This window comes from Bacillus methanolicus, assembly GCF_028888695.1.
Taxonomy (GTDB): Bacteria; Bacillota; Bacilli; order Bacillales; family Cytobacillaceae; genus Bacillus_Z; species Bacillus_Z methanolicus_B.
Genome location: NZ_PNFF01000001.1, coordinates 661,200 through 891,885 on the forward strand (window position 1 = coordinate 661,200; position 230,686 = coordinate 891,885).

Annotated in this window: 225 protein-coding genes, 1 tRNA gene, 4 pseudogenes and 1 other annotated feature (2 of these 231 only partly in view); of the genes and pseudogenes, 216 read left to right on the forward strand and 14 right to left on the reverse strand. The window is 39.4% G+C overall.

The genetic code is table 11. The features are described 5' to 3' along the window. From murD to pyrE, 34 genes and pseudogenes are all read left to right on the forward strand, one after another. A protein-coding gene (gene murD, locus C0966_RS03400) for a UDP-N-acetylmuramoyl-L-alanine--D-glutamate ligase (RefSeq protein WP_274853797.1) crosses the window boundary here: on the forward strand, positions 1-803 show its 3' portion. The gene continues 550 nt to the left of window position 1, outside the view; only the last 803 of its 1,353 coding nucleotides appear in the window; its start codon lies beyond the left edge, outside the window; its stop codon occupies positions 801-803. 99 nt (positions 804-902) lie between these two features. Continuing rightward, the gene (spoVE, locus tag C0966_RS03405) at positions 903-2,003 is read left to right on the forward strand and encodes a stage V sporulation protein E (protein ID WP_274853798.1); all 1,101 of its coding nucleotides are present in this window, start codon (positions 903-905) and stop codon (positions 2,001-2,003) included. Positions 2,004-2,251: 248 nt separating this feature from the next. After that, on the forward strand, positions 2,252-3,355 hold the full coding sequence (gene murG, locus C0966_RS03410) for an undecaprenyldiphospho-muramoylpentapeptide beta-N-acetylglucosaminyltransferase (protein ID WP_274853799.1): 1,104 nt from the start codon (positions 2,252-2,254) through the stop codon (positions 3,353-3,355). A gap of 61 nt (positions 3,356-3,416) precedes the next feature. Next, the gene (gene murB, locus C0966_RS03415) at positions 3,417-4,325 is read left to right on the forward strand and encodes a UDP-N-acetylmuramate dehydrogenase (protein WP_274853800.1); all 909 of its coding nucleotides are present in this window, start codon (positions 3,417-3,419) and stop codon (positions 4,323-4,325) included. A 176-nt stretch (positions 4,326-4,501) separates the two neighbouring features. Then, complete coding sequence (locus C0966_RS03420) at positions 4,502-5,278, forward strand: cell division protein FtsQ/DivIB (protein ID WP_274853801.1); 777 nt, start codon at positions 4,502-4,504, stop codon at positions 5,276-5,278. Continuing rightward, positions 5,262-5,978: a DUF881 domain-containing protein gene (locus C0966_RS03425; RefSeq protein WP_274853802.1), complete on the forward strand. Its 717-nt coding sequence runs from the start codon at positions 5,262-5,264 to the stop codon at positions 5,976-5,978. Before C0966_RS03420 ends, C0966_RS03425 begins: the two co-directional genes overlap by 17 nt. Before the next feature lie 41 nt (positions 5,979-6,019). Next, positions 6,020-6,751 (forward strand): DUF881 domain-containing protein, encoded by a 732-nt coding sequence (locus C0966_RS03430; protein ID WP_274853803.1) that lies wholly within the window; start codon positions 6,020-6,022, stop codon positions 6,749-6,751. After that, positions 6,751-7,101: a small basic family protein gene (locus C0966_RS03435; protein WP_274853805.1), complete on the forward strand. Its 351-nt coding sequence runs from the start codon at positions 6,751-6,753 to the stop codon at positions 7,099-7,101. The genes C0966_RS03430 and C0966_RS03435 overlap by 1 nt, the downstream gene beginning before the upstream one ends. A 136-nt stretch (positions 7,102-7,237) precedes the next feature. Next, positions 7,238-8,515, forward strand: a complete 1,278-nt coding sequence (gene ftsA / locus C0966_RS03440) for a cell division protein FtsA (RefSeq protein WP_274853806.1) — start codon at positions 7,238-7,240, stop codon at positions 8,513-8,515. 41 nt (positions 8,516-8,556) lie between these two features. Continuing rightward, complete coding sequence (gene ftsZ / locus C0966_RS03445) at positions 8,557-9,696, forward strand: cell division protein FtsZ (protein ID WP_274853807.1); 1,140 nt, start codon at positions 8,557-8,559, stop codon at positions 9,694-9,696. A gap of 243 nt (positions 9,697-9,939) precedes the next feature. After that, positions 9,940-10,884, forward strand: coding sequence for a sigma-E processing peptidase SpoIIGA (spoIIGA, locus tag C0966_RS03450; RefSeq protein ID WP_274853808.1), 945 nt, complete (start codon positions 9,940-9,942; stop codon positions 10,882-10,884). A gap of 38 nt (positions 10,885-10,922) precedes the next feature. Continuing rightward, positions 10,923-11,642, forward strand: coding sequence for an RNA polymerase sporulation sigma factor SigE (sigE, locus tag C0966_RS03455; protein ID WP_274853809.1), 720 nt, complete (start codon positions 10,923-10,925; stop codon positions 11,640-11,642). Positions 11,643-11,792: 150 nt separating this feature from the next. After that, positions 11,793-12,572: an RNA polymerase sporulation sigma factor SigG gene (sigG, locus tag C0966_RS03460; RefSeq protein WP_274853810.1), complete on the forward strand. Its 780-nt coding sequence runs from the start codon at positions 11,793-11,795 to the stop codon at positions 12,570-12,572. Positions 12,573-12,674: 102 nt separating this feature from the next. Further along, entirely contained in the window at positions 12,675-12,944 is a 270-nt protein-coding gene (locus tag C0966_RS03465; RefSeq protein ID WP_274853811.1) for a YlmC/YmxH family sporulation protein, read from the forward strand. Between the two features lie 74 nt (positions 12,945-13,018). After that, on the forward strand, positions 13,019-13,831 hold the full coding sequence (gene pgeF, locus C0966_RS03470; protein WP_274853812.1) for a peptidoglycan editing factor PgeF: 813 nt from the start codon (positions 13,019-13,021) through the stop codon (positions 13,829-13,831). Positions 13,832-13,837: 6 nt separating this feature from the next. After that, on the forward strand, positions 13,838-14,515 hold the full coding sequence (locus C0966_RS03475) for a YggS family pyridoxal phosphate-dependent enzyme (protein ID WP_274853813.1): 678 nt from the start codon (positions 13,838-13,840) through the stop codon (positions 14,513-14,515). 13 nt (positions 14,516-14,528) lie between these two features. Further along, positions 14,529-14,966 carry a cell division protein SepF gene (locus C0966_RS03480; protein ID WP_274853814.1) on the forward strand — a complete coding sequence of 146 codons (438 nt, stop codon included), beginning with the start codon at positions 14,529-14,531 and terminating at the stop codon, positions 14,964-14,966. Between the two features lie 7 nt (positions 14,967-14,973). Next, positions 14,974-15,237 (forward strand): YggT family protein, encoded by a 264-nt coding sequence (locus C0966_RS03485; RefSeq protein WP_274853815.1) that lies wholly within the window; start codon positions 14,974-14,976, stop codon positions 15,235-15,237. Positions 15,238-15,307: 70 nt separating this feature from the next. Beyond that, positions 15,308-16,081 (forward strand): RNA-binding protein, encoded by a 774-nt coding sequence (locus tag C0966_RS03490; protein WP_274853816.1) that lies wholly within the window; start codon positions 15,308-15,310, stop codon positions 16,079-16,081. 97 nt (positions 16,082-16,178) lie between these two features. Beyond that, entirely contained in the window at positions 16,179-16,697 is a 519-nt protein-coding gene (locus tag C0966_RS03495; protein ID WP_274853817.1) for a DivIVA domain-containing protein, read from the forward strand. A gap of 49 nt (positions 16,698-16,746) precedes the next feature. Then, positions 16,747-16,974 (forward strand) — a binding site (T-box leader). 90 nt (positions 16,975-17,064) lie between these two features. Beyond that, positions 17,065-19,839: an isoleucine--tRNA ligase gene (ileS, locus tag C0966_RS03500; RefSeq protein ID WP_274853818.1), complete on the forward strand. Its 2,775-nt coding sequence runs from the start codon at positions 17,065-17,067 to the stop codon at positions 19,837-19,839. Positions 19,840-20,001: 162 nt separating this feature from the next. Next, complete coding sequence (locus tag C0966_RS03505; RefSeq protein ID WP_274853819.1) at positions 20,002-20,304, forward strand: hypothetical protein; 303 nt, start codon at positions 20,002-20,004, stop codon at positions 20,302-20,304. Between the two features lie 68 nt (positions 20,305-20,372). Then, positions 20,373-20,864: a signal peptidase II gene (gene lspA / locus C0966_RS03510; protein ID WP_274853820.1), complete on the forward strand. Its 492-nt coding sequence runs from the start codon at positions 20,373-20,375 to the stop codon at positions 20,862-20,864. Further along, positions 20,836-21,747 (forward strand): RluA family pseudouridine synthase, encoded by a 912-nt coding sequence (locus C0966_RS03515; protein WP_274853822.1) that lies wholly within the window; start codon positions 20,836-20,838, stop codon positions 21,745-21,747. The genes lspA and C0966_RS03515 overlap by 29 nt, the downstream gene beginning before the upstream one ends. A gap of 215 nt (positions 21,748-21,962) precedes the next feature. Next, entirely contained in the window at positions 21,963-22,505 is a 543-nt protein-coding gene (gene pyrR / locus C0966_RS03520; RefSeq protein WP_274853823.1) for a bifunctional pyr operon transcriptional regulator/uracil phosphoribosyltransferase PyrR, read from the forward strand. A 140-nt stretch (positions 22,506-22,645) separates the two neighbouring features. Next, positions 22,646-23,951, forward strand: a pseudogene (locus C0966_RS03525) (solute carrier family 23 protein). Positions 23,952-24,281: 330 nt separating this feature from the next. After that, complete coding sequence (locus C0966_RS03530; RefSeq protein ID WP_274853824.1) at positions 24,282-25,220, forward strand: aspartate carbamoyltransferase catalytic subunit; 939 nt, start codon at positions 24,282-24,284, stop codon at positions 25,218-25,220. Continuing rightward, positions 25,183-26,469 carry a dihydroorotase gene (locus C0966_RS03535; RefSeq protein WP_274853825.1) on the forward strand — a complete coding sequence of 429 codons (1,287 nt, stop codon included), beginning with the start codon at positions 25,183-25,185 and terminating at the stop codon, positions 26,467-26,469. Before C0966_RS03530 ends, C0966_RS03535 begins: the two co-directional genes overlap by 38 nt. Next, on the forward strand, positions 26,466-27,572 hold the full coding sequence (locus C0966_RS03540; protein ID WP_274853826.1) for a carbamoyl phosphate synthase small subunit: 1,107 nt from the start codon (positions 26,466-26,468) through the stop codon (positions 27,570-27,572). Before C0966_RS03535 ends, C0966_RS03540 begins: the two co-directional genes overlap by 4 nt. Beyond that, entirely contained in the window at positions 27,551-30,763 is a 3,213-nt protein-coding gene (gene carB / locus C0966_RS03545) for a carbamoyl-phosphate synthase large subunit (RefSeq protein ID WP_274853828.1), read from the forward strand. Before C0966_RS03540 ends, carB begins: the two co-directional genes overlap by 22 nt. After that, on the forward strand, positions 30,760-31,539 hold the full coding sequence (locus tag C0966_RS03550) for a dihydroorotate dehydrogenase electron transfer subunit (RefSeq protein WP_274853829.1): 780 nt from the start codon (positions 30,760-30,762) through the stop codon (positions 31,537-31,539). Before carB ends, C0966_RS03550 begins: the two co-directional genes overlap by 4 nt. Beyond that, complete coding sequence (locus C0966_RS03555) at positions 31,536-32,477, forward strand: dihydroorotate dehydrogenase (RefSeq protein WP_274853830.1); 942 nt, start codon at positions 31,536-31,538, stop codon at positions 32,475-32,477. Before C0966_RS03550 ends, C0966_RS03555 begins: the two co-directional genes overlap by 4 nt. Then, positions 32,449-33,165: an orotidine-5'-phosphate decarboxylase gene (pyrF, locus tag C0966_RS03560; RefSeq protein WP_274853831.1), complete on the forward strand. Its 717-nt coding sequence runs from the start codon at positions 32,449-32,451 to the stop codon at positions 33,163-33,165. The genes C0966_RS03555 and pyrF overlap by 29 nt, the downstream gene beginning before the upstream one ends. Continuing rightward, a complete protein-coding gene (gene pyrE, locus C0966_RS03565; RefSeq protein WP_274853833.1) occupies positions 33,162-33,803 on the forward strand; it encodes an orotate phosphoribosyltransferase in 642 nt (213 codons plus the stop codon). Before pyrF ends, pyrE begins: the two co-directional genes overlap by 4 nt. A 28-nt stretch (positions 33,804-33,831) precedes the next feature. On the opposite strand, the gene C0966_RS03570 is transcribed toward pyrE, so the two are convergent. Continuing rightward, on the reverse strand, positions 33,832-35,565 hold the full coding sequence (locus C0966_RS03570) for an Rqc2 family fibronectin-binding protein (RefSeq protein ID WP_274853834.1): 1,734 nt from the start codon (positions 35,563-35,565) through the stop codon (positions 33,832-33,834). Positions 35,566-35,708: 143 nt separating this feature from the next. Here C0966_RS03570 and C0966_RS03575 point away from each other — a divergent pair, with 143 nt between their 5' ends. The 16 genes from C0966_RS03575 (at position 35,709) to spoVM (ending at position 53,071) form a co-directional block, all read left to right on the forward strand. Beyond that, on the forward strand, positions 35,709-38,387 hold the full coding sequence (locus C0966_RS03575) for a cation-translocating P-type ATPase (protein WP_274853835.1): 2,679 nt from the start codon (positions 35,709-35,711) through the stop codon (positions 38,385-38,387). Between the two features lie 211 nt (positions 38,388-38,598). Continuing rightward, positions 38,599-39,474: a YicC/YloC family endoribonuclease gene (locus C0966_RS03580; protein ID WP_274853836.1), complete on the forward strand. Its 876-nt coding sequence runs from the start codon at positions 38,599-38,601 to the stop codon at positions 39,472-39,474. 60 nt (positions 39,475-39,534) lie between these two features. Continuing rightward, positions 39,535-39,798, forward strand: coding sequence for an extracellular matrix/biofilm regulator RemA (gene remA / locus C0966_RS03585; RefSeq protein ID WP_003350261.1), 264 nt, complete (start codon positions 39,535-39,537; stop codon positions 39,796-39,798). A gap of 8 nt (positions 39,799-39,806) precedes the next feature. Further along, on the forward strand, positions 39,807-40,421 hold the full coding sequence (gene gmk / locus C0966_RS03590) for a guanylate kinase (RefSeq protein WP_274853837.1): 615 nt from the start codon (positions 39,807-39,809) through the stop codon (positions 40,419-40,421). A gap of 2 nt (positions 40,422-40,423) precedes the next feature. Further along, positions 40,424-40,645 (forward strand): DNA-directed RNA polymerase subunit omega, encoded by a 222-nt coding sequence (gene rpoZ, locus C0966_RS03595; RefSeq protein ID WP_274853838.1) that lies wholly within the window; start codon positions 40,424-40,426, stop codon positions 40,643-40,645. Positions 40,646-40,815: 170 nt separating this feature from the next. Next, entirely contained in the window at positions 40,816-42,024 is a 1,209-nt protein-coding gene (gene coaBC / locus C0966_RS03600; RefSeq protein WP_274853839.1) for a bifunctional phosphopantothenoylcysteine decarboxylase/phosphopantothenate--cysteine ligase CoaBC, read from the forward strand. Then, positions 42,021-44,435: a primosomal protein N' gene (gene priA / locus C0966_RS03605; RefSeq protein ID WP_274853840.1), complete on the forward strand. Its 2,415-nt coding sequence runs from the start codon at positions 42,021-42,023 to the stop codon at positions 44,433-44,435. The genes coaBC and priA overlap by 4 nt, the downstream gene beginning before the upstream one ends. A gap of 63 nt (positions 44,436-44,498) precedes the next feature. Then, on the forward strand, positions 44,499-44,984 hold the full coding sequence (gene def / locus C0966_RS03610) for a peptide deformylase (protein WP_274853841.1): 486 nt from the start codon (positions 44,499-44,501) through the stop codon (positions 44,982-44,984). Further along, positions 44,981-45,937, forward strand: coding sequence for a methionyl-tRNA formyltransferase (gene fmt / locus C0966_RS03615; RefSeq protein WP_274853842.1), 957 nt, complete (start codon positions 44,981-44,983; stop codon positions 45,935-45,937). The genes def and fmt overlap by 4 nt, the downstream gene beginning before the upstream one ends. After that, positions 45,927-47,267 carry a 16S rRNA (cytosine(967)-C(5))-methyltransferase RsmB gene (rsmB, locus tag C0966_RS03620; RefSeq protein ID WP_274853843.1) on the forward strand — a complete coding sequence of 447 codons (1,341 nt, stop codon included), beginning with the start codon at positions 45,927-45,929 and terminating at the stop codon, positions 47,265-47,267. Before fmt ends, rsmB begins: the two co-directional genes overlap by 11 nt. A gap of 46 nt (positions 47,268-47,313) precedes the next feature. Beyond that, positions 47,314-48,363: a 23S rRNA (adenine(2503)-C(2))-methyltransferase RlmN gene (rlmN, locus tag C0966_RS03625; RefSeq protein WP_274855703.1), complete on the forward strand. Its 1,050-nt coding sequence runs from the start codon at positions 47,314-47,316 to the stop codon at positions 48,361-48,363. Between the two features lie 4 nt (positions 48,364-48,367). Beyond that, positions 48,368-49,123, forward strand: a complete 756-nt coding sequence (locus C0966_RS03630; protein ID WP_274853844.1) for a Stp1/IreP family PP2C-type Ser/Thr phosphatase — start codon at positions 48,368-48,370, stop codon at positions 49,121-49,123. After that, positions 49,120-51,084 carry a Stk1 family PASTA domain-containing Ser/Thr kinase gene (pknB, locus tag C0966_RS03635; RefSeq protein ID WP_274853845.1) on the forward strand — a complete coding sequence of 655 codons (1,965 nt, stop codon included), beginning with the start codon at positions 49,120-49,122 and terminating at the stop codon, positions 51,082-51,084. The genes C0966_RS03630 and pknB overlap by 4 nt, the downstream gene beginning before the upstream one ends. Before the next feature lie 17 nt (positions 51,085-51,101). Continuing rightward, the gene (rsgA, locus tag C0966_RS03640) at positions 51,102-51,983 is read left to right on the forward strand and encodes a ribosome small subunit-dependent GTPase A (protein WP_274853846.1); all 882 of its coding nucleotides are present in this window, start codon (positions 51,102-51,104) and stop codon (positions 51,981-51,983) included. A gap of 266 nt (positions 51,984-52,249) precedes the next feature. Further along, on the forward strand, positions 52,250-52,897 hold the full coding sequence (locus tag C0966_RS03645; RefSeq protein WP_425535913.1) for a thiamine diphosphokinase: 648 nt from the start codon (positions 52,250-52,252) through the stop codon (positions 52,895-52,897). A 93-nt stretch (positions 52,898-52,990) separates the two neighbouring features. Beyond that, positions 52,991-53,071 (forward strand): stage V sporulation protein SpoVM, encoded by an 81-nt coding sequence (gene spoVM / locus C0966_RS03650; RefSeq protein ID WP_003348972.1) that lies wholly within the window; start codon positions 52,991-52,993, stop codon positions 53,069-53,071. A 160-nt stretch (positions 53,072-53,231) separates the two neighbouring features. On the opposite strand, the gene rpmB is transcribed toward spoVM, so the two are convergent. Further along, positions 53,232-53,420, reverse strand: coding sequence for a 50S ribosomal protein L28 (gene rpmB / locus C0966_RS03655; protein ID WP_003350245.1), 189 nt, complete (start codon positions 53,418-53,420; stop codon positions 53,232-53,234). Between the two features lie 317 nt (positions 53,421-53,737). Here rpmB and C0966_RS03660 point away from each other — a divergent pair, with 317 nt between their 5' ends. The 126 genes and pseudogenes from C0966_RS03660 (at position 53,738) to mutL (ending at position 185,312) form a co-directional block, all read left to right on the forward strand. Then, positions 53,738-54,100 (forward strand): Asp23/Gls24 family envelope stress response protein, encoded by a 363-nt coding sequence (locus C0966_RS03660; RefSeq protein ID WP_274853848.1) that lies wholly within the window; start codon positions 53,738-53,740, stop codon positions 54,098-54,100. Positions 54,101-54,116: 16 nt separating this feature from the next. After that, a complete protein-coding gene (locus tag C0966_RS03665; RefSeq protein ID WP_274853849.1) occupies positions 54,117-55,796 on the forward strand; it encodes a DAK2 domain-containing protein in 1,680 nt (559 codons plus the stop codon). Positions 55,797-55,941: 145 nt separating this feature from the next. Further along, the gene (sdaAB, locus tag C0966_RS03670; protein ID WP_274853850.1) at positions 55,942-56,604 is read left to right on the forward strand and encodes an L-serine ammonia-lyase, iron-sulfur-dependent subunit beta; all 663 of its coding nucleotides are present in this window, start codon (positions 55,942-55,944) and stop codon (positions 56,602-56,604) included. Between the two features lie 67 nt (positions 56,605-56,671). After that, positions 56,672-57,559 (forward strand): L-serine ammonia-lyase, iron-sulfur-dependent, subunit alpha, encoded by an 888-nt coding sequence (sdaAA, locus tag C0966_RS03675; protein WP_274853851.1) that lies wholly within the window; start codon positions 56,672-56,674, stop codon positions 57,557-57,559. Continuing rightward, positions 57,441-59,600: an ATP-dependent DNA helicase RecG gene (gene recG / locus C0966_RS03680; RefSeq protein ID WP_274855704.1), complete on the forward strand. Its 2,160-nt coding sequence runs from the start codon at positions 57,441-57,443 to the stop codon at positions 59,598-59,600. The genes sdaAA and recG overlap by 119 nt, the downstream gene beginning before the upstream one ends. Positions 59,601-59,712: 112 nt before the next feature. Continuing rightward, on the forward strand, positions 59,713-60,285 hold the full coding sequence (gene fapR, locus C0966_RS03685) for a transcription factor FapR (protein WP_274853852.1): 573 nt from the start codon (positions 59,713-59,715) through the stop codon (positions 60,283-60,285). Positions 60,286-60,292: 7 nt separating this feature from the next. Continuing rightward, positions 60,293-61,300 (forward strand): phosphate acyltransferase PlsX, encoded by a 1,008-nt coding sequence (gene plsX, locus C0966_RS03690; RefSeq protein ID WP_274853854.1) that lies wholly within the window; start codon positions 60,293-60,295, stop codon positions 61,298-61,300. A 13-nt stretch (positions 61,301-61,313) separates the two neighbouring features. Continuing rightward, positions 61,314-62,261 (forward strand): ACP S-malonyltransferase, encoded by a 948-nt coding sequence (fabD, locus tag C0966_RS03695; RefSeq protein WP_274853856.1) that lies wholly within the window; start codon positions 61,314-61,316, stop codon positions 62,259-62,261. Next, positions 62,258-63,001, forward strand: a complete 744-nt coding sequence (gene fabG / locus C0966_RS03700; RefSeq protein WP_274853859.1) for a 3-oxoacyl-[acyl-carrier-protein] reductase — start codon at positions 62,258-62,260, stop codon at positions 62,999-63,001. Before fabD ends, fabG begins: the two co-directional genes overlap by 4 nt. Before the next feature lie 84 nt (positions 63,002-63,085). Beyond that, positions 63,086-63,319, forward strand: coding sequence for an acyl carrier protein (locus C0966_RS03705; RefSeq protein ID WP_003350234.1), 234 nt, complete (start codon positions 63,086-63,088; stop codon positions 63,317-63,319). Between the two features lie 89 nt (positions 63,320-63,408). Further along, a complete protein-coding gene (gene rnc / locus C0966_RS03710) occupies positions 63,409-64,173 on the forward strand; it encodes a ribonuclease III (RefSeq protein WP_274853860.1) in 765 nt (254 codons plus the stop codon). A gap of 23 nt (positions 64,174-64,196) precedes the next feature. After that, on the forward strand, positions 64,197-67,766 hold the full coding sequence (gene smc, locus C0966_RS03715) for a chromosome segregation protein SMC (protein WP_274853862.1): 3,570 nt from the start codon (positions 64,197-64,199) through the stop codon (positions 67,764-67,766). 57 nt (positions 67,767-67,823) lie between these two features. Beyond that, the gene (gene ftsY / locus C0966_RS03720) at positions 67,824-68,816 is read left to right on the forward strand and encodes a signal recognition particle-docking protein FtsY (RefSeq protein ID WP_274853863.1); all 993 of its coding nucleotides are present in this window, start codon (positions 67,824-67,826) and stop codon (positions 68,814-68,816) included. 117 nt (positions 68,817-68,933) lie between these two features. Further along, the gene (locus C0966_RS03725) at positions 68,934-69,266 is read left to right on the forward strand and encodes a putative DNA-binding protein (RefSeq protein ID WP_274853865.1); all 333 of its coding nucleotides are present in this window, start codon (positions 68,934-68,936) and stop codon (positions 69,264-69,266) included. Between the two features lie 12 nt (positions 69,267-69,278). Beyond that, positions 69,279-70,631: a signal recognition particle protein gene (ffh, locus tag C0966_RS03730; RefSeq protein ID WP_274853866.1), complete on the forward strand. Its 1,353-nt coding sequence runs from the start codon at positions 69,279-69,281 to the stop codon at positions 70,629-70,631. 110 nt (positions 70,632-70,741) lie between these two features. Beyond that, positions 70,742-71,014 (forward strand): 30S ribosomal protein S16, encoded by a 273-nt coding sequence (gene rpsP / locus C0966_RS03735; protein ID WP_003349002.1) that lies wholly within the window; start codon positions 70,742-70,744, stop codon positions 71,012-71,014. A gap of 11 nt (positions 71,015-71,025) precedes the next feature. Then, on the forward strand, positions 71,026-71,256 hold the full coding sequence (locus C0966_RS03740; protein ID WP_274853867.1) for a KH domain-containing protein: 231 nt from the start codon (positions 71,026-71,028) through the stop codon (positions 71,254-71,256). Between the two features lie 311 nt (positions 71,257-71,567). Then, entirely contained in the window at positions 71,568-71,960 is a 393-nt protein-coding gene (locus tag C0966_RS03745) for a YlqD family protein (protein ID WP_274853868.1), read from the forward strand. A 7-nt stretch (positions 71,961-71,967) separates the two neighbouring features. Beyond that, a complete protein-coding gene (gene rimM / locus C0966_RS03750) occupies positions 71,968-72,486 on the forward strand; it encodes a ribosome maturation factor RimM (protein WP_274853869.1) in 519 nt (172 codons plus the stop codon). Beyond that, positions 72,486-73,226, forward strand: coding sequence for a tRNA (guanosine(37)-N1)-methyltransferase TrmD (trmD, locus tag C0966_RS03755; RefSeq protein WP_274855705.1), 741 nt, complete (start codon positions 72,486-72,488; stop codon positions 73,224-73,226). The genes rimM and trmD overlap by 1 nt, the downstream gene beginning before the upstream one ends. 143 nt (positions 73,227-73,369) lie before the next feature. Next, complete coding sequence (gene rplS / locus C0966_RS03760) at positions 73,370-73,714, forward strand: 50S ribosomal protein L19 (protein WP_274853870.1); 345 nt, start codon at positions 73,370-73,372, stop codon at positions 73,712-73,714. A 295-nt stretch (positions 73,715-74,009) separates the two neighbouring features. Continuing rightward, complete coding sequence (gene lepB / locus C0966_RS03765) at positions 74,010-74,561, forward strand: signal peptidase I (RefSeq protein WP_274853871.1); 552 nt, start codon at positions 74,010-74,012, stop codon at positions 74,559-74,561. A 19-nt stretch (positions 74,562-74,580) separates the two neighbouring features. Further along, positions 74,581-75,456, forward strand: a complete 876-nt coding sequence (ylqF, locus tag C0966_RS03770; RefSeq protein ID WP_274853872.1) for a ribosome biogenesis GTPase YlqF — start codon at positions 74,581-74,583, stop codon at positions 75,454-75,456. A gap of 83 nt (positions 75,457-75,539) precedes the next feature. Further along, positions 75,540-76,319, forward strand: a complete 780-nt coding sequence (locus tag C0966_RS03775) for a ribonuclease HII (protein ID WP_274853873.1) — start codon at positions 75,540-75,542, stop codon at positions 76,317-76,319. Between the two features lie 4 nt (positions 76,320-76,323). Continuing rightward, the gene (locus C0966_RS03780; protein WP_274853874.1) at positions 76,324-77,622 is read left to right on the forward strand and encodes a hypothetical protein; all 1,299 of its coding nucleotides are present in this window, start codon (positions 76,324-76,326) and stop codon (positions 77,620-77,622) included. Beyond that, positions 77,619-77,909: an EscU/YscU/HrcU family type III secretion system export apparatus switch protein gene (locus tag C0966_RS03785; protein WP_274853875.1), complete on the forward strand. Its 291-nt coding sequence runs from the start codon at positions 77,619-77,621 to the stop codon at positions 77,907-77,909. The genes C0966_RS03780 and C0966_RS03785 overlap by 4 nt, the downstream gene beginning before the upstream one ends. A gap of 205 nt (positions 77,910-78,114) precedes the next feature. After that, the gene (gene sucC / locus C0966_RS03790; protein ID WP_274853876.1) at positions 78,115-79,272 is read left to right on the forward strand and encodes an ADP-forming succinate--CoA ligase subunit beta; all 1,158 of its coding nucleotides are present in this window, start codon (positions 78,115-78,117) and stop codon (positions 79,270-79,272) included. A 21-nt stretch (positions 79,273-79,293) separates the two neighbouring features. Continuing rightward, positions 79,294-80,196, forward strand: a complete 903-nt coding sequence (gene sucD / locus C0966_RS03795; protein ID WP_274853877.1) for a succinate--CoA ligase subunit alpha — start codon at positions 79,294-79,296, stop codon at positions 80,194-80,196. An 83-nt stretch (positions 80,197-80,279) separates the two neighbouring features. Next, positions 80,280-81,140, forward strand: coding sequence for a DNA-processing protein DprA (gene dprA, locus C0966_RS03800; RefSeq protein ID WP_274853878.1), 861 nt, complete (start codon positions 80,280-80,282; stop codon positions 81,138-81,140). A 289-nt stretch (positions 81,141-81,429) separates the two neighbouring features. Further along, complete coding sequence (topA, locus tag C0966_RS03805; RefSeq protein WP_274853879.1) at positions 81,430-83,502, forward strand: type I DNA topoisomerase; 2,073 nt, start codon at positions 81,430-81,432, stop codon at positions 83,500-83,502. Positions 83,503-83,649: 147 nt separating this feature from the next. After that, positions 83,650-84,957 carry an FADH(2)-oxidizing methylenetetrahydrofolate--tRNA-(uracil(54)-C(5))-methyltransferase TrmFO gene (trmFO, locus tag C0966_RS03810; RefSeq protein WP_274853880.1) on the forward strand — a complete coding sequence of 436 codons (1,308 nt, stop codon included), beginning with the start codon at positions 83,650-83,652 and terminating at the stop codon, positions 84,955-84,957. Positions 84,958-85,020: 63 nt separating this feature from the next. Beyond that, positions 85,021-85,923 (forward strand): tyrosine recombinase XerC, encoded by a 903-nt coding sequence (gene xerC, locus C0966_RS03815; protein ID WP_274853881.1) that lies wholly within the window; start codon positions 85,021-85,023, stop codon positions 85,921-85,923. A gap of 21 nt (positions 85,924-85,944) precedes the next feature. Next, positions 85,945-86,487: an ATP-dependent protease subunit HslV gene (gene hslV, locus C0966_RS03820; protein ID WP_274853882.1), complete on the forward strand. Its 543-nt coding sequence runs from the start codon at positions 85,945-85,947 to the stop codon at positions 86,485-86,487. 17 nt (positions 86,488-86,504) lie between these two features. Next, the gene (gene hslU, locus C0966_RS03825) at positions 86,505-87,911 is read left to right on the forward strand and encodes an HslU--HslV peptidase ATPase subunit (protein WP_425535932.1); all 1,407 of its coding nucleotides are present in this window, start codon (positions 86,505-86,507) and stop codon (positions 87,909-87,911) included. Positions 87,912-88,030: 119 nt separating this feature from the next. Next, positions 88,031-88,810: a GTP-sensing pleiotropic transcriptional regulator CodY gene (gene codY, locus C0966_RS03830; RefSeq protein ID WP_274853883.1), complete on the forward strand. Its 780-nt coding sequence runs from the start codon at positions 88,031-88,033 to the stop codon at positions 88,808-88,810. Positions 88,811-89,259: 449 nt separating this feature from the next. Then, the gene (gene flgB, locus C0966_RS03835; RefSeq protein ID WP_274853884.1) at positions 89,260-89,655 is read left to right on the forward strand and encodes a flagellar basal body rod protein FlgB; all 396 of its coding nucleotides are present in this window, start codon (positions 89,260-89,262) and stop codon (positions 89,653-89,655) included. A 2-nt stretch (positions 89,656-89,657) separates the two neighbouring features. Next, positions 89,658-90,116, forward strand: coding sequence for a flagellar basal body rod protein FlgC (gene flgC / locus C0966_RS03840; protein WP_274853885.1), 459 nt, complete (start codon positions 89,658-89,660; stop codon positions 90,114-90,116). 11 nt (positions 90,117-90,127) lie between these two features. Then, a complete protein-coding gene (gene fliE / locus C0966_RS03845; RefSeq protein WP_274853886.1) occupies positions 90,128-90,439 on the forward strand; it encodes a flagellar hook-basal body complex protein FliE in 312 nt (103 codons plus the stop codon). Positions 90,440-90,509: 70 nt separating this feature from the next. After that, complete coding sequence (gene fliF / locus C0966_RS03850; protein ID WP_274853887.1) at positions 90,510-92,099, forward strand: flagellar basal-body MS-ring/collar protein FliF; 1,590 nt, start codon at positions 90,510-90,512, stop codon at positions 92,097-92,099. 11 nt (positions 92,100-92,110) lie between these two features. Beyond that, positions 92,111-93,127: a flagellar motor switch protein FliG gene (gene fliG / locus C0966_RS03855; RefSeq protein ID WP_274853888.1), complete on the forward strand. Its 1,017-nt coding sequence runs from the start codon at positions 92,111-92,113 to the stop codon at positions 93,125-93,127. Next, positions 93,111-93,884: a flagellar assembly protein FliH gene (gene fliH, locus C0966_RS03860; RefSeq protein WP_342456713.1), complete on the forward strand. Its 774-nt coding sequence runs from the start codon at positions 93,111-93,113 to the stop codon at positions 93,882-93,884. The genes fliG and fliH overlap by 17 nt, the downstream gene beginning before the upstream one ends. Further along, positions 93,884-95,200: a flagellar protein export ATPase FliI gene (fliI, locus tag C0966_RS03865; RefSeq protein ID WP_274853890.1), complete on the forward strand. Its 1,317-nt coding sequence runs from the start codon at positions 93,884-93,886 to the stop codon at positions 95,198-95,200. Before fliH ends, fliI begins: the two co-directional genes overlap by 1 nt. Positions 95,201-95,204: 4 nt before the next feature. Continuing rightward, positions 95,205-95,648 (forward strand): flagellar export protein FliJ, encoded by a 444-nt coding sequence (gene fliJ, locus C0966_RS03870; protein WP_274853891.1) that lies wholly within the window; start codon positions 95,205-95,207, stop codon positions 95,646-95,648. Positions 95,649-95,656: 8 nt separating this feature from the next. After that, positions 95,657-96,271 (forward strand): MotE family protein, encoded by a 615-nt coding sequence (locus C0966_RS03875; RefSeq protein ID WP_274853892.1) that lies wholly within the window; start codon positions 95,657-95,659, stop codon positions 96,269-96,271. A 30-nt stretch (positions 96,272-96,301) separates the two neighbouring features. Further along, entirely contained in the window at positions 96,302-97,567 is a 1,266-nt protein-coding gene (locus tag C0966_RS03880; protein ID WP_274853893.1) for a flagellar hook-length control protein FliK, read from the forward strand. 9 nt (positions 97,568-97,576) lie between these two features. Further along, positions 97,577-98,002 (forward strand): flagellar hook assembly protein FlgD, encoded by a 426-nt coding sequence (gene flgD / locus C0966_RS03885; RefSeq protein ID WP_274853894.1) that lies wholly within the window; start codon positions 97,577-97,579, stop codon positions 98,000-98,002. Positions 98,003-98,180: 178 nt separating this feature from the next. Beyond that, entirely contained in the window at positions 98,181-99,032 is an 852-nt protein-coding gene (flgG, locus tag C0966_RS03890) for a flagellar basal body rod protein FlgG (protein ID WP_274853895.1), read from the forward strand. A 53-nt stretch (positions 99,033-99,085) separates the two neighbouring features. Beyond that, entirely contained in the window at positions 99,086-99,304 is a 219-nt protein-coding gene (locus tag C0966_RS03895) for a flagellar FlbD family protein (protein ID WP_274855707.1), read from the forward strand. Next, positions 99,294-99,722, forward strand: coding sequence for a flagellar basal body-associated protein FliL (gene fliL, locus C0966_RS03900; protein ID WP_274853896.1), 429 nt, complete (start codon positions 99,294-99,296; stop codon positions 99,720-99,722). Before C0966_RS03895 ends, fliL begins: the two co-directional genes overlap by 11 nt. 48 nt (positions 99,723-99,770) lie before the next feature. Continuing rightward, entirely contained in the window at positions 99,771-100,772 is a 1,002-nt protein-coding gene (fliM, locus tag C0966_RS03905; protein WP_274853897.1) for a flagellar motor switch protein FliM, read from the forward strand. Next, on the forward strand, positions 100,759-102,072 hold the full coding sequence (fliY, locus tag C0966_RS03910) for a flagellar motor switch phosphatase FliY (protein ID WP_274853898.1): 1,314 nt from the start codon (positions 100,759-100,761) through the stop codon (positions 102,070-102,072). The genes fliM and fliY overlap by 14 nt, the downstream gene beginning before the upstream one ends. Before the next feature lie 21 nt (positions 102,073-102,093). Beyond that, positions 102,094-102,456 carry a response regulator gene (locus tag C0966_RS03915; protein WP_274853899.1) on the forward strand — a complete coding sequence of 121 codons (363 nt, stop codon included), beginning with the start codon at positions 102,094-102,096 and terminating at the stop codon, positions 102,454-102,456. Positions 102,457-102,480: 24 nt separating this feature from the next. Further along, the gene (locus C0966_RS03920; RefSeq protein ID WP_274853900.1) at positions 102,481-103,143 is read left to right on the forward strand and encodes a flagellar biosynthetic protein FliO; all 663 of its coding nucleotides are present in this window, start codon (positions 102,481-102,483) and stop codon (positions 103,141-103,143) included. Continuing rightward, positions 103,140-103,805 carry a flagellar type III secretion system pore protein FliP gene (gene fliP / locus C0966_RS03925; protein ID WP_274853901.1) on the forward strand — a complete coding sequence of 222 codons (666 nt, stop codon included), beginning with the start codon at positions 103,140-103,142 and terminating at the stop codon, positions 103,803-103,805. The genes C0966_RS03920 and fliP overlap by 4 nt, the downstream gene beginning before the upstream one ends. Before the next feature lie 14 nt (positions 103,806-103,819). Then, positions 103,820-104,089: a flagellar biosynthesis protein FliQ gene (fliQ, locus tag C0966_RS03930; protein ID WP_274853902.1), complete on the forward strand. Its 270-nt coding sequence runs from the start codon at positions 103,820-103,822 to the stop codon at positions 104,087-104,089. 4 nt (positions 104,090-104,093) lie between these two features. Further along, complete coding sequence (fliR, locus tag C0966_RS03935; protein WP_274853903.1) at positions 104,094-104,870, forward strand: flagellar biosynthetic protein FliR; 777 nt, start codon at positions 104,094-104,096, stop codon at positions 104,868-104,870. Continuing rightward, entirely contained in the window at positions 104,871-105,953 is a 1,083-nt protein-coding gene (gene flhB, locus C0966_RS03940; RefSeq protein WP_274853904.1) for a flagellar biosynthesis protein FlhB, read from the forward strand. A 64-nt stretch (positions 105,954-106,017) separates the two neighbouring features. Next, positions 106,018-108,054: a flagellar biosynthesis protein FlhA gene (gene flhA, locus C0966_RS03945; protein ID WP_274853905.1), complete on the forward strand. Its 2,037-nt coding sequence runs from the start codon at positions 106,018-106,020 to the stop codon at positions 108,052-108,054. Beyond that, the gene (gene flhF, locus C0966_RS03950; RefSeq protein ID WP_274853906.1) at positions 108,051-109,244 is read left to right on the forward strand and encodes a flagellar biosynthesis protein FlhF; all 1,194 of its coding nucleotides are present in this window, start codon (positions 108,051-108,053) and stop codon (positions 109,242-109,244) included. The genes flhA and flhF overlap by 4 nt, the downstream gene beginning before the upstream one ends. Continuing rightward, positions 109,228-110,094, forward strand: coding sequence for a MinD/ParA family protein (locus C0966_RS03955; RefSeq protein WP_274853907.1), 867 nt, complete (start codon positions 109,228-109,230; stop codon positions 110,092-110,094). The genes flhF and C0966_RS03955 overlap by 17 nt, the downstream gene beginning before the upstream one ends. A gap of 9 nt (positions 110,095-110,103) precedes the next feature. Next, entirely contained in the window at positions 110,104-111,204 is a 1,101-nt protein-coding gene (locus tag C0966_RS03960; protein WP_274853908.1) for a protein-glutamate methylesterase/protein-glutamine glutaminase, read from the forward strand. Positions 111,205-111,223: 19 nt separating this feature from the next. After that, complete coding sequence (locus C0966_RS03965) at positions 111,224-113,293, forward strand: chemotaxis protein CheA (protein WP_274853909.1); 2,070 nt, start codon at positions 111,224-111,226, stop codon at positions 113,291-113,293. A gap of 68 nt (positions 113,294-113,361) precedes the next feature. After that, positions 113,362-113,832 carry a chemotaxis protein CheW gene (locus C0966_RS03970; RefSeq protein ID WP_274853910.1) on the forward strand — a complete coding sequence of 157 codons (471 nt, stop codon included), beginning with the start codon at positions 113,362-113,364 and terminating at the stop codon, positions 113,830-113,832. A gap of 3 nt (positions 113,833-113,835) precedes the next feature. Next, positions 113,836-114,477, forward strand: coding sequence for a chemotaxis protein CheC (locus C0966_RS03975; protein WP_274853911.1), 642 nt, complete (start codon positions 113,836-113,838; stop codon positions 114,475-114,477). Continuing rightward, a complete protein-coding gene (locus tag C0966_RS03980) occupies positions 114,470-114,967 on the forward strand; it encodes a chemotaxis protein CheD (RefSeq protein ID WP_274853912.1) in 498 nt (165 codons plus the stop codon). Before C0966_RS03975 ends, C0966_RS03980 begins: the two co-directional genes overlap by 8 nt. A 69-nt stretch (positions 114,968-115,036) precedes the next feature. Further along, positions 115,037-115,813, forward strand: coding sequence for a FliA/WhiG family RNA polymerase sigma factor (locus C0966_RS03985; RefSeq protein ID WP_274853913.1), 777 nt, complete (start codon positions 115,037-115,039; stop codon positions 115,811-115,813). A gap of 1 nt (position 115,814) precedes the next feature. Further along, complete coding sequence (locus C0966_RS03990) at positions 115,815-116,456, forward strand: DUF6115 domain-containing protein (RefSeq protein ID WP_274853914.1); 642 nt, start codon at positions 115,815-115,817, stop codon at positions 116,454-116,456. Positions 116,457-116,604: 148 nt separating this feature from the next. Beyond that, positions 116,605-117,318, forward strand: coding sequence for a 30S ribosomal protein S2 (rpsB, locus tag C0966_RS03995; RefSeq protein ID WP_274853915.1), 714 nt, complete (start codon positions 116,605-116,607; stop codon positions 117,316-117,318). Positions 117,319-117,430: 112 nt separating this feature from the next. Continuing rightward, the gene (tsf, locus tag C0966_RS04000; protein WP_274853916.1) at positions 117,431-118,312 is read left to right on the forward strand and encodes a translation elongation factor Ts; all 882 of its coding nucleotides are present in this window, start codon (positions 117,431-117,433) and stop codon (positions 118,310-118,312) included. A 105-nt stretch (positions 118,313-118,417) separates the two neighbouring features. Beyond that, positions 118,418-119,140 (forward strand): UMP kinase, encoded by a 723-nt coding sequence (pyrH, locus tag C0966_RS04005; RefSeq protein WP_274853917.1) that lies wholly within the window; start codon positions 118,418-118,420, stop codon positions 119,138-119,140. A 2-nt stretch (positions 119,141-119,142) separates the two neighbouring features. Further along, positions 119,143-119,700: a ribosome recycling factor gene (frr, locus tag C0966_RS04010; protein ID WP_274853918.1), complete on the forward strand. Its 558-nt coding sequence runs from the start codon at positions 119,143-119,145 to the stop codon at positions 119,698-119,700. A gap of 222 nt (positions 119,701-119,922) precedes the next feature. Continuing rightward, entirely contained in the window at positions 119,923-120,699 is a 777-nt protein-coding gene (locus tag C0966_RS04015) for an isoprenyl transferase (RefSeq protein ID WP_274853919.1), read from the forward strand. 74 nt (positions 120,700-120,773) lie between these two features. Continuing rightward, positions 120,774-121,562 carry a phosphatidate cytidylyltransferase gene (locus C0966_RS04020; protein WP_274853920.1) on the forward strand — a complete coding sequence of 263 codons (789 nt, stop codon included), beginning with the start codon at positions 120,774-120,776 and terminating at the stop codon, positions 121,560-121,562. Positions 121,563-121,673: 111 nt separating this feature from the next. After that, a complete protein-coding gene (gene dxr / locus C0966_RS04025; RefSeq protein ID WP_274853921.1) occupies positions 121,674-122,816 on the forward strand; it encodes a 1-deoxy-D-xylulose-5-phosphate reductoisomerase in 1,143 nt (380 codons plus the stop codon). 150 nt (positions 122,817-122,966) lie between these two features. Next, entirely contained in the window at positions 122,967-124,226 is a 1,260-nt protein-coding gene (gene rseP, locus C0966_RS04030) for an RIP metalloprotease RseP (RefSeq protein WP_274853922.1), read from the forward strand. 74 nt (positions 124,227-124,300) lie between these two features. Further along, the gene (locus C0966_RS04035; protein ID WP_274853923.1) at positions 124,301-126,004 is read left to right on the forward strand and encodes a proline--tRNA ligase; all 1,704 of its coding nucleotides are present in this window, start codon (positions 124,301-124,303) and stop codon (positions 126,002-126,004) included. Between the two features lie 152 nt (positions 126,005-126,156). Further along, positions 126,157-130,476: a PolC-type DNA polymerase III gene (locus C0966_RS04040; protein ID WP_274853924.1), complete on the forward strand. Its 4,320-nt coding sequence runs from the start codon at positions 126,157-126,159 to the stop codon at positions 130,474-130,476. Between the two features lie 213 nt (positions 130,477-130,689). Beyond that, positions 130,690-131,163, forward strand: coding sequence for a ribosome maturation factor RimP (rimP, locus tag C0966_RS04045; RefSeq protein ID WP_274855708.1), 474 nt, complete (start codon positions 130,690-130,692; stop codon positions 131,161-131,163). A 57-nt stretch (positions 131,164-131,220) separates the two neighbouring features. Continuing rightward, positions 131,221-132,336 carry a transcription termination factor NusA gene (nusA, locus tag C0966_RS04050; RefSeq protein WP_274853925.1) on the forward strand — a complete coding sequence of 372 codons (1,116 nt, stop codon included), beginning with the start codon at positions 131,221-131,223 and terminating at the stop codon, positions 132,334-132,336. Between the two features lie 18 nt (positions 132,337-132,354). Next, positions 132,355-132,636: an RNase P modulator RnpM gene (rnpM, locus tag C0966_RS04055; protein ID WP_003349106.1), complete on the forward strand. Its 282-nt coding sequence runs from the start codon at positions 132,355-132,357 to the stop codon at positions 132,634-132,636. Continuing rightward, entirely contained in the window at positions 132,636-132,938 is a 303-nt protein-coding gene (locus C0966_RS04060; protein ID WP_274853926.1) for a YlxQ family RNA-binding protein, read from the forward strand. The genes rnpM and C0966_RS04060 overlap by 1 nt, the downstream gene beginning before the upstream one ends. Positions 132,939-132,957: 19 nt before the next feature. Further along, the gene (gene infB / locus C0966_RS04065) at positions 132,958-135,180 is read left to right on the forward strand and encodes a translation initiation factor IF-2 (protein WP_274853927.1); all 2,223 of its coding nucleotides are present in this window, start codon (positions 132,958-132,960) and stop codon (positions 135,178-135,180) included. After that, a complete protein-coding gene (locus tag C0966_RS04070) occupies positions 135,180-135,461 on the forward strand; it encodes a DUF503 domain-containing protein (RefSeq protein ID WP_274853928.1) in 282 nt (93 codons plus the stop codon). Before infB ends, C0966_RS04070 begins: the two co-directional genes overlap by 1 nt. Before the next feature lie 97 nt (positions 135,462-135,558). Beyond that, the gene (gene rbfA, locus C0966_RS04075; protein ID WP_274853929.1) at positions 135,559-135,930 is read left to right on the forward strand and encodes a 30S ribosome-binding factor RbfA; all 372 of its coding nucleotides are present in this window, start codon (positions 135,559-135,561) and stop codon (positions 135,928-135,930) included. Positions 135,931-135,993: 63 nt separating this feature from the next. Further along, positions 135,994-136,908, forward strand: a complete 915-nt coding sequence (gene truB / locus C0966_RS04080) for a tRNA pseudouridine(55) synthase TruB (protein ID WP_274853930.1) — start codon at positions 135,994-135,996, stop codon at positions 136,906-136,908. Between the two features lie 27 nt (positions 136,909-136,935). Next, positions 136,936-137,886, forward strand: a complete 951-nt coding sequence (gene ribF / locus C0966_RS04085; protein WP_274853931.1) for a bifunctional riboflavin kinase/FAD synthetase — start codon at positions 136,936-136,938, stop codon at positions 137,884-137,886. A 120-nt stretch (positions 137,887-138,006) separates the two neighbouring features. Next, positions 138,007-138,276, forward strand: coding sequence for a 30S ribosomal protein S15 (gene rpsO, locus C0966_RS04090; protein WP_003350144.1), 270 nt, complete (start codon positions 138,007-138,009; stop codon positions 138,274-138,276). Between the two features lie 289 nt (positions 138,277-138,565). Beyond that, entirely contained in the window at positions 138,566-140,677 is a 2,112-nt protein-coding gene (pnp, locus tag C0966_RS04095) for a polyribonucleotide nucleotidyltransferase (protein WP_274853932.1), read from the forward strand. A 152-nt stretch (positions 140,678-140,829) separates the two neighbouring features. Next, positions 140,830-141,783, forward strand: a complete 954-nt coding sequence (locus C0966_RS04100) for a polysaccharide deacetylase family protein (protein ID WP_274853933.1) — start codon at positions 140,830-140,832, stop codon at positions 141,781-141,783. Positions 141,784-141,886: 103 nt separating this feature from the next. Continuing rightward, complete coding sequence (locus tag C0966_RS04105; protein WP_274853934.1) at positions 141,887-143,122, forward strand: M16 family metallopeptidase; 1,236 nt, start codon at positions 141,887-141,889, stop codon at positions 143,120-143,122. A gap of 139 nt (positions 143,123-143,261) precedes the next feature. Further along, entirely contained in the window at positions 143,262-143,504 is a 243-nt protein-coding gene (locus tag C0966_RS04110; protein WP_274853935.1) for a YlmC/YmxH family sporulation protein, read from the forward strand. 165 nt (positions 143,505-143,669) lie between these two features. Continuing rightward, on the forward strand, positions 143,670-144,572 hold the full coding sequence (gene dpaA, locus C0966_RS04115) for a dipicolinic acid synthetase subunit A (RefSeq protein WP_274853936.1): 903 nt from the start codon (positions 143,670-143,672) through the stop codon (positions 144,570-144,572). Further along, positions 144,569-145,168, forward strand: a complete 600-nt coding sequence (gene dpaB, locus C0966_RS04120) for a dipicolinate synthase subunit B (protein ID WP_274853937.1) — start codon at positions 144,569-144,571, stop codon at positions 145,166-145,168. The genes dpaA and dpaB overlap by 4 nt, the downstream gene beginning before the upstream one ends. Before the next feature lie 175 nt (positions 145,169-145,343). Beyond that, positions 145,344-146,399: an aspartate-semialdehyde dehydrogenase gene (asd, locus tag C0966_RS04125; RefSeq protein WP_274853938.1), complete on the forward strand. Its 1,056-nt coding sequence runs from the start codon at positions 145,344-145,346 to the stop codon at positions 146,397-146,399. A 31-nt stretch (positions 146,400-146,430) separates the two neighbouring features. Then, positions 146,431-147,672: an aspartate kinase gene (dapG, locus tag C0966_RS04130; RefSeq protein ID WP_274853939.1), complete on the forward strand. Its 1,242-nt coding sequence runs from the start codon at positions 146,431-146,433 to the stop codon at positions 147,670-147,672. Positions 147,673-147,686: 14 nt separating this feature from the next. After that, positions 147,687-148,559: a 4-hydroxy-tetrahydrodipicolinate synthase gene (dapA, locus tag C0966_RS04135; protein ID WP_274853940.1), complete on the forward strand. Its 873-nt coding sequence runs from the start codon at positions 147,687-147,689 to the stop codon at positions 148,557-148,559. A 361-nt stretch (positions 148,560-148,920) separates the two neighbouring features. Next, entirely contained in the window at positions 148,921-150,588 is a 1,668-nt protein-coding gene (locus C0966_RS04140; RefSeq protein ID WP_274853941.1) for a ribonuclease J, read from the forward strand. Between the two features lie 212 nt (positions 150,589-150,800). Continuing rightward, positions 150,801-151,547, forward strand: coding sequence for a ClpP family protease (locus C0966_RS04145; RefSeq protein ID WP_274853942.1), 747 nt, complete (start codon positions 150,801-150,803; stop codon positions 151,545-151,547). Next, positions 151,544-151,756, forward strand: coding sequence for a YlzJ-like family protein (locus C0966_RS04150; protein ID WP_274853943.1), 213 nt, complete (start codon positions 151,544-151,546; stop codon positions 151,754-151,756). The genes C0966_RS04145 and C0966_RS04150 overlap by 4 nt, the downstream gene beginning before the upstream one ends. A gap of 188 nt (positions 151,757-151,944) precedes the next feature. After that, positions 151,945-154,287: a DNA translocase FtsK gene (locus C0966_RS04155; RefSeq protein WP_274853944.1), complete on the forward strand. Its 2,343-nt coding sequence runs from the start codon at positions 151,945-151,947 to the stop codon at positions 154,285-154,287. 378 nt (positions 154,288-154,665) lie between these two features. Further along, positions 154,666-155,391: a GntR family transcriptional regulator gene (locus C0966_RS04160; protein ID WP_274853945.1), complete on the forward strand. Its 726-nt coding sequence runs from the start codon at positions 154,666-154,668 to the stop codon at positions 155,389-155,391. Between the two features lie 83 nt (positions 155,392-155,474). After that, positions 155,475-156,575, forward strand: coding sequence for a BMP family lipoprotein (locus C0966_RS04165; protein ID WP_274853946.1), 1,101 nt, complete (start codon positions 155,475-155,477; stop codon positions 156,573-156,575). A gap of 229 nt (positions 156,576-156,804) precedes the next feature. Then, the gene (locus tag C0966_RS04170) at positions 156,805-158,340 is read left to right on the forward strand and encodes an ABC transporter ATP-binding protein (protein WP_274853947.1); all 1,536 of its coding nucleotides are present in this window, start codon (positions 156,805-156,807) and stop codon (positions 158,338-158,340) included. Beyond that, a complete protein-coding gene (locus C0966_RS04175; protein WP_274853948.1) occupies positions 158,333-159,379 on the forward strand; it encodes an ABC transporter permease in 1,047 nt (348 codons plus the stop codon). The genes C0966_RS04170 and C0966_RS04175 overlap by 8 nt, the downstream gene beginning before the upstream one ends. Next, positions 159,380-160,339, forward strand: a complete 960-nt coding sequence (locus C0966_RS04180) for an ABC transporter permease (protein WP_274853949.1) — start codon at positions 159,380-159,382, stop codon at positions 160,337-160,339. 533 nt (positions 160,340-160,872) lie between these two features. Beyond that, positions 160,873-162,156, forward strand: coding sequence for an EF-P 5-aminopentanol modification-associated protein YfmF (gene yfmF / locus C0966_RS04185; protein ID WP_274853950.1), 1,284 nt, complete (start codon positions 160,873-160,875; stop codon positions 162,154-162,156). Then, entirely contained in the window at positions 162,153-163,439 is a 1,287-nt protein-coding gene (gene yfmH, locus C0966_RS04190; protein WP_274853951.1) for an EF-P 5-aminopentanol modification-associated protein YfmH, read from the forward strand. Before yfmF ends, yfmH begins: the two co-directional genes overlap by 4 nt. Positions 163,440-163,535: 96 nt before the next feature. Continuing rightward, positions 163,536-164,258: an elongation factor P 5-aminopentanone reductase gene (gene ymfI, locus C0966_RS04195; RefSeq protein WP_274853952.1), complete on the forward strand. Its 723-nt coding sequence runs from the start codon at positions 163,536-163,538 to the stop codon at positions 164,256-164,258. A gap of 83 nt (positions 164,259-164,341) precedes the next feature. Beyond that, on the forward strand, positions 164,342-164,599 hold the full coding sequence (locus C0966_RS04200; protein WP_274853953.1) for a DUF3243 domain-containing protein: 258 nt from the start codon (positions 164,342-164,344) through the stop codon (positions 164,597-164,599). A 185-nt stretch (positions 164,600-164,784) separates the two neighbouring features. Next, positions 164,785-165,576, forward strand: a complete 792-nt coding sequence (locus C0966_RS04205) for a DUF3388 domain-containing protein (protein WP_274853954.1) — start codon at positions 164,785-164,787, stop codon at positions 165,574-165,576. A gap of 21 nt (positions 165,577-165,597) precedes the next feature. Further along, a complete protein-coding gene (locus C0966_RS04210; protein WP_274853955.1) occupies positions 165,598-166,500 on the forward strand; it encodes a helix-turn-helix domain-containing protein in 903 nt (300 codons plus the stop codon). A gap of 62 nt (positions 166,501-166,562) precedes the next feature. Continuing rightward, positions 166,563-167,141, forward strand: coding sequence for a CDP-diacylglycerol--glycerol-3-phosphate 3-phosphatidyltransferase (gene pgsA / locus C0966_RS04215; protein WP_274853956.1), 579 nt, complete (start codon positions 166,563-166,565; stop codon positions 167,139-167,141). Between the two features lie 22 nt (positions 167,142-167,163). Next, the gene (locus C0966_RS04220) at positions 167,164-168,414 is read left to right on the forward strand and encodes a competence/damage-inducible protein A (RefSeq protein ID WP_274853957.1); all 1,251 of its coding nucleotides are present in this window, start codon (positions 167,164-167,166) and stop codon (positions 168,412-168,414) included. A 273-nt stretch (positions 168,415-168,687) separates the two neighbouring features. Further along, the gene (gene recA, locus C0966_RS04225) at positions 168,688-169,728 is read left to right on the forward strand and encodes a recombinase RecA (RefSeq protein WP_274853958.1); all 1,041 of its coding nucleotides are present in this window, start codon (positions 168,688-168,690) and stop codon (positions 169,726-169,728) included. Between the two features lie 252 nt (positions 169,729-169,980). Beyond that, positions 169,981-171,540, forward strand: a complete 1,560-nt coding sequence (rny, locus tag C0966_RS04230) for a ribonuclease Y (RefSeq protein WP_274853959.1) — start codon at positions 169,981-169,983, stop codon at positions 171,538-171,540. Between the two features lie 85 nt (positions 171,541-171,625). Beyond that, on the forward strand, positions 171,626-172,423 hold the full coding sequence (locus C0966_RS04235) for a TIGR00282 family metallophosphoesterase (RefSeq protein WP_274853960.1): 798 nt from the start codon (positions 171,626-171,628) through the stop codon (positions 172,421-172,423). A 301-nt stretch (positions 172,424-172,724) separates the two neighbouring features. Next, positions 172,725-172,985, forward strand: a complete 261-nt coding sequence (spoVS, locus tag C0966_RS04240; RefSeq protein WP_003181955.1) for a stage V sporulation protein SpoVS — start codon at positions 172,725-172,727, stop codon at positions 172,983-172,985. Positions 172,986-173,511: 526 nt separating this feature from the next. Continuing rightward, complete coding sequence (locus tag C0966_RS04245) at positions 173,512-175,245, forward strand: 2-oxoacid:acceptor oxidoreductase subunit alpha (protein WP_274853961.1); 1,734 nt, start codon at positions 173,512-173,514, stop codon at positions 175,243-175,245. After that, positions 175,246-176,112: a 2-oxoacid:ferredoxin oxidoreductase subunit beta gene (locus C0966_RS04250; RefSeq protein WP_274853962.1), complete on the forward strand. Its 867-nt coding sequence runs from the start codon at positions 175,246-175,248 to the stop codon at positions 176,110-176,112. A gap of 374 nt (positions 176,113-176,486) precedes the next feature. Next, complete coding sequence (gene miaB, locus C0966_RS04255) at positions 176,487-178,031, forward strand: tRNA (N6-isopentenyl adenosine(37)-C2)-methylthiotransferase MiaB (RefSeq protein ID WP_274853963.1); 1,545 nt, start codon at positions 176,487-176,489, stop codon at positions 178,029-178,031. Between the two features lies 1 nt (position 178,032). Then, a complete protein-coding gene (locus tag C0966_RS04260) occupies positions 178,033-178,461 on the forward strand; it encodes a RicAFT regulatory complex protein RicA family protein (RefSeq protein WP_274853964.1) in 429 nt (142 codons plus the stop codon). 216 nt (positions 178,462-178,677) lie between these two features. Continuing rightward, entirely contained in the window at positions 178,678-179,226 is a 549-nt protein-coding gene (locus tag C0966_RS04265) for an outer spore coat protein CotE (RefSeq protein ID WP_274853965.1), read from the forward strand. Between the two features lie 131 nt (positions 179,227-179,357). After that, a pseudogene (locus tag C0966_RS18530) lies at positions 179,358-179,672 on the forward strand (VOC family protein); the annotation flags it as partial. Positions 179,673-179,993: 321 nt separating this feature from the next. Beyond that, entirely contained in the window at positions 179,994-180,410 is a 417-nt protein-coding gene (locus tag C0966_RS04270) for a VOC family protein (RefSeq protein WP_274855709.1), read from the forward strand. A gap of 297 nt (positions 180,411-180,707) precedes the next feature. Then, positions 180,708-183,320: a DNA mismatch repair protein MutS gene (gene mutS / locus C0966_RS04275; protein ID WP_274853966.1), complete on the forward strand. Its 2,613-nt coding sequence runs from the start codon at positions 180,708-180,710 to the stop codon at positions 183,318-183,320. A gap of 87 nt (positions 183,321-183,407) precedes the next feature. After that, positions 183,408-185,312, forward strand: a complete 1,905-nt coding sequence (gene mutL / locus C0966_RS04280; protein ID WP_274853967.1) for a DNA mismatch repair endonuclease MutL — start codon at positions 183,408-183,410, stop codon at positions 185,310-185,312. Positions 185,313-185,389: 77 nt separating this feature from the next. Here the strand turns inward: mutL and mreBH are convergent, their stop codons facing one another. Next, positions 185,390-186,400, reverse strand: coding sequence for a rod-share determining protein MreBH (mreBH, locus tag C0966_RS04285; protein WP_274853968.1), 1,011 nt, complete (start codon positions 186,398-186,400; stop codon positions 185,390-185,392). 275 nt (positions 186,401-186,675) lie between these two features. Between mreBH and miaA the strand changes: the two genes are divergently transcribed. The 8 genes from miaA (at position 186,676) to C0966_RS04325 (ending at position 194,818) form a co-directional block, all read left to right on the forward strand. Further along, positions 186,676-187,638, forward strand: a complete 963-nt coding sequence (gene miaA / locus C0966_RS04290) for a tRNA (adenosine(37)-N6)-dimethylallyltransferase MiaA (protein WP_274853969.1) — start codon at positions 186,676-186,678, stop codon at positions 187,636-187,638. A 29-nt stretch (positions 187,639-187,667) separates the two neighbouring features. Next, entirely contained in the window at positions 187,668-187,910 is a 243-nt protein-coding gene (gene hfq / locus C0966_RS04295; RefSeq protein WP_274853970.1) for an RNA chaperone Hfq, read from the forward strand. Positions 187,911-188,195: 285 nt separating this feature from the next. After that, positions 188,196-189,149, forward strand: a complete 954-nt coding sequence (gene spoVK, locus C0966_RS04300; protein ID WP_274853971.1) for a stage V sporulation protein K — start codon at positions 188,196-188,198, stop codon at positions 189,147-189,149. A gap of 168 nt (positions 189,150-189,317) precedes the next feature. Continuing rightward, on the forward strand, positions 189,318-190,577 hold the full coding sequence (hflX, locus tag C0966_RS04305; RefSeq protein ID WP_274853972.1) for a GTPase HflX: 1,260 nt from the start codon (positions 189,318-189,320) through the stop codon (positions 190,575-190,577). A gap of 17 nt (positions 190,578-190,594) precedes the next feature. Further along, positions 190,595-191,860 (forward strand): aminotransferase class I/II-fold pyridoxal phosphate-dependent enzyme, encoded by a 1,266-nt coding sequence (locus tag C0966_RS04310; protein ID WP_274853973.1) that lies wholly within the window; start codon positions 190,595-190,597, stop codon positions 191,858-191,860. A 155-nt stretch (positions 191,861-192,015) separates the two neighbouring features. Further along, complete coding sequence (locus C0966_RS04315) at positions 192,016-192,423, forward strand: MerR family transcriptional regulator (RefSeq protein WP_274853974.1); 408 nt, start codon at positions 192,016-192,018, stop codon at positions 192,421-192,423. A 41-nt stretch (positions 192,424-192,464) separates the two neighbouring features. Further along, positions 192,465-193,799, forward strand: coding sequence for a type I glutamate--ammonia ligase (gene glnA / locus C0966_RS04320; RefSeq protein ID WP_274853975.1), 1,335 nt, complete (start codon positions 192,465-192,467; stop codon positions 193,797-193,799). Between the two features lie 464 nt (positions 193,800-194,263). Beyond that, entirely contained in the window at positions 194,264-194,818 is a 555-nt protein-coding gene (locus C0966_RS04325; RefSeq protein ID WP_274853976.1) for a hypothetical protein, read from the forward strand. Between the two features lie 502 nt (positions 194,819-195,320). On the opposite strand, the gene lexA is transcribed toward C0966_RS04325, so the two are convergent. Further along, the gene (gene lexA, locus C0966_RS04330; RefSeq protein ID WP_274853977.1) at positions 195,321-195,944 is read right to left on the reverse strand and encodes a transcriptional repressor LexA; all 624 of its coding nucleotides are present in this window, start codon (positions 195,942-195,944) and stop codon (positions 195,321-195,323) included. A gap of 158 nt (positions 195,945-196,102) precedes the next feature. Here lexA and yneA point away from each other — a divergent pair, with 158 nt between their 5' ends. The 4 genes from yneA to tkt all read left to right on the forward strand — a co-directional run bounded on the left by yneA (position 196,103) and on the right by tkt (position 199,663). Next, positions 196,103-196,426: a cell division suppressor protein YneA gene (yneA, locus tag C0966_RS04335; RefSeq protein WP_274853978.1), complete on the forward strand. Its 324-nt coding sequence runs from the start codon at positions 196,103-196,105 to the stop codon at positions 196,424-196,426. 3 nt (positions 196,427-196,429) lie between these two features. After that, the gene (locus tag C0966_RS04340; protein WP_274853979.1) at positions 196,430-197,098 is read left to right on the forward strand and encodes a YneB family resolvase-like protein; all 669 of its coding nucleotides are present in this window, start codon (positions 196,430-196,432) and stop codon (positions 197,096-197,098) included. Between the two features lie 75 nt (positions 197,099-197,173). Next, complete coding sequence (locus C0966_RS04345; protein WP_274853980.1) at positions 197,174-197,407, forward strand: DUF896 domain-containing protein; 234 nt, start codon at positions 197,174-197,176, stop codon at positions 197,405-197,407. Positions 197,408-197,668: 261 nt separating this feature from the next. Beyond that, on the forward strand, positions 197,669-199,663 hold the full coding sequence (tkt, locus tag C0966_RS04350) for a transketolase (protein WP_425535933.1): 1,995 nt from the start codon (positions 197,669-197,671) through the stop codon (positions 199,661-199,663). Between the two features lie 548 nt (positions 199,664-200,211). On the opposite strand, the pseudogene C0966_RS04355 reads toward tkt, so the two are convergent. From C0966_RS04355 to istA, 4 genes and pseudogenes are all read right to left on the reverse strand, one after another. Next, a pseudogene (locus tag C0966_RS04355) lies at positions 200,212-200,475 on the reverse strand (ATP-binding protein); the annotation flags it as partial. Between the two features lie 2 nt (positions 200,476-200,477). Continuing rightward, positions 200,478-201,839: an IS4 family transposase gene (locus tag C0966_RS04360; RefSeq protein ID WP_096550514.1), complete on the reverse strand. Its 1,362-nt coding sequence runs from the start codon at positions 201,837-201,839 to the stop codon at positions 200,478-200,480. A 168-nt stretch (positions 201,840-202,007) separates the two neighbouring features. Further along, positions 202,008-202,511, reverse strand: a pseudogene (locus tag C0966_RS04365) (ATP-binding protein); the annotation flags it as partial. Continuing rightward, positions 202,511-203,794 (reverse strand): IS21 family transposase, encoded by a 1,284-nt coding sequence (gene istA / locus C0966_RS04370; RefSeq protein WP_274853982.1) that lies wholly within the window; start codon positions 203,792-203,794, stop codon positions 202,511-202,513. The gene istA and the pseudogene C0966_RS04365, both read right to left, overlap by 1 nt. A 176-nt stretch (positions 203,795-203,970) precedes the next feature. Here istA and ltrA point away from each other — a divergent pair, with 176 nt between their 5' ends. From ltrA to C0966_RS04385, 3 genes are all read left to right on the forward strand, one after another. Further along, a complete protein-coding gene (ltrA, locus tag C0966_RS04375) occupies positions 203,971-205,233 on the forward strand; it encodes a group II intron reverse transcriptase/maturase (RefSeq protein WP_274853983.1) in 1,263 nt (420 codons plus the stop codon). Positions 205,234-205,479: 246 nt separating this feature from the next. Further along, positions 205,480-205,920 carry a sporulation inhibitor of replication protein SirA gene (sirA, locus tag C0966_RS04380; RefSeq protein ID WP_274853984.1) on the forward strand — a complete coding sequence of 147 codons (441 nt, stop codon included), beginning with the start codon at positions 205,480-205,482 and terminating at the stop codon, positions 205,918-205,920. 86 nt (positions 205,921-206,006) lie between these two features. Continuing rightward, complete coding sequence (locus C0966_RS04385) at positions 206,007-206,219, forward strand: YneF family protein (protein ID WP_003350076.1); 213 nt, start codon at positions 206,007-206,009, stop codon at positions 206,217-206,219. Positions 206,220-206,455: 236 nt separating this feature from the next. Here the strand turns inward: C0966_RS04385 and C0966_RS04390 are convergent, their stop codons facing one another. Beyond that, positions 206,456-206,632, reverse strand: a complete 177-nt coding sequence (locus C0966_RS04390; RefSeq protein ID WP_274853985.1) for a DUF3006 domain-containing protein — start codon at positions 206,630-206,632, stop codon at positions 206,456-206,458. A 340-nt stretch (positions 206,633-206,972) separates the two neighbouring features. On the opposite strand from C0966_RS04390, the gene C0966_RS04395 reads away from it, so the two are divergent. Together C0966_RS04395 and C0966_RS04400 are read left to right on the forward strand one after the other, a co-directional pair. Next, positions 206,973-208,721, forward strand: a complete 1,749-nt coding sequence (locus C0966_RS04395) for an ABC transporter transmembrane domain-containing protein (protein WP_274853986.1) — start codon at positions 206,973-206,975, stop codon at positions 208,719-208,721. Positions 208,722-208,724: 3 nt separating this feature from the next. Then, complete coding sequence (locus C0966_RS04400; protein ID WP_274853987.1) at positions 208,725-210,518, forward strand: ABC transporter ATP-binding protein; 1,794 nt, start codon at positions 208,725-208,727, stop codon at positions 210,516-210,518. A gap of 51 nt (positions 210,519-210,569) precedes the next feature. Here C0966_RS04400 and C0966_RS04405 read toward each other — a convergent pair whose 3' ends face one another. Further along, complete coding sequence (locus C0966_RS04405; protein ID WP_274853988.1) at positions 210,570-210,743, reverse strand: aspartyl-phosphate phosphatase Spo0E family protein; 174 nt, start codon at positions 210,741-210,743, stop codon at positions 210,570-210,572. A 316-nt stretch (positions 210,744-211,059) separates the two neighbouring features. On the opposite strand from C0966_RS04405, the gene C0966_RS04410 reads away from it, so the two are divergent. The 3 genes from C0966_RS04410 (at position 211,060) to C0966_RS04420 (ending at position 213,065) form a co-directional block, all read left to right on the forward strand. Next, positions 211,060-211,767 (forward strand): cytochrome c biogenesis CcdA family protein, encoded by a 708-nt coding sequence (locus C0966_RS04410; protein WP_274853989.1) that lies wholly within the window; start codon positions 211,060-211,062, stop codon positions 211,765-211,767. 260 nt (positions 211,768-212,027) lie between these two features. Then, entirely contained in the window at positions 212,028-212,387 is a 360-nt protein-coding gene (locus C0966_RS04415) for a response regulator (RefSeq protein WP_274853990.1), read from the forward strand. A 189-nt stretch (positions 212,388-212,576) separates the two neighbouring features. Further along, positions 212,577-213,065, forward strand: coding sequence for a CcdC family protein (locus C0966_RS04420; RefSeq protein WP_274853991.1), 489 nt, complete (start codon positions 212,577-212,579; stop codon positions 213,063-213,065). Positions 213,066-213,201: 136 nt separating this feature from the next. Here the strand turns inward: C0966_RS04420 and C0966_RS04425 are convergent, their stop codons facing one another. From C0966_RS04425 to C0966_RS04435, 3 genes are all read right to left on the reverse strand, one after another. Further along, complete coding sequence (locus C0966_RS04425) at positions 213,202-213,627, reverse strand: DUF2621 domain-containing protein (protein ID WP_274853992.1); 426 nt, start codon at positions 213,625-213,627, stop codon at positions 213,202-213,204. Between the two features lie 286 nt (positions 213,628-213,913). Further along, entirely contained in the window at positions 213,914-214,951 is a 1,038-nt protein-coding gene (locus C0966_RS04430) for a YheC/YheD family protein (RefSeq protein ID WP_274853993.1), read from the reverse strand. Positions 214,952-215,052: 101 nt separating this feature from the next. Further along, complete coding sequence (locus C0966_RS04435) at positions 215,053-216,273, reverse strand: ATP-grasp domain-containing protein (RefSeq protein WP_274853994.1); 1,221 nt, start codon at positions 216,271-216,273, stop codon at positions 215,053-215,055. Positions 216,274-216,573: 300 nt separating this feature from the next. Between C0966_RS04435 and C0966_RS04440 the strand changes: the two genes are divergently transcribed. Both C0966_RS04440 and C0966_RS04445 read left to right on the forward strand, forming a co-directional pair. Next, positions 216,574-216,670: transfer RNA gene (locus tag C0966_RS04440), tRNA-Sec, on the forward strand. Between the two features lie 180 nt (positions 216,671-216,850). After that, on the forward strand, positions 216,851-217,813 hold the full coding sequence (locus C0966_RS04445) for a tyrosine-type recombinase/integrase (RefSeq protein ID WP_274853995.1): 963 nt from the start codon (positions 216,851-216,853) through the stop codon (positions 217,811-217,813). 118 nt (positions 217,814-217,931) lie between these two features. On the opposite strand, the gene C0966_RS04450 is transcribed toward C0966_RS04445, so the two are convergent. Further along, on the reverse strand, positions 217,932-218,159 hold the full coding sequence (locus C0966_RS04450; protein ID WP_274853996.1) for a helix-turn-helix domain-containing protein: 228 nt from the start codon (positions 218,157-218,159) through the stop codon (positions 217,932-217,934). A gap of 180 nt (positions 218,160-218,339) precedes the next feature. Between C0966_RS04450 and C0966_RS04455 the strand changes: the two genes are divergently transcribed. From C0966_RS04455 to C0966_RS04540, 18 genes are all read left to right on the forward strand, one after another. Beyond that, a complete protein-coding gene (locus C0966_RS04455) occupies positions 218,340-218,609 on the forward strand; it encodes a hypothetical protein (protein ID WP_274853997.1) in 270 nt (89 codons plus the stop codon). A 200-nt stretch (positions 218,610-218,809) separates the two neighbouring features. Continuing rightward, the gene (locus C0966_RS04460) at positions 218,810-219,337 is read left to right on the forward strand and encodes a helix-turn-helix domain-containing protein (RefSeq protein ID WP_274853998.1); all 528 of its coding nucleotides are present in this window, start codon (positions 218,810-218,812) and stop codon (positions 219,335-219,337) included. A 161-nt stretch (positions 219,338-219,498) separates the two neighbouring features. Then, entirely contained in the window at positions 219,499-220,038 is a 540-nt protein-coding gene (locus C0966_RS04465; RefSeq protein ID WP_274853999.1) for a hypothetical protein, read from the forward strand. 18 nt (positions 220,039-220,056) lie between these two features. Further along, complete coding sequence (locus C0966_RS04470) at positions 220,057-220,188, forward strand: hypothetical protein (protein ID WP_274854000.1); 132 nt, start codon at positions 220,057-220,059, stop codon at positions 220,186-220,188. 13 nt (positions 220,189-220,201) lie between these two features. Beyond that, positions 220,202-220,462, forward strand: coding sequence for a hypothetical protein (locus C0966_RS04475; protein WP_274854001.1), 261 nt, complete (start codon positions 220,202-220,204; stop codon positions 220,460-220,462). Positions 220,463-220,860: 398 nt separating this feature from the next. After that, positions 220,861-221,100 carry a hypothetical protein gene (locus tag C0966_RS04480; protein WP_274854002.1) on the forward strand — a complete coding sequence of 80 codons (240 nt, stop codon included), beginning with the start codon at positions 220,861-220,863 and terminating at the stop codon, positions 221,098-221,100. Next, the gene (locus C0966_RS04485; RefSeq protein ID WP_274854003.1) at positions 221,093-221,299 is read left to right on the forward strand and encodes a hypothetical protein; all 207 of its coding nucleotides are present in this window, start codon (positions 221,093-221,095) and stop codon (positions 221,297-221,299) included. Before C0966_RS04480 ends, C0966_RS04485 begins: the two co-directional genes overlap by 8 nt. Beyond that, positions 221,292-221,471 (forward strand): hypothetical protein, encoded by a 180-nt coding sequence (locus C0966_RS04490; RefSeq protein ID WP_274854004.1) that lies wholly within the window; start codon positions 221,292-221,294, stop codon positions 221,469-221,471. Before C0966_RS04485 ends, C0966_RS04490 begins: the two co-directional genes overlap by 8 nt. A gap of 60 nt (positions 221,472-221,531) precedes the next feature. Beyond that, positions 221,532-222,665 (forward strand): hypothetical protein, encoded by a 1,134-nt coding sequence (locus tag C0966_RS04495; protein WP_274854005.1) that lies wholly within the window; start codon positions 221,532-221,534, stop codon positions 222,663-222,665. 250 nt (positions 222,666-222,915) lie between these two features. Next, complete coding sequence (locus tag C0966_RS04500; protein WP_274854006.1) at positions 222,916-225,525, forward strand: hypothetical protein; 2,610 nt, start codon at positions 222,916-222,918, stop codon at positions 225,523-225,525. Positions 225,526-226,167: 642 nt separating this feature from the next. After that, positions 226,168-226,740: an HNH endonuclease gene (locus C0966_RS04505; RefSeq protein WP_274854007.1), complete on the forward strand. Its 573-nt coding sequence runs from the start codon at positions 226,168-226,170 to the stop codon at positions 226,738-226,740. A 49-nt stretch (positions 226,741-226,789) separates the two neighbouring features. Beyond that, the gene (locus C0966_RS04510; RefSeq protein WP_274854008.1) at positions 226,790-227,416 is read left to right on the forward strand and encodes a hypothetical protein; all 627 of its coding nucleotides are present in this window, start codon (positions 226,790-226,792) and stop codon (positions 227,414-227,416) included. A gap of 88 nt (positions 227,417-227,504) precedes the next feature. Continuing rightward, complete coding sequence (locus C0966_RS04515; RefSeq protein ID WP_274854009.1) at positions 227,505-228,785, forward strand: IS110 family transposase; 1,281 nt, start codon at positions 227,505-227,507, stop codon at positions 228,783-228,785. Positions 228,786-229,369: 584 nt separating this feature from the next. Further along, positions 229,370-229,510 (forward strand): hypothetical protein, encoded by a 141-nt coding sequence (locus C0966_RS04520; protein WP_274854010.1) that lies wholly within the window; start codon positions 229,370-229,372, stop codon positions 229,508-229,510. Further along, positions 229,491-229,658, forward strand: coding sequence for a hypothetical protein (locus C0966_RS04525; RefSeq protein WP_274854011.1), 168 nt, complete (start codon positions 229,491-229,493; stop codon positions 229,656-229,658). The genes C0966_RS04520 and C0966_RS04525 overlap by 20 nt, the downstream gene beginning before the upstream one ends. A gap of 139 nt (positions 229,659-229,797) precedes the next feature. Next, the gene (locus C0966_RS04530; RefSeq protein ID WP_274854012.1) at positions 229,798-229,965 is read left to right on the forward strand and encodes a hypothetical protein; all 168 of its coding nucleotides are present in this window, start codon (positions 229,798-229,800) and stop codon (positions 229,963-229,965) included. A 3-nt stretch (positions 229,966-229,968) separates the two neighbouring features. Continuing rightward, positions 229,969-230,367 carry a type II toxin-antitoxin system PemK/MazF family toxin gene (locus tag C0966_RS04535; protein WP_274854013.1) on the forward strand — a complete coding sequence of 133 codons (399 nt, stop codon included), beginning with the start codon at positions 229,969-229,971 and terminating at the stop codon, positions 230,365-230,367. A gap of 94 nt (positions 230,368-230,461) precedes the next feature. Then, a protein-coding gene (locus C0966_RS04540; RefSeq protein WP_274854014.1) for a hypothetical protein crosses the window boundary here: on the forward strand, positions 230,462-230,686 show its beginning. 267 nt of this gene lie beyond the right edge of the window; 225 of the gene's 492 nt are visible here — the first part of the coding sequence; the start codon lies at positions 230,462-230,464; the stop codon falls past the right edge of the window.

The following is a 230,686-nucleotide window of genomic DNA, read 5'->3' on the forward strand; positions in this document are numbered from 1 at the left end:
CGATTCTAACAAATATTTATGATGCCCATCTTGATTATCATGGAACAAAGGAAGAGTATATTCATGCGAAAGCGATGATAACCAAGAATCAAATGGAAGACGACTATTTGATTTATAATGCCGAACAGGAAATCGTCTCTCGGATTGCAAAGAATTCACGTGCGAAAACCATTCCGTTTTCTGCTGCACAAGTATTAAACGAAGGCATTTATGTTAAAGATGGAGCAGTTTTCTTTAATGGGGAAAAGATCATTAATACGAATGATATTGCGCTTCCCGGCCAGCACAATTTAGAAAATATTCTTTCAGCCGTTGCCGCTGCCAAATTATCAGGCGTTGATAACGAAGCGATTTTTCGTGTGTTAAGCACTTTTACAGGTGTGAAGCACCGCCTGCAATTTGTATGCGAATTAAATGGAAGAAAGTTTTACAACGATTCGAAGGCAACAAATATTCTGGCGACAACAAAAGCACTTGCTGCTTTTAAAGAACCGGTCATCCTTTTAGCAGGAGGATTGGACCGGGGTAATGAATTTGATGAGCTTGTTCCTTCATTAAAAAATGTCAAAGCACTTATAACATTTGGACAGACGGCAGAAAAATTGGAGCGGGCAGGACGCTTGGCAGGAATAAAAACCATTCTTCGTGTCGATAATGTGGAAAGCGCCGTGCCACAAGCTTTCCAGCAATCGGAACAGGGGGATGTGATTCTGCTTTCTCCGGCCTGTGCCAGCTGGGATCAATATAAAACTTTTGAAGTAAGGGGAGACATTTTTATCGAAGCGGTGCATAAGCTTAAGTAAGGGCTTGTCTTTGAAAGAAATTGGGCCAAAACCTCATGTTTTAGCTCGTTTCGGAACAGATTGTTATAGCTCTAAAACTTGCAGTCGAGGTGTTTTGCATTGCCGACAAAAAAAACTACTCCCGATATGATATTAATGATCGTAACTTTTACACTCCTGGCAGTCGGGCTTATTATGGTTTACAGTGCGAGCGCCGTATGGGCAGAATATAAATTTGATGATTCATTCTTTTTTGCAAAAAGGCAAATGCTCTTTGCGGGTGTCGGAATTATTGCGATGTTTTTTATAATGAATGTCGATTATTGGTCATGGAAAACTTGGGCTAAAGTCCTTCTTTTGATTTGCTTTGTTCTGTTGCTGCTCGTACTAATTCCGGGGATTGGAAATGAACGGAACGGTTCGCGGAGCTGGATCGGAGTTGGAGCTTTTTCGATCCAGCCTTCAGAATTTATGAAACTGGCGATGATTGCTTTTTTGGCAAAATTTCTATCAGAGCGGCAAAAGATGATAACTTCTTTTAAGAATGGACTTGTTCCCTCGTTGTCGCTTGTATTCTCAGCATTTGCGCTTATTATGCTCCAGCCTGACCTCGGTACGGGAACAGTTATGGTCGGAACGTGCTTGGTTATGATTTTCATTTCCGGAGCAAGAATCAGCCATTTCGTCGGATTGGGATTTATCGGGGTGGCAGGTTTTGTCGGCTTAGTCCTATCGGCGCCGTACAGGATCAAACGGATCACATCGTTTCTTGATCCATGGCAGGATCAGCTCGGCACAGGATTTCAGATCATTCAATCACTTTATGCAATCGGTCCCGGAGGGTTGTTTGGACTCGGGCTTGGGCAGAGCAGGCAAAAGTTTTTTTATTTGCCGGAACCGCAAACAGATTTTATTTTTGCCATCCTTGCTGAAGAGCTTGGTTTTATTGGCGGGTCCTTTGTTCTGCTTCTGTTTAGCCTTTTGCTCTGGAGAGGAATAAGAATTGCGCTAGGTGCCCCTGATTTATATGGCAGCTTTCTTGCGGTCGGAATCATTGCGATGATAGCAATACAGGTAATGATCAATATTGGTGTGGTAACCGGATTGATGCCTGTAACAGGGATCACCCTTCCATTTTTAAGCTACGGAGGTTCTTCATTGACATTAATGCTTATGGCAATTGGAGTTCTTTTAAATATAAGCAGATATGCTAGATATTAATTTTATTATGGACCCTGCATTGCAGGGTTTCTTTTTGTTGTAGCTTTGGTGATAAACATAAAAATTAAAACCTGTTTTCATCAATGTTAAAATTAGATGACAATCTTTTTTTATTCTTCTTTTAAAAGTTTACAATATAGTAGAATAGGGTAGAGCACCTGAATGCTTCCTTCAACATCTAAGATTTTTCTTAACGAATGAGAAAAGGGGTTTTACACACCTTTACTCTATTCCTGTGAGGTGGAAAAATGAGAATAGTTGTCAGCGGAGGGGGAACGGGCGGACATATATATCCTGCGCTCGCTCTTATACGCGAAATTGCAAAAGAAAATAAGAATGCACAGTTTCTATATATCGGCACTGAAAAAGGTTTGGAAAGCAAAATTGTCACCCGTGAACAAATTCCTTTTAAATCGATACATATTACCGGTTTTAAACGAAAACTGTCCTTTGAAAATATCAAGACAGTTTTCCGGTTTGTTAAAGGTGTGAGAGACAGTAAAAAAATCTTAAAGGAGTTTAATCCCGATGTCGTCATCGGAACAGGGGGGTATGTTTGCGGACCGGTCGTTTATGCAGCTTCAAGAATAGGGATACCTACGATCATTCATGAACAAAACAGCGTGCCCGGATTAACAAATAAATTCTTGAGCCGTTATGTAGACAAGATTGCCGTTTGCTTTGAAGAGGCAAAAGCATTTTTTCCGAGTGAAAAAGTAGTATTAACCGGAAATCCCCGCGCTTCAGAGGTAGTCGGACAAGACGGTATTCATGGAAGGCTTTCGTCGGGCCTTAAAGTGAAAGATCCGGCCGTGTTGATTTTTGGCGGTAGCCGCGGAGCCAGACCCATCAATGAAGCCGTTTTAAAAACGTTGTCCCAGTTTGAGGAAAAACCGTACCAGGTTCTGTATGTAACCGGGGATGTGCATTATGAGGAAGTTAAAAAAGAAGTTGAATTAATTGGGAATCCTGATAATGTTGTCATAAAGCCGTTTATCCATAATATGCCCGAGGTTCTGGCGGGCATTGATTTAGTGGTATCGAGAGCTGGTGCAACTACTTTAGCGGAATTAACTTCTTTAGGAATTCCGAGTATACTTATTCCAAGCCCCTATGTAACCAATAATCATCAAGAGAAAAATTCAAGAGCATTAAGCGACCATGGCGCAGCCATTTTATTGCTTGAAAAAGATTTGACTGGTTCAAAACTGGTTGAACATATTGACCAGATTCTTATGGATAAAGATAAATTAACTGAAATGAAGAATGCTGCTAAAAGGCTTGGGATGCCGGATGCAGCCAGAAAATTTTACATGGTCATTCAAGAGCTTGCAGCAAAAAAACAAAAGTAGCCCAGACTTCCTTTTGCGCATAGACTAATTACACAATAAGGACAATGGAAGGAAGGTTTATATGAACGAATTGATAAAAAAACTTAAGGAATTGAATGTTGGTAAAGTGAAGGAAAATGAACCTTTAGCAAACCATACTACGATAAAAATTGGCGGGCCGGCCGATTTGTTTATCGAGCCTTCATCTATTGATAATTTAAAAAAGACAATAGATCTAATCAGGGAATATAACGTGAAATGGACAGCAATCGGGAGAGGTTCCAATTTACTTGTTTCCGATAAAGGGATTGAAGGGGCAGTTATCAAACTGGGCCCAGGGTTAGACGGCTTAGAAGTGAAAGATACTGTTGTAAAAGTCGGAGGAGGGCACTCTCTTGTCAGTCTCGCAACGATGATAAGCAGAAAGGGATTGTCCGGGTTGGAATTTGCTGCAGGAATTCCGGGGTCTGTCGGCGGTGCCGTTTATATGAATGCGGGCGCACATGGGTCAGATATTTCTAACATATTGGTTAAAGCTCATATTCTTTTTGAAGACGGAACAATGGAATGGCTGACTAATGATGAAATGGAGTTTTCATACAGAACTTCGGTTTTGCAAAAAAAACGTCCAGGGATAGTTGCAGAAGCTGTTTTTCAGCTTGAAGAAGGGGAAAAAGAAGCGATTTTGTCAAAATTACAAAAAAATAAAGATTACCGAAAAGAAACCCAACCATGGAATTTCCCGTGTGCAGGAAGCATTTTCAGAAATCCGCTGCCACATTATGCCGGGAAATTAATTGAATCGGCTGGATTAAAAGGCCATTCAATCGGAGGCGCCATGATCTCTGAAATGCATGGTAATTTTATTGTCAATACGGGAAATGCAAAAGCTCAGGATGTTCTTTCTTTGATTGAGCATATTAAAGAAACGATTTACAATTTATATCAAATCAAAATGGAAACAGAAGTTGAAATAATCGGCCGAATGTAACAAGAATATCCTTACGGCTTACAAATTTTGTGATATAATTGCCTAGCAAAGCAAATACCGATTGGAATTTTTGTGAAAACGGCATGAATATAGTGCCGTTGTTTTCACTTTACACAAACGCTTTTTCTTTGACAGCAATGATAGTCAGCTTCACTTTTTTGTTGGTGGTGAATTGGATGGATAAAGGGAAAATTGTCTCAATAGAAGACAGAATTCCTAAACTTAAACAACAGAGACGAAAGAAAGCGAATAGAAGAGTCATATTGCTTCTACTATTGTTTTTTTCATTGATCGCCTGTGTTGTTTATTTTCAATCACCATTAAGCCACGTAAAAAAGGTTAAAGTTAATGGGAATGAAGTTTACCCGAAGGAAGAATTACTATCATTAATCGGTATGACAAAATCGACAAATATTTGGAAGGTAGATGAGGAAGCAATCGAGGATAAGTTAAGAAAGTTGCCCGAAATTAAGTCTGCTAATGTAAAGATTAAGCTTCCTCATATCGTTATTATAAATGTGAAGGAATACAAGCGTATAGCTTACATCGTAAAAGAGTCAAGCTATTTGCCGGTTCTTGAAAACGGAGAAATTTTAAAAAGTGAGCAAACTGCCGACTTGCCCGTAAGCGCCCCGTTGTTAATTGGATTCTCAGAAGGCGACGTCTTGGAAGAAATGATTTTTAGTCTTCAAATTTTACCTGAAGAAGTGATAAATTCCATTTCTGAAATCCATTACAAACCAAAGAAAACAGATGCTTACAGGATCGTCTTATATATGAATGATGGTTTTGAGGTAAGTGCGACGCTGCGAAGTTTTGCTGAAAAAATGGCTCATTACCCTTCGATTGTCAGCCAGCTCGATCCTGATAAAAAAGGAGTTATCGATTTGGAAGTAGGCTCTTATTTCAAGGCTTTTGATGAGGAAGGAACTAAAAATGCTGAAAAAGAATAAGACGATGAAGGTGAAGGGTAATCACGTCATTCTTTCATTAGTTTGTCTCGTTCTTGGGTTTATGCTCGCTTTTTCATATCACTTAACGAAAAAAGAAAAGGAAGCTTCAAAAATTACAGACATGGAATGGGAGAAGACGCTGGACCTTCGCAATCAGTTGATCAAGCAGGAACAAGCAAACCGGGAGTTGCAAAAGGAATTGAATCAAGAACAGGAAAAGGTTCTTGAAATTGAAAAGCAGCTGGCAAAAGAAGCACAAGTTTATTTTAATCTTGCCGAAGATGCTGAAAAACTTAGGATGTATTTAGGAAAAGTAGCCGTAAAAGGGAAAGGCGTCCAAATTATACTTGATGATGGAAAATATGATCCGAATGAAAAGAACATGAACAATTATCTCGTACATGAACATCATATTTTTAAAGTTATTAACGAATTATATATTTCAGGGGCTCAAGCCGTTGCTATTAACGGCCAGAGGTTGACTCACAATTCATACATAGTTTGTGACGGTCCCGTGATCACAGTGGACGGCTATCAGCATCCGGCTCCTTTCGTCATATCAGCAATCGGTGATCCTGAAGTGTTGGAGTCGGCGATTAATTTAACCGGCGGGGTAAAAGACCAGCTAGTAAATGACAATATTTTGTTCAGCATTGAGAAAAAGGACGAGATCATTCTTGATCCCATTCTTGGAAGTTAATAAGTGTCCACATTGTTTGGGTGATAAAGAAGGTGGAAATAGTGGACAAGAGAAAGATAATGAGCTTTACGTTGATTTTAATGGTGATTGGGTTTATGCTAGCCATCCAATTTCAGACTGTAAAAGAGCCGGTAACCCGCGATACGAGAGGTACCTGGCAGCTGCGTGAGGATTTGCTGAAAGAAAAAGAACTTGCTTCAAGACTGATTCAGGAAATCCGCTCGAATGAAGAAAAACTTCATAAGTATGAAACCGAACGAAATCAGAACAAAGAACAAGTATTAAGAGAAACACTTGAGGAGCTAAAAAGAGAAGCAGGCCTGACGGAAATGACTGGTCCCGGCATTAAATTAACGATAGAACCGGTATATGAAGAGCTGATGCTTGGCGAAACTGTTTCATCCGTTTCACCGGAATTATTAAAAAGACTAGTCAACGAATTGAATATGTATGATGCACTCCATATATCAATTGATGGAAAACGGATTATAAATACAACGGTTATTCGTGATATTAACAGGGAAACAAAGATCGATGGACATTCCCTTAACAAATTGCCGATTGAAGTTTTAGTGTTAACTGAAAATATGCAGACGGCAGAAAAACTTTATAACCGGATGAAAGTCTCAAAATCTGTTGAAGAATTTTTCATTGACAACTTAAGGATCGAAGTTTCCCAACCTGAAAAAGAAATTACGGTTCCGGCATATGATGATACAATTCGCGTCAGGTATATGGAAGCTGTAAAACCTGACAAAGGAGGCAAATCATAATGTGGCTTCCGTTATTGGGCCTGATACTGGGAATAATGCTCGGCTTGCTGACTGATATAAGAATTCCGGAAGAGTACTCCAATTATTTATCAATCGCTGTGCTTGCTTCTTTAGATACTCTTTTTGGAGGAATTCGTGCACATTTGCAAAATATTTACGACGAAAAAGTATTTGTATCTGGTTTCTTTTTCAATATAATTTTGGCTGCAAGTTTAGCTTTTCTAGGTGTACATCTTGGTGTAGACTTATATTTAGCAGCTGTTTTTGCATTTGGTGTAAGGCTTTTCCAAAATATTGCAGTTATCCGGCGGCTGTTGCTGACGAAATGGACTTCGAACCATGAAAATTAGAAAAAAAATTGAGTTTTTTAAAGGGAAAAGAATAGTTTTGACGAATATTTTTATGAAGAAAAAACGTGTTAATAATAAACTTTTTCACGAAAAATTGTTGTTCAATTTTTGAATTGCAAAAAGGAGGTGCCAAAGAATGAACAGCAATGAAATATATGTAAGTCTTGACATCGGTACATCCAATGTAAAAGTTATCATAGGTGAAATGGTCAACGACTCCTTAAATATAATCGGTGTAGGCAATGTGAAATCTGAAGGCCTTAAAAAAGGATCCATTGTTGACATAGATGAAACCGTTCATTCTATAAAAAGGGCAATTGAGCAGGCTGAGAGAATGATAGGAATGGATATTACAAAGGTTATCGTAGGCATTACCGGTAATCATGTGATGCTTCAGCCTTGCCACGGCGTAGTAGCGGTATCAAGTGAAAACCGTGAAATTACCGATCAAGATGTTGCAAGAGTTATAGATGCAGCCCAAGTCATTTCCATTCCGCCTGAGAGAGAAATTATCGATGTTATTCCAAAACAATTTATTGTTGACGGATTGGATGAGATTACCGACCCAAGGGGAATGATCGGTGTACGTCTTGAAATGGAAGGCATTATTATTACTGGTTCAAAAACCATCCTACATAATACACTTCGCTGTGTTGAACGTGCAGGTTTAGAAATTATGGACATAACATTACAGCCTTTGGCAGCCGGGTCATTCGCCCTTTCCAAAGATGAAAAAAACCTCGGAGTTGCTTTGGTTGACATTGGCGGCGGGTCAACAACAATCGCTGTATTTGAAAACGGCAATCTAAAAGCAACATCCGTATTGCCAGTCGGGGGAGACCATATCACGAAAGATTTATCAATAGGGTTAAGGACATCTACGGAAGATGCAGAAAAAATAAAAATAAAACATGGACATGCCTTTTATGATTATGCATCAGAGGATGAAGTATTCAGTGTTCCGATCATTGGAAGCGACCAACATCAACAATTTAATCAGCTTGAAATTTCTGATATTATTGAAGCAAGAATGGAAGAGATTTTTGAATTAATCCAAAATGAAATTAGAAGATTAGGAGTTCATGACTTACCGGGCGGTTATGTTTTAACTGGCGGTGTAGCCAACATGCAAGGTGTATTGGAACTTGCACAAATTGTTTTTCAAAATCGAGTCCGAATCGCTATTCCTGACTATATAGGCGTTCGGGAACCACAATATACAACGGCTGTCGGTCTAATCAAATTTGCTTATAAAAATGCTAAATTGCAAGGACGAAAACCGGCACAAGCTGTTTCGGAAACAAGCGAAAAACGCGTTCAAAAACAGCCGCAACCAAAAATAAAACCGGAAAAACAACCGGAAGAAAAAGTGACATCAAGAGTGAAAAAGTTCCTGGGCTATTTTTTTGAATAGACCGATCAAAAAGGAATAACGACGAATTAGGAGGATTTGTGATGTTGGAGTTTGATACAAATTTAGATCAACTAGCTACAATAAAAGTAATTGGCGTTGGTGGCGGCGGAAACAACGCGGTTAACCGTATGATAGAGCACGGAGTACAAGGTGTTGAGTTTATTTCTGTCAATACTGATGCCCAAGCTTTAAACTTGTCAAAAGCAGAAGTGAAAATGCAAATTGGCGCTAAGTTAACTAGGGGACTTGGTGCAGGAGCGAATCCGGAAGTAGGTAAAAAAGCTGCTGAAGAGAGCAAAGAGCAGATTGAAGAAGCATTGAAAGGCGCCGACATGGTGTTCGTTACCGCCGGTATGGGCGGCGGAACCGGAACAGGGGCTGCTCCAGTTATTGCGCAAATTGCCCGCGAATTAGGTGCGTTAACGGTTGGGGTTGTTACCCGTCCATTTACGTTCGAGGGAAAAAAGCGTGCAAACCAGGCAGCAGGCGGGATCGCTGCGATGAAAGAAGCTGTTGATACGCTGATTGTCATTCCGAATGACCGCTTGTTGGAAATTGTCGATAAAAGCACCCCAATGCTTGAAGCGTTCCGGGAAGCAGATAACGTGCTACGCCAGGGCGTTCAAGGTATTTCTGACCTAATTGCCGTTCCGGGATTAATTAACCTTGATTTCGCAGATGTAAAAACGATTATGTCAAATAAGGGTTCTGCTTTAATGGGAATTGGTGTAGCGTCCGGAGAAAACCGGGCTGCCGAGGCAGCGAAGAAAGCAATTTCTTCACCACTCTTAGAAACCTCCATTGATGGAGCTCAAGGGGTATTGATGAACATTACCGGCGGCACAAATTTAAGTCTATATGAGGTTCAAGAGGCTGCTGATATCGTAGCTTCAGCTTCTGACCAAGAAGTGAATATGATTTTTGGTTCCGTTATTAATGAAAACTTGAAAGATGAAATTGTAGTCACTGTTATAGCTACCGGTTTTAATGAAGAGGCTATTCAGCCAAAATCATCAAGATCTTCATTGGGTGGAGTTCAGTCAAAACCAAATATACCAAGTATTAAGCGTGAACCAAAACGGGATGAAATTCCGCAAGAAAGCTTGAGAAATCCAACCATTCAAAGTGAAGATCCTCTTGATATTCCGACTTTCTTAAGAAATAGAAATCGTCGACGTTAAAAAGAAAATCCTGATTCCGTATAAAAGGAATCAGGATTTTCTTTTTGGGAAAAAGACAAAATCCGAAATGAATAGAGTAAATTTCTTTCATTTCGATTACAGAATATGACACACTTCTTGAAGGGATGTGCGCTATACTTCTTCGTAAAGGAAGGTTAAATTGAGAGTTTCCATTCATTCAGGGCGAGATTTCTCTTAAGCGAATGAAGCTGCTTGAGAGACTTCCAAAAGGAGGAGGTAATCATGACGATCTATTTGGATGTAATTTGGGCCCTGAATTTTTTGTTTGATAGTTTTCTCCTTTATTTAACTGCGACAATCCTGAAAAGAAATTGCAAAATATGGAGAGTCTTTTTGGGCGGATTCATTGGCTCAAGTATCATTCTATTGTCTGTAACACCGCTAAATTCTTATTCGAGCCATCCGCTGGCTAAATTTATTTATTCGGTCACAATGATCATTGCTGTATTTGGATATAAAAGATGGCGCTACTTTTTTAATGGATTGATGACTTTTTATATGACTACCTTTTTAGCAGGCGGGGCACTGATAGGAGCCCATTATTTCATTCAATTTGATTTTGAACTGTCATCATCTGTGATGATGGCGAGTGTGAGAGGATTTGGCGATCCGATAAGCTGGTTATTTGTATTTATCGGTTTTCCGATTGCCTGGCATTTTTCAAAGCGCAGTTTTGATTCAATTGAGGTTGTAAAACTTCATTATGAACAGCTTGTTAACGTAAAAATTACAATATGGGGAAGGGAAATATTAATTAGAGGATTAATTGACAGCGGAAATCAGCTTTATGATCCTATCTCAAAATTACCTGTTATGTTTGTATCTTTAAAGAAAGCGGATGAAAGAGTACCGGATATCATATTGGACATTGCCGAAAGCCCGGAAGAAGTAATTTTTGGGAATAAGGAAATACCTCCAAAACTGGAAAAAGTTATGAGGATTATTCCATATCGTGTTGTCGGACAAGAACACCAGCTAATTATTGCCTTAAAAGCGGAAAATATCGTAATTGAAAAAAATGGAGAATGCTGGCAAACAAAAAGCGGACTCGTTTCTTTCACGATGCAACAACTTTCCGCTGATGACTTGTTTCAATGCATTGTTCATCCAAAGATGATTACTGGCGCAATGAAAGATGCTCCATATAAAAATGTCAGCCAATATTAATATACTCAGAAAAACTTAGGATAGAAGGAGGACAATTCGTGAAAAATATAAGACTTCGCCTTTCGTACTATTGGTATAAATTGTTGATAAAACTTGGATTAAAAACGGATGAAATATATTATATTGGCGGAAGTGAAGCATTGCCTCCTCCTTTAAGTAAGGAAGAGGAAGAACTGCTGTTAAAAAAGCTTCCAACTGGCGATAAAGCCGCCCGCTCTATTTTGATTGAAAGAAACTTGCGTCTAGTTGTTTACATCGCTCGCAAATTTGAAAACACGGGCATTAATATCGAGGATTTAATAAGCATTGGCACCATTGGCTTAATTAAAGGTGTCAATACATTCAATCCTGAGAAAAAAATCAAATTAGCGACATATGCTTCCCGCTGTATTGAAAATGAAATCTTAATGTTTTTGCGCAGAAACAATAAGATCCGCTCTGAAGTATCTTTTGATGAACCACTGAATATTGATTGGGACGGGAATGAACTTTTGCTGTCAGATGTATTGGGTACAGAAAATGATATTATTACGAAAGATCTTGAAGCGACTGTAGACCGAAAATTGTTAATAAAAGCACTCCACCAATTATCCGATCGGGAAAAACAAATTATGGAACTGCGGTTTGGTCTTGGAAGCGGTGAAGAAAAAACACAGAAGGATGTAGCAGATATGTTAGGAATTTCCCAATCGTACATATCACGGCTGGAAAAAAGAATTATCAAAAGATTAAGAAAAGAATTTAATAAAATGGTTTAAAAAAATTTTTTTGAAAAATCACTTGATTTTCTTTTAAATTTCATGTTGATTGCCTGTTTATGGCATATTGCCATAAAACGGTGAGTGCATATTTTTCCTGCTCACGGAGATACTGAACTTGTACAGCAACTCCTGTGAGGAGGGAAAGAATTGACTCGAAATAAAGTTGAAATTTGCGGTGTAGATACTTCAAAGCTACCTGTATTGAAAAACGAAGTGATGAGAGAACTGTTCAAACAAATGCAAAACGGCGATTTAACCGCACGTGAAAAATTAGTAAACGGCAACTTGCGCCTCGTTTTGAGTGTCATTCAGCGATTTAATAACAGAGGAGAATTTGTTGATGACCTGTTCCAGGTTGGCTGTATCGGTCTTATGAAATCCATTGATAATTTTGATTTAAGTCAAAATGTTAAGTTCTCCACATATGCTGTTCCAATGATTATCGGGGAAATTCGGCGCTATTTAAGAGATAATAATCCTATTCGGGTTTCTCGGTCTTTGAGGGACATTGCTTATAAAGCCCTGCAAGTGAGAGAAAGGCTGATGAGTGAAACATCCCGGGAACCTACAGCAGAGGAAATCGCAAAAGTTCTTGAAGTTCCCCACGAAGAAATTGTATTTGCATTAGATGCAATTCAAGATCCGGTATCGTTATTTGAACCTATATATAATGATGGCGGAGATCCGATCTATGTAATGGACCAATTAAGTGATGAGCGAAATAAAGATTCACATTGGGTAGAAGAAATTGCGTTAAAGGAAGGAATGCAGCGTTTAAATGACCGTGAAAAACTAATATTGCGAAAAAGGTTTTTTCAAGGGAAGACCCAAATGGAGGTTGCCGAAGAAATCGGAATCTCTCAAGCACAGGTTTCCCGCCTGGAAAAAGCGGCAATTAAACAAATGAATAAAAACATACAAAGCTAAAGCTGCCGGTAAGGCAGCTTTTCCTATTTTTAATAAACTACAATTTTTTCTGATTTCATACATATACATAGATAAAGGAATGATTCAGGGAGTGGAAAAATAATGGTAAAAATTTCTGAGTTTCAAGTGAAAGATGTTGTGAACATTTCTGATGGAAAAAAGCTTGGGAACATCGGAGACATTGAAATTAATGTGACTACAGGCAAGATTGAAACAGTCATTATCGGAGGAGCGGGTAAGGTCCTCGGGTTTTTTGGACGTGATGAAGAAATCATTATTCCATGGAAAAATATTTTGAAGATCGGCGAAGATGTAATTCTTGTCCGCTATAAAGATCAAGGGGAAATTAGACAAGTAGAAGAAGATGCATAAAAACAGGGCTCTTTACTGTGCCAGTAATTTCATATATGGTAAACTATATGAAAAACAAATGAGGGAAAAATGGAATGGAACCGTTTGTTCTGAAAACTAAAGAATTTTTTATTATTAAAGATTGGGCAGAGCGCAATCATGGTTTGACAGCCGGGTTTACAACAAGGAATCAAAGCACTTCTGAGGCGCCTTTTAATCTAGGTTTTCATGTTGCTGAAAATCCGAAAGACGTATGTTTAAATAAGGAAAAATTGTCTGAACTCCTTGATTTTCCTTTATCCAGCTGGGTCGGTGCGGAACAAACCCATGAGGTTTTTATAAGAAAAGTTACGAAAGAGGATAAAGGAAAAGGTTCAGTGAAATATGACGACTCTTTGAAGCGAACGGACGGTTTTTATACTTTTGAAAAAGATATTTTATTAACTTTATGTTTTGCTGATTGTGTACCGATTTATTTTTTCGAACCAAAAAGCAAATGTTTAGGTATCGCACATGCGGGCTGGAAAGGTTCTGTAAACGGAATTGCCGAAGAAATGGTCGAAAATTTGGCAAACGAAGGAATAAAACCCGATGAATTAATGGTCGTCATCGGCCCTTCCATTTGCAAAAAATGTTATATTGTAGATGACCGTGTCATTAAATTAGTGCAAAATAGACTAGAAGGTGTCGAAAAAAAGCCATATAATTTAATAAAAGAAAATCAATACTCTTTAAATTTACAAGAACTAAATAAACAAATTCTTATGCAAAAGGGAGTTTTGGAAGAACATATCGCGATTACTCAACTTTGTACAAGCTGTCATAGAGACCAATTTTTTTCCCATCGCCGCGATAAAGGGAAAACCGGCAGAATGATGGGATTTATAGGCTGGAAGGAGGTTTTCTAACAGTAAATGGACGTTTCATCAAAGCTGATCAAAATAAAAGAAGATATTGAAAAAGCATGTGAAAGAGTGAATCGACTGCCTGAAGAGGTAAAAATCATTGCTGTTACGAAATATGTCTCAGTTGAAAGAGCTAAGGAAGCGCTTGAAGCTGGAATTCTTCATCTAGGCGAAAACAGGGATGACGGCTTACTAGCTAAATGGGAAGTTTTAAAAGATCATGCGGTGTTTCACTATATTGGCACATTACAATCACGGAAAGTAAAAAACATCATTGATAAAGTAGAATATATTCATTCGCTGGACAGGCTTTCACTCGCAAAAGAAATTAATAAAAGGGCCAGCCGCAAAATGAATTGCTTTGTTCAAGTAAATGTATCCGGAGAAGAATCAAAACACGGGATTTCCCCAGAGGAAGTGACCGATTTTGTAAAAAAGCTGAAAGAATATCCGAACATCATTGTTTGCGGCCTAATGACTATGGCTCCATTTACGAAAGATGAAGATTTCATACGAAGCTGTTTTCGAAAATTAAGGGAGTTGCAGAAAAAGGTTCAAGATTTAAATCTTGATCATGCACCATGCAATGAGCTTTCAATGGGAATGTCAAACGACTACATAATTGCTGTCGAAGAAGGAGCAACGATGATTCGAATCGGTTCCGCTCTCGTAGGCGAGGAATCATAGGAGGTGTATAAATATGGGCATTAAATCAAAAATCAAAAATTTTTTTTTCTTAGAAGATGAATATGACGATCAGGAAGAAGAAATGGAGCAAGATGAGTATGAACCGTTAAAACCTCAAAAGCAGACGCCCCAGAAACAAAATGTTGTCAGTTTGCAAAGCGTTCAGAAATCTTCCAAAGTTGTGTTAGTCGAACCGCGGGTTTATGCAGAGGCACAGGATATTGCCGACCATTTAAAAAATCGCAGAGCAGTCGTTGTTAATTTACAAAGAATTGAACACGACCAGGCAAAAAGAATTGTCGATTTTTTAAGCGGAACTGTATACGCAATTGGCGGCGATATCCAAAAAATTGGAACGGGCATTTTTCTTTGTACGCCTGACAATGTCGAGGTAACTGGAAATATTTCGGAATTCATGCAAGAGAATGACTTTCATAATAAGAGGTGGTAAAAGCTTAATGGAAATTGTGCTGGATTTACTATTAAGATTAATTGAAATTTACTCCTGGGCATTAATCATTTATATATTAATGTCCTGGTTCCCGAATGCAAGAGAATCGGCGATTGGCCAATTTTTGGCAAGAATATGTGAACCGTATTTAGAACCTTTTAGAAGGTTTATACCTCCGATTGGCATGATCGATGTTTCGCCAATCGTTGCCTTTTTAGTGTTGAAATTTGCAAGATACGGCGTTGTCCAAGTATTTACATGGCTTGCATAAGTAAGTTACACTCAAAATACTTGACAGCTTTCAACCTAATGATTTCCGTTTATTGTAAGGAGCCGTGTCCATGTCTATTTATCAGCATTTTCGTCCTGAAGAAAGAGATTTTATTGAAAGGGCAATTCATTGGAGAGAATATGTTGAAACTGCTTTTGCCCCAAGGCTCACCGATTTTTTGGATCCCCGGGAACAGCAAATTTTAAAAGCCGTTGTTGGACAAAGTAGTGAAATACACTGCCATTTGTTTGGCGGAACGGATGGAGCTGAAAGAAAAAGGGCTGTCATTTGCCCTGATTACTATCAGGCTGATCGTGAAGATTTTGAAATTAGCTTGTTTGAAATAAACTACCCAAAAAAATTTATAACGATCGAACATCGCCAAGTCCTCGGAAGCCTTATGTCTCTTGGCTTAAAACGGGGAAAATTTGGCGATATCCTGATCGAAGGCGATAACGTTCAATTTTTTGCTGCGAAAGAAATCGCAGATTATGTGAGTTTACATTTAGATTCAATCGGCAAAGCTTCCGTCACTATATCAGAGATTCCTTTGGAAAAAGCGATCCAAATAAAGGAATCGTGGATAGAAGAAACATCAACAGTGTCATCATTGCGTCTTGATGCGGTTATTTCTGCATTATATAATGTTTCTCGACAAAAATCCCAAGATTTGATCAAGCAAGGGCTCGTAAAAGTAAACTGGGCTCTCGTTGAAAATAAATCGTTTGAGTGCGGGGAAGGTGACGTGATCTCCATTCGCGGATATGGAAGATCAAAAATTCTCTCCGTTGAAGGGAAAACAAAAAAGGATAAATGGCGAATGGTTGCAGGCAGACAAAAATAAAAAGTTTTTAGCAGGATTTTTGCCGATTTTGTCGAATGATTACATATTCAATCAGCAACTTAAATGTAGCAACTGACTCGAATTAGGAGGTGGCATCATGCCGTTAACCCCACTGGATATACATAACAAGGAGTTTAGCAGAAGTTTTCGGGGATATGACGAAGATGAAGTGAATGAATTCCTCGATCAAATCATTAAAGATTTTGAATTGTTAATTCGCGAGAATAAAGAATTGGAAGACAAGCTGAATGAACAGGCGGAAAAGCTTGGTCATTTTACAAATATAGAAGAAACATTAAATAAGTCAATATTAGTAGCGCAGGAAGCAGCAGAAGAAGTGAAGAGAAATGCTCAAAAAGAAGCTAAACTAATCATTAAGGAAGCAGAAAAGAATGCCGACCGTATCGTGAATGAAGCGCTCTCCAAGGCAAGAAAAATTGCCCTTGAAATTGAAGAGTTGAAAAAACAATCGAAAGTATTCCGCACAAGGTTTAAAATGCTGGTTGAGGCTCAGCTCGATATGCTGAATAATGATGATTGGGATCATTTGCTTCAATATGAGCTTGATGCAACAGAATTAAAATCAACATCAGCAGAAGAAGACTCGCTGGCTTGACGAACTGCAAGATTATGGCATATAATTACATAATAAATACTTAATCATGATTTTGACGATGACAGGGACAGTACAGTTTCCATGGCTTTTTTCAGCGAACCGGGGAAGGTGGGAGCCCGGTATAAGCGGAAATTGGAAGATCACCCTTGAGTTCCGAATCGAACGCGCTGCCAGTAGATTCAGGCGTATCATTCACGTTACGAATGCTAGAGCGGACAGAAGTATTTTTGTTCTGTCTATAAGGGTGGTACCGCGGGAAAACCTTCTCGTCCCTTTTGGGATGAAAAGGTTTTTTTATTTTTGTATAAAGCCTAATGATCAAATCAAAAATTTGATTGATATAAAAGTGTTACAGGAGGAAAGAAGAATGGATTATAAAGATACGCTGTTAATGCCGAAGACGGAATTTCCAATGCGCGGAAATCTTCCGAAAAGAGAACCTGAGATTCAGGCAAAATGGGAAGAAATGAATATTTATCAAAAAGTGCAGGAAAGAACGAAAGGACGCCCGATGTTTATCCTGCACGACGGGCCGCCGTATGCGAATGGCGATATCCATATGGGCCACGCTTTAAACAAAATTTTAAAAGACATCATCGTTCGCTATAAATCAATGAGCGGTTACCATGCTCCGTATGTGCCTGGATGGGATACACACGGTTTACCGATTGAGCAGGCATTAACGAACAAAGGTGTAAACCGCAAAGAAATGACAGTTTCGGAATTCAGAAAGCTGTGTGAAGAGTATGCCTATGAGCAAATCGACAATCAACGCACACAATTTAAGCGCCTTGGTGTACGAGGAGACTGGGAAAATCCTTATATTACACTAAAGCCGGAATACGAAGCACAGCAAATTAAAGTTTTCGGTGAAATGGCCAAAAAAGGGTATATCTATAAAGGGCTTAAGCCGGTTTATTGGTCTCCTTCGAGCGAATCTGCACTTGCTGAAGCAGAGATTGAATATAAGGACAAAAGATCTCCATCGATCTATGTCGGATTCAAAGTGAAGGATGGTAAAGGAGTATTAGATACAGATACGCAAATCATTATTTGGACGACTACTCCATGGACAATTCCTGCAAACCTTGGAATCACAGTGCATCCTGATCTTACTTATATTGTTGTCGATGAAAAGGGCAAGAAATTCTTAATCGCGGAAGAATTGCTTGAATCTGTATCAAAAGAACTTGACTGGGAAAATCCTTCGGTCGTGAAAAAAGTAAAGGGAACCGAACTTGAATACGTTATCGCTTCTCATCCATTATATGATCGCGATTCACTCGTAATGCTTGGGGAGCATGTCACAACAGATGCAGGTACCGGCTGTGTTCATACTGCTCCGGGACACGGGGAGGACGACTTTAATGTCGGTCAAAAATACGGTCTTGATGTGTTGGCTCCGGTAGATGAGAAAGGCTACATGACTCATGAAGCACCCGGATTTGAAGGATTATTTTATGATGAAGCGAACAAAGCGATCACTCAAAAACTTGAAGAAGCAGGCGCTTTATTCAAATTATCGTTTATTACTCACTCTTATCCGCATGACTGGAGAACAAAAAAACCGGTTATTTTCCGTGCAACTTCTCAATGGTTTGCATCCATTAAAGATTTCCGCAGCGAGTTGTTAGAGGCCATTAAAGAAACAAAATGGGTGCCTGCATGGGGAGAAACACGTCTTCATAACATGGTTCGCGACCGCGGAGACTGGTGTATTTCCCGCCAGCGCGTTTGGGGTGTGCCGATTCCGGTCTTTTATGCTGAAAATGGAGAACCGATCATTACAGATGAGACGATTAATCATGTTTCCGAATTATTCCGTAAACACGGATCAAACATTTGGTTTGAAAGAGAAGCGAAAGATTTGCTTCCAGAAGGCTTTACACATCCCGGAAGTCCAAACGGACGCTTTACGAAAGAAACCGATATTATGGATGTTTGGTTTGATTCAGGCTCTTCGCATCAGGCAGTTCTTGAAGAGCGTGAAGATTTACAGCGTCCTGCTGACTTGTATTTAGAAGGATCAGACCAATATCGCGGCTGGTTTAACTCATCATTGTCAACAGCTGTTGCTGTTACCGGAAAAGCTCCATATAAGGGAGTATTGAGCCACGGATTTGCTTTAGACGGAGAAGGCAGAAAAATGAGCAAATCCCTTGGAAATGTAGTAGTTCCTGCGAAAGTGATGGATCAGCTCGGTGCAGACATTTTGCGCTTATGGGTTGCTTCTGTTGACTATCAATCAGATGTGCGCGTATCTGATGCCATCCTGAAACAAGTTGCTGAAGTTTACCGGAAAATCAGAAATACATTCCGCTTCCTGCTCGGAAACCTTGCTGATTTTAATCCGGAAAAAGATGCGGTTTCATATGAGGAATTGCGTGAAGTTGATCAATTTATGCTTGTTAAATTAAATAATTTGATCAAATTTGTTCATGAATCATATGAAAACTATGAGTTTTCCGGCATATACCATGCGGTAAACAATTTCTGTACAATTGATTTAAGTGCATTCTATCTCGATTTTGCAAAAGATGTATTATACATTGAAGCTCGCGACAATAAAGAGCGCAGATCCATCCAAACGGTTCTGTACGAAAGCTTATTGGCTTTAACAAAACTTGTAGCGCCTATTCTTTCTCATACGGCTGATGAAGTTTGGGCGCATATTCCATTCGTTAAGGAACAAAGTGTTCAGTTGACAGATCTTCCTGAATATAATGAACTGCCAAATGCAAAAGCGCTTGAAGAGAAATGGACTAAGTTTATGAAGCTTCGTGATGATGTCTTAAAAGCACTGGAAGAAGCGCGCAATGCGAAAATAATCGGTAAATCATTAACAGCAAAGGTTACATTATATGTAAACGATCATACGAAAGCTCTTCTAGACTCTATAAAGGAAAATGTTAAGCAATTGTTCATCGTTTCAGGGTTTGAGGTAGCCGGTTCATATGACGAAGCGCCGGATCATGCATTGAAATTGGATACAGCGGCCATCATTGTTTCCAAAGCGGAAGGAGAAACATGTGAACGCTGTTGGGTTGTTACACCGGAAGTCGGCCAAGATCAAGAACATCCGACTCTTTGCCCGCGATGTGCAACTATTGTGAAAGAACATTACAGCCATTTAACAAACTGATTTGAACTGGGGCTGACTCTGCTATTGAGTCAGCCCCATTATTCATTGTAAATACAATAAAAACTTTTCCAGACCGGCTAAACGATGTTTTAATTGTTAAAAGTTAATATGCGTCCGTTCATTTTTAATGGAAATAATAAAAAAAAGAACGGAGGCAGAGATATGGACAATCAACTTCACGAAATCTATTCAGAACTCCGTAAAACGAAGAAAGAGCTTGAGGAAAAATACCGCAGAAAAGATGTCAATCCTTTCATTAAAGGATTTATTCAAGATGAAATTGATGATATTGAACACGCATTAAACAAAATGGAATCAGGCGAATTTGGAAAATGTGAATTTTCAGGTGAATTGATTCCTTTTCATTATTTAGCTACGATCCCTACATTAAGATCTGTACAAGATGTAAAAAGGATTGAACGTTTTTGCAAGAAGCCAATTTATTCATCATCAAGGAGAGAATAACTATCGTTTTCGTCTAGATTATGCTAAAATGCAAAGGAAAACTGTTGAAGAGTTGGAGGTTGCCCTTTGTGTTTTATTACATAATCGCATTGTTCGTGATTCTTCTTGACCAATTAACGAAATGGCTGATTGTAAAAAAGATGGAACTTGGAGAAAGCATTGAAATCATTGAAAATTTCTTATATATTACTTCACATCGCAACCGCGGAGCAGCATGGGGGATCCTTCAAGGAAAAATGTGGTTTTTCTATGTGATTACAGTGATTGTCATCATCGGAATCGTTTACTATATACAAAAAGCTGCAAAAGGAAAGCTTTTATTCGGTGTCTCCCTCGGATTAATGCTTGGGGGTGCGATCGGAAATTTTATTGACAGGGTATTTCGAAAAGAAGTTGTGGACTTTATACACACTTATATTTTTACTTATAATTTCCCGATTTTTAATATAGCCGATTCTGCATTAGTAATCGGGGTTATTTTGCTCATGCTGCAAATGCTTCGAGAAGAGAGAGAAACAAAGGAGAAATCGTATGGAGAAAATGGAACACACCATTCTTGAAGAAGAGGCAGGCGAACGTATTGACAAGCTCATTTCAACTTTAAATGAAGAGTGGTCGAGATCCCAAGTTCAGCAATGGATTAAAGATGGACAAGTTCTTGTGAACGGACAAATAGTGAAAACAAATTATAAATGCAGCCTGAATGATCAGATTGAAATTAATATACCTGAACCGGAGGAGCTTAACGTTCTTCCGGAAGACATGGATCTCGACATTTATTATGAGGATCAAGATGTCATCGTAGTGAACAAACCGAAAGGAATAGTCGTTCATCCTGCACCCGGACATAGTACAGGTACACTCGTAAATGGACTTTTGGCTCATTGCAAAGATTTATCCGGAATTAACGGCGTGTTAAGGCCGGGAATTGTTCACCGGATTGATAAAGATACGTCAGGCTTATTAATGGTAGCGAAAAATGATTTTGCGCATGAAAGGCTCGTCAATCAATTGGTCGAAAAGACTGTAACGAGAAAATATAAGGCAATCGTTCATGGCATAATTCCCCATGATTATGGAACGATTGATGCCCCTTTAGGGCGCGACCCAAAAGATCGCCAGAGCATGGCAGTCGTTGACAATGGCAAACATGCAGTCACCCACTTTCATGTACTGGAACGATTTAGAGATTTTACATTTATAGAATGTCAGCTTGAAACAGGAAGAACGCATCAAATCCGTGTGCATATGAAATATATCGGATATCCGCTTGCCGGCGATCCGAAATACGGCCCGAAAAAAACGCTGGACATTGATGGCCAGGCCTTGCATGCGGGCGTATTAGGCTTTCACCACCCGAGAACAAATGAATATCTGGAGTTTGAGGCCCCTCTTCCTCCGGAGTTTGAAGCGATTTTAGAAAGGCTTAGAAATAATCGTTGACAAAGATAAATATGTAGTTTAACATAGCATTAGTTGAATAAGTCCTTTAATACAGTCCCGTGAGGCTGAGAAGGAAACGGATTCAAGCATATAGAAGGGAACCAGTCTGCCCTGATATATGTGATTTCAGAGAACACGTGCCCTCTCGCTCCAACGGCGAGAGGGTTTTTTAATGAAAATAACCCGTTTCCAAGATTTATAGAGAGGTGAGTCAGATGAGCCAAAAAGCAGTGGTCCTTGACAGCCAGGCGATCCGCAGGGCACTTACCCGAATTGCACATGAAATTATTGAAAAAAATAAGGGTGTTGACAATTGTGTCCTAGTCGGAATTCGCACAAGAGGCATTTACATCGCAAGAAGGTTGAGAGAGCGCATCACCCAAATTGAAGGGATGGACATTCCGGTTGGAGAGCTTGATATCACTTTATACCGGGATGATTTAACAACAAAAACAGCCGATCAAGAACCGCTTGTGAAAGGTTCCGATATACCGGTAAATATTACCGACAAAAAAGTGATTCTTGTTGACGATGTTTTGTATACAGGAAGAACAGTAAGAGCTGCGATGGATGCTCTTGTTGATATCGGCAGACCTGCAGCCATTCAGCTTGCAGTCTTGGTTGACAGAGGACATCGCGAGCTTCCAATCAGGGCTGATTTTGTAGGAAAAAACATTCCAACCTCAAGTTCGGAAATGATTGTTGTTGAACTCGTAGAATCAGATAAAATCGATCAAGTCAGTATTCATGAAAAATAGATAGCCCTTTTAAAAACAGTCCAGAGAGGCTGGCAAGGGGGATTACGGCAAAAGGAACGCGTCTTTTGTCAAATGGTATATCCTCTTTGCGCACGCTTGCAAAGAGGATTTTTTTATCACAAATGAAACGGGGAATGAAAATGAGCAAACCAGTATTGGATATTAAAGATATTCCGTCACCACTTCAGTGGATTACGCTAAGTTTACAGCATTTATTTGCCATGTTTGGCGCCACAATCTTAGTACCATATTTAGTAGGACTGAGCCCGGCAATGGCTTTAATATCAAGCGGACTCGGCACACTTGCCTTTCTGTTAAATACAAAATGGCAAGTTCCCGCATACCTTGGATCTTCCTTTGCCTATATTGCTCCGATTATCGCAGCAAAAACAGCAGGAGGACCGGGGGCTGCTATGGCCGGAACCTTTCTTGCAGGCTTGGTATATGGGGTTATTGCACTTGTTATTAAAAAAGCCGGCTACCGCTGGATTATGAATTTGCTTCCACCGATTGTTGTAGGGCCTGTCATTATCGTAATTGGTCTTGCTTTGGCGGGAACAGCCGTTAATATGGCCATGAATAACCCTAAGGGAGAATATAGTTTACTGCACTTTTCCGCAGCATTAGTGACGCTTGCGGCAACAATCATCTTTTCCATCTATGCAAAAAAGATGTTAAGTCTAATACCAATTCTCGGCGGAATTATCGTTGGGTATCTATACTCATTGGCGGTTGGTTTGGTGGACTTATCACCAGTAAGAAAAGCTGCCATTTTTGAAATTCCGGATTTTCTCATACCGTTTGTCGATTATAAAGTAAATGTAACATTGGATCTTATTCTTCTTATGGTTCCGGTCGCGATTGTGACATTATCAGAGCATATTGGTCATCAGCTTGTGTTGAGCAAGGTTGTCGGACGCGATCTTATTAAAAAGCCGGGGCTTCATCGTTCCATTTTGGGAGATGGTAGCTACCATGATTTCTGCTCTGATTGGCGGACCTCCAAAAACAACATATGGTGAAAATATCGGTGTACTTGCGATTACACGTGTATACAGTGTATATGTTTTAGCCGGAGCAGCTGTTTTTGCCATCATTTTCGGATTCATCGGAAAAGTAACGGCACTGATCAGCTCCATTCCGACACCTGTCATGGGCGGTGTATCCATCCTGTTATTTGGAATCATTGCATCATCAGGCTTACGGATGCTTGTTGACAGTAAAATCGACTTTGGCGATAAGCGAAATCTCGTCATTTCATCTGTCATTCTTGTCATCGGAATTGGCGGAGCGTTTATTAAAGTATCTGATCAGTTCCAAATTCAAGGAATGGCACTGGCAGCCATTTTAGGCGTTATGCTTAATCTGATTCTGCCTGGCAGAGAAGAAGTGAAAGATAATATGTTTCAGTTAGAAAGTGAAGAGGATAAAGACTATGTGGCATAAACTCACCTTTTAATGAAGTCCAGAGAGGCTTGAAAGGGTGTTGAACAAGCCGGTTTTTGCAAAAAGCTATAAAGCTCTTTTTGCCTGAACTAGCATGTTTTCGATTTTCAACACCCTGACGAAATGTCTGGGTGTTTTTTTAAGTATAAGAAAGTATATTTTTCTGGACTTTGAAAACTGTCCAGCTCCAGCGCCTAGGCCCTCGAGGTCGCCTCACGCCTGCCAATGAAGTCAAAAAACGACTTCACCGGCAGGCCCTCCAGCGCTTGTCGGGCCTGAGCGAGGCGCTTGCGCTTTTCTAATGAGAGACCAACCGGGAGGCTGTTAAGGATGAGACAATTGCTTACCACAACAGAATTGACAATTGAAGACATTCACGAAATTTTATCGGATGCAGAGGAGTTTGCGGAAGGAAAGATATGGAGGCCGAATAAACAAACCTTTGTTTCAAATCTGTTTTTTGAGCCGAGTACGAGGACAAAATGCAGTTTTGAAATAGCAGAAAGAAAACTCGGGCTTGAAGTTATACCTTTTGAAGTGAGCACATCCAGTGTGTTAAAAGGAGAAACCCTCTATGACACTGTAAGGACTCTTGAATCAATAGGCGTCAGTGCGGTTGTCATCAGGCATAACAAAGACAGATACTTTGATGAGCTTGTAAATCGGGTGCAGATCCCGCTCATCAATGCAGGAGACGGGTGCGGTCATCATCCAACACAGTCGCTTCTTGATCTATTAACAATAAAACAAGAATTCGGCGGTTTTAATGGAATTAAAGTCGCCATTATCGGGGATATACGCCACAGCCGTGTTGCAAGGTCAAATGCCGATGCATTGCTACGTCTAGGTGCAGAGGTTGTGTTTTCCGGACCGGAAGAATGGTTTGATAAAAGTCTTTTAGAATATGGTCATTATGAAGAGATCGATTTCGCCATCCGGACAGCAGACGTTGTTATGCTTTTAAGGATTCAACACGAGCGCCATGAAGCGAAAGGATTCAAATCAGCCAGTGAGTATCACGAAGCGTTCGGTTTAACAGAGGCAAGAGAAAAAACAATGAAATACGGAAGCATAATTATGCATCCGGCACCAGTGAACCGGAATGTTGAAATTGCCGACAGTTTAGTTGAATGTGAACGATCAAGAATTTTTAAACAAATGCAAAACGGAGTTTACGTTAGAATGGCAGTATTAAAACGTGCATTGGAGAAACAAGAGGGAGGTAAGGTAAATGTCATTAATCATCAAAAATGGCCGGTTGCTTACTAAAGAGGGATATTTTCAAACAGCTGACATTTACATTGAAAACGGAAAAATACAAGAAATTAATGAAAGCTTATATAAAGAAGCAGATGAAGTTATTGATGCAGAAGGACTCTTCATTTCTCCGGGGTTTATTGACCTCCATGTCCATTTAAGAGAACCGGGCGGCGAGAAAAAAGAGACGATTGAAACGGGAACAATGGCTGCGGCGAAAGGAGGATTCACAACCATTGCCGCAATGCCGAATACTCGTCCGGTTCCTGATTCAAAAGAGCAAATGGAATGGCTAATGAAGCGGATAAATGAAACTGCACATGTAAAAGTGCTGCCTTATGCCTCAATTACCGTAAGGGAACTTGGCGAAGAAATAACAGACTTTGAAGCGTTAAAAGAGTCCGGGGCATTTGCCTTTACCGATGACGGCGTTGGTGTCCAATCAGCAAAAGTCATGTTCGAGGCGATGAAAAAAGCAGCCAAAATCGATATGCCGATTGTTGCCCACTGTGAGGAAAACACTTTAATTAATAAAGGTTCGGTCCATGAAGGAGTTTTTTCAGAAAAATACGGATTGAACGGAATTCCATCGGTATGTGAATCTGTACATATTGCGAGAGATGTTTTGCTCGCAGAAGCTGCCGGATGCCACTACCATGTTTGCCATATCAGTACGAAAGAATCTGTAAGAGTTGTTCGGGATGCAAAGCGTGCCGGAATACATGTCACAGCTGAAGTGACACCCCATCATTTGCTTTTATGCGATGAGGATATTCCGGGGCTTGATGCCAATTACAAAATGAATCCTCCACTGAGAGGAAGCGAAGACCGAAAAGCATTAATCGAAGGTCTTTTGGATGGAACGATTGATTTTATCGCTACAGATCATGCCCCGCATACAGCCGAAGAAAAGGCTGAAGGAATGAAACTGGCACCATTCGGAATTGTTGGCTTGGAAACAGCATTTCCACTTTTATACACTCACTTTGTAAAAAAAGAAATCTTCTCATTAAGTAACTTGATTAATTTTTTAACGGTAAAACCGGCAGAAACATTTGGATTAAAGACAGGAAAGATTGAGGTTGGCGCTCCGGCTGACATTGTCTTAATCGACTTGGATCATAAAGAAACGATTGACCCCAATAAATTCCTCTCAAAAGGAAAGAATACACCATTTGCAGGCTGGGAGTGTCAAGGCTGGCCTGTAATGACAATCGTTGATGGAAAAATTGTTTGGACAAAAAGGGGTGTTACTGCATGAAAAAACAGCTGATACTTGAAGATGGAACGATTTTTATCGGAGAGGGATTTGGAAGTGATGTCAATAAAATTGGAGAAGTAGTCTTTAATACCGGAATGACCGGCTATCAAGAGGTCCTTTCAGATCCATCTTATTGCGGACAAATCGTCACATTCACCTATCCTTTAATCGGAAATTACGGGATTAACAGGGATGACTTTGAGTCAATAAGTCCTGCGATTAGTGGTTTGATTGTGAAAGAAACAGCTGAATTTCCTTCAAACTGGAGAAGTGAAAAACCGCTCGATCAATTTTTAAAATTAAAAAATATCCCTGGAATTGCAGGGGTCGATACAAGGAAGCTTACGAGGATTATCCGGAAATACGGAACATTAAAAGGGGCAATTTGCAATATCGATGAAGATGCAAATGAGGTTCTTGAGAAGCTTCGCGCTGTTCGGTTAAGAACTGATCAAGTAAAACAAGTTTCAACAAAACAACCATATCCAAGCCCCGGAAGAGGAAAACGCATAGTCTTAGTGGATTTCGGGATGAAACATGGCATTTTAAGAGAATTAAACAAAAGGGATTGTGACGTTGTTGTTGTTCCTTATGATACGACAGCCGAAGAAATCTTGAATTTAAGCCCGGATGGTGTGATGCTGTCAAACGGACCCGGAGATCCAAAAGATGTGCCGGAAGCGATCGAGATGATCAGCGGGATTTTAGGAAAGGTTCCTTTGTTTGGAATCTGTCTCGGCCATCAATTATTTGCGCTTGCTTGCGGTGCCAATACAGTGAAAATGAAGTTCGGACACAGAGGTTCCAATCATCCTGTAAAAGATTTGGAAACCGGGAAAGTGGCTCTGACATCGCAAAATCATGGCTATACAGTTGAAAAAGAATCTATTAAAGAAACAAGGCTGGAAGTGACACACATCGCTTTAAATGACGGAACAATTGAAGGCTTGAAACATTTGGACGTTCCTGCGTTCACTGTTCAATACCATCCGGAAGCATCACCGGGACCTGAAGATGCCAACAACCTATTCGATAAGTTTTTGCAAATGATTGAATTGGAAAAAGGGGAAGGTGCTCACATATGCCAAAGCGTACAGATATAAAAAGCATTCTTGTCATTGGGTCAGGACCTATTGTCATCGGCCAGGCGGCAGAATTTGATTATGCAGGAACACAGGCTTGCATTGCTTTGAAAGAAGAAGGGTACAAAGTAATACTTGTTAATTCGAATCCGGCAACAATTATGACTGATACGGAAATTGCCGACGTCGTTTATATTGAACCGTTGACCCTTGAATTTGTGAGCAGAATTATCCGGAAAGAACGTCCTGATGCGATCTTACCTACCCTAGGCGGGCAAACGGGTTTAAATCTTGCAGTGGAGCTAGCAAAATCAGGTGTGCTCGATGAGTGCGGGGTTGAAATTTTAGGAACAAAGCTTTCGGCGATCGAAAAAGCAGAAGACCGTGAATTATTCAGAAGCTTAATGAATGAACTCGGCGAGCCTGTACCGGAAAGTGAAATCATTCATACGCTTGAAGAAGCTTTTCAATTTGTGAATGAAGTTGGTTATCCGGTCATTGTACGCCCGGCGTTTACACTCGGGGGAACGGGCGGCGGAATTTGCAATAATGAAGAAGAGCTTGTGGAAATTGTGACGAGCGGTCTGAAAAACAGTCCTGTAAATCAATGTCTTCTCGAAAAGAGTATAGCGGGCTATAAAGAAATCGAATATGAAGTGATGCGGGATTCAAATGATAATGCCATCGTTGTTTGTAACATGGAAAACATCGATCCGGTCGGAATACATACCGGAGATTCGATTGTTGTGGCGCCGAGCCAGACGTTAAGTGACCGTGAATACCAGCTTCTTCGAAATGCATCCTTAAAAATCATTCGCGCCCTGGGAATTGAAGGGGGATGCAACGTTCAGCTTGCCCTTGATCCGAACAGCTTTCACTATTACATCATTGAAGTGAATCCAAGGGTCAGCCGTTCATCAGCACTAGCTTCAAAAGCGACAGGCTACCCGATTGCCAAACTGGCAGCAAAAATTGCCGTTGGCTTGACGCTTGATGAAATGATGAACCCTGTAACCGGAAAGACGTATGCATGTTTTGAGCCGGCACTCGATTATGTTGTTACAAAAATTCCACGCTGGCCGTTTGATAAGTTTGAATCAGCAAACCGTTCTCTCGGAACCCAAATGAAAGCAACCGGGGAAGTGATGGCAATAGGGCGGACATTTGAAGAATCTCTTTTAAAAGCAATCCGTTCTCTTGAAGCGAATGTTTACCACTTTAAGCTAAACGATGCCGATCAAGTGGATGACGCTCTTTTAGAAAAGAGGATCAGAAAAGCCGGTGATGAACGTTTATTTTACATCGCAGAAGCACTTAATCGTGGAATCTCAATTGAAACAATCCACGAATGGAGCCAAATTGACCTGTTCTTCCTAAAGAAACTGGAAGGAATTATCCTTTTAGAAAAAGAACTGGCTGATTATCCATTCAACATCGAACTTGGAAAAAAAGCAAAACAAAAGGGATTTGCAGACAAGGTGCTGGCTGATCTCTGGGGTGCAACGGAAAAGGAAGTGTACAACTGGAGAAAGGAAAATGGAATCATCCCTGTTTATAAAATGGTGGATACATGTGCAGCCGAATTCGAATCGGATACACCGTACTACTATGGCACGTATGAAGAGGAAAATGAATCGGAAGTGACTGATAAACAGAGCGTCATTGTATTAGGATCCGGTCCAATCCGCATCGGGCAAGGGATTGAATTTGATTATGCAACCGTACATTCCGTCTGGGCGATTAAAGAAGCCGGCTATGAAGCCATCATCATCAACAATAACCCTGAAACTGTTTCAACAGATTTCAGCATTTCCGATAAGCTTTATTTTGAACCGCTCACACTTGAAGATGTCATGCATATTATTGATCTCGAAAAGCCCGCAGGCGTTGTTGTGCAGTTTGGCGGCCAAACGGCAATCAATTTAGCTGCCGGACTTGCAGAAAGAGGAGTGAAAATTCTTGGCACATCGCTTGAAAGCCTGGATCGGGCAGAGAACCGGGATAAGTTTGAACAAGCTTTATCGGAGTTAAACATCCCGCAGCCAAAGGGAAAAACAGCGATGTCTGTTGAGGAAGCGGTCCGAATTGCGGCTGAGATCGGCTACCCGGTCTTAGTAAGGCCTTCGTATGTGCTTGGCGGCAGGGCAATGGAAATTGTCTACAAAGAAGATGAACTGCTTCAGTATATGCAAAATGCCGTTAAAGTAAATCCGGAACATCCGGTATTAATTGACCGTTATTTAACAGGCAAGGAAATTGAAGTGGATGCGATATGTGACGGAGAACATGTACTTATTCCGGGAATTATGGAGCATATTGAAAGAGCAGGAGTACATTCCGGGGACTCGATTGCCGTCTATCCGCCTCAAAGTTTGTCTCTTAAAGTAAAAGAAAAACTGGTTGAATATACGGAAAAGCTTGCAAAAGGTTTAGGAATTATCGGTCTGTTAAACATTCAATACGTCGTTTCCAATGGGGAAGTTTATGTACTTGAAGTAAATCCTCGATCAAGCAGGACGGTTCCGTTCTTGAGTAAAATCACCAATGTTCCGATGGCGAAAATTGCGACAAAAGTGATTCTTGGAAAATCTCTAAAGGATCAGGGGTACACGGGCGGGCTCGTTCCTGAAAAGGACGGTGTATTCGTAAAAGTGCCGGTGTTCTCTTTTGCGAAATTAAGAAGAGTGGATATTACATTAGGACCTGAAATGAAGTCGACCGGTGAAGTAATGGGGAAAGACACAACCCTCGAAAAGGCGCTCTACAAAGGACTTGTAGCCTCTGGAATAAAGATTCAAAGATATGGAACAGTGTTATTGACGATTGCTGACAAGGATAAGGAAGAAGCACTTCAGCTTGCGAAGCGTTTCGCGGCGATTGGCTACCAGCTAATGGCTACAAGCGGAACTGCCCGATTCCTTGAACAAGAAGGTATCCATGTAACGGTAGTAGACAAGATCGGTTCTCAAGGTCCGGACCTCTTAGATGTCATCCGAAACGGTGAAGCCCAATTGGTGATTAACACATTAACAAAAGGAAAACAGCCTGCACGTGACGGTTTTCGAATCCGCCGTGAATCAGTCGAAAACGGTATTCCATGTCTGACTTCGCTAGATACAGCAGAAGCCATTTTACGAGTGATCGAATCAATGACTTTCTCTGCAGAAGCAATGGACCAGCCAATGAAAAAAAGGGAGGAGGTCCTGGCATGATCAAAACTGAATTGTGTTCGGTCGTTTCTCAACATGAGATTGCGGACTCCATTTATGAGCTCACCCTAAGCGGTGAGCTTGTCAATGACATGGATTCACCAGGCCAATTTGTTCATATAAAAGTGGGCGGCGGAAGCGATCCATTGTTAAGAAGGCCGATCAGCATTTCAAACATTAATAAGAAAGACCGCCGGTTTACAATGATTTATCGAAAACAAGGCAAGGGAACTTCCGCCTTAGCTGAAAAAAAGTACGGTGACAAAGTTGATGTACTAGGTCCTTTAGGCAATGGTTTCCCGCTTCACGAGGCACAAAAAGGGGAAACAGCTCTTCTTGTCGGCGGAGGCATCGGTGTACCCCCGTTATACGAATTATCGAAACGGTTGTTAAGTCAGGGAGTTAAGACGGTCCATGTACTTGGATTCCAGACAAAAGCGGCTGTTTTTTATGAAAAAGCTTTTTCGGAACTAGGACCGACTTTTATCGCGACAGCAGATGGATCACATGGAACGAAAGGTTTCGTTACCGATTGTATAAAACAAAAGGAAATCCAATTTGATGTGCTGTATGCTTGCGGACCAACACCGATGTTAAAAGCGCTTGAAACTGCGTATTTTGATAAAAAAGTTTATATATCGCTCGAGGAAAGAATGGGCTGCGGCATTGGAGCATGCTTTGCATGTGTTTGCCATACAAGTGATGATCCAAACGGCCATTCTTATAAAAAAATTTGCAGCGACGGTCCTGTCTTTAAAGCAGGGGAGGTAATTTTATGAATCGATTGAACGTGGAAATTCCGGGTTTAAGCTTGAAAAATCCGGTTATGCCGGCATCCGGATGTTTCGGTTTCGGTAAGGAATACAGCCAGTTTTATGATTTGAGCATCCTTGGAGCAATCATGATTAAAGCAACAACCCTTGAACCGAGATTCGGCAACCCTACTCCCCGTGTTGCTGAAACATCATCCGGTATGCTGAATGCAATTGGTTTGCAAAATCCGGGATTAGAGAAAGTGTTGACAGAAGAACTTCCACGACTCGAACAATATGATGTTCCGATTATCGCCAATGTAGCAGGCTCCCGTGAAGAAGAGTATGTGGCCGTTGCAAAAGAAATTTCCAAAGCTCCGAATGTTCATGCACTTGAATTAAACATTTCATGTCCGAACGTAAAAACAGGCGGAATTGCGTTTGGAACGATTCCTGAGGTTGCGAAAAATTTAACGAAACAAGTAAAAGAAGTTTCAGAAGTTCCTGTGTATGTAAAGCTTTCACCGAATGTCACAAATATTGTTGAAATCGCGAAAGCAGTGGAAGACGGGGGAGCAGATGGTTTAACGATGATTAACACGCTTGTTGGCATGAGAATTGATGTAAAATCGGGCAAGCCGATTTTGGCAAACGGGACGGGAGGCCTTTCCGGTCCGGCAATTAAGCCTGTTGCGATCCGGATGATTTATGAAGTCAGCCAGCATGTGTCGCTTCCGATTATCGGCATGGGCGGCATTCAATCAGCAGAAGATGTCATCGAATATTTTTATGCCGGGGCGAGCGCAGTTGCCGTCGGAACAGCCAATTTTATCGATCCATATATTTGCCCGAAAATAATTGAAGAGTTGCCTCAATTATTGACTGAACTTGGGATTGACCATATTTCCGAGTGCACAGGAAGGAGCTGGAAAAAACGTGGACACTCCGCTTATCATTGCTCTTGATTTTGGCCGAAAACAAGAGGTCTTCGAATTTCTTAAACATTTTCAAGGAGAAAAACTGTTTTTAAAGGTCGGAATGGAACTTTTTTATCAAGAAGGTCCGGCTATTATTTATGAATTAAAGGAAAAAGAGCATCGAATTTTTCTTGATCTAAAGCTTCATGATATTCCTAATACTGTCAAAAGTGCAATGAAGGGGCTTGCCCGGCTTGGCTGCGATCTTGTAAATGTCCATGCTGCAGGCGGAAAAGAAATGATGATGGCAGCTCTTGAAGGACTCGAAGCCGGAACAATATCAGGCAATAACAGGCCAGGCTGTATTGCCGTAACGCAGCTGACAAGCACCTCAGAGGAGCAGATGAAAAGAGAACAGCTAATTGGTGTTTCCCTTGAAGAATCAGTCTTACATTATGCTTCGTTGGCGAAAGAGGCAGGACTTGACGGAGTTGTTTGTTCCACACATGAAGCTGCGAAAATTCGAAATCAAGTTGGTGATTCTTTTTGGACGGTAACCCCGGGCATCAGGTTAACAGAGGATGATACCCACGATCAAAAGCGGGTTGCCACACCGGAATTGGCCAGAAAAAATGGTGCAACAGCGATTGTCGTCGGACGCTCGATTACGAGGTCAAAAGAGCCGTTCGAAAGCTATCAAACGATTAAAAAGCAATGGGAAGGGGTACTGCTATGAAACGATACATTGCAGAAAAATTACTGGAAATCGGTGCTGTTTCTTTAAAACCGAATGATCCATTTACATGGGCATCAGGGCTCCGTTCCCCGGTTTATTGCGATAACCGGCTTACCCTTTCTTATCCGGAGGTAAGAAGAGAAATTGCCAAGGGTTTAAAAACATTAATAATGGAAAAATTCCCCGATGTTGAAATTGTTGCAGGAACTGCAACCGCTGGCATACCCCATGCAGCATGGGTCAGTGAATTGCTTGATTTGCCAATGTGCTATGTTCGCTCTAAGCCGAAAGGGCACGGCAAAGGAAATCAGATCGAAGGAAAAGTCGTGCAAGGCCAAAAGGTTGTTGTCATTGAAGATTTAATTTCAACGGGAGGCAGTGTCATTACTGCAGTTGAAGCATTGCGGGAAGCCGGCTGTCATGTCTTAGGGGCAGTTTCTATTTTTACTTACGAGCTGGAAAAAGGGAAAGAACTTCTTAAAGAAGCAAATGTTGCAGCATATTCGTTGACTGATTTTCCCTCCTTGAGCGAAATTGCAAAAGAGAAGGGATATATTGATCCTGTAGATATGGAGAAGCTTGCCGAATGGAGAAAAAATCCTGCAGAGTGGGGAAAAGAAAAATTAGACTTAAGATAGAGATAAGAAGGTAAGCATGGACCCGTGCTTACCTTTCTGTTTTTCCAGAAATATTTTGTTTCAATGCCAATACTAATTCTTCATCAGGTGTTACATATACGGTTTGCTGGTTTTCGTAAATCACAAACCCCGGTTTTGCTCCGCTTGGCTTTTTGACATATCGGACTTGCGTATAATCTACCGGTACTGAGCTTGAATTTCGCGCTTTACTGAAATAGGCGGCTAAATTTGCAGCTTCCATGATTGTTTTTTCTGTCGGAGTTTTGCTTCGAATGACGACATGGGATCCGGGTATATCTTTTGTGTGAAGCCAAATTTCATCTCTTCCGGCTAATTTATTTGTTAAATAATCATTTTGTTTATTATTTTTGCCGACTAAAATTTCTGTTCCATCAGAGGAAATATATTTGTCTAATATCGGTTTTGTATTTAGGTGCTTCTTATTTTGCTGTTTTTGGCGTTCTCGCAAGTAACCGCCCTCAATTAGTTCCTCTCTTATTTCCATAATATCTTTCGTTGATGCTGCTTCTAATTGCTGCAAAAGTGAATCGAAGTAGGAAACTTCCACTTTTGCTTTTTCGATTTGCTCTTGAATGACCGTAAGCGCATTTTTTGCTTTATGGTATTTTGTAAAATATTTTTGGGCGTTTTCCGAAGGGGATTTTTGTGGATCAAGCGGAATCACAATCGTCCCGTTATTTTCATCATAATAATTCATTACTTCAATTTCTTCCATCCCTTTTTGAACAGCATATATATTTGCTGTTAATAATTCGCCGTACAATTGAAACTTCTCGGCTTTTTTCGCTTCTTCCAGTTCAGATTGAAGCTTTTCAATTTTCTTTATGTTCTTTTCTTTTTCATTAATGATAAACCGCTCCAGGTCATTTGCCTGCTGTTTCACTCTGTCGCGTTCTGCTTTGCCAAAATAATAGCGGTCAAGCAATTCACTTAAAGATGAAAAAACTTTATGTTCGCCTTTCAAATGTTCAAGCGGATATAGGTAAAAAGATTCTTTGCTGCTGCCGTAAGTTATCGCCGGGATGTACTCGTTATTTTTGATTTTTTCCATATATGTTAAAAATGTTTTTGGCAGTGTCATCCGGTTTGCCATTCCTGACTGAAAGATCATTTCTTTTGCAAACAGCGGTGAAATCCCTGAAAATTGATCAACTAGCTGTTTATCAAGTTTGCCGGCATTAAAATCAAGCCGTTTTAAAATTTCGTGCTCGTCTGCTAAGAAAGGATCAAATTTGTTTTGTTCCGGAGGAGCAATGTATTCGTAACCAGGGAGAACAGCCCTGTGCGTATTTACGGCGAAGGATACATGTTTGATGCTGTCTAAAATGGTGTTAGTAGCTTTATCGATTAAAATGATATTGCTGTGGCGCCCCATTATTTCGACGATGAGTTGCTTATATGATACATCCCCGATTTCGTCCCTTCCTTTTACATCAAACACAATGATCCGGTCGAGGCCTTCCTGATATATATTTTCGAGGATAAAACCTTCTAAATGCTTCCTGAGAAGCATGCAAAACATTGGCGGTTCAGTTGGATTATCAAACGATTCATTCGTCAGCTGCACTCTCGCGTAGCTCGGATGAACAGACAACAGAAGTTTATGGTTACTGCCGTTTGCCCGTACGGTTAGGATTATTTCATTTTTGGAAGGCTGGTGTATTTTATTAATTCTTCCGCCATTTATTTTTTGGGAAAGTTCGTTAACCATCGCTCTTGTAAATAAACCATCAAATGCCATGAGGGATACATCCTTTACTATAGTCTTTTTTAATAGTTTATATCATAGCATAAAAAAGCATTTTTTCGGACAAGGTTGAATAAGCTTTCTTTAGGATGAAGACAACGCTTGTCTATTTCTAAAGGAGGAAGTGTGATGGCCGCATGAAGTTCCATGAAATGAGCGAAAGGGAAGTAGAACAATCATTAAAAACGAATTTTTCCGCGGGCTTAACCGAAGATGACGTTAAGAAACGGAGAAAACAGTTTGGCTATAATGTGTTAGCTGAAGGAGAAAAGCAATCTGCTTTGCTCTTATTTTTTAGTCAATTTAAAGATTTTATGGTGCTGGTTCTTTTGGCAGCTACTTTGATTTCAGGTTTGCTTGGTGAATATATTGATGCAATTGCCATTATTGCAATTGTTATCATCAATGGCTTTCTTGGATTTTTTCAGGAACGTAAAGCAGAGAAATCGCTGCAGGCACTTAAAGAACTGTCCGCTCCGCAAGTGAACGCTTTAAGAGAAGGCAAGTGGGTAAAGGTTCCTTCAAGAGAAGTTGTTGTTGGTGATTTAATAAAGTTTTCAAGCGGTGACAGAATAGGTGCGGATGTAAGATTAATAGCAGTAAACAGCCTTGAAATTGAAGAGTCGGCATTAACGGGAGAATCATTGCCTGTTCAGAAATCAACCGATCCTTTATCAGGAGAACATATGGGAATTGGCGACATGGAAAATATGGCGTTTATGGGGACGATGGTAACCCGCGGAAGTGGGATAGGTGTTGTCGTTGCTACGGGCATGAAAACAGCGATGGGGAAAATAGCCGATTTGTTGGAGAACGCTGAAATGATGGAAACGCCATTACAGCGCCGCCTAGAACAACTTGGGAAAATCCTTATAACCACTGCTCTTCTCTTAACAGTCCTTGTTGTCATCGTCGGTATTCTCCAAGGCCATGATTTATATACGATGTTCCTTGCCGGCGTTTCATTGGCCGTTGCAGCGATTCCCGAGGGACTGCCTGCCATTGTGACAGTTGCCCTGTCTCTCGGTGTTCAACGGATGATAAAAAAGAATGCAATTGTCCGAAAACTGCCGGCAGTTGAAACTCTCGGCTGTGCATCGGTTATATGTTCTGATAAGACAGGAACAATGACTCAAAATAAAATGACAGTTACCCACTTATGGAGCGGAGGCTCTGTTTGGACTGTTGATGGCGTCGGATACGAACCGACCGGAAAATTTTACATGAATGAAAACATGATCGACCTAAAAAAAGAAAAAGCTTTGCAGCAGCTTCTCATGTTCGGGATGCTTTGTAATCATGCGGAAGTGATAAGAAGAAACAACGATTACATGATTGATGGAGATCCGACAGAAGGAGCCTTGCTTGTATCCGCAATGAAGGCAGGATATTCAAAGGAAACCCTTTTAAATCAATATGAAATCGTACATGAATTTCCTTTTGATTCTACACGAAAAATGATGAGTGTGATCGTTAAGGACCGGAACGGCCGCCAATTCGTTGTTACAAAAGGGGCTCCAGATGTTCTGATCGGGGTATGTGAATCGATTCTTTGGGATGGAAAACTTCAATATTTTTCAAAAGAGATGAGAAGCAATGCCCAAAATGCCATAAATGATCTTGCTTCAAAGGCATTGCGAACGATTGCAATCGGTTATAAAGCGATCCCGGCAAAAACAGTAATTTTAGATGAAAAAGAAGCTGAAAAAGACTTAATATTGATCGGTCTGCAAGGAATGATCGATCCTCCTAGGCCCGAAGTGAAAACAGCCGTAAAAGAATGCCGGGAAGCAGGGATTAAAACAGTCATGATCACCGGTGACCACGTCATTACCGCAAAGGCGATTGCCGCTCAGCTCGGGATCCTCTCAGAAGAAGCAAGAGTCATTGATGGAAAAACTTTATCAGAAATGTCAATCAGTGAACTGGAAGATGTCGTTGATGAAATATCTGTATTTGCCCGAGTATCTCCTGAACATAAGCTAAAAATCGTGAAAGCATTACAAAATAAGGGCCATATTGTTGCAATGACGGGCGACGGCGTGAATGATGCACCTGCAATAAAAGCTGCGGATATTGGCGTTGCGATGGGAATTACTGGTACGGATGTCGCAAAAGAGGCATCATCGCTCGTTCTATTGGATGATAACTTCGCAACAATCAAATCAGCGATTAAAGAAGGAAGAAACATATACGAGAATATTAGAAAGTTTATCAGATATTTACTAGCCTCAAATGTAGGGGAAATCCTTGTCATGTTGTTCGCGATGCTTCTTGCCCTTCCGCTTCCGCTAGTGCCGATTCAAATATTATGGGTGAATCTTGTAACAGATGGTTTGCCTGCAATGGCACTGGGACTTGATCAGCCTGAAGAAAATGTTATGAAAAGAAAACCGCGGAATCCGAAAGAAGGAGTTTTTGCAAGGGGGCTTGGCTGGAAGGTCATTTCAAGAGGTTTTCTAATAGGCGGTGTAACGTTGGCAGCCTTTATGACAGCATATTACCGATATCCTGATAACCTTATCTATGCACAAACAGTAGCTTTCGCAACGTTAGTTCTCGCCCAGCTCATCCATGTGTTTGATTGCAGAAGTGAGCGTTCTGTTTTCTCACGAAATCCTTTTGGGAATCACTACTTGAACTGGGCAGTTTTATCATCAATAATCTTAATGCTGATTGTTATCTACTATCCGCCGCTTCAGTCGATTTTCCATACCGTTCCGATCTTATTGAATGATTGGCTGTTGATTGGGGGTCTTGCTTCTATTCCAACTTTTTTACTGGCAGGGTCATTTTTGACAAGAAAAACAATATGAAATGTGTTATAATCCTAAAGGTAATAGAGATGCCTCTATTACCTTTTTTATAGTTGTTTGCTCCGAGCGCCATGGCCCTGAGATCGTAAGCCATTCCTCTTCAGAGGGCAGGGTCTGTCCTTTCGAGGACTGTCTTACGCTTGTCGCCTAAAGATGAGCGCTCTCTGATTTCATATTTATTCGTTTCTTTAATGGATTGGATGTGTTGGAAATGGTCGTAAGCATGACAGGGTTTGGCAGAGGAAAAGCCGAATCATCCGAGTTTTCAGTGACAGCAGAGATAAAATCTGTCAACCATCGTTTTTGTGAATTCCATATCCGTATGCCTCGCCAGTTATTAAAAATTGAAGACAAAATTAAAAAAAAGTTGGCAGAAACGATTCAAAGAGGCAGAGTCGAAGTTTTCATAACAATCGGTGGAACGGGGATTGTTACCCGTAAGGTGAATGTTGACTGGAACTTGCTTGATGAATATTATCATTACATAGAAAAAATAAAAGAACGATATCATTTATCAAACGATGTACCGCTTAAAGTTTTGCTTGAGCGGGATGAAATCATAACAATCGAAGAAGAAGAAGCTGAGAATGAAGAACTTGAAAAGCTTGTTCTAACAGCTGTAGAAGATGCTGCTTCCGACTTGAATAAAATGCGGAGATTAGAAGGTGAAGCTCTTGAAAAAGATTTGTACATCCACTTAAAAAAATTGAATGATCAAATTCATTCAGTGGAAAATCTGGCGCCAACTGTCGTTGAACATTATCGAAAAAGACTTGCAAAACGAATGGAAGATCTGCAAGCCGGAGAAATTGACGAAGCCCGGATTTTAACGGAAACAGCGATCTTTGCCGATAAAGCAGACATCAGTGAAGAATTAGCAAGATTAAAAAGCCATATCCTTCAATTTGACAAAACGGTGAAACTTCATGAACCGGTCGGCAGAAAGCTCGATTTCTTAGTTCAAGAAATGAACAGGGAAGTGAACACGATCGGCTCAAAAGCAAATGACTACAATATTGCAAATGCAGTTGTAGAGATGAAAAGCTTGCTCGAAAAAATCAAAGAACAACTTCAGAATATCGAGTGAATGCCGTTTAGAAATGAAGACTTGCGGTCAAAATAAATAACTAATGATTGGAGGACCAGTATGTCCATAAAATTAATTAATATCGGGTTTGGAAACATTGTTTCAGCCAACCGGATTATATCTATTGTAAGTCCCGAGTCTGCACCAATAAAAAGGATCATTCAGGATGCGCGTGACCGAGGATCCTTGATTGATGCAACATATGGAAGACGAACACGGGCAGTAATTGTTATGGACAGTGACCATGTCATTTTATCTGCTGTCCAGCCTGAAACCGTTGCCCATCGATTAAATGACCGAGATGAAATAATAGATGAAGGGTAGGATTTTTCATGCAAGAAAAAGGATTGCTTATTGTTCTTTCCGGACCATCCGGTGTAGGGAAAGGAACTGTCCGCAAGGAGATTTTTTCCCAGCCCGATATTGCGTTTGAATACTCCATTTCAATGACGACAAGACCCCCCCGCGAGGGAGAAGTGGATGGAGTTGATTATTTTTTTAAAACGAGAGAAGAATTTGAAGAACTGATCAAACAGGGAAAACTGCTGGAATACGCTGAATTTGTAGGAAATTATTATGGCACCCCGATTGATTATGTTGAGGAAACTCTCAACGCAGGGAAGGATGTATTCCTTGAAATTGAAGTTCAGGGAGCTCGCCAAGTTAGGGAAAAATTTCCTGATGGCTTATTTATCTTTTTAATGCCGCCAAGTTTATCAGAACTTAAAAACAGGATTGTTACCCGTGGAACAGAAACGGAAGAAGTGATAAATAATCGAATGACGGTGGCGCGGGAAGAGATCGAAATGATGAGTTTATACGACTATGTCGTCGAAAATGACCGGGTTGAACTTGCTGTAGAGCGGATTAAAGCGATTGTAATCGCTGAGCATTGCCGCAGGGAGAGAGTTGAACACCGTTATAAGAAAATGTTGGAGGTAGAATAACGATGCTTTATCCATCAATAGATGAATTAATGAAAAAAATAGATTCAAAATACTCGCTCGTTACGGTAGCTGCAAAAAGAGCGAGGGATATACAGCAAAATGGCAAACTAAGTTTGGATCATTACGTTTCCCATAAATTTGTAGGCAAAGCTTTGGAGGAAATTTACATGGACCGGCTCCACTTTACGACAGATTCCTCCAAAAAAGAGGTACAAGAAGATTAATTTACTGTAAAATAACAACCTAGCTATTTTAGGTTGTTATTTTTATGTATGTCGAATGGAAAATGTCGAAAAAGGTGAAAAAAACAAATCGTTCTTGCATAATAGAAGTATCAAATTTTATGGTCATAAAACAGCTGTTTTTATAGGCTTAAAAAATGGAGGATTTTTATATGCTCGTCGGAAAAAAAATATTATTTTGTGTTACGGGAGGAATAGCAGTTTATAAAGCTGCTGCCCTTACAAGCAAGTTGACTCAAGCCGGTGCAGAAGTAAAAGTAATTATGAGCGAATCAGCAGCGAAGTTTGTAGCTCCGCTAACTTTTCAGGCGTTGTCCAGAAACGAAGTATTTACAGATACATTTGATGAAAAAAACCCGAAGGTGATTGCCCATATTGACTTGGCAGATTGGGCGGATCTTGTATTGGTAGCACCTGCTACTGCGAATGTGATCGGGAAGCTTGCAAACGGAATTGCAGATAATATGATCACCACTACACTTCTTGCAACGACTGCTCCGGTTTGGATTGCTCCTGCTATGAATGTTCATATGTATGATCATCCTGCCGTACAGAAAAATATTGAGCAATTATACAATTATGGATACCGGTTTATTGAACCATCCGAAGGGTATTTGGCGTGCGGATATGTCGGCAAAGGCAGGCTGGAAGAACCTGAAAAAATCGTTTCCATAATTACAGATTTTTTTAACAAGAAAAAAGGCCCTTTTGCGGGAAAGACCGTTCTCGTAACGGCAGGACCAACCAGGGAAAAAATTGACCCTGTTCGCTACATTACGAACCGATCATCCGGAAAAATGGGTTATGCAATTGCGGAAGAAGCGGCTAGAAGCGGAGCAAATGTGATTCTTGTTTCCGGTCCGGTCAATCTTCCGGTACCACGAGGAGTCACTTTCGTGAATGTCGAAAGTGCCAAAGAAATGTATGATGCAGTAATGGAACGGTATAGCGAAGTCGACGTTGTCATTAAAACAGCAGCAGTTGTTGACTATAGACCAAAATATCCGGTTGATCATAAAATGAAAAAACAAGATGGAGATCAAATATTAGAATTGGAACGGACAAAAGATATCTTACTGGAACTTGGGCAAAAAAAGGAAAAGCAAATCTTAGTCGGGTTTGCGGCGGAAACCGACCAAGTTGAAGAATATGCCAAACAAAAATTATTGAAAAAAAACGCGGATATGATTGTGGCCAATAATGTAAAGGCAGAAGGAGCCGGATTTGATACGGAAACAAATATCGTAACCATCTTTAAGAGGAACGGAACATCTGAACATTTGCCGTTAATGTCAAAAAAAGAAGTCGCAAAAAAGATTTTAAAGGAAGTTTCCCTTCTCTTGGAAGGTGAAAGTAAGTGAACATTGCAAGTGTGATTGTTGATGTACCTGCAAAGCAAACGGACAAGACATTTGATTATTTAATACCTGAGATATGGAAAGATGTGATCCAGCCGGGAATGAGAGTGACCGTTCCCTTTGGCCCTCGCAAAATACAAGGATTTGTCACACAAATTAAAAGTTCATCCGATTTCGATCAATTAAAAGAAATAACGGAACCGATGGATTTGAATCCGGTGTTGACAAAAGAACTTTTGTCGCTTGGGGACTGGCTGACAGAACATGCTCTTTGCTACAAAATTTCAGCCTATCAGGCGATGCTTCCTGCGGCGCTTAAAGCAAAATATCAAAAGAAATTAAGACTAACTGATGGTACAGATATCAGTGATTTGCCGCAAGACCTTCAAACTTTATTTGCTGATCGCGAATTAATTCTATGGGAAGAGATTGTAAAAAAGGGGCTTGTTTCCAAGTTTCAAAAAGAAGCAGCAAAAGGTACTGTAGAGGTTATATATGAGGTAAAGGAAAAAGTAAAGAAAAAACGGGTAAAACATATTTTTCCGCTTTTAAGCCGGGAACAGCTCGAGATTGAAAAGGAGAAGCTTCCTCCTAAAGCCTCAAAGCAAAAAGAAGCAATTGATTATTTCATAAAGAACTCTGAACCGATAGAATTGCGGCGGCTTACGGATGAATTTGGATTTTCTTCCGGGGCGGTTAAAGGGTTGATTGCAAAAAAAATACTAGGTGAAAAATTGGTTGAAGTATATCGAAACCCATTTGAAAATCGTAGATTTGTTAAGACTGAGCCGCTAAAATTAACAGAGGACCAAGCGAAAGCAATCGGACCAATTTTATCATCGATTGAAAACAATGAGCATGAGGTATTTCTCCTTTACGGGGTTACCGGCAGCGGTAAAACAGAGATTTATTTGCAATCCATTCAAAATGTGATTGAAAAAGGAAAAGAAGCAATTGTCCTTGTCCCGGAAATATCTTTAACACCGCAAATGGTAACTAGATTTAAAGGCAGATTTGGAGATCAAGTTGCCGTGCTTCACAGCGGTTTGTCTCAAGGAGAAAAGTATGATGAATGGCGGAAAATTCAGCGGAAGGAAGTAAAGGTGGCAGTCGGAGCCAGGTCAGCCATTTTTGCACCGTTTGAAAATATCGGAATCATTATCATTGATGAAGAACATGAAACAAGCTATAAACAGGAAGAAACCCCCCGTTATCATGCAAGAGATGTCGCTATTCAAAGAGCAAAATACCATGGGTGTCCGGTCGTTTTAGGTAGTGCAACTCCATCATTGGAATCCTTTGCGAGGGCTAAAAAAAGTGTTTATCATTTATTGACCCTTTCAAATCGGATGAATAACCAGGCGCTTCCGGCCGTAGAGATCGTTGATATGAGAGAAGAACTAAGATCAGGAAACAGATCGATGTTTTCAAGGGTTCTCCTGGAAAAGCTGAAAAACAGATTAGAGAAAAATGAACAGACTGTTTTATTACTAAATAAGCGCGGCTACTCTTCCTTTGTCATGTGCCGTTCTTGCGGCTACGTTTTAAATTGCCCGCATTGTGATATTTCTTTGACATACCACCGATTCAACGAACAAATGAAATGCCATTATTGCGGATATGAACAGCATGTTCCCGTTCTTTGTCCTGAATGCCAAAGTGATCATATTCGTTATTTTGGAACCGGAACGCAAAAAGTTGAAGAAGAACTGGCTAAAATTTTGCCTGAAGCAAGAGTCATTCGGATGGATGTGGATACGACGAGCAGAAAAGGAGCACATGAGCGCCTCCTCAATGATTTTCAGGAAGGAAAGGCGGATATACTTTTAGGTACACAAATGATTGCCAAAGGTCTGGATTTTCCAAATATAACACTTGTTGGGGTGTTATCGGCAGATACAATGCTCCATCTTCCGGATTTTCGGTCTTCGGAAAAAACGTTTCAGCTGTTAACCCAGGTTAGCGGCAGGGCGGGACGGCATGAATTAGAAGGGGAAGTTGTCATTCAAACATACAGTCCGGAACATTATAGTGTTGAGCTGGCAGGTGATCAGGACTACGATCGCTTTTACCAAAAGGAAATGATGATCCGCAAGATCCATAAATATCCTCCGTTTTACTACATTTCTCTCGTAACGGTAAGCCATGAACAATTGATGAAGGTTGTGTCGGTAACCGAGAAAATTTCAACCTTTTTACGGTCAAGGTTATCAAATGAAGCGATTGTTCTCGGGCCTGTTGCATCGCCGGTTCCCCGCATCAATGATAGATATCGTTATCAATGTTTGATAAAATACAAACGTGAGCCTGAACTCGGCAAAGCTTTAAAAGCGGTATTAGACCGATATCAGCAAGAGATTGCTTCTGATGGGTTACAAATCTCTATCGATCTTAATCCATATATTTTAATGTAACGGTTATGAAGATGATTGAATTAGCCGAAAATGAATATATACAAGAAAAATGGAGGACCAGCATTGGCAGTAAAGAAAATTGTCACATATCCAGCTGAAATATTAGAACAGGAATGTGAGCCTGTTACGGTTTTTGATAAAAAACTTTCTAAACTTCTTAATAATATGTACGATACAATGATTGAATATGATGGAGTAGGATTGGCGGCTCCGCAAATAGGAGTGAATAAGCAAGTAGCCATCGTCGATATTGATGATGAAAAAGGCACGATTGAATTAATAAACCCGGAAATCATGGAAACTTCAGGAGAACAAACAGGTCCTGAAGGATGTTTAAGCTTTCCGGGACTTTACGGCGAGGTTACACGTCCTTATTTTGTAAAAGTGAAAGCACAGGATCGGAAAGGAAAACCTTTTATTCTTGAAGCAGAGGATTTTCTCGCCAGAGCGATCCAGCATGAAATTGATCATCTGAACGGTGTCCTGTTTACTTCAAAAGTGACAAGATACTTGGAAGAAGATGAGTTGGAAGGGTTGGAAGGCGAATGACGAAAATTGTATTTATGGGAACGCCCGATTTTTCAGTTCCCATCTTGAAGCAGCTTATTCAGGACGGATACGAAATAATTGGAGTTGTTACCCAGCCTGACAGGCCAGTGGGAAGAAAAAAAATCTTGACACCGCCGCCGGTGAAAGTAGAAGCAGAAAAACACGGAATTCCTGTTTTTCAACCTGAAAAAATCCGCAACCCGGAAGAACTTGAAAAAATCCTGGCTCTTAAGCCGGATTTAATTGTTACAGCTGCCTTTGGACAAATATTGCCAAAGGAATTGTTGGATGCCCCGAAGTATGGCTGCATTAATGTCCATGCTTCGCTTTTGCCCGAACTTCGCGGCGGTGCGCCGATCCACTACGCAATTTTGCAGGGCAAGAAAAAAACGGGAATTACGATTATGTATATGGTTGAAAAATTAGATGCAGGGGATATATTGACCCAGTCGGAAGTAATGATCTCGGATGAAGACACTGTCGGAACGCTGCATGACAAATTAAGTGAAACAGGTGCAAAACTGTTATCGGAAACGATACAGAAACTTATTAAAGGTGAGCTTAAGCCTGTTCCGCAAAATGAAGAAGAAGCGACATTTGCATATAACATAAAAAGAGAACAAGAAAGAATAGACTGGTCAAAAAGCGGTGAAGAAATCTATAACCATATTCGCGGAATGAATCCATGGCCTGTTGCCTATACAACGATGAATCATTCAGTATTAAAAATTTGGCGCGGTGAAAAGGTTCCTGCCAAGGAAAAATCTGAACCCGGAACAATTTTAGCAATATCCAAAGACGGGATTATCGTTTCAACTGGAGATGATACAGCTATAAAGATTACGGAACTTCAACCTTCAGGGAAAAAGCGGATGACGGCGGAACAATTTTTGCGCGGGGCCGGCTCTCAAATAACGGTCGGAACAAGATTAGGAGAAGAGCATGAAGGGTAAAAAAAACGTTCGTGAAATAGCTTTAGATCTACTTGAATCAATTGAAAAGAACCAGTCATACAGCAATTTATTGTTAAATAGCAAGATTGAAAGAAAAGAAATCGATCAAAAAGATGTCGGGCTTTTGACAGAATTAACTTACGGAACACTGCAGCGCCAAATAACACTCGATTATTTTTTAAAACCATTTATTAAGAAAAAGCCCGATAGGTGGGTTTTGCATTTATTACGGCTGACACTGTACCAAATGGTATATTTAGATAAAATTCCTGACCGGGCATCGATATTTGAAGCAGTGGAAATCGCAAAAAAACGCGGCCATAAAGGGATTGCAAGTATGGTAAACGGAGTATTAAGAAGCATCCAAAGGGAAGGTCTTCCTTCATTGGAAAATATTAAAGATCCGATTGATCGGCTGGCCGTTGAAACGAGTCATCCTGTATGGCTCGTCAAGAGGTGGAATGACCAATTTGGGTTTGAGAGAACAAAAAAAATGTGTGAAACCAATTTAACTGCTCCTCTCCAAACAGCAAGAGTCAACGTGACAAAAATCAGCAGGGACGAGTGTTTGCAGCTGTTAGAAAACGAAGGCTTCAATGTAGCGGCCAGCCCAATCATTCCTGAAGCGATTAGATGTCTAAAAGGCAATCTGGCTGCATCCAATGCATTTAATGAAGGCCTGATTACGATTCAGGACGAAAGTTCCATGCTTGTCGCTTATGCACTGAATATTGAAGAAAACAATACCGTTCTTGATGCATGCGCTGCGCCGGGAGGGAAATCAACCCATATTGCTGAAAGGCTAAATAAAACCGGTAAAGTGATTTCCCTCGACCTCCATGACCATAAAGTGAAACTTATTGGCGTAACTGCTGAGCGCCTCGGGCTAAACAATATTGAAGCAAAGGTATTAGACTCAAGGCTTGCACCCGAACATTTTGCCGCTGAATCATTTGACAGGATTCTTCTTGATGCACCTTGTTCAGGCCTTGGTGTAATGAGAAGAAAACCGGACATAAAATATACAAAGATGGAAGAGGATTTATACAAGTTAAAACAAGTGCAGCAAGATTTGTTAAATGCTGTTGCCCCTCTTCTGAAAAAAGGCGGAATTTTAGTTTACAGCACATGTACGGTTGAAAAGGAAGAAAACCAAGAAGTAGTCGAAAGTTTCTTAAAGGGAAATGATTTATTTGAAGGCGACGAAACTCTTAAGGAGCGAATGCCGGAAGCGGTTAAGCCCTTTGTCGACGATTTTATGATGCAAATTCTTCCACAGGATTTTGGATCAGACGGATTTTATATTGCTTGCTTAAGAAAGAAGGTGTAATCAGTTGGAACAAACAATCGCAACTGAGAAAAATACTGCTAAAGAAATGAAGAAACCTTCCATATATTCATTACAGCTTCACGAATTAAAGGACTGGTTAAAAGAGCGTAACGAAAAGGCATTTCGTGCTGAGCAAATTTTTGATTGGCTGTACAAAAAAAGAGTTTCTGATTTTGAAGAAATGAGCAACTTGCCGAAAACATTAAGAGAAATGCTTAAAGATCATTTTACACTGACAACTTTAAAGACGATAATAAAACAGACGTCACTTGACGGAACGATTAAATTTTTATTTGAATTGCATGATGGATATTCGATTGAAACGGTGTTAATGCGGCATGATTATGGAAATTCGGTTTGTGTTACAACTCAAGTCGGCTGCCGGATTGGCTGTACATTTTGTGCATCTACTTTAGGAGGGTTGAAACGCAATTTAGAAGCCGGAGAAATTGTTGCTCAGGTCGTGAAAGTGCAACAGGCGCTTGATGAAACCGGGGAACGTGTAAGTTCAGTTGTTATTATGGGGATTGGCGAACCATTTGACAACTATGATCAAATGCTTTCCTTTCTGAAAATCGTCAATCATGATAAAGGGTTAAATATCGGTGCACGCCACATTACTGTTTCAACGAGCGGAATTATTCCAAAAATTTATCAGTTTGCTGATGAAAACATGCAAATCAATTTTGCAATTTCGCTCCATGCGCCAAATACCGAACTTAGAAGCAGGCTGATGCCTATTAACAGAGCTTATAAGCTGCCTGATTTAATGAAAGCTGTACGCTACTACATTGAAAAAACCGGCAGAAGGGTAAGTTTTGAGTACGGCTTGTTCGGAGGGGTTAATGACCAGGAAGAGCATGCTGAAGAACTTGCTAATCTCATAAAAGGGATAAAATGTCATGTAAACCTGATTCCTGTCAATTATGTGCCTGAAAGAAATTATGTAAGAACTCCGAGAAATCAGATTTTTAAATTTGAGAAAACATTAAAAAAACACGGCATTAACGTAACGATTCGGAGAGAGCACGGTCATGACATAGATGCGGCATGTGGACAACTTCGTGCAAAGGAGCGGAAAGAGGAGACGAGGTGATTGGATGAAAGCTGTTTTTATGACAGACCGAGGGAAAATACGACAGCACAACGAAGATAATGGAGGAATTTATACAAACCGCTCAGGCCAGCGTCTTGCCATCGTCGTTGATGGCATGGGCGGCCACCGTGCCGGCGATGTAGCTAGTGAAATGGCATTGTTGAATTTAAAAGAATTTTGGGAACAATCTGATACAATCGTGACTGCCGAACAGGCTGAAGATTGGCTGAAAGAGCATATTAAGAAGATCAACTTAATATTGTTCAATCATTCGAAAAGCCATACTGAATGTGAAGGTATGGGAACAACGATTGTTGCTGCAATTAGTACGGACAAATTTTCAACAATCGCCAATATTGGCGACAGCCGCTGCTATATTTTAAACGAAAGCGGGTTTAAGCAGTTAACGGAAGACCATTCTCTTGTTAATGAATTGCTTCGTTCCGGGCAAATATCAAAAGAAGATGCCGAACATCATCCAAGGAAAAACGTTCTCTTACGAGCACTTGGAACCGAGGAATCCGTTGAAATGGATATTAGAACAATCATCTTTGAAGAAGGAGATATCCTGCTCCTTTGTTCTGACGGTCTTTCCAATAAGGTAAGCCAGACAGAAATGGAAGGAGTATTAAAGAGCGAACGGAGCCTGGAAGATAAAGCCTCTGAATTAATTAAGCTCGCCAATGATTACGGCGGTGAAGATAATATCACCCTTGTCATTGTAGAGTTCTCGGACGGCAGTGAGCGGGTGAATCAATGATGATCGGAAAAAGAATAAGCGGCCGCTATAAGATTTTGAAAATGATCGGCGGAGGCGGAATGGCTAACGTTTATTTAGCCCATGATATGATTCTTGACCGGGATGTTGCCGTGAAAATGCTCCGCCTTGATTTTGCCAATGATGAAGAATTTATCCGGCGTTTTCATCGGGAAGCGCAATCCGCAACAAGTCTGGCTCACCCGAATATTGTCAGCATTTATGATGTGGGTGAAGAGAACGATCTTTATTATATTGTCATGGAATATGTCGACGGTCAAACGTTAAAGCAATACATACATCAAAATTCGCCCATTCCGACAGAGACTGCACTTGAAATCATGCAGCAGCTGACATCTGCAATCTCACATGCCCACCAAAATGATATCATCCATCGTGACATTAAACCGCACAATATTTTACTTGATAGAAATGGGAATGTTAAAATTACTGATTTTGGGATCGCGATGGCTTTGAGTGCGACAAGCATCACTCAGACAAATTCAGTGCTTGGCTCCGTTCATTACCTCTCTCCTGAACAGGCAAGAGGAGGTATGGCAAATAAAAAATCAGACATCTATTCTCTTGGAATTGTAATGTTTGAAATGCTTACCGGCAGACTTCCTTTTTCGGGCGAGTCGGCCGTATCGATCGCATTGAAACACTTGCAGTCGGAAACACCTTCTTTAAAAAGATGGAATCCATCTATTCCACAAAGTGTTGAAAATATTGTTTTAAGAGCAACAGCAAAAGATCCTTTTCACCGATATGACAGTGTGGATGAAATGGAAGAGGATATTCGGACCGCTTTGGATCCTGACCGAATGAATGAAGAAAGATTTGTCATTCCAGAAGATGACGAAGCAACGAAAGCCATTCCCGTTATTACAAATGACCGGACTTTTGCTAATCTAGATGAAACTATCATACGGGGGAAAGATCAAAATTCTGCGGAAGAACAACCTCTTAATGGAACAAACGATGGAATAAAAGCTAAGAAGAAATGGCCATGGATATTAGTTTCTATCTTTACTTTGTTAGTTGTATCAGGAGTATTAACTGTTACTGTTGTTCCGGATTTACTCGTTCCGGATGAGGTAGAAGTTCCTGATGTGACGGGCATGGATGTGGATGAGGCGAAATCGGAATTGTTAGAGGCTAAGTTTGTCATTGGAGAAACAAAAGAAATAACCTCGGATGAATATGAAGAAGGTCTTGTCGTAAGAACCGATCCGAAAGCCGGAAAAATGGTGAAAGAAGGAACAAAAATTGATATTTATCAAAGTATCGGAAAGAAAAAATTCGAACTGTCTGACTATACAGAGCGCCGCTATGATGATGTAATCCGTCTTCTGGAAAATAAAAGTTTCAAAGATATTTCAAAAAATGAAATATATGATAACAGTGAACCTGGAACAATCCTTGATCAAAATTTTCCTGAAGGAGAAGAAGTTGTTCCTGAAGAGACGAAACTGGTATTTACAGTCAGCAAAGGGCCGGAATTGATTACCTTAAAGGATTTAAGCGAACTGAATAAGAAAGGCGTTCAGAATTATGTTGATTCTGTCGGATTAAAGGCCGATATGACGAAAGAAGAATATCATGATGCCATTCCGATGGGCCTTGTTATTTCTCAAACACCGAAAGCAGGAACTCAATTGGAAAAAGGAGACACGATAACTGTTGTGTTCTCGAAAGGGAAGAAAGAAATTCCTCCTAAAACAGTAACGAAAGAAATTACAATCCCTTATGAGCCTGCTGAAGAAGGGCTTCCTCAAGAAATTCAGATTTATGTTGAAGATATGACCCGCAGCATGACGGAACCTTTTGAAACTTTGTATATTACAGAAACAAAAAAATTGAGTCTTGAATTTACAATAGAGTACGGGAAAAAAGCCGAATACAAAGTAATAAGAGATAATAATGTGCTTATGGATGAAGTCATTCCATATCCTGAAGAGTAAGTACAAGGAGTGATGCTATGCCAGAAGGCAAAATAATCAAAGCTTTAAGTGGTTTTTACTATGTTTTGGGCAATGATGGAATCATCCAGTGCCGTGGAAGAGGGGTTTTCCGGAAAAATAAAATTACCCCGTTAGTCGGCGATAATGTTGTTTATCAAGCTGAGAACGATACTGATGGGTATATTTTGGAGATAAAAGAGAGGAAAAATGAACTTGTTAGGCCACCTATAGCAAATGTAGATCAGGCCATCCTAGTATTTTCTGCTGTCGAACCGGATTTCAGCACTGCACTTCTCGATCGGTTTCTTGTTCTCGTTGAGTACAACCATATTCAGCCGATTATTTGCATTACAAAAATGGATTTAGTCGACGAAGAAAAAGAAGAAAAAATCCATAAATATGCTTTGGAATACCGAAAAGCAGGTTATGACGTATTGTTAATATCATCAAAAAATTCCATTGGAGTCGGCGATTTAATTCCATATTTAGAAGGAAAAATTTCTGTTGTGGCAGGCCAGTCCGGCGTGGGAAAATCTTCTCTGTTAAATGCGCTCAGACCCGAGCTGGAGCTGAAAACGAATCATATTTCTACTCATCTTGGCAGGGGAAAACATACGACAAGGCATGTCGAATTGATTGAAATTGGAAATGGGCTTGTTGCAGATACGCCGGGTTTCAGTTCACTCGAATTTATTGATATTGAACCGGAAGACTTGAATTCCTGCTTCCCTGATTTTGCTGTTTTAAGTGAAGAATGCAAGTTTAGAGGCTGCCTTCATATTTCAGAACCAAAATGCGCAGTTAAGGATGCAGTTGATGAGGGAAAAATACCTGTGTATCGCTACGAGCACTACAAAGAATTTCTTCAAGAAATTAAAGATCGAAAGCCGAGGTACTAGCGATAGGAACAATGCCCATATCTGCTTTAAGAAGTTGGATATTTTCTTTTTACTTATTCAAAGTCAGTCCGGTCGAAGGACTGGCTTTTTTAAAAAGATAAAAAACATGCCACAAAGTCTGATTTTGTGGTATTTTTAGGAAAACTTGAATTGGCACGTAAATCTTAAAAAGTGGCTCATAAAAACTAAAACTGGCTCATAATTTGTCAAAATTGACAAAAAACAGTACATAGAAATTCATATCAATTATAACAAAGGTGATGAAAATGGAGATAAACATTGTGGGCGGAGGGCCTGAAGAACTTTTGCCGGATTTGTCAGAGTTTCAGCAGGAAGACAATGTTTGGGTAGGAGTGGACCGAGGTGTGTACACACTTTTATCTAAAGGCATTACCCCTTATATGGCGTTTGGTGATTTTGATTCTGTAACAGCCGAGGAATTAAAAAAAATCGAAAAACATGTGCGCGTATTGAAAAAATATAAGCCTGAAAAGGATGAAACCGATATGGAATTGGCTTTAAATTGGGCGCTTGGAGAGCAGCCGGAAAAAATCCGGATGTTCGGAGCAACAGGAGGCAGGCTTGATCATTTTTTTGCAAATGTGCAGCTTCTTTTGAAGCCGGCAATAATAAATATTGAATTAAATCTTGAACTAATTGATAAAAAAAATCATATTTATATAAAAACACCGGGCAGTTATGAAATGAAAATAAATAAGGATCGAAAATATATTTCATTCATCCCGATGTCTCCGTTTGTTAAAGGGCTCACTCTTGAAGGCTTTAAATATCCGTTAAAAGATTATCAAATTCCATGGGGATCGACTCTATGTATTAGTAATGAACTTATTAGTGATTATGGTACTTTTTCTTTTAGCGAAGGCATATTAATGGTGATAAGGAGTCAAGATTGAGACATTTGACCATGAGCACTGTCACAATTTTTGAATATGATGAAAAGTGTATGAAATGAAAGGCACATGTGTGAGTTAGTGAGGAGGGACAGTATGAAATTCTATACAATTAAACTGCCGAAATTTTTAGGCGGTCTTGTCCGAGCAATGTTGGGGGCCTTTAAAAAGGGATAATTACGTTATAAATATAGATTGAATCCACTTATTTCAGTTTCCCTGAAAGACAACCTTATAAGGGAATCAATTTCAGCGCCCTTAATCAGGGTGCTATTTTATTTTTCATTTTGAGTCAAAATAGGAAGGACATCCAATCAGGATGTCCTTTATTAGAATATTAAACTCTCTCCACTTTACCGGATTTAAGAGCTCTTGCAGAAACCCAAACACGCTTAGGCTTTCCGTCTACAAGAATTCTGACTTTTTGAAGGTTTGCACCCCATGTACGCTTGCTGGCGTTCATAGCGTGGGAACGCGAATTACCGGAACGAGTCTTTTTACCAGTGATTACACATTTACGCGGCATATCTATTTCCCTCCTAACTTGCAAAGCTGAAACAATTGTTTATGCTTTCATTTGTGATGATTGCCAGAAATGAATCTGGCCCGATTTAGAAAAACACAAATGTCTTGAGTTTTTCTGTTCATTGAAGATACTATAATAATTTATCATACAAACTGTTTGAATGCAATAGTTGTCATGCTAGCTTTCAAGAAAAAATCCTTGACATAGATGATAAATTAATGCTCTATAATAAGACAGGGCAGGTGTGGCTTTTAAAAATATGATCCTTATAGTAAAATGTGTGTAGCCAAGGAGCAAATCCAAAGGGGGAACGTGTCATGTCCATTGAACTAAGAACAAAGTACGGGCAAATTGATATTTCAAACGAAGTAATTGCAACAATTGCAGGCGGTGCGGCAGTTGACTGCTATGGGATTGTCGGAATGGCTTCGAAAAACCAAATTAAAGACGGTCTGACTGAAATTTTGCGAAAAGAAAATTTTACCCGCGGTGTGATCGTTCGCCAGGAAAATGATGAAATACATATTGACATGTATATTATAGTTAGTTATGGAACGAAAATTTCCGAGGTTGCCCACAACGTGCAATCAAAGGTTAAATACACACTAGATAAAACAGTCGGGCTTGCCGTTGACTCGGTAAATATTTACGTTCAAGGTGTTCGTGTAACGAACCCGTAGTGAGGAGGAAAGATTTGTGTCAATTACAGTTTTAGACGGAAAGCGTTTCGCTGAAATGATCATTCAGGGTGCTAATCATTTAGCAGCCAATGCAAAAATAGTGGATGCTTTAAACGTTTTTCCTGTTCCTGACGGTGATACGGGAACAAACATGAATTTGTCCATGACTTCCGGGGCAAAGGAAGTTAAAAATAATGTACAGGACCACATCGGGAAAGTAGGAATAGCGCTCTCAAGAGGTTTGTTAATGGGAGCCCGCGGAAATTCCGGTGTAATCTTATCCCAGCTTTTTCGTGGCTTTGCAAAATATATTGAAAATAAATCTCAAGTAAATGGGAAAGAATTTGCCGCTGCTTTGGAAGCAGGGGTTGAAACTGCGTATAAGGCTGTCATGAAACCGGTGGAAGGAACAATTCTGACCGTTGCGAAAGATGCCGCAAAAAAAGCTGTTCAAGTAGCTAAAAAAGAAAAAGATTTAGTCATAATTATGGAAGAAGTTGTGAAAGAGGCAAAAGCTTCTCTCAACAGAACCCCTGACCTTCTTCCTGTTTTGAAAGAGGTTGGAGTAGTTGATAGCGGCGGACAGGGCCTTGTATTTGTTTATGAAGGCTTTCTTTCGGAACTGAAAGGAGAAAAACATCTTGAATCTGCATCACTTCCAAGCATGGAAGAATTAGTAAGCGCGGAACACCATAAAAGTGCCCAAAGCCACATCAATACAGAGGATATAGAGTTTGGCTACTGTACAGAATTCATGGTTAAGTTTGAACAAGAAAAACTTAAAAAGCATCCTTTTTCGGAAGAAACATTCCGTCAAGACTTAAGTAAATTCGGTGATTCCTTGCTTGTCATCGCCGATGAAGAGCTTGTTAAGGTACATATTCATGCGGAACAGCCCGGCGATGTTTTAACATATGGACAAAGGTACGGAAGCCTTATCAATATAAAAATCGAAAACATGCGAGAGCAGCATTCCAATATTGTCGGTGAAACAAAAACTCCTTTAGTTGCGGAAAAGACGATACAGAAAAATGAAAAGAAGGAATATGGAATTGTCGCTGTTTCAATGGGATCCGGCATCGCTGAACTATTCCGAAGCATCGGAGCCCATGCCGTTATCGAAGGCGGCCAAACAATGAATCCAAGTACAGAGGATATTGTAAAAGCCATTAAAGAGGTTAATGCAAAGAAAGTCATCATTCTTCCAAATAACAAAAATATTATAATGGCCGCTCAGCAAGCTGCTGAAGTCTCCGAGGGGCAAGTAGCAGTAATCCCATCCAAAACAGTGCCTCAGGGAATGTCAGCACTGCTCGCTTTTAATCCGGGGATTGAACTTGAAGAAAATGAGAAGGCCATGACAGAAGCAATGCAACAAGTAAAAACAGGGCAGATCACATTTGCTGTCCGCGATACAAATATAGACGGCTTAACAATTGAGAAAAATGATTTTATGGGAATTGCTGATGGAAAAATTGTCGTTAAAAACAAAGATAAAGTGAATGCAGCACAGGAACTTCTTGACCATATGCTAGATGAAGATGCAGAAATCCTGACCATTTTAAGAGGAGAAGATGCGAAAGAAGAAGAAGTATCCAAGCTTGTTGAATATATTGAAAGTAAGTATGAAGATATTGAAATTGAAGTTCATTACGGCGGACAGCCGCTTTATTCATTCATATTTGCGATTGAATAAGTTGAGGCTGACTCATAAGCACAGGGTCACCCCCCTATACAATATATAGACAAACACTAATAAATCATTCTATATATTGACTTGTAGGAGGGTGTCAGACTCTTATGAGTCAGCCTCGTGTTATGAGAGAAAGGGGAATAGAAACATGAAATATAAAAGTGTTTTTGATATTATCGGCCCTGTCATGATTGGTCCTTCAAGTTCCCATACTGCCGGGGCAGCAAGAATAGGACGGGTGGCCAGAAGCCTTTTTGGCCGTGAACCGAAATGGGCAAAAATATCATTTTATGGTTCGTTTGCCCAAACATATAGAGGCCATGGAACCGATGTTGCGATTGTTGGAGGCCTTCTTGATTTTGATACTTATGACGAACGAATCATAAAATCGCTCGAAATTGCAAAAGAAAAAGGCATTCACATCGAGTTTATTGAAGAAACTGCTGTTCCCGATCATCCGAATACTGCCAGAATTCGAATTGGAGATGATCAAGGCGAATTAGAGCTTGTCGGGATATCAATCGGCGGCGGAAAAATTGAAATTATCGAGTTAAATGGTTTTGAATTAAAACTGTCAGGCCATCATCCGGCAATTCTTGTTGTTCATAATGACCGATTCGGTGCAATAGCGGCAGTATCGAATATTCTTGCAAAACATCAATTGAACATTGGCCATATGGAAGTTTCCCGCAAGGAAAAAGGAAAGATCGCATTAATGACGATTGAGGTTGATCAAAACATTGACCAGTATGTGATCGAAGAAATAGAAAAATTGCCGAACATTATCCAGGTTACAAAAATTGTTGAATAAGGCTGTAACATATTGGTAGCGCTTACAGGATTATATTTTAACGGTACAACAAGGAGGAAGAACAACAATGTTCCGGAATGTAGCTGAATTGGTAGAACTTGCCGTTCGTCAAAATAAAAAAATTTCCGAAATTATGATTGAACAGGAAATGGAAGTCACCGGCCGATCAAGAGAAGAGATCATCGCCCAAATGGAAAAAAACCTTGCCGTCATGGAACAGGCGGTTGAAAAAGGGCTAAAAGGAGTTACATCGCACTCAGGCTTGACCGGAGGAGATGCTGTTTTATTGCAAAAATATATTGAAAAAGGGGAGTTTTTGTCAGGGGAAACCATTTTAGATGCGGTCAGTAAAGCAGTCGCAACAAACGAAGTGAATGCCGCAATGGGGACAATTTGCGCAACCCCGACGGCTGGTTCAGCCGGTGTAGTTCCGGGGACATTATTTGCTGTAAAGAAAAAGTTAAATCCAACAAGAGAACAAATGATTGCATTTCTTTTCACGGCAGGAGCATTTGGGTACGTTGTTGCGAACAATGCCTCCATTTCAGGTGCTGCAGGCGGTTGCCAGGCTGAAGTCGGCTCCGCTGCAGGGATGGCGGCTGCAGCGATCGTCGAAATGGCCGGCGGAACTCCTGAACAATGTGCAGAAGCAATGGCCATAACGTTGAAAAATATGCTAGGATTAGTATGTGACCCGGTGGCCGGATTAGTCGAAGTTCCATGTGTAAAAAGAAATGCTATGGGAGCAGCCAATGCAATGGTTGCTGCTGATATGGCTTTAGCAGGCATTAAAAGCCGAATTCCGTGTGATGAGGTCATTGATGCAATGTTTAAAATTGGCCAATCGATGCCAACGGCACATAAAGAAACAGCACAGGGAGGTTTGGCGGCAACTCCGACAGGTCAGAAGCTTGCGGCGAAGATCTTCGGAATACCGCTTACGAATCGTGAATGATAGATTAAATGAATCTGTAACGGCTATTAAAGGTATCGGTGAAGAAACAGCGCAAATTTTAGCGGAGATGAATATATTTACGGTTAACGATTTATTTGAACACTTTCCATATCGCTATGAGGATTATCGGCTGAAAGATTTAGCAGAAGTGAAGCATGAGGAAAGAGTGACAGTAGAAGGGAAGGTTCATAGCGAGCCTTCTCTTGTCTATTATGGCAGAAAAAAATCGAGGCTGACGATCAGGTTATTAGTTGATCGATACTTAATACAAGTGATTTTTTTTAATCAGCCTTATTTAAAAAATAAGATTGCCATCAATGACACAATCACTGTTACGGGTAAATGGGATCAACATAGGCAAACGATTACGGCGAACAGCATCCAAATTGGCCCATATTCAAAGACGAAAGAATTCGAACCTGTCTATGCGGTGAAAGGAAAACTAACGGTTAAAGGCTTCCGAAGATTTATGAATCTAGCTTTCTCTCAATTTGGTGAATATATTCACGAAACTCTCCCCATTTCTTTATTGAAAAAATATAAACTGTTGAATCGCAGAGATGCTCTTAAGAAGATGCATTTTCCTTTAACGAGTGAAGACGTGAAGCAGGCACGGCGCCGATTTGTTTATGAAGAATTTTTATATTTTCAAATAAAGATGCAGGCCCTCAGGAAGTTTGAAAGGGAAAACTCAAACGGAGTGGCTCAAAAATATGATTTGGAAAAAGTAAAACAATTTATTTCTTCTCTTCCTTTTTCATTAACAACCGCGCAAAAAAGGGTAACGAATGAAATTCTTTCTGACATGAAATCTCCGTTTCGCATGAATCGGCTTCTTCAAGGCGATGTAGGTTCGGGAAAAACAGCCGTGGCAACTATCGCACTGTTTGCAAGCGTTACTGCAGGATTCCAAGGCGCCTTAATGGTTCCGACTGAAATTTTAGCTGAACAGCATGCGGAATCGGTGAAAAGTTTGCTGGAACCGTTCGGGATTCGCTGTGAATTGCTGACAAGTGCGATCAAAGGGAAGCGCCGCCGGGAGATTTTACAGCATTTACAAACAGGAGAAATTGATATAATAATCGGAACGCACGCGCTTATTCAAGATGAAGTGCATTTCCATAAGCTCGGCCTCGTCATTACGGATGAGCAGCATCGTTTCGGAGTTGAACAAAGAAGGATTCTTCGCGAAAAAGGGGAGAATCCGGATGTACTGTTTATGACAGCTACCCCGATCCCGAGAACTTTGGCGATTACAGTCTTCGGCGAGATGGATGTATCCGTTATTAATGAAATGCCCGCAGGGAGAAAAACAATCGAAACGTATTGGGCAAAGCACGAGATGCTTGACCGCATTCTTGCTTTTATGGAAAAAGAGCTTTCAAAAGGGCGGCAGGCATATGTCATTTGTCCGTTAATAGAAGAATCAGACAAGCTTGATGTTCAAAATGCGATTGACGTATACAATCAGTTAGCAGCTTATTTTCATGGCCGGTATAAAGTCGGATTGATGCATGGCAGGCTGCATTCTGAAGAAAAAGAAGCTGTTATGAAAGCGTTCAGTAAAAATGACATTCAAATCCTAGTTTCAACAACAGTTGTTGAAGTGGGCGTCAATGTTCCAAATGCTACAGTCATGGTTATCTATGATGCAGAACGTTTCGGGCTTGCTCAGCTCCACCAGCTTCGCGGTCGGGTAGGAAGAGGCAGCGAACAATCTTATTGTATTTTGCTGGCCGATCCAAAAACGGAAGTAGGAAAAGAAAGAATGCGGATTATGACTGAAACAAATGACGGATTTGTCCTCAGTGAAAAAGATCTTGAACTTCGCGGACCGGGTGATTTTTTTGGCAAGAAACAAAGCGGGCTTCCGGAATTTAAGGTGGCCGACATGGTCCATGATTATAGAGCGCTTGAAACAGCAAGAAATGATGCCGCAAAACTGATTCAGTCGAAAGAGTTTTGGAAATTGCCCGAGTATGCGAGCTTGCGAAACCACCTTTATCAATCAGGTGCTTTATCAGGTGAAAAACTTGATTAATATTGTCAGGAGGAGTAATGTTTGCTTCCTCCTTTTTTTATTGCATCATAAATTATAAAATTATATACTACTATTAGTACCTAGTCTTAATATCTCTCGGACGGTGTAAACAATGAGACGAAGCAAAAAAGAACGGCAGCAATTGTTATCTGAAACAATTAAGGAAAATCCGTTTGTAACAGATGAGGAATTAGCAGAAAAATTTTCTGTAAGCGTCCAGACGATTCGATTGGACCGGCTGGAGCTGTCGATTCCGGAGTTAAGAGAACGAATAAAAAGTGTTGCTGAAAAGCGCTTTGAAAACGAAGTAAGATCCCTTCCGATTGAAGAAGTTATCGGTGAGATTATTGATATAGAATTGGATAAAAGCGCCATTTCCATTTTTGATGTAAAAAAAGAGCATGTGTTCAGCAGGAATAAAATCGCCAGAGGACATCATTTGTTTGCACAAGCCAATTCTCTGGCAGTTGCTGTTATCAATGATGAACTGGCTTTAACAGCTAAAGCGAATATTCAGTTTACGAGATCGGTGAAAGAAAAAGAGCGGGTTATTGCAAAAGCAAAAGTAACAAAAATTGATCAGGAAAGCGGCCGAACATTTGTAGAAGTAAACAGTTTTGTAAATAATGAGCTTGTGTTCAAGGGCCAGTTTGAGATGTTCCGGTCAAAAAATAAAAAAGGATGAGGCTTACATGAAATTGGCAATCGATGCAATGGGAGGCGACCATGCCCCAAAAGAAATCGTATTAGGGGCAATGAAAGCTGTCAATGCATTTCATGATATACATATTACACTTGTCGGTGATGAGCAGAAAATCAGAGAGTATTTAAACGATCATGAAAGTATTGATATACTCCATACAGATGAAGTCATTTTAGGTACTGATGAACCGGTGCGGGCAGTAAGAAGAAAAAAGAATGCTTCCATGGTTGTTGCAGCAAGACAAGTAGCAGAAGGGAATGCGGATGCATGCATTTCAGCAGGCAATACGGGGGCTCTTGTGGCAGCAGGACTTTTTGTTGTTGGACGAATTGATGGAATTGAACGTCCGGCTTTATCGCCTACGTTGCCGACGATCGGCGGTGAAGGATTTTTATTGCTCGATGTCGGTGCAAACGCTGACGCAAGGCCTGAGCACCTTCTTCAATTTGCGATCATGGGTTCCATCTATAGTGAAAAGGTAAGGGGAATTTCCAAACCGAGAGTCGGCCTCCTTAATATTGGGACAGAAGAAAAAAAGGGAAATGAGTTGGCGAAGCAATCATTTGAATTACTGCAAAATGCCGACATTCATTTTATCGGGAACGTAGAAGCGCGCGACTTATTGGAAGGTGCAGCTGATGTTGTCGTGACAGATGGATTTACGGGAAATATGGTATTGAAGTCGATTGAAGGCACTGCATTGTCGGTGTTCAAAATGCTTAAGAGCACCTTAACGGCAACATTAAAAAGCAAGCTGGCTGCTGCAGTCCTTAAGCCTGACTTAGTCCGTCTTAAAAACAAAATGGATTACTCAGAGTATGGCGGCGCCGGTTTATTTGGACTGAAGGCACCTGTAATAAAAGCGCACGGGTCTTCCGATGCGAATGCTATTTTCCACGCCATCCGTCAGGCGAGGGAAATGGTTCAAAAAAATGTAACAGCCACAATAACAGAAACATTAGAAAACAAGCCGTCACAATTCCAAAATGAACATTGAAAGGGGAGTCTTCATGGGTAAAATCGCATTTCTTTTTCCGGGACAAGGTTCGCAGACAGTAGGTATGGGTAAAGCCCTGGCTGAATCAGACAGCTCAATAATGGAGATTTTTGAACGAGCTGACAACACTTTAAACGTTAAGTTATCCAACATTATTTTTGAAGGGCCGCAAGAAGAATTAACTTTAACAACAAACGCCCAACCTGCATTATTAACAACGAGTATTGCCATTCTGCATTATTTCAAAAAATCGGGGATAGAGCCTGAATTTGTTGCAGGGCATAGTCTTGGAGAGTATTCAGCACTTGTTGCTGCCGGGGCTTTTCCGTTTGAAGAAGGCGTCCTGGCTGTCAGAAAAAGAGGAGAATACATGGAGGAAGCAGTTCCGAACGGAGAAGGAACAATGGCGGCAGTACTCGGTCTTGACCGCGATTTACTCTCAGAAATTACGTCGTCGGTCACAGCAGACGGACACACTGTTCAGCTGGCCAACCTGAATTGTCCTGGACAAATTGTAATTTCCGGCTCAAAACAAGGTGTTGAAATAGCTGGTCAAAAAGCAAAAGAAAAAGGCGCGAAAAGGGTTATTCCATTGGAAGTAAGCGGACCGTTCCATTCAGTCTTAATGAAACCTGCAGCAGAAAAATTTCAATCGGTGCTTAATGAAATGAGTATTAAGGATGCAAAGGTTCCTGTCATTTCCAATGTAACGGCTAATCCGATACAAGCTGCTGCAGAAATAAAGGAAAAGCTAATTGAACAACTATATTCCCCTGTTTTATGGGAAGATTCTGTCCGGAAAATGATTGAACTCGGTGTAGACACGTTTATTGAAATCGGTCCCGGAAAAGTATTATCAGGACTTGTAAAAAAAGTCGATCGATCCGTAAAAACATTGGCAGTGTCTGATGAAGACAGTTTTAAAGCTACGATCGAGGCATTGAAGGAGGAAAACCGATGAAATTAGAAGGAAAAGCGGCCCTTGTAACAGGGGCTTCCAGAGGAATAGGCCGTGAAATTGCTCTGGAATTGGCTAGACAAGGTGCAAATGTCGCGGTTAACTATTCAGGAAGTGAAGCAAAAGCGAATGAAGTAGTCGAAGAAATTAAAGCGCTCGGAAGAAATGCGTTTGCTGTTCAATGCAATGTTGCCGACTCAGAATCTGTTTCAAATATGGTGAAAGTGACAATTGAAACCTTTGGAAAGTTGGACATTCTTGTTAATAACGCTGGAATTACAAAAGATAACCTTTTAATGAGAATGAAGGAAGAGGAATGGGATGATGTGATCAACATCAATCTAAAAGGTGTATTCCTTTGTACAAAAGCTGTGACAAGGCAGATGATGAAACAGCGAAGCGGCAGAATTATTAATATTTCTTCCATTGTGGGCGTCAGCGGAAATCCCGGGCAGGCAAACTATGTGGCGGCAAAATCGGGAGTCATCGGATTAACAAAAACAGCTGCAAAAGAATTGGCTTCCAGAGGAATTACGGTTAATGCAGTTGCCCCCGGCTTCATTACGACAGATATGACTGACAAACTCGCAGATGACATAAAAGCTGAAATGCTGAAACAAATTCCTTTAGCAAAACTGGGCGAACCGGGAGATGTTGCAAAAGTAGTTGCATTTCTCGCCTCTGACGACAGCCGTTACATGACAGGCCAGACTCTGCACGTTGACGGCGGTATGGTAATGTAATAAAAAAATGATCAAAAATAATATTACAAGCATTTATTATTTTATTAAAATGCAATATAATGGCTTGAGGGGAGGTGAACAAGCATGGCAGATGTATTAGAACGTGTTACAAAGATCATTGTAGACCGCCTTGGTGTAGATGAGTCTCAAGTTACTCTTGAGGCATCTTTTAAAGATGATCTTGGTGCCGATTCCCTTGATGTAGTAGAACTTGTTATGGAATTAGAGGACGAGTTCGAAATGGAAATTTCTGACGATGATGCTGAAAAAATTGCGACAGTGGGTGACGCTGTAAATTACATAAAAAGCCAAATGTAATCGTTAGAACAGAGAAAAGCTCCGTGTAATGCGGGGCTTTCTTCTATAAAGTGAAATAGTGTGTAAATTTATAGCAAGGTGGAGGCACTATGCGCAGGAACAATAATAAAGATAAACAAAAAAGAAACTTACGCGCAAAAGATAAACAATTTAAAAAGTTTCAAGAAAGAATCGGAATTGAATTTGAAGATGAGAAATTGCTAAAACAAGCTTTTACCCATTCATCCTATGTGAATGAGCATCGCAAAAAGCCATATGAAGACAATGAAAGGCTTGAATTTTTAGGAGATGCCGTCCTAGAGTTAACTGTTTCACAATACCTTTTTAAAAAATATCCGATGATGAGTGAAGGGGAGCTTACGAAATTGCGTGCAGCAGTAGTATGCGAACCATCCTTGGTTTCTTTTGCCAATGAACTTTCCTTTGGAGAGCTCGTTCTGCTTGGCAAAGGGGAAGAAATGACGGGCGGAAGAGCAAGGCCTGCACTCCTTGCTGATGTATTTGAGGCCTTCATCGGTGCTTTATACCTTGATAAAGGAATTGAAACAGTTACAAAATTTTTAGAGATGGTTGTGTTTCCGAAAATTAATACCGGTGCTTTTTCTCATGTGATGGATTACAAAAGCCAGCTTCAGGAGCTCGTTCAAAGGGACGGGGCCGGAACGATTGAATATCGGATTTTGCAAGAAAAAGGGCCGGCCCATAATCGGGAATTCGTTTCCCGGGTTTCATTAAACAAAGTGGAATTAGGAACAGGCATAGGCCGGTCCAAAAAAGAAGCAGAACAGCATGCTGCCCAAATGGCTCTGGAAAAGCTTAAAGCACATTTAGAAGTAAACTCGATTGAAGAGTGACTTTATGTTAGGTGGGATAAGAAGTGTTTTTAAAGCGATTGGATGTTGTCGGCTTTAAGTCGTTTGCAGAACGAACAGCCGTAGATTTCGTTCCCGGTGTGACAGCTGTGGTAGGACCGAACGGAAGCGGGAAAAGCAATATTACGGACGCCATTCGCTGGGTGCTAGGTGAACAGTCAGCAAAATCCCTCCGCGGCGCAAAAATGGAAGACATTATTTTTGCGGGCAGTGATTCAAGAAAACCGTTAAACTTTGCAGAGGTAACATTAACACTTGATAATGAAGACCAGTTTTTGCCGATCGAATACAATGAGGTCAGTATAACGAGAAGAGTGTATCGTTCCGGAGAAAGCGAATTCTTCATAAATAAACAATCTTGCCGATTAAAAGATATTATCGATTTATTCATGGACACAGGGCTGGGAAGAGAAGCGTTCTCCATTATCAGCCAGGGAAAGGTCGAAGAAATTTTAAACAGCAAGGCAGAAGAAAGACGCGCGATTTTTGAAGAAGCTGCAGGTGTTTTGAAATATAAATCAAGAAAGAAAAAGGCTGAAGCGAAGTTAATGGAAACTCAGGAAAACTTAAATCGCGTAAATGACATTATCCATGAACTTGAAAGCCAGGTTGAGCCATTAAAAATTCAGGCTTCCATAGCAAAAGAATATTTGGAGAAAAAAGAAGAACTCGAAAAAATTGAAATCGCGCTTACCGTCCATGAAATAGAAGATCTCCATGCACAATGGGAAAGCTTGTCGAAACAGCTGGAACAACATCAAAAAGATGAACTAAAGCTTTCTTCAGATCTTCAAGTAAAAGAAGTAAATATTGAGGAGCTCCGCGATCATATTTCTGCGATTGATGAGTCAATCAATGATCTGCAAACCGCCCTTCTCCATGCGAGTGAAGAGCTTGAAAAATTGGAGGGGCGAAGAGAAGTATTAAAAGAAAGAAAAAAAAACGCATCACAAAACAAGGAACAGCTTGAAAAAAACATTGAAGAATTAACCTTAAAGCTAAAAATTCTAAGAAAACAAAAAATAGAGCAAGAATCTGCTGCTGCTAGCTTAGCGGATGATACGAAACAGCTGGAACAAAAACTATTTGAAAAACAGCAGGACTTAAAATCATTTACTGAAAATATTGATGAAAAAATAGAATCATTAAAAAGCGATTACATCGAACTCTTAAATGAACAGGCCAGCGCCAAAAATGAGCTGCGCTATATTGAGCAGCAGCTTGAACAGCTAAATGCCAGAAATGCGAGATTAGACAATGAGAATGTAAAATTTCTTCATGAAAGAAGGAAAATCCAAGAAAGAAAACGGGAAGTTCTGTCTTTTCTGGACGATGCAAAGAAAAGGCTCGAAAATCATGTCCAATTCTATATGGAAGAGCAGAAAAAACTTGAGTCTTTAAAAAATAATTACCAAAAGCAGGAAAAGACGCTTTATCAAGCTTATCAATATTTGCAGCAAGCGAAATCCCGCAAAGATATGCTTGAAGAAATGGAAGAAGATTATTCCGGGTTTTTTCAAGGCGTAAAGGAAGTATTAAAAGCCCGCCAGTCTAAACTTCAAGGCATAGAAGGAGCTGTTGCAGAACTGATCCGCGTTCCAAAAGAATATGAGGTTGCAATTGAAACAGCTCTCGGAGGAGCACTGCAGCATATTGTCGTTGATTCAGAACAAAGCGGGAGAGCGGCGATTCAATTTTTAAAAATGAATTCTTTCGGAAGAGCGACTTTCCTTCCGCTAAATGTCATTAAAGGAAAACAGCTGTCTTCCGCTCAAGCTAAGGCAATTGAAAAGCATCCATCTTTTGTGGGCGTTGCAGCGGATTTAGTCCAATTTGACCGCAAATATGCAAATATTATCTTATATCTACTCGGTAATGTCGTTATTACAAAAGATTTAAAAAGCGCAAATGAATTGGCTAAATTATTGGAATATAGATACCGCATCGTTACTCTTGAAGGCGACATCGTAAATCCGGGCGGATCGATGACAGGCGGTGCAATGAAACAAAAAACAACTTCTCTATTAAGCAGAAAAGGGGAACTTGAAGAATTAAAAGAGAAGTTAACAGATATGGAACTAAAAACGGAGAAGCTGGAATCTCATGTGAAACGTCTGAAAGAAGACATTCAGCACCTTGAAAACAAGGCAGAAGAGATGAGAAAAACAGGAGAGGCGCTCCGCTTTAAGGAACAGTCATTTAAGGTTGAGCTTCGTGAAGTGGAAATAGCCGAAAAGAACATAAATGAACGGCTTGCCCTTTACGATATGGATAAGGTTCAGTTTAAAGAAGAAATGGAAAAGCTGCTTTCGAGAAAAAAAGAGCTTTCAATGAAGCTTAATTCGTATGTTTCTTCTATTTCTGAACTGGATCAAGAGATTTCTGTATTGACCGAACGAAAAAATCAAGACGTCGTTTCCAAAGAAGCGATTTCTGCTGAAATCACCGATCTGAAAGCTGAAATTGCTGCAAAAAAACAAGAGCTCCGTCATGCGAATGAAAAGATTGAGAGGATTGCCGGTGATTTAAGGGAAACGGAACAGAAGCTTGTAACCTATCAAGAAGACTTGGAGCTTCTTTCATCAGAGATGACAGACAGTTCTACCGGAGAGTTGCAGCTGGAAGAGGCTGCAAAACGTAAATTGCAAGATAAAGATGAAACAATGAAGCTCATCTCTTCAAGGCGTGAAGAACGGATGAAGCTGCAGGCTTTGCTGGAAGAATCGGAGATCGAAGTAAAAGAACTTAAGCGTCAGCATAGAGGCCTTGTTGTTGTCTTAAAGGATGAAGAAATAAAATTGAACAGGATTGATGTCGAGCTTGAAAACAGGCTGGCCCATCTTCGGGAAGAGTATCTGCTCTCCTTTGACGGTGCAAAGGAACAATATCCTCTAACGATGCCTCTTGAGGAAGCAAGGAAAAAAGTAAAACTAATAAAGCTTGCCATAGAGGAATTGGGAACCGTTAATCTTGGTGCAATTGAAGAATACGAACGGGTTTCTGAACGCTATGAATTTTTGTCGGAACAGAAGAGAGACTTACAACAAGCAAAAGATACTTTGTTCCAAGTCATTGATGAAATGGATGAAGAAATGAAAAAACGTTTTGAACAGACCTTTAATGGCATACGCTCCCATTTCGAATCTGTATTCAGAACTTTATTCGGGGGCGGAAGAGCTGATTTAAAATTAACCGATCCGGATGACTTGTTAAATACCGGAATTGAAATTGTTGCCCAGCCGCCGGGAAAAAAACTGCAAAATCTCGGGCTTTTATCCGGAGGAGAAAGGGCGTTGACCGCTATCGCTCTCCTTTTTTCGATTCTTAAAGTCCGCCCCGTTCCATTTTGTATACTGGATGAAGTGGAAGCTGCGCTTGACGAAGCAAATGTTTCCCGTTTTAGCCAGTATTTGAAAAGATACAGTTCTGAAACTCAGTTTATTGTAATTACTCATAGAAAAGGAACGATGGAAGAAGCGGATGTCCTCTATGGTGTAACGATGCAGGAATCCGGTGTGTCCAAGCTTGTTTCTGTAAGGCTTGCGGAAACGAACGAAATTTTACAAACATCTTGATATCCTTATTGCCACGTAATATGCTGAAATCGATTATGAAGAAAAGGAAGTGAAGAAATGAGCTTCTTCAAAAAATTAAAAGAAAAAATCACAAAACAAGCAGACAGTGTGACAGAGAAGTTTAAAGAAGGTTTGACGAAGACACGGGATAGTTTTGCCGGAAAAGTCAATGATCTTGTTGCACGCTACCGTAAAGTTGATGAAGAGTTTTTTGAGGAACTTGAAGAAATTCTCATTCAAGCCGATGTAGGTTTTGATACCGTAATGGAATTAATTGACGAATTAAAAATGGAAGTAAAACGCCGCAACATTCAGGATCCGAAAGATGTGCAGGCAGTTATCTCAGAAAAGCTCGTGGAAATTTACCAGGGCGGAGAAGAAGGCATTTCCGAATTAAATATTCAAGAAGACGGACTTACCGTTATTCTATTTGTCGGTGTTAACGGTGTCGGAAAAACAACAACGATCGGAAAACTTGCCCATAAATTTAAATCGGAAGGAAAAACGGTCTTATTGGCTGCAGGGGACACTTTCCGTGCCGGTGCGATTGAACAGCTTGAAGTTTGGGGAGAGCGGGTCGGTGTTGAAGTGATTAAACAAGGAGCAGGTTCAGATCCTGCTGCTGTTATGTATGATGCGATCCGGGCCGCAAAAGCCAGAAATGCAGATATTTTGCTTTGCGATACGGCTGGAAGACTCCAAAATAAAGTTAATTTAATGAAGGAATTAGAAAAAGTGAAGCGGGTCATCGAACGTGAAATTCCCGGAGCCCCGCATGAAGTTCTCCTTGTCGTCGATGCAACGACAGGACAAAATGCAATGATCCAGGCGAAAACCTTCAAAGAAGCAACAAATGTTACGGGAATTGTTTTAACAAAGCTTGATGGAACAGCAAAAGGCGGAATTGTCCTTGCGATTCGAAATGAATTAAACATTCCGGTAAAATTTGTCGGCCTCGGTGAAAAAATGGATGATCTTCAAGAGTTTGATGCAGAAAAATATGTATATGGTTTATTTGCAAATCTCATTGATAATGAAAGGGAGGAATAAGGGTAAGGGATCTGAACCTTACAAGAGTTCGTGTAAAGGTATTTCCTTGACATTATCAAAGGGTTTGTGTAAACTTTCTTTGTAAAGGCTTTTCACTTAACAAGGGGGGAATCGGCGGTGCTTGAAAAAACAACGCGGATGAACTATTTGTATGATTTTTATCAATCGTTGTTAACTCCAAAGCAGCGCAGCTACATGTCCTTGTATTATTTGGACGACTATTCCCTCGGCGAGATTGCGGAAGAGTATGATGTTAGCCGTCAGGCGGTGTACGATAACATCAAACGGACTGAAGCGATGCTCGAAGAATATGAGGAAAAGCTAAGATTATTCCAAAAATTTCAAGAGCGAAGCAAACTGATTTCCAAATTGAAAGAGCTGATAAATGAAGATCATTCATCCAACCGTGCTCTATTGGATATTATCGCGGAGCTTGAGAAATTAGATTAGGAGGCGGCATGAATGGCATTTGAAGGATTAGCCGACCGACTGCAAAAGACAATTCAAAAGATCCGCGGAAAAGGAAAAGTAACAGAAGCGGATGTAAAAGAAATGATGCGCGAAGTTCGACTGGCCCTTTTAGAAGCGGACGTAAACTTTAAAGTCGTCAAAGAATTTGTGAAAAAGGTCAGTGAACGCGCCGTAGGCCAAGAAGTAATGAAAAGCTTAACACCGGGCCAGCAAGTTATAAAAGTCGTTAAAGAAGAACTGACCGAATTAATGGGTGGAGAGCAAAGCAAAATTGCTGTATCAAACCGCCCGCCGACTGTTATCATGATGGTTGGACTTCAAGGTGCCGGAAAAACAACGACAACCGGTAAACTGGCCAATTTGCTTCGGAAAAAATATAACCGCAAGCCAATGCTTGTCGCGGCCGATATTTACCGACCTGCTGCAATTAAACAGCTTGAGACTTTAGGAAAACAATTGAATATACCTGTTTTTTCTCTCGGTGACCAAACGAGCCCTGTGGAAATTGCAAGACAGGCGGTCGAGAAAGCAAAAGAAGAACATCATGACTATGTTTTGATTGATACTGCGGGCCGCTTGCATGTTGACGAAGCGTTAATGGCTGAATTAAAAGAAATAAAAGAACTTACCAAACCGGACGAAATTTTCCTTGTTGTCGACGCGATGACAGGGCAAGATGCCGTCAACGTAGCCCAAAGCTTTAACGAACAGCTCGGCTTAACGGGAGTTGTTTTAACAAAGCTTGATGGAGATACTCGGGGCGGTGCTGCGCTATCTATTCGTGCCGTTACGCAAACTCCCATTAAGTTTGTCGGTTTAGGAGAAAAAATGGATGCAATTGAGCCATTCCATCCGGAAAGAATGGCTTCAAGAATTCTCGGAATGGGCGATGTTCTTACATTAATTGAAAAAGCCCAAGCTACCGTTGATGAAGAAAAAGCAAAAGAACTCGAAAAGAAGATTCGAACAGCTTCTTTTACACTTGATGATTTTCTTGAACAGCTCGGGCAGGTTCGAAAAATGGGGCCTCTTGACGAGCTTCTGAAAATGATGCCCGGCGCCAATAAGATTAAGGGTCTGAACAATTTAACGATTGACGAAAAGCAGATTGCACATGTTGAGGCGATCATCAAATCAATGACGATGGAAGAGAAGATACATCCGGAAATCATCAATGCCAGCAGGCGGAAACGGATTGCAAAAGGCAGTGGAACGACCATTCAGGAAGTAAACCGGCTGCTGAAGCAATTTGAAGATATGAAGAAAATGATGAAACAAATGTCCGGAATGCAGCAAAAAGGGAAGAGAAAAGGCGGATTCAAGTTGCCTTTTAATCCTTTTTAATTCGGGATCATTCGTAATTTTTGTGTGTTAAGAAAAAAACCTTTACAAACTATATTTTTATTTGATATCATAATAACTTGTGTGAAACTATTCGGAGGTGCTTATTTTATATGGCAGTAAAAATTCGTTTAAAACGTATGGGGGCTAAAAAATCTCCTTTCTATCGTATTGTAGTAGCTGATTCTCGTTCTCCTCGTGACGGACGTTTCATTGAAACAGTGGGAACTTACAACCCTGTTACAGAGCCGGCTCAAATTGAAATCAATGAAGAATTGGCTCTTAAATGGTTGCAAAACGGTGCAAAACCGTCTGACACAGTTCGCAATCTATTCTCAAAACAAGGCATCATGGAAAAATTCCATAACGCTAAAAACAGCAAGTAATTGCAGACAGAATGAAAGAATTAATTGAAACAATTGTAAAGCCCCTTGTTGATTTTCCGGAAGATGTTCAAGTGAATGTCCATGAGGAGGATCATCGCGTAACCTATCAGCTTTCTGTCAACAAGAATGACATGGGGAAAGTAATTGGAAAGCAAGGGCGTGTTGCAAAGGCGATTCGAACTGTTGTCTATGCAGCAGGATCATCACAACAAAAGAAGATTTTTCTAGAAATCATTGAATAGAATGAGAAGCTTGGCGTTTGGATTAGGCGTCGCAGCTTCATATTTTACACTGGCAACAAGTCATAAAGAAGGAGGGGTGACCCTCCTTTTTTCGCCTTTTAAAAAAGTTTAACTTTGTTAATGCAGAAAAGCGTCCTTAGGTTAGTTTCGCAGTCTAGCTCCAGCGCCTAGCCCCTCGAGGTCGCCTCACGCCTGCCAATGAAGTCAAAAAGCGACTTCACCGGCAGGCCCGCAAGCAGCTGTCGGGGCTAAACAAGGCGCTTGCGCTTTTCAAGTAGCGCGGACAAAATGGGATCGGGAGGCGCTAAAAAGTGAAAATTCTCCAAACTGTTGTGGTCAAGCAAGTATTAACAGAAAAAAGCAGAAACGAGCTGCTTGAAAAATATCGATCAAAAAAACTGCAGCTTCAAAAAGAAACAGACCAGCTGCGTTTTGAATTGCGAAAGTTCGAGAAATCAAAAAAGTTCCATCCTGAAAATGTAAGAAAGCACTTTGAAAAAGAGATCCAAATGAGGCAGGAAAAAATAAAACTATTGGATTTTCAATGTGAACAATTACATATGCTACCTTTAGGCAGTGAACTAAAGGAATCAGAAGTGCAAGCGCTTGTTGATGTTAATGAAGGAGACCGTTGGGACGAGCTGTTGAGCGGGAAGACAATTATCATTAAAGATGGCATCGTAGCAGAAATTCGTGAGAGGTGATCGACCAATGGTCAAATGGTTTAATGTCGGCAAAATTGTCAATACACATGGAATTAAAGGAGAAGTCAGGGTGATTTCTATAACTGATTTTGCCGATGAACGTTATAAACCTGGCAATAGTTTATATTTATTTATGCCGGATTCAAAAGAGCCGTTAGAATTAGTAGTAAATAGCCATCGCAAACATAAAAACTTCGATTTATTAACATTCAAGGGGTATGAAAGCATCTCAGATGTTGAAAAGATGAAGGGCGGTATATTAAAAATTACCGAAAGCCAGCTCAGTCCGTTGGAAGAAGGAGAATATTATTTTCATGAGATCATTGGCTGTCTTGTCTTCACAACATCCGGTGAAGAAATTGGAAAAATAAAAGAGATTCTTACTCCCGGGGCCAACGATGTTTGGGTCGTCAAAGATAAAGACGGAAAAGAAATATTAATTCCTTATATAGATGAGGTCGTGAAAAAGGTTGATGTAAAAGAAAAAATAGTCCTGATTAAACCGATGGAAGGATTATTGTCATGATGAAAATTGATATTCTTACCCTCTTTCCCGAGATGTTCAGCGGGGTGTTGGGCCACTCCATTTTAAAAAAAGCTGCCGACAAGAATGCAGTATCATATAATATTGTGAATTTCCGCGAATTTGCTGACAATAAACATCAAACGGTCGATGATTACCCATATGGCGGCGGAGCAGGGATGGTTTTAAAACCACAACCGATTTTTGACGCTGTTGCCTCATTAAAGGAGAAGCATGGAAGTGATGGTTCCAGGGTCATTCTTCTCTGTCCCCAGGGGGAGCGCTATGAACAGCGAAAAGCAGAGGAACTGGCAAAAGAACAACATTTGATTTTTATTTGCGGCCACTATGAAGGCTATGACGAACGAATTCGAGAACATCTAGTAACAGATGAGATTTCAATCGGTGATTATGTTTTAACCGGAGGAGAGCTTGGAGCAATGGTGGTTATTGACAGTATTGTCCGACTTCTCCCCGGTGTTTTGGGAAGCGAAGAATCCCATCTAAGGGATTCATTTTCAACAGGGCTTCTTGAACACCCCCATTATACGAGGCCTGCTGAGTTTCGCGGCATGAAAGTTCCTGATGTTTTACTGTCAGGAAATCACCGGCTAATAGAAGAATGGAGAGAAAAAGAATCTTTACGAAGAACCTACTTGCGCAGGCCGGATTTACTGGAGAAAATCAGCCTGTCTCCTAAACAAGAAAAATGGCTGAATGAAATAAAAAAACAGTACGACTAGCTATTGCAACAAAATATGTCATATGTTATGATATTTTTCGTGACTGGGCAAAAGAATTTTAGCCTGTTGTCTTTTTAGAACGATGTTCCGCTGCAATAAAAGTAGTATATTTGCAAGAGCATCTGTGGGAGGAGTTGAAAACGATGCATAAATTAATCGAAGAAATCACAAAAGAACAGCTTCGCACTGATATTCCGGCTTTTCGCCCTGGTGATACTGTACGTGTCCACGTGAAAGTTATCGAAGGTTCCCGTGAACGTATCCAGGTGTTTGAAGGTGTTGTGATAAAGCGTCGTGGCGGCGGCATAAGTGAAACTTTCACTGTTCGTAAAGTTTCCTATGGTGTTGGAGTGGAGCGTACATTCCCATTACACACACCAAAAATTGCGAACATCGAAGTAGTGCGCCGCGGTAAAGTTCGCCGTGCTAAGCTTTACTACTTGCGTAGCCTTCGCGGTAAAAAAGCTCGTATTAAAGAAATTCGATAATGAGAAATGCAGAAGCGCCTTAATCAGGTCCGGGATGTGCAAGTTGAATCACTCAGGAGTCAATGGACCCAGAAGTGATTTGGCTTGTGGTCTTGAGGACGTGGGCGCTTCAACTAGAGAAAAAAGGAGCTTGGTGAACAGGCTCCTTTTTCGACTTTTCAGAATTATTTAAAAAATAATTCTCAATTGAAAAATTATTTATAAAAAATTGAACCCATCCTGTTTATTTAAAAAAACTTTTGTAAAATAAAGCTATGTATACTACTTTGATAAGTTGAAATGGTGGGGAAACAAAATGAAGAAAAAGAAAAATGAGTTCTGGGAATGGACAAAGGCGCTTGTCATCGCCGTTCTTTTGGCAGCAGTCATTCGTTACTTTTTATTTGCGCCGATTGTGGTCGATGGATTGTCGATGATGCCGACGCTTCACGATAAGGACAGAATGATTGTCAATAAGCTGAGTTATAAGATTGGCGAGCCTGAACGATTTGATATTATTGTCTTTCATGCACCGGAAAATAGAGATTACATAAAAAGAGTAATCGGTCTTCCTGGAGATCGGATCGAATACAAAAATGATACGCTCTATGTTAATGGAAAAGCCTATAAAGAACCATATTTGGAAGAAAAGAAAAAGGAAGTTATAGACGGACCGCTAACAGAGCCATTTACTCTTGAAGAAGTAATTGGACAGGAAACAGTTCCGGAGGGGCATCTATTTGTTATGGGTGATAACCGTCGTTACAGCAAGGACAGCCGCCACATCGGAACGATTCCAATGGAGGATGTGCTTGGGAAAACATCGATCATTTATTGGCCGATTAAGGATATACGCATTGTGAAATAAGTTTCAGGGAGGTGCTCGTTTGACAATTCAATGGTTTCCGGGGCATATGGCAAAAGCCCGCCGTGAGGTCACGGAAAAGCTAAAACTTGTTGATATTATTTTTGAATTAGTGGATGCTAGAATCCCATATTCTTCAAGAAACCCGATGATTGATGAAATCATCCAACACAAACCGAGACTATTGCTCTTAAATAAAGCGGATATGGCTGATCAATCAAAAACAAAAGAATGGATTGAATATTTCGAAGCGAATAATATTCGTGCCCTGGCCATCAATTCTCAGGCAGGAACAGGCATGAAGGAAATTGTCTCTCATTCAAGAGAAATTTTAAAAGAAAAATTTGACCGGATGATAGCAAAAGGAGTAAAACCGCGGGCGATCCGGGCGATGATCGTCGGAATTCCAAATGCAGGAAAGTCTACGTTGATTAATCGCCTTGCACGAAAAAATATTGCCAAGACAGGCAATACTCCCGGTGTGACGAAAGCGCAGCAATGGATTAAAGTAGGAAAAGAACTTGAACTTTTAGATACACCCGGAATTCTCTGGCCGAAATTTGAAGACGAGGAAGTAGGATTAAAACTGGCGCTCACAGGCGCAATTAAAGATACAATCTTAAACTTGCAGGATGTTGCTGTCTATGCGTTGCGCTTTCTTGAAAGGGAATATCCCGACAGGCTGAAAGACCGCTATCGGCTCGGGATCATTCATGATGATATCGTTGAACTATTTAACGAAATCGGAAAATTCCGCGGATGCCTGAAGGGCGGGGGCGAAGTTGATTATGATAAAGTAGCGGAGCTCATTGTCAGAGAAGTAAGGACAGAGAAATTTGGTCCTTTAACATTCGAAAGGCCAAGAGACCTTGCAAAAGAGGAATCAGATACAGAGTAGAGGCCTCAAAAAATGAGGTCTTTATTCTTTTTACTATTTTTCCGATAATATATACAACAATTGCTTTTTCGAGGAGAACAGACATGGGGAAATATACAATCGCTGAAATTGAAAAAAAGCTTCTGTTTGAACAGCCTGATGCTGATTTTATCTACAGACTTGAAAAAGATGACCGAAAAGGCGTTCAGCGGGCTTTAAAAAAATGGAAGAAAAACATGGAACAAGAAAAGCGATTACGAGAAAAGTTTTTTGCGATGATGAAATATGAAAGGAAATTACATAGAGAAGGCTTTTTAAAAATAGCAGGGGTAGATGAAGTTGGCAGGGGCCCGTTAGCAGGTCCGGTAGTAGCAGCAGCAGTTATTCTTCCACCTGAATTTTATTTGCCCGGAATTGATGATTCAAAAAAACTTACTGAAGCTAAAAGGGAAGAATTCTACGAGAGGATCACATCATCAGGGGCTGTTATTGGAATCGGAATGATTGACCACGATGAAATCGATCGAATTAATATTAATGAAGCAGCTAAGAAAGCAATGCTTGAAGCGATAACGAATTTGGATACAAATCCTGATTGCTTGCTGATCGATGCGATGAAACTCGATACGCCGTATCCGTCCGAATCGATTATAAAAGGCGATGCCAAGAGTGTTTCGATCGCAGCTGCATCGATTGTTGCAAAAGTTGTCAGGGACAATTTCATGAAGAAGTTGGGCTTACTTTTCCCATCGTACGGATTTGAAAATAATATGGGCTATGGAACAAAAGAACATCTCGAAGCGATAAAGCGGTTTGGAATTACACCTTACCACCGCAAAAGCTTTGCACCCATTAAACAATTAATGTTGGAATCCGAAAGGTGAAGGTATGGAACGAATAACGCTGACATCGCCATTTTTTAAGCAAAATCATTTTAACCAAAGTGAAGCCGCTGTTTTCAGACCTGGCCAGATTTTTCAAGGGAAAGTTACGAAACTTTTTCCGAATCAAACAGCGGAGGTGCAGGTGGGCAACCAAAAATTTATTGCCCTTCTTGAAGCACCGCTTTCCAATCAAGAGCGCTATTTGTTTCAAGTCCAGCCGGGCGAAGGGAAAATCCATCTAAAAGTACTCACCACTTCACATGAAGGCGGAACTGCGTCTATCAACCATGCGGAACAGGCATTAGCACAATTAAAATTGCCGTCTACAAAAGAAAATATAGAAATCATCCGCTCATTTTTGCAAAACGGACTTCCAATATCAAAAGAAACGATACAGCTTTCTTCAGAATGGCTCAAATCAGCTCCTTCACTAAAACAAGGGCTTGAAGTGATTCAGCAAATGTTTGAAAAAAATCTCCCATTTAGTAATGAAATATTTAACGCTCTTTCTTCATTGCAAAAAAACGAACCTCTACACTCCCTTGTCAGCAACCTTCTTTCTTCATTGAAAGAAACGGAGCTGACGGAAACCGGGACAATTCTTAAAAACATATTGCCGAAATTAACTGTTGCTGAAAAAGAAAACGTCGGGGGTCAAGCTCCGTTAATCACAGTTCAGTTAAAGAAATTCATTTCTCATTTTGGATTTGATTATGAACATAATCTCCACCAATTTATTAATAATAAGACAAAGGACGGTTCTTTTCATACAGAAATGGTAAAGCCGCTTTTGATTCAGTTTATAAATGAACAGCCGCCGCTAATGCAAAAAGAAGCGGCTGAACAGCTGCTGAACAGAATAACAGGGCTCCAGGTTCTCTCGCAGGAAACAGGGCCCATCATGCAGTTTGTCGTTCAGATTCCGATTTCTTTTTGGAACAAAACAACAGATTTAACGATGCAATGGAGCGGACGGAAAAAACCGAACGGAAAAATAGATCCGGATTTTTGCCGAATTCTTTTTTATTTGGATTTAGAACATATAAAGGAAACAATGATTGATGTGCAAGTTCAAAACCGAATTATGCGCATTACTGTTATTAATGAAAATCAAGAACTAAAAAAATTAGCCATGAAATTTTTAGGCGAGCTGAAAGAAAAGCTTTCCGCCTTTAATTTCCATCTTTCAGCTGTTCATTTTGAAACACCTCATGAACAACTTCTAAAGCCAAGTCCAGCCTCTAAAAAGCTTCGAAGCGTGTTTGATCCGAACAAGTATCAGGGAGTCGATCTGAAGATATGAACAGAAAGGACAAGCTTGCCAGAAAAGAAGCGATTGCACTCAAATATGATCAAACGATCCATGACGCTCCGAAGGTGGTTGCAAAAGGACAAGGGAGAATCGCAGAAAACATAATTAAAAAAGCAAAGGAAAACAATATACCAGTACAGGAAGACCGAAATCTTGTTGAACTGCTAAGTGAACTGAATATCAATGAAAGTATTCCCGAGGAATTATACAGTGCAGTTGCAGAAGTGTTTGCCTTTATTTACAGGACAGACCGGGAAGCAGGAAAACGAAAGAAATAGATCAATAAAATTTTTTTAATAAAATTCCTATTGCCTGGTTATCAACAGTTATTCCTGTAATAGCAGCGTAGTTGAATAGTATTGTTTTCAAAATTCTTTATAAAATAGAATCTTTTCAGGATAATGGTAGACAATGTATTTGTCATTATATAAAATGAAAGCGCAGTCTATTTTTTTTTTGAAGAGTTTGATTGGAGGATGGGAAATGAATATCCACGAGTATCAGGGAAAAGAAATCCTCAGAAAATACGGGGTAACGGTTCCAAATGGAAAAGTGGCTTTTACGGTTGAAGAAGCTGTTGAAGCTGCGAAAGAACTCGGAACGGAAGTTTGTGTTGTTAAAGCGCAAATACACGCAGGCGGACGCGGAAAAGCCGGCGGTGTGAAAGTTGCAAAAAGTTTAGAAGAAGTGCGTACATATGCGAGTGAAATTTTGGGCAAAACGTTAGTGACTCATCAAACAGGCCCTGAGGGGAAAGAAGTAAAGCGCTTACTTATCGAGGAAGGCTGCGATATCAAAAAAGAATATTATGTAGGATTAGTGCTTGACCGGGCTACATCACGCGTCGTTTTAATGGCCTCTGAAGAAGGCGGAACAGAAATTGAAGAAGTGGCCGCTAAAACTCCGGAAAAAATCTTCAAAGAAGAAATTGACCCTGTCGTGGGCTTAACTGCCTTCCAGGCTCGCCGGATCGCTTTTAATATTAATATTCCCAAGGAATTAGTGAATCAGGCTGTTAAATTTATGATGGGCTTATATCAAGCTTATATTGAAAAGGATTGTTCGATCGCGGAAATTAATCCGCTTGTTGTTACCGGAGACGGGAAGGTAATGGCATTGGATGCCAAGTTAAACTTTGACTCAAATGCACTTTACCGTCATAAAGACATTCTTGAATTACGTGATTTAGACGAAGAAGATCCGAAAGAAATTGAAGCTTCCAAATATGATTTAAGTTACATTTCCCTTGACGGAAATATCGGCTGCATGGTAAACGGAGCAGGACTTGCAATGGCTACAATGGATATCGTGAAATATTACGGCGGCGAACCGGCAAACTTCCTTGATGTCGGCGGCGGCGCATCTGCTGAGAAGGTAACGGAAGCATTTAAAATCATCCTTTCTGATCCGAACGTAAAAGGTATTTTCGTAAATATCTTTGGCGGAATTATGAAATGTGATGTCATCGCCACAGGCGTAGTGGAAGCTGCGAAGCAAGTTGGATTGAAAGTTCCTTTAGTTGTTCGCCTTGAAGGAACAAACGTTGAATTAGGCAAAAAAATATTGAATGAGTCGGGATTAAATATTATTGCAGCTGAATCTATGGCTGACGGTGCGCAAAAAATCGTTTCATTAGTGTAAGGGCGAGAAAGGGGAATTAAAGTGAGCATTTTCATTAATAAAGATACGAAAGTGATCGTACAAGGGATTACAGGTTCAACTGCCCTTTTCCATACAAAACAAATGCTTGAATATGGAACGCAAATTGTTGGAGGAACTTCTCCCGGAAAAGGCGGCATGAATGTTGAAGGAGTACCTGTATTCAATACAGTTAAAGAAGCTGTTGAAGCAACGGGCGCCAATGCTTCTGTTATTTACGTACCGGCTCCATTTGCAGCTGATGCCATTTTAGAAGCGGTAGATGCAGAGCTTGATATTGTCATTTGTATTACAGAACATATTCCTGTTCTTGATATGGTAAAAGTAAAACGTTACATGGAAGGCAAGAAAACACGCCTCATCGGGCCAAACTGCCCTGGTGTTATTACTCCGGAAGAGTGCAAAATTGGGATCATGCCCGGATACATTCATAAAAAAGGACATGTCGGCGTTGTTTCCCGATCCGGAACATTAACATATGAAGCGGTTCACCAATTAACTCAAGCAGGTATCGGGCAATCTACTGCTGTCGGCATCGGCGGAGACCCTGTGAATGGCACAAACTTTATCGATGTTTTAAAAGCGTTTAATGAAGACCCTGAAACATATGCCGTAATCATGATCGGGGAAATAGGCGGTACAGCAGAAGAAGAAGCCGCACATTGGATTAAAGAGAATATGACAAAACCGGTTGTCGGCTTTATCGGCGGACGCACAGCACCTCCGGGAAAACGGATGGGCCATGCCGGCGCGATTATTTCAGGAGGAAAAGGAACAGCAGATGAAAAAATCCGCGTAATGAATGAGTGCGGCATTGAAGTTGCTGATACACCGGCAGTCATGGGTGAAACATTAATTAAAGTTTTAAAAGAAAAAGGACTTTACGACAAATGTAAAACACATTAATTTATCTCATAAAAGTCCCTCTTTCTTGGAGGGGCTTATTTCTTCATCTACTTTTCTCGAAAAACGATATTGGAGGTTGAAATATGGATAATTTTCGAAACCGGCTCATTCACTTGCATCATTGCCGGGGAATTAGCTGGAAGACCATTTATCATTTTCTGAAGCAAGACCCCCAGCTTAAATCTCTTCCAAAGTCTTTTCCTTATCTAAAAGAACACTCTCCTGTTTATTCCGAATGCTTTTCAGACCTTAACTCTCAAGCCATCCATGAACAAATCCGCCAATACCCTTCAAATCAAATCCATGCCATTACGATTTTTGATGATGAATATCCCGCTCTTTTGAAAGAGATTTATCAGCCGCCATGGGTCATTTATGCAAAAGGCGATCTCTCACTGCTTCAGTCCCCGCGAAAATTGGCGGTCGTAGGATCCCGTGAATCAACAGCATATGGCGAAAGAGCCATTAAATACTTGTTTCCGAAGTTAATTGAAAATGATTATGTAATCGTAAGCGGACTTGCAAAAGGAATCGATGCTCTGGCTCACCGTTATGCCATTGAAAATAAGGGCCGGACGATCGGTGTGATTGCGGGCGGTTTTTATCACCTTTACCCGAGAGAAACAGCAAAGTTGGCCATCGAAATGATGAGAACCCAGCTTGTCATTTCTGAATACCCTCCGGATACAAGGCCGACAAGATGGCAGTTTCCAATGCGAAATCGAATCATTAGCGGCCTTACATCAGGCACATTAGTAATAGAAGCAAAAAAGAAAAGCGGTTCTTTGATTACGGCAAACTATGCACTGAATGAGGGCAGAGAAGTTTTTGCTTTGCCCGGCAGTATATTTAGCATATTTTCGTTAGGAACAAATGAATTGATACAACAAGGGGCAAAAATGGTCATCAGGCCGGAAGATATTTTTGAAGAATTTTCATTTTAACAGCTTTTTGGAATGTTTTGCTTGCTGTTTTGATATAAATCAATAAACAAAAAACTCGTACATTGACTTGCAGTTAAAAAATTTTTAACAAAAAGCTTGAAATTATTTATAAACTGTTATACATTTTGCAACAGGTATTAGAAATGGGACTTGATGCTAATAATGGATGTTGGTTAAATATAATACACTGCATTGTTAACGGTTACCGACAATAATCTTCTTTGACATTTTCCCATAGATTGCACAATAATAATAGTTAATTTATTATCCCTCTTAAGGAGGCTACTGGATGTCAGATTTTCTTGTAATCGTGGAATCGCCGGCCAAGGCGAAAACGATTGAAAGGTATCTTGGAAAAAAATATAAAGTAAAAGCATCCATGGGGCATGTCCGTGATTTGCCGAAAAGTCAGATGGGTGTTGATATAGAGCATAACTTTGAGCCGAAGTATATTACAATTCGCGGCAAAGGACCTGTTTTAAAGGAATTAAAGACAGCAGCGAAAAAGGCAAAGAAAATTTTCTTGGCAGCCGACCCTGATCGTGAAGGTGAGGCAATTGCCTGGCATTTGGCCAATAGTCTTGATATAGATATCAATTCAGACTGCCGAGTTGTTTTTAATGAAATTACAAAAGATGCGATTAAAGAATCGTTTAAACATCCAAGGCCGATCAACATGGATCTTGTCGATGCACAGCAAGCACGCAGGGTTCTTGACAGATTAGTTGGCTATAATATAAGCCCGCTGCTTTGGAAAAAAGTTAAAAAAGGATTGAGCGCAGGCCGCGTTCAATCGGTTGCATTAAGATTGATCATAGACAGGGAAAAAGAAATTAAAGAATTTGTTCCGGAAGAGTATTGGACAATAGGCGCACAATTTTTAAAAGGAAAAGAAACTTTTGAAGCATCTTTCTATGGAATCGAGGGGAAAAAGGTAGAATTAAGGACGGAAGAGGAAGTCCAGAACGTTCTTAAACAGATTAATGGAGACAAATTTAAAGTAGTATCTGTTACGAAGAAGGAAAGAAAACGAAATCCGGCTCCGCCTTTTACCACCTCTTCTTTGCAGCAGGAAGCAGCTCGAAAGTTGAATTTTCGTGCGAAGAAAACGATGATGCTGGCGCAGCAGCTTTATGAGGGAATTGATCTTGGAAAAGAAGGTACGGTCGGTCTGATTACATACATGAGAACCGACTCTACCCGCGTGTCTGAAGTCGCTCAATCTGAAGCAGCTCAGTATATTGAAAATGTATTTGGCAAGGAGTATCTTCAAGAGGAAAAGCGAAAGGAGAAAAAACAATCCAATGCCCAGGATGCTCATGAAGCAATCCGGCCAACAAGCACACTTCGCGACCCGTCAAGTATTAAAGAGTTTCTGACACGCGACCAGCTTCGTTTGTACAAACTGATTTGGGAAAGATTTGTTGCAAGCCAAATGGCTCCGGCTGTAATGGATACAATGAGTGTCGATCTGAAAAACGGCGATGTTCTTTTTAGAGCGACAGGTTCAAAAATTAAGTTCTCCGGATTTATGAAAGTATATGTAGAAGGAACGGACGATCAAACCGAAGAAAAGGAAAATATGCTTCCTGAATTGGCGGAAGGAGATGAAGTGCTGAAAAAAGACATTGATCCAAAACAGCATTTCACGCAGCCTCCTCCGCGCTATACGGAAGCCCGCTTAGTAAAAACATTGGAAGAGCTCGGAATCGGGCGTCCTTCAACATACGCTCCGACCCTTGATACGATTCAAAAACGAGGCTATGTTTCCCTTGATAATAAGCGTTTTGTTCCAACAGAGCTCGGGGAAATAGTATTAGATTTGATTTTAGAGTTTTTCCCGGATATACTAGATGTTGAATTTACGGCAAAGATGGAGAAAGATTTGGATGATATTGAAGTTGGCAAAGTAAAATGGGTAAAAATAATCGATGAATTTTATCGGGACTTTGCCACACACCTCGAAAAAGCTGAACAAGAGATGGAAAAAGTTGAAATAAAAGATGAACCTGCCGGCGAAGATTGTGATGAATGCGGCAGTCCAATGGTTTACAAAATGGGCCGTTTCGGAAAATTTATGGCTTGCAGCAATTTTCCTGATTGCCGCAATACAAAACCAATTGTAAAAGAAATTGGCGTGAAGTGTCCGAAATGTAAAGAAGGTAATATTATTGAAAGAAAAAGTAAAAAGCGCCGGGTTTTTTACGGGTGCGACCGTTTTCCTGAATGTGATTTCATCTCTTGGGATAAGCCTTTGCCGCGCAATTGCCCTAAATGCGAGCATTTGCTTGTGGAAAAGAAGCTTAAAAAGGGCGTCCAAGTTCAATGCATTGCATGCGATTACAAAGAAGAACAGCAATAATCAGGGTGAGCTCCAGGCTCACTCTTTTCTATTGAACTATTCAATTGTGATTTCGTAAAATGCAATTTGGGCATAAATGTAGATAAAAAACATGGAATTATCATGAAAATATTGACAACTTCAATTGCTAATTGGGAGGAACATAGAATGAATGAAACAACGGTGAACGTGATCGGTGCGGGCCTTGCCGGCAGTGAAGCAGCCTGGCAGCTGGCAAAGCGCGGAATAAAGGTTCGATTATATGAAATGAGGCCTGTAAAACAAACACCTGCCCATCATACAGATAAATTTGCTGAGCTCGTTTGCAGCAACTCATTAAGGGCAAATACATTAACAAACGCTGTCGGCGTTTTAAAAGAAGAAATGAGAATCCTTGATTCTGTCATCATCCGTTCTGCGGATGATTGCGCGGTTCCTGCAGGCGGAGCCCTTGCTGTTGACCGGCATGAATTTGCGGCAAAAGTAACAGACCGGGTGAAAAACCATGAAAATGTGACGGTTATTAATGAGGAAGTGACAGAAATTCCGGAAGGTCCTACGATCATTGCTACCGGACCATTAACAAGCGAAGCCCTATCAGAGCAGTTGAGAAAATTAACAGGCGAAGATTATTTATATTTCTACGATGCAGCAGCTCCTATCATTGAAAAAGACAGTATCGACATGGATAAAGTTTATTTAAAGTCTCGTTATGATAAAGGAGAAGCGGCATATTTAAACTGTCCGATGACAGAAGAGGAATTTAACCGCTTTTATGATGCACTTATTTCTGCTGAAACAGTGCCTTTAAAGGAATTTGAAAAAGAAATCTTTTTTGAAGGCTGCATGCCAATTGAAGTAATGGCATCCCGAGGAAAAAAAACATTGCTGTTTGGGCCAATGAAACCTGTCGGATTGGAAGATCCCCGTACAGGCAAGCGGCCGTTTGCGGTTGTTCAGCTTCGCCAAGATGATGCAGCAGGAACACTTTATAATATTGTTGGCTTCCAAACTCATTTGAAATGGGGACCGCAAAAAGAAGTGATCCGCATGATTCCGGGTCTAGAAAATGCTGAAATTGTTCGCTACGGCGTTATGCATCGCAACACATTTATTAACTCACCGAAAGTGTTAAAAGCAACGTACCAGTTTAAAAACCGGCCGGATTTATTTTTTGCCGGGCAGATGACAGGTGTAGAAGGGTATGTAGAATCGGCAGCCAGCGGATTAATTGCCGGTATTAATGCTGCCCGCCTTGTTAAAGGACAGGACCCTGTTGAGTTTCCTAGAGAAACAGCCATCGGAAGCATGGCGCGGTATATAACGACTGCCAACCCGGACAATTTTCAGCCGATGAATGCCAATTTTGGGTTGTTTCCTGAGCTTCCGGAAAAAATCAAAGGCAAAAAAGAGAGAAATGAAAGGCATGCAAACAGAGCATTGGAAACAATTCAGAACTTTGTGAAAAATTTGTAAATTTTATTGCAAGGGCTAGTAATTTATGATACTATTATGTAGCCCTTGTGAGGTGTGGTGTTCGTGATAGCAAATGTGAACGTTTCATTAAAGTTATTTATTGAATATTTACAAATAGAGAAAAATTACTCACAATATACAGTTGTGCATTACCAACAGGATATTAGAGATTTCTTTATGTTCATGTCTGAACAAGCAATAGGCGGACTTGCCGACGTACAATATTTTGATGTGCGCCTGTATTTGACAAAGCTATATGAGAAAAAGCTTTCAAGAAAATCGGTTGCACGCAAAATATCAAGTCTGAGAAGCTTTTATAAATTTTTGCTGAGGGAAAAGCTTGTAAAAGAAAATCCTTTTTCTCTTGTTTCCATGCCTAAACAAGAGAAAAGGCTTCCCGATTTTTTTTATGAAGAGGAATTGGCAGAACTGTTTAAAGCTTGTGAAGATCAAACTCCTCTTGGCCAGCGGAACCGGGCTCTTCTTGAAGTTTTATATGCTACCGGCATTCGCGTCAGTGAATGCAGCCAAATTAAGCTCTCTGACCTTGATATGTATTTAGCAACAGTACTCGTTCACGGAAAAGGACATAAAGAACGATATGTTCCATTCGGGAGTTTTGCACATGAAGCATTGGAAACCTACATAAATGACGGCAGGAAGCAATTATTAAATGGCAAAGAGACACATGATTATTTATTTGTAAACTTTCGGGGAGGCCCATTAACGGACAGAGGCATCCGAATGATCTTAAATTCACTGATCGAAAAATCTTCCCTTAACGGAAAAATACACCCTCATAAGCTGCGCCATACATTTGCAACGCATTTGTTGAGCAACGGAGCTGATATGAGAACGGTGCAGGAGCTTTTGGGACACGCATATTTATCATCAACTCAAGTATATACTCATGTTACAAATGAACATTTAAGAAAAACGTATATGTCTTATCACCCAAGGGCATAGACTCCAAAAGGAGGAAAAAACATGTCACAATTTCACGCAACGACCATTTTTGCCATTCAACATAAAGGGAAATGTGCAATGGCCGGGGACGGCCAAGTTACATTCGGAAATGCGGTTGTGATGAAGCATACTGCAAGAAAAGTCCGCAAGTTGTTCAATGGGAAAGTAATTGCGGGTTTTGCAGGTTCTGTTGCCGATGCTTTTACTCTGTTTGAAATGTTTGAAGGCAAGCTTGAGGAATTTAACGGCAATTTGAAAAGAGCTGCTGTTGAGCTTGCAAAAAAATGGCGCAGCGACAAGGTGTTACGACAGTTGGAAGCTATGCTGATTGTCATGGATGAAAACAATATGCTTTTAATTTCCGGAACGGGCGAAGTAATTGAGCCGGATGATGGCATCCTTGCCATTGGTTCGGGCGGGAATTATGCGCTTTCTGCGGGACGGTCATTAAAGCGGTATGCCGGCGAAGAGCTTACTGCCAAAGAGATTGCTAAAGCGGCGCTTGAAATAGCAGCGGAAATTTGCGTCTATACGAATCACAATATTATCGTCGAGGAGCTATGACGGAAGGGAAGTGGAATATGGTGAAAACGTCAAATTTAACACCAAGGCAAATCGTTGAGCGGCTTGACCAGTATATTATTGGACAAAAAGATGCAAAAAAAGCCGTTGCAGTCGCTTTACGAAATAGATATCGCAGAAGCTTGCTAAGTGAAAAACTCCGGGATGAAATTAGTCCAAAGAATATTTTAATGATTGGGCCCACAGGGGTCGGTAAAACTGAAATCGCCCGGCGGATGGCTAAGCTCGTCGGGGCTCCATTTATTAAAGTAGAAGCAACGAAATTCACCGAAGTCGGCTATGTTGGACGCGATGTTGAATCAATGGTTCGTGATCTCGTCGAAACATCTGTCCGTTTAGTAAAAGAAGAAAAAATGAACAGTGTAAAAGAACGGGCAGAAGAGCATGCCAATCGCAGACTTGTTGAGCTGCTTGTTCCATCTGCCAAAAAATCTGCCAATTATAAAAATCCTCTTGAAATGCTCTTCGGCGGAGGAAATTCTCAGCCAGATGCGGAATCAAGCACTTCTGACGATCAAAGCATTCAAGAAAAAAGAAGAGTAATAAAAGAAAAGTTGGCTCTAGGCCAGCTTGAAGATGAAATCGTTACGGTTGAAGTTGAAGAACAGCAGCCTTCTATGTTTGATTTGCTTCAAGGTTCAGGCATAGAGCAAATGGGAGTAAATATGCAAGATGCACTCAGCAGCTTATTGCCGAAAAGAAGAAAAAAAAGAAAGCTGCCTGTCCGTGAAGCCCGTAAAGTATTAACGAATGAAGAAGCTCAAAAATTAATTGATATGGATGAAGTCATTCAAGATGCCGTCAGCAGGGCTGAACAAAACGGTATTATTTTTATTGATGAAATTGATAAAATAGCAAGCAGAAACAGCGGGGGCTCAACAGTTGATGTCTCGCGCGAGGGAGTTCAGAGGGATATTCTCCCGATCGTAGAAGGCTCAACAGTTGTTACGAAATATGGACCTGTTAAAACGGATCATATTTTATTTATCGCAGCGGGTGCGTTCCATATGGCGAAACCGTCAGATTTAATCCCCGAGCTCCAGGGCCGCTTCCCGATACGGGTAGAGCTGACAAAGCTGACAGTAGATGATTTCTATCGCATTTTGATTGAACCGGATAATGCGTTAATTAAACAATATGAAGCATTATTGGAAACAGAAGGTATACAAATTGAATTTTCTGACGATGCTATTCGTAAGATTGCAGAAGTTGCTTATGAAGTAAATCAAAACACTGACAATATTGGTGCTCGGCGATTGCACACAATTTTAGAGAAGCTTCTTGAAGATTTATCGTTTGAAGCACCGGATATTACGATGGATAAAATCACGATCACCCCTCAATATGTCGAAGAAAAATTAGGGGCAATTTCCCGAAATAAAGATTTAAGCCAATTTATCCTTTAACAATAAGGATCAATCTTCAATGATTGTGCAGATCATTTGATAGTGTAAATAATGAAACTTTATGAATCAGGAAGAAACACAAAAATAACTATTGGTCGATTTAATAGGAGGGAGAAACAATGGATTTACTAAGTAAAACAAGAAAAATTAATGCAATGCTTCAAAAAGCGGCAGGAAAACCCGTTAATTTTAAAGAAATGGCTGAAACATTGCGTGACGTCATTGAAGCAAATATTTTCGTTGTCAGCCGCCGCGGAAAATTATTAGGATTTGCAATCAATCAGCAAATCGAAAATGAACGTATGAAGAAAATGCTTGAAGACCGCCAATTTCCTGAAGAATATACAAAGAGCTTGTTCAATATTCAGGAAACATCACCAAACCTTGATGTTGAAAGTGAATATACTGCATTTCCGGTTGAAAACAAAGACTTATTCCGCAATGGATTAACTACAATCGTTCCAATTAATGGAGGCGGTGAGCGCTTAGGTACTTTGATTTTGGCAAGGCTTGAAGAACAGTTCCATGACGATGATTTAATTCTTGCCGAATATGGTGCGACCGTTGTAGGAATGGAGATTTTGCGTGAAAAGGCTGAAGAAATTGAAGAAGAAGCTCGCAGCAAAGCAGTTGTTCAAATGGCAATCAGCTCTTTATCATACAGCGAATTGGAAGCAATTGAACACATTTTCGAGGAACTAAACGGTAATGAAGGATTGCTGGTTGCTTCAAAAATCGCTGACCGTGTAGGTATTACCCGTTCAGTTATTGTAAATGCCCTCCGCAAATTGGAGAGTGCCGGCGTCATTGAATCAAGATCACTTGGGATGAAAGGAACGTATATCAAAGTATTGAATGATAAGTTCCTTGTCGAATTGGAAAAACTAAAAGCAAATTAATAATTAATAAATAAGTAACAAAAAACCTTCGTTAACTTCGTTAACCGGAGGTTTTTTTATTTTACGAAATGATGACAAAAAAAGAGAATTTTCTCATCAATTTTACAATATTTTAACATATTCGATTTATATTTACATAATTTTTACTTTCATATAACCGTGAAACAGGACTTTTGCCCCGGTAAAACAGATGTAAATGCCGTTAAAATATAATTGGCGAAAGGAAAGTTATAAGAGAAATGCTAAATGTTGCTAACTTCAAGCGGGTTTTCATTTCCGGATAAAAAGGGAAATTATTGAAAATAGGCATAAAGGAGCACAAAATTTTAACTTTTTGTTCATGGACAGATTATTGCAATTTCATTACAATAAATACGATGATTATACATATTTCGCCAATATAAGCAACTTTTTATTAAAATTCAGCAACAATTTGTGAGGTGAGCGAATTGAAGTTATTTGCCAATACGTTTTCTACTTTAGAAAATGCATTAAATTATTCATCATTGAAGCAAAAAGTCATCTCGCAAAATATTGCAAATGTCGATACACCTGATTACAAAGCAAAAGATGTCAGCTTCAAAACAATTTTTCAACAAGAGTTCAATTCATCATTTGAAAACTATCGGACTGACAAAAGGCATTTTCGTTTTGAAGGGTCGTCTGCCGGAAATAGCGCGGTTGTTACGAAAAAAAATGTATCTTACAGCCAAAATGGTAACAGTGTTGACATTGATCAGGAAATGGCGAACCTTGCTGCAAATCAAATCTATTACAATGCACTAATTGAAAGATTAAATGGGAAATTTGCTTCTCTTCAAAGTGTCATTAAAGGTGGGAAATAGAGATGACCATGTTTCATAGTATGAACACGACAGCCTCCGCACTAACGGCCCAAAGATTAAGAATGGATGTCATTTCCTCAAATATGGCTAATGTAGATTCTACCAGAGCCAATTATGTTAATGGACAATGGCAGCCATATAAAAGAAAAATGGTTGTGATGCAACCGGCGGAAGGACAATTTTCATCTTTCTTAAATAAAGCAATGAACATGAGTGAATCAAAAACAATCGGAAGCGGCGTAAAAGTCACACGGATTGCGGAAGATAATACCCCTTTTAAGATGGTATACGACCCGGAACATCCGGACGCCGATGAAAATGGTTATGTTGCTTTGCCTAATGTTGATCCGCTGAAAGAAATGGTTGATCTGATCAGTGCGACAAGATCATATGAAGCAAATGTTACTGTATTCAACGCTTCTAAAGCGATGATGATGAAAGCTTTAGAAATTGGAAAGTAAGGTGAAATGAAATGGAAAACATATCGTTTCCGTTAACGGCTCATGTATTAAAACCTGAAGGAAAAGAGGCACCCACTTATACATATACACCATACGAAGTACAGCGAAAATTTTCGGCCGTACTTAAAGAGCAAATTGAAAAAATGAATGAAGCCCAAAATCAATCAGATTTAATGACTGAAAAACTAGCCCGCGGAGAAAATGTTGACTTGCATCAAGTAATGATTGCTTCACAAAAGGCAAACATCACTTTACAGGCAACAATTGAAATTCGCAATAAAGTAATTGAAGCTTATCAAGAAATCATGAGAATGCAAGTTTAATCGTTTAAAAAAGTTGAAAAGTAGCGGTTATTAGCTGCCGATACAGAGACAGAATAACCGGGGGAATAACATGAATCAATCGTTTCAAAAATATATAGCAAAAATAAAAGAATATTGGACTTCGAGAACAAAGAAGCAAAAGATTACAATTTTAGCAGTATTTCTTACTGTCGTTATTTTTTCAGCTGCACTCGTGTTTTTTACAACGAGAACCACAATGGCTCCTTTATACAGCAACTTGTCTCCTTCAGAAACAGGCGCCATAAAGGAAAGCCTTGATGAAAAAGGAATCAAATCAGAAATAACTGATGAAGGTACAACAATAAAAGTACCTGAAGAATATGTAGATACGTTAAAAGTTGAGTTGGCTGCCGAGGGAATTCCTAAGTCCGGAAATATTGATTATTCGTTTTTCGGCCAGAATGCGGGCCTCGGCATGACCGAAAACGAGTTCAATGTATTAAAGCTCGATGCTATGCAAACCGAACTGGCAAATTTGATTAAAGGCATTGACGGGATTAAAGATGCGAAGGTGATGATTAACCTTCCGGAAACCGGGATATTTGTGTCCGATCAACCTGAAGAGGCGTCAGCTTCAATCGTCTTAGAAACAAAACCCGGCTATCAGTTTGAAGAAGAGCAAATAAAAGCACTTTATCATTTAGTTTCAAAAAGTGTTCCAAATCTTCCTACTGATAATATCGTCATTATGAATCAGAATTTTGAGTATTTTGACTTAAAAAAAGAAAAATCTTCACCGTCTGCCGCATTTGCTTCGCAGCAGGAAATTAAAAAGCAAGTTGAGCGTGATGTACAGCGCCAAGTTCAAAACATGCTTGGCACTCTTATGGGCCGTGATAAAGTTGTTGTTTCCGTTACTGCAGATATCGACTTTACACAAGAAAAAAGGGAAGAAAACATCGTTGAACCGGTAGATAAAGAAAATATGGAAGGTATTGCAATCAGTGCCCAAAAAATTACGGAAACATTCACAGGCAATCCAGAACAGGCCGGCGGCATCGTTGGTACCGGCGAAAATGATGTGACGAATTATAATGAAGCAGCGCAAGGATCAAATGGGGATTATGAAAAAATAGAAGAAACAATTAACAATGAGGTAAACCGGATTCGGAAAAAAATTACCGAAAGCCCATATAAAATTCGTGATTTGGGGATTCAAGTAATGGTTGAACCTCCAGTACCTGACGATCCGAATTCGCTTCCGCAAGAGCGAGTGGACGATATTCAGAAAATTTTAAGCACTATTGTTCGAACAACGATTGATAAAAAAGCTGCAGATACAGAATTAACAGATGAAATGATAGAGGATAAAGTGGTCGTTTCTGTTCAGCCATTCAATGGGAAAATTGAATTTTCCGATGAAAAAGCTCCTGTTCTTCCTTGGTGGGCATATGTCGTTGGAGGAATATTGTTAGCAATTATTGGACTATTGATCTTTCTATATATTAGAGCGAAGAGAAAGCAAGAATTTGAGGAAGATTTCGCTGAGGAAGAAGATACAGTTCCATTTAACGTACCCGATGTTAATGAGGAGCAAGATACTGAAAGCAGTCTGAGAAGGAAACAGCTTGAGAAATTGGCAAAAGAAAAACCGGAAGACTTCGCAAAACTGCTCCGGACATGGATCGCTGAGGATTAGGAGGTGGTTTCATGGCAAAAAAAGAACAAAAGGAATTAACAGGAAAGCAGAAAGCAGCCATACTTCTAATTACACTCGGCCCGGATGTATCTGCCTCTGTGTATAAGCATTTGACTGAAGAGGAAATCGAAAAGTTGACATTGGAAATATCAGGGGTCAGAAAAGTTGAACCACACTCAAAAGAACAAGTGATAGAGGAATTTCATAATATAGCACTTGCACAAGATTATATTTCACAAGGAGGAATAGGCTTCGCCAAGACTGTTTTGGAAAAAGCACTTGGACCGGAACAGGCGTCTGCCATTATTAACCGTCTAACTTCTTCTCTCCAGGTCAGACCTTTTGACTTTGCGCGAAAGGCCGACCCGGCACAAATCTTGAATTTTATTCAAAATGAGCACCCGCAAACAATTGCGTTAATACTGTCATATCTTGATGCAGCCCAAGCAGGACAAATACTCTCCGAGCTTCCGCAGGAAATGCAGGCTGATGTTGCGAGAAGAATAGCAGAAATGGACAGAACATCTCCGGAAATTATTAATGAGGTGGAGCAGATCCTCGAAAGAAAACTTTCAGCAACGGTTACGCAGGATTATACACAAACAGGCGGCATTGAAGCAGTGGTGGAAGTTCTTAACGGAGTAGATCGGGCTACCGAGCGGACGATTTTAGAAGCACTCGAAATTCAAGATCCGGAATTAGCTGAAGAAATCAAGAAAAGAATGTTTGTATTTGAAGACATTGTTACACTAGATAATCGTGCAATTCAGAGGGTCATCCGTGATTGTGAAAACGAAGATTTGATGCTTGCATTGAAAGTTTCGAGTGATGAAGTTAGAGAGATCGTTTATAAAAATATGTCCCAACGTATGGTTGAAACATTCAAGGAAGAAATGGAATTAATGGGGCCGGTTCGCCTTCGTGATGTAGAAGAGGCCCAATCACGAATTGTCGCAATCATCCGCAGGCTTGAAGAGTCCGGAGAGATTATCGTCGCCCGCGGCGGAGGAGATGATATCATTGTCTAGGTTAATCAAATCCTACTGGGCAAACCAGGAAAAAGACGGCAACAAAGTGATTTCGATTAAAGTATTGCGCCGAGCTGAACTTGAAAATGAAAAACAAGCATTTGACTCAACAGATTCTGAAAGAAACAGCTTAATAGAGCAGGCGCACAAAGATGCAGAACAAATTGTTTCAAAAGCAAACGACCATGCGAGAATGATCAAAAGGCTGGTCGAAGATGAAAAGCTTGCTTGGGAACAAGAAAAAGCAGCCCTTATTGAACAAGCAAAACATGAAGGGTTTCAAGCGGGCTATAAAGAAGGAAGGCAAAAAGGATTTCAGGAATACAAAGAATCAATCGAGCTGGCCCGTGAAGTGATTGATTCAGCAAAAAATGATTACAGACTGACCCTTGAGTCATCTGATAAAGCAATTTTGGAATTGGCACTTAAAGTATCTGAAAAAATACTTGGGAAAATAATCGATAGAAACGAAGAAGAATTTCTCCATCTTGTAAAAAGAGCATTAAAAGAAGCAAGAGAATATCGGGAAATTCAGTTGCATGTACACCCCATCCATTATGGATTTTTGCTGGCGCAAAAAGAAGAGCTGCTATCGATTTTCCCGAGAGAAACAAATTTTTATATTTATCCAGATGAAGATTTATCCAAAACAAGCTGCATTATAGAGTCAGCGAACGGACGAATAGATGCAAGCATTGACAGCCAACTGGAACAAGTGAAAAAGAAGCTTTTTGAACTGTTGGAGAGTGAAGAATAATGAGGATTGCCGGCTTATTAAAGCAAATTGACCAAATAGATACCTTTAAGAGGTATGGAAGAGTGAAAAGGGTGATCGGGTTAATGATCGAATCCCAAGGCCCGCAAAGCTCTATTGGCGATGTTTGCTATATTTATGTCGGCAGTCAGAAAAAGCGGAAAATATTAGCTGAAGTTGTAGGTTTTAAAGAAGAGAATGTTATTTTAATGCCTTATACAACTGTCAATGATATTTCGCCGGGATGTCTGGTAGAAGCAACGCTTAAGCCGCTGGAGGTAAAGGTTGGAGCCGCTTTAGTCGGAAAAGTAATTGATTCTTTAGGACTACCGCTGGACGGGTCTAGCCTTCCAAAAGGATTAACATCTGTTCCGACTGAACAGGCTCCTCCAAATCCTATGAGCAGACCGCCTATCTCAGAACCAATTGAAGTTGGAGTACGGCTGATAGACGGACTCTTGACTGTCGGAAACGGGCAGCGCGTCGGAATTTTTGCAGGGAGCGGTGTCGGAAAGAGCACTTTGCTTGGCATGATCGCCCGTAATACAACGGCTGATTTAAACGTTATCGGTTTAATCGGGGAACGCGGGCGTGAAGTAAGAGAATTTATCGAACGCGATCTTGGGCCGGATGGCCTAAAACGGTCTATTGTGGTTGTTGCTACATCAGATCAGCCTGCATTAATGCGGATTAAGGGAGCATATACGGCAACAGCGATTGCAGAATATTTCAGAGATCAAGGACTGAATGTCATGCTCATGATGGATTCGGTAACAAGGGTTGCCATGGCCCAGCGGGAAGTAGGGCTTGCGGTAGGCGAGCCGCCGACGACAAAAGGCTATACCCCTTCTGTGTTCGCTGTATTGCCGAAACTTCTTGAACGGACTGGAACAAATGAGAATGGTTCAATCACTTCATTTTACACTGTTCTTGTCGACGGCGATGACATGAACGAGCCGATCGCGGATACGGTACGAGGAATTTTAGACGGCCACTTTGTTTTAGACAGAGACCTTGCGAATAAAGGCCAATACCCTGCCGTCAATGTTTTAAAAAGTATAAGCAGGGTTATGAATCATATTGTCTCTGATGGCCACATCAAAGCCGCTGAAAAGCTTCGGGAAATATTAAGCACCTACATAAATTCTGAAGATTTAATCAATATCGGCGCATATAAACGGGGATCATCGAAGGAAATAGATGAAGCGATCCGTTTATATCCAAAGATTGTAACGTTTTTAAAACAATCAACGCATGAAAAAGTAACCATGCAAGAAAGTATCGAAGCACTATACCAATTAATTCAAGAGGGTGAATAATTTCATGCGATACCATTATAAGTTTGAAAAGATTTTATCTCTGAAAGAAAGAGAAAAAGACGAAGCTTTAAATATTTATAATGAGTCAGTAAAAAAGTTTGAAGAAGCAGCAGAAAAACTGTATGAACTTCTGAAAAAGAAAGAAGAGTTAGAAGCCTATCAATCTTCGCGGCTCGTAAGCGGCCTTTCAGTTCAAGAAATCAGGCATCATCAGCAGTTTATTGGAAATTTAGAAAAAAGTATTGAATATTATCAAAAAATGGTCATGAATGCCAGAAATCGAATGAACTTTTATCAAGAAAAATTGTTGGAAAAAAACATCGAAGTGAAAAAATACGAAAAAATTAAAGAAAAAGATTTCCTCCATTTTATTGAAGAACAAAAGAATTCAGAGGGCAAACAAATGGATGATATCTCGATACAGCAATTTATGAATCGGGTAAACTAGGTGATTCCATGGAAAAAATTTTCGAAGAACAAGAAGAAAAAAAATACGGCCGACTGCAGTGGTTCCTTTATGTCGTCGTGATCCCAATGCTGTTTGCACTTGTCGTTGCCCTCATCGTCATGACGTTTGCCGGAATAAATGTGTTTGATGCAGCAAAAGAGTACGGCAAAAAAATACCGGTTGTTTCAAATATATTTAATAATGAAAACTCGAAATCCATAACAGAAATCGAGCAAACGATGGTCGAGCTGGAAGGGGAAATAAAAGATAAGGAAGCAAAAATTAGCCGGCTTGAATCACAAATGCAAAACAAGGATCAAGAGATTGAAAGACTAAAACTTGAAAAAAAACGGCTTGAACGCCAAATCGATGAATTAGCGGCCATCCAGGAAGAAAACAAACGAGCATTTAAAGACATCGTACGCACATACGAAACAATGTCTGCCAAAAAGGCTGCACCAATTATTACTAAAATGAAAAACGAAGAAGCCTTAAAAATATTAACAAATATAAAAGCTGATACTCTTGCCAGCATCATGGAAAATATGTCTCCTGAAGAAGCAGCAAAATATACCGAACTTTTAACGAACGAAAAAGAAAATTTATCAGGAAATCCGGAATGATGATTTATTGCTCTGAAAGGAGGTGAGGTCGTGGAAATCGGAGGATTAGGAGTTGTTCAATCGGTCATGGGAAGCCCTAAGCAAACGTCCTCGGAAAGAAGCATAGGAAACTTTGCGGGAGTTCTTGCATCTTTCATAAAAGACACGTCCGCAGAAAATGGCATGATAAAAGAAACGGGAACAGGGCTTTCATCAGAGGAATTAACCGATCTCATTGATTTTCTTCAAGCTTTAGATTTGGCTGAGTTGGAAGGCGGATTGGATTTAATCGATCAAGTTCAAACAAGGAACGTTGATCATTTTCTCGAATTGATTCTCGGTTATTTGGGAATGGACGATAAAAAATGGAGCACACTCGTCGATCGGATTCGTTCATTCGCAATGGATGCTGAGGGAAAACAAAACGCGATTGAAAGAATTTTTTCCGACCAAATCGATGGCAAAAAGTTAGATTTCGATCAATTTGAAATTTTATTGCCGATGGTTGTTGCCATTTTATCAAGTGCTGACCATTCATTTACGAAAGATGTAGCGGATGTTGCAAAAGCAGCTAAACTGTATGATTTGCTTTCCAATTATCATGAACCTTTTAATAGGAAGAACGACTTGAAGCTTCTTATAAAGCAAGTAGCAGAAAAACTTGAATCGATTTCATTTGTTCATCAACAAAATGGTTCAAAAATGGAATATCTCCGGAAAACTTTTACGCCGCTTGCCTCAGAATTAAATAACCAAAATGTGAGCGAAAGAGCCTCCGAAATCAAACACAATTCGATCAAACATGATGGAACTTTTGGAACTGCTTTTCCGTTGAATCAAATGTCTAAAGCGGAGCAGCTTACGCTGATGCTCGATAATAAGGGAAAACATGTATCAACAGAGCAATTCATTCGGCAGTTTGAATCAATTTTAGCGAAGAGCCAGTTTACAAAATACGGAGGAACACAAAAACTCTTTCTTAAACTTTATCCGGAGCATTTAGGGTCAGTAAGAATTGAATTAATTCAAAAAGATCAATCAATTGTCGCCCGCATTTTGACAACGACCGGGGCAGCAAAAGATTCATTGGAATCGCAATTGCAAGGGTTAAAACAAGCGTTCAGCTCGCAAAACATTCAAGTTGACCGGATTGAAATATCTCAGCAAATGACCCAGCAGGAACGACTTTTAAATCGTGACCCTCACCAGCAAGGGCAAGAAAGGCATCAAGAAAAGCATCAGCAAAATAAAGAGCATGAAAAGACAAAAGAGACTGCTCTCTCTTTTGAACAAATACTTCTTGACACGGAAGTTTAGGTGAAAACAATGGCAAATACGATTGATTCTTCATTGTTGCTGTCAAATTATCAGCAAAACACACGGAAAACCGGTACAAACATTTTGGGGAAAGATGATTTTTTAAAGATTCTCATGACCCAGCTTCAAAATCAGGATCCGCTAAATCCGATGCAAGATAAGGACTTTATTGCCCAAATGGCCCAATTCAGCACGCTTGAACAGATTACAAATATGGGGAAATCGCTCGAAAATTTCTTGAAGTCTCAAGAGCAAAATTACATGCTTCAAGCAAGCATGATGATTGGGAAAACCGTCACTTTTTTGGATGCAAATAATGAGGAAAAAACGGCAGTTGTTAAATCCGTCTCTTTCAAAGACGGCAAAACATTATTTCAACTTGATGACAACGAACATTCTAGCATTGATTCTTCTCAAATTATTAAAATTGAATAAGCACAGGAATTGGTTCAATGGACAAGCATGTTTTTCGTCCGATTCAAACAAAATTACGTAAACTCTCATCACATTCAATTCGGTTAAAAAGAGACGACCGCACCAAACAATTTTTTTCATTATAATTGGAATCAGCCATTCGTCAAATAATACATATAATCGAAAGGAGTAGCTGATTATGCTGCGTTCAATGTACTCCGGAATCAGCGGAATGAAAAACTTCCAAACAAAACTGGACGTAATAGGTAACAACATCGCGAATGTTAATACTTTCGGTTACAAAAAAGGCCGTGTAACGTTTAAAGACTTAGTATCGCAAACCATATCAGGTGCTAGTGGCCCTGCTAATAATATAGGTGGGGTAAATCCTAAACAAGTTGGATTAGGTTCAACACTTGCAACGATCGATACAGTACATACACAAGGGAGTATTCAAACCACAGGGCGACCATTAGATCTATCAATTTCCGGGGACGGGTACTTTGTATTAGCTCCAAAAACGACTGGCACTAACAATTTTAATTCTTTAGATAAGAGTTTTACTAGAGCAGGTAATTTTTATCTCGACAAAGAAGGATACCTTGTAAATCAGGATGGGCTTTATCTGAAAGCTTATGCAGTAGGTACGAATGGAAATATAGATAAAAATTATTTCTCTGATATTAAAATTCCTATAAGCGCACAAAGTTTTAGCATTTCAGATAAGGGTGAAATTCAATATGTTGATGATACCGGAGCATTAAAATTAGCTGGTCAAATTATTATTGCAAAATTTGATAATAGTGAAGGGCTTCAAAAGGTGGGACAAAACCTTTTTAAAGAGTCAGCAAACTCTGGTATGGCAGATCCAAATGCACCGAAAGAAGGCGGGGCAGGGGCTATTGTTGCAGGTTCCCTTGAAATGTCCAACGTCGACCTTTCTGAGGAGTTTACGGAAATGATTACCGCTCAGCGCGGTTTTCAGGCAAATACTCGAATCATTACAACGTCTGATGAGATTTTACAAGAACTCGTAAACTTGAAACGCTAATTTAAGGGAGGGGCAGGGCCATAGGGGGCAAGCCTTTGGCCCTGATACATACATTGATTAAGGTTACTAGACTGAATGGAAAACCTTTCATTATTAATGCAATATACATAGAAACGGTAGAATCGTTTCCTGATACGACCATTACACTGACAAACGGCCGCAAATATGTCGTGAAGGAGACAGAGGATCAAGTCTTGGAAATGGTTGCGAAATTCTACCAAACTGTCAACCTTCTTGGACAACAGTTGGAGGAAATTGAGGATGAAGAATAATAAGCTGTTAAAGATCATGTTCATATTGCTAGTAGCAATCACTCTTGCAGGGGCTGTTGCGGTTGTGGCCGTATTGAAATTTACAGGTGAAAAAGAACAAAAAGAGCCGACAATTGATGAAGTGCTTGAAATGTCAGTTGATGTTAAGGATATTGTTACGAATCTCGCCAGTGATGGCTTTATAAGAATATCATTTAAAATTCAAACAGACAGCAAAAAAGCAAAAGAAGAATTAGAGAAACGCGATTTTCAAGTGAGAAATATCATTATTCAAGAATTATCCGAGAAAAAAGCTGAAGAACTTCGAGGAAAAGAAGGAAAATTAAAACTAGAAGAAGACGTAAAAGATAAAATTAACAGCCTGATGCAAGAAGGGCAGGTTGTTAAGGTGTATATCACCGAATCTCTCCTCCAATAAAAAGATATTCAGAGGATGAATCAACAGAAATAATGGAGGTGAGATCACATGTCTGGAGAAATATTATCACAAAGTGAAATTGATGCTCTGTTGTCTGCTCTTTCTACAGGGGAGATGAATGCAGATGAATTAAAAAAAGAGCAAACAGAGAAAAAAGTGAAAGTTTACGATTTTAAGAGAGCGCTGCGTTTTTCAAAAGACCAAATTCGCAGTTTAACACGCCTTCATGAAAACTTTGCGAGATTATTAACGACTTTTTTCTCTGCTCAGCTCAGAACATATGTGCAAATCGGCGTTGCGTCAGCGGACCAGATTCCTTATGAAGAATTCATTCGTTCAATACCAAAGATGACAATATTGAATGTTTTTGAAGTTCCTCCGCTTGATGGTCGAATTATTATGGAAGTGAATCCGAATGTTGCTTACGCGATGCTGGACCGAATGATGGGCGGAAGAGGGACAAGTTTCAACAAAGTCGAAAACTTGACTGAAATTGAAGAAAAAATTATGTCAACCACATTTGAACGCGCCTTTGAATATTTGCGAGAGGCATGGGCAACGGTTGCAGATATTGATCCAATTTTAACTGAGTTTGAAGTAAATCCTCAGTTTTTGCAAATGGTATCTCCCAATGAAACGGTTGTTGTTATCTCATTGAATACGACCATTGGGGAAACGAGCGGCATGATCAATATTTGTATTCCACACATTGTACTGGAGCCGATTATTCCAAAGCTTTCGGTACATTACTGGATGCAAACGGAGAAAAAAGAAAGAGAACCGGAAGAAATTGCGATACTGGAGAAACGAATCCAAAATGCCGATGTTCCTGTGATCGCGGAACTTGGAACTTCAGAAATATCGATACAGGAATTTTTGTTGTTGGATGTTGGGGATGTGATTGAATTGAATCAGGCAATCGATCAACCGCTCTTAATAAAAATCGGTGAAATCCCTAAATTTTTAGGGCAGCCAGGTAAAGTAAATAAAAAGTTAGCCGTTCAAGTGTTAGAAACATTGAAGGGGGAAGATGACGATGATGAGCGATAACATGCTCTCTCAAGATGAGATCGATGCCCTATTAAGAGGCACTGATAATGATGGAACAGATTACCCGGCTGCTCCTCGTTTACATGTAGAGGATTATCTCTCATTAATGGAAAAGGATGCTTTAGGGGAAATTGGAAATATCTCGTTTGGAAGCTCGGCTACTGCTCTTTCAACATTGTTAAATCAAAAAGTGGAGATTACAACTCCGGAGGTCTCCGTTGTTCATAGAAAACAACTGCCGGAAGAGTTTCCGCACCCGTATGTTGCTATCCTGGTCAACTATACTGAAGGTTTTTCAGGAAGCAATTTGCTTGTAATTAAACAATCGGATGCAGCAATTATAGCAGATTTAATGCTTGGCGGCGACGGACTCAATCCGTCTGAATTGATGGATGAAATTCAAATGAGTGCTGTTCAGGAAGCCATGAATCAGATGATGGGATCTGCTGCAACAAGCATGTCAACCATTTTTAATAAGAAGGTGGATATTTCACCCCCTTCCATCGATATTTTAGATTTTCTTAATGAGGAAGGAACGGAACGAATCCCTAATGATGATTTGCTTGTAAAGGTTTCATTCCGCCTTAAAATTGGAGAACTGATCGATTCAAATATTATGCAGCTTCTTCCGCTTGAGTTTGCAAAAAGTTTGGTAAAAGGACTGCTCAATCCGGAAGAACAATCGATCAATGCATCAGAAAAAATGGAGAAAACGGCGAGTGCAGCAGACAGACAAGGTCCTATCGAACAGCATGCAGAAGATCCGAGACAGCATAATACTTCCGGTCATTATAACAACAATCAGCAAGCAGGACACGCTCAAAGCTATGAATCCCATTCATCGAATAATGGACAGCAAATGAACGAAAACTTGCAGCAGAAGCAACATGCATATTCATCACCGTTTCAAGAAAGGGGTATTGGTTATCCATCCGAGCCTGGACATTTTGGAACCGGATTTCAAGCAGCGGGCAATCAGCCGAATGTTCAACCGGCAGTATTTTCAAGTTTTGAACCGTATCAACTTCAGGAATCTGAATCCAAGAATTTAAATATACTGCTTGATATTCCGCTGCAAATAACAGTTGAACTCGGGAGAACAAGAAGGTCAGTAAAAGAAATATTAGACATTTCGGCCGGCTCCATCATCGAACTTGATAAACTGGCAGGAGAACCTGTTGATATTTTAGTCAATAACCGTCTTATTGCAAAAGGTGAAGTTGTTGTTATCGATGAAAACTTTGGAGTTCGTGTTACCGACATTATCAGCCAGAGTGATCGCATTAATAAACTGAGATAAACAGATGGGGGTAAAATGGTTATGGCACACAGAATTTTAATTGTAGATGATGCTGCATTCATGCGAATGATGATAAAAGACATTTTAACAAAGAATGGGTATGAGGTTGTCGGTGAAGCTGCAGACGGCATCCAAGCAGTCGAAAAATATAAAGAACTTCAGCCTGAATTGGTAACGATGGATATTACGATGCCGGAAATGGATGGGATTACCGCACTGAAAGAGATTAAGAAAATTGATCCGAATGCCAAAGTTATCATGTGTTCGGCCATGGGACAGCAAGCAATGGTCATTGATGCGATTCAAGCAGGAGCGAAAGATTTTATTGTAAAGCCATTTCAGGCTGATCGTGTGTTAGAAGCAATTTCTAAGACTTTAGGATAAGACTGCGATTTGAGGTGCAGCGCATTGCAAAAACTAATATTCATAGGAAAAGTGGCGCTTCTCGTTTTACTTGCTTTGCTTGGCTCACAAAGCTGGGCTTTCGCAGAGCAGGTAAATAACAGTGTGAAAGATTGCATTGAAAATCCCGATAACTGTGAAGATGATTCCATTCGGGAAAAACAAAAAGAACAAGCAAAACCAGGCGGAGAAAATGTAGGACTGAATGTTTGGGATTTCTTCAGAATGATTTTTGCAACACTTTTTGTAGTGGCGCTTCTTTATTTTATTCTCAAGCTGATCAATAAAAAATCGATGGTATACAGGAGTAATCAATTGGTTGAAAACATAGGGGGGACGAATCTCGGAGGAAACCGGTCGATCCAAATGGTTAAGGTGGGAAACCGGCTTTTAGTTGTCGGCGTAGGTGAAAACATCCAGCTGTTAAAAGAAATTGACGATCCTGATGAGTTTCGTCAAATCATCACAGAATACAACGACAAAATGGAACAGCTTGTTCAACCAAGCGATATTGTGACAAAGGTCATTCAGAGAACAAGGAAAATATATGCTGCTAAAGAGGATAACAGTCAATTCAAAATGCTTCTAAAGAAGCAATTAGATGAATTGAAAAACGAAAGGAAAAAATTTTTTGAAGGTATGGAACAGAAAGGGAAAGACGAACGATGAACGAATTTATTCAATTTTTTAGCAACAGCTCCCCGGAAAACGTTTCTGTTTCTGTTAAACTTCTATTGCTTTTGACGGTTCTCTCTTTAGCTCCCAGCATTCTTATATTGATGACTTGCTTTACAAGAATTGTCATCGTTCTTTCCTTTGTCAGAACGGCGCTTGCTACACAGCAAATGCCGCCAACTCAAGTGCTTATTGGATTGTCTCTGTTCTTGACATTTTTTGTGATGGCTCCTACTTTCCAGGAAGTAAACGATGAAGCGCTGACTCCACTGTTTAATAATGAAATTACGTTGGAAGAGGCTTACGATCGGGCCAGTGTACCTTTTAAAGAGTTTATGAGCGCCCATACAAGACAGAAAGATCTTGCCCTTTTTTTGGACTATTCAAAGGCAGAGCGTCCGAAGTCTGTACAGGATATACCATTGACTACACTCGTTCCGGCTTTTGCAATTTCTGAAATAAAGACGGCTTTTCAGATTGGTTTTATGATTTTTATTCCTTTTTTAGTGATCGATATGGTTGTGTCAAGTGTCTTGATGTCGATGGGAATGATGATGCTTCCGCCTGTAATGATTTCGCTCCCATTCAAAATATTACTATTTATTATGGTAGACGGTTGGTATTTAGTAGTTAAATCTCTTTTACAAAGCTATTAAAGCGGGTGAATGTTATGACTTCTGAAGCTGTCATTTCGATTGCCGAACAGGGCATCTACACAGTATTGATGATAAGCGGGCCATTATTGCTTCTTGCATTAGTTGTAGGTTTGATTGTAAGCATTTTCCAAGCAACTACACAAATTCAGGAACAAACGCTGGCATTTATTCCGAAAATTATTGCCGTGTTGCTCGGTGTCGTCTTCTTCGGACCATGGATGCTGAGCCATATGCTGTCATATGCAAATGAAATTTTTTCGAATTTAACGAGATTTATAGGATGATTCTATGCTGGATTTGCTCCCGAAATTTCCGATGTTTTTGCTTATTTTTGTAAGGGTAACTTCTTTTTTTCTTATGATGCCGTTCTTTTCTTACAGGACAATACCTGCGAGGATAAAGATCGGCCTTGGCTTTTTTCTTGCCTGGATTATGTTTTTTACAATCGATGCACCCGCTTTTGAAATCAATGGAGAGTTTCTCCTCTTGATTATTAAGGAAGCATTAGTCGGGCTTTTGATTGGCTTTGTCGCCTATATGATTATGTCTGCAATCCAAATAGCCGGAGGATTTATTGATTTTCAAATGGGCGTCGCCATTGCCAATGTCATTGACCCGCAGACAGGTGCGCAAAGCCCTTTGATGGGGCAATATTTGTACTCGGTTGCATTGCTGTTTTTATTGACGGCTAATGGACATCATTTATTGATTGACGGGATTTTTTACAGCTACAAATTTATCCCTATTGATCAAGCATGGATCCCTTTCGGCAATGAAAATTTTTTAAATTATATATTGAAATCATTTAGTTCCGTCTTTGTCATTGCTTTTCAAATGTCTGTTCCCGTTGTTGGTTGTCTTCTTCTTGTCGATGTAGCCCTTGGGATCGTGGCAAGAACGGTTCCGCAGTTAAACGTATTTATTGTCGGCCTCCCTTTGAAAATTGGTGTCAGCTTTATTGTTTTGATTGCTGTAATGGGTGTGATGATGCTGGCAGTCTCACAATTGTTTGAGACAATGCTTAGCACGATGCGCGGTTTGATGGACCTTATTGGAGGGCTATAAATGAAGTTTCTTACATTAGACTTGCAGTTTTTTGCCGGAGAAAAAACGGAGAAAGCAACTCCAAAGAAACGCCAAGATGCGCGAAAAAAAGGGCAGGTGGCAAAAAGTCAGGATGTGAATACGGCCGTTCATTTGCTGGCAGTATTTTTATTTTTCATGTTTGCAGGCGAGTTGTTGTTGGATCATATTTTAGGTGTATTCAGGCATTCTTTCCAGGATTATTTGCTTGTTGAAATGACGGAAAATAATCTCAAATCGATTTTGCTTGAAATCTTGAAGGAACTCACTTTTATTTTAGGTCCGATCATGCTTGTTGCACTTGTTGCCGGTGTGGCGGCTAATTATTTTCAGATCGGATTTTTATTTTCGTCAGAAGCCATTCAAATGAAACTTGAGAAGATCAATCCGATCCAAGGTTTTAAACGCATTTTTTCTTTAAGGGCACTCGTTGAGCTATTGAAATCCGTTTTAAAAATCAGTTTTGTCGGAATTGTTACGTTTACGGTGCTTTGGAAGCGGATTGATGAAATTCTTCTCCTTTCTCATAAATCTGTAGGCGCTGCTCTTGCTGCGATCGCAAGTTTAACGGTGCAGATGGGGCTGTTTGCATCAGGTGCCCTGCTCTTTCTGGCGATTCTCGATTATCTATATCAAAAGTACGATTTTGAAAAAAGCATCAGAATGTCAAAACAGGACATAAAAGATGAATTCAAAAATATTGAAGGGGATCCTCTCATCAAATCAAAAATAAAGCAAAGACAGCGGGAAATGGCTATGCGAAGAATGATGCAGGAAGTGCCGAAAGCCGATGTGGTCATAACAAACCCTACCCATTTTGCGGTTGCTTTAAAGTATGATGAACAAAAAATGGATGCTCCGTATGTCGTCGCAAAAGGCGTAGATTATGTTGCTCAAAAGATCAAGTATATTGCGAAAGAAAATGATGTCATCACAGTGGAAAACCGTCCACTGGCAAGGGCGCTATACGATCAGACGGATATCGGTGAGACAATTCCGGAACAATTTTTTAAAGCGGTAGCGGAAATTCTTGCGTTCGTTTACCGGACAAAAAATAAGATTTGAATGAATTTTATTGTGTTTAAACACTGTTTTATTTTAATTTGGAGCGAGTTAGGAGAGAAACGGTATGTCAGCAAGAGATCTTCCAGTATTGCTAGGTGTGATCTTAATTGTAGCAATGCTAATAATTCCTTTTCCAACATGGCTGCTAAGCATTTTAATTATTATCAACATTTCTTTAGCGCTGATTGTATTGCTAACCTCAATGAATATGAGGGAACCGCTCCAGTTTTCCGTTTTTCCGTCATTATTGCTGATATTAACGCTATTTCGACTCGGACTGAATGTGTCAACGACCAGGGCGATCTTGTCGAATGGAGAAGCCGGAGGGGTTGTTGAAACTTTTGGTACGTTTGTCATCGGGGGCAACTTAGTTGTCGGTCTTGTTGTTTTCCTTATTTTGGTCATTATTCAGTTTATCGTTATTACTAAGGGCTCTGAACGCGTTTCAGAGGTCGCAGCACGCTTCACCCTTGATGCAATGCCGGGGAAACAAATGAGCATCGATGCAGATTTAAATGCAGGTATGATCTCAGAGCAAGAAGCCCGGCAGCGCAGGGAAAAAGTCGGCAGGGAAGCTGATTTTTACGGAGCGATGGATGGTGCCAGCAAATTCGTTAAAGGTGATGCAATAGCAGGGATCATTATTGTTTTCATCAACTTAATTTTTGGAATTGTTATTGGAATGCTGCAAAAAGATATGTCCATCAGCGATGCAGCCTCCCACTATTCTTTACTGACAGTAGGGGATGGTCTTGTCAGTCAAATTCCTGCATTACTGATTTCAACCGCAACCGGTATTGTCGTAACGAGGGCGGCATCAGAAGGGAATCTTGGGACAGATATTACTTCTCAGCTTCTTGCTTATCCGAAAATGCTCTATATTACAGGTGGTACAATATTCTTCCTTGGATTATTTACACCAATTTCGGATTTATTGACTCTTCCAATTGCCGGTTTGCTGTTTTTAGGAGGAAAGATGTTCTCACGGATTCCGGAGCCGGACAAAGAACATTTGCAAGAACTTGAAGAGGAAATTGAAACCGATGAAATGAAAAGCCCTGAAAGTGTTGTTAATTTATTAAGTATTGATCCGATTGAATTCGAATTTGGATATGGGCTTATTCCATTGGCTGACACAAATCAAGGCGGGGATCTTTTGGATCGGATTGTCATGATCCGCCGGCAGCTGGCGATTGAATTAGGGTTAGTCATCCCGGTTGTCCGCATCCGCGATAATATTCAGCTTCAGCCGAACGAATATCGGTTAAAAATAAAAGGAAATGAAATGGCCAGAGGTGAACTGCTTCTCGATCATTATTTGGCGATGAGCCCAGGAGTAGATGATGATTCAATCGAGGGAATCGATACGATTGAACCTTCATTCGGGCTTCCGGCCAAGTGGATTACGGAAGAAATGAAGGAAAAGGCAGAAATTTTGGGATATACAGTCGTTGACCCGCCTTCAGTCGTTTCTACACATATTACCGAAGTCATTAAAGCGAATGCCTATGAATTGTTAGGAAGACAAGAAACGAAACAATTGATCGACCATTTAAAAGAAAGCTATCCAATCCTTGTCGAAGAAGTAACGCCAAACCCTCTTTCTGTCGGTGAAGTACAGAAAGTACTTGCGAAACTTCTAAAAGAAAATGTATCGATTCGAAATTTGCCGGTTATTTTCGAAACGCTGGCAGACTTTGGAAAGGCCACAACGGATACAGATCTTCTAACTGAATATGTTCGCCAGGCGCTTGCCAGACAAATCACGAACCAATATACGGGGCAGGAGAAAACATTAAAAGTAATCACGCTTTCCGGAAAAGTTGAAAAACTGATTGCTGAAGGGGTACAGCAAACGGAGCACGGCAATTATTTATCTCTTGATCCTACTATTTCTCAACAAATACTGGAGTCAATAGCTTCCCAAATCGAACAAGTGTCGCTTATGGATCAGACTCCGGTTGTATTATGTTCCCCGGCAGTAAGAATGTATGTCCGCCAGTTAACCGAAAGATATTTTCCGCAAATACCGATATTATCTTATAACGAACTGGAAGCAAACGTAGAAGTACAAAGTGTCGGGGTGGTGAACGTAGATTGAAGGTAAAGAAATATGTCGCTTCTACTATGACTGAAGCGATGAAATTAATAAGGGCTGAACTTGGCAACGATGCTGTCATTCTTAATTCGAAGGTTGTTCATACAGGCGGATTTTTAGGTTTTTTTAAAAAGAAAAATATCGAAGTAATCGCGGCGGTCGATCCGATTCCAAAAGACGAAGCAATACCGATCGTGAAACAAAAAACAAAAAACATTCCGAAAGAGAAGGAATATCAATTTGAAAAACAGCAAGACATATATCCTGAAAATAAATTAGAGTCTACTTTTCATAATCTTCGCACAAGTGAATTGATAAAGGAAATTTCTGAAATAAAAGCGCTGTTGAAAAAAGGTCATTCCACTTTTAATGAAAGTGGAATTCCGCTTCCTGGTCCGCTGCATGAAGCAAGTCTGCTGATGGAAAAACAAGAGATTAATAAACAAATTCAGGCAGCTGTTCTCGAAGAGTTAATTGAAAAGTGGTATTTAACAGGTGCCCGCGCTTCAATAGATGAAGTTTTATCATGGCTTAAGAGTTATATATGTAATCGTATCGCCAATCTCACATTTGGCGGTGTTCATTTTGCGAAACAATATGTTAATGTGGTTGGTCCAACAGGGGTTGGTAAAACGACAACTTTAGCAAAGATTGCCGCCGATTGTGTGCTGACGCATAAAAAAAAGGCAGCATTTATTACAACAGATACTTATCGGATTGCTGCGATCGATCAGTTAAAAACATATGCACAATTATTAAATGTTCCGTTGGAAGTATGCTACAACATGGAAGATTTTCAGAAAGCAGCCAATCAATTTGCTGATTATGATATTGTCTTTATTGATACAGCAGGCAGAAATTTCCGAAATCCGGATTATGTAAATGACTTAAAAAAAACAATTGATTTTGACAGGGATATGGAAACATATCTTGTTCTTTCCTTAACTTCGAAACAAAAAGATATGGAAGAAATTATTGAACAGTTTTCACTTATTAGCATAGATAAATTGATTTTTACAAAAGCGGACGAAACTTCAAGCTATGGTGCGATGCTGAACGTAATCGATAAATACCGGATTGGCGCGGCTTATTTGACGAACGGCCAAAATGTTCCCGACGATATACTGGTTGCCAACCCTTCGGTGATAACGAATTTATTATTTGGGGTTGAAACAGATGAACGATCAAGCTGAAGGATTAAGATTAAGACTTGGGATGGATGAAAAAAAAACCGATAAAAAGGCAATCGCTGTTGTCAGCGGCAAAGGAGGAGTCGGAAAGTCAAATTTTTCTTTAAACTTTGCCATTGCATTGTCAAAACGGGGCGCAAAAGTTTTGTTAATTGATATGGATATCGGAATGGGAAATCTGGATATTTTAATGGGAAGCGCCCCTGACTTAACAATCATTGATTACTTCGAAAAAGAAATACCGCTTGAAAAAATCATTATGACAGGACCTAACGGAATCCATTATATTGCCGGCGGTTCGGGTCTCGCTTCGTTCGTGAAACTTGGAGAAGCAGAATTGGACCAGTTTTTTGAAGATTTAGAAATGAGCTTTGAGGATTATGAGTATTTGATTTTTGATATGGGAGCCGGCATTAGAGAAGATTTATTGCCTTTTCTGCTGTCCGTTGATGAAGTGTTTGTTATTACGACACCTGAGCCGACTGCAATCACGGATGCGTATGCGATGATGAAATATGTACATTTACTCGATTCAAGGATCCCGTTATATGTTGTCGTAAATAAGGCCCGATCAATAAAGGAAGGAGCCGAAACGATTCAAAGATTGTCAAAGGTTGTCAATCAATTTTTAGGGCGCCGCTTGATTTCCTTGGGCATTCTCCCTGATGATTTGATGGTGCAAAAGGCTGTCAGAAGGCAAATTCCTTTTGTGAATTTAAATGAAAAATCTCCTGTTTCCCGGTCATTAATAGAAATTGCCGATCGCTATGTGCAACCGAAGTCATATGAAAAAACACCGGCGGTCAAATTTCATTTTGTTTCAAAGTTAAAGAAATTTCTCTTTGAAAGGTAGGGAGCAGGTATGGAGAAAATTAAGGTGCTTGTTGTAGATGATTCAGCATTCATGAGAAAACTTATTCATGATTTTCTATCTGAAAATCCAAGGATCAGTGTCATTGGAATTGCCCGGCACGGAGAAGATGCCGTTAAGAAAGTAAAGGAATTGAAGCCGGATGTAGTTACATTGGATATTGAAATGCCGAAATTGAACGGGCTCGAAGCGTTAAAAATGATTATGCAGGAAAATCCCGTTCCCATTATCATGCTATCAAGCACGACACGGGAAGGTGCGGAAAATACAGTGCTGGCAATGCAATATGGGGCGATTGATTTCGTTCAAAAGCCATCCGGAACGATCTCTCTTGATTTGCATAAGGTCAAAGATGAATTAGTTCGCAAAGTGATATTAGCAAGTAAGGCGAATATGAAGCAAGTGGAAAAAGCTTCATTAATTGGAAAAAACACTATTCCAGCAACTCAAAATTATAGTAAAATTGAACTACAGAACCCGATAAAACATTCGAAAGTTTCCATTGGTAAATGGAATTATCAGAAAAAAAAGCTTATTTGTATTGGAGCTTCAACCGGCGGCCCGAGAGCATTGCAGCATGTTCTGATACAGCTGCCTCGAGAATTTCAGGCGCCAATTTTAGTCGTTCAACATATGCCGCCGGGTTTTACAAAATCTTTGGCGGACAGGTTGAATTCTTTATCTCAAATTCACGTCAAAGAAGCTGAAGATGGCGAATTGCTAAAAAAGGGAACAGCGTATATAGCACCCGGCGGCTATCACCTTAAGGTAAAACAAGTCGGGACAAGCCTTGCTGTTCAACTTGACAAGTCTCCCCCTTACAACGGCCATCGTCCTTCTGTCGATGTCATGTTTGAGTCTGTGAGCAAAATAAAAGACTATTTAAAGATCGCGGTTATTATGACAGGAATGGGATCTGACGGGGCCGAAGGGCTTATTCATTTAAAAAGCAACGGAGTAGTGAAAGCAATTGCGGAGTCACAAGAAACATCCATCGTGTTTGGAATGCCTAAATCGGCGATTGCTACAAGATTGGTAGATGAAGTCCAAAATGTTGAGAAAATTGCTGAAACAATTATGAAATACGTTTAATGCCGGGGAGTGAAGGCGCATGGAAATGAACCAGTATTTAGAGGTTTTTATTGAAGAAAGCAAAGAGCATTTGCAAGCTTGTAATGAGAAGTTATTAGAGCTTGAAAAAAACCCTCAGGACATTTCTATTGTAAATGAAATATTTCGGTCTGCGCATACATTGAAAGGGATGTCGGCGACAATGGGGTATGAGGACCTTGCCAGTCTGACCCATCAAATGGAAAATGTCTTAGACGCGATCCGAAATCATAGAATTTCTGTTACACCTGAAATTTTAGATGTCATTTTCCTTGCCGTTGACGATTTGGAAGCGATGGTTCAATCCATTGCAGAAGGCGGAGACGGCAAACGGGATGTCAGCGACGTTGTACATAAATTAAAACTGATCGAAAAAGGAGAAAAACCCATACAACAAAAATCAAATGAAGAAGTTGCCGCTGCTGCTATTGAGACGCCTGCCGCAACAATTGGCTCATACGACGAATTTGAGTTGACGGTGCTGAAGCAGTCAAAAGAACAAGGCTTTGAAGCTTATGAAATTACAGTGGCTTTACGAGAAGACTGTCTGTTAAAAGCGGCCCGTGTCTATATGATTTTTGAAGTTCTTGAAAAAATGGGGGAAGTCATTAAAGCCGTCCCTTCAGTCGAGCAGCTGGAAGAAGAGCAATTTGATCATGAATTTACAGTAACTTTTATTACAAAGGAACAGCGGGAAGATATTGAAAAGAAAATCATGAAAGTTTCCGAAGTAGAAAAAGTAAAAGCTGTTCCTCTCTCATTTGAAGATTTTCGCACAACGGAAGAAGAGTTTGAAGCTCCTGATAACAGCCGGTCTGATCAAACAGACTCAGAAAGCAGTCCAAGTACAAAGAATTCTCAATCAAACGAGGCGGCTCTTAGCAAGAAAACAGCTGCTAAACAGTCTCCAACAAGCAGCAAGACGATTCGCGTTAATATCGAAAGACTCGATATTTTGATGAACTTGTTTGAGGAATTGGTTATCGACCGGGGAAGACTGGAGCAAATTTCACGTGAATTAAAACATCAGGAGCTACATGAAACGGTTGAAAGAATGTCCCGAATTTCCGGTGATTTGCAAAATATAATCTTAAATATGCGAATGGTTCCGGTAGAAAATGTCTTTAACCGTTTTCCGCGGATGGTGCGCCAGCTTGCCAGAGATCTAAATAAAAAAATAGAATTAGAAATTATTGGGGCGGAAACCGAACTGGACAGAACGGTTATCGATGAAATTGGGGATCCGCTTGTACACTTGTTGCGTAATGCGATTGATCACGGCATAGAAACTCCTGAAGTACGAAAAGCGAACGGAAAAAATGAAGTGGGAACGATTGTCCTGAGAGCTTACCACAGCGGTAATCACGTATTTATCGAAATTGAAGATGACGGGGCCGGAATAAGCAAAGAAAAAATTCTTAATAAAGCTATCAGCAAAGGAATTATTAATGAACAAACGGCCGCCGTGTTAACAGATAAACAGGTGTACGAGCTGATTTTTGCTTCCGGTTTTTCAACGGCCGAGAAAATTTCTGATATTTCGGGCCGCGGAGTCGGATTAGATGTTGTGAAAAACACGATCGAATCACTCGGAGGCTCTGTTTCAATTGATTCGAAAGAAGGAGAAGGATCCATCTTTTCCATTCAATTGCCATTAACTCTTTCAATCATTTCTGTCATGCTTGTCGAAATCAAAAAAGAAAAATATGCGATCCCATTATCTTCAATTATCGAAACAGCGATCGTGAAAAGAGAAGAAATATTCAATGCCCATAATCAGAAAGTGATCGATTTCAGAGGAAGGGTTGTACCGCTTTTATTTTTAAAGGATATTTTTGAAGTTCCTGCATGGGATGAAGAAGATAATGATGATGAATTCCATTCTGTTGTCATTGTTCGAAAAGGAGATAAAATGGCCGGTCTTGTTGTCGATTCATTTATTGGGCAGCAAGAAATTGTTTTAAAATCACTCGGAAATTACTTAACAAATGTTTTTGCGATTTCCGGTGCAACGATTCTTGGTGACGGTCAAGTCGCTCTGATCGTTGATTGCAATGCCCTTATTAAGTAAGGAATAGTGAGGATCTTTTTCATATTCTTGCTGAAAAAAATGATAGATTTCGAGGGGAGTGATTCAACATGACGGCAGCCAAAACTGATGAGATGAAAGTCATCGTTTTTCAATTGATGGAAAAAGAATATGCAATCCCTGTCAGCCAAGTCCAGTCGATTGAAAAGGTTCAACATATAACGAGAGTTCCCGGCACTTCACCTTTCGTGAAGGGCGTCATTAATTTGCGAGGGGTCGTTACACCTATTATTGATCTTCGGAAGAGATTTGACTTTCCTGAAGCAAGTTATAATGACAACACACGTGTAATTATTGTGTTAATTGAAGATATAGAAGTAGGGCTGATCGTAGATAGTGCAAATGATGTAATAGATATTCCGGCAAATTCAATAGAACCCCCTCCTGAAGTGGTCGGTGCAATAGATGCGGATTATATTAGGGGCGTCGTAAATATTGATAAAAGGTTATTAATTTTGTTAGATCTCGGCACGGTTTTGAGTTCAGATAAAATTCTTGTATCTGTTGGGAATGAAGGATAGGCTATGTTATTCATCGAAAATTTTACAAGTTTGCACCTTGATATTTTAAAAGAGATTGGCAATATCGGCGCCGGCAATGCGGCAACGGCATTGTCTACCTTATTAAATAAAAAAATAGAAATGAACGTGCCGAACGTTCGGATTGTTTCGTTTGATGAAATGATGGAAATGGCCGGCGGCGCAGAAAATGTAGTAGCCGGTGTTTTTTTAAGAATTGAAGGAGATGCTCCTGGGAGCATGTTTTTTATCCTTTCATTAAAACAAGCAGACGCCTTTATTCAGCGAATGATTGGCGATTCGGATTTCACATTTGAGAACCCTCCATACAATGAATTGGCTTTATCGGCACTTCAAGAGCTTGGCAACATATTGTCCGGTTCTTATTTGTCATCATTGTCAGACTTTACAAATCTGTGTCTGTATCCTTCTGTGCCCGCCCTTAGCATCGATATGGTAGGAGCGATCATTAGCTACGGATTAATAGAATTGTCACAAGTTAGTGATTATGCAATTGTTGTAGAAACGGCGTTAAATGAAGATGACATGCAATCTTCAGACGGCGTGAAAGGCCATTTTTTCCTTTTGCCTGACCCTGACTCCTTTCGTACAATTTTCAAATCTTTAGGGGTTGCAGAGGATGATTGATAGTTTGCAAGTTGTGAAAGTAGGTATTGCTGACATGAAGATTGTACGTGCTCCCGGTTTAATCAGGACTTCCGGACTTGGCTCTTGTGTAGGGGTAGTCATTTACGATCAGGTAAAAGAGATTGCCGGATTAGCCCATGTTATGCTTCCTGATTCTTCACTTGCAAAGGCAGGAACAATTAACAGAGCTAAATATGCTGATACGGCAATAAAAGAACTAGTATCGTTATTAGTAAAGGGCGGTGCCCGTCAAATGGCGTTAAAAGCAAAAATAGCCGGCGGTGCCCAAATGTTTCAATTTGCTGCTGCAAACGATATGATGAGAATCGGACCGAGAAATGTAGAAGCTGTTAAAAGAGAGCTTGCTGCATTAAAAATAGTTATTGTTGCAGAAGATGTTGGAGGTAACAACGGTAGAACGATCGAATTTAATCCGAAAACTTGTGAATTAACGATCCGTACGGTAAACAAAGGAACCAGCACGATCTAGGGGCTGACTCATAAGTAAAGGGTCAGACCCAATCAGTACAAAGTGGTAAACGATTTGAGGAGGATTACCGTGACAAAGGTTTCAATGACCGATGAGCAAATATACTGGGAAAATTGGGTACGGCATCGTGATCCTCATGCAGGAAATCTATTAGTCAAAAAATATATGCCATTAGTTAATTATCATGTACAACGAATCTCTGTCAGTCTCCCAAAAAGCATATCAAGAGATGATTTGCAAAGCCTTGGAATGGTTGGTTTGTATGATGCACTTGAAAAATTTGACCCTGAGCGAGAATTAAAGTTTGATACATATGCTTCCTTCCGTATTCGCGGGGCAATTCTTGACGGTTTGCGAAAAGAAGATTGGCTGCCGCGAAGCACAAGAGATAAAGCCAAAAAGATTGAATCTGCAATTGAAAAGCTTGAACAGCGGTATATGAGAAACGTGACAACAGCAGAAATTGCAGCTGAACTGAATATGTCAGAAGATGAAGTAGTTTCCACAATGAATGAACACTTTTTTGCCAATGTTCTTTCCATTGATGAACATCCTCTAGAACATGATGACAAAGACGGGCAATCATATGTCCTTAAGGATGAGAAAGCAGAAAATCCAGAAGAAAAAATTGTGAAAGAAGAGATGCTTTTGGAGTTGTCTGAGCTCATTTCTCAGCTGAATGAAAAAGAGCAGCTAGTTTTAAGTTTGTTTTACAAAGAGGAATTAACATTAACTGAAATCGGCAGAGTAATGGGGCTGTCTACGTCGAGAATTTCCCAAATACATTCAAGGGCACTTTACAAACTGCGGCAAGCAATGGAATGCTTACAGCGGATAGAGGGGTAATATGGTTATTTTTTTTCTGATATTAAGTTTATTATTCAATATTTTGGCTTTTCTGGCAATCGTGATATTATATTTGCGCCAAAATCGATTCATTCAGGCAGAAAAAAAGCAAGAAAAAATGATTCAGGAAATGGAAGAAGTCATTTCGGCTTATATGATTGAAATGAAAGAAGAAAACGAGAAATTTATTAATCGTTTACAGGAAATTAGCCTAAATAAAGAAACTGCATTTATTAATAGAACGAGTGAAATGCCAACTCCAAACATATCGGATCTTCACTCCGATGGAACAAGCAAAGAGCGTTCAATCAGAATAGGAAAAGTCGCTCCCTTTCAAGCGGTAAAAGCTTATAAGAAAAACATGAACAATTCTGATCTTTCGATTGAGAAATCAAACAGCTCTCCGTTAACGGATGGCAAACAGTCAGGTTCCCAAAATGCATCCGTTGACTCAGAGAATCATTTCCAAGATCAAAACATAAAATCTGAACAGAAAGACGATTATTTAATGTCATTGTTAAATGAAGTTTTTTCTCTGAAAAAGGAAGGATTTAGCGTTGAAGAAATTGCAAAGAAACTGAATAAAGGAAAGACGGAAATCGAACTTTTACTTAAATTTAATCATCAAAATGAGCAGGAATAACTTGATTGTCATTTTCACATGTGCTATATTATGACATGGTGTTATTACACACGCTTGCTGATTTAAACGGATGGTGCTGTCAAAATGACAGTTTCCGTTTAAAAATGATGTGGGCGGAGGAAAACAAAACCATTAGGAGGAAAAAAGCATGTCAGTAATTTCTATGAAGCAATTGCTTGAAGCTGGTGTACATTTCGGTCACCAAACTCGCCGTTGGAACCCAAAAATGAAGAAATATATTTTCACTGAACGTAACGGCATTTACATCATCGACCTTCAAAAAACAGTGAAAAAGGTTGAGGAAGCTTTTAATTGGGTAAAAGAGCTTGCAGCGAATGGAGGAACAATTCTTTTCGTTGGTACAAAAAAACAAGCTCAAGAATCTGTAAAGGAAGAAGCAGAACGTTCAGGAATGTTTTATGTGAACCAACGCTGGCTTGGAGGAACTTTAACTAACTTTGAGACAATCCAAAAGCGTATCCAACGTTTAAAAGATATTGAAAGAATGGCTGAAGACGGCACTTTCGATGTTCTTCCAAAGAAAGAAGTAGTTAAATTAAGGAAAGAACAAGAGCGTTTAGAAAAATTCCTTGGCGGTATTAAAGAAATGAAACAGCTGCCGGATGCTTTGTTCATCATTGACCCTCGTAAAGAACGTATCGCAGTTGCAGAGGCACATAAATTAAACATTCCAATCGTAGCTATCGTAGATACAAACTGCGACCCAGATGAAATTGATGTGGTTATCCCTGCAAACGATGATGCAATTCGCGCTGTTAAGCTTTTAACTTCAAAAATGGCTGATGCGATCTTAGAAGCTAAACAAGGTGAAGAAGTTGCAACTACAGCTGCCGCTGAGTAATGTTAAAGGTGATAATAGGGAGCACCCTTTATCACCTTTTTTTAAAGATTTTCTTTTTGAATTATTCTAATAGCCAAGTTACATAACATACAATTAAGGAGGATTTCTTATTATGGCAATTACTGCACAAATGGTTAAAGAACTGCGCGAAAAAACTGGCGCCGGCATGATGGATTGCAAAAAAGCCCTTCAAGAAACAAACGGTGATATGGAAAAAGCGATTGATTTCCTTCGTGAAAAAGGAATCGCAAAAGCTGCAAAGAAAGCAGACCGTATTGCCGCTGAAGGTATTACTTCTATCAAAGTTGAAGGAAACGAGGCTGTCATTCTTGAAGTGAACTCTGAAACGGATTTCGTTGCTAAAAACGAAGGCTTCCAAACACTTGTAAAAGAATTGGCTGATCATCTTCTAAAACATAAACCGGCTACTGTTGAAGAGGCAGCAGAACAAAAAATGGATAGCGGTTCTACTGTAGCTGAACACATTAATGCCGCTGTTGCAAAAATCGGTGAGAAAATCACTCTTCGCCGCTTTGAAATCAAAACAAAAACTGACAATGATGCATTCGGTGCTTATTTGCATATGGGCGGACGCATCGGTGTTCTAACTGTGTTAGAAGGAACTACTGATGAAGAGGCTGCAAAGGATGTTGCAATGCATATTGCCGCATTAAATCCTAAATACGTTTCCCGCGACCAAGTTTCTCAAGAAGAAGTAGAGCGCGAACGCCAAGTTTTAACACAACAGGCTCTAAATGAAGGGAAACCTGAAAACATCGTCGCAAAAATGGTAGAAGGGCGTCTAGGGAAATTTTTTGAAGAAGTTTGTGTTCTTGATCAAGCTTTCGTTAAAAACCCTGACCAAAAAGTACGCCAATTTGTAGAATCAAAAGGCGCAACAATTCGCGAGTTCGTTCGCTACGAAGTTGGAGAAGGCTTGGAAAAACGTGAAGAAAACTTCGCAGAAGAAGTTATGAACCAGGTTAAGAAGTAATCAATTAAGCTATAATTAAACAGACTGATTCATACTCAGGGAACACTTTGTGTTCCCTGTTTTTAAAGCTTGCATAATAGGCTAAGACTACATATGGAGGTTCTTATGAGCAGCCCTAAGTACAAACGAGTAGTATTAAAATTAAGCGGAGAAGCTTTAGCAGGTGAACAAGGCTTCGGTATTAATCCTGCCGTCATTAAATCAATCGCCGAACAAGTAAAGGAAATAGCTGAATTAGGTGTTGAAGTGGCAGTAGTTGTAGGCGGCGGCAATATTTGGCGGGGAAAAATAGGCAGTGAGATGGGAATGGACAGAGCGACAGCGGATTATATGGGAATGCTGGCAACTGTGATGAACTCCTTGGCGCTGCAAGACAGCCTCGAACATTTAGGGATTGAAACACGTGTCCAAACTTCAATCGAAATGCGCCAAGTTGCAGAACCTTATATTCGCAGACGTGCGATTCGCCATCTTGAGAAAAAACGGGTGGTTATTTTCGCTGCTGGTACTGGAAACCCTTATTTCTCAACTGATACAACAGCTGCTTTGCGGGCAGCCGAAATAGAAGCGGAAGTTATTTTAATGGCGAAAAACAATGTAGATGGGGTATATACTGCTGACCCTCGAGTTGATAAAAATGCAAAGAAATATGATGAACTGTCTTATTTAGATGTTCTAAAAGAGGGGCTCGCGGTTATGGATTCAACAGCATCGTCACTATGTATGGACAACAATATACCGTTAATTGTATTCTCTATTATGGAACAAGGAAATATTAAACGAGCCGTGATGGGCGAAACAATCGGAACAATCGTAAGGGGGAAATAATAATGCCAAAACAAGTCATTGCAAATGCTAAAGAAAAAATGACGAAAGCGATCCAAGCATATACACGCGAACTTGCAAGCATTCGGGCAGGCAGAGCCAGCGCTTCTTTATTGGACAGAGTAACCGTTGAATATTATGGAGTGCCTACACCTGTCAATCAATTAGCAGGGATTACTGTTCCCGAACCTCGCTTACTTGTCATCCAGCCATATGATAAATCAATTGTTGGGGAAATCGAAAAAGCCATTTTAAAATCAGATTTGGGATTAAATCCGACAAGTGACGGCTCCCTTATCCGCATTGCCATTCCGCAGCTCACTGAGGAACGCCGAAAAGAGCTTGTAAAAGTTGTAAAAAAAGAATCAGAAGAAGCTAAAGTAGCGATCAGAAACATCCGCCGCGATGCAAATGATGATCTTAAAAAATTAGAAAAAGCAGGCGAAATAACAGAAGATGATCTTCGCGGATATTCGGATGATATTCAAAAGCTTACGGATGAACATATTAGCAAAATTGACCAAATCACAAAAGATAAAGAAAAGGAAATCTTGGAAATCTGATTATTGCTCGCCGGACGGCGAGTTTTCTTTTTCAAAAAATAGAAAAAGCGATGCTGTTCCGAAGGTCTTTTTGCTTTACTTAATCCTCTATATTTTTTATAGAGATATCTAATTGAATTTTTGGTATGATAAGAGCGTGCAGTTTGAAAAAATTTTTACATATTCTGCATTTTTCCTTTTTTATCGGAGGTAACGATTAACCTTTTTTGGAGGAGCTGAACTATGTTTAATAAAATAAAGCTTTGGAAGAACCAGAATTTCTCTTCCAATCTCCGAGATCGAATTAAAAACATTAAAGAACAACAAGTTCCTTCACATATTGCCATTATTATGGACGGGAACGGCCGCTGGGCAAAGAAGAGAGCATTGCCGAGAGTAGCAGGCCATCATGAGGGTATGAAGGTCGTTCGTAAAATAACGATGCTGGCAAATGAACTTGGAATAAAAATATTGACTTTGTACGCATTTTCCACGGAAAACTGGAAGCGCCCGAAGAACGAAGTAGATTATCTAATGAAGCTTCCCGAAGAGTTTCTAGGCACCTTTTTGCCGGAGCTTGTGAAAGAAAATGTAAAGGTGAAAATGATAGGCTATAAGCACAATCTTCCGGAACATACGGTAAGAGCAATTGAAAAAGCAACCGATGAAACAAAGGAAAACAACGGCCTTATTCTAAATTTTGCTCTCAATTATGGAAGCAGGGCTGAAATTATTGAAGCTGTAAAGCACGTCTTAAAAGATTGCCGAAGTGGCATAATGAATGAAAACGACTTGAATGAGGATGTATTTTCCAATTATTTAATGACTTCAGGTCTTGAGGACCCCGATCTCTTAATTAGAACCAGCGGGGAAATTCGGCTGAGCAATTTTATGCTATGGCAGCTTGCGTATACAGAATTTTGGTTTACCGATGTTTTGTGGCCGGATTTTTCCGAGGAACATTTAATCGAAGCAATAGAAGATTTCCAAAACCGCCAAAGACGGTTTGGGGGAGTTTGATCATCCCCAAATTTGACATCGGGGCTTCCATATTCATGAATCTAGACGAAGAATACAAAGGTGTTGAATAATGGATGAAGCAAAGAATCATAACAGCAATCGCAGCAGCGGCTGTTTTTTTGCCGATTGTTTTTTTCGGAAATATGCCATTTTTGGCCATGATATACTTATTGGCAACGATAAGCTTATATGAGCTGTTAAAAATGCGAAAACTGAAGCTTTTTTCAGTTCCAGGCATTATATCATTGGCTCTACTTTGGATATTTTTATTGCCAAATGAGTATTTAAATTTAATTGAGGATCTTAACTATTCAAAGGTAGAAGTCGCGCTATTGGCTGTTTTGCTATTTTTAACTTATACCGTTGCGACAAAGAACAGGTTTTCATTTGACGATGTTGCCTTTTCAACAATGGCAATTATGTATATCGGGATCGGATTTTATTATTTTATTGAAACGCGCGAAGCGGGCTTGACTTATGTGTTTTATTCACTATTTATCGTTTGGGCGACCGATTCAGGTGCTTATTTTATCGGACGGGCTATTGGCAAAAACAAACTTTGGCCGGAAATCAGCCCTAACAAGACTGTGGAAGGATTTATTGGCGGCATTGTATGCGCCATCATCGTTGCGATTTTATTTGTATTCTTTACAGATATTGATGCATCACTTATACAATTAATGATCATCACTGTCTTTTTGTCGATTTTCGGTCAAATTGGCGATCTAGTCGAGTCAGCTTTAAAAAGGCATTATGATGTGAAAGATTCCGGTAACATTCTTCCCGGTCATGGCGGTATTTTAGACCGCTTTGACAGCCTGTTATTTGTTTGGCCTCTATTGCATTTCTTTCACTTGTTATAAGAAAAGTGCAAGCGCCTCGATTAGGCCCGACAGCTGCTTGCGCTGGACAGTTATCAAAGTCCAAAAATAAAAATTTTGTTCTTGTTGTTGATTAGTAGGAGTTGAATGTATTTGAAGTATATTAGTTTGTTAGGGGCAACCGGTTCAATTGGTACTCAAACATTGGATATCATAAGGGAACACCCTGACCAATTTAAGCTTGCGGCGATGTCTGTCGGCAGAAATCTTGATCTCGCAAGAAAAATCATTCATGAATTTAAGCCCGAGCTAGTTTCAACCAGGGATAAATCCGGTTCAGATAGCTTGAGAGCCGAATTTCCCGGTATTACTTTTACATATGGAGAAGAAGGTTTATCAGAAGCAGCTGTTTTTGAAAAAACAGACATTCTCGTAAATGCTGTATTAGGCAGCGTCGGTCTATATCCGACATTGCAAGCAATTGAAGCGGGTAAAACAATAGCGATCGCAAATAAAGAGACGCTTGTTACCGCGGGCCATCTAGTAATGGAAGCAGCCCGTCGAAAAAAAGTTCCATTGCTTCCGGTCGACAGTGAGCATTCAGCCATATTCCAAGCCCTTCAAGGTGAAAAAGAAAAAAACATTGAAAAAATTATTTTAACGGCTTCTGGAGGAAGTTTTCGGGACAGAAGCCGGGACGAACTAGTCAATGTTACAGTAGAGGAAGCCCTTAACCACCCTAATTGGTCCATGGGAGCGAAAATTACGATTGATTCCGCCACCATGATGAATAAAGGCCTTGAAGTGATTGAGGCTCACTGGCTTTTTTCAATGCCATATGATCGAATAGAAGTGCTTTTGCATAAAGAAAGTATTATTCATTCGATGATTGAGTTCCATGACAGCAGTGTGATTGCCCAGCTCGGAACACCGGATATGAGGGTGCCGATTCAATATGCGTTAACTTACCCGGACAGACTGCCTCTTAAATCTGCAAGCAAGCTGAATCTTGCCGAAATTGGCAAGCTCCATTTTGCTGAGATGGACTTTAACCGTTTTCGCTGTTTACAATTTGCATATGAAGCCGGAAAAGCGGGGGGAACGATGCCGACAGTTCTAAATGCTGCAAACGAGGAAGCAGTGGCCGCATTTCTGAATGGGGAAATTTCTTTCCTGCAAATTGAAGATTTAATTGAAAAAGCAATCAGCAAGCACGAAATCATTAAACATCCTGATCTTGAAACGATTCAAGTAATCGATAAAGAAACAAGAAACTTTGTTAAAGGTTTATACTGATTATATTCACATAGAATGTAATATAGAGTACAAACGGTTTTTGCTTCATACTTGGCATGAAGTAATATATTTGGTACTCTTTAGCCAAGAAATATGTTTCATGCTGAAAAACATGAAAAAAATCTGACAGTCTAAAAGGTGGGTATACGTTTGAGTACAGTGATAGCCTTTATCGTCATATTTGGCGCCCTTGTTTTTTTCCATGAATTAGGACATTTCGTTTTTGCAAAAAAAGCGGGTATTTTATGCCGGGAGTTTGCGATCGGTTTTGGCCCGAAAGTATTTTCCTATAAAAAAGGGGAAACAACCTATACGATACGCCTTCTGCCAATAGGCGGATTTGTCCGGATGGCAGGAGAAGACCCTGAGATGGTGGAAATTAAGCCCGGCTACAGAATTGGATTGCTCTTTGACAAAGCCGGAAAAGTAAACACGATTATTTTAAATAATAAAGATGAATATCCTGATGCAAGGATTGTTGAAGTTGAGCATGCAGACATTGAACACGAACTTATCATAAAAGGATATGCGGATGATGAAGAGGACGTTCTCCGTACGTTTGCCGTCAATCCAGAGGCAACAGTGGTGGAAAACGGCTCTGAAACTCAAATTGCGCCATATAACCGCCAGTTCGCTTCTAAGACACTTGGCCAAAGAACAATGGCCATTTTTGCAGGACCAATGATGAACTTTATCCTTGCATTTGTGGTCTTTGTTATTATTGCACTTTTTCAGGGAGTGCCATCTATGGAACCTGAACTCGGGAAATTGACTCCGGATGGTGCTGCTTATGAGGCAGGTTTAAAAGAAGGAGATAAGGTTGTAAGCATTGATGGTTCAGAAATTTCAACCTGGACAGATGTGGTTGAAATCATTCGCAAAAATCCCGGCGAAGAACTTCAATTTACCATTGAACGAAATGGCGATACACTTGAAATACCGGTAACTCCGGAAGTGCAAGAAGCTGAAGGGAAAAAAATCGGTTTAATAGGGGTTTACAGTCCTGTTGAAAAATCACCGTTAAAAGCACTCACTTACGGAGCAAGTGAAACGTATTTCTGGACGAAAGAGATTTTCTTTATGCTTGGCAAGCTAGTGACAGGGCAGTTTTCGATTGATTCTCTTTCAGGACCTGTTGGCATTTACGTTTCAACCGATACAGTTGCAAAATCAGGAATTTATTATTTAATGAAATGGGCAGCAATTTTAAGCATAAACCTCGGGATCATGAATTTGCTTCCAATACCGGCCTTAGACGGTGGTAGACTAATGTTTTTTGCTGTTGAAGCGGTCAGGGGAAAACCGATTGACCGTCATAAAGAGGGAATGGTTCATTTTATCGGTTTTGCACTGCTTATGCTATTAATGCTCGTAGTAACATGGAATGATATTCAACGCTTTTTTCTATAATGAATAGTTAGCCTAATGCCTCCGGCGTGTTTGACCGGAGGCGCATTCGGATTTAAGTAAATGGGGTGTATGATATGAAACAGAGTATGACGCTAATTCCGACACTAAGAGAAGTACCTGCAGATGCAGAAATAAAAAGCCACCAGCTATTATTAAGAGCCGGTTTTATACGGCAAAATGCCAGCGGTGTTTACAGCTATATGCCATTAGGGCGAAAAGTACTGCAAAAAATTGAGGAAATTATCCGTGAAGAAATGAATAATGCCGGAGCCGTCGAACTGCTTATGCCGGCACTGCAGCAGGCGGAGCTCTGGCAGGAATCAGGTCGTTGGTATACATACGGGCCGGAATTGATGCGGCTAAAAGATCGCCATGAAAGAGAATTTGCTCTTGGTGCAACGCATGAAGAAGTGATTACAAGCTTGGTTCGTGATGAAGTTAAATCATATAAACGGCTACCACTCACTTTATATCAGATTCAAACTAAATTTCGTGATGAAAAGCGTCCGCGTTTCGGGCTTTTGCGCGGTCGAGAGTTTATTATGAAGGATGCATATTCATTCCATTCATCAAAAGAAAGCCTTGACGAAGTATACGAAAAAATCTTTCAAGCTTACTCGAATATTTTTAGAAGGTGCGGACTCGATTTTCGTGCTGTTATTGCTGATTCAGGAGCAATGGGCGGAAAAGATACGCATGAATTTATGGTGTTATCAGATGTCGGAGAAGATACGATTGCTTACTCAGATGCATCGGACTATGCAGCGAACATTGAAATGGCACCTGTCGTTGTCAAATATGAAAAAGACGATGAGCCTGAAAAAGAACTGGAAAAAGTAAAAACAGAAAATCAAAAAACGATTGAAGAAGTATCAGCTTATTTAAATGTAGATGAGAAGAAGTGCATAAAATCATTACTTTTCAAAGTGGATGATTCATATGTGCTCGTTCTTGTTCGCGGTGACCACGAAGTTAATGATATTAAACTGAAAAATCTGTTTGAAGCAAATACGGTAGAGCTGGCTGATGCTGAAGAAACAAAGAAGATTCTTGGTGTAAGCGTAGGCTCCATCGGCCCGATTCATGTAAACAATGTTGAAATTGTTGCAGATTTTGCGGTTGAAGCGATCACAAACGGAGTATGCGGTGCTAATGAAGAACATTTCCATTACATAAATGTGAATCCCGGCCGTGATTTTAAAGTCAGCCGGTATGCAGACCTTCGGTTTATTCAGGAAGGAGATCCTTCACCTGATGGGCAAGGGAAGATTTTGTTTGCGAAAGGAATCGAAGTTGGACACGTCTTTAAGCTCGGAACCCGTTACAGTGAAGCAATGAATGCCGTATATTTAGATGAAAACGGCAAATCACAGCCAATGATCATGGGCTGCTACGGAATCGGAGTTTCCCGGACGTTGGCTGCTGTCGCTGAACAGTTCAACGATGAAAATGGGCTTGTCTGGCCTGCAAATATTGCACCGTTTCAAGTACATGTCATTGCCGTTAATATGAAAGATGAAGCACAAGCTTCATTAGCCGAAGAAATTTACACAGAATTGCAAAAAAACCGCTTTGAAGTTTTGCTGGATGACCGTCAGGAAAGACCGGGCGTGAAATTTGCCGATTCTGATCTCATTGGCATTCCTGTCATAGTTACAGTCGGAAAGAAAGCTGCTGACGGCATTGTCGAAGTAAAAGTGCGCAAAACAGGCGAAATGCAAGAGATTCATAAAAATGACCTTTTGCCGGCGCTTACTGACATTCTGAAAAATTTATAATCAGATTCGATTCGGGTTCCGTCATATGGGCGGAACCCGTTTTTTACCTGGATGGTTTAAAACGCGAAGCACTGTTGGAAGTTTTTCTTTATGTTATAATTACCTATGTTCATATTGGTAAAAGGATCATTTTTATAGAAGGAGAGAGAAAGATGAGCGATATAGCCTCCGGCAAGAAAGAGCGATTCCAACTCTTGCTCCAGCAGCTGCAGTTGACTGAAGATGCGATCGTAAAGTATTTTCACAACGCGGAAATCGAAAAAGTCTTGATTGAAAAGAAAGCCAGAAAATGGCATTTTTATTTTCTATTTGATCATATAATCCCTTCTAGTATTTATAACCGTTTTACTACTCGACTGGAAAAAACGTTCTCACATATAGCCAATATCTCATTTTCCATAAAAGTTTCCAATCAAGAAATTACAGACGAGCTCATCACTGATTATTGGAAATGCTGTATTCAAGAAATTGACGGGATATCGCCGCCGCTTTTAAAATTACTAAATGAACAAATTCCAAAGGTTCGAGGAAATAAAATAATTATACAAGCGAGAAATGAAGCGGAAGGGCTTGCGTTAAAAAAGAAATATGCCGAAATGATCACGAACATTTATCAAACATTCGGATTTCCCCCTTTAACAATCGATATCGAAATTTCGAACGAATCGAATGAAGAATATAAAGAGTTTCTGCTTGCAAAAGAAAAAGAAGATCAGGAAAGAGGGCTTCAAGCTCTTGCTGAATTGCAGAAGAAGGAAGCCGAAAAAGAACAGGGGATTGAATCTGAAAATGGTCCTCTCATGATCGGGCTGACAATTAAAGACGATTCCGATTTTAGAAAACTTGAAGAAATCGTTGAAGAAGAACGAAGAGTTGCGATTGAAGGGTATGTTTTCGATGTTGAAACGAAAGAGCTAAAAAGCGGAAGGACTCTATTAACCTTCAAGATTACGGATTATACAAGCTCGATCCTTGTCAAAATGTTTTCCAGAGATAAAGAAGATGCAGAAAAGTTTCAGCGCGTGAAAAAGGGAATGTGGCTGAAAGTCAGGGGCAGCATTCAAAACGATACATTTGTCCGGGATCTTGTCATGATCGGAAACGACATAAACGAAATAAAACCGATTGAAAGAAAAGATACCGCGCCTGAAGGAGAAAAACGAGTCGAACTTCACCTTCATACACCTATGAGCCAAATGGATGCCGTAACATCTGTAAGCACGCTTGTGGCCCAAGCGAAAAAATGGGGGCATAAAGCAATTGCCATTACCGACCATGCAGTTGTTCAATCTTTCCCTGAGGCATTTGGGGCCGGAAAAAAGAATGATATTAAAATCCTGTATGGTCTTGAAGCTAATTTAGTGGATGACGGAGTTCCAATTGCCTATAATAGTGCGCACCGGTTACTCTCGGAAGATACTTTTATCGTATTTGACGTCGAGACAACGGGATTATCCGCAGTCTATGACACGATTATCGAACTTGCTGCGGTTAAAATTCAAAATGGAGAAATTGTCGACCGCTTTGAGTCGTTTGCCAACCCGCACCATCCGCTTTCGGCAACTACGATCGAATTGACAGGAATAACGGATGATATGGTTAAAAATGCACCCGAAGTGGAAGACGTTTTGAGAAGATTCCATTCCTGGGCAGGCGACGGGGTGTTAGTAGCTCACAACGCTTCTTTTGATATTGGATTTTTAAATGTCGGCTATAAAAACATCGGCATCGGAAAGGTTGCCAATCCGGTAATAGATACACTAGAATTAGCCAGGTTTCTGTATCCTGAATTAAAAAACCACCGGTTAAATACACTGGCTAAAAAATTCGACGTCGAGCTCACTCAGCATCACCGGGCTATTTATGACGCGGAAGCTACCGGTTATCTTTTAATTAAAATGCTAAAAGATGCCAATGAAAAAGGCATTAAATATCACGACCAATTAAATGATAAAATGGGCCAAGGAAATGCGTATCAGCGTGCTCGTCCGTTCCATTGCACTCTTCTTGCGCAAAATGAAACTGGTTTGAAAAACTTGTTTAAACTTGTATCGATTTCCCACATTGATTATTTCTATCGGGTTCCACGAATTCCGAGATCCCAGCTCCAATTGCACAGGGAAGGAATTTTAGTCGGATCCGGCTGCGACAAAGGGGAAGTTTTTGAAGGTATGATGCAAAAAGCGCCGGAAGAGGTAGAGGAGATTGCTCAATTTTATGACTACTTGGAAGTACACCCGAAAGAGGTGTATGCCCCACTTATTGAAATGGAGCTTGTACGTGATGAAAAAGCGTTGGAAGAGATTATCGGCAATATTGTAAAGTTAGGGGAAAAGCTAAACAAACCGGTTGTCGCTACCGGTAATGTCCATTACTTAAACCCGCATGATAAAATCTACCGAAAAATTCTCGTAAGTTCTCAAGGGGGTGCCAATCCGTTAAACCGCCACCAACTGCCTGACGTTTACTTCCGCACGACAAATGAAATGCTTGATGCCTTTTCATTCCTCGGTGAAGAAAAAGCAAAAGAAATTGTCGTTACGAATACGAATAAGATTGCTGATATGATCGAAACGATTAAGCCGATCAAAGACGATCTTTATACACCAAAAATTGAAGGTGCGGATGAAGAGATACGGAAAATGAGTTACGAGATGGCCAAGAAAATTTATGGCGATCCGCTTCCTGAAATTGTTGAAGCACGGCTTGAAAAAGAGTTAAAAAGCATTATCGGCCACGGGTTTGCCGTGATTTACTTGATTTCTCATAAACTCGTAAAAAAATCGTTAGATGACGGTTACCTAGTCGGTTCCCGCGGTTCAGTAGGATCGTCGTTCGTAGCAACAATGACGGAAATTACGGAAGTAAATCCTCTGCCGCCTCATTATGTATGCCCGGAATGCAAACATTCCGAATTCTTTAATGACGGTTCGGTAGGATCAGGATTTGATTTGCCTGATAAAGATTGTCCAAAATGCGGCGCCAAATATAAAAAAGACGGCCATGATATCCCATTTGAAACGTTCCTTGGTTTCAAAGGGGACAAAGTGCCTGATATCGACTTGAATTTTTCAGGCGAATACCAGCCAAGAGCCCATAACTATACAAAGGTTCTATTTGGTGAAGATAATGTGTACCGCGCCGGAACGATCGGTACGGTTGCAGATAAAACGGCATACGGTTATGTAAAAGCCTATCAGCAGGATCACAATCTTGAACTTCGCGGAGCGGAAATCGATCGTTTGGCATCCGGACTGACAGGTGTAAAAAGGACGACGGGCCAGCACCCCGGTGGAATTATCGTTGTTCCGGATTATATGGATATTTATGATTTTTCGCCGATCCAGTATCCGGCAGATGATCAATCGTCCGAATGGCGGACAACCCATTTTGACTTCCATTCAATTCATGATAATCTATTGAAACTCGATATTCTCGGACACGATGACCCGACTGTCATCCGTATGCTTCAAGACTTAAGCGGAATCGATCCGAAGACAATTCCTACTGATGATCCTGAAGTGATGAAAATTTTCAGCGGAACAGAAACACTTGGAGTGACAGAAGAGCAAATCATGTGTAAAACGGGAACGCTAGGAATACCTGAATTCGGAACGAGATTTGTCCGTCAAATGCTCGAAGAAACGAAGCCGACGACATTCTCTGAACTTGTTCAGATTTCCGGATTATCACACGGTACGGATGTATGGCTCGGCAATGCCCAGGAACTCATTCAAAATAATATTTGTACATTGAGCGAAGTGATCGGGTGCCGCGATGATATTATGGTCTACCTCATTTATCAGGGGCTGGAACCGGCTTTTGCATTCAAAATTATGGAATCCGTCCGAAAAGGGAAGGGCTTAACGGAAGAGATGGAAGCGGAAATGCGCAAGAACAATGTACCTGAATGGTATATCGATTCTTGCAAAAAAATCAAATACATGTTCCCGAAAGCCCATGCTGCTGCCTATGTATTAATGGCAGTGCGAATTGCATATTTTAAAGTTCATCATCCTCTTTTATATTATGCTGCATATTTTACTGTTCGTGCTGAAGACTTTGATCTTGAAGCGATGACACGCGGTTCACAAGCGATTCGTGCCCGAATTGAAGAAATTAATGCAAAAGGGCTTGATGCTTCTCCTAAGGAGAAGAACCTTTTAACAGTGCTTGAATTGGCGCTTGAAATGTGCGAAAGGGGCTTTTCTTTCGGGAAAGTGGATCTTTACAAGTCGAGTGCAACTGAATTTATTATAGAGGGAAATTCCCTTATTCCGCCATTCAATTCCATTCCGGGACTCGGGACAAATGCCGCATTAAATATTGTGAAGGCAAGAAGCGAAGGAGAATTTTTGTCAAAAGAAGACCTTCAGCAGCGAGGGAAAGTCTCAAAAACAATCTTAGAATTTTTGGAAAACCATGGATGCCTTGATGCACTTCCTGAGCAAAACCAATTGTCATTGTTCTAAAAACTTTTGCAAACCTTTCTTTAACAGCGATTCCATTTGCAATAAATATCCGTTTATGATATAGTTTTATTTGGAAATACTAAGAATAAACTCTAGCTGATAAGAGTGGGGCGACCCACTCTTTCGTGTTTGTTTACACTAATTATCTTAATCGGGACTTTTTCCGGTTTTTTTTTCCTGCAGGTAAGAGATTGTTTGCTAAGGAGGGATATGATTTTGAGCAAGGTATCGGAAATAGTTGAAGAATTAGTAACGCCAATCCTTGATGAAAACGGTTTAGAGTTAGTTGACATCGAATACGTAAAAGAGGGAAAAGACTGGTTTCTCCGTGTATTTATCGATAAGGATACCGGAGTAGATATTGAGGAATGCGGGATTGTGAGTGAAAAGTTAAGTGAAAAGCTTGATGCAATTGATCCCATCCCCCATAACTACTTTCTTGAAGTTTCTTCACCAGGAGCGGAACGCCCTTTAAAGAAAGAGAAAGACTTTGAAAAAGCGGTCGGCAAAAATATTTACATTAAAACATATGAGCCTATTGATGGAGAAAAGACGTTCGAAGGCATCTTAACTCATTTTGACAGAGAAACAGTTAAAATAGAGATTAAAATAAAAACAAGAAAAAAACTGATTGAAATACCGTTCAGTAAAATTGCCAGCGCCCGTTTGGCTGTCAGTTTTTCATAAATGATTGCTTTGCTACATAAAAAAAGAGTTTTTAGAGATTAAAGGGGGAACGATCTCATGGCAAGTGAATTATTGGATGCACTTAATTTACTTGAAAAAGAAAAAGGCATTTCTCGTGAAGTTTTGATTGAAGCGATAGAGGCAGCGCTTGTTTCCGCTTACCGCAGGAATTTTAATCAAGCACAAAACGTAAGAATTGACATGAATCTGGAAAATGGATCTATGCGGGTTTTTGCAAGGAAAGAGGTGGTTGAGGAAGTATTTGATCCTCGACTCGAAATCTCTTTGGAAGACGCTCGGCAAATCAATCCGAATTATCAAGTTGAAGATATTGTTGAATTGGAAGTTACGCCGAAAGATTTTGGCCGAATTGCTGCGCAAACAGCAAAACAAGTTGTAACTCAGCGCGTCAGGGAAGCTGAAAGAGGAATTATTTATTCGGAATTTATCGACCGTGAAGAAGATATTATGACGGGAATCGTTCAGCGCCAAGATTCGCGATTCATTTATGTAAGCCTCGGCAAAATTGAAGCCATTTTGCCTGCAAATGAGCAAATGCCGAATGAACAATACAAACCGCATGATCGCATTAAAGTGTATATTACAAAGGTAGAGAAAACGACAAAAGGACCGCAAATTTACGTTTCCAGAACCCATCCGGGACTTTTAAAAAGATTATTTGAAATCGAGGTTCCGGAAATTTACGACGGAACAGTTGAAATAAAGTCTGTTGCCAGGGAAGCTGGAGACCGTTCAAAAATCTCCGTTCATTCCGATAATCCGGAGGTAGATCCGGTCGGTTCTTGTGTCGGACCAAAAGGAAGCCGCGTTCAGGCGGTTGTAAACGAATTAAAAGGTGAAAAAATCGATATTGTGAAATGGTCCGAAGACCCGGTTGAGTTTGTTGCAAATGCGCTCAGCCCTTCAAAAGTTCTTGATGTTATTGTAAATGAGGAAGAGAAAGCAACAACTGTTATCGTTCCTGATTACCAGTTATCGCTAGCAATTGGAAAACGCGGCCAAAATGCGCGCCTTGCTGCTAAGCTGACCGGCTGGAAAATTGATATTAAGGCTGAATCAGAGGCGCGTGAAGCGGGAATTTATCCGCGCAATGAACAATTGCTGACATTTGATGAAGACGAAGATACCGAAGAAGAATATACAATGGATTAAGGGATGAGGTGAATGATCGTGAACAAACAAAAAAAAGTTCCAATGCGTAAATGTGTTGCAACTGGTGAAATGAAACCTAAGAAAGAACTCGTTCGCATCGTTCGCTCGAAAGAAGGTGTGGTATCCATTGATCCAACAGGGAAAAAATCCGGACGTGGAGCTTATCTGTCTAAAGATAAGGAAGCCATCCTTCTGGCAAAGAAAAAAAATATTTTAGCAAATCATTTGCAAACAACGATAGATGAGACCATATATGATGAGCTCTTAGAGCTTATCGAGAAGGAGAAACGACTATCCTGATGAATTCAAATCAATGGATGTCATTGCTTGGCTTAGCCAATCGAGCTCGTAAAATCATTTCAGGCGAGGAGCTTACCGTTAAGGAAATCAGAAGCGGTAAAGCAAAGCTCGTTTTATTGGCAAGAGATGCATCAGCCAATACGACAAAGAAGATTACTGATAAATGCGGGTCCTATCACGTCCCATATAAAATGGTTGCAAACCGATATCTGCTCGGTCAAGCAATTGGAAAAGAAGCCCGCGTAGTCGCAGCCATTTTAGATGAAGGATTTGCGAAAAAACTGATGACGTTGCTCGATTAATTTTAGCGGGGGTGAAAATATGAGTAAAACGCGAGTTTACGAATATGCGAAAAAACATAATATTTCAAGCAAAGATGTGATATCAAAACTAAAAGATATGAATATTGATGTAAAAAATCACATGGCAACTTTAGAAGAAGAAACGATCAAAAAATTAGACGGAGTTTATATAAAAAAAGAAGAGAAAAAACCACAAAAACAAGGCAATCAACAACAGTCTCAAACAAGTTTAAAGCAAAAACCCGTTATGAATGCGAAGGCAGTGCCCTTTGAAGAAGACGTTGAAAAAAATCCGAGCCGCGTAAAAGTGAAACCTGTTCCTAAAATAAAAGAGGGCAAAAAGCACGATCAAGAAATTCAGTCAAAAGAAAAAAAGGTGTTAAACAAAAATAAGAATAAGAGCAGCAACAATAAACAAAAAAATAATTATAACAAAGGCAAAAATCATCAATCACATCAAGTTCAGCCTCAAAAGAAAAAAGAAAAAGAGCTGCCATCAAAAATCACATTTACGGGATCACTAACAGTTGCAGAGCTTGCAAAAAAGCTTCATAGGGAGCCTTCTGAAATCATTAAGAAACTATTTATGCTCGGTGTCATGGCAACAATCAATCAAGATCTTGATAAAGATGCAATTGAATTGATTGCCGGTGATTATGGAGTGGAAGTGGAAGAAGAGATCCAAGTCGATACGACTGACCTCGAAGTCTACTTTACGAAAGATGATGAAAAAGACCTCGTAGAAAGGCCTCCGGTTGTTACGATCATGGGACACGTTGACCACGGCAAAACGACTCTGTTGGATTCAATTCGGCAATCGAAGGTAACTGCTCAAGAGGCCGGCGGTATTACACAGCATATCGGTGCTTATCAAGTTGTAAAAAACGGTAAGAAAATCACGTTTCTTGATACACCGGGACATGCTGCCTTTACAACGATGCGTGCACGCGGAGCAAGCATTACCGATATCACAATTCTTGTCGTTGCTGCAGACGATGGTGTCATGCCTCAAACAGTTGAGGCCATAAACCATGCGAAAGCTGCTGAAGTTCCAATTATTGTAGCGGTTAATAAAATGGATAAACCTGATGCTAATCCGGACCGGGTCATGCAGGAATTGACAGAACACGGATTAGTTCCAGAAGCCTGGGGCGGAGACACGATTTTTGTCCAAATTTCCGCTCTGAAAGGTGAAGGAATTGATGAACTGCTGGAAATGATATTGCTTGTAAGTGAAGTTGAAGAGTATAAAGCGAATCCAAACCGCAATGCCGTTGGTACCGTTATTGAGGCACAGCTTGATAAAGGCCGGGGATCGGTTGCTACCCTTCTAGTTCAAAACGGCACGTTGAGGGTGGGAGACCCGATCGTTGTCGGAAATACCTTTGGACGTGTGCGTGCTATGGTAAACGATATGGGCCGCCGTGTAAAAGAGGCAGGTCCGTCTACACCGGTTGAAATTACTGGTTTGAACGATGTTCCGCAAGCCGGCGATCGTTTTGTTGTGTTTGATGATGAGAAAACAGCTCGTCAAATCGGCGAAGCGCGTGCTCAACAAGCGATTCAGGCACAACGAGGCGAAAAATCAAGGGTAAGCCTTGAATCATTGTTTGAACAAATGAAACAAGGGGAAATGAAAGATCTAAACGTCATTATTAAAGCAGACGTGCAAGGATCTGCAGAAGCTCTTGCGGCATCATTGCAAAAAATTGATGTCGAAGGAGTAAACATCAGAATCATTCACTCAGGCGTAGGTGCGATTACCGAATCAGATATAACGCTCGCTGCCGCATCAAATGCAATTGTAATCGGTTTTAATGTTCGGCCTGACGTAAACGCCAAACGTGCAGCTGAAGAGGAAAAAGTAGACATCCGCCTGCACCGAATCATTTACAAAGCGATTGAAGAAATTGAAGCCGCAATGAAAGGGTTGCTTGAACCCGAGTTCGAAGAAAAAACGATCGGCCAGGCAGAAGTGCGCCAAACGTTCAAAGTATCGAAAGTTGGAACAATTGCCGGTTGTTATGTTACAGATGGAAAAATTACACGCGACAGCGGTGTTCGCTTAATTCGTGACGGAATTGTCATCTTTGAAGGTACAATTGATGCCTTGAAACGTTTTAAAGATGATGCGAAAGAGGTAAACCAAGGTTATGAGTGCGGTATTACCATTAAGAACTTCAATGATATTAAAGAAGGCGACATCATTGAAGCATTCATAATGGAAGAAGTGGAACGGTAATGGTTATCGGCCTAGCCGCATGTGAATGCATTATTTATGATGCTTCTTCACTGAAAGAGAAAAGGGCAGTGCTCAAGCGCATACTCATGCGCCTAAAGCAAAAATTTAATATTTCCGTTGCGGAAGTCGATCATCAGGATGTTTGGCAGCGTACAAAAATTGCAGTCGTTGCCGTCTCATCCGCGAAGATTTCAGCGGAACAGGAACTTCAAAATGCCCTGAAATTAATCGACTCTTTTCCGGAAATTGAACGGACAATCACCGAAATAGAATGGCTGTAAATCATAAAAGTTCTGTTCGCTTGTTAAGCCGAGCGAACGGAGCTTTCTAAAAATCGAAAGCTACCCGGTTAGACGTGACAGAACGAGGTGAAGTGAAATGAACCTTAGAGCAAACCGTGTTGGAGAACAAATGAAAAAAGAACTTGGAGACATCATCGGCAGAAAAATTAAAGACCCGCGGATCGGGTTTGTTACGGTAACTGATGTCCAAGTAACCGGTGATCTCCAGCAGGCAAAGGTTTTTATTTCGGTTTTAGGTGACGAAGAGCAAAGAGAAAATACTCTAAAAGGCTTGGCAAAGGCTAAGGGATTTATCCGCTCAGAAATCGGACAGCGCATTCGTTTGCGCAAAACACCTGAAATCATTTTTGAATTTGATGAATCCATTGATTACGGAAATCGAATCGAATCATTGCTTCATCAAATTCATAATGAGGAAAAATCGAAAGAAAACCGGAATAATGAGTAAGGATAGACCGATTGAGTCTATCCTTTTTTCGCGCAAAAATCCAAAAAAAGGTGGTGATCCTAAATGGATGGTATTTTGCCGCTCTTCAAGCCAAAAGGAATGACTTCCCATGATTGTGTTTTTAAGCTTCGGAAAATGCTAAAAATCAAAAAAATCGGACATACGGGAACTTTAGACCCGGATGTTGACGGAGTATTGCCTATATGCATCGGCAAAGCAACGAAAGTAGCGGAATACATAACAGAAGCCGGAAAAACGTATGAGGGGCAAGTGACGATTGGCTATTCGACAACAACGGAAGATGCTTCAGGGGACATTGTTGAACAAATTTCAGGTACAAAAAAATTTACAAGGGAAGAAATCGTTCAAGTCTTGCATTCCTTTAAAGGTGAAATTGTCCAGACGCCTCCCATGTACTCTGCCGTGAAAGTCAATGGCAAACGCCTATATGAATATGCAAGGCAAGGAATCGAAGTAGAACGGCCAACGAGAAAGGTAACCATTTATTCGATCGACCTTCTGGATGACAGAAACATTTTTGAAGGCGAGACGGTGAATTTCCGTTTCCGCGTTTCATGCAGCAAAGGTACCTACATCAGAACACTTGCAGTCATGATTGGTGAAAAACTTGGATATCCTGCCCATATGTCTGATTTGACCAGAATTCAATCAGCCGGTTTCACCTTGGCTGATTCTTGGACCTTTGAACAAATTCAGGCAATGATTGATGATGAAACAATTTCTGAAGCTCTATTTCCGATTGAAGCTGCGCTGTCTCATTTGCCGAAATATCAATTAGATGATAAAGTAGCAGAGAAAGTAAAAAATGGTGCTGTATTAAGCACTCCCAAACATTTAGAAAATTTGGAAGGGCCTGTCGTTTTTGAAACAAAAACGGGGATAGCGTTAGCTATTTACAAACTTCATCCTTTGAAAAAAGGCTTTATGAAACCCGAGAAAGTTTTAAGAAATATATAGACCCGTGCAAGAAAAGGTGAATTCAGCGTGGAAATTATTCATATTCATCATCCTCATCAGTTTAATAAATCGGATTTTCCGCCTCTCGCTATGGCGCTCGGTTTTTTTGACGGTGTCCATCTCGGCCACCAAAAAGTGATTGGGAAGGCAAAAGAAATTGCTGATCAAAATGGAATGAAAAGTGCTGTGATGACATTTGATCCTCATCCTTCGGTCGTTTTAGGAAGGAGTGTTCGGCATGTGGAATACATAACACCTTTAGAGGATAAAATCAGGCTTATTTCCGGCTTGAACATTGATTATCTGTTTGTTGTCCATTTTACAGTTGATTTCGCAAACCTTCTTCCTCAAGAATTTGTCGATCAATATATTATCGGTTTAAATGTCAAACATACAGTTGCAGGGTTTGATTTTACATATGGAAGAATGGGAAAAGGCACGATGGAGACTCTTCCATTTCATTCCCGTGAACAATTCGGATATTCTGTTGTTCCGAAATTATCGTCAAGGGATGGAAAAATAAGCTCAACGTTAATCCGGTCATTGATCCGTGACGGAAGAACAGAAGAACTTCCCGATTTGCTCGGACGCTTTTATTCCGTTAAAGGAACAGTCGTACACGGGGATAAAAGAGGAAGAACAATTGGGTTTCCAACTGCTAATATTGAATTAACCGATGAATACATTCTGCCGCCGACAGGTGTGTACGCCGTCCGCATACGGATCAATGATCAATGGTTTCAAGGTGTTTGCAACGTCGGATACAAACCGACATTTAATCAAGTAAATCGTGATAAGCCTTCAATAGAGGTTCATATTTTTCAGTTCGAACAGGAGATATATGGTGAAAAAGTAACCGTCGAATGGCATATCCGTTTACGAAATGAGAAAAAATTTGCTCGGATTGAACAACTCGTCTCACAGATTGAAAATGACCGCCGGGCTGCACTTCAGTATTTTGAGAAAAACAGCGTTTAGACTTGCTTTTTGTCATAAAAAGTTGTATTCTAAAAAGGTATGAAAATGAACCTTTGCTTGGCAAGTCGAATCACCGACGCTTGCTCAGTAATTGGGGATTACAAATAGGAGGTGAAAAGGATGGCCATCACACAAGAACGTAAGAATGAAATCATTAATCAGTTCAAGATTCACGAAAACGACACTGGTTCTCCAGAAGTACAAATCGCTGTCCTTACTGAACAGATTAACAATTTAAACGAACATTTGCGTGTGCACAAAAAAGACCACCATTCACGTCGCGGTCTTTTAAAAATGGTAGGTAAACGCCGTAACCTTTTAACGTATCTACGAAACAAAGACATTCAACGTTACCGTGAGCTTATCAACAAACTCGGTTTACGTCGATAGTCAACAGAAGCGGGATCTTTCCCGCTTTTTCTTATACTGAAATAAAATGAAAATCATAAGTATCTTTTCAGAAAGAAGTACTTGAAAACAGGAAAGTTTCTGATCCAAAATCATACATATTTTCTTAAACATTTTAATGAACAGCTATTTCGTGCATATTATAACTACTTATAATAATAAAGAAAGCATTTCATTAGCTTAAAATATGATTACTTGGTAAAGCAGAGTTTATTTAAAAACCTTGCTTATTCTCTAAGAGTGATTCAGGTAGAGAGGGGTTTAAATACGAATGGAAAATGAGAAACGGGTCTATTCCATGGATTGGGCCGGACGCAATTTAACTGTGGAAATTGGACAGTTGGCGAAACAAGCTAACGGTGCAGTTCTAGTCCGTTATGGCGATACAGTCGTGCTAAGTACGGCAACAGCTTCAAAAGAACCAAAAAATGTTGATTTTTTTCCGCTGACAGTCAATTATGAGGAGCGCTTGTATGCTGTTGGGAAAATTCCCGGAGGTTTTATAAAAAGAGAAGGCCGCCCAAGTGAAAAGGCGATCCTGGCAAGCCGGCTGATTGACCGTCCGATACGGCCTTTATTTGCAGAAGGATTCCGTAATGAAGTGCAGGTTGTCAGCATGGTTATGAGTGTTGATCAGGATTGCTCTTCTGAAATGGCAGCCATGTTTGGGTCTTCCCTCGCTCTTTGCATATCAGATATTCCATTTGAAGGGCCGATTGCCGGTGTCACCGTCGGACGAGTCGGGGGAAAATTTATTATTAACCCTGGCGTTCAAGAAATGGAACAAAGCGATATGCATCTAGTAGTTGCAGGAACAAAAGATGCAATTAACATGGTTGAAGCGGGTGCCGATGAAGTGCCTGAGGAAGTAATGCTGGAAGCAATCATGTTTGGACATGAAGAAATAAAACGATTGATTGAGTTTCAGGAAAAAATTACTTCAGAAATTGGCAAAGAGAAAATGGAAGTTGTTTTATTCGAATTAGATAAGGAACTTGAAGCCGAAGTCCGCGAGATGTGTGAAGCAGACATGATTAAGGCGATCCAAGTACCGGAAAAGCTAGCTCGCGAAGATGCAATTAATGAAGTGAAAAATGAAGTGCTTGCGAAATATGAAGAACAAGAAGCGGACGAAGATACGTTAAAACAAGTAAAACAAATTTTGGATAACATTGTAAAAAATGAAGTTCGCCGCTTAATTACAGAGGAAAAAATACGCCCTGACGGCCGTAAAGTAGATGAAATCAGGCCGCATTCTTCTGAAATTGGAATTTTGCCGCGCACGCACGGTTCCGGATTGTTTACGCGCGGACAAACGCAGGCGTTGAGCGTTTGTACACTTGGTGCATTGGGTGATGTCCAAATTTTGGACGGGCTCGGAATTGAGGAAGAGAAACGTTTTATGCACCATTATAACTTCCCGAGCTTCAGTGTTGGTGAAACGGGTCCCATGAGAGGACCGGGGCGCCGCGAAATTGGACACGGAGCATTGGGAGAGCGTGCATTGGAACCGGTTATTCCATCTGAAAAAGAATTCCCATATACAGTTCGTCTTGTTTCCGAGGTGCTTGAATCAAACGGTTCCACATCTCAAGCAAGCATTTGCGCCAGCACATTGGCAATGATGGATGCAGGGGTTCCGATTAAGGCTCCGGTTGCAGGAATTGCAATGGGACTTGTTAAATCAGGCGACAATTATACGATTTTAACGGATATTCAAGGGATGGAAGACCATCTTGGCGATATGGACTTTAAGGTTGCAGGAACTCCAAAAGGGGTTACCGCATTGCAAATGGACATTAAGATTGAAGGTTTATCACGGGAAATACTCGAAGAAGCCTTGCAGCAAGCGAAAAAAGGCCGCATGCAAATCCTTGATTCCATGTTAAAGACGATATCCAAGCCAAGAGAACAATTATCGAAATATGCTCCAAAAATCTTAACGATGACAATAAATCCTGAAAAAATTCGTGATGTAATCGGACCTAGCGGAAAACAAATTAACAAAATTATCGAAGAAACCGGTGTAAAAATTGATATTGAACAGGATGGAACAATCTTCATTTCTTCCATAGATGAAGAAATGAATCAAAAAGCAAAGACGATTATAGAGGACATTGTCCGGGAAGTTGAAGTCGGACAACTCTATCTCGGTAAAGTAAAACGGATTGAAAAATTTGGTGCCTTCGTTGAAATCTTCAACGGCAAAGATGGCCTCGTTCATATTTCAGAATTGGCTGAGGAACGGGTAGGCAAAGTCGAAGATGTTGTATCGATCGGTGACGAAATATTAGTAAAAGTAACCGAAATCGATAAACAAGGCCGCGTCAACCTTTCACGAAAAGCAGTACTAAAAGAACAGCGTGAAAGACAAGCAAAATAAAAAGAGCCAGGGTTGCCCCTGGTTTTTTTAACGCTTTAAAGCATCGCGGGCCAGACCCGCACTACGTTAATGCGTTAAAGTGCGTTTTTTGATAATGGCCGTTCTACCTTGTCCCAGATTTACATATTGTAAAGTGAAGGGGGCAGGATCGAATGAAAAAGGTCGTCCATTTGGCTTTATTTCTTTTATTTTCAATGTTCGTGATCAATAATCCGTTAATTTCCCAATATATATCTAAATTAAAAGCAGATTCTATTACTGTAAATCAAACAACAAATCCTTTGTTTCAGGAAATAAATAATCGTGCAGGCGAATATGAAAAAAAGCCCATTAATGCTAAAATAGATCGGGTATGGAAAGCAATTCCCGGATATAATGGGATTAAAGTTGACGTTCCGGCTTCATACAAAAAAATGAAAAAGGACGGTAAATTTAGCGAAGAAAAATTAGTTTATAAGCAAATAAGTCCGGAAGTGCATCTTTCTGATCTTCCGCCAGCCGCTGTTTATCGGGGGAATCCGGAAAAACCGATGGTCAGTTTTATTATTAATGTTGCCTGGGGAAATGAATATCTTTCCGGAATGCTAGCAACCTTAAAAAAACATAATGTTTCAGCAAGTTTTTTCTTAGAAGGAAGATGGGTAAAAAATAATCCCGAGCTTGCGAAAATGATAGCCGAAGCTGGACACGAAATAGGAAACCACTCGTACACACACCCTAATATGAAAACATTGCCCCCTGCTGAAATAATCAAAGAAATAAAGAGAACGAATGAAGTGATAGAAGCGACAACTGGAAACAGGCCGAAATGGTTAGCACCACCAAGCGGTTCCTATCGTGAAGAAGTCGTAAAAATAGCTTCAGAATTTAATATGGGCACTGTCATGTGGAGTCTCGATACAATAGACTGGCAAAAACCAGCACCGGAGGTTCTGATTAACAGAATCATTCCAAAACTTCACAATGGTGCGTTAATTTTGATGCATCCCACGGAGTCAACTGCAAAAGCATTAGACCAATTAATATTGCAAATTAAACAAAAAAATTTGAAAATAGATACAGTTTCCAGCTTGTTAAGTGAAGAAAGGATTGTCCAAAATGAATGAAATGAATCGTCATTTTATTTTGGAAAAAAGAAAGATTATGTTATATACTAACTTATTGCAGTACTCTTGAAGCAGCGGGTTTTTAGAACAGGAGGAGTTTTATTTGATAAAGAAATATACATGTCAAAATGGGGTAAGAATCGTTTTAGAAAATATTCCAACCGTACGATCCGTTGCGATCGGTATTTGGATTGAAACAGGATCCCGTAATGAAAACCCCCAAAACAATGGTATTTCTCACTTTCTTGAGCATATGTTTTTTAAAGGCACGAAGACGAGAACAGCAAAAGAAATTGCCGAATCATTCGATAGTATTGGCGGACAGGTGAATGCTTTTACTTCAAAAGAATATACATGTTATTATGCAAAGGTTCTTGACACGCATGCCAATTTTGCTCTTGACGTACTTGCGGACATGTTTTTTCATTCTACCTTCGTTGAAGAAGAAATGGATAAAGAAAAAAAGGTTGTATTTGAAGAAATAAAAATGTATGAAGATACACCTGATGATATTGTCCATGATCTTCTAAGTAAAGCAGTGTATGAAAAACATCCACTTGGATATCCGATATTAGGAACGGAAGAAACGCTGGAATCTTTTACAAGCGACACATTGAAACAATATATACATGATTTCTATACACCAGAAAATGTCGTCGTTTCTATCGCCGGCAATGTTTCTGAATCATTTATTAAAGAAGTTGAAAAATACTTCGGATCGTATGAAGGCGGTAAACGAAAAAACACGCAAATTCCTCCTCAGTTTCATGCCAACCGGATTTCTCGGAAAAAAGATACCGAACAAGCCCATTTATGTATTGGATTTGAAGGACTGCAGGTAGGCCATGATGATATATACAGCCTGATTGTATTAAATAATATTCTGGGAGGCAGCATGAGCAGCCGCTTATTCCAAGAAGTCCGTGAGCAAAGAGGTTTAGCGTATTCAGTCTTCTCCTATCATTCCGCTTATCAGGACAGCGGAATTGTCACGATATATGGTGGAACGGGCGCCAAACAATTGAATGTGTTGTTTGAAACTATTCAGGAAACTCTTGAAAAGCTAAAGCAGGAAGGGATTACTATAAAAGAATTGAATAATAGCAAAGAACAGTTGAAAGGCAGTTTAATGCTGAGCCTTGAAAGTACGAACAGCAGAATGAGCAGAAACGGAAAAAATGAATTATTGTTGGGACGCCATCGCTCTCTTGATGAAATTGTCGAGCAAATCGATCAAGTAACAAAGGAAAGTGTTGATCAAATGGCACATACGATTTTTAATGATCAATATTCGATTGCATTAATCAGCCCTGATGGCGAACTTCCGAAAAATATATAAGCAGGGGCTGACTTTTAAGGGTCTGACTCCCTCTGGATCAGAGGGGTCCGGCCCTTTCTTTTTTCTTTTTACCGCTCTATTCTAAATTATTTTCAAAGACGTAAATATATAGTAAGACAAAGCATGCTGGAGGTCGAATATGAGGTTAAGCGAGTTGAGCGGCAAGGAGATCGTAGACGTAAAACGTGCGGAAAGGCTTGGCGTTCTGGGACAGACAGATTTAGAAATCAATGAAACCACAGGGCAAATTGAAACATTAATTATCCCTGCATTAAAATGGTTTGGATTTCGCAAACAAGGCGGCGAAGTTCGAGTGCAGTGGAAGCATATTAAGAAAATCGGTTCTGATATGATCATTATTGATATTCCTGACAATGAATAGCAAAGAAAGATAAGAGGTTGGCCGAGAGCCGATCTCTTTTTTTATTGGATTCTTTTTTGCAGTAGGTGGAAAACTCACCGATTATGACATTAGCGCATAAGATGTTGGAGTAGTTCGTCAATACATTTTCCTGTACGGATTTTGCAGAAGAAGGTGAGTATTTTCATGCTGACAGGAATTCAAATTGCAATCATAGGCGGTGATGCCAGACAACTGGAAATCATCCGCAAGCTTACAGAACTGGATGCCAGGCTGTCTCTGATCGGATTTGAACAGCTGGATCATGCTTTTACCGGAGCGATTAAAGAAAAAATGGATGATGTTGATTTTTCAAATATAGATTCAGTCATATTGCCGGTGCCGGGTACAAGTTTGGAAGGTCAAGTCGAAACGATATTTTCCAATGAAAAAGTGTTTCTCACTCAAGAGAATATTTCCAAAACTCCGGAACATTGTACGATCTATTCAGGAATCAGCAACTCTTATTTAAATGAAATAACAAAGCAGGCAAACCGCCGCCTAGTTCAACTGTTTGAAAGGGATGATGTCGCAATTTACAATTCAATCCCTACGGTTGAAGGGACGATTATGATGGCCATCCAGCATACCGATTTTACAATCCACGGTTCAAGAGTGGCTGTACTTGGTCTTGGCAGAGTCGGAATGAGTGTTGCAAGAACGTTTCATGTTCTCGGAGCGAAGGTAAAGGTCGGAGCAAGAAGAAGCGAGCATATTGCCAGAATTACGGAAATGGGCTTAACACCTTTCCATCTAAACGAAATCAAACAGGCGGTAAAGGATATAGATATTTGTATTAATACGATTCCGCATTTAGTCGTAAATGCTTCGGTTATTTCAAAAATGCCTGCTCATACGCTGATCATTGATCTAGCTTCGAAACCGGGAGGAACGGATTTTCGTTATGCAGAAAAGCGAGGCATTAAAGCTTTGCTTGCACCGGGGCTTCCAGGAATTGTTGCACCGAAAACCGCCGGAAAAATTCTCGCAAATGTTCTCGCTCAATTGCTGAAAGATGACTTACAAAAAAGAAAGGGGAAAGAAGAATGAGCTTAAAAGGCAAAAGAATCGGATTTGGGTTGACGGGATCTCATTGTACTTATGATGAAGTGTACCCTGAAATCGAAAACCTTGTGAATACCGGAGCTGAAGTGGTACCGGTTGTAACGTTTACGGTCAAAAATACAGAAACGCGGTTTGGAAAAGGGGAAGATTGGGTTGAGCGTATCGAAGATTTAACGGGCAACAAGGTAATCGATTCAATTGTCAAAGCGGAGCCTCTTGGTCCCAAAATTCCCCTTGACTGTATGGTAATTGCACCGTTGACTGGAAACTCATTGAGCAAATTTGCGAACGCCATGACAGACTCCCCTGTACTAATGGCTGCGAAGGCAACATTGCGAAATCAAAAACCCGTCGTATTGGGTATTTCAACAAATGATGCATTAGGTTTAAACGGAGTCAATTTAATGAGGCTAATGGCCACTAAAAATATTTACTTTATTCCTTTTGGTCAGGATGATCCGGTAAAGAAGCCAAATTCAATGGTTGCCAGAATGTCGATGCTCGAAGAAACGATTATCTCGGCAATGAATGGAAAACAGCTCCAGCCCGTAATCGTAGAAAAATTTCGTGATGGAAAGTAATATCCCCGCGCTTTTTCCAGCAATAATTCAAAAAGCTTATTCCTTTAACGAATGAATATGATAAAATATATAATATTATTAAGATGGCGGTCTTATCAAAGAAGAGCCGCCTTCTCTAGTATTCTCAATTGCTGGAGAAAAATATATATAAAAAGATGCGGAAGGGGAACTATACATGGGTCAAAAAGAAGGTCTTCATATAGCAGTGGTAGGTGCAACAGGCGCAGTTGGTCAACAAATTATAAAAACCCTTGAAAATCGTAATTTTCCTGTAGGAAAAATTACACTTTTATCCTCAGCCCGGTCTGCAGGGAAAACGGCTTTATTTAAAGGTGAAGAAATTACGATTCAGGAAGCAAAACCTGAAAGCTTTGAAGGTGTAGATATCGCACTATTCAGTGCAGGAGGCAGTGTGTCTAAAGAGCTTGCTCCTGAAGCTGTAAAACGCGGTGCGATTGTTGTCGATAATACGAGTGCTTTTCGTATGGATGCGGATGTTCCGCTTGTCGTTCCTGAAGTAAACGAATTTGCACTTCATGAACATAATGGAATTATTGCCAATCCAAACTGTTCAACCATTCAAATGGTTACAGCATTGGAACCAATTCGACAAAAGTACGGTCTGAAAAAGGTGATCGTATCAACTTATCAGGCTGTTTCAGGTGCAGGTGCTCAAGCAGTGGAAGAATTATATGAGCAGACAAGAGCGATTATTAATAATGAGCCGTATGAGCCAAAAATTCTACCTGTTAAATCTGATAAAAAACATTATCAAATTGCTTTTAATGCCATACCGCAAATTGATAAATTCCAGGAAAACGGCTATACTTTTGAAGAAATGAAAATGATTAATGAAACGAAGAAAATTATGGGGCTTCCAGACCTGCAAATTGCGGCAACTTGTGTCCGATTGCCTGTTGCGACGGGACATTCTGAATCGGTGTATATTGAAGTGGAAAAAGACGGATTAACCGTTCAAGAGTGTAAAGAAATCCTTGCCGGTGCTCCGGGAGTTGAGGTTCTAGACGATATTGAAAACCAAATCTATCCGATGCCTGCAGATTGTGTAGGCAAATACGAAGTCTTCGTTGGCCGAATTAGACAAGACCTTGACACGGCAAACGGATTCCATATGTGGATTGTTTCTGATAATCTCTTAAAAGGCGCAGCTTTGAATACAGTTCAAATCGCAGAAAGCTTAATCAAATTAGATCTTATCGGAAACAAATAATGGGGATTGAGATAAATTATGAGGTGTTACGATGAAAATAATCGTTCAAAAATTCGGGGGCACTTCAGTCCGTGACGATAAAAGCCGAGAGAATGCGAAAAGGCATATAGAGAAAGCTCTCGCAGAAGGCTACAAGGTTGTAGTTGTTGTATCAGCAATGGGACGAAAAGGAGAACCGTATGCAACCGATACCCTCTTGTCATTGATTGGAGGCAATGCGAGTAAAGTAAGCAAACGCGAGCAGGATCTTCTTCTTTCTTGCGGAGAAATAATCTCAAGCATTGTTTTTACAAACATGCTTGTTGAACACGGCATACGTGCTGCTGCTTTAACAGGTGCCCAAGCAGGTTTCCGGACAAACAGCGATTATACAAATGCAAAAATCATAGAAATGAAATGTGACAGGCTTTTAAGGGAATTAGAACAAAACGATGTTGTAGTCGTAGCCGGATTCCAAGGTGCTGCGAAAAATGGCGATATAACGACCATTGGCCGTGGCGGAAGCGATACATCAGCCGCTGCTCTTGGGGCAGCGCTTAATGCCGAGTGGATTGACATTTTTACCGATGTTGAGGGGATAATGACGGCTGATCCGCGGATTGTTGAAAATGCACGTCCTTTATCAGTTGTTACTTACACGGAAGTGTGCAATATGGCCTATCAAGGAGCAAAGGTTATACACCCCCGGGCCGTAGAAATAGCCATGCAGGCAAAAATTCCGATCAGGATCAGATCTACTTATTCTGACAGCCCCGGCACCTTAGTTACGTCACTCAACAGAAACAATCGAGGAAGCGACATTCGCGAGCGGCCGGTAACTGGAATTGCCCACGTTCCAAATGTAACCCAGATTAAAGTATTCGCTAAAAAAGATCAGTATAATTTACAAGCGGAAGTATTTAAAGCAATGGCAAACGAAAAAATCAGTGTTGATTTGATTAATATATCGCCAAATGGGGTCGTCTATACTGTAATGAATGATATGGCAGATCATGCCATTCAAATTTTGACCGATTTGGGGCATGAACCGGTTGTTGAACGGGATTGTGCAAAGGTCTCCGTTGTCGGTGCAGGTATGGCCGGAGTTCCAGGCGTCGCATCAAAAATAGTAACAGCGCTGTCAGAAAAGGGAATTCGTATTTTACAATCTGCTGACAGCCACACGACCATCTGGGTTTTAGTTAAACAAGAGGATTTAGTAAATGCAGTCAAAGCATTGCACGATGCATTCCAGCTTGAAAAAGAGACGCTGGAGTTTGAACGGATAGATTGAGGAGGAGCGGAAAGATGGTTTCATTTGGTCGAATTTCAACAGCTATGGTTACACCATTTGATAACAAAGGTCATATTGATTTTGCAAAAACAACTCAACTCGTGAATCATTTAATTAATAATGGTTCAGATTCATTAGTCGTTGTCGGTACTACTGGAGAGTCAGCTACTCTTACAAAAGAAGAAAAATTGGCGCTTTTTCAGCATGTAGTAAAAGTAGTTGAAAAAAGAGTTCCTGTTATTGCAGGTACCGGAAGCAATAATACTTATGATTCAATCGAAATGACAAAAAAAGCAGAAAAAATCGGCGTCGATGCGATCTTGGCAGTTGCTCCGTATTATAACAAACCAAACCAGGAAGGATTATATCAACATTTTAAGGCAATTGCTGAAAGTACATCCCTTCCTGTTATCGTTTATAATATTCCGGGAAGATCTGTTGTAAATATTGAGCCTGAAACGGTCATCCGATTGTCCAAGATTCCGAACATTGTTGGTGTAAAAGAAGCGGGAGGGAATCTTAGTGCGATGACGCAAATTATTGCCAATACGGATGACGATTTTCTTTTGTACAGCGGAGACGACGGCTTAACGTTGCCGGTTTTGTCAATCGGCGGAACCGGAGTTATTTCTGTTGCCTCCCATGTTATCGGAAATGAAATGCAAGAAATGATCAGTGCATTTTTAAATGGTGATCATGAACGTGCGGCAAAATTGCATCAAAAGCTGCTTCCGCTTATGGATGGATTATTTATCGCTCCAAACCCTGTGCCGGTTAAAACGGCATTGCAAATAAAAGGCATGGATGTCGGTTCGGTTCGCTTGCCTCTTGTTCCGCTTACTGAACAGGAGCGAAATACAGTGGCAGCATTATTAAAAGCATTATAAAAATACGAAGGCCAATCCTTAGTGGTTGGCTTTTTTTATTATTAAAAAAGATTAATTTTGTTAAAGCAGTAAAGCATCTTTGGATGAAACGTTGTCTAGCTCCACAAGAACGCTTCGGCAGCGACGCTTCGCACGAAGGAAAGCGTTAGCTTTTCGAGGAGCGCCTAGCCCCTCGAGGTCGCCTCACGCCTGCCGATGAAGTCAAAAAGCGACTTCACCGTCAGGCCCGCAAGCAGCTGTCGGGGCTAAGCGAGGCGCTTGCGCTTTTCTAATTTTGGTTGTAAACATTTTCTTTCTTCAAGTATAATATTTTTAACTGATCTTTGGTCGGCATTAACAACATAGGAGGTAACGAAACAAAGTGAATAGTAGAAAGAATGAAAGCATTAAGCTTATTGCTCTGGGGGGAGTAGGAGAAATTGGAAAGAATATGCACATTGTTGAAGTGGACGGAGAAATATTTGTCGTTGATGCAGGTTTAATGTTCCCGGAGAACGAAATGCTCGGGATTGATATTGTCATCCCTGATATTTCTTATTTGATTGAAAATAAGGACAGAGTTAAGGCGATATTCCTTACGCACGGCCATGAGGACCATATCGGAGCATTATATTATGTTATCTCCAAACTGAATGTTCCTGTTTATGGCACAAGATTAACATTGGCGCTTGCAAGAGCCAAACTGAAAGAAAAAGAATTTAAAGGAACCGCCCATTTTCAAGAAATTCACTCAAACTCGAGACTGCAATTTGAATCGGTTGATGTCAGCTTTTTTAAAACAAATCACAGCATTCCTGATTCAGTCGGAATATGCTTTCATACTTCAGAAGGAATGATTGTACATACCGGAGATTTTAAATTTGACCAGGCTGCCGGGAAGTTATATCAACCTGAAATCGGAAAAATGGCAAACATCGGTGATCAAGGAGTTTTATGTTTGCTTTCAGATAGCACTGAAGCGGAAAAACCTGGATATACTACATCAGAAGCGATTGTTGCAAGAGAAATGTCTGATATATTTTACAATGCACCGGGAAGAATTATCGCTGCCTGTTTCGCTTCAGATATAAATCGAATTCAGCATATTTTTGATTCCGCATTTGAAAACGGAAGAAAAGTAGCTGTATTAGGAAAAAGACTTGAACGAGTTTTTGATATTGCACTTGATTTTGGATATTTGGAAGTTCATGAAGATTTAATCATTCCTGTTCAAGAAGTCAGCCAATATCAAGATAATGAAATCGTATTGCTGACAACAGGTGACCAAGGTGAGCCGCTCGAAGCACTGCAAAAAATGGCAAAGCAGACACACAAGCAGATAAATATTCAGTCCGGGGATACGGTTATAATCGCTGCGTCTCCATTAAATTGCAGTGAACTGTTTATTTCTAAAACAATTGATATGGTTTATCGGGCAGGGGCCAATGTAGTTTCCAGTAAGAGCATTATCAAGGCATCAAGCCACGGAAGCCAGGAAGAATTAAAGTTCATGATAAATTTAATGAAACCGAAATTTTTTGTTCCGGTTCATGGAGAGTATCGCATGCTGAAAGCCCATGCAAAAATCGCCATGGAGTGCGGTCTTTCAAACAGTCAAATCCATATAGTTGATAAAGGTGAAGTTCTTGAATTCAAGAATGGAAAAATGCAGCTGAGCGGCCGTGTTCAAGCAGGGAACTTGTTAATTGACGGAAACGGTGTCGGTGATGTTGGAAACATCGTATTAAGAGATCGGAAGCTCTTATCACAGGATGGAACACTGATCGTCGTCGTAACATTGAGCAAGAGCGAGAAAAAGATCGCCGCAGGGCCTGAAATCATTTCCCGCGGCTTCGTTTATGTCCGTGAATCGGAGAAATTAATAGAGGAGTCAATCGATTTAGTCAAAGAAATTGTTGATAATAGCATATCAAAAGATTCTTTTGATTGGTCGAGTCTAAAACAGGATATGCGGGATTCATTAAATCAATATCTCTTCGAAAAAACAAAGAGGCGGCCAATGATTTTACCGATTATTATGGAAATCTAAAGCAAAAAATTTGCTGGGCACCGGATGAAAAACCGGCGCCTTTTTTTATGTTCATTGAAAAAGGTTCTTTCCGTATTTTAGTTAAAGATTCAAATTTAACGGCCACTTTTTTTATTTATTGACCAATTCTTGTTAGAGCTGATAAAGCTCTTCGCATGAAATAGACTTCCTGGCCCATACTAACAATATCATAATGGAAGGGAGAAAAATAAATGGATAAAGAGCCGAGGCAAAATTCTGAATATTATGGTGAAGACCAGCAAAGTGATGAAAAGCAGTCAAATATCATTGAAAAAATTCAACAACTTGGCCAAACGAACGTTCCGCAATTATCACAGGATTCGAAGATCCATTGCTTGGCAATTGTCGGTCAAATTGAAGGCCATATACAGCTGCCGCCGCAAAATAAAACGACGAAATATGAACATATTATTCCGCAAATTGTTGCCATTGAACAAAACCCGAATATTGAAGGGCTTCTCGTAATCTTAAATACTGTAGGCGGCGACGTTGAAGCCGGGCTGGCTATTTCAGAGATGCTTGCTTCTTTATCAAAGCCTACTGTTTCACTAGTGCTTGGGGGAGGCCATTCAATCGGCGTACCGATAGCAGTCTCTTGCAGCTATTCTTTTATCGCTGAGACGGCAACGATGACAATTCATCCAATTCGATTAACCGGATTGGTGATAGGAGTTCCCCAGACGTTCGAATATCTGGATAAAATGCAGGAACGAGTGATTAATTTTGTCACAAAGCATTCGGATATTTCGGCGGAAACATTTAAAGACCTCATGTTTGCAAAAGGCAATTTAACGAGGGATATTGGAACGAATGTTGTCGGAACCGATGCAGTCAAATACGGTCTAATTGATGAGGTTGGCGGGATAGGGCAGGCGTTAAAAAAATTGAATGAACTGATTGATTTAAACAATGGTGAAAAAGAGGCGATGATCCAATGATTTTGTATACCATGATGCCTCATGAACTCGTTTTCCCAACTGAAGATCATGAGTTTGGCAAGCAAAGAACGATCATTTACAATGGAGTCCCATTGTTAGTCGAAATGGAAGATGATCATTCTTTCAGAATTGTTCGCAATTTAAGCAGTGATCCGAAGCATTATTTGGACTCCCGCTGTAATCCGGGAGAAAAAATTTCTTATTTTTAATGTTTTGTTTTTTTCTGAAAGCCCTGCCGATATGATATAATGAGAATAAAAGCCAAAGAGCAGCCTAATAGGCTGCTTTCTTACTTAATACTATCTCTTCATGCCATACATATTTGATGTTCATATTTTGTTTAAACGTAGAGAATTTTGATGATGCTGAAAAATAAACACATGATTAAGGTGATGAAATGGCCAAAACAAAGAAACGACGCTCACAGAAAAACGATCATATGAAAAGAACGATTCAATATGAACTGACTGCATTAGTTTTAATCGCTTTGGCGGTCATCTCCATTGCCAGACTCGGTGCGGTAGGAAACGCTTTCGTCCTATTTTTCCGGTTTTTCATGGGAGAATGGTATATGCTTATCCTGCTTGGGATTGTTCTTGTTTCTGCATATATGATGTGGAAGCGGTCTTTTCCATTTCTCTTTCACCGAAAGCTGATCGGTTTATATTTCATAATCTCTTCAATATTGCTTTTGAGCCATATTACGCTGTTTCAATTGTTATCAAACGGGGGTAAATTCGAGGACCCGAGCGTTATTGCAAATACATGGGAATTATTTTGGATGGAAGTGCGGGGCGAGACAAGTACAACTGATCTCGGAGGCGGGATGATCGGTGCAATTTTGTTCGCGCTTTGCCACTATTTGTTCGATGAAGCAGGTACAAAGCTGATCGCAGCTGTTTTTATTATGATTGGATTTGTCCTTTTAACAGGAAAAACATTTGGCGATTCGCTGGGCAAGATTTTTTCTTTTCTAGGAAGTTTCATAAAAAATCAGTGGATTGCTTTTCTTGAAGATGTAAAGAATTGGCGGACTGAACGTACGGAAAGGAAAGCGGCAAGGAGACAGCGGCAAGAAGAAAGATTGCGCCGTTCGCAGGAAAAAGAAGAAGCGGAGCAAATGACAGATTCCGATCAACCAGAATTGGAGATCGGTTCCCCGCCGGAACCGATCATCTCCAGCTTTACGGAGAGAGCTTATCAAGAACATGCTGGAGATTCTGCGACAAAACCTGAAAAGAAAAGCAAAGATTTATCTGTACAAGAAAGTGATGACGATTCCGCTCCGCCAATAACATTTACAGAGGTTGAAAATATTGATTATGAACTTCCTCCTCTTCGATTATTAAAACTTCCGCGGCATACAGACCAGAGCAGAGAATATGAACTGATCCATGCAAATGCAGCAAAATTGGAACGGACATTTCAAAGTTTTGGCGTAAAAGCTAGAGTGACACAAGTTCATCTCGGTCCGGCGGTAACGAAATATGAAGTTCATCCGGATGTTGGGGTAAAAGTAAGCAAAATTGTAAGCTTAAGTGATGATCTTGCGCTTGCACTTGCCGCAAAAGACATTCGAATCGAAGCACCGATTCCCGGAAAGTCTGCAATTGGAATAGAAGTCCCAAACTCTGAGGTTGCGATGGTTTCTCTGCGCGAGGTACTTGAATCGACACAAAATGAAAAGCCTGATTCAAAGCTCCTGATCGGGCTGGGCCGCGATATTACGGGTGAAGCAGTTCTTGCTGAACTGAATAAAATGCCGCATTTGCTTGTTGCAGGAGCAACGGGCAGCGGGAAAAGTGTATGTATTAACGGAATTATTACAAGCATCTTAATGCGGGCAAAACCGCATGAAGTTAAATTAATGATGATCGACCCTAAGATGGTTGAATTGAATGTTTATAACGGGATCCCACATTTGCTTGCTCCAGTCGTCACTGATGCCAAGAAAGCATCGCAAGCATTGAAAAAAGTGGTAAGCGAAATGGAACGGCGTTATGAATTGTTTTCGCATACCGGAACGAGAAATATCGAAGGCTATAATGAATACATTAAAAGGCATAATGCCGAAGAAGAAGCAAAACAGCCTCTGTTGCCTTATATTGTTGTCATTGTGGACGAGCTGGCTGATTTAATGATGGTTGCTTCCTCGGACGTTGAAGATTCGATTACCCGTCTTGCACAAATGGCAAGAGCAGCGGGAATTCACTTAATCATCGCGACCCAAAGACCGTCAGTAGATGTGATTACCGGCGTCATTAAAGCAAATATTCCATCCCGGATCGCTTTCGCTGTTTCTTCACAGACTGACTCAAGGACAATTTTGGATATGGGAGGAGCAGAAAAGCTTCTCGGCCGCGGTGACATGCTGTTTCTTCCTGTTGGCGCTTCTAAACCAATACGCGTCCAGGGTGCTTTTCTTTCAGATGAAGAAGTTGAAGAGGTAGTAAACTTTGTCATTTCCCAGCAAAAAGCACAATATCAAGAAGAAATGATCCCTGATGATATTCCGGAGAATACTTCTGAAGTGGACGATGAACTTTATAATCAAGCTGTCGAACTGGTAATAGAAATGCAAACGGCTTCGGTTTCCATGCTGCAGCGAAGATTTCGCATTGGCTACACACGTGCTGCCCGGCTTATTGACGAAATGGAAGCAAGAGGGATCGTTGGTCCGTATGAAGGAAGCAAACCCCGTGAAGTTCTCGTGTCAAAGCCAAAAGAAGAAGCTAACTAGTATGAATGAAAAAGTAATTATGGGGCTGGCTCATTAGCAAAGGGTCAGCCTCATTATTAAAAGACGTAAAACATCACTGAAAAATCTTCAAATACAACATATTTTTTGAAGCGCTTACATATCCTAATGAAAATAGAATGAAGCCTCCTAATTGGATTTATTGGAAGCAGATTCATCTATTTTTCAGCAGCATTTTTCCTTCCATTTCTGTATGATTATTTATTAAATTTTGACTGTTTTCTGCTGTCGCCTTTTTTTCTTCAAAGTAGAGAAACACTATTTATTTATAGAGAAAAAAGTGATATAGTATTTTCGATTAGTAGGAATGATTGAACATCAGAGGTCTGATGTCTTGAGAAAATGGTTGGAGGAGCCTGCATGTCAATTAAGTCAGATAACCGTCATTTGTATTTACAAGTCATCGATCGCTTAAAGCAAGATATTGAAAAGGGGCTGTATAAAGAAAGAGAAAAGCTTCCGTCTGAATTTGATCTTGCTAAACAATTAGGAGTAAGCAGAGCCACGCTTCGAGAAGCATTGCGAATTCTTGAAGAAGAGAATGTGATTATCAGACGTCACGGCGTTGGCACTTTTGTCAATGCAAAACCTCTGTTTACTTCAGGGATCGAGCAGTTAAATAGTGTTACGAACATGATTCAACTAGCTGGCATGACTCCGGGAACTATTTTCTTAAGTTCGTCAACCCAAGGCCCGACCGAGGAGGACGTTCGCCGTTTCTCATGTTCATTGGATGAAGAAATCGTCGTGATTGAAAGGGTAAGGACCGCTAACGGGGAACCGGTTGTCTATTGTATCGACAAAGTTCCTGAAAAAATTTTGCCTGAGAATTTTTCTCTCGAACAGGAATCCATCTTCAATTTATTGGAGATGAAGGCAAACCGGAAAATTACATATGCAGTTGCCCATATTGAGCCTATAGGCTATCACGAAAAAATTTCTCCCATCCTTGAATGTGATCCCGAAACAGCATTGCTTGTTTTAAAGCAAATGCACTATGATGAAATGGACGAGCCCATCCTTTATTCGGTAAACTATTTCAAAGCTGATAAGTTCAGATTCCATGTTTTGCGGAAGAGAGTTTAATCATTTTAAAAGTGAAAACGCAATCAATGGGCCTATTCTGAACATTTCTACTAAAACCACAAATTTTTTGGGGGGTACAAATGTTGAAAAAGCGTAAATTTGGTTTAGCGCTGTCACTCGTACTTGCTGCCGGAACAATTTTGGGTGCTTGCGGCAAAAGTGAAGATGGCGGATCAGCCGGTGAAGGTTCAAAAGAAGATAAATTTACAGTTGCAATGGTAACAGATGTCGGCGGTGTTGATGACAAATCATTCAACCAATCTGCTTGGGAAGGTCTTCAAGCATTTGGGAAAGAAAACGGTCTCAAACAAGGAAAAGATGGTTACCACTACCTTCAATCACAATCAGATGCAGATTACGCTACAAATTTAAATACACTTGCGCGTCAAGGTTTTGATTTAGTGTATGGTATCGGTTTCTTAATGCAAGAGGCTGTTAAAGAAATCGCCCAACAGCAAAAAGATAAGCATTTCGCAATTGTGGACGCCGAAGTGAAAGAGCCAAACGTTGTAAGCATCTTATTTAAAGAGCAAGAAGCGGCATTCTTAGCTGGTGTTGCAGCTGCGAAAGCGACAAAAACAAACAAAATCGGTTTTATCGGTGGAATGGAAATTCCGGTAATTGAACGGTTTGAATCCGGATTCTTGGCCGGTGTAAAAGCAGTAAACCCGGATATTAAAGTTGACGTACAGTATGCAGGTGCATTTGACAAAGCTGAGCTTGGAAAAACAATTGCATCTAAAATGTACTCTTCCGGTGCGGACGTGATTTTCCACGCTGCCGGCGGAACAGGTAACGGTCTATTTACGGAAGCGCGCGACCGTAAGAAGAAAGACCCTTCAAAAGAAATCTGGGCGATTGGTGTTGACTCAGACCAGTCTGCAGAAGGTGTCGTTGAAATTGATGGGAAAAAACACAACGTAATCATTACTTCAGCTCTTAAACGAGTTGATAACGCAGTAAAAGACCTTTCTACTAAAGCAAAAGAAGGAAACTTCCCTGGCGGGGAAGCGATCATTTACGGTTTGGCTGAAGATGGTGTCGGCTTAGCTCCAATTAATGAAGAGCTTTCCAACAAATCCGATATCGAGGCAGCAGTTAAAGAATGGCAAGAAAAAATCAAGAGCGGTGAAGTGAAAGTTCCTTCTACTCTAGAAGAACTTAAATCATTTTCCGCAAAATAAATGATAGCGAAGGAATAAGCGGGCTGTCGCTTGCCGGCCTCTTATTCCTTTTTTTGTGGAAAATCATAAAAGGCTATGCCGGCGGAACAAAATTTTAACTGAAGAACAGAACATTTTCTGCTTTTCAGTTAGGATTTTTTTGGGTGACTCCCATTTTTAAAAGTACTAAAACGTCTGACCTCTAACTACTGATTATAATTTCCTATAACGTAAAGAAGGAGTGAAAATAATGGAATATGTTATAGAGATGCTCAATATTCGAAAAGAATTTCCGGGCATAGTCGCCAATGATAATATTACACTTCAAGTTAAAAAGGGGGAAATCCATGCATTGCTCGGGGAAAACGGCGCCGGCAAATCCACACTGATGAACGTGCTATTTGGATTGTACCAGCCCGAGCAAGGAGAAATCCGTGTGAAAGGAAAACCGGTTAAAATTACAAACCCCAATATTGCAAACGATTTAGGGATCGGAATGGTCCATCAGCATTTTATGCTTGTTGACACATTTACGGTTACTGAAAATATCATTCTTGGAAAAGAAATTACATCCAAAGGGAAAATCGACATCAAAAAGGCAGAACAAGAAGTAAGGAAAATTTCAGAACGATACGGTCTTGCCGTCGATCCGAAAGCGAAAATTTCCGATATCTCTGTAGGAATGCAGCAAAGGGTTGAAATTTTAAAAACATTATACCGCGGAGCAGAAATTCTCATATTTGATGAGCCTACCGCTGTATTGACTCCTCAGGAAATTAAGGAACTGATCCAAATTATGAAAACCTTGATTGCTGAAGGCAAGTCGATTATTTTGATTACGCATAAATTAAAAGAAATAATGGAAGTGTGCGACAGAGTAACGGTCATTCGAAAAGGCAAAGGGATAGGAACTCTAAACGTAAAAGACACAAACCCAAATGAATTGGCCAGCTTAATGGTAGGCAGGGAAGTCGTTTTTAAGACTGAAAAGAAGCCGCCTGTACCGAAGCAAGAAGTACTTGAAATAAACAATTTAGTTGTAAACGATTCCAGAGGAGTGCCTGTTGTCAACGGATTGGATCTTACCGTTCATGCCGGAGAGATTGTTGGGATTGCCGGAGTGGATGGGAATGGGCAGACAGAATTGATTGAAGCCATCACCGGGTTAAGAAAATCAGAAAGCGGTAAGATAAAATTAAATGGAAAAGAAATTCAAAACATGACGCCACGGAAAATTACGGAGGCAGGTGTCGGCCATATTCCGCAAGACCGCCATAAACACGGGTTGGTTCTTGATTTTCCGATTGGAGAAAATATGGTGCTTCAGACCTATTACAAAAAACCTTTCTCGAAAAATGGGATCCTTAATTTCAAAGAAATTTATCGTAAAGCAAAAACTTTAATTAGTGAATTCGATGTACGTACACCAAGTGAATATACGCTTGCAAGAGCCCTATCCGGCGGAAATCAGCAAAAAGCGATTATCGGCCGGGAAGTGGACAGGAATCCGGACCTGTTAATTGCAGCGCAGCCAACAAGGGGACTTGATGTTGGAGCAATCGAATTTATTCATAAGAGACTAATCGAACAAAGGGATAATGGAAAAGCTGTATTACTCATTTCCTTTGAGCTTGATGAAATTATGAATGTAAGTGATCGAATTGCTGTCATCTATGAAGGGAAAATTATAGCAATTGTTGATCCGAAGGAAACGACTGAACAGGAGCTTGGTTTGTTAATGGCCGGTGCGAAACGAAAGGAAGCAGGTGTAGGAACCAATGACTAAGCGCATTCGTAATCTTTTAATTCCGGTCATAGCCGTATTATTAGGAATTCTTTCAGGTACGATCATTATGATTGTAAGCGGCTATGATCCGATTGCCGGATTCACATCTCTTTGGTATGGGGCCTTTGGTGATTTATATTATACAGGTGAAGTGATTAGACAAGTTACCCCATATATTTTATCAGGTTTAGCTGTTGCATTTGCCTTCAGAGTCGGGCTGTTCAACATCGGTGTCGAAGGGCAATTGATTGTCGGATGGCTGGCTGCAGTTTGGATTGGGGTTGCTTTTGAACTTCCGAAAGTCATTCATTTGCCGCTGGCAATTTTGACAGCAGCTGTTGCCGGAGCTTTATGGGCGTTCATTCCAGGTTTATTAAAAGCAAAGTTCAGGGTTCATGAAGTAATCGTTACAATCATGATGAACTACATCGCCCTTCATGTGACAAATTATATTATTAGAACCGTCTTATCGGAAAAAAGCGATAAAACGAAAACCATCTTTGAATCTGCGTCATTACGTTCGCCGTTTTTAGAAGGCTTAACAGATTATTCACGCCTTCACTGGGGAATTTTGATTTCACTTGCGTGTGCCTTGATTATGTGGTTTTTATTAGAAAAAACGACAATTGGCTATGAATTAAGATCCGTCGGCTTTAACCACCATGCGTCCCAATACGCAGGCATGAATGTGGATCGAAATATTGTTCTATCGATGTTGATTTCAGGTGCTTTTGCAGGATTGGCCGGTGCGATGGAAGGACTTGGCACATTTGGTTATGCCGCTGTAAAAGGCGGATTTACAGGTGTTGGATTTGATGGCATCGCTGTTGCCTTATTGGGCGGAAATACTGCTGTCGGGGTAATTTTTGCAGCCCTTCTTTTCGGAGCTTTGAAAGTCGGTGCGTTAAACATGCCGCTCGAATCAGGAATTCCGAATGAATTGGTTGATATTATTATTGCATTAATTGTATTTTTTGTAGCTTCTAGTTATATGATCCGCTGGGTCATTGACAGATTCAATAATAAGGGGGTGAAGTAAGTGGATTTCATGGACATTTTGCAAATTATCATTCCTTCTACATTACTTTGGGCGGCTCCACTTATTTTCACCGCGTTGGGCGGTATTTTCTCCGAACGTTCCGGGGTTGTCAATATTGGGCTGGAAGGTTTAATGGTCATTGGAGCGTTCACTGCAATTGTTTTTAACTTAACATATGTTTACATTTTTGGAAACTTAACACCATGGGTTGCATTACTCGTTGCAATGCTGGCTGGAGCATTATTTTCCGTTATCCATGCGGTTGCTTCCATCACATTCAGGGCTGACCATACGGTATCAGGGGTTGCCATTAACTTATTGGCAGTTGGTTTGACACTCTTTCTTGTAAAGCTAATTTATGGAAAAGGCCAAACGGACATTATACAAAAAGGATTTGACAAAATAGATATTCCTTTTTTGAAAGATATTCCGTTTCTTGGACCGATTTTCTTCTCAAATACGTATTTGACATCGTTTGTTGCTATTGGTTTCGCATTGGTCGTTTGGTATGTGATTTACAAAACTCCTTTTGGACTTCGCCTCCGCTCAGTAGGTGAACATCCGATGGCTGCTGATACAATGGGGATCAATGTGACTAAAATGCGTTATATCGGTGTTATTTTGTCAGGTGCCCTTGGAGGGATCGGCGGCGGAGTTTATGCACAGGCGATCACATCTGATTTCGGCCATGCAACCATTAGCGGGCAAGGGTTCATGGCACTTGCGGCTATGATTTTTGGTAAGTGGCATCCGCTCGGTGCAATGGGAGCAGCTCTGTTCTTTGGTTTTGCACAAAGTATCAGTATTATCGGATCCAATTTGCCGTTTTTGGAAAACATCCCGAGTGTTTACTTGCATATTGCTCCATATGTATTAACAATCCTTGCTTTAACAGGCTTTATCGGCCGCGCCGACGCGCCAAAAGCTGTCGGAACACATTATATAAAAGGAAGCCGTTAATAAAAACCGTGGTTCCTTTAGATGGAACCATGGTTTTTTTAGAAATAAGTGAGTTTTTGATTCGTTCCTTTGTCTCGACTTCGATTTTTTTTGTTAAAGGACGGATTTTTAGTTAGTGAACGGCGGGTTTATTTGCTCTGAAACATGGTTATGAGCCCTTATTTTGACATATGAGCTCTTATTTCGATTTATGAGCCTTTATTTCGATTTTTGAGCCTTTATTTCGATTTATGAGCTTTTATTTCAATATATGAGCCTTCAATTCAAAATATGAGCCGTAGATGAATTTTATGAGCTTTCATGATAATTAATAAACAATAAAAATATTATGTAAACACACACCAACCAAACCGAAAAAACAAAGTAAACCACACAAAGCAAGCAACCCCCCCCAAATTACTTGAAATATTTCTCATTGGAAATGTATAGTAATAAAGAATATGTTTATCTTCAAAGGATAATATAGAAAATAACTGCATTACTTGTTACATATTGTTTAAATAGGGTTCTAATTTTATATGGGAGGCCTGCTTATGACAGCTTTATCGGAAACAGTAAAAGAAATGAGTGGCTATAAGCTTCATCTTGTAAAAACAGATAAATATAAAACAAACACACTTGTTTGGAAAATGAAGGCCCCGCTTCAAGCATCGGATGTCACGAAAAGAGCATTATTGCCTTATGTATTGCAAAGCAGCACAAAAAAATATCCGACAACAGCCAAACTTCGGTCCTATTTAGACGAATTATATGGGGCAACTCTTTATGTCGATCTTGCGAAAAAAGGCGAGTACCACGTTATCACGTTTTCAATTGAGATCGCCAATGAGAAATTCCTTCGTGATCAATCTCCTTTATTAAAAAATGCATTTGAATTACTATCAGAAATATTGTTAAACCCGAATGCTTCCAATCATTCATTTGATGCGGTAACTGTTGAAATGGAAAAAAGAACATTGAAACAACGAATTCAATCTGTTTACGATGATAAAATGAGGTACTCCAATTTGCGCCTCATTCAAGAAATGTGTTCAGGAGAACCTTATGCTTTAAGTGTAAACGGTGAATTGGAATCCGTTAATCAAATCAATGCTGAAAATTTATTTGAATATTATCAACAAGCCCTTGCGGAAGATGAATTGGATCTTTATATAATCGGAGATATTGATGAAGAAGAGGTTTACAAAACTGCTTCGGATTTGATCAAATTTCATGACCGTACCCCAAAAGAAGCGGAGAAAGTTTCGGTTCGTACAAAGGAAAAAATTAATGAAGTGATTGAAAAACAAGATGTTAAGCAAGGTAAACTGAACATTGGCTACAGAACGAATATTGTTTATGGAGATCCGGATTATTATGCATTGCAATTATTTAATGGGATTTTTGGCGGGTTCTCTCATTCTAAATTGTTTCGAAATGTCCGGGAAAAAGCGAGCCTGGCCTATTATGCCGCAAGCAGGCTTGAAAGCCATAAAGGCTTAATGATGGTTATGTCCGGAATAGATGCAAGAAATTATCAACAAGCCGTCCAAATTATTAATGAGCAAATGCAGGCAATGAAGAATGGCGACTTTACAGATGTGGAAATTGATCAGACAAAAGCTGTGATCCGAAATCAGCTGCTTGAAACGATCGATACGTCTAGGGGAATTGTTGAAGTATTATACCATAATATTGTTTCAAAACAACCGATTGATTTGCAAACGTGGCTCAAAGGAATGGAACAAGTCACACGGGAAGACATCGTGAAAGTGGCCCAAAAAATTGAAGCAGATACGATTTACTTCTTAACGGGAACGGAAGGTGGAAGCCAATGAAAAAAATAACGTTTGATCAGCTTCAAGAAGAACTTTATTATGAGAAACTTGAAAACGGGCTCGATGTGTATATACTTCCAAAAAAAGGGTTTAATAAAACGTATGCGACATTTACGACAAAGTATGGGTCTGTTGATAATACTTTTGTTCCTCTAAATAAAAATGAGTTTATTACTGTTCCTGATGGAATTGCACACTTTCTTGAGCACAAGTTGTTTGAAAAAGAAGATGGAGATGTGTTTCAGCAATTCAGCCGCCAAGGGGCATCTGCAAATGCGTTTACTTCTTTTACGAGGACAGCCTATTTATTTTCCAGCACTTCGGATGTTGAATTAAACCTTGAGACATTAATCAATTTTGTTCAGGACCCTTATTTTACAGAAAAAACAGTAGAGAAAGAAAAAGGGATCATCGGACAGGAAATAACAATGTATGACGATAATCCTGATTGGCGCCTTTATTTTGGCCTTATCGAAAATTTATATCAAAACCATCCAGTTAAGATTGATATTGCCGGAACGATCGAGTCCATTTCCGAAATAACAAAAGATATGCTTTATGAATGCTACTACACATTTTATCATCCAAGCAATATGCTTTTGTTTGTTGTTGGGCCGGTTGATCCTAAGAAAATTATGAATCAAATAATAGCAAACCAAAGCAAAAAAACTTATCATAACCAGCCGGAAATTAAGCGGCAATTTCCCGATGAACCGAAAGAGTCAGCCGAAAAGAAAAAAGTGTTAAAAATGAATGTTCAAACTTCAAAATGTCTGTTCGGTATAAAAGCTCTTGATGTAAATCAATCGGGCGAACAAATGTTGAAGAAAGAGCTGACGATTAATGTCATGCTTGATGTACTGTTTGGTAAAAGCTCAAACAATTATCATGAGCTTTATAATGAAGGGCTTATTGATGATACATTTTCATACGATTATACACAGGAACAAGGTTTCGGGTTTGCGATGGTCGGCGGAGATACAAATGATCCAGACAAACTAGCGGAAAAATTAGAAAAAATGTTTATCAACGCAAAAGAAGGGAATATTTTTACAGAAGAAAATCTGGAAAGGGCAAAAAGGAAAAAAATCGGTTCGTTCTTAAGAGCTATTAATTCACCTGAATATATCGCCAACCAATTTACCCGCTATGCATTTAATGATATGAATTTGTTTGATGTTGTTCCAACACTTGAAAGCATTACCCTGAATGATGTAAAAAAAGTTGCGGATACATTTATTGCCGAGGAACGGTTTTCTGTTTGCCAAGTTGTTCCTAAATAATGAACGTTTTTAAAGAAGCGCTTGCACGGCGCTTTTTTTCTTTTTCAAAAGCCAGTAAAATAAGAGGGTAAAAATCGTTATTATCGGAGTGTTTTTATGAAAAAATATGCCCTCATAACCGGAGCGAGCGGCGGAATCGGCAGGGCGATTGCCTGGAAGCTTGCTGAAGAAGGTTATTCGTTATATTTACATTACAACCGCAATAAGAAAGCGATTTTAGAATTGTTGCAAAAACTGGAAGTTTTTCAAGGGGAATTCATTCCTATACAAGCCGATCTGTCCCAACTGGACGGCTATAAAAAGATTACTTCAAATGTTTTTACGTTAGATGCCATCATTCATAATAGCGGAATAAGCCAATATGGAATGTTAATCGATTTAGACGAAAAAGAAGCCCAAGATTTAATTCAGGTTCATTTAACGACACCGCTGTTGCTGACAAAAGAACTGCTTCCGAAAATGACAGCAAAAAAACACGGAAATATTATTGTGATTTCTTCGATTTGGGGGCAAACAGGCGCATCATGTGAAGTCGCATACTCAACGGTTAAAGGCGCACAAATTGCTTTTGTAAAGGCTTTAAGTAAAGAAGTTGCCCTAAACGGTATTCGTGTGAATGCAATTGCACCCGGAGCAATCGAAACAGCCATGCTGAATGATTTTTCCGAAGAGGACTTGCAAGCAATGAAAGAGGATATCCCGCTCGGCCGATTCGGGACTCCAATGGATGTTGCGAACAGTGTTTCTTTTTTGCTTTCCGATAAAGCTTCTTATATTACAGGACAGGTTCTGTCTGTAAATGGCGGATGGTATACTTAATGACAATCCTTTATCGAACGATGAATATTTTGGACCTCAATCAAGCAAAATAACCGTGAATAACATATAAGGAGGTTCAAACAATGTCTGTTTTAGATAATTGGCATCAATGGAAAGACTTTTTAGGCGATCGCCTGAATCAGGCGCAAAATTCCGGAATGAGCAAAGAAGTGGTCAATGATCTTGCATTTCAAATAGGTGATTATCTTGCAAAGCAAGTAGAGCCTAAGAATGAACAAGAAAAAATTTTGGCGGACCTTTGGTCTGTTGCAAGCCCTGAAGAACAGCATGCGATCGCCAGTATGATGGTGAAGCTTGTTCAAAATGACGGAACCCACTAATAACATACCCATTACGCAAAAAGAGAGGGAAGCCCTCTCTTTTTTACGTTTCTGTTACAAGTGGTTGAATTTGTTTTTTACGTTTTTGTTTTTCCTTTCATCTTCAATCAAAATCATTTATTATATAAGCTAGATGAAAAAATGATGGGATTTGTCACTAGCATGCAAGCGAAGGAGGTTTTTTTATGAAAAAAACGGAATGGTATCTGGAATATGAGATTATAAAAAACCGTCCTGGTCTGCTCGGTGACATTTCATCCCTATTAGGTATGCTCTCCATAAATATTGTTACGATTAATGGGGTCCATGAAGGGCGCCGCGGGCTACTTATTTTAGCAAAAGATAAAGAACAAATTGAACGGCTAGAGTCTATTTTGAACACAATGGATACAATAAGAGTGATAAAACTTCGCGAGCCAAAACTGCGTGACCGTCTTGCCATCCGTCACGGAAGATACATACAAAGAGATGCAGACGATAAAAAGACATTCAGGTTTGTCCGTGATGAAATTGGTTTACTCGTCGATTTTATGGCAGAATTATTTAAACAGGAAGGCCATAAACTGATTGGAATTCGTGGAATGCCAAGGGTCGGCAAAACGGAATCAGTTGTAGCATCTAGCGTAAGCGCTAATAAGCGCTGGTTGTTTGTGTCATCGACGCTTCTAAAACAAACGGTCAGAAACCAGCTAATAGAGGACGAGTATAACGAAAATAATATATTCATTATTGATGGAATTGTTTCAACCCGGCGCGCAAGCGAGCGCCATTGGCAGCTTGTAAGGGAAATTATGCAGCTTCCTGCTGTAAAAGTAATAGAACATCCTGATATCTTCGTTCAAAATACCGAGTTTTCATTGGATGATTTTGACTATATCATTGAACTTCGAAATGATCCCGATGAAGAGATTACGTATGAAATTGTTGATAAGGATCATATATTTTCGGATTCTGATTTCGAAGGTTTTAATTTTTAACAATAATGGAAGGTGTTTTCGTTGACGGAATTAGGAAACAGACTGAAAGAAGCCAGGGAAGCAAAAGGTTTGAGCCTGGATCAACTGCAAGATTTAACGAAAATTCAGAAGCGATATTTGAAGGGAATTGAAGAAGGAAATTATTCGATGATGCCCGGCAAGTTCTACGTCCGCGCTTTTATTAAACAATATGCGGAAGCTGTCGGGATTGAACCGGAAGAACTTTTTGAACAATACAAAAATGAAATTCCTTCTACATATGATAATGAATTGCCTGAACAGCTTTCAAGAGTTCAAAGCAGGAAGAATATTTCCGGGAACAGCTCAAAAATTTTGGATATGCTCCCGAAAATTTTGATCGGTGTTTTTGTCATCGGTGCAATTGCGCTTATTTGGTATTTCCTTCAATCAAATGCACGGAATGAAGCGAAAGAACCTGTTCAGGAAAAGAATGTACCTGCTCGTTTTGAACAATCCGCCAATCTTGAAAAAGATGTGGAAGAAAGCGAAAAGACCGAAACTAAAGAAGAAAAAGAAAAAACAAGTCCTGATGAGACTGAGCCTGTGGAAGAAGAGAAAGCTCAAGAACAGCAAGTTTCAGTAGTGGAAGCAAGTGGCCGAAATACAGTATATGAATTGAAAAATGCCGACAAGTTTTTATTGAAAGTTGCTTCTAGGGGCGGAGAGACTTGGGTTAATATTTTGAATGGCAAAGGCCATTCCTTTTTCCAGGGTACTTTATCAAAAGGAGGAACCGAAAGTCAGACTGTTGATTTTTCCAAAGAACAAGAAGCTGTGATTGTCGTGGGAAATTCAGCAAATACAGAGATCTATATTAATGATCAAAAAGTTGAGTTTGCCGTTCCGCCTTCTGAATCGGTGCGACAGGATATCACGATTCGGTATGTACCAAAGGCAGAATAGTCATCAATGTTGATGACTATTTTTTCCTTTTTGAATTTTCGGACAGTAATGGAGGTCACCTAATGAATTTGCCAAATAAAATAACGATTTCGAGAATCTTTCTTATCCCCTTGTTTTTAGTTGTTATGCTTGCACAATTTCATTGGGGGGAAATGGAATTCCTTGGGGCTGAAATGCCGGTGACTCATTTTGTCGGTGCTCTGATTTTTATCGTTGCATCTACAACGGATTGGATCGATGGTTACTATGCCCGTAAATATAAATTGGTTACAAACCTGGGGAAATTTTTGGATCCTCTCGCTGATAAACTATTAGTGTCATCTGCTTTAATCGTCCTTGTTGATTTAGAAATGGCAGCTTCTTGGATTGTTATCATAATCATTAGCCGCGAGTTTGCTGTTACAGGTCTTCGCCTTGTTCTTGCTGGAGAAGGAGAAGTAGTTGCAGCAAATATGCTCGGTAAAATTAAGACATGGACACAAATCATTGCGATTTCAGCTTTGCTTTTACATAATCCTGTTTTTGAATATGTGAATATCCCATTTGATGACATCGCCCTTTGGGTTGCCATGTTTTTTACGATTTGGTCAGGATGGGATTATTTCTACAAAAACAGACAAGTATTTATGAACTCAAAATAAAATGAACAATGGGGGAATCTTTATGAACGCTGAAATAATCGCGGTTGGCTCTGAATTATTACTTGGACAAATTGTAAACACAAATGCTCGATTTATATCGAAGCATTTGGCTGATGCCGGAATCAATGTTTTTTACCATGCAGTAGTCGGGGATAACCCCGGCCGATTGAAATCTGTTCTTGAAACAGCCGAAAAACGCTCTGATATCATTATTTTCACCGGCGGACTGGGTCCGACGAAAGATGATTTAACAAAAGAGACGATTGCGGCTCATCTCGGTACAGAACTGGTCTTGGATGATGATGCTCTTCAGTCGATTGAGGAGTTTTATGTAAAAACAGGGATGGAAATGACTGAAAACAATCGGAAGCAAGCATTGGTTCTTAAAGGTTCGCAAGTGTTGAAAAACGAACACGGAATGGCACCGGGCATGCTGCTTGACACGGGTAACCGTATTTATATGCTTTTGCCGGGGCCTCCTAAAGAAATGGAGCCGATGTTTACAAAATATGCGCTTCCTGCACTGTTAAGCAAATTGAACATGCAAGAAAAACTTGTATCAAGAGTCATTAGGTTTTTTGGACTTAGCGAGGCTCTGATGGAAGCGAAAGTTCAAGATATCATTGATCAGCAAAGCAATCCGACAATTGCTCCGCTCGCTGCGGAATGGGATGTCACCCTTCGCTTAACGGCAAAACACAGTTCAATTGAAACGGCGTTCCAGCTTATTGATGAAACAGAAAAATTAATCGTAGATCGTATAGGAGAGTATAAATACGGATATGACGATACTACTTTGATGAATGAACTTACGAAGGTTTTGAAACAAAATAGCCTGACGATTTCGTGTGCTGAAAGTTTAACTGGAGGGATGTTTCAACAGGAACTAACTTCTATTCCCGGATCCGTCAACATTCTAAAAGGCGGTGTTGTTTGTTATACCCGGGAGTCGAAAGAGAACGTACTCCTCGTTCAAAAAGAAACGATAGATAAAGAAGGAGTCGTCAGTGAAGCTTGTGCGTTTGAGCTAGCAGAAAATGCTGCTAAGATCTTTCAATCCGATATCGGCATCAGCTTTACTGGAGTGGCCGGTCCGGAAGAATTAGAAGGAAAACCGGTAGGCACTGTTTTCATTGGAATTTCGATTAAGGGCCGCCCAACTCTCGTAAAAAAGGTGAATCTTGCCGGAACTAGGGATGCAATCCGTACCCAAACAGTTAAATATGGATGTTTTTTCTTATTGAAATTACTTTCAGAATCACAGAGTGCTTGATTAAGCATTCTGTTTTTTTGTCATTGTCAATGATCAGATCATTACTAAAAAATCGCAAAAAGAATAGCGTTTTTTCTCAAAAAAGTTTTTTACTAGACGAAAAGCAGATTGTATGTGTAAAAATAGCTAAAAAAATTACCGAATAGATGTTCGATTTTTATCTAGACAATTATTATAAAAACCGTTATAGTAGAGATAGATTTTGAGATGAGACGAACAAGAATAATCCGGTAATAGGAGTTTCTTGCTCGTGAATAAAGGAGGAAATTTTTCGTGAGTGACCGTCAAGCAGCCTTAGAAATGGCGTTGAAGCAAATAGAAAAACAATTTGGTAAAGGCTCAATTATGAAACTAGGAGAGCAAACTGACCGAAGAATTTCAACCGTGCCCAGCGGTTCGCTTGCACTTGATGCTGCGCTTGGAGTAGGCGGATATCCGCGCGGACGCATTATCGAAATTTACGGGCCTGAGAGTTCAGGTAAAACGACCGTTGCCCTGCATGCGATTGCGGAAGTTCAGGCACAAGGCGGACAAGCTGCGTTTATTGATGCGGAGCATGCCCTTGATCCGATATATGCTCAAAAACTTGGAGTTGATATTGATGAGCTGCTTCTTTCCCAGCCGGATACAGGGGAGCAGGCATTGGAAATCGCTGAAGCGTTAGTAAGAAGCGGGGCTGTTGACATCATTGTTATTGATTCTGTTGCTGCGCTTGTTCCAAAAGCGGAGATTGAAGGAGAAATGGGGGATTCTCATGTCGGTCTCCAGGCCCGCCTTATGTCCCAAGCACTGCGCAAGCTGTCAGGTGCCATTAATAAGTCGAAAACAATTGCAATCTTTATTAACCAAATCCGCGAGAAAGTAGGAGTTATGTTCGGCAACCCGGAAACCACTCCGGGCGGACGCGCGCTAAAGTTCTATTCTACGATCCGTCTGGAAGTGCGCCGTGCTGAACAATTAAAGCAAGGCAATGACATGGTTGGGAATAAAACAAAAATAAAAGTTGTGAAAAATAAAGTAGCTCCTCCATTCCGTACAGCAGAAGTTGATATTATGTACGGGGAAGGTATTTCAAAAGAGGGCGAAATCATTGATATGGGTTCCGAATTGGATATTATCCAGAAGAGCGGATCCTGGTATTCGTACAATGATGAGCGCCTAGGTCAGGGCCGCGAGAATGCAAAACAATATTTGAAAGAAAATGTGGAACTTCGCAACGAGATCCAGCAAAAAATCAGGGAGCACTTTGGCCTTGATGAAATAAAAACAATAACCGAACCGGAAGAACAGGAAGAATTTGACCTGTTGGATTAATTTGTAAAAGCAAAGCTGTGAAAGCTTTGCTTTTTTTGATAAACTTACAAAGTTTAACAAATAAATATAGATCCCGCAAGGACAAACCCTTGACAATAAAAATTCACAGCTTTACAATTAGTCTTGTATATTTTTCACTTTTTAAGTCATAAAATGTTTAAAAGCCCTAGCGCTGTATGTTGATGTTAAAAACAATGTACATGCCGACACTTAAAAAAGTAACAAAAGTTCATAGCAAGAGGAGGTGAAACGATGGAACCCATTACGATCATCTCCATTTTGCTTGGCCTATTCGTCGGTGCAGTTGTTGGCTATTTCATTCGTAAATCCATTGCTGAAGCAAAGATAACAGGCGCAAAAAATGCAGCTGAACAGATCCTGGAAGATGCCAGGCGTCAAGCAGATGCATTAAAGAAAGAAGCTTTGTTGGAGGCAAAGGATGAAATTCACAAGCTTCGTACTGAAGCTGAACGTGAGGTTAAAGAACGAAGAATTGAACTGCAAAAACAAGAAAACCGTTTACTGCAAAAAGAAGAGAATCTTGATCGGAAGGACGAAACGTTAGACAAACGTGAAGCCCTTTTAGAAAAGAAAGAGGATTCCCTTAATAAAAGACAACAGCATATTGAAGAGATGGAAAGCAAAGTGGACGAGATGGTACGAGCACAGCAAGCTGAACTTGAACGTATCTCGAGCTTGACACGGGAAGAGGCAAAATCAATCATTTTGGAACGCGTTGAGAACGAATTGTCTCACGAAATTGCGATGATGATAAAAGAAAGCGAAATTCGAGCAAAGGAAGAGGCTGACAAGAAAGCAAAAGAAATCTTGTCACTGGCTATACAAAGATGTGCAGCAGATCATGTCGCTGAGACAACTGTATCAGTTGTGAACCTTCCAAATGATGAAATGAAGGGCCGGATTATTGGCCGTGAAGGAAGAAATATCAGAACTCTTGAAACGTTGACTGGTATTGACCTTATCATTGATGATACTCCTGAAGCCGTAATATTATCAGGTTTTGACCCTATACGCCGTGAAACAGCTCGTTTAGCATTAGACAAGCTTGTACAAGACGGACGCATTCACCCTGCACGAATCGAGGAAATGGTAGAAAAAGCCCGGCGTGAGGTGGATGAACATATCCGTGAAATTGGTGAACAAACTACATTTGATGTCGGTGTTCACGGGCTCCATCCGGATTTAATTAAAATTCTTGGCCGCTTGAAATACCGTACAAGTTACGGCCAAAATGTGTTAAAACATTCAATGGAAGTTGCTCAGCTTTCAGGACTGCTGGCAGCTGAGCTTGGTGAAGACGAAACTTTAGCACGCCGTGCAGGACTGCTTCATGACATCGGTAAAGCAATTGACCATGAAGTAGAAGGAAGCCATGTTGAAATAGGAGTGGAACTTGCAACGAAGTACAAGGAACATCCTGTTGTGATTAACAGTATTGCTTCACACCACGGCGACACTGAACCTACGTCAATCATTGCTGTTTTAGTGGCAGCCGCTGATGCGTTATCAGCAGCAAGACCTGGAGCACGCAGTGAAACGCTTGAAAACTATATTCGACGCCTAGAAAAGCTTGAAGAGATTTCTGAATCATACGAAGGTGTGGAGAAATCATTTGCAGTTCAAGCAGGCCGCGAGGTTCGGATTATGGTTAAGCCGGAACAAATTGATGATCTTGAAGCTCATCGATTGGCAAGAGACATTCGTAAAAGAATTGAAGAAGAGCTTGATTATCCAGGCCACATAAAAGTTACGGTGATTCGTGAAACAAGGGCTGTTGAATATGCAAAATAAAGCGGTGCAAAATGCACCGCTTTATTTTATCTTTAATAATGATACAATATTCTAATCAAACATTTTTATTAGAAAGGGCAAGGGAATGAGAATACTGTTTGTAGGCGATGTTGTCGGGTCGCTTGGAAGAGAAATGGTTAGTGAGTATTTAGGCAAGCTAAAAGAAAAATATCGTCCAAATTTAACAATTGTAAATGGTGAAAATGCAGCCGGCGGTAAAGGAATTACAGAAAAAATTTACCGTCAATTTTTAGAGTATGGGGCCCAAGCTGTTACATTAGGTAATCATACATGGCATAATCGGGAAATCTTTGATTTCATCAATGATGCGAAATACATCGTGAGGCCTGCTAATTTTCCTGATGCAACTCTAGGTACTGGAATTGTTTACTTAAAAGTTAATCAGGAAGAAGTAGCCGTAATAAGTCTTCAAGGCCGCACATTTATGCCTGCAATTGATTGCCCCTTTATGAAGGCCGATCAATTGATTGAAGAGGCAAAGCGCAGGACACCCATCATTTTTGTCGATTTCCATGCAGAGGCGACAAGCGAAAAACAAGCGATGGGCTGGTATTTAGACGGAAGGGTATCTGCAGTTGTCGGTACCCATACACATGTCCAGACGGGTGATGAACGGATACTGCCCGGGGGAACTGCTTATTTAACCGATGTAGGCATGACAGGCCCTTATGATGAAATTTTAGGTGTAGAAAAAGAAGCGGTAATTAAAAAGTTTCTCACAAGTCTGCCTGTTCGTTTTGAAGTGCCAAAAAGAGGACGGGTGCAGCTCAATGCAGTCCTAATTGATATAGACAATAAAAATGGCAAAGCTGAAAAGATACAAAGAATTTTAATTAATGACGATCATCCGTTTTTTTCTTAAGTACGTTTGAAAGCGTTGTATTATTTACTTTCTAGTTCCTTGTAAAATAGCTTGTAGATTTCCTTTTTTTGTCCGAGCCGGAATATGTTAATTAACGGGTGAATATAGTAGCAATGGATAGATATATCCCGTATATACGGCTGATAAAGTTCCCGCGTTATTGACAAAACCAAAATCGGCTTTTAAAGCCCGAATGATCCTTTCGCCTAAGTGAGAATTAAAAAACTCACAGTATGGCTTGATGAGTATCAATTTTATGGAATAATTTTGCGGGTCGGGATGAAATAAGGAGGAGCTAGGAATGGAAATATTAAAAGTTTCAGCAAAGTCTAATCCTAATTCTGTAGCTGGTGCGCTTGCCGGTGTTCTGCGTGAGAGAGGCGCTGCGGAGATTCAGGCAATAGGTGCGGGTGCATTAAATCAAGCCGTTAAGGCAGTAGCAATTGCAAGAGGATTTGTCGCACCTAGCGGAGTTGATTTAATTTGCATCCCCGCATTTACCGATATTCAGATCGACGGCGAAGAACGCACGGCGATAAAATTAATTGTAGAACCTCGGTGAAAAATAATTCTGCCTGTTTGCTTAATTTGCAAACAGGTTCTTTTTCTGTTGAAAAGGGGCGGAGCTACGCTAACAAAGATAGAAATGGCAACTTACCTTTAGCAAGATACTTATTTGGTCTTGTAAATATTTAGTGTCTGGCTTCGCTCCACCGCCTTATTATGTTAGTTATCTTTCAAATGAAACCTATTTCCAAGTTAGAGTTAGAAGTAAAACTCATTCTTGTTTATTGAAGAAAATTATAGTCATACAAGTTATTAAAATTGTCAATGAAAATACAACTTAAGGAGTATATTTTTAAAAATAAAAAAAAATTCATATTTTCGTCAATAATTAGCCGGAAAGGGTTGCTTTTTTTACCGCTTAGGTCTAGAATTGAAAGCGTTTAATACCTATCCAAAAATCAAGTCTTAACCTATTCACGTGGAGAAAGGTTAATTCCCAGTGATTTACTTGGATAAGTGCTGCTCTAATCAAAATAAAATTTTTCTACATATTTTTTTACGTATCTAAAGGGGTGTAAGTCATGATTAATCAACTTTCTTGGAAAGTTGGCGGACAACAAGGGGAAGGAATAGAAAGCACAGGAGAAATATTTTCCATTGCACTAAATCGATTAGGTTACTATTTGTATGGGTATCGCCACTTCTCATCACGGATTAAAGGCGGCCATACAAACAATAAAATCCGGGTTAGTACAACTCAAGTTCGGTCGATTTCGGATGATTTAGACATCCTCGTTGCATTTGACCAAGAAACGATCGATGTAAACTACAAAGAATTACATGACGACGGGATTATCATTGCAGATGCTAAATTCAATCCGAAACAGCCTGATGATACAAAAGCAGTTTTGTATGCGGTTCCATTTACTGATATTGCAACAGAACTAGGTACATCCCTTATGAAAAACATGGTTGCCATCGGCGCAACTTCTGCCATTTTAGACCTCGATATTACAGTATTTGAAGAAGTTGTGCAAGAGATTTTCGGACGAAAAGGCCAGCAAGTTGTTGAAAAGAACATGGAAGCAATTCGGGCCGGGTTTGATTTTATGAAACAAAAGCTTGGCAGCATTCAAAAAATGCAGCTTGAAAAAGCAGACGGAAAAAAACGTATGTTTATGATTGGAAATGATGCAATTGCATTAGGTGCGCTTGCGGGCGGCTGTCGCTTTATGGCAGCATATCCGATCACTCCGGCATCTGAAATTATGGAATACTTAATTAAAAAATTGCCGGCATTGGGCGGTACAGTTATTCAAACGGAAGATGAAATTGCTGCTGTAACAATGGCGATTGGTGCAAACTACGGCGGGGTCCGTGCGATTACTGCTTCAGCTGGTCCAGGTCTTTCATTAAAAATGGAAGCAATCGGTTTATCAGGTATTACAGAAACTCCGCTTGTTATTATTGATACCCAACGCGGCGGTCCATCAACCGGACTTCCTACAAAACAAGAACAATCAGATTTGATGGCTGTGATTTACGGTACTCATGGGGAAATTCCGAAAATTGTTATTGCACCAAGTACAGTTGAAGAAGCTTTTTATGATACAGCAGAAGCATTAAACCTCGCTGAAGAATATCAGTGCCCTGTGATCGTATTATCAGATCTTCAATTGTCTTTAGGGAAGCAAACAGTAGAACCGCTTGATATTGATAAAGTAGAAATCCGCCGTGGAAAGTTGATAACAGAAGAACTTCCTGAAATTGAAAACAAAGGATACTTCAAGCGATATGAAGTTACTGAAGACGGCATCTCACCTCGGGTCATACCGGGAATGAAAAACGGTATTCATCACGTAACCGGTGTTGAACACGATGAAACAGGAAAACCGTCAGAGGCTGCTGAAAACCGCATTGTACAAATGAGTAAGCGGTTACGAAAAATTGAAAATATTAAATTTAAAACACCAGTTTATAAGAATGCTCCGCATGAAGAAGCAGATCTTTTAATAGTAGGTTTTATCTCCACACGGGGAGCAATAGAAGAAGCAATGGTGCGTTTGGAAAAGGACGGAATTAAAACAAACCATGCCCATATTCGCTTAATCCATCCGTTCCCGACTGATGAGATGATGCCTTTAGTAAAATCTGCAAAGAAAATTGTTGTTGTGGAAAATAATGCAACCGGACAGTTGGCAAATATACTGAAGATGAACGTCGGCCATGCAGAAAAGATTACAAAACTGTTAAAGTACGACGGAAATCCGTTCTTGCCGCATGAAATCCACACAAAATGCAAGGAGTTGTTTTAAATGGCAACATTTAAAGATTTTCGAAATAATGTGAAACCAAACTGGTGTCCTGGATGCGGTGACTTCTCCGTACAAGCGGCTATTCAGCGTGCAGCAGCCAATGTAGGATTAGAGCCTGAAAACTTAGCTATTGTTTCTGGTATCGGATGTTCAGGACGTATTTCAGGGTACATTAATTCTTACGGATTCCACGGTATTCATGGCCGTGCACTTCCAATTGCCCAAGGATTAAAAATGGCGAACCGTGAATTAACAGTTATTGCTTCCGGAGGAGACGGAGATGGCTTCGCGATTGGAATGGGCCACACTGTACATGCAATTCGCCGCAATATTGATATAACTTATATTGTAATGGATAACCAAATATACGGCTTAACAAAGGGACAGACTTCCCCTCGTTCTGCTGCAGGTTTTAAAACGAAATCTACACCCGAAGGATCCATTGAACAGGCTATTTCCCCAATGGAATTAGCGTTGACAGCAGGAGCAACATTTGTTGCTCAAAGTTTCTCAACAGATTTGAAAGATTTAACTGCATTAATTGAAGCCGGCATTAAACATGAAGGTTTCTCTTTTATCAATGTTTTCAGTCCATGTGTAACTTATAATAAAGTGAACACATACGATTGGTTTAAAGAAAATTTAACTAAGCTGAGTGATATTGAAGGCTATGACCCTTCTAACCGCGAAATGGCAATGCAAACGTTAATGAAACATAATGGTCTTGTTACAGGTTTGATTTATCAGGATACAGAGCGCAAGTCTTATCAGGAACTTGTACCCGGCTACAAGGAAACACCGCTTGCACATGCTGATTTACAATTGGATCAAGAACAATTTGATAAATTAGTGGCTGAATTTATGTAATAACAAACAGGCTGGCTCATAAGGGTCTGACTCCCTCAAACAATAACAATATATAGAAGGTATTAATAATTTGTCTATATGTTGTATTGGGGGGGTCTGACCCTTTGCTTATGAGTCAGCCCGATTTTTTTTGCTTATTTACATTTGAAAGCTTTAAGCGTGTTAACAAAAAATGAATTTTATTTTATAATGAAGGCTTACCTGGCTTCCACTATTGTTTTAACAAAGTCAAAGCTTTATACTATAGTAATGTGCAGCATTCAGGCTGTTCGGTTTCTTTCTTTAGTTTTACAAAGAAAGAGATAGATTTCTAATAATTGATCAGACAGAAGTATTTATTTCATTTTTTTAAAAAAAGAAAGGGGAATGACAAGATGAATGAACAACAGCGTTTAGAAGGGCAGCAAGTTAAAACAGCAAATCCTTCGGACAAAAAATCCGAAAAGGATTACAGTAAATATTTCCAAGCTGTTTACATGCCGCCTTCCCTGAAAGATGCAAAAAAACGCGGGAAAGAAGAAGTTAAGTATCATAAAGATTTTGCGATCCCTGAAGAATTCAAAGGGATGGGCAAAGATCGGAAGTTTTACATTCGTACTTATGGCTGCCAGATGAATGAGCATGATACAGAAGTGATGGCAGGCATTTTTATGGGGCTTGGCTATGAGCCGACAGACAACCCTGAAGATGCGAACGTGATTCTTCTGAATACGTGTGCGATTCGTGAAAATGCGGAAAACAAAGTATTTGGGGAAATTGGCCATTTAAAGGCTCTAAAAATGGAAAAACCGGACTTGCTTCTTGGTGTATGCGGCTGTATGTCCCAAGAAGAATCAGTTGTAAACAAAATTCTTAAACAATATCAATATGTGGACATGATCTTTGGAACCCATAACATCCACCGCCTGCCAAATATTTTACATGAGGCATATATGTCCAAAGAAATGGTTGTCGAAGTTTGGTCTAAAGAAGGAGACATTATCGAAAACCTTCCGAAAGTCCGCCGCGGAAATATTAAGGCATGGGTAAACATTATGTACGGCTGTGATAAATTCTGTACGTACTGTATTGTTCCATATACTCGCGGAAAAGAACGGAGCCGCCGTCCGGAAGACATTATTCAGGAAGTCCGACATCTTGCTGCACAAGGATATAAAGAAATTACGCTTCTTGGACAAAATGTCAATGCGTATGGTAAAGATTTTACCGATATGAAGTATGGTCTTGGTGATTTGATGGAAGAAATCCGCAAAATTGATATACCACGTGTCCGTTTTACAACAAGCCATCCGCGTGACTTCGATGACCACTTGATTGAAGTGCTGGCAAAAGGCGGAAACTTGATGCCGCATATTCATTTACCGGTACAATCCGGCTCTACGGATGTATTAAAAATTATGGCACGGAAATATACACGTGAAGAGTATCTTGAATTAGTCCGCAAAATCAAAGCTGCGATTCCGGATGTTGCGTTGACAACTGATATTATTGTTGGGTATCCGAATGAAACAGAGGAACAATTTGAAGAGACATTATCCCTTTACCGTGAAGTAGGTTTTGAATCTGCTTATACATTTATTTACTCTCCACGTGAAGGAACTCCGGCTGCAAAAATGCAGGATAACGTTCCAATGGAAGTGAAAAAGGAACGATTACAGCGGTTAAACGCCCTTGTTAATGAGCTTTCAGCCGAAGCGATGAAGAAATATCAAGGCCAAATCGTTGAAGTTCTCGTTGAAGGTGAGAGTAAAAACAATCCGGATGTATTAGCAGGATATACGAGCAAAAACAAACTTGTAAACTTTACAGGTCCTAAATCAGCAATTGGTAAAATTGTAAAAGTAAAAATTACAGAAGCAAAAACATGGTCCTTAAACGGTGAAATGGTGGAAGAATTAGAACTGGCTGAGGTGAAATAAGGTGGCAAAATATACAAAAGAAGAGATCATTGCTCGTGCAAAAGAAATTGCAAAAATGATCGCTGAAACAGAGGAAGTTGATTTTTTCAAACGCGCAGAGGCGCAAATTCATGAAAATGAAAAGGTCCGGACATTAATTGCGGATATTAAAGGCTTGCAGAAACAAGCAGTTAACCTCCAACATTACGGTAAACCTGAAGCTTTAAAGAAAGTGGAAGAAAAAATTGAAGAGCTTGAACGTCAGCTAGATGAAATTCCGATTGTTCAGGAATTCAAGCAGTCTCAAGTTGAGGTAAATGAATTGCTTCAAATGATTGCAACTACCATCTCAAACACGGTAACGGATGAAATTATTATTTCAACCGGCGGTGATGTTTTGCGCGGTGAAACAGGCGCGCAAGTCCGGAACAGCAATCACTGCCATCATTAATAAGAAAAGAGCCGGCTCAGCTAGAGCGGCTCTTTTTTTATTTGCGGCAACCTCTTTGCATTCATTTTTGCAAAATCACAAGTCACTGGGTAAATGCATAGAATGAAGTATATCGCACTAAGTTAGATAACTTGATTCTATTGAAAAATTATAATCACACTAGTCTAATGACCCGCATACCATGAAGTGAAAATGAATGAGGAGGGTTCGCTCGCAATGGGAGAATTTAGAGAGATAATCACGAAAGCGGTCGTTGCGAAAGGACGAAAATTTACTCAGTCCAATCATACGATCAGCCCGGCTCACCAACCATCCAGTATACTGGGCGGTTGGATTATAAACCATAAGTACGATGCGAAAAAGGTCGGGAATACTGTAGAAGTAAGCGGCTCGTATGACATTAACGTTTGGTATTCTTATCTTGATAATACAAAAACGGACGTAGCTACTGAACGAGTCAAATATACGGATGTAATGAAATTAAAATACCGCGATCCTGACAGTTTGGATGATCAAGATGTATTCGCCCGCGTTCTTCAGCAGCCAAATTGCATTGAAGTTGTAATTTCACCAAACGGCAACAAAATCATTGTCAATGCGGAAAGAGAATTTCTTTGTGAGGTGATCGGCGAAACAAAAGTATGTGTCGAAGTTCACCCTGATAAGGTCAAAAGCGATGATGACGACGACTGGGGATTAGATGTTGACGATGAAGAATTCGAAGAGTTAAATCCTGATTTCCTAGTTGGAAATGAAGAAGAGTAGGAATAAGCTAGGGAGGTTATGCTTCCTAGTTTTTCTTTTAACGAAAGATCGGACGAGCGTCTTTACTTTTGACCGAACAGAATAAATGAATTTATTATTAAAATAAATTTATCGGAAAGGGGAGGTTAAAGTTGAAAATCTATCAAGTTCAATTAAAATGCTTTCATTTAGAAAAAATGAAGAAATTTTACACTGAAACGCTGGGAATGGAGTCAATTGTGGAAGGCGACGGGCATTTTGCCGTAATGGCAGGAACAACTAAATTAATTTTTGAAAAAAGCTTGTTTATGCCTTCTTACCATGTTTGCTTCCGAACAGGGAGCCAATACTTTGAAGACATTTATAAGCGCCTTGCAGAAAACGGCTTGCTTCTTCCAAATGAAGAAGGTGAACGCAGTTTGTTTTGGGGCGGGAAACAGTGTTACTTTGTCGACCCGGACGGAAATATTTTAGAAATGTTTGAAAGAACATTTTCATGGGGAGAAAATTATAATGAAAAAGGCTGGCATGATATTGGCGAAATCGGATGGCCGGTCAAAAATGTAAAAAAGATGCAAGAGTATTTATCAGCTTACATACAGGATGTGCAAAATGAAGATTCGGAAAACTTCGCATTTTTTGGGGATTCAGCTGGTGTTTTTGTGATCGTAAAAGAAGGCAGGCATTGGTACCCAACTGAAAGAGTTGCTGAAATTCATCCAATTAAGCTTGTTGTTTCCGGAGAACAGGAAGCCCGTTTTAAACATGAAGAATATCCATATGAGGTAATCGTAAAAAAAGAATGGAATAAGACAGTCCCCGCTGTTCAATTCCGGATTGCACGGCCAACAAATCAACTCGATAAGCTTGTAGAGTTTTATGAAAAAGGGGTGGGGCTTAAAAAGATTGGAGAATTCCGCAATCATGAAGGCTATGATGGCATTATGCTCGGCTTGCCGGATTATCCTTATCACCTTGAGTTTACACAGCATGAAACCAATACAGTTTTGCCAACTCCCACTAAAGAGCATTTGCTCGTTTTCTACATTCCAAATCGATTTGAGCGGGACAAAATTGCAGCACGAATAAAAGCGATGGGTCATCAAGAAGTAGAGCCGGAAAATCCGTATTGGGGAAGAGGCGGAGTGACATTCGAGGACCCTGACGGCTGGAGGATCGTATTAATGAACACAACAGGTATATAGATAACATTAGAAGGAATAAACTGGGAGGTGATGCTTCCTGGTTTTTCTTTTTGAAGGTTGTAAGTACGCGACTGCTCGTATTTTCGTTTATCCAAAATTATTTTGTTTTTTTCAATAATTTCTTGATTTTTTACAAAAATATTATGGATTTTCCCAATAATATCTTGTCTTTTTCCAAGATTATTTCGTCTTTTTACAAAATTACGATTTGAACCCGTCCCCTGAAGGATTTTTTGCTTTATGCTATAATGGATTGATGTAAAAAAGTATTGATAGATTAGAATATTGGGGGATATTATGGCAACTTATACGCCGATGATACAACAATACTTACAAATCAAGGCAGACTACCAAGATGCCTTTTTATTTTTTCGTTTAGGCGATTTTTATGAAATGTTTTTTGACGATGCGATTAAAGCGTCTCAAGAACTGGAAATCACTTTAACGAGCAGAGATGGCGGCGGTGATGAGCGGATTCCGATGTGCGGTGTTCCTTATCATTCTGCGGCTGGTTATATCGAACAATTAATAGAAAAAGGATATAAGGTAGCCATTTGCGAACAAACGGAAGATCCAAAACAAGCAAAGGGAGTCGTAAAGCGCGAAGTCGTTCAGTTAATTACACCCGGAACGATGATGGAAGGCAGAGCCCTGAATGAAAAAGAAAACAACTTTATTGCATCAATAACCGCCTGTGATGACTTTACATACGGTTTTGCTTATAATGACCTTTCCACCGGGGAAAACAGAGTGACCTTATTAACCGGAGGATTTGAAGAAGTCTTAAATGAACTTTCCATGTCAGGGGCAAAAGAAGTTGTCGTTTCAAGCAATTTTGATGCAGAACTTCAGAAAAAAATGCGGGAAAGGTCGGTCCTTACCGTTTCTTTTGAAGATGATACGAATGTACAATCATCATTTGAGCATTTGTTTGAAGAATTAAACGATGATAAGCTCCGTGAAACTTTTGCAAGGTTAATAAATTATCTTTATCGAACACAAAAACGCAGCCTTGATCATTTGCAGCCTGTTTCTGCTTATCAAGTGCATCAATATATGAAAATTGATTATTTTTCAAAAAGGAACCTCGAGTTAACAGAAACGATTCGTTCCAAAGGGAAAAAGGGATCGCTTTTATGGCTGCTTGATGAAACAAAAACTGCTATGGGAGGCCGGCTTTTAAAACAGTGGATTGACAGGCCGTTAATCAATCGGGATTCGATTGAAAAAAGACTTTCGTTTGTAGAAACGTTAATGAACCATTATTTTGAACGCCAGGATCTAAGGGAAAAATTAAAAGAAGTGTATGACCTTGAGCGGCTGGCCGGAAGAGTCGCCTTTGGCAATGTGAATGCAAGAGATTTAATTCAGCTGAAACGTTCCTTGCTCCAGGTGCCGCACTTAAAAGAGATTGTCGCCGGGCTGCCAAATGAAAATGCAAAGCATTTTGCAGACCGCCTTGACCCATGTGAGGAAGTGACCGATATTTTAGAACGGGCACTTGTCGAAAATCCGCCCGTTTCAATAAAAGAAGGAAATATCATTCAAGACGGTTACAATGAAGAGCTTGACAAATACCGGGACGCCATGAGGAACGGAAAGACATGGATTGCGCTGCTTGAAAGGCAGGAACGGGAAAAAACCGGCATCAAATCTTTAAAGATTGGCTATAATCGCGTATTCGGGTATTACATTGAAGTAACAAAGGCAAATCTTCATCTTTTAAAAGACGGGCAGTATGAACGGAAGCAAACATTAGCTAACGCCGAAAGGTTTATTACTCCTGAATTAAAAGAAAAAGAAACATTAATTTTAGAGGCTGAGGAAAAAAGTATTGAATTAGAGTATCAATTATTTGTTGAATTGCGTGAATATGTAAAAGAATATATTCCAAGGCTTCAGGCGCTGGCTAAAACCGTAAGCGAACTTGATGTACTGCAGTGCTTCGCGACGGTAAGTGAAGAACGGCATTTTACAAGACCTGCATTTTCCGATGAACGCCGGATCGTCATTAAAGATGGCCGACATCCGGTTGTTGAAAAAGTCATGAACGCACAAGAATATGTACCGAATGATTGCTATATGGATGCCGACAGAGAAATTCTTCTCATTACCGGCCCGAACATGTCAGGTAAAAGCACGTACATGAGGCAAATTGCCCTGACTGCCATTTTAGCGCAAATTGGCTGCTTTGTGCCTGCATCAGAAGCTGTTCTGCCGATCTTTGACCAAGTATTTACAAGGATAGGAGCGGCTGATGATTTAATTTCCGGACAAAGCACATTTATGGTTGAAATGCTCGAAGCGAAGAATGCCATCACAAATGCCACCAAGGACAGCTTGATTTTATTCGATGAGATCGGCCGGGGAACGTCCACGTATGATGGAATGGCATTAGCCCAGGCGATTATTGAATACATTCATGACCGAATTGGTGCGAAAACGTTATTCTCCACTCATTATCACGAATTAACGGTGCTTGAAGAAGAATTGCCAAAGGTGAAAAATGTACATGTAAGTGCCGTTGAGCAAAATGGAAAAGTCGTTTTTTTGCATAAGATTAAAGAAGGCGCGGCTGACAAAAGTTATGGAATTCATGTTGCCCAGCTTGCCGAACTGCCGGAAGAACTGATAAACCGGGCAAATGAAATTCTTCAGACCTTTGAGAAAAAAGAAAATTCCGAGACTGCCGCCCAAAACGGCGATCGGCAAACTGAAAACGAGCCTAATGCTATTATTGAAGAAACACAACTATCTTTTTTTGATGAACCAGTGAAAAAGAAACATGACAAATTCAATTCAAAAGAGAAGCGTGTACTTGACCGTTTGAAAGACCTTAATATATTGGACATGACTCCGCTCGAAGCTTTAAATACTCTTTATGATTTGCAAAAAAAATTAAGAGGGTAATATTTTTTGGTGTAAGTGCAGTTATCTCATTTTTACAGGAGAGAGTATTTCGGGCGATGATGTACATTTCAGCAGGAGGTGAGATTCATGGGAAAAATAATTCAGCTTGATGATTTATTGTCAAATAAAATTGCAGCAGGGGAAGTGGTTGAACGGCCTGCTTCCGTTGTAAAAGAACTGGTGGAAAATGCGATTGATGCCGGCAGTACGATCATCGAAGTTGAGCTTGAAGAAGCCGGAATGGCGAAAATAAGAGTGATTGATAATGGAGAAGGAATTGAAGAAGAAGATGTTCCGCTTGCTTTTCAGCGTCATGCAACGAGCAAAATTAAAGATGAAAATGATCTTTTTCGGATCCGTACACTTGGTTTCCGCGGTGAAGCTCTGCCGAGTATAGCGTCTGTTTCCCGGCTTGAACTTAGGACATCGACAGGGAACGATGCAGGAACGAAAATCGTGGTTAAAGGCGGACATGTGGAATCGATTGAGAAATCACCGAGCCGGAAGGGAACAGATATTACGGTAACGGATTTATTTTTTAACACACCGGCACGGCTCAAATATTTGAAAACCATCCATACGGAGCTTGGTAATATTACAGATGTCATGAATCGCCTCGCTCTTGGGAACCCGAATATTTCATTTCGGCTTGTTCATAACGGCCGAAAGCTATTGCATACTGTCGGTAACGGGGACATTCGCCAAGTGCTTGCCGCCATATACGGAATAAATATCGTAAAAAAGATGATTCCGATATCAGCTGAGTCACTTGATTTCCAAGTCACCGGATATATTTCATTACCTGAAGTGACAAGAGCGTCACGAAACTATATAACGACACTGATTAATGGAAGGTATATCAAAAATTATCCGCTTGTAAAGGCAATTCAGGAAGGGTATCATACTCTGCTTCCGATCGGCCGTTACCCTATTGTTTTATTATATATTCAAATGGATCCTTTGCTTGTCGATGTAAATGTCCATCCGGCTAAAATGGAGGTAAGGCTAAGCAAGGAACACGAATTAAATGAATTAGTTGCCAACGGAATTAAACAAGCTTTTAAATCGAGAGAATTAATTCCTTCGGGTATGCAGCAAGTAAAAAAAGAGCGGCCTAAATTTTCGCAAACGTACTTGGAGCTTGATCACCTTCCTGAATGGAAAAATGATCCTGTCGATACGGAACATGAACAACAAGAATCGATAAGATCTATTTCTGCTGTGAAAGAGCCGTATGAAGGAATATCAGATCAATCGCCGAGCTTATTAAAAAATACTATAATCCAACAAAAAGAAAACTCAATGACTGTTGAAGATCAAAATGAGCATGGCTTTGAGATCGAAGATTTGCATGAAACGCTGCATGATGAGACAGTGTCTGTTGATGAAGAAAAACGAGAGAAAACACCTCGTATTCCGCCTCTTTATCCAATCGGGCAAATGCACGGAACGTATATTTTAGCGCAAAATGAGAAAGGGCTTTATATTATTGATCAGCACGCGGCCCAGGAACGAATAAAGTATGAATATTTTAAGGAAAAAGTCGGCCAGGTCGAAAAAGAACTTCAAGACATGCTTGTACCCTTGACTTTTGAGTATTCTACAGATGATTTTTTGAAAATCAATGAGTATTTAGAAGAGCTGCAAAAAGTAGGAGTATTTTTGGAGCCTTTCGGCCATAACAGTTTTATCGTCCGTTCTCATCCGCAGTGGTTTCCGAAAGGGGAAGAGAAAGAAATCATTGAGGATATGATCGAGCAGCTGCTGCAAATGAAAAAAGTCGATATTAAGAAACTAAGAGAGGAAGCAGCCATAATGATGAGCTGCAAGGGATCGATTAAAGCGAATCAATATTTGCGAAATGAAGAAATCCAAGTGTTACTCGATTCCCTGAGACAGACAAGCGATCCATTTACATGTCCGCACGGCCGGCCAATCATCGTACATTTCTCAACGTATGAAATGGAAAAAATGTTTAAGCGCGTGATGTAAAAAACAAGAGGCTGATGGTCAGCCCCCTCCAATCATGATCGGAGGGAACCAGACCATCAACCTTTCCTTATTCTTTCTTATTTCACTGCTACTGTTTGAAGCTTGTGAATGTATTTTAATGCTTTTCCGGTTCCAATCGCTACAGATTCTAAAGGGTTTGAAGCCAAATGAACAGGAACAACAATTTCCTTGCTCAGCCAATCTTGCATCCCGTTCATCAAGGCGCCCCCTCCGGTTAAAATAACGCCTCGGTCGACGATATCGCCGCTCAATTCAGCCGGGCAATCTTCAAGAGTTGCGCGAATAGCTTCCATAATATGGAGCAACGATTCCTTCAATGCATCTCGGATTTCATAGGATGACAAAGTAATTGTTTTAGGAAGGCCTGTCACTAAATCGCGCCCGCGAATGTCCATTTTTAATTCTTCATGATCAATGAGGGCGTAGCCGATTTCCATTTTAACTCTCTCTGCTGTTCTTTCACCGATTAACACACTGTATTCCTTGCGAACGTATTGCATAATGTCATCATCCATCCGGTCGCCGGCAATTCGGATGGAATGGCAGGCGACAACGCCTCCAAATGAAATAATGGCGACTTCGGTTGTTCCGCCTCCAATATCAACGATAACATTGGCTACCGGTTCATCGACTGGCAGACCTGCCCCGATCGCAGCTGCCACTGGTTCTTCAATTAAATAAACCTTTTTTGCACCGGCATTGCGGACAGCGTCCTGAATAGCCCTCCGTTCAACACTCGTTGAACCTGAAGGTGTACAAACGACGACATTCGGCTTGCGAATTTGAAAACCTAATTTTTTCGAAGCTTTTCTCATAATATGTTTCAACATGTCTGTTGTAACATCAAAATCAGCAATCACACCATCTTTTAACGGGCGGATTGCGACAATTTTTCCCGGTGTTTTCCCGATCATTTCTTTTGCTTCTTTTCCTACCGCAAGTACATTATTCGTTTCTGTATCAATGGCTACAACAGACGGCTCATTTAAAGCAATTCCTTTATTTTTACTATAAACTAATATATTTGCTGTACCTAAATCAATTCCAAGTTCAGATGTTGAAATCATCGTATTCACCCAATTCCCTATATTTAATAACCAATATAATCTTCTATATAAATTATCATGAATTTGGGGGTAGAAGCAGAAATGTTAACAAATCGTTATCGAAATGTAATGTTTGAAGAAATTATTTTCAATGATGTAAAAAATTAAATGTTAAGATAGAAGGTGTATAGAAAACAAACCAGATGTATATACTGGTTTGATGTTTAATTGCCTTAACGAACTATGTACGATAGAATAGAAGTAATCAAATGGCTTGAAATGACGGAGTGAAAAGGTTGAGCAAAAAAGAAAAACTTGCCGTATTGATTGGTCCGACAGCTGTCGGGAAAACAAAATTGAGCATTGAACTTGCAAAACGGCTTAATGGGGAAATTATCAGCGGCGACTCTATGCAAATTTACAGGGGGATGGATATAGGGACAGCGAAAATCAAAAAAGAAGAAATGGAAGGAATACCTCATTATTTAATTGATATAAAAAATCCGGATGAATCATTTTCTGTTGCAGAGTTTCAAGAGCTGGTCAGAGAGAAAATTTCAGAAATCTCTTCTCGAGGAGCACTTCCCATTATTGTGGGGGGCACGGGTTTATATATTCAGTCCGTTATCTATGATTATCAATTTTCTGATGCGCCCTCAAATGAAGAATTTCGAAAAAAACTTGAACAAAAAGCAGCTATGAAAGGAAATGATGCACTCTTTCATGAATTAAAAAATATAGACCCTGTCAGTGCGGAGAAAATCCATCCAAATAATATACGCAGGGTTATTCGGGCACTTGAAATTTATTACTGTACCGGGAAAACGATGACAGAATATCAAACAAATCAAGATCCTAAAATTTTATATCAAACGGCAATCGTAGGCCTCACGATGGAAAGAGACCGATTGTACGACAGGATCAATAAGCGTGTAGACAAAATGATTGCTGAAGGGCTAGTGGAAGAAGCAGAACGCTTCTGGCGGGATGGACTAAGGGATTGCCAGTCGATTCAGGCAATTGGATACAAGGAATTATATGACTATTTTGATGGGCGAATTAGCTTTGAAGAAGCTGTGGAAAATTTAAAACAGAATTCACGTCGGTATGCGAAAAGGCAATTAACATGGTTTCGAAATAAGATGAATGTAGAATGGTTTGATATGACGAATGTGGACGATTCCACAATGCTGGCAAAAAAAATTGATGAAATTTCCGAGTATATTGAAGGAAAGCTAGAATTAAAATCGAATACATAATAATTAGAGATATTAGAGGAGGATCCACAATGAAACAATCCATTAATATTCAAGACCAGTACTTAAATCAATGCCGTAAAGACGGAACAAACATTACAGTATTCTTAATAAACGGTTTCCAAATAAGAGGTCAAATAAAAGGCTTTGATAACTTTACGGTTCTTATTGAATCTGAAGGGAAACAACAGCTTGTATATAAGCATGCGATTTCAACGTTTTCACCGCAGCGCTATGTTCAAATTGATTTGGAAGGCCAGCAGCCCCAGTCCTAATCCTAAATCAAGTCCGCTTTTAAAAGCGGACTTTTATTATTTACTGGTTTTGATGATAAGGTTCATCTAAATCTTTTTTAATGAATCTTATTTAAAGTGAATACATATAAGAAAAGGTATTATTTCTTGGGAAACCGCAAAATACGACATTTCTCCCGAGGGGCCTGACCCTTACCGCTTCACCGCATTAACGCATCGGGCCAGGCCCTCGTTAAACAACTGGGCATTTGTCACAAATATCAGCTTCGGAGCGTATACTGTTTTTTAGAATGTGAGGTGAAAGCTTTGGATCAACCGATACGTATGAAAAATAACGGACAAATCAACATTGTTCTAAGCTCCCAAAAGCGAAAAGTTCTCACGAAAGATCTGCCCGATACACAAGTTGTTCCAAAAGCAATTCCAGCTGAACATACGGCTTTAAAGGAAATTGAAGAAGAATTAGGTACACTTGTCGGAATGGAAGAACTGAAAAGAACGATCAAAGAAATATATGCATGGATTTATGTAAATAAAAAACGGGAAGAAATGGGGCTTAAAACGGAGAAACAAGTTCTTCATATGATGTTTAAAGGCAACCCCGGCACAGGAAAAACAACGGTTGCCAGAATAATCGGGAAACTTTTTCAAAAAATGAATGTGTTATCAAAAGGCCATTTAATCGAAGCAGAAAGAGCCGACCTTGTCGGGGAATATATCGGTCATACCGCTCAAAAAACAAGAGACTTAATAAAAAAAGCACTTGGCGGAATTCTCTTCATCGATGAGGCTTACTCATTAGGCCGGGGCGGGGAGAAGGACTTTGGAAAAGAAGCGATTGACACATTAGTCAAACATATGGAAGACAAACAGCACGAATTTATTTTAATATTGGCAGGGTATTCGAGGGAAATGGAAGCATTTCTTAGACTAAATCCGGGACTTCACTCAAGATTCCCTCTTGTCATCGACTTTCCTGATTATTCAATAGATCAATTAATGGAGATTGGAAACAGGATGTTAAAAGAAAGAGAATATACGTTAAGCCATGAAGCAGAAAAAAAGATGAAAGAACATCTGATTTGGGTAAAATCGGTTCTTAACCCTCCAAGCTTTTCAAATGGAAGATATATTCGAAATGTGATTGAAAAATCAATCCGGTCTCAAGCAATGAGACTTTTAATGCAAAACCAATATGACCGTCATGAATTGATGACAATTCGAAGCAATGACCTTGTATTAGAAGAAACGAATCGATAAGTGAACGAAAGAAAAAGGTCTGTTTCGTAGCTCTATAAAAAAGGATTCTGTCGTTTGCAGAATCCTTTCCGAATATTTTCACTCAAATTTCTAATGCTTTTACATTAGGATAACAAAAAAATTTTTGGTATGATGTTACCATACTGCTTTTAAGAAGGAGGATATTGGTTGGAACAACATAATGATTTTGAAAAGGTCATTCTCGTTGGTTGCCAGACATCAGCAGAAGATGATGTCCGTTTTCAATATTCGATGGAGGAACTTGCTTCACTGACAAAAACAGCAAAAGGAAATGTCCTTGTATCCGTTGTCCAGAAGCGCGAAAGAATCCATCCTTCTACATATATCGGCAAAGGTAAGGTTGAAGAACTGAAAGCTCTCGTTGATGAACTTGAAGCTGATGTAGTTATTTTTAATGACGAATTATCACCAAGCCAAAATCGAAATCTTTCACGCCATTTGAATGCCCGCATCATTGATCGTACACAGCTCATTCTTGATATTTTTGCCCAAAGAGCGCGCTCAAAAGAAGGAAAACTTCAAGTCGAGCTAGCACAGCTTCAATATTTACTGCCGCGCCTGGGTGGAAAAGGTACCGAGTTATCAAGGCTTGGGGGTGGAATTGGTACAAGAGGTCCGGGAGAAACGAAACTTGAATCTGATCGCCGCCATATCCGCAGGAGAATTGATGATATTAAAACACAGTTGAAAGTGATTGTTCAGCACCGCGACCGATATCGTGAGCGCCGAAAAAAGAACAAAGCATTTCAAATTGCTCTCGTCGGTTATACAAATGCAGGGAAATCCACTCTTTTTAACAGATTGGCCGAAGCCGATTCGTTTGAAGAAGATCAGCTGTTTGCCACATTGGATCCGATGACAAGAAAGCTGATTTTGCCAAGCGGATTTACCGTCTTATTGACAGATACAGTAGGATTTATTCAGGATTTGCCGACAACTCTTATCGCGGCCTTCAGGTCCACGTTAGAGGAAGTGAAAGAAGCCGATTTGCTTCTGCATGTCGTAGACATGTCAAACCCGGATTATTTCCAGCATGAGAAAACGGTAAATGAACTGCTCAAAGATTTGGAAATTCAACAAATTCCGCAAGTAACCGTGTATAATAAAAAAGATATTCAGCACCCTGATTTTGTCCCAACCGCCAAAACAGAAACAGTTTTTATCAGTGCTTTTAACAAAGCTGACAGGGATATGCTGAAACAGAAAATCGAAAAAGCAATGATCGGAATGATGGAGTACTATCAAGTGACTCTTCCTTCAACCGAAGGAAAACTTCTTTCCCAATTAAAGAATGAAACCATTCTTCGGGAATTTACGTTTGATGAAGAAAAACAATTTTATATTTGTAAAGGATACGCTTTTAAGGATCATCAAATTTCTGGAAGAATAAAAGAAATATCACAATAGGAGATAGGAGCAGCACCATGTTTCAACATTTAGAATATGGAGTAAAATTGGAGCCTTTGACCAGAGAGGTTGAAAAACAAATCTCTCGTCTTCATAAAGAAATAGATGAGAGAGCGGAAAACAATCAATTCAGAGTCCTTCAAAGTTTTCAAGCAAATAAAGTAAGCGATACTCATTTTATCCCTTCTACAGGTTACGGGTATGATGATATCGGAAGGGACACTTTGGAAAAAATATATGCCGAGGTATTCGGCGCTGAAGCGGGACTTGTCCGTCCGCAAATTATATCAGGTACACACGCCATATCGGTTGCATTATTTGGTGTATTAAGGCCGGGCGATGAGCTGTTATACATTACAGGAAAACCTTATGATACACTTGAAGAAATAGTCGGTATTCGCGGGTCCGGAACAGGATCGTTAAAAGAATTCGGCATTTATTATAACAGTATTCCATTAACAGAAGATGGTAAAATTAATTATCATGAAGTGGAAAAAGCGATCAAGCCGAATACGAAAATGATTGGGATTCAGCGGTCAAAGGGATATGCAACAAGACCGTCCTTTACGATCGAAGAAATTAAAGAAATGATTACGTTCGTAAAAGAAATCAAACCTGATGTTGTTGTGTTTGTTGATAACTGTTACGGGGAATTTGTTGAAGAATTGGAACCATGTCATGTCGGGGCGGACTTAATGGCAGGTTCACTTATTAAAAACCCTGGCGGCGGTTTAGCGAAAACCGGGGGGTATATAGTAGGGAAAGCAAAATTAGTCGAAGCTTGTTCTTACCGATTGACTTCACCAGGTATTGGTGCTGAAGCAGGAGCCTCATTGTATAGTCTTCAAGAAATGTATCAAGGATTCTTTTTGGCTCCTCATGTAGTTGCCCAAGCATTAAAGGGTGCTGTCTTTACCGCTGCCATGCTTGAAAAATTGGGAATGAACACACATCCGAAATGGAACGATAAACGAACAGACTTAATTCAGTCTGTTCAATTTGATGACCGCGATAAGATGGTGGCATTCTGTCAAGCCATCCAGTTTGCTTCCCCGGTTAATTCCCATGTCACACCGGTTCCGAGCTATATGCCCGGTTATGAGGATGATGTCATCATGGCTGCAGGGACATTTATTCAGGGAGCAAGTATTGAGTTAACGGCAGACGGTCCGACAAGGCCTCCGTTTGTTGCCTACGTTCAGGGCGGGCTGACCTATTCCCATGTAAAAATGGCTGTTCTGATTGCAATCGATCATTTAATGAAAAAAGGTTTAGTTGAATGATCATAAGAATCAAGGCGGACAACTCATCCTTAATGGGGGTTGTCCCTTTTTTTTATAAAAAATTTTTATGTTATAAAATGTAACATGATATTGACAATAAACCTTACATGAAATATAATGTGAAATATAAGAAAGGAAAGAAAGGAGAAATCGAAGTGAGTGGAAGTGAAATTCGCCGTTCCATGCCTTTGTTTCCGATCGGAATTGTCATGCAGTTGACAGAGCTGTCGGCAAGACAAATTCGATATTATGAAGAGCATAAATTGATTTCTCCAGCAAGAACGGATGGAAATCGGCGCCTTTTTTCATTAAACGATATTGATAAACTGCTTGAAATTAAGGATCTTATCGACCAGGGGGTCAATATCGCCGGAATTAAACAGTTATTCTCAGTAAAAGAACAACAAGAAGAAACAGCAAACATTCAGCAACAAGCAGAAAAAGCCCGACGTGACTTGTCTGATGAGGAATTGAGAAAACTATTGCGAGCTGAATTAATGCAAGCAGGCAGATTTAACCGTTCCTCATTGCGTCAAGGTGACATGTCCCGCTTTTTCCATTAATTAAATTTGATAATTGAATCATAACAGGGAGGACTACAGAAATGGCCAAGTACACAAAAGACGATATTTTCCGCATGGCAAATGAAGAAAATGTAAAATTCATCCGTTTGCAATTTACCGACATCTTAGGAACGATCAAAAACGTTGAAATTCCTATAAGCCAGCTTGAAAAAGCGTTAGATAACAAAATGATGTTCGATGGTTCATCAATTGAAGGTTTTGTACGTATTGAAGAATCTGATATGTACCTTTATCCGGATCTTGATACATGGGTTATTTTTCCGTGGACAGCTGGAAAAGGGAAGGTTGCCCGCTTAATCTGTGACGTTTATAATTCAGATGGTACTCCATTCGCAGGGGATCCTCGTGGAAACTTAAAACGCGTTTTAAAAGAAATGGAAGAGTTAGGATTTACACAATTCAACTTAGGTGCTGAACCGGAATTCTTCTTATTCAAACTTGATGAAAAAGAGGAACCAACATTAGAACTAAATGATAATGGCGGATATTTTGACTTGGCACCGACTGATCTTGGGGAAAACTGCCGCCGTGATATCGTTCTCGAGCTTGAAGGAATGGGCTTTGAAATTGAAGCTTCTCACCACGAAGTAGCACCGGGGCAGCATGAAATTGATTTTAAATATGAAGATGCTTTAACAGCATGCGACGAAATTCAAACGTTTAAGCTTGTTGTAAAAACAATTGCCCGCAAGCACGGATTGCACGCGACATTTATGCCAAAACCATTATTCGGTGTTAACGGATCTGGTATGCACTGCAACCTTTCCCTGTTCAAAGAAGGCAAAAATGCATTCTATGATCCAACTGGAAATCTTGAATTAAGCGACACAGCACGCCAATTTATCGCCGGTATCATTAAGCACGCACCTGCATTCACTGCTGTTACAAACCCGACTGTTAACTCTTATAAGCGTTTAGTGCCGGGATACGAGGCTCCTTGTTATGTTGCATGGTCTGCAAAAAACCGTTCACCATTAATTCGGATCCCTGCATCCCGCGGCCAAAGTACACGCGTAGAGGTACGAAGTGTTGATCCGGCTGCAAACCCTTATCTGGCAATGGCTGTATTATTGAAAGCAGGGTTAGATGGAATCAAAAACAAACTTACTCCTCCAGCACCTGTAGACCGCAACATCTATGTCATGAGCAAAGAAGAGCGCCTTGCTGAAGGAATCGAAGATCTGCCGGCAACTCTTGCTCAAGCCTTAGACAATTTAAAGAGTGACGAAGTTATCGTGTCGGCACTTGGAGAGCATATTTTTGAACACTTTGTTGAGGCAAAAGAAATCGAGTGGGATATGTTCCGTACACAAGTGCATCCTTGGGAACGCGAACAATATATGACAATGTATTAATCCTTAAATCCCTTGACACCACTGGTGTTGAGGGGTTTTTGTTTATCGGGCATTTTTGATCATTTATATTTGTTTTATTAACTGCCCGGTACTTGCCCGATTTTATTTCAAAAAAATCAATCCAAAACACTAATCTGAATTTCAATTTTAATAAATGATTGAGGAGCTTGCTAAGCTCCTTTTTTTATTTCTTTTTCATACAAACAAATGGGCAAAAGAAGAATTTAATACACAAGAGGGATGCTTCCATATTGTACCTCAAGTTACTTTTTTAAAGGAGATGAAGAAAAATGAGATGGAAGAAAAACTATGGATTATGGGTTGCAGATTGAAATACTTCTTTGTTTCTTCATCTATTGCTTTCGTTTAATTACATTCAATTAATTCAAAAAATTAATAATTTTATCCCAAAACAGTTAATATTGGTATATAATGTAACTTGAATAAATAGTAGAGGTGAAAAAATGAAGAATTTGTTCATGTGTGTTTTATTTACATTTTTATCTTTGGGTTTAATTGCTTGTGGGGCTGATGAAAAGGCGAATACAACTAATAAAGAAGCGAGTGCCGATAAACCAGAAGAAGCTACAAGCGGTAAAAAAGACTTTGAGGAATATCTAAATAAAGTGCAGCCTATTGTTTTAGAAGATCTTGCAAACTTTGCAGCTAAATTTGAAGAATTAAAGAATCAATCCATTAACGGTGAAATTACTGATATTGAATTTGGTCAAGCAATCGTTGATGAACTTTTACCAACTGCTACACAAATTCAAGAAGATGTTGAAGCGATTATGCCAGCAAAAGAAATTCGAGATCTGCATGAAACCCTTATTGATATGACAGCTAAAAATGCCCAAGCGCTTTCTGAAATAGTTTCTGCCATAGAATCCGGAGACTCTTCAAAAATAACCTCGGCAAATGAATTATTATCTGAAGCGAGGAAATTAGAAAGAGACTATGTATATGACATTAAGGAATACGCAGCCAAGTACGACATAGAATTTGAAGAACAAAAATAATAGACCGAAGCCCCTTTCAATTGAAAAGGGGCTTCTCTAGTCCCAAAAAGGTAAATCATCGTAAATAACAGGCCGAATCTGTCCAACAATCTCCGTTATAGATCACCTTAACAATACGATTATTCTCACAGAAATCGTGGCGATCGGAAGGACTCTTGGAGTGGTTGCCATTCTCTCCTGCAAAGGCCGAGTGCGCAAGTGTACGACTATTAGAGCAAATTCGACTGTTAGCATGAGCTTTAAACGGAGGGATAAATAGTTAGGTCTATTTGGCATGCGAAAATCTTTTTTTGGAGGAAAGGGTACCCCTTCCTCCAAAAAAAGATTATTATCTCAAATAACTATTGATTAACCTTTTGACTAATCGTAAGAATGAGGCTGACTCATAGGGGTCTGACTCCCTTCGACAATGACAATATATAGAATGGATTGATTAGCGTTTGTCTATATATTGTATTGGAGGGGACTGACACTTTGCCTTGAGTCAGCCTCTTTGAAAAACTCAATGAATCTGGCGGTAAACGCCAATCACTTTTCCGAGAATCGAGACATTTTTTAAAATGATTGGCTCCATTGTTGAATTCTCAGGCTGCAGCCGAATATAATCTTTTTCTTTAAAAAATCTTTTAACCGTCGCTTCATCATCTTCTGTCATAGCAACTACAATATCACCGTTGTTTGCCGTCTTTTGCTGTCTTACAATAACATAATCCCCATCTAAAATGCCGGCTTCGATCATACTGTCACCCATGACCTCAAGCATAAAGACTTGCTCATCTGCCGGAACAAGCCGTTCGGGAAGAGGGAAAAATTCTTCAACATTTTCAATGGCAGTAATAGGCTGTCCTGCTGTAACTTTACCGACAACCGGTACATTTACGACATTGTGTTTTGGAATGTGTGCCTCTTCTTCCATGTCCAGAATTTCAATTGCTCTCGGCTTTGTAGGATCCCTGCGGATAAGCCCTTTGCTTTCAAGGCGAGCCAGATGTCCGTGCACCGTAGAACTGGAAGCAAGCCCCACTGCTTGACCGATTTCTCTGACGGAAGGGGGATAGCCTTTCTTCTTTACTTCCTCTTTTATAAAATTCAAAATATCTTGCTGCCTTTTTGATAATTTAGCCATAAAAATCGCACCTCATACGTAATTGTTACGCTTATTATAGCATGTACTTCATAAAAATACAAACGTAAGTTCGAATTTTTTTGTTGACGGAAAACAAATGTTCGGTTTATACTTGAGATAACAAAACAGAACGTATATTCGGTTTAGGGGTGTTGATGATGAAAAAAATCTGGAAACGATATTCATATGCTATTATTCTTGTAATGGTAAGTTTTACAGCAGCACTTCTCTTTTCTGATTATGTTAAGGATGCCAATTCTGAAAGTTATTTAAAAGTAACCGTTGAAGAAGGAGAATCGCTTTGGTCCATCGCAGAAAAATTTTCGGACAAGCATGGTTTATCTTCTGATGAGTTCATCAGCTGGGTTGAAAGAACAAATGGCATAAACGGAGATAACATCTATCCAGGTGAAGAATTAGTCATCCCTGTATTGGAAAAGTCTGAAGCACAGGTGGAAGTTACAAATTATGCAGGTGAGTAATATATGGAGACAAGAAACGGGAAAAAAGCAATAATCTATTGCCGTGTAAGCACATCGAAAGAAACACAGGAAACGTCCTTGAAACGGCAGGAAGAAGAGTTAACGCAGCTTGCAGTCAAGTATGGGTTCCAAGTTATAAGAGTGATTAAAGAGCAGGCAAGCGGGTATGAACTTGAGCGTGAAGGAATGCTGGAACTCCTGGAAACAATAAATGAGGACAGGGACATAAGCGCAATCCTTATACAAGATGAAACGAGACTTGGAAGAGGAAATACAAAAATCGTATTGCTGCATTGCATCTTAAAAGAAGGCGTTAAATTATACACGATCTCTCATAATGGGGAACTTCAATTATCAGAAGCTGATTCGTTGGTATTGAAAATTGTCGGAATGGTGGAAGAATACCAGCGAAAATTACATAATATAAAGATTAAGCGGGGCATGAAACGGGCAGTAAAAAACGGATACAAGCCGGAAAACAATTTGAAAAATATTGGTGAAAACGCCGGAAGAGAAAGAAAAGAAGTTCCGATTGAGGAGATCGTCCGGCTCAGAAAAAATGATTTAACGTTCGCAGAAATTGCAGCTACGCTGAGAGGATTTGGCTATGATGTTTCGAAAGCGACTGTTCATAGAAGGTATCAAGAATATAAGGAAATGGAATCCAATTAGAGCATTTTCCTTGTAAAAAGCCCTTTTCTTTTGTATGATGACCAATAGCTTAACTATTTGAAAAGGAGCTTTTATATGCTGTCAAAAGAATTAATTGCGAGAATTAATGCATTAGCAAATAAAGCAAAAACATCAGGCTTGACGGAAGAAGAAGCTAAAGAGCAGTCAAAGCTTCGACGCCAGTATTTGGAATCATTTCGTTCTTCGATGCTAGCTACCTTAAAAGGTGTGACAATCGTTGATCCATTGGGTAATGACGTAACTCCCGAAAAGCTGAAACAATTGCAAAAAAAGGATCGTTTGCATTAATAATATACACGATGAATGAGGCTGACCCGCAGAAAGTCATTCTTGCTCCGGTGTCAGCCCTTTTTCTGCTGTTTTCTTCACTATATTTGATAAGTAGGAAACCCTAATAAATTAATGCGCTTTCACAATCATGTGTGAAAAAATATCTCCGCCGAATGGTTGACACAAAAAATTCTCTATTGTATAAAAAATTCAAAAACTATAAAATTAAAGAAGAATGAAAAATTATAATTGAAAGGGTGGATTGAATTGTTTGATAACATTGATCAATTGTCAATAACCTCAATTCGTACACTTTCCATCGATGCGATTGAAAAGGCAAACTCCGGACATCCGGGCATGCCAATGGGAGCTGCACCGATGGCATACACTCTTTGGACAAGATATATGAACCATAATCCAAAGAATCCAAATTGGTTTAACCGCGATCGTTTTGTTCTTTCTGCAGGTCATGGATCAATGCTGCTATACAGCTTGCTTCATCTGTCAGGATACGACGTAACGATGGATGATATTAAACAATTCCGCCAATGGGGCAGCAAAACACCTGGACATCCTGAGTACGGACATACACCTGGGGTTGATGCCACAACAGGTCCGTTAGGACAAGGTATTGCTATGGCAGTTGGAATGGCGATGGCTGAGCGTCATTTGGCAGCGGTATATAATAAAGATAATTACCAAATTATTAACCATTATACATATAGTATTTGTGGTGATGGTGATTTAATGGAAGGTGTTTCTGCTGAAGCAGCTTCTTTAGCCGGTCATTTAAGACTGGGCCGCTTGATTGTTTTGTATGATTCCAATGACATTTCTTTGGATGGAGAACTTAACCGTTCGTTCTCAGAAAGTGTGGAAATGCGTTTTAAATCGTATGGATGGCAGTACATCCGAGTTGAAGACGGCAATGACCTCGAAGCTATTGCGAAAGCAATTGAAGAAGCAAAACAGGATGAAACCCGTCCAACATTAATTGAAGTCAAAACCATTATTGGTTACGGTTCTCCGAATAGAGCCGGAACATCAGATATTCATGGGTCTCCTCTTGGTGCTGAAGAACGAAAGCTCACAAAAGAGGCTTACAAATGGACTTTCGAAGAAGACTTCTATGTTCCTCAGGAAGTTTATAATCATTTTAAACAAAATGTATTAGAACGAGGGGAAGCGAAAGAGCAGGAATGGAATGAGCTATTCGCTCAATATAAGAAGGAGTATCCTGAGTTAGGAAAACAGCTGGAACAAGCAATAAATGGCGAGCTTCCAGAAGGATGGGATAAAGATATCCCTGTTTATGAAGTAGGAAAAAGCGTTGCAAGTCGCGCTTCTTCCGGTGAAGTATTAAATGCGATTGCGAAAAACCTTCCTTCATTTATCGGAGGATCAGCAGACCTTGCAAGTTCTAATAAAACAACGATTAAAGGGGCAGGAGATTATTCACCGGAATCTTTTGAAGGCAAAAACATTTGGTTCGGTGTCCGTGAATTTGCAATGGGTGCAGCTTTGAACGGAATGGCTCTACATGGCGGATTAAAAGTATTTGGCGGTACATTCTTTGTATTCTCTGATTATTTGCGTCCGGCAATCCGTCTTGCAGCATTAATGAAGCTTCCTGTAATATACGTATTTACTCATGACAGCATTGCAGTCGGAGAAGACGGGCCAACACATGAGCCGGTTGAACAACTTGCTTCTTTACGGGCAATGCCAAATCTTTCTGTTATCCGTCCTGCCGATGGAAATGAAACAGCGGCTGCATGGAGATTGGCAGTTGAATCAAAAGATAAGCCAACTGCTTTAGTTTTGTCACGCCAAAATCTCCCAACATTAAAAGGAACTGCAGAAACTGCTTATGATGGAGTTTCAAAGGGTGCTTATGTTGTGTCGCCAGCAGACAAAGATACTCCTGATGCACTGATCCTTGCTTCTGGTTCGGAAGTTGGCCTTGCAGTAGAAGCCCAAGCACGTCTTGCGGAGGAAGGAATACACGTATCTGTTATTAGCATGCCTTCGTTTGATCGTTTTGAGGCTCAATCCAAGGAGTATAAAGAAAGTGTCATTCCTAAAAATGTCAAGAAACGTTTAGTGATTGAAATGGCTTCATCTTTAGGCTTGCACCGTTACGCCGGAGATGAGGGCGACGTATTGGCAATTGACCAATTCGGAGCTTCGGCACCTGGCGAAAAAATTATGGAAGAATACGGATTTAATGTAGATAATGTTGTTGCAAAAGTAAAAGCTTTGCTTGAACAATAATCTAAGTTACGAAAGAGAGCGGATAACGCTCTCTTTTTTTATGTGCGCCGGGCATGTCCACTAACTAGGCGGTGAAAGTCCGCTATGGGCGTTGGGATATGCGAACCATTAGCCGAAGGCAAGGGTGTCCGCGGTGACGCGGAATCTGAAGGAAGCCCTAGGCAAATCCTTGGTCTGAGGTACACGAATCACATTTGAGGTTCTCATTTCAGGACGAGTTTGCATAACAAAACAAAGTCCAAAATATCCCCGGATGGAATGGGAATAAATGTGGCAGATATATGAGGAGAAAGTGAGTGGACTTACCCCGGGAGGTCTCCTGGTACCCCTAGAAGGAACCTACTTAGCGATAAGTAGCTGAACCAAGAGAAGTCAGCTGAAGTCATAGTATTAGTCCTGGTGGACTAAGAAGGACGGAACGAAAGGAGCGACTGTGCTAGAGCTATTTACAAGGGAACGAAGAAACAGCCAACATTTCAATAATGGCTATGTAAATATAAATGTCAACACAAATATGTACACTTTTGCTTGTTTAAGGATGTACAAAATCACTCGTTTTCTTTCGCCAAATGATCCTTTAAACGATAAGAATCTCCAATGATAGAGACAACGGTTGCGTGATGTAAAATGCGGTCTAAAATCGCATTGGCCAGCTTGGGTTCTTGAAAGATTTCATCCCATGCTTTAAAATTCACATTCGTTGTAAGAATCGTACTACGCTTCTCATAACGCATATCGATGAGTTGGAAGAAAAGCTTTGCGTCCTCGGCATCAATCGGTAAATAACCGATCTCATCAATAATTAATAGTTTACTCAACTTTCGCACACAGATATTGTCAGACATCTCTTGATGTAATTGGGTAAAGACGCAATCCATTCTTGTACTTTACTTTTAAATAATTCCATGTTCAAACAAACATTAGCTTCTGCTAATGTTTGGAAGATCGCTAGTAATTGATTCAATGCACTCTCTAGATTCATATCTTTTACATCTTCACATAATAGAAAAAAGAGATTTCCAATCGTTTTAGGATCGTTGTTTTGTCTACGCTCCCACTCTAAGAGTATAAAGCGAGTAAACACAATCGTTGTATGACTAATCAACAGATCATACGAACGACCTTGAAATTCTTTTGCTAGGTTAAGCAATGATTTGGTACACTTGAAAAATGTTTCGATGTCCCAGCGCATCCCGTAAATACGCACAATTTCTTCATCTGAAAGTGTGGTATCTGTACTCAAAATGGCTAACCATTCACTCTTTTTATTGCGGTTACGCACGAATACAATCTTGACTTGTCGTCCTTTTGCAAGATGAACATGGATCGAACCGAGTAGGTCTTTCTTTTCCATGGTACGCTTTGCTTTTTTAAAGAGTTCATCCAGCGTATGGGCTTCACCATCTATGAAATAACGTTGTTTTAGCTGCTTGACCATACCAATGACAAATAAACCTTTATCCGTGATTTTTTCAATCAAAGGCTCATGCGTAAACCAAGTATCCATTAACACATAATCAGCTGTAATTCCTGCATTTAAGGCATGATCCAATAAAGCAGAGACAACGCTCGGCTTATCTTGTTGTGCTTCAAGACGACGCTTGTAGCCGGAAGTGCGTTTATCAATGGATTCATCGACCCCGTTAAGTTGATTTTCCTTTTTCGCTGAACTCAATAAAGCAAAGTCTACAGGTAGAAAAGAATATCCATCAGACCAACCAAGAGTAAGCAACTGAAACCCCTTATAGAATCGTTTCTCTGTATGATCAAATACTCGTGAAAGAAGTTCAACAGACTTGCTTCGGTTGCGTGAAAAGAGTGAATCATCAACAATAAACACCTTCACTCTGTTGTTTGATGTAAGCTTTTTTATACGTCCAGTAAGATCTTGACATAAGGAAAGTAAAAAAGTTCGCCAAGCATAAGTAGATGAATTTAGAAAACGGTAGATCGTATCTTTTTTAGGTAAGTCCACGGCTTTCTTACTTTGAAGTGCTTGAAACCAATTTTTATATTGGAAAACAAGCAAAAAAATAAGACGGAAAATAGATAAGCATGAATAACCAAATCCCTTAGTAATTCTCGCTTTTCTCAAATGTTTGCCTATATTTAATTCAGAAAATCTTCGTTCAAGTTCTTTTGGTAGTTGTGCAAAAGTATCTTTTTTCGTTATCATAATGGTGACACCTTCTTTGGTATTTGGTTTGATCACCATAATTTTACCAAAAGATAGGTGTCTTTTTCTTTTAAAAAAATAAAATCAATAAAAAACAAGAGAAATAATGAAAGACGATATAAAACAGTCATATCAAGAGTTGCAATAAGATATTACTCTGCGAAAGTTGAGTAGTTTATATTTTGTATAGTGTTTTAATCTGCTCTCTAACCGATTTTCTAAACGTGCTTTCTTCAGATTTTGAATTAAGTCATGGCACTTAATGAAATAAGTGCTTGTACGTTTCTTCGCTGCCTCAATCCCAATGGAAGTGGCTAAATGTGTTTTTCCTACGCCACTTGGTCCTAGAAAAACTATGTTTTCATTTGCTTCGATAAATCGAAGTGTTAGAAAATCTAAAATTTGTTTTTGATTTATTGACGGTTGAAAACTAAAATCAAAATCCTTTATTTCTTTCAAATGCGGAAAAGCCGCAACCTTCACCATCGATTGAATCATATTTTGTTCACGTACATCAATTTCGTAATTCGTCAGTTTCACTAGCGTATCTACCAGTGACAATTGATGGTTAACGCTGAAGTCTAAGACTTCATTTAAATGCAAGGACATTTGCTTGAGCTTCAAATAATCTAAGTTTTGTATGAGTTGTTGATAGTTTGTTGTAGGATTCATTATTTATACACTTCCCCAATCGTTGCTAAATTCCGTTTCGCTAGATCATCAATATCCGGATAATTCGGCATGGAAACGCCCAAGGCTTCTTGATAATGTGCTTCCTGATAATTTAATTTCTTATTACTTATTGGGTGTTGCGCAATCAGTTCCGTGTTATAATAAATCCATAATTGATTATCATACACTTGTAAGCCTACTTTCTTTCCTTGGTACTGTGCTGGTACCGAGTATTGGTTTGATTTGTAGGAAATCATGTTGGATGCATTTACTTTTACAAGCGTATGTTTGATCCGATAGGAATCTCTTACTTTCTCAGTTGGTAACTGGAGTAGGTGATTCCTTTCTTTTTTGAATTCTATCGCAGGAATTTTTCCAGTTCCTTGGTGGACCTCATGGTTCACTCGATGAGATAAATCTTGCACAAATTGATGTAATTCTTCCAAGGTCAACTGACCTTGATAAGCATGAATTTCATCTAATATTTTCATTGTGGTTTCGACTTTTCCTTTTGTCCGTGGACGTCCAGCAATGCATGGCTTCATCTCAAAACCAAAATCCTTAGCGAATTGTGCAAACTTGGCATTTACTCTTCCTGGGGAATGTTCTGTTCTTGCCTCATCCATAATGGTTTTCATATTATCCGTGATGATTTCAGCTGGCACCCCTCCAAGAGCTTCGAATGTTTCTGTTAAGAAGGAAAACAGGACACTTTGTGACTTAGAAATACTCATTAGGAAAGTTCTGAAACGTGAATGAGATAGAATCAGTACTGCAACATTGATTTCAACGTTCTGACCATCCTTTGTTTCAAAAGGAATACTCTCTTTCCAATCCAATTGTGCTTGTTTTCCTATAGGCGTTTCAAAACGTGCTGTGCCTTTAGGAGAAGGAATTCGTTTATCCTCTTCAAAGTAAGCATTAAATTCGGGCGTTTTCGCAATATACGCTCGGAACGTCGATGCTGCACAATCCAGTCCATGATTATCCTTTAAATACTGCCATAGCACACGACGATAATAAAACTTCTGCTTAGCATCTTCCGAAAGTAGTGCAGCAATGATTTCATAGTATTCATCAATTTTGGAAGGCTTCTTTCGTGTACGTTTAGGAACAAATCCATTTAAATATTTATCAATGGTTCTACGATCTACACCTAGATCTCTAGCTAATTGACTTTTATTAATTTTCATCTTCAAATGCTCCATTAGTTGTTTTAATTTTGGTAAATCTTCAAGACTCTTAATCTCAAAATCAGTTTCCACATTTATCGATATGTACATACTAACCACCTCATGATTAGTATGAAATCTAAAGTCAATTTTGTACATTATTATTCAAGCATTTGTGTACATATTTAAATTATCATTTCTAATGTAAAGATAGAAGGTTCGGAAAACTGAATATCTCTATATAGCGTGGAGTTCTCCTTGTTCAACCTCGATAGCATGGGAACAATATGGAATCACAAGAAAGCTTAATTGATAGGATATTAGACCCTGACAACCTGAATAAAGCCTTCAAGAGGGTTAAGAAAAACAAAGGAGCAGCCGGTGTCGATGGGAAAGATATAGAAGCTACTCACCTTTACTTGAAGGAGGAAGGATATAAACTTGTCCAACTCATAAGAGAAGGGAAATACAAACCAAAACCAGTAAGAAGGGTTGAAATTCCAAAGCCTAACGGTGGGAAAAGAAAGCTAGGCATTCCGACCGTCACCGACCGCATTTTCCAACAAGCCGTAGTCCAAAAACTTACGCCCATATTTGAGAAACAGTTTAGTCCCTATAGCTATGGTTTCAGACCAAACAGAAGCGCCCACCAAGCAATTGAGCAGGCAAGACAATATATCGAAGATGGATACAACATTGTGGTAGATATAGACTTAGAAAAATTTTTTGATCGGGTTCAACATGATAAACTCATGTCCTTAGTCGCTAAAACAATCACAGACAAACCAACTTTGAAACTCATTAGAAGATATTTACAAGCTGGGATTATGGAAAATGGCCTGGTAAAGCCGAACATAGAAGGAACCCCGCAAGGAGGACCGTTAAGTCCGCTTTTGAGCAATATCATGTTGAATGAGTTAGATAAGGAATTAGAACGAAGAGGACTTCGGTTTGTCAGATACGCAGACGACTGCAATATCTTCGTCAAAAGCATGAAAGCGGGAGAAAGAGTGAAAACAGGAATTTCTAAGTTTATTGAGAAGAAGCTCAAACTGAAGGTCAATCAGGAGAAAAGCGCAGTGGGAAAGCCGAGTGCACGGATATTCTTAGGAGTAAGTTTCTATCGGAAACAGAATGAGATAAGGGTATTCGTGCCACAGCAAAGAAAGGAAAGGTTTGAAACAAAGTTAAAGAAATTAACCAATCGGAACTGGGGCGTCAGTATGGAAGAACGAATCCAGAAGATAAACCAATTGGTACAAGGCTGGGGGAATTACTTTAAAATTGCAGATATCAAGACATACGCAATTAAAACTGATTCACACATCCGTCGTAGGCTGAGGGCATGCCGATGGAAAGAGTGGAAAAAGGTCAAAACGAAATACCGAAACCTGTTAAAACTCGGTATTTCTGAGGAGGAAGCATGGAAAAACGCTAACACCCGGAAAGGATATTGGCGAATTTCCAACAACCCTATCATTAATCTTGCCTTAAATAATCGATATTGGCAAGAGCAAGGTTTGAAATCCCTCGCAACTGTGATTTCATAAACTTTCGAACCGCCGTATACGGAACCGTACGTACGGTGGTGTGAGAGGTCGGGGGTTAGCCACCCCCTCCTACTCGATTAATAATCAAATCGAAGTGGAAATAAACATATGGTTTTTTTATAATAATATTTAGAAATTTTCGAATTCGACAAAACTAGCATTTTTCTTTGACAGAAAAAGACAAACGCCACTTTTATCCTTCATTATAATGGACTTTAGAAGGTTGCCGCTAAGGAGGGGATAATTTTGAGAACGTATACTCTTTATTTAATAGAAGATGAGTTTGCATTTCATTATTTTGGTAGAGAACGCATGTTTTATCAATTGTTTAAGGAATATAAGAATTCAAATGGAAATCTTAAAGCCATTCTTGAAATGCAGATCAACTATATTACCAAGCCTATTCCAACGTTTTGCCTTCAACAGCTGATACATCAAAAATTAAATAAAAACAAAGATTTTTACATAGAAGATGGAATATACTACATAAAAAAGGGCAGCAAAAGTAGTTGGGCAAGGCTTGAATTTTGCGACCGATTCTTAAAATTAGACTCTAAAGGAAGCTATGATGCGGAGACGGTGTTTTTTGAAGTACTCCGCAAATGCGAATCATCCTTTTTAGCTGTAGACTTGGACCATCACCGTTATGGCTGGCTAAACCCAATAAAAGAAAGAAAATTTGTTTAAGATGAGAAAAAAATGACGCAAATATTGTAAAATAATAAGCTGTTTAGTACACTGTATTTTAGACAACATGAAGGAGGAAATATTGTATGTGGGATCTCATTCTAGTTGGTATACTGGCACTTTTGGCCGGTGTAGCACTAGGATTTTTCATTGCTCGAAAATATATGATGAGCTACTTAAAGAAAAATCCGCCAATTAATGAACAAATGCTAAAAATGTTGATGATGCAGATGGGAATGAAGCCGTCGCAAAAGAAAATCAATCAAATGATGAACGCCATGAATAAGCAGTTAAAATAATTGGACAAGCACAAAACCTTGTATGATAAGGGTTTATCGCTTGATTGAGCTCATTAATTCGGAAAGATGAACTAATTAGATTAAGATTAGTGAATCTTTCTCAGTTATTATTATTAAAAAATGGTAAATCTTTCTTTTTTTAACAAAGACCATTCGATTCGTTGGAACGTAACCAATGAAGGGAGTGGTCTTTTTTGTTAATCCGCCCAATCTCCTTCATTTAAATCTTCTATTTCCTAACGAAGTTTCTCAGTTTCTTCTTTTAGTATAATTATTTTATCTCCAACAATCTCAACTACGTCACCAATTTTAATTTCTGCAGGAAAAAAACTTTTGGATAGTTGTTCTCTGGTTTTCCCATTAATTTCAACTACCACTAAATCTCCTTTAAATCGGTCAACTATTCCCTTCACGAAATCATTTCCTCTCTGTTTTAATTGAAATGTTTGTTCCATTACTTTATGCATTAACGTACCAATTTGTTCTGTTCTAAAAAATTGTCTTAATTGCCTTTGGCAGTATGATTTTTGGAAATTATAACATGAGATAAGATAAAATTTTATTAAATGATTCTAAAGAATCTATAACGATATTACATTTCCTTTTCGCCTATTCACTGACCGTATTAAACCGTTCATTCGATGTACGCGAAAATAAAATATTAACAATCTTCCTTATTTTAGGAATATTTGATAAACTAATATGGCATTTGAAATTTCTACATAATTATGTCTTGCAGCGAAAGGAGCACAAATGAAAGTATTTATTGATTTGATGTGGTTTTTTAAGCAGGAAAAAAAAGCTTATATTACAGGTACGCTGCTGCTTTTGACAGTAGCTTTTTTAGAAATTGTTCCACCAAAGATAATTGGAATCGTTGTTGACCATATTGTGAATGGGACGTTAACTGGCGGGATACTGCTCAAATGGATAGGCGTTTTAATAGCGACAGGTCTTCTCGTGTATTCATTGCGTTATTATTGGAGAATCATGATCTTTGGATCCGCTGTGAAACTTTCACAGCTGTTGAGAGATCAGTTATTTAAGCATTTTACGGATATGTCGCAATCTTTTTATCAAAAGCGGCGCATTGGAGATTTAATGGCCCATGCGACAAATGATCTGCAGGCGATCCAGCAAACAGCAGGTCTCGGAGTCCTTACCCTTATTGATTCGCTTGCGACAGGCGGTTTTGTTATTATCGCCATGGCAGTTACGATCAGTTGGAAGCTGACCCTTATCGCATTAATACCCATGCCGTTTATGGCTTTGTTGACGAACTGGTATGGAACGCTTTTACATAAGTATTTCCATAAAGCCCAGGAAGCATTTTCATCGTTAAATGATAAAACGCAGGAAAGTATAACAGGAATCAAAGTGATTAAGACGTTTGGCCAAGAAAGAGAGGATATTGAAGATTTCCGGGATAAGTCAGAAGATGTAGTGGAAAAGAATATTTTAGTTGCGAAGGTGGATTCCTTATATGATCCAACGATTTCCCTCATTGTTGGCATCTCGTTTTTTTTATCGGTCGTGTTCGGGTCAATTTATGTACTTAATGGTTCCCTTTCAATTGGTGAACTTGTTTCCTTTACGACGTATCTAGGCTTGCTCATTTGGCCGATGCTTGCTTTCGGATGGCTGTTTAATATAGTGGAAAGAGGAAGGGCGTCTTATGATCGTGTTTCTGCCTTGCTGGCTGAAAAACCTGAAATTGAGGATAAGGAAGATGCGTTCGATAACGTTCCAACAGGTGATATTGAATATAAGATCCGAACTTATTCCTATCCTAATGAAATGAAGCCGGTGTTAAAAGATATTTTCTTTAGGATAAAAAAAGGGGAAACAGTAGGGATTGTCGGAAAAACCGGTGCAGGAAAAACAACACTGTTAAAGCTTTTAATTCGTGAATTTGAAGGCTTTGATGGAACGATTCTTTTCGGGAATGTGCCATTAAGTGATTATAAGCTGCAAACTTTGAGAAAAGCAATTGGCTATGTTCCACAGGACCATTTTCTATTTTCGGCAACAGTTAGTGAAAACATTGCATTTGGAAAACCAGGTGCTTCTAAAAAGGAGATTATCGAAGCAGCAAAAACAGCATATATTCATCATGATATTCTAGAATTTACTGAAGGGTATGAAACGGTTGTCGGAGAACGTGGAGTTTCTTTATCAGGCGGACAGAAGCAGCGTATTTCCATTGCGCGAGCTTTGTTATTGGATCCTGAAGTTTTGATTCTTGATGATTCTCTTTCAGCTGTTGATGCCAAGACAGAAGAAGCGATTCTTACTGCTTTGAAAGAAAACAGAGAAGGGAAAACGACAATCATAACGGCCCACCGATTAAGCTCCATCCAGCATGCAAATTTTATTATCGTTCTTGAAGACGGTAAAATTGTTCAGCACGGTACCCACGAGGAACTGATGCTTGAAGAAGGATGGTATAAGGATATGTACTTACGACAGCAGCTCGAAGAATTAGTGGAGCATGGAGGATAAGCAATGGAAAAAACACATGCGATGAATAGCAAAGAACAACGGCAAGTATTATTTCGATTACTTTCATATACAAAACCACATAAGAAAACCATTATTTTTGCCTTTTGTCTCTTGATATTAACAACAGCAGGCGACATACTTGGCCCGATCCTTGTGAAAATTTTTATTGACGACTATTTAACGCCCAGAAATCTTGAATTTAAGCCTTTGTTTGTTCTCGGAGCTGCTTTTTTAGGAATTCAAATAGCCAATGTGCTTGTCTCATATTTTCAATTGCTTACCTTTCAAAAAATCGCTTTGAAAATTATTCAACAACTCAGGATCGAGGTTTTTTCAAAGGTTCAGGCACTTGGATTAAAATATTTTGATAAAACTCCTGCCGGAAGCATCGTTTCAAGGGTAACAAATGATACAGAAGCGATTAAGGATATGTTCGTTACGGTCATCGTAACATTTATTCAAAGTTTCTTTCTTTTAACGGGAATATTTGTGGCCATGTTTAGTTTGAATGTGAAACTAGCCCTTTTTTGTGTCGTGATCCTTCCGATTATTTTCCTTATCATAAGGACGTACAGGAAATATAGTTCGATTTTTTTTCAGGATATGCGTGAACTCCTAAGCCAGCTAAATGCAAAATTAAGTGAATCATTGCAGGGCATGGCGATCATCCAAGTGTTTCGCCAGGAACAGCGGTTGAGAAAAGAATTTGGAGAGATTAATGAAAAGCATTATCTGGCAGGGATGAAAAATCTAAAAGTGGATGCTTTACTACTTAGGCCTGCGATTGATTTGGTTTACGTGTTAGCGCTGATCATTGTGTTAAGCTTTTTCGGGATTTCATCATTTGCCGGCGGAATTGAAATTGGTGTACTTTATGCGTTTATCAATTATTTGGACCGTTTTTTTGAACCGGTAAACAATATGATGATGCGTCTATCATTATTTCAACAAGCAATTGTCGCAGGATCCCGCGTTTTTAAGCTGCTGGATGAAGAGGAACTTGCTCCTTTACAGCGCGGTGAGGAAACATTAAAGATTGAAGACGGGGAAATTGAGTTTCGGAATGTAAGCTTTTCCTATGACGGGAAGCGGGACGTTTTAAAGAATATTTCTTTTCAAGCAAAACCGGGAGAAACGGTGGCACTTGTTGGACATACCGGCAGCGGAAAAAGCTCAATCATCAATCTACTCATGAGATTTTATGAATTTGAGCGGGGAGAAATTCTCATTGACGAAAGGTCAATCAAAGACTATCCGGAAAAAGAAATCCGTTCAAAAATTGGGCTTGTTTTGCAGGATCCATTTTTGTTCTTTGGAAATGTGAAGGATAATATCCGTCTCCATAATAAACAAATGACAGATGAACAAGTGATTGAGGCTGCACGTTTTGTTCAGGCGCATACGTTCATCGAGAAGCTTGAAAATGGTTATGAGTACGAAGTTGTTGAAAGAGGGGCGACATTTTCTAGCGGACAGCGCCAGCTGATCGCTTTTGCGAGAACAATTGCGGCGAACCCAAAAATACTTGTCCTTGATGAAGCAACTGCGAATATTGATACGGAAACAGAAGAAGCCATTCAAACGGCGCTTGCAAAAATGAGAAAGGGCCGCACAACGATTGCAATTGCCCATCGTCTGTCTACTATTCAAGACGCAGACTCAATTCTTGTGCTGCATCAAGGGGAAATTGTTGAAAGAGGAACACACCAGGAGTTGCTTGCAAGACGCGGACTTTACCATAAAATGTATTTGCTGCAAAATGGTTTGGTTGATCATCTCGAAGACGCAGTCAATTAAAGATAAATCGAAAAAAATGGAGCTGACTCTTAAATAAAGAAGTTAGCTCCATTAATTGACCGGCTGTAATTTCTCTAAAAAGGAACGATTATACTCATTCAAAAGATGATCAAGCTCTTGGCTATGTTTAATTGCAACAGACGAATTAAGGCCGTATTTTGATGCCACGTTGATGAGCTCAGCCCGTTTTTTTTCAATTAATAAAAGAAACTCTTGTCTCGTCACACCTCATTTTCCTTTCGTAAATCTTTGGATCGATTTTTATTCAAAACGATTAAAAGACTGAAAATATTACGTCTATGTAAAAATATGATATTTAATAGCAAAAATTGTTAAGTCTATTACAGTATAGCTGATTATGGTAATTAATTCAAAACAAAATTGTGACCAATTTGTGTATTTTTAGGAAGGAAATTAATATTATGTATAAGTAGTCCAAATTCGAATATATTAGACAAAAAATGTTCACATCTTAATTATTATCATTTCATCATAAGATTTGTTAGAATGAGTAGGAATCATGTATACAGGAGATGTTCAAATGACTGATATTAATGTATTTATCGCTCTTGGTGCAGGATTTTTGAGTTTTATTTCTCCATGCTGTCTGCCTTTATATCCGGCATTTTTATCATATATTACCGGGATGTCGGTCGGAGAAATCAAAACAGAAAATGCGATGCTGCAAAGGCGGAGTTTGTTACATACAATATTTTTTCTGTTAGGGTTTTCCGTTATTTTTATTGCCATCGGATTTACAACTTCTTTTATCGGTCAATTTTTTGCTGAATACAAGGACTTGATCCGACAGATTGGAGCTATTTTTATCGTCTTTTTTGGCCTTGTCATTGTTGGAATTTTGAAACCCGAATTTATGATGAAGGACCGGAGATTTGAGTTTAAGAACCGTCCTTCAGGATACATTGGTTCAGCTTTTATCGGAATGGCGTTTGCCGCTGGCTGGACGCCTTGTACAGGTCCGATCTTAATGTCAGTTTTTGCGTTGGCTGCTTCTAACCCGGGTTCAGGCATGTTGTATATGATCGCATACACTTTAGGTTTTGCCATCCCGTTCTTTGTTTTGTCCTTTTTCATCGGCAAACTGCAATGGATTAAAAAACATAATGTTACGATCATGAAGGTTGGCGGCAGTATCATGATCGTAATGGGAATTATCTTATTTTTTGATTGGATGACGAAGATTATTTCTATTTTTACTAGTATTTTCGGAGGATTTACCGGCTTCTAATGCTAGTTATTGTGTAATACGAACTCTTATTGGTCATAACAAATCGCCGTTGTTTGATATCTTCCCTTCGAGTCAAGACGAAAACCTATGATTCTCAAGAAATTGTTCGAAATTTGTCGTAATCTTTGAATTGAAATTTTTTCTAAGATTCGATATATTGTAATATGTGTGCTTTTGAGAAAGATATTTGTCTATCTGTATTTTACAACTGGAAGTTTTCATCGATATACATTCGTTGTGAGTGTCAAGGGGGAGCACCGATGGCAAGAATATTAATTGTTGATGACGCAAGATTTATGAGAATCACGTTATCGAATATTTTAAAAAAAGCAAATCATGAAGTCGTTGGAGAAGGCGAGAATGGAAAAGATGCGATTGAATTGTATCGCCGGTTGAATCCCGATTTAGTCACAATGGACATAACGATGCCGGAAATGAGCGGAATTGAAGCTGTCAGAGAAATTAAGAAAGAGTTTCCTCAAGCAAAAGTAATCATGTGTTCTGCTATGGGGCAGCAAAAAATGGTCGTGGAAGCAATTGAGGCGGGGGCAAAGGACTTTATTGTCAAGCCGTTTGACGAAGCGCGAGTACTTGATGCAATTAACAGAGTCTTGAATTAGAGAATAGTGGCCGGCTTACAAAGGGTTTGATTCCCATCCGACAACCGGAGGGGACTGACCCTTTTTTTATGGACAAAAATAGGATGGTCTTCTGTACATTTGCTAAATATGTTCATTATCATTTTCAATAAAAGATTGTTTACGATATAATGATAGTGCAAATCTAAATGCTAAAAAGGATGACGGATTATGAACATGGTTATTGCTTCTTCTATTGGAGCGATCGGAATGGCTGTTCTTGTTATATTCATCCGGATTAAAGCCGCAAAAAGACCGGTCACAGCAAAAAAAATCATTTTACCGCCAATTTTTATGAGTACAGGGGCGCTTATGTTTTTATTTCCAATGTTCCGGGTAACTCCGATGGAAATATTGGAAGCATTAACAGTCGGCATGTTGTTTTCAATCTTGTTGATCAAAACATCCACTTTTGAAATTCGAGATAATGAAATTTATTTAAAACGGTCAAAAGCATTTATCTTTATACTTATCGGTTTGCTCATCATCAGGATCATTGGAAAATCGATCTTGAGTTCACAAATTGATTATGGTGAGCTGAGCGGAATGTTTTGGATCCTTGCGTTTGGAATGATCGTACCTTGGCGAATTGCCATGTATGTAAATTATAGAAAACTATATGATCAAATCAACGGACCAACGAATACAAAAACGGTTTAAAGGGTTTGACTCCTTCAATGACAATATATAGAATGATTTTTAGTGTTTGTCTATATATTGTATTGGAGGAATCATCCCTTTTTATTTTTGTCAGGGTTTTTGGCAAAATAAAAAAACTGCCATTAATCAGGCAGTTCTAAAACAAATGTTCATATGGTGCGAGATCAATTTTCTTTTCGGACAATTTTTTTCGCAGAAATTTATGGTCCCGTTTCGGTGTGGCGATAATGTACCCGCGTATGATAAGATCCTCTGTAATTTTGTCGGCTTTTTCTTTAAGAGCAAGTTCGCCGATTTTGCCGGCAATTTTTTGCCTTGCAACGTCCCTGAATAATTCAGGGACAGGACTGACCAAATCTTCAAGAAATTCTTTTTGCTCCTCTTTCCATAAATGCCGGGTCTCATTTACATAATATTCTTCCCAATCCAGTTCCGACTTTCCGTCTTCTTTCGGCAGCCTTTTCAAAAACTTGCGGAACATAAAAAATCCGCCGATTGCAAAAGAAGAAATGAGTACGACAATCCAGAACAAGATAAACCATAAAAACCAGCCTTCAAGCATTGCATTCACCTACAAAACATTATTCTAACGTATTCTATCATTCAATTATAGTCGTTTCGGGGCTTTTTAGACAAGTTTAATGAAAGGTGAGAGATATGCACTATTAAAGAGTCGAAAAACAAATCATAAAATATGAGAGCATTATTAATATAATTTGAATTCCTTGAAAGATTATGTTTTAGTTTTTAAATAGGTTTATCTGAAAAGCAGGGCTGAATGTGGTCCTGGTGTTCCCCGCGATCTTCGATGCTCCCTTTTTTATTTGAATAATCGAAATGGAGTGATATCACTGTTTTGTATTGTTTTCAGCAGCTAAATATTTAGCATATTGAATCGTATTTCTAGCTACATCTAGTTCAAGGTTAAAAATATTGGGTGGACCTGGTCTCCAATTTACTTCAAACAGCCACAATTTTTGGTTTGAATCAATTCCAACATCAATTCCTAATTCATCTAGCGACACACTGTCATATAAAGAATCAAAATGGTTAGAAAAGCTTTTCGCAAATTGCTCAAGATACTTTTTCATATCGTACCAGGAGTCATCAAACTCTGTTTTTAAAAAAATATCTAGATAAGTGCTATAACCACCACTGCCCATATTTGATGTAATGCTTCCCAATCGCCCAATCCTTGGGAAAATGGAAGTAATGACCCATTTTCCTTCTCCATTTTTTTGTACATGCAATCGGAAATCATAAACATGACCAGATTTCAATTGACATGAAATAAACTTTTGAACTAAGTAATCTTGTTCTTGTATTTTATGAGATATTAAGTCAAGCAATTGTTTTTCATTAATAGACGAGATTTCCCCTCCCTCATTAATTTTGTATTGTTTTATTCCAACTTTTTCAATATAAATGATGCCCCCGCCTTGATGTCCAGACAACGGTTTAATAATAACTTTTTCATATCGTTTCATCATGTCAAAAAAATGCTGAACGTCAGTTAATTCATGAAAAGGAATAAGGTATTGTTCAAATTTTTTTGCTTTTTTTATTCTGTTATATACACTTAATTTATCCCCAATCGAATGACTTGTAAAAGGAATCCTGTCGTGCAAATAATCAAAGATTTGCTCAGCTTTTTCACTTACAGGATAACTTGCATTATAAATGACATCAGGAAAAGGAAATTCCTTTTCAATCCACTCGCCATTTTCATAAGTTTTTCCTAAAATTTTTTGATTTTCTATATCTACTTTCCCTGGGGTAAAGTAAAAAAAGTTTACACCTTCAGCTTTAGCTGCAGCGGCATAAGCATATGCTTTCTTTACATTTCTTGGATCTGCCCGATGATGAAGCATGCCGATTAGAGTCATGATACTTCCATTCCACCTCTCTCTATTTTGTTCAATCGTTGAATGTTCGCGATTAACTAAATTTGGATCAATAGGCAGTCATGAATTGTTGCCCCAAATTATTAAATTGGTTCAATATGGAATTCAATTTCTTTTGCTGCTTCCTTGGCGATTCTTTTTGCTTCTTCTTTAGCATCTGATGAGGCTATAACGTATGCATAACGATCTCCCATTGATAAAGGTGGGCGCAGTATCATTCCTTTCCTGGGTTTTATATAAACCTCCTCTACCCCAGGAAATTGAGAACAACGATTTTTTCCTGTCACTTTCATTAATCTTCCTTTAGAGTTAATTGTTATATAATGGCAATAGACATACTTATTTTGTTTTTTAAAGAGATAAGGATCATTTCCTAAAAATAACTGAATGGTTTCCTCTACTAAATTTATTCCATATGCAGTTTCAATGATTCGATTCATCGCACCACCAGAGATTCTTGGGTTGATCTCAATTAATTTCCATGTTCCTTGTACTAAGCGCAATTCCAGATGACAGGCTCCATTTTTCATTTCAAAAGCCTGTAAAATGGAACTTACCGTCTCAAATATTTTATCGTAAAAGTCTTGATCGATATCTGCTAATAAACAATACCCGGTTACGATAAAACGTTTGGAAAATGTAATCTCTTGTTCGATTATTGCGATAATATGAACTTTTCCATTGTGTACTAAAGCTTCAATCAAATATTGGGGTCCTGTTAAATATTCTTCTAGCAAAATCTGTGTATTTTCTTTTTTTATTAGTAATTTTAGCATCGATTGCTTTAATTGGTTCTCGTCATTTGCCAGTAAAACATCTTTTGATCCGGTAGATAGAGGAGACTTTACAATAAGAGGTAAATATCTTTTTTGTTTATCGATAAAGACCTCTAAAGAATCACCAGGTGAAAAAATTGCATAATGAGGGGACATTGGGAGGTCTTTGAGAAGTTCACGAGTTAAAACTTTATCTTCCATTTTTCGAATTGGGTCAGCAGAAACAACACCTGGACAAAATTCTTCTGATAAAACTGCCGCTACATGAACAAAAGGATCGATAAAACTCAGAATACCATTTATTTGTTTACCTTGTTTTAGTATTTTGATGATAATTTTTTTTACTTGATCGTAATCAATTAAATCCGCTAAAATCATTTGATGGACATCAGGAAAGTCTGTTCTTTGATGAAAGAATTTTTGTTTACGGGTTAATAAAACTGTAAAAAAGCCAAGTCGTTCTGCTGCTTGGATTGCTTCTCTACTAGACCCGGATTTATTAGTTTCAATAAAAACAATGGTTTTCATAGGCTTACGACATCCTATCTTCGATGATTTTTATGAATGATTTAGTTGCTTCTGTTGTATAATATAATGATCGATCAAAGGTTGTTCTTCATCTTTTAAGAAATTCATAAAATTAGGGTTTTTAACTAATATAAGAGAAGTGCCAACATTTCGCGGAAAAAGTAGGCTAATAGATTATTTCACTGTTTATAAAGAGCCTTCTCGTTCGGAATAGAAGAGGAACGGATTGCTATTTTGAAATGATATGATTGCCTTGAAAGGTTTCTGTCTTTGTTTTAAAATTATTCTTATCTAAAAAATGGGGCTGAATGGGGTACTGGTGTCCCCCACGGTCTTCAAAACCGCTTGAGAGGCGCGTGTCGTCTCTGGTGGGTTCGATTCCCACGCAGTCCCGCCAAAATGAGGTTTTTCGGAGATTGACTCTGTTGATTGAACACGATGATTGGAACGGTTTTCGACCGGTTTAACGAAAGACCGTTTCAGACTGGCGAATAAAACCGTTTTGATAGAATGTTGAAATCCGTTTGGCTCCGTTTGTCCTCTTACGCAATTTTTATGCGAAAGGGGATTTTTTATTATGCGGAAAAGAACAGGATTAAACCGCCGTTTCAAAAGGGAAGCAAGTACCAGTACAACTGCGTACACCATGACGGAGATGTTCGAGGAATTTATGCTGATTAAGAAAGGCGAAGGATTGGCTCGTCGAACCATCGCGGAGTATTACGAAAATTACAAGTATTTCAAAAATTACGTTGGACGTGAATTGTCGGCGGAAGAAATGACTACGGAGTTATTCGTCGGTTGGATTGAGTACATGCTCGAAGAAATGAACTACGCGCCCGCCACCGTCAACATTCGCGTGCGCACCATGCGGGCTTTTGTGCGGTATTGTTACGAAGACAAGCAGTGGATTAACGAGCCAATACATAGGCGGTTCAAGCCGATCAAAGCGCCGATTGATGTAGTAGAATCGTTCACGCCCGAAGAGTTTCGTAGGTTAATTGGCGCTATGGATGAAACGACTTATACCGGATTCCGCACGAAAGTTGTCGCATTCGTCTTACTCGACACTATGGTTCGCGTCGGCGAACTCGTAAGCATGAAGCGTCGCAACGTCGATTTTAAGGCTATGAGTATTCTACTTGAAGCCGAGGACACGAAACCGCGCAAGGCTCGTTATGTGCCAATTTCGCCAAGGACTGCGAAGCTTTTAGGTGAATACATGGCGGAAACAGAGGACTTCGGCAGTGAATACGTATTTCTTACGTACGAAGGCGAGCGTATAAGTGAATCGACTGTGCGCGAAGATTTGAGAGTCGCTGGTAAAGTTGCGAAAATTACGGACAAGCGTGTAAGTCCACATACGCTAAGACATACAGGCGCTTTGTTTTACATTTTAAACAACGGCGATCCGTTTAGTTTACAGAAGATACTCGGACATTCGCACATGAATATGGTGCGCCGATACGTGCAGATGACGAATAATGACGTACAAAATCAGCACAGCGCACACTCACCATTGAATTACGTGTTTAAATAATAAATAAAAGCGTCAGCAATTTGGATAATGTCCCTGCTGACGCTTTTATATGTTATTCTTTGATGTCCATTTTTATAGAACTTGAGGGAGGTGAAAAAGGCATTAAAAAAGACAATGCTCATGCATCGTCTTCATTGTCTTCAACTAAAACCAATAACTCTGGTAGATCAATCCCTAATACTTCACAAACTCTTCCAATTGTATTTCGTTGATACTGTTTAGTTTCATCATTGTATAACCGTCTTAATGTTTCAAACGGCAATTCTGTTATTTCAGCAAACTGTCTTATGGAGATGCCTCTCTCATCTAATATTTTTTTTAATTGTGACTTAACTCGTAATCCCATAATTTATTCTCCTTGTCTTTATTATCTTTGTATTTATTATAACAAAAAATCGACTACGAAAAGTAGTAAAAAAATCTGAAAATAACTACAAAATGTAGTTGACAACATAAAGTAGTCATAATATAATCAAAGTAACAACGAAACGTTGTCAAAAATCATATTAAAAAGGAGAGTAAAACCATGAACCAAAGTATGATGAAAACAACAGCAACAGAAAAAGAATATCTAGTTTTTGCTGACGTTAAAATGATAATTTCAAGGAAGATTCAAGCAAATAGTGAAGATGAAGCCCTATTTATAGCAACTAATAACATCAATGACACGACATTAAAAGAGTTACGTTTACAGGATGGATATAAATTGTATCTCAAGCATGAAAACGGTGAAGTAGTAGAACCAAGTGTTGTAGATTTTTCCATCGAAATCACAAGCATTGATGAGGAATATTAAAAAAATTTATAGTAAGTATTTGCGGTACTTACTACCAAATTGAGGTTGCTTAAAGTTTTTCAATATTTATTTAGGGAAATTCGGCTTAAAATTGATGATAAAAAAGTTGGAAAAACTTAAATATTTTTTCCAGAAGATATTGTCTTATTGAATAAGACATGTTATATTTGTCTTACTGATAAGACAAGGTGATGACAACAATGATCGGACTAGAATTTATTTGTAAAACTTTTCAAATCGAATATAAAAAATTAGCCGAAATATTAGGCATTACGCCACAAACAATCAATTCTTGGTTAAGAGGAAAACGAAAAATTTCGAAGGATAAATTGAAAAAGCTGTCTGAGTATTTCCAGTTGCCTGAAGAATATTTTCAACGAGAATTATTTGAAGACGAAATGCGTGACATCTCAAAAATATATCTTGAAAGAAAGTATGATACCGAAATTGAATTTCTCGAAAACAAACGACAATCAATTAATGAACGATTCGATTTAAATGACATGAACGAACTGATATTAAATTTATACAGAAAAGTAATATTGCAATCAGAATCAGAGCCAGATATGAGGTTTAAGATGAGTTTAATTGAAAATCTTCTATATCTCTTATTAGAAGGAGAAGATGGAAGAGAAGTAAGCGTATTGTGGGAAGTAACTGATATCATGCTTGAGGGAAATAAAAAATTTATTGATGAATTAGAAAAACTTACAGGGAAGTATCTCTGATTAAGATTAATATATTTGCTCCTTGACAACTAAATAATAATTCTAAAAAACCACTTGAAGGTCAAACTTTAAGGAGGTGTTGCCATTGATTGTATGATAGGTCGCTTGTAGGTCTGATTTTCGGTTAAAAAAAATTTAACAATCTAAGGAGGAATTTTAAAATGAGAGGAAAACAAGCTTATATTTCATGCGGTAAATTATTTATGTCACCTAACGAAGTTATTGAGTATTTGAAAAGTGAGATTAACAATAATAAGGATGAATTTTTCAATTTTCCTCAAGTGCTATCGGGTGAGTTTTTTGGGTCTTACGATAATAAAACGAAAAGCTGGAATGGAAGATTTATCGATGAAGATGGCTGGGAAAGTATTATTAAAAACAACGAAATAACTGAAATGTATGAACCGGTAGACGAAGAATGCGATTGTGAATTTGAAATCGAAAAAGATTATATAAATTCATTTGCTGAATTTATTAAATTATTAAATCAAGGTAAAACGGTATGGTTTGATCTTGAAGATGGCATGGGTTCCTTTGAAATTAACGAAGACAATAAAATTGTAATGCATATAGCAAATGAAGATGACGAGCATACATTAGTTGAAATTAAATCTCTAGACACTCTAAAAGACATGTACAAAGAAAGCTTAAATCAAATGGGTTTATACGTTTCGTCAAATCTAATTGGATGGGCAAAATAAAATTGGGAGGTTTAACAATTGTTGCATATCTATAACGATTATTTCCTAATCACCTGGGATGATATTGATAAATATGTGGAATTTTTAAACCAAGATACGGGACAAGCATTAGTTGATGAATATGCAAAAGGATTAAACAACTCAAATTAAGGAGGCGTGTATAGTGGAAAAAGAACATTACATCAACATTAAACAAGATGAGTTTAATAAATTTGAAGAATTATTCTTAAATTACCGTTACGAATCTGAAAGAATGGAAAATGTTTTATGCGGGTTTCTACAAGACCATAATTTAGGAACACTTTTTCTTAATTGGTTAAAGCAACAAAAAATACAATCTGAATCAGATGATATGATTAATGAAGTTTACGGTGATATTGACGAGTTAATTAAACGATTCAATTATTATTTTTCAAATACTTAAATAATAAAAAAATTTCCAATTTCATTTGCCAAAATGATATAAATTGATATAATATAGTATTGTAGGATAATTTTACCCAAATGACAAATAGACCTTCTTTTATTGCTGTCTTAATAAGGAGGTCTGGTTTCTTATTCTCTATTTTATTGTACAGATAAATCTCTATTTAACTTGATTAAATTTTAACATTGGCAAAAGTAAATGTCAATACAAAAAGAGCATTATCTGAACTGAAAGGAGGTGAGAAAAATGAAAACAACTTCAGAATCTTTCAAGAGTATTCGGAGCAAGATTCAAGATACAATGAAAAAGAAAGGAATTACTTATGAGGAGATTCTTAGATCAATTAAAAAATCGAAATAGTAGTCTTAAAGACTTGAAGGGAGAATGAATTTAAAATGAATGAATACCAAAAAAAGAAACAAGTCAAAGAATTTGTTAACACTTTAAATCAAGCTATTGAATTTACAAATAACATCAAACAATTTGCTAAAGATAACCATGCAAGCACGAGGGAAGTAATTCTTAATAGTAATTTACCTATCGGCCTGAAGATTTCTTCCATCAGGCTTATTAATGCAGTCGAATACAGACAAGAGCTTAAAAAGAGATTGTGGGAGGATAAAGTAAATGAATAAAAAACAACACCAATTTTTCTACTGTTACAATAAGAAAGTGTCTGACTTTCTAAAAGAGCAAGGAGTCGAATGTATTACGGTAGCCAAAGATATCAAGAAAGACCAAATATTTAGCTTATACATTATCGATGATAAATTGCAGGCTGCTTTGGATGCTTATGATGAGTACTATTCGAAGGGAGATAAGGTAAATGAATAATCGTAATTATTTTTTCTGCTACAATAAGAAGGTTTCTGATTATTTGAAATCAAAAGGAATTGACTACATAACTGTTGCGATTGAGCCGAAATCACAAAGAATGTTTTCCTTGTACTATATCGACGATGACAATAAATTACAGAAAGCATTAGAAGAATATAAACAACAATAATAATCATTTAACTAAATTCTCCAATACATAATCTTAAAAATAATCGGAGGGAATAAAATCATGAATGAAAATAATCAAAAAACGGTTTTTACGGAAGAAGAAGCTATTAAAATAACAATTGAGCATGGATATGATGGGGCTGAATTTCAAACGTCCGTATGGAAACAAAGAGGATGCTTAAAAAACAACGGAACACTAAAAGCACTAATAAGCAAATTAGAAACAATATATAACAATGTTGAAATGATTGGAAATGGTAAAAAGAGACAATACATATTAAGTGACAAAAAAGATAAGGTAACTGAAAGAACATTTAATTATAAAGGGTCTGTTGCAACTGTTAAAGATGAAATAATGAAAGAATACATCTTTAATCAACTAACGAAATTTAATCATGAACTTAAACAATCTTATAAAGGTTGGGCTAGGGTATTAGGTTTTTGTGATCCTGATTCATTATCAGCAGAAGAAATGATTGAAACAATTAAAGAATTACATTCTGGTTTCCCGGTGCTCTATAACCCGAAAGAGGTTGTAAGTATATTCATTCAGACATTAGACATAAGAAATAAAGATGTAATTGAAAAATCTTTTCAACGTCTGCAAAAAGAAGAACGAATAAATGTAAAAGAAGTTTATATTTTCAAGACAATTGAAGGTGAATATGAGGAAGTATGGTTAGAAACATACCAAGATGCAGAAGAATCTTTAAGAGATTTTTTAGAATCAAAGGATGTATCTTATTATGCTTATATTCAATCTGTAAGTAGCTTCCACAAGTCAAACAAAATGAAAGAAATTATTAAAGAAGTTGAAGAATATCTTTCAGAACAGTTTGGCATTAAATATTTTTTCAAGTCATTTAGGGTTAAAGTATTAGACCCTACAATAAAAAAGGAAGTAACGAAGGACGAATTTAATCAGGCATATTTTCAACGATTGATTAAGTTATCTCAAAATAGACAAAATAAAGTGGATTATAAACAATCCCCTATATTTTGGAAAAGGTTTTATTTACTTAACACTCTAACACTATTAGATTATATGAATGTTAGTGGAATTGATGAATTGCTAAAAGAAGAAAAGAAGAAATATTCAACTAAAACAGATGAATATTCAATAGATTATTCAATTTATTTATTTGAATTAAAAGAAGAAAGAGAAAAAAGACGGCATACATTCGGAAATATTTAATATTTATTTTTTGTCCCCAACCCAAACCATTAATATAAATATCATTAATTATATACTTTGGATTGGGGACAAAATGAAAAAATTAAATGAGCGATGTGAGGGGGTGTGGGGGTGGTGGATCGCAGGTTCTATAACTTTTGTGAAGTGACGCAAGGAACGGAACAAAAGTTATAGAAGATGGTGTCTAGCACCCCCACTTATTACATCTTATTTAATTGGATTAAATCGTATTGAAGGGAGAATGATGTTGATGGAAATAAATACAAAAAATAATAATGTTTATATCATGAGCTTGGAGGCTGCAGATATTTATTCTCATATGACAAGAGGGAGCTACATTAAACGTGATTATGTTGGAATGATTCCTTATTCTTTAGAATTGATCAAATTGAAAAAAGAAGGATTAAGGATAATCAACAGCAAGAAACATCCTAAGAAAGATATTAGCAATGATATTATCAACGTGAAGTTTAAACAAAAATTAAAATCAGCAGACCAATTAATTAAAGAGTATACCCAAAAAATTGAAGAGTCTACTGATGAAGATTATAAAAATAAATTAAATAACTATATAGAGTATATAAAAGCTGAATCGGAAGAGAATAGTGAAAATTGGATTGAAGTTAGCAATACAGAATTAAGAAAACGGTTATATACAGAAGGTTTTACAATTACTAATGCTGACGGATCAAAAGTAAAGTATGTAGTTTACAAGCGTTCTAGTGCAAAAAGTCGCACAGGTCAATGCTTGTTTATTAAAGAGGAACTTTATGACACTATGATTAATTGGAGTAGAATGAATCTTCCGTTAAAAGAAAATGACGAAATTGATTTAGCCGGATTGTTAGCTTATGAGTCATTAGTTACTTCATCGATCGAAGATATTATCAAAATTGAACCAGAATCAATATTGATTGTTGATGATGTTAAATCTTCTTTTAATGAAGTATGTAATGTAGTTTCAACAGGTGAAGATGGTTATTTGGATAGTATTAAAAAAGAGGTTGAGATTACCAATGAACTCTTTGATGGGGAAGCATTATTGGATAGTTGCTTATTTAAAGAAGGGCAATCTATGATGTTGTTAAGAAATCACATGTTTAAGGCTGCTGCATTTGCTACCAATCTTCAAATGTTCTTCAAAGAATATGCTAAGGATAATGGTATTGATTATGAAAACTGGTATCTAAATAATATGTTTGGTGAATCAATGAAAGTAACTGATATTAAGATGATTATTAATCCTTCTTGCCTCAAAGCGTTTAAATTTAGTCATATAATCGGTGAAAATAAAGATATGTGGGCTTGGTGGAAGAAGGTAGTTAAAGAAGATGGTTCTCTTTTTGGGATCTGTAAGCATGAGAAGCCGACTAAACGTGGATTTTTGAATGATAAACCACTTCAACAAACAAGTTATCAGATGCTAAATTCATTGCCTGCTAATGAAGAAGATATTAAAAAACTGAGTAAATTTGAACGTAATTACATAATGCAGTTGAAAAATGATGATGAAACATTTATCAAATACATAGAAAAAGAAGCTAATACCGTTAATGCAAATAAAATGTTTGTTGATTTGTATAGAAAAAATAAGGATATAGTTAGAACAAAAGTATTTAGAGAGTTTAGATCAAAAACAATTAGTGATTATGTAAGATATGTCAAACGTGGTAAGGTTAGATTGATTGGTGATTATGCAGTGATGTTCGGCAATCCATTGGAATATTTGTATCATGCAGTTGGTGAGAAAATTACAGAACCTTTAGCACTTAAAGAAAATGAAATATATACAACAATGTTTGATTTTGGTAAGGAATTGGTGGCATTTAGAAATCCACATACGTCACAATCGAATGTTTTAATCGTAAAGAATACATACAATAAACAAATTGAAAAATACTTTAAATTAACACCTAATATTGTAGCAGTTAATACGATTAAATTCAATCTGCCAAATATTTTGAGTGGTTCAGATTTTGATTCGGATACGGTAGTTTTGTTTGATAATGAGGATTTACTCGAATTGGCTAAGAAATGTTTTGGACATTATAAGGTTTGTGTAAATGAGGTTAAAAGTAAACCAAAAAATTATAAATTAAATGTCCACGATATGTTTGAAATTGACAATCAATTATCTGATTCTCAAAGATTCATTGGTGAAGTAGTTAATGTTGGACAGTTAGCATTATCATTGTATTGGGATAAGTTTCATAATGGAATGAAGCCAAATGATAAAAAAATGAAAGAATTGTTAAAGAAAGTAGATGTAATGACTATTCTTTCTGGTATTTGTATTGATCTTGCGAAAAAATTCTATGATATTGACATTGCAAAAGAAATTAAACACGTTAGATGTCAATTGGATTTAAAAGAAGATGATGATATTGCAATGAAACCTAACTTCTGGAGATTTGTGACAGATAAGAAAAATAAGAAAAGTAATAAGAATAAGAAAAAATATACACATTATGATTGCCCGATGGATTACCTATACGATGTGATGAGTTTTGAGAGAATGAAAGAAAAAGATCCAATTAATTTTTCTGATTTACTCATCGAAAAGAATAAAGAAAAATCTAACCGTAAGCAACGACAAAAGATTAAAGCATTGGTTGAAGAAATGTATTCTGATATTGCTAGAATAAAGTCAAATGGTGGTGAAAAGAATGAAGTAAGCAATAAAGTGGAAGATATTACTAATATTTATCTAGCAAAGATCGGTAAATTAAAAGTTAAACCAGAGACAATGTACAATACACTGAGAGAAATTGATGATGAAAGTAGTATCGCAATTAAACTATTAAATGTTATGCATAGGACTCAACATGATGTATTTATGAATGCTTTCATAGAGAAATAAAAAAGTCACGATAAATTTTTAATAGAGTCGCTAAAATCCTTATTTTTCAAGGGGTTTGGCGACTTTTTCTATTAATCTAAAGTTCTGCTAATGGTAGAGAGCAGAGACTGTAATGCGAAGACTAGTCATTGTGTCGCAGCGCTGAACACGGAAGGTGAAGTAGGTGACTTTCTCTGCTTGTTTTTATTTTTTTAAAAAATAAATATAATATCCCATTTATATCATACCATACCAAACAGAAAAATCAAGCATAAATTAAAAATTTTTTCCTAAAGTTGCAACGGTCGTCTAAATTGATTTTAACAATGCTTCTCCCTCATTGTTTTTATTGATTTGGGCGACTGTTGGAGCTTTAGAATGCCATGTCGGGAGACACGCATCCATTAAAAAATCATAAGGGAGATGAAGTTTAATGTGAGCAAAGAACAATTAATACATAAGAATTGTGAACATAAGGGAAATGTAGAACGGCAGGAAAATGTGGAGATTGTAAAAAATCAAAGAAAGCCTAGATTGAAATACATAGTTGATCAATACGGTGTGGTTTTAAGCGTCAAGAAAGTTTTTTAATACATAACTTTTAGTCACTCAGTATGGGTGTCTTTTTTATTTTCATGACAATATTTAGGGGGAAGTTAAAAAATGGGAGAAGTTTTGAATTTTGAAGAATTAAAAGAGAAAGGTGAAATGACACCAATTCCGGGATTTAGCCCAGAAAAATATCTTTGTCATTGTCCAAGTGGAAATGTCTACAGTTTAGTTTCAAATCGCTGGTTGCTTCAGGATGCTAAGGGGACTGGTGACGATAATCAGTATCTCATGACCACTTTAAGAGGACTAGATGGAAAAGACCATCATGTTTATTTGCATCAAGTTGTATTTTCAAGTGCATCAGGTATGACATTAAAACAATTAAAGAAAACTTATGGATCATTGTTGGAAATAGACCATATAGATGGTAATCCTCGAAATAATAGTATTGAAAACTTACGATTAACAACAGGAAAAGGAAATAAGGGTAGAATTAACCGTAAAGGTAAAAAGAATCGATTAACATTGGAAAATGCCATTAAGGTTCGTGAAGAATTTAAAAATTGGACTAAAGGGAAATTGGAGTTTTATGCTGAAAAAGCTAAAGAATATGGAGTTTGTAAAAGAGTTATCCAGAATGCTATTTTAGGTGTTTCGTATAGGGTTGAAGGAAATAATACATAATTTTACATACTGCCTCATTAGTATTAAACTACTAATGAGGTGATTTTGTTTGGAAGATAAATTAATACTTAGAACAAACGAATTAGATAACGCTATAGATTATTTAGAAAAAGCAGCATATTACTTTAATAACAGAAATGATAGTCATTGGTTTAAATGGTTAATGATTTCTTTGCATGGCGCATTATATGGTTTTGGTGTTTGTGCAATTAAAGGGACAAATCCTAGTTTGAGAGTATTGGATGAACTCAGTAAAAAGCAGATTAGAGAAACTTTACCTTTATTAAGTGAAAGGTATTTAGGATTTGATCAAGCGATATCAAAAGATCATCAGGAAATATTAGCCGATGAACATATGCTTATAGTATTAAAAACACTGGCTGAAAATAATCTTAATAAAATTTGGGATGTTTTAGATAAGTGTGAAGACCCAGACTATATGTTGCAAAACACAGAAAGTAAAGTACTAAAGAGAACACCTAAGCAGATTAAAGCTATAGAAAAATTGATTAACTACAGAAATGATTTTGCTCATTTTAAACCAAGAGCACTTTCCGTAATTACTTCAAGTGAAGAATGGATTATTGAAGAAGTTATTACAGTTATTAAGTTTCTTGCACTTGAATCTGGAAATATTTTTTATTTTGAAGAGCATTCCTGTAATGAAGAAATTTGAGGTTTGAAACAAAAAGAGCCCTCTTGGTATAGTACAGGGTGTCAATACATTGACCCCGAATTAATAAGTTGCCAAGGAGGACTCAATAATGAATTATACTCAAAATCGAAAAATCTCGCAAATCACACCATCAACATTAATAATCGGCATTGATATTGCCAAAGACAAACACGTGGCACGGGCACAAGACGATCGAGGAATTGAATTTGGAAAACGCTTGATCTTTGAAAATCGCATACATGGTTTCCAAATGCTTTTAGATTGGGTGAATCGACACCAAAAAGAAAATGATAAGAACCATGTGATTTTTGGGGTTGAACCAACCGGGCCCTACTGGTTAAATCTCGCTTATTTCCTTACCGCAAAGGGCTATGACTTTGTGCTAGTCAATCCGATGCATGTAAAGAAAAGCAAAGAGCTTGATGACAACTCTCCAACAAAAAACGATACAAAAGACGCCAGAGTGATTGCACAGCTGATTAAAGACGGCCGATACTCCGTACCAAATCTCTTAGACGGCATTTACGCGGAACTAAGAGAAGGCGTCAAAATAAGAGATCAGCTCACTCAACAGCTTGCCATCACAGAAGGACGTATTCAAAATTTGATTCAACGTTATTTTCCGGAGTTTTTCGATGTTTTCGGGGATTGGGAAGGAAAAGCAGCTCTTTGCACGCTAAAACTGTTTCCATTTCCTTCTCAAATTAAAGAAATGACACCTGAAGAGATTCTCTCAAAGTGGAAGCCATTTGTACAACGAGGAGTTGGAATGAAGCGAGCAACGAAACTAGTGGAAACGGCCAAAAAGAGCATTGGAATTCAAATCGGGATTCAGTTTGCCAAACGTGAAATGGAATATCTGATTGACCAATATGAGCTTTATCAAACGCAGTTGGAAGAGTTGGATCAGGAGCTAGAAGCTCTTGTAGAAACGATCCCAGGTGCTAAGCAAATGATGAATATTTCTGGGTTAGGTGTTACAACAGTCGCTCTATTCTTCGCTGAAGTGGGTGATCTCACAAAGTACAGTCACCCTCAGCAATTAGTTAATCTGGCAGGCCTTTCATTACGTGAGCATAGTTCTGGAAAATTTAAAGGACAAACCAGAATAACGAAACGGGGACGAAGCAGGCTGCGTAAAGCTCTGTACCTAGCGATTCGGCCACTCGTTGCCCATAATCCAACTTTTAAAGCTTTACATCAATACTATACAAAACGATCTGAAAGGCCTTTAAAAAAGCAACAGTCTCTCATCGCTTTGTGTTGTAAGCTATTACGTGTCTTATTTGTCATTGGTCAAAAACAGTGTGAATTTGATGGTTCAAAATTATTGCAAGGCTTGCCTCAAATTACATTACAAGTTGCTTAAACCGATTTATTAACCAATTTGTTAATCAAATTACTATCGAATACTTCAAGTATTTCTAAAGACAAACACCAATAGTGCCGAGTCGGAGTTTATTTTTACCATACGGGCTTATGACCCAGCTGAGGAGCTTATCCGACCTCCACCTCATGGATACGCAGGACGAAGGAATGTATGGATCCCAATCCGGTGATACATGGGAGGGTTAGCGACCGTGAGATGAGTGGAGATTTTGCGCACGGTCATAACTGTTATTACCAAACAATACCAGTTTGGTTGGTAGAATGGCCCCCCATCTGTAAGAAATTTAAATAAATTCAATTTATAACCATGATTTTCGGTGGATCAACTATTAGGTGTTAATGAAATTTAGAGAAAACGTGAGTATTCGGGAGAATTTTAAAGTATATAGAGGGAGGATATTAAAGATAAAGTTAAGAAACTTCTTGAACAGTTTTGAAATAAATTGGATTACAAAACTACTATAGGGGCTTCTTGCATAAATATTTTAAATAAATACAAGGTTCATCCTAACAAATAATCGAACAAATAAACTGGGAGATATCATCCAGAAGGAGTAATTTATAATGAAAAAAATAAATAAACCAACCAAAGGATTAACAAAGGAAAAGAAGGAGATATTGAAAAAGTTTATAGGCAGTGCTTCTTTTCCAATTGACCTAAACAAAGTTAGGGAATGGTGGAAATATGGATATTGCAAAGACTGAAATTAATGAAGATGAAAAAGTGTTGGATTTCATGGATAATATTAAAGCGATAATTAGAAAACATAAAAAACCTAGTAAATCTTACTTAAAAGAATTAGAAGAAAACGCAGAATTACTTTATAATGAACAAATTAAAACAATGGAGTAAAAAAGAAAGAAATTAGCAAATATTTTACTTTAAAATCTTCCACAGTGGAGTTTTATGGTATAATCAGGATAAAACTTGCGTATACTTATACCACTAATTTTTAGGTGGTGAGTATATGTGTGACAAGGAGGAGAAGGAAATGGCAGTTCCTGTTAGTGATATCAAATCAAAATTAAATGAATTGAAAAAACGTGTAAAAAACAAAACAAACAACACAAATAGCAAACGTCCTAGTAAATCTTACTTAAAAGAATTAGAAGAAAACGCAGAATTACTTTATAATGAACAAATTAAAACAATGGAGTAATTTATGGCAGAGAAAAGTCTAATTCGTGGGGAAATTTACCGGATAATGTTTCCCTATACATTTGATAAAAATTACCCTAATGGGAAATTAAAATATACGTTAATTCTTCAAAGTGGTGATTATTTTAAAGAATATTCCACAACGGTAGTATTATTGATTACTTCAAACGAAGAAGCTAAAGGACTAAAACATGTTGTGGAAATTGAAAAAGGCACTACAGATCTTCCAGAAACTTCGTATATTGATTGTTCTCAACCCTATACTATAAAAAAGAATATATTTTTTGATAGAAGAGTTTTGTTTATGGGGACGTTGTCACCAGAAAAAATGGATGAGGTTGATGAAAAGTTGTATTTAGGTTTATGCATGGGAACTCAAAATGATTCAAACAGTTTTGATTAATGAGTCGTCATAAAGACGGCTTTTATTTTTGTTTCTTTTTAGAGGAAAATCCTTCCTTTGTGTCGAAAGTAATAGGCAGAAAGGAGGGATGAAGATGAATAGACTAAGTACATTTATTCAATCGTTAGAAGAGTGGAAAGAAGTTTGTGAACAAACAGATAAAGAATTTAAAGGTTTGTTATTCCATCTTGCATACACATTAGGGGATAAGAATAGTCTCTCTTTAAGTTCTACTGATGAATTAAAGTCAAGAATTGAATATCTAATTAAAGAAGAAAAGATTAGAGAGAAATTTTTGGTCAACTCATTAATTCAAGAA

Excerpts from the sequence above, each read along its gene's own strand:
- C0966_RS04410 (WP_274853989.1), top strand. The coding sequence starts at position 211,060 with ATGACTGATATTAATGTATTTATCGCTCTTGGTGCAGGATTTTTGAGT.
- C0966_RS04070 (WP_274853928.1), top strand. The coding sequence starts at position 135,180 with ATGGTTATCGGCCTAGCCGCATGTGAATGCATTATTTATGATGCTTCT.
- dapA (WP_274853940.1), top strand. The coding sequence starts at position 147,687 with ATGGTTTCATTTGGTCGAATTTCAACAGCTATGGTTACACCATTTGAT.
- C0966_RS04340 (WP_274853979.1), top strand. The coding sequence starts at position 196,430 with ATGGAGACAAGAAACGGGAAAAAAGCAATAATCTATTGCCGTGTAAGC.
- C0966_RS04445 (WP_274853995.1), top strand. The coding sequence starts at position 216,851 with ATGCGGAAAAGAACAGGATTAAACCGCCGTTTCAAAAGGGAAGCAAGT.
- rsmB (WP_274853843.1), top strand. The coding sequence starts at position 45,927 with ATGAAGGGTAAAAAAAACGTTCGTGAAATAGCTTTAGATCTACTTGAA.
- hslV (WP_274853882.1), top strand. The coding sequence starts at position 85,945 with ATGTCACAATTTCACGCAACGACCATTTTTGCCATTCAACATAAAGGG.
- C0966_RS04425 (WP_274853992.1), bottom strand. The coding sequence starts at position 213,627 with ATGCTTGAAGGCTGGTTTTTATGGTTTATCTTGTTCTGGATTGTCGTA.
- flhB (WP_274853904.1), top strand. The coding sequence starts at position 104,871 with ATGAAGTTTCTTACATTAGACTTGCAGTTTTTTGCCGGAGAAAAAACG.
- C0966_RS03465 (WP_274853811.1), top strand. The coding sequence starts at position 12,675 with ATGGTAAAAATTTCTGAGTTTCAAGTGAAAGATGTTGTGAACATTTCT.
- mreBH (WP_274853968.1), bottom strand. The coding sequence starts at position 186,400 with ATGATTTCAACATCTGAACTTGGAATTGATTTAGGTACAGCAAATATA.
- pyrH (WP_274853917.1), top strand. The coding sequence starts at position 118,418 with ATGAGCAGCCCTAAGTACAAACGAGTAGTATTAAAATTAAGCGGAGAA.
- fliY (WP_274853898.1), top strand. The coding sequence starts at position 100,759 with ATGATGAGCGATAACATGCTCTCTCAAGATGAGATCGATGCCCTATTA.
- C0966_RS04155 (WP_274853944.1), top strand. The coding sequence starts at position 151,945 with ATGGCCAAAACAAAGAAACGACGCTCACAGAAAAACGATCATATGAAA.
- ltrA (WP_274853983.1), top strand. The coding sequence starts at position 203,971 with ATGGAATCACAAGAAAGCTTAATTGATAGGATATTAGACCCTGACAAC.
- C0966_RS04495 (WP_274854005.1), top strand. The coding sequence starts at position 221,532 with ATGAATGAAAATAATCAAAAAACGGTTTTTACGGAAGAAGAAGCTATT.
- rnc (WP_274853860.1), top strand. The coding sequence starts at position 63,409 with ATGCGCAGGAACAATAATAAAGATAAACAAAAAAGAAACTTACGCGCA.
- C0966_RS04505 (WP_274854007.1), top strand. The coding sequence starts at position 226,168 with ATGGGAGAAGTTTTGAATTTTGAAGAATTAAAAGAGAAAGGTGAAATG.
- C0966_RS04060 (WP_274853926.1), top strand. The coding sequence starts at position 132,636 with ATGAATTCAAATCAATGGATGTCATTGCTTGGCTTAGCCAATCGAGCT.
- C0966_RS03555 (WP_274853830.1), top strand. The coding sequence starts at position 31,536 with ATGAATCGATTGAACGTGGAAATTCCGGGTTTAAGCTTGAAAAATCCG.
- asd (WP_274853938.1), top strand. The coding sequence starts at position 145,344 with ATGGGTCAAAAAGAAGGTCTTCATATAGCAGTGGTAGGTGCAACAGGC.
- C0966_RS04420 (WP_274853991.1), top strand. The coding sequence starts at position 212,577 with ATGAACATGGTTATTGCTTCTTCTATTGGAGCGATCGGAATGGCTGTT.
- fapR (WP_274853852.1), top strand. The coding sequence starts at position 59,713 with ATGAGACGAAGCAAAAAAGAACGGCAGCAATTGTTATCTGAAACAATT.
- trmFO (WP_274853880.1), top strand. The coding sequence starts at position 83,650 with ATGAATGAAACAACGGTGAACGTGATCGGTGCGGGCCTTGCCGGCAGT.
- sdaAB (WP_274853850.1), top strand. The coding sequence starts at position 55,942 with ATGAAATATAAAAGTGTTTTTGATATTATCGGCCCTGTCATGATTGGT.
- C0966_RS04490 (WP_274854004.1), top strand. The coding sequence starts at position 221,292 with ATGAATAATCGTAATTATTTTTTCTGCTACAATAAGAAGGTTTCTGAT.
- C0966_RS04395 (WP_274853986.1), top strand. The coding sequence starts at position 206,973 with ATGAAAGTATTTATTGATTTGATGTGGTTTTTTAAGCAGGAAAAAAAA.
- lexA (WP_274853977.1), bottom strand. The coding sequence starts at position 195,944 with ATGGCTAAATTATCAAAAAGGCAGCAAGATATTTTGAATTTTATAAAA.
- C0966_RS03775 (WP_274853873.1), top strand. The coding sequence starts at position 75,540 with ATGGGGAAATATACAATCGCTGAAATTGAAAAAAAGCTTCTGTTTGAA.
- rbfA (WP_274853929.1), top strand. The coding sequence starts at position 135,559 with ATGAACCTTAGAGCAAACCGTGTTGGAGAACAAATGAAAAAAGAACTT.
- dpaA (WP_274853936.1), top strand. The coding sequence starts at position 143,670 with ATGCTGACAGGAATTCAAATTGCAATCATAGGCGGTGATGCCAGACAA.
- C0966_RS04245 (WP_274853961.1), top strand. The coding sequence starts at position 173,512 with ATGATTAATCAACTTTCTTGGAAAGTTGGCGGACAACAAGGGGAAGGA.
- flgD (WP_274853894.1), top strand. The coding sequence starts at position 97,577 with ATGGCAAATACGATTGATTCTTCATTGTTGCTGTCAAATTATCAGCAA.
- rpsO (WP_003350144.1), top strand. The coding sequence starts at position 138,007 with ATGGCCATCACACAAGAACGTAAGAATGAAATCATTAATCAGTTCAAG.
- C0966_RS03540 (WP_274853826.1), top strand. The coding sequence starts at position 26,466 with ATGAAAAAACAGCTGATACTTGAAGATGGAACGATTTTTATCGGAGAG.
- mutL (WP_274853967.1), top strand. The coding sequence starts at position 183,408 with ATGGGAAAAATAATTCAGCTTGATGATTTATTGTCAAATAAAATTGCA.
- C0966_RS04020 (WP_274853920.1), top strand. The coding sequence starts at position 120,774 with ATGAAGCAAAGAATCATAACAGCAATCGCAGCAGCGGCTGTTTTTTTG.
- C0966_RS04520 (WP_274854010.1), top strand. The coding sequence starts at position 229,370 with ATGAAAAAAATAAATAAACCAACCAAAGGATTAACAAAGGAAAAGAAG.
- fliQ (WP_274853902.1), top strand. The coding sequence starts at position 103,820 with ATGACTTCTGAAGCTGTCATTTCGATTGCCGAACAGGGCATCTACACA.
- C0966_RS04220 (WP_274853957.1), top strand. The coding sequence starts at position 167,164 with ATGAACGCTGAAATAATCGCGGTTGGCTCTGAATTATTACTTGGACAA.
- C0966_RS04235 (WP_274853960.1), top strand. The coding sequence starts at position 171,626 with ATGAGAATACTGTTTGTAGGCGATGTTGTCGGGTCGCTTGGAAGAGAA.
- spoVS (WP_003181955.1), top strand. The coding sequence starts at position 172,725 with ATGGAAATATTAAAAGTTTCAGCAAAGTCTAATCCTAATTCTGTAGCT.
- pnp (WP_274853932.1), top strand. The coding sequence starts at position 138,566 with ATGGAAAATGAGAAACGGGTCTATTCCATGGATTGGGCCGGACGCAAT.
- C0966_RS03420 (WP_274853801.1), top strand. The coding sequence starts at position 4,502 with ATGGATAAAGGGAAAATTGTCTCAATAGAAGACAGAATTCCTAAACTT.
- sdaAA (WP_274853851.1), top strand. The coding sequence starts at position 56,672 with ATGTTCCGGAATGTAGCTGAATTGGTAGAACTTGCCGTTCGTCAAAAT.
- sucC (WP_274853876.1), top strand. The coding sequence starts at position 78,115 with ATGAATATCCACGAGTATCAGGGAAAAGAAATCCTCAGAAAATACGGG.
- C0966_RS04170 (WP_274853947.1), top strand. The coding sequence starts at position 156,805 with ATGGAATATGTTATAGAGATGCTCAATATTCGAAAAGAATTTCCGGGC.
- C0966_RS03980 (WP_274853912.1), top strand. The coding sequence starts at position 114,470 with ATGATTGATAGTTTGCAAGTTGTGAAAGTAGGTATTGCTGACATGAAG.
- C0966_RS03550 (WP_274853829.1), top strand. The coding sequence starts at position 30,760 with ATGATCAAAACTGAATTGTGTTCGGTCGTTTCTCAACATGAGATTGCG.
- C0966_RS03530 (WP_274853824.1), top strand. The coding sequence starts at position 24,282 with ATGAGACAATTGCTTACCACAACAGAATTGACAATTGAAGACATTCAC.
- C0966_RS03535 (WP_274853825.1), top strand. The coding sequence starts at position 25,183 with ATGTCATTAATCATCAAAAATGGCCGGTTGCTTACTAAAGAGGGATAT.
- hfq (WP_274853970.1), top strand. The coding sequence starts at position 187,668 with ATGAAACAATCCATTAATATTCAAGACCAGTACTTAAATCAATGCCGT.
- C0966_RS04455 (WP_274853997.1), top strand. The coding sequence starts at position 218,340 with ATGAACCAAAGTATGATGAAAACAACAGCAACAGAAAAAGAATATCTA.
- rpsB (WP_274853915.1), top strand. The coding sequence starts at position 116,605 with ATGTCAGTAATTTCTATGAAGCAATTGCTTGAAGCTGGTGTACATTTC.
- C0966_RS03515 (WP_274853822.1), top strand. The coding sequence starts at position 20,836 with ATGGAGAAAATGGAACACACCATTCTTGAAGAAGAGGCAGGCGAACGT.
- C0966_RS03475 (WP_274853813.1), top strand. The coding sequence starts at position 13,838 with ATGGACGTTTCATCAAAGCTGATCAAAATAAAAGAAGATATTGAAAAA.
- C0966_RS04400 (WP_274853987.1), top strand. The coding sequence starts at position 208,725 with ATGGAAAAAACACATGCGATGAATAGCAAAGAACAACGGCAAGTATTA.
- pgsA (WP_274853956.1), top strand. The coding sequence starts at position 166,563 with ATGAATTTGCCAAATAAAATAACGATTTCGAGAATCTTTCTTATCCCC.
- C0966_RS04485 (WP_274854003.1), top strand. The coding sequence starts at position 221,093 with ATGAATAAAAAACAACACCAATTTTTCTACTGTTACAATAAGAAAGTG.
- C0966_RS04310 (WP_274853973.1), top strand. The coding sequence starts at position 190,595 with ATGTTTCAACATTTAGAATATGGAGTAAAATTGGAGCCTTTGACCAGA.
- hslU (WP_425535932.1), top strand. The coding sequence starts at position 86,505 with ATGGTGAAAACGTCAAATTTAACACCAAGGCAAATCGTTGAGCGGCTT.
- fabG (WP_274853859.1), top strand. The coding sequence starts at position 62,258 with ATGAAATTAGAAGGAAAAGCGGCCCTTGTAACAGGGGCTTCCAGAGGA.
- C0966_RS03485 (WP_274853815.1), top strand. The coding sequence starts at position 14,974 with ATGGAAATTGTGCTGGATTTACTATTAAGATTAATTGAAATTTACTCC.
- rpsP (WP_003349002.1), top strand. The coding sequence starts at position 70,742 with ATGGCAGTAAAAATTCGTTTAAAACGTATGGGGGCTAAAAAATCTCCT.
- dprA (WP_274853878.1), top strand. The coding sequence starts at position 80,280 with ATGGATAATTTTCGAAACCGGCTCATTCACTTGCATCATTGCCGGGGA.
- C0966_RS04500 (WP_274854006.1), top strand. The coding sequence starts at position 222,916 with ATGGAAATAAATACAAAAAATAATAATGTTTATATCATGAGCTTGGAG.
- yneA (WP_274853978.1), top strand. The coding sequence starts at position 196,103 with ATGAAAAAAATCTGGAAACGATATTCATATGCTATTATTCTTGTAATG.
- C0966_RS04100 (WP_274853933.1), top strand. The coding sequence starts at position 140,830 with ATGAAAAAGGTCGTCCATTTGGCTTTATTTCTTTTATTTTCAATGTTC.
- fliG (WP_274853888.1), top strand. The coding sequence starts at position 92,111 with ATGGCAAAAAAAGAACAAAAGGAATTAACAGGAAAGCAGAAAGCAGCC.
- tsf (WP_274853916.1), top strand. The coding sequence starts at position 117,431 with ATGGCAATTACTGCACAAATGGTTAAAGAACTGCGCGAAAAAACTGGC.
- plsX (WP_274853854.1), top strand. The coding sequence starts at position 60,293 with ATGAAATTGGCAATCGATGCAATGGGAGGCGACCATGCCCCAAAAGAA.
- C0966_RS04200 (WP_274853953.1), top strand. The coding sequence starts at position 164,342 with ATGTCTGTTTTAGATAATTGGCATCAATGGAAAGACTTTTTAGGCGAT.
- C0966_RS04515 (WP_274854009.1), top strand. The coding sequence starts at position 227,505 with ATGAATTATACTCAAAATCGAAAAATCTCGCAAATCACACCATCAACA.
- C0966_RS03915 (WP_274853899.1), top strand. The coding sequence starts at position 102,094 with ATGGCACACAGAATTTTAATTGTAGATGATGCTGCATTCATGCGAATG.
- C0966_RS04110 (WP_274853935.1), top strand. The coding sequence starts at position 143,262 with ATGAGGTTAAGCGAGTTGAGCGGCAAGGAGATCGTAGACGTAAAACGT.
- coaBC (WP_274853839.1), top strand. The coding sequence starts at position 40,816 with ATGCTCGTCGGAAAAAAAATATTATTTTGTGTTACGGGAGGAATAGCA.
- murG (WP_274853799.1), top strand. The coding sequence starts at position 2,252 with ATGAGAATAGTTGTCAGCGGAGGGGGAACGGGCGGACATATATATCCT.
- yfmF (WP_274853950.1), top strand. The coding sequence starts at position 160,873 with ATGACAGCTTTATCGGAAACAGTAAAAGAAATGAGTGGCTATAAGCTT.
- C0966_RS03630 (WP_274853844.1), top strand. The coding sequence starts at position 48,368 with ATGAAAGCTGTTTTTATGACAGACCGAGGGAAAATACGACAGCACAAC.
- ftsY (WP_274853863.1), top strand. The coding sequence starts at position 67,824 with ATGAGCTTCTTCAAAAAATTAAAAGAAAAAATCACAAAACAAGCAGAC.
- nusA (WP_274853925.1), top strand. The coding sequence starts at position 131,221 with ATGGCAAGTGAATTATTGGATGCACTTAATTTACTTGAAAAAGAAAAA.
- C0966_RS04360 (WP_096550514.1), bottom strand. The coding sequence starts at position 201,839 with ATGATAACGAAAAAAGATACTTTTGCACAACTACCAAAAGAACTTGAA.
- murB (WP_274853800.1), top strand. The coding sequence starts at position 3,417 with ATGAACGAATTGATAAAAAAACTTAAGGAATTGAATGTTGGTAAAGTG.
- infB (WP_274853927.1), top strand. The coding sequence starts at position 132,958 with ATGAGTAAAACGCGAGTTTACGAATATGCGAAAAAACATAATATTTCA.
- C0966_RS03570 (WP_274853834.1), bottom strand. The coding sequence starts at position 35,565 with ATGGCATTTGATGGTTTATTTACAAGAGCGATGGTTAACGAACTTTCC.
- fliL (WP_274853896.1), top strand. The coding sequence starts at position 99,294 with ATGAAGAATAATAAGCTGTTAAAGATCATGTTCATATTGCTAGTAGCA.
- C0966_RS04015 (WP_274853919.1), top strand. The coding sequence starts at position 119,923 with ATGTTTAATAAAATAAAGCTTTGGAAGAACCAGAATTTCTCTTCCAAT.
- C0966_RS04040 (WP_274853924.1), top strand. The coding sequence starts at position 126,157 with ATGAGCGATATAGCCTCCGGCAAGAAAGAGCGATTCCAACTCTTGCTC.
- remA (WP_003350261.1), top strand. The coding sequence starts at position 39,535 with ATGTCCATAAAATTAATTAATATCGGGTTTGGAAACATTGTTTCAGCC.
- C0966_RS04430 (WP_274853993.1), bottom strand. The coding sequence starts at position 214,951 with ATGACTCTAATCGGCATGCTTCATCATCGGGCAGATCCAAGAAATGTA.
- C0966_RS04145 (WP_274853942.1), top strand. The coding sequence starts at position 150,801 with ATGGATAAAGAGCCGAGGCAAAATTCTGAATATTATGGTGAAGACCAG.
- rlmN (WP_274855703.1), top strand. The coding sequence starts at position 47,314 with ATGAAGAAACCTTCCATATATTCATTACAGCTTCACGAATTAAAGGAC.
- fliE (WP_274853886.1), top strand. The coding sequence starts at position 90,128 with ATGGAAAACATATCGTTTCCGTTAACGGCTCATGTATTAAAACCTGAA.
- C0966_RS04385 (WP_003350076.1), top strand. The coding sequence starts at position 206,007 with ATGTGGGATCTCATTCTAGTTGGTATACTGGCACTTTTGGCCGGTGTA.
- C0966_RS04325 (WP_274853976.1), top strand. The coding sequence starts at position 194,264 with ATGAAGAATTTGTTCATGTGTGTTTTATTTACATTTTTATCTTTGGGT.
- C0966_RS03435 (WP_274853805.1), top strand. The coding sequence starts at position 6,751 with ATGTGGCTTCCGTTATTGGGCCTGATACTGGGAATAATGCTCGGCTTG.
- C0966_RS03495 (WP_274853817.1), top strand. The coding sequence starts at position 16,179 with ATGCCGTTAACCCCACTGGATATACATAACAAGGAGTTTAGCAGAAGT.
- C0966_RS03975 (WP_274853911.1), top strand. The coding sequence starts at position 113,836 with ATGTTATTCATCGAAAATTTTACAAGTTTGCACCTTGATATTTTAAAA.
- codY (WP_274853883.1), top strand. The coding sequence starts at position 88,031 with ATGGATTTACTAAGTAAAACAAGAAAAATTAATGCAATGCTTCAAAAA.
- pknB (WP_274853845.1), top strand. The coding sequence starts at position 49,120 with ATGATGATCGGAAAAAGAATAAGCGGCCGCTATAAGATTTTGAAAATG.
- flhA (WP_274853905.1), top strand. The coding sequence starts at position 106,018 with ATGTCAGCAAGAGATCTTCCAGTATTGCTAGGTGTGATCTTAATTGTA.
- C0966_RS04435 (WP_274853994.1), bottom strand. The coding sequence starts at position 216,273 with ATGAAAACCATTGTTTTTATTGAAACTAATAAATCCGGGTCTAGTAGA.
- spoIIGA (WP_274853808.1), top strand. The coding sequence starts at position 9,940 with ATGACGATCTATTTGGATGTAATTTGGGCCCTGAATTTTTTGTTTGAT.
- fliP (WP_274853901.1), top strand. The coding sequence starts at position 103,140 with ATGAACGAATTTATTCAATTTTTTAGCAACAGCTCCCCGGAAAACGTT.
- C0966_RS03705 (WP_003350234.1), top strand. The coding sequence starts at position 63,086 with ATGGCAGATGTATTAGAACGTGTTACAAAGATCATTGTAGACCGCCTT.
- mutS (WP_274853966.1), top strand. The coding sequence starts at position 180,708 with ATGGCAACTTATACGCCGATGATACAACAATACTTACAAATCAAGGCA.
- fliH (WP_342456713.1), top strand. The coding sequence starts at position 93,111 with ATGATATCATTGTCTAGGTTAATCAAATCCTACTGGGCAAACCAGGAA.
- C0966_RS03645 (WP_425535913.1), top strand. The coding sequence starts at position 52,250 with ATGGAGATAAACATTGTGGGCGGAGGGCCTGAAGAACTTTTGCCGGAT.
- fliF (WP_274853887.1), top strand. The coding sequence starts at position 90,510 with ATGAATCAATCGTTTCAAAAATATATAGCAAAAATAAAAGAATATTGG.
- carB (WP_274853828.1), top strand. The coding sequence starts at position 27,551 with ATGCCAAAGCGTACAGATATAAAAAGCATTCTTGTCATTGGGTCAGGA.
- fliR (WP_274853903.1), top strand. The coding sequence starts at position 104,094 with ATGCTGGATTTGCTCCCGAAATTTCCGATGTTTTTGCTTATTTTTGTA.
- truB (WP_274853930.1), top strand. The coding sequence starts at position 135,994 with ATGGATGGTATTTTGCCGCTCTTCAAGCCAAAAGGAATGACTTCCCAT.
- C0966_RS03990 (WP_274853914.1), top strand. The coding sequence starts at position 115,815 with ATGGTTATTTTTTTTCTGATATTAAGTTTATTATTCAATATTTTGGCT.
- C0966_RS04530 (WP_274854012.1), top strand. The coding sequence starts at position 229,798 with ATGGCAGTTCCTGTTAGTGATATCAAATCAAAATTAAATGAATTGAAA.
- C0966_RS04160 (WP_274853945.1), top strand. The coding sequence starts at position 154,666 with ATGTCAATTAAGTCAGATAACCGTCATTTGTATTTACAAGTCATCGAT.
- miaB (WP_274853963.1), top strand. The coding sequence starts at position 176,487 with ATGAATGAACAACAGCGTTTAGAAGGGCAGCAAGTTAAAACAGCAAAT.
- pyrE (WP_274853833.1), top strand. The coding sequence starts at position 33,162 with ATGAAACGATACATTGCAGAAAAATTACTGGAAATCGGTGCTGTTTCT.
- C0966_RS04460 (WP_274853998.1), top strand. The coding sequence starts at position 218,810 with ATGATCGGACTAGAATTTATTTGTAAAACTTTTCAAATCGAATATAAA.
- C0966_RS04205 (WP_274853954.1), top strand. The coding sequence starts at position 164,785 with ATGAAAAAAACGGAATGGTATCTGGAATATGAGATTATAAAAAACCGT.
- topA (WP_274853879.1), top strand. The coding sequence starts at position 81,430 with ATGTCAGATTTTCTTGTAATCGTGGAATCGCCGGCCAAGGCGAAAACG.
- C0966_RS03965 (WP_274853909.1), top strand. The coding sequence starts at position 111,224 with ATGGAAATGAACCAGTATTTAGAGGTTTTTATTGAAGAAAGCAAAGAG.
- C0966_RS03490 (WP_274853816.1), top strand. The coding sequence starts at position 15,308 with ATGTCTATTTATCAGCATTTTCGTCCTGAAGAAAGAGATTTTATTGAA.
- C0966_RS04465 (WP_274853999.1), top strand. The coding sequence starts at position 219,499 with ATGAGAGGAAAACAAGCTTATATTTCATGCGGTAAATTATTTATGTCA.
- C0966_RS03780 (WP_274853874.1), top strand. The coding sequence starts at position 76,324 with ATGGAACGAATAACGCTGACATCGCCATTTTTTAAGCAAAATCATTTT.
- C0966_RS03740 (WP_274853867.1), top strand. The coding sequence starts at position 71,026 with ATGAAAGAATTAATTGAAACAATTGTAAAGCCCCTTGTTGATTTTCCG.
- ftsA (WP_274853806.1), top strand. The coding sequence starts at position 7,238 with ATGAACAGCAATGAAATATATGTAAGTCTTGACATCGGTACATCCAAT.
- C0966_RS03960 (WP_274853908.1), top strand. The coding sequence starts at position 110,104 with ATGGAGAAAATTAAGGTGCTTGTTGTAGATGATTCAGCATTCATGAGA.
- dapG (WP_274853939.1), top strand. The coding sequence starts at position 146,431 with ATGAAAATAATCGTTCAAAAATTCGGGGGCACTTCAGTCCGTGACGAT.
- yfmH (WP_274853951.1), top strand. The coding sequence starts at position 162,153 with ATGAAAAAAATAACGTTTGATCAGCTTCAAGAAGAACTTTATTATGAG.
- C0966_RS04450 (WP_274853996.1), bottom strand. The coding sequence starts at position 218,159 with ATGGGATTACGAGTTAAGTCACAATTAAAAAAAATATTAGATGAGAGA.
- C0966_RS04035 (WP_274853923.1), top strand. The coding sequence starts at position 124,301 with ATGAAACAGAGTATGACGCTAATTCCGACACTAAGAGAAGTACCTGCA.
- ymfI (WP_274853952.1), top strand. The coding sequence starts at position 163,536 with ATGAAAAAATATGCCCTCATAACCGGAGCGAGCGGCGGAATCGGCAGG.
- fliI (WP_274853890.1), top strand. The coding sequence starts at position 93,884 with ATGAGGATTGCCGGCTTATTAAAGCAAATTGACCAAATAGATACCTTT.
- C0966_RS04535 (WP_274854013.1), top strand. The coding sequence starts at position 229,969 with ATGGCAGAGAAAAGTCTAATTCGTGGGGAAATTTACCGGATAATGTTT.
- C0966_RS04250 (WP_274853962.1), top strand. The coding sequence starts at position 175,246 with ATGGCAACATTTAAAGATTTTCGAAATAATGTGAAACCAAACTGGTGT.
- C0966_RS04265 (WP_274853965.1), top strand. The coding sequence starts at position 178,678 with ATGGGAGAATTTAGAGAGATAATCACGAAAGCGGTCGTTGCGAAAGGA.
- pyrR (WP_274853823.1), top strand. The coding sequence starts at position 21,963 with ATGAGCCAAAAAGCAGTGGTCCTTGACAGCCAGGCGATCCGCAGGGCA.
- C0966_RS04150 (WP_274853943.1), top strand. The coding sequence starts at position 151,544 with ATGATTTTGTATACCATGATGCCTCATGAACTCGTTTTCCCAACTGAA.
- istA (WP_274853982.1), bottom strand. The coding sequence starts at position 203,794 with ATGTACATATCGATAAATGTGGAAACTGATTTTGAGATTAAGAGTCTT.
- ffh (WP_274853866.1), top strand. The coding sequence starts at position 69,279 with ATGGCATTTGAAGGATTAGCCGACCGACTGCAAAAGACAATTCAAAAG.
- fmt (WP_274853842.1), top strand. The coding sequence starts at position 44,981 with ATGACGAAAATTGTATTTATGGGAACGCCCGATTTTTCAGTTCCCATC.
- fliM (WP_274853897.1), top strand. The coding sequence starts at position 99,771 with ATGTCTGGAGAAATATTATCACAAAGTGAAATTGATGCTCTGTTGTCT.
- ileS (WP_274853818.1), top strand. The coding sequence starts at position 17,065 with ATGGATTATAAAGATACGCTGTTAATGCCGAAGACGGAATTTCCAATG.
- gmk (WP_274853837.1), top strand. The coding sequence starts at position 39,807 with ATGCAAGAAAAAGGATTGCTTATTGTTCTTTCCGGACCATCCGGTGTA.
- lepB (WP_274853871.1), top strand. The coding sequence starts at position 74,010 with ATGAAGAAAAAGAAAAATGAGTTCTGGGAATGGACAAAGGCGCTTGTC.
- C0966_RS03785 (WP_274853875.1), top strand. The coding sequence starts at position 77,619 with ATGAACAGAAAGGACAAGCTTGCCAGAAAAGAAGCGATTGCACTCAAA.
- flgC (WP_274853885.1), top strand. The coding sequence starts at position 89,658 with ATGACCATGTTTCATAGTATGAACACGACAGCCTCCGCACTAACGGCC.
- C0966_RS03875 (WP_274853892.1), top strand. The coding sequence starts at position 95,657 with ATGGAAAAAATTTTCGAAGAACAAGAAGAAAAAAAATACGGCCGACTG.
- C0966_RS03660 (WP_274853848.1), top strand. The coding sequence starts at position 53,738 with ATGTCCATTGAACTAAGAACAAAGTACGGGCAAATTGATATTTCAAAC.
- spoVM (WP_003348972.1), top strand. The coding sequence starts at position 52,991 with ATGAAATTCTATACAATTAAACTGCCGAAATTTTTAGGCGGTCTTGTC.
- rny (WP_274853959.1), top strand. The coding sequence starts at position 169,981 with ATGGAACCCATTACGATCATCTCCATTTTGCTTGGCCTATTCGTCGGT.
- C0966_RS04345 (WP_274853980.1), top strand. The coding sequence starts at position 197,174 with ATGCTGTCAAAAGAATTAATTGCGAGAATTAATGCATTAGCAAATAAA.
- fliJ (WP_274853891.1), top strand. The coding sequence starts at position 95,205 with ATGCGATACCATTATAAGTTTGAAAAGATTTTATCTCTGAAAGAAAGA.
- rpoZ (WP_274853838.1), top strand. The coding sequence starts at position 40,424 with ATGCTTTATCCATCAATAGATGAATTAATGAAAAAAATAGATTCAAAA.
- frr (WP_274853918.1), top strand. The coding sequence starts at position 119,143 with ATGCCAAAACAAGTCATTGCAAATGCTAAAGAAAAAATGACGAAAGCG.
- C0966_RS03425 (WP_274853802.1), top strand. The coding sequence starts at position 5,262 with ATGCTGAAAAAGAATAAGACGATGAAGGTGAAGGGTAATCACGTCATT.
- fabD (WP_274853856.1), top strand. The coding sequence starts at position 61,314 with ATGGGTAAAATCGCATTTCTTTTTCCGGGACAAGGTTCGCAGACAGTA.
- C0966_RS03580 (WP_274853836.1), top strand. The coding sequence starts at position 38,599 with ATGGTCGTAAGCATGACAGGGTTTGGCAGAGGAAAAGCCGAATCATCC.
- C0966_RS03575 (WP_274853835.1), top strand. The coding sequence starts at position 35,709 with ATGAAGTTCCATGAAATGAGCGAAAGGGAAGTAGAACAATCATTAAAA.
- rimM (WP_274853869.1), top strand. The coding sequence starts at position 71,968 with ATGGTCAAATGGTTTAATGTCGGCAAAATTGTCAATACACATGGAATT.
- C0966_RS04415 (WP_274853990.1), top strand. The coding sequence starts at position 212,028 with ATGGCAAGAATATTAATTGTTGATGACGCAAGATTTATGAGAATCACG.
- C0966_RS03480 (WP_274853814.1), top strand. The coding sequence starts at position 14,529 with ATGGGCATTAAATCAAAAATCAAAAATTTTTTTTTCTTAGAAGATGAA.
- C0966_RS03970 (WP_274853910.1), top strand. The coding sequence starts at position 113,362 with ATGACGGCAGCCAAAACTGATGAGATGAAAGTCATCGTTTTTCAATTG.
- C0966_RS04480 (WP_274854002.1), top strand. The coding sequence starts at position 220,861 with ATGAATGAATACCAAAAAAAGAAACAAGTCAAAGAATTTGTTAACACT.
- glnA (WP_274853975.1), top strand. The coding sequence starts at position 192,465 with ATGGCCAAGTACACAAAAGACGATATTTTCCGCATGGCAAATGAAGAA.
- rpmB (WP_003350245.1), bottom strand. The coding sequence starts at position 53,420 with ATGCCGCGTAAATGTGTAATCACTGGTAAAAAGACTCGTTCCGGTAAT.
- trmD (WP_274855705.1), top strand. The coding sequence starts at position 72,486 with ATGAAAATTGATATTCTTACCCTCTTTCCCGAGATGTTCAGCGGGGTG.
- C0966_RS03505 (WP_274853819.1), top strand. The coding sequence starts at position 20,002 with ATGGACAATCAACTTCACGAAATCTATTCAGAACTCCGTAAAACGAAG.
- dpaB (WP_274853937.1), top strand. The coding sequence starts at position 144,569 with ATGAGCTTAAAAGGCAAAAGAATCGGATTTGGGTTGACGGGATCTCAT.
- C0966_RS04525 (WP_274854011.1), top strand. The coding sequence starts at position 229,491 with ATGGATATTGCAAAGACTGAAATTAATGAAGATGAAAAAGTGTTGGAT.
- rplS (WP_274853870.1), top strand. The coding sequence starts at position 73,370 with ATGCATAAATTAATCGAAGAAATCACAAAAGAACAGCTTCGCACTGAT.
- C0966_RS04175 (WP_274853948.1), top strand. The coding sequence starts at position 158,333 with ATGACTAAGCGCATTCGTAATCTTTTAATTCCGGTCATAGCCGTATTA.
- rsgA (WP_274853846.1), top strand. The coding sequence starts at position 51,102 with ATGCCAGAAGGCAAAATAATCAAAGCTTTAAGTGGTTTTTACTATGTT.
- ftsZ (WP_274853807.1), top strand. The coding sequence starts at position 8,557 with ATGTTGGAGTTTGATACAAATTTAGATCAACTAGCTACAATAAAAGTA.
- flgG (WP_274853895.1), top strand. The coding sequence starts at position 98,181 with ATGCTGCGTTCAATGTACTCCGGAATCAGCGGAATGAAAAACTTCCAA.
- pgeF (WP_274853812.1), top strand. The coding sequence starts at position 13,019 with ATGGAACCGTTTGTTCTGAAAACTAAAGAATTTTTTATTATTAAAGAT.
- C0966_RS03955 (WP_274853907.1), top strand. The coding sequence starts at position 109,228 with ATGAACGATCAAGCTGAAGGATTAAGATTAAGACTTGGGATGGATGAA.